Genomic DNA, 230686 nt, shown 5'->3' with positions numbered 1-230686 from the left:
TTGAATGAATGGGTCTACGACAGCATCGGTGTCCTGCGCTTCATCCCCAACCCCAACTACGTGGCGCCGGTGGAGAAAAAGCCCTTGTTTTTTTCCCTGATCAGCGTAAAGTCAACGGCCGAAGGGGTCCTCCATAACCTGACGGCCAGCCAGGCCACCAAGTTGTCCTCGGTCATCGACCTGACTTACAAGGACCCGGTACCCACGCGGGGCGAGATCATCCTGAACAACCTCATCGACGTCTACCAGAAGGCGGCCATCTACGACAAAAATGCGCTGGCGGCCAATACCCTGAAATTCATCAACGAGCGGCTGGGCCTGGTGACGGGCGAGCTGGACTCCGTAGAGCGCGGGATCGAGCGGTACAAGGCCCGGACGGGCATCGTCGACCTGAGCGCGCAGGGAGAAGCCTACCTGGAAAGCGTGGGGGACAACGACCAGAAACTAAGCCAGGTCAACGTACAACTGGCAGTCATGGACCAGATCGAGCAGTACATCAAGTCCAAGTCCAACGAACCCGGGCTCGTGCCCTCCACCTTTGGGGTCGACGACCCGGTACTGGCGGCGCTCCTGCAACAACTCTACGCCCTGGAAGCGCAGTACGCCGGTCTCCGGAAAACGACGGCGGAGAACAACCCGATGCTCCTGACGCTGCAAAGCCAGATCGACCGGATGAAACCCAACATCCTCGAAAACATCCAGAACCAGCGCACCAACCTGCTCTCCGCCAAAACCGCCCTGGAAGGCACAAGCAGCAAATACGCCTCGATCCTGCAGGGCCTCCCCGCCAAGGAACGCGGGCTGCTCAGCATCAGCAGAACGCAGACGATCGAAAACGGCATCTATTCTTTCCTGCTGCAGAAAAGGGAGGAAACGGCCCTGTCCTATAATTCCGCGGTCTCCGACACCCGCATCATCGACGACGCGGAAGCCAGCGGCGCGCCGGTCAGCCCGAAGAGCATGATCATTTATGCTTTTGCGTTGATCGTAGGGCTGGGGCTGGGTGTGGTGTACGTCGCCATCCGCGAGGTCTTTAACCAAAATATCATCTTCCGCAAGGAAATCGAGTCCATGACCACCGTCCCCGTCGTGGCCGAGGTCATCTATGATGGGTCCCACCAGCACTTTGCCGCTGCGGACGGCGGCCGGAGCGTCGTGGCGGAACAGTTCCGGCAGCTCCGGACCACCCTCACCTACCTGGGGATCAACAGCAAGAAAAAACGCATCCTCGTGACATCGAGCATCAGCGGTGAAGGCAAGAGCTATGTCTCGTCCAACCTCGCCCATGCGCTCGCGATGTCGGACAAAAAGGTCGTGCTCCTGGAGCTGGACCTGAGAAGACCCGCGGTCTCCAAGGCGTTTGGGATTTCGCGGGAAGTGGGGATCACCAACTACCTGATCGGGCAGAAGGAAGGGGACGAGATCATCAAAAGCACCAGCGTGCACAAGAACCTCTTTTTGATTCCGTCCGGGCCCATACCGCCCAACCCCTCCGAGCTGATCTCGGGTGAGCGCGTCGCGGCCCTGTTGGACTACCTCGACACGATCTTTGACTACATCATTATCGACTCCCCCCCCATCAACCCCGTTACGGACAGCTACCTGATCGCCCCGCTTTGCCACGCGAACCTGTACGTCGTCCGGCACGCCGTCACGCCGAAGTCCAGCATCAAGGTGCTCGACGCCAACATCCGGTTGCACGGTTTGAAGAACATGGGCATCATCTTTAACGGGATCAAGAGCCGGGGGCTGGGCAGGTACGGATACGCTTACGGCTACGGGTATTCGTACAACTATGGATACGGCGAAAACGGCCAGGGCAAGAAGAAAAAACGCAAGAAAGTCAACAACGTAAACTGACCATTATATGGCCATGGAAGCTGCCTTGTCTGTATTCTACAGGCTCAAGACCAAGCAAAAAATCATTTTCAACTCTTTTTGGGTCGTTCTCGATAAAGTCATCCGTCTCCTGGGCAGCCTGGTCGTCGGTGTCTGGGTCACCCGGTACCTGGGACCCATCGACTTCGGAAAGTTCAACTATGCCGGCAGCATCATCGGTTTGTCCATCCCCTTGGTCAACCTGGGGATGAACAATATCGTCCTGACAGAGATGATCAAGTACCCCAAGCGGGGCGACATCCTCTTCACGGCCTTGATCCTGAAGCTGTGTTCGGGAGCGTTGACGATGCTGGCGATTTATTGTTTTTCGCTCACCATGCACGACGACCAGGTGACGCGGATCCTCCTGATCATCCTGTCGGCCCAGTGTATCCTCCAGGGCCAGGACCTGTTCGACCTGTTCAACCAGTCCCGGGTAGAGTCCAAAAACACGGTGATCGCCAAGTCGACCGCCTACCTGATCATCAACATCGTCAAGGCCATCGGGTTATACTTAGGTTTTACGATCATCCAGTTTACAAGCCTGACCATCGCGGAAACGATCTTGGGTACGTTTATCCTGGTGCTGTTTTACTTCCGGATCTCCAAACAGACGACGGCCGGGTGGTATTTCAACTGGGAGTTTGCCCGGAAGACCCTTAAACTGTCCTGGCCGCTGATCATCTCCGACCTTTTTATCATGCTCTATATGCGGCTGGACCAGCTCATGCTGAAGTCGCTGGCGGGGTACGCAGAGGTGGGCCGGTACAGCGCCGTGGTCCGGATCAGCGAGATCCACTACTTTGTCGCGGGGGCGATTTCCATATCGGTCTACCCGTCCATCGTCAAGATGCGGGAGCGGGGCGAGGACGCCTTCCGGGAGGGGTATCAGAAACTGTTTAACATCCTGACGACCATATCCGTGAGCGTCGCGTTGTTTTTTACCGTTTTCTCCGGCCCCATCACGCATTTCCTGTACGGGGCGCGTTTTGCGGGCATCGGGCAGATCCTGTCGGTACACATCTGGACGGGGGTCTTTGTGTTCTTAGGCGTCGGCGCCAGCAACTGGTACATCATCCGGAACTGTACCCGGTACATCCTGATCTTTACCATGACCGGTCTTTTTGTCAACATCGTCCTGAACCTGGTGTTGATCCCCAGGTACCTCAGCATGGGCGCCGCCATCGCCACCTGTATCGCGCAGCTTTTTGCGGCCGTGCTCTCGAACGTGTTCATCAAACAAACCCGGGAGCTGTTTATCCTGCAGGCGAAGTCGTTCCTCGTGTTCTTCAAGCCGTCTTCGAAAAACTACCTGTAATGACGCCACCGATCCTGATGATCGCCTTTAACAGGCCCCAACACGCCGCCCAGGTCTTGAACGCCGTCCGCCAGGCCAAACCGGCCCGGTTGTACATCGCCATCGACGGCCCCCGGGCCGGCAGGGCAGACGACACGGCGCGTGTAGCCGACACAAAAAAACTGTTTGATACCATCGACTGGGACTGTACCGTCTACCGCCTGATCCGCGAAGAAAACCTGGGGTGCAAAAAGGCCGTCAGCTCCGCGATCACCTGGTTCTTCGAACACGAGCCCGAGGGGATCATCCTGGAAGACGACTGTCTCCCCGACCCTTCTTTTTTCTCCTACTGCGCCTGGTTGCTCGACCGCTACCGCGACGACACTTCGGTGATGCACATCAACGGCGTCAATTTCCAGGACGGCCACCGGCGCGGCCCGGGTTCTTATTATTTCTCAAAGGTCTGCCACGTCTGGGGTTGGGCCAGTTGGGCCAGGGCCTGGAAGAAATACGACATCGGGATGCAGGGCCTGGAGGAATTTTTCGAACAAAAACTGGAGCAAAGCGTCATCACCCCCAAAGGCTCTTCGGAGTACTGGCTGGATGCCTTTTCAAAAACAAAAAAAGGACTCATCGACACCTGGGATTACCAGTGGGTTTTTTCGGTATGGAAAAATAACGGTGTCAGCATCATGCCCAACACCAACCTGGTCTCAAACATCGGCTTCGACGAACACGCCACCCATACAAAATCCTTTAACCCCACCGTATCGGGCAAACCGCTCGTGGGTCTGGAGGGCGGTATCCGGGACGTGGACCTGATCGTCCCGAACTATGAGGGGGACCTATATTCGTTCTCCCAACACTTCGTCTATAAAACCAGCTTTCTGTATAAGGTTCGCCGAAAACTGTTCTCCATCGTAGGTTTATACAAATGAAGACCAAGGTCCGCATCGTGGATATGTTCGCGTTTTTGTTTGGCGCCGCCCTTCCTTTTTTCGGCGCCTGGGCGAAGACCGGCCATACCCTGGGGAATGAGAAACAGGTCCTGGGGTTGTTGGTCTTCCTGTACTTGTTTTTGGGCAAGTCCTATTTCCAGTTGAACCCCCATCGCAATAAATTGCCTGGTTTTGCCAAATACTACCTGGCGTTTGCGCTCCTGACGTTTGTGTCCAGCGCCTTTAACCTCGTCACCAACGTCGGCATCGCCCAGTTTACCACCATCCTGATCGTGGGGGGGATCTACTACCTCCTCGCGGAAATATGCTTCCTGGAGTCCACCCTCGACAGCCTCTACAAAGGGCTGCTCGCCGGTTTCCTGGTATCGGTCTTTATCGCAACCATGCAGTTCCTGCGGATTTCCGACTTCGACATCTTCAAACCCGAAGAACTCAACGCCAATACCGCCTATACCGGTGACGACGACGGCCTCGACATGCTCCGGGTATGGGGGCCCTTCGGCAACGCCCTCACCTTTTCGTTTTACCTGTCCGTGGTCGGCGTGCTGATGTACGGCTACGCCGCCTTTGTCCGCCGGAGCCGGGTCTTTACCTGGGTCATCATCGGCGCGGGGCTCGCCGGCATCACGTTTACCATTTCCCGGACGGCGACGGTCGCCTTTCTCGGTTGTATCGGCCTGATGTATTTCCTCACCGTCAGCCGGGCGAAAAGAGGCCTTATTGCCGCCGCCGCCGTGGTCGTGCTCGCCGCGGGTTTTATCTACCTCCCCACCCTGATCGAAAACAGCCCCATCCTCAGCCGGGTCAACGACACCGGCACGGACTTCAAGGGCGGCCGCCTCGCGCTCTGGAACGTCGGCTACAATGTATGGCTCGACCACCCGCTGTTCGGCGCCGGCCCCGGCAACCTCAACATGGAACTCTACCGCTACGGCTGGCGCAATATGCAAAACGACATCCTCACGACGGTCCCCGGCCACGTGGAAAGCTTTTACCTCACCCTGTTGTTTACCTTCGGCGCCCTTTGTTTCAGCGTGTATTTGATGTATCTGGTGCTCTTTACCCGCAACAGTTTTGAGGTCTTCCGTGCCGGGCTCCGGAATAAGAAATTCGTGCTCGGCGTACCCGTCTTCGGCGCTTTGTTGTGCGTATTTATCAACAACGCCGTAGACCCCGCCATGATCTTCGACTTCCGTATGCAACTGCTCATGGTCCTCCTCATGGTCATCGGCGGGAACACCTATAAACAGTGGAAAGCCTCCCTATGAACATCCTGGTCGACTACCAGATATTCCTGGCCCAGCGGTATGGAGGGATTTCGCACTACCATGCGAAGATCCACCATGCCATCAACCGGGGTGCTTCCGGGCACCGGTCGGTTCTTGGGGTCTTCGGCTCCTCGAATAAATACCTTGGTTTTTTTCCGGATCCGTTCCGGTTGCTGAACCTGAAGGGTAAGGCCGTCCTGCGGTCGCTCAACCAGGCGGCGACAAAGACCTTCGTTCGCAGGTTTGACGTGTTTCACCCGAGTTACTACGATAACTACTTTTTGTCCGCCCGGCGGTTGCCGCCGTTTGTGCTCACCATACACGACGTGATCCCGGAGCGGTTCTTTATGGACGCGCGGGGGCGGGAGCTGGTGGCTAGGAAAAAGAATTTGATCCCCCGGGCGGCGCATATCATTGCTATTTCGGAGGCGACGAAGGCGGGGCTTTTGGAATATTATGATGTGCCGGAGAGTCGCGTGAGTGTGATTCCGCATGGGCGGCCGGATCATTTTGAGCGCTTTGCAGCGCGCTCTGCCCCCCCCGCGCGCGCCGCGTCCGCGGCGTCCGAGGCTGCCGCCGGCCACATGCTGCTCGCGGCCTCAGCGGCCTCCGCGGCGACCGGGGCGACCGCCGCGTCCTCCGGAAACGGCCAGCCGTACCTTCTCTATGTGGGTCTGCGGTCGTCCTATAAAAATTTCGCATTGTTTGCCGACGGCGTCGCCCCCTTTGCGCGCCGGCACGGCGTCCGCATAAAGGTGGTGGGGCCCGCCCCACTCCCTGACGAGTTGCAGCAAGTGGAGCGCCTGCGGCTGGCGCCCCTCACCGACTGGCTGACCGGCACCACCGACGAGGAATTGTATCGGTTGTACCGCCACGCCTTGTGCTTCGTTTTCCCCTCGCTCGACGAGGGCTTTGGCATCCCGTTGTTGGAAGCGGCGGCGGCCGGGTGCCCGGTCTTGTGTTCCGACATACCCGTTTTTCGCGAGATCATGGGGGACGCGGCCCTGTATTTCGACCCCCGCGCTGCGGAAAGCCTGGAGGGCCCGCTCGAACAGGTCAGCGGTTTGCGGTCCGTCCTCGTGGACCGCGCTACCCGGAACCTGGATCGCTTTTCCTGGGACGAGGCGGCCCGGCAAACGCTTCAAGTATACCTAAACGCATGACTTTTTCGATCGTTATACCCATCCACAATCGCCTGGAGCTGACCCGGCAGGGGCTGGCGAACCTCTATGAGGCGCTGGGCCGCTACCGCGGGGCCGCTGCCGCGCACCAGGCGGGTACCGCGGTCTCCAGCCGCGCCGGCGGCAGCACCTTCCACGTCATCGTCGTCGACGACGGCTCCACGGATGGGAGCGCCGACTGGATTGCGGCACACTATCCGGACATCCACCTGCTGAAGGGGGACGGGAACCTTTGGTGGAGCGGGAGCGTGAATGTGGGCGCGCGGTATGCGGTGGAGACGCTCCACGACGACTTTGTGATTCTTTGGAACGACGATACGGAGTGTGACCCGGAATATTTCACGGAGCTGGAGAAGGTCATGACGCTGGATCCGGTGTACCGGGAGTCGATCCTGGTGTCCAAGATCCTTTGGCAGGACCAGCCGGATGTGCTTTTTAACTTCGGGTGTTATTTTGACGCCCGGCGGGGGAAGAAGACCCTGATCGGCTGGAACCAGAAGGACGGGGCGGACTATGGGCGCATCATCCCGGTGGACTGGTCGGGGGGGATGGGGACGGTGATCCCGGCATCCGTCCTGAAAACCACGGACTACTTTGATGCAAAAATTTTCCCTCAATACCATGGAGACAGTGACTTTTTTTTGCGGGCGAAGGACAAACAGACCAAGGCTTTTGCCATCCCTACCCTGCGGATCCTGAACAACCGGGGGACGACGGTGGGGGGACCAAAACGGCTTTCGGACCTGAAAAAGATGCTGTATTTTAAGGGCTCAAGATTTAACCTGAAGCAGAACATGCAGTTCACCGCCCGTCATGCGAACCACCTGAGGGGCTGGAGCACGCTGCTGCGTACGTATACTATAGTCCTGGCCAAATCTTTAAAGCAGATCTTATGGGGACCCTCCTAGCGAACATCGTCAGAGCCGTCAGAATTTATTTGTACAATTCGTTTATCAGCAAAATACCGATCCACTTTATACGGTTGCCGCTTGTCCGCTGCTATGTCATTTTAGGAAAAGGGTCCAATGTATTACCGAACGTCAAAATCCTGAACCGGAAGTTCAAAAGGGACTTTATCCAGATCGGGGATCATTCGGTGGTGAACCCGTCTTGTCTGCTGGACGGCCGGGAGGCGCGGATCATCATCGGGAACAACGTGGACATCGCCCGGGGGAGCTGGATCTTTACCCTGGAGCACGATCCGCAGTCGAACCTTTTTTCTTCCAGGTCCGGGGACGTTGTGATCGAGGATTATGTGTGGATCGCGTCGAGGGTCACTATCCTTCCGGGCGTCCGCATCGGCCGGGGGAGCGTCATTGCGTCGGGCGCGGTGGTGACCAAAGACATACCGCCCATGAGCATCGCGGGGGGCGTGCCCGCCAAGGTGATCGGACAGCGGACCTCTACGCTGGACTATACCATTAAATACTTTCCATTACTGGACACATGAGCAAACACATCGGTCTTTTTGTCACCGCGGGGCTGGGGAACCGGATCCGGGTCATCAATAGTCTTCTCAACCTTCTGGAAGACAGCGGGGTCACCGATTACAAGGTGACCGCGTACTGGGTCGTCGCGGACGAGCTGAACGCGCGCTTCGAAGACCTTTTCGAGCCCATCGACAAGGTCAGGGTGGTCAATGTACCCAAGGCGTCCCTACGGTTCCTTTGGCTCAAGGCCTGGTACAAGGCGGCGGCGTATAATGACGTCAGGGACAGCAGCACCATTGACGTGGGCACACCAAAAACGATTTATATCCACACGGTCCACGAGTTCCACCCGATCAATAAAAACTTCGTGTTCTTCAACCGGCATATCCACGAGCGCACGGACGTACCCGCGCAGCGGTATGTCGGGATCCACATCCGCCAGGGGGACAACCGTCAGTCGATCGAACACAGCCCCCTGGGGATGTTTGAAGACAAGATCCGGGAAATACTTTTGGAGGAACCTTCCACGTTATTTTACCTGAGCACCGACGCGGCGGACGTGCGTCAGCAGTTCCATGAACGCTTTGGAGACCGGATCGTGGTGTCGCGGATCCCAAAGCTGGACCGCCACACCCTGGAGGGTATCCAGGGTGCCGCCAGCGACATGATCATCCTCTCCCGTTCGGAAAAGATCTTCGGTTCATTTTACAGCTCGTTTTCGGAAGTTGCTGCCCGTTTCCACAATATCCCATTGATTATCCTTAAAAAGTGAGCCCATGCGTACGCTAGCCTGCCTTATCCTTTTTGCTTGCACTTCTTTCCTACCCGCGCCCCAGAGCGTGACCTTTTATGTGTCGCCCACCGGTAGCGCGGGCAACCCGGGGACCCAGTCCGCGCCCTTTGCCACACCGGACCAGGCCTTCCAAGCCCTTAAAAACATCAAGGGGCCCCTCAACGCCGCCGTCGTCATGATGGCGGGTTATTATTCGTTCCCCAAAAGCCTGTTGATCTCGGGCAACGGACCCGATGCGTCCAGAAACATCATGCTGACCACGGACCACAACCAAAAGGTGGTGTTTTCCGGGGGCGTGCAGCTCAAAAACAACGACTTCCACCTGGTCACCGACGCGGCGATCCTCCGGCGGCTGCCGGCCGGATCCCGCGGCAAGGTCTACCAGGTCAACCTCAAGGCCATGGGAATTACGGATTATGGGAAATCCCTGCCCCACGGCTATAAACTAAATGTCCCCGCGAACCTGGAGCTGTTTTACAACGGAAGCCCGATGACGATTGCCCGCTACCCCAATGCGGGCACGATCCCCATCGGCAACGTACAGGACCATGGCTCCATCCCCCGGAACGGGGAACACGACAACCGGGGCGCGGTGTTTGCCTGTGCCGATCCCCGGATGAGCCGGTGGACAACGGCCAACCACGCCTGGATCGGCGGCTACCTGTCCTATGGGTATTCGGACGACTACGTGAAGGTCGCAACGGTCGACCCGCAGGGGCAGGCCATCCACCTCCAGGACCCCGCCTGGTACGGGGTATACGCCACCGCCGACGAAAGCAACGACATCCTCAAAAACGGCGAGTCCGTCCGCGGCTTTTATATCTACAACCTGTTGGAAGAGCTTGACCAGCCCGGTGAATATTACCTAGACCCGGATAGCGGCATCCTGTACTTCATGCCGCCGGATAACGGCCTGGCCCAGGCCACGGTCGAAGTATCCGTCCTGGATCAGCCCATTGTGCGCCTGTCACACATCTCCAACGTGACCATCCAGGGGATCGCCATCGAGTGCGGCCGGGGACAAGGTATATACGCCGAGGGGACGGACCATATCGTGGTACAGCATTGTCCCATTTACGACCTGGGCACGGTGGGCATCCAGCTCGCCTCCCACGAGGGTTCGGGTAACAATACCCATTTTACCATCCAGCATTGCTCCGTGTACAACACCGGCACCGGGGGGATCATCCTCGACGGGGGCGACCGGAAAAACCTGGTGCCCGCCGACAACACGGCGACCAACTGCGAACTCTTCAATTATTCGCGTATCGACAAAACCTATTCCCCGGCCTTTTTTATGGATGGGGTCCGGAACCACATCACGCACTGCTACATCCACGACGCCCAGTGCTCCGCCATCCAGTATTATGGCAACGACCAGGACATCTCGTACAACCATATCAACAGGGTCGCTACCCTGGTCACCGACGCCGGCGCCGTCTGCACCGGGAGGGACATGTCCTCCACGGGGAATGTCATCCAATGCAACTTTTTTGAAAACATCCAAAACACCACCCGCGAATCCGTCTGCGCCATCTACCTGGACGACGCCAGCGAAGGCATGCAGGTAAACTGCAACGTGTTTTATAAGTGCAGCACCCCGGGCACCTACAATTTCGGTGTCATCCACGTCAACGGCGGCAGCGACAATACGTTCCGGGACAACTATTTTATCGACTGTAACAAGGCTTTTTCCAACTCCCAATGGCCGGACAAGGTCTACCGGGCAGCCATCACCGACGCGGGACACCTGCAACAATACTACAGCAAGGTGGACATCCGTTCATCGGTATACCAGCAGAAATACCCCCAGCTCGCCCGGCTGACGGACACCGTACACCTGGCCACGCGTCAGAACTATACGTATAATTCCCTGTGCTGGAACGTCAGCGTGTATGCCGACAAGACCAGCTATGTCAACACCAACGTGTACATGACCAGCCAGGACCCCGGGTTTAAGGACGCCGCCCGCAAAGACTTTACGTTGCTAAACGCCCCGCCTCAGCTTGCCCAGGCACAGGGCTGGCAGCCGGTACCCTTTGCACAGATAGGCCCCCAAGCGCAATGATGGTTTACGTATATCCCAACATTCCCCGCCACCTCATGGGCGGGGGGAACCCTTATGTGGAAAACCTGAAAAGGTCCCTGGGGGTCGACCCGCAGACGGCGCCCAACGCCTTCCGGGACCTGCTCCGGAAGGGTTTCCGGGCGGACGTCCTGGTCCTGAATTGGGTGGAGGACCTGCCCCTGCGCAAGTCCGGAACCGTCCAGGCGCTGGTGTTCCTCCTTGCGCTGCCCGTGTTGAAGCTGCGCGGCCAGCAGATCGTCTGGATCAAGCACAACAAGGACAACCACTCGGGGAAAAAGTCCTGGCTCGGGGCGCGCATTCGCAAGGCGCTCACGCGGTATGCGACGCTGATCGTGGTGCATTCGACGGACTGCGACTTGCCGGCGGCGTTGCCGAACCTGCGGTTTGTGCCGCATCCGAGCCATTTGCGGGCGGAGGACATTGCGGGCCCCGCCGCCGCGGACATCGCGGACATCGCCGCGGCAGACATCGCGGGCCCCGCCGCCGCGGACATTGCGGACATCGCCGCGGCAGACATCGCGGACATCGCCGCGGCAGACATCGCGGAGGCCGCAGCGGACATCGCGGGCGCCGCAGCGGACAACGCGGCCCCCCGCCCGGAGGCCGACCCTCCGCCGATCGACCTCCTCATCTGGGGCTCCCTGCTCCCCTACAAAGGCGTCCTGGAATTCCTCCGCTTCGCGGACCAGGACCCTTACCTCCGGACGCTCCGGATCCACATCCAGGGCAAGTGTGCGCCGGGCTACCGGGAAGCGCTCGAACCGTATGTAAAGGGCAACATAAAACTGGTCGACGACTATATCGCCGAAGACGCCCTGGAAGGGCTTTTCCGGCAAACAAAGTGCATCCTGTTTACCTACCGCAAAACGTCGGTGCTTTCCTCGGGGGTACTGATCGACAGCCTCCGGGCGGGTAAACGGATCCTGGGTCCAGACTGCGGGGCCTTCAGGGACCTCGCCACTTATGACTTCGTTTCCTTGTATAAAGAATTGAAGGACCTACCGGAACTCTTCCGAAGATACGAGTACGACTATCAATTGAATCAGGATTCCGTACGAGCTTTTGTGACGGACCATTCCTGGGACAATTTCGGCGCCCGGTTGAAGACCATGCTTACCGCCGACCCTGACCTGTTGAAAAATGTCAACACATGTCCCGAATCGCCATATTCGTCGTCTGGGTAGGGCCCCTGCCCAACGGCTTCTCCTTTTGGCTGGATACGGCCAGGAGACAACCTTTTGACCTGATTTTCATTACCGACCAGCCCCGGCCTGAAGGGGCGGGTGACGTGACGTGGGTCCCCACCACCCTTGCGGCGTTGAGGGAGGGGCTTTCCCGGTTGATCGGCTACCCGGTCTCCCTGGAGTACCCGTACAAGCTCTCGGAGTACAGACCCTTCTGGGGACTGTTGTACCAGGACCTGATCGAGGGGTATGACTATTGGGGGCACACGGACCTGGATATGGTCTTTGGGGACATGACGCCCTTTCTGGAAGAGGCCTTGCAGGGACAACCGGACAAGGTCTTTAACCGGGGGCACTTCGGGTTGTTCCGGAACATCCCCAGGGTCAACGAGGTTTGTTTCCCCGAAGCCGTGGAACGCCTCCGCTTTGTGTTCCAGACCCAGGAATCCTGTGGTTTTGACGAATGGCTCGGGATCGGAAGGGTGGCGCAAAAGGCCGGGCTCAAAATGTACCTGGAGGAAATCGTGGCCGACATCCGGCCCAACGACTACCGGTTCCGGTGCACCGCGGGCGCGGGCAACAGCTATGAACACGAGGTTTTCCTCCTGGAAAACGGCGAACTGGTCCGTTACTACGTGACCGGCGGGGCCGTCCAGGCAAAACGATACGCGTATATCCATTTTCAAAAAAGAAGGATGTCCTTCCCCGAACACTACGATCCCGGGAAAACCTACCAGGTCGGCATCGGCGGGATCCGGGAAATCCGGGCCTTTGGGGGCACCCCCGCGGAGGTGCGGCGTCTCGATGGCAGGGACTATATCCACGCCTTCCGGCGGCTGGTCAAACGGGCCAGGATCCGCCTGGGGCTTGCGCCGCGGTCGCTGAACCTTTACCTAAGCACACTCGAATACACTTGATATATGTATAAATCTGTGGACGTCCTTGGATACAACGTATTCAGCGGCACCCTCGCGGACCTGGACGGTTCCAGGAAGCACCTCATCAATACGTTTAGCCCGAATTCCTACGGTCTTGCCGTTAAGGACGAGGGTTTTAAAAAAGCGCTCAAGGGCACCGACGTGCTGGTCCTGGACGGGATGGGCGTCGCCATCGGCTCGATGCTGATCCATGGCAAAAACATCAAAAAGATCGCGGGGCAGGACTGTTTTGACTACCTGATGGCCCGGGCGGAGGAAGGGCGCTGGAAAGTATTTTTCCTTGGATCATCTCCGAAGACCCTGGACAAGATCAGTGCCCGGGCGGCGCAGGAATTCCCGCACATCACCCTGGGGTCCTACTCTCCTCCTTTCAAAAGCGAGTTTTCCGAAGCCGACAACCAGGCGATGGTGGACGCCATCAATGCCTTTGAACCCCACGTCCTGTTTATCGGGATGACCGCGCCCAAGCAGGAAAAATGGGGTTACGAACAACGGGACGCCGTCAACGCCCGCGTGATCTGCGCCATCGGCAATGTCTTCGACTGGTACGCCGGCAACAGCAAGCGGCCCGCCAAAATATGGGTCACGCTTCGCCTGGAATGGCTGGTGCGGATCTTTATCCGGCCGGAAATTTTCAAAAGGAACACCGGCAACCAGATGGTGTTTTTCAAGGACGTCCTTCTTCACCTATTGCACATCAAAAGAACAAAATAGCATGGTAAAAGTGGCAGTTATCGGGGCAGGTAAAATGGGGATCTCCCACCTGTCCATCCTCGGCGCGCACCCGGACGTGACCCTGGTCGGCGTTTGCGATACCTCAAAAATGGTGACCGACTTTCTTCAAAAGTACAGCGGGGTCCCCTGTTACGCCGACTACAAAAAGATGGTTGCCGAGGCAAAACCCGAGGCGGTGTTTGTGGCCGTGCCGACCAAATTCCACTACGCCATGATCAAGGACATCCTGGACCAGGGAATCCACGTGTTCGGGGAAAAACCGCTTTGTCTCAGCCCCCAGGAGGGGAAGGAACTGGCTTCCCTGGCGGAACGGAAAAAACTGGTCAACCAGGTCGGCTACCACAACAAATTCATCGGCACCTTCCGGGAAGTCAAACAACTTCTTGGAGAAAAAGCCATCGGTGAACCCTATCATTTTACCGCCGAGGCGTATGGACCCGTGGTGACCGTACGTAAAAAAGCCACCTGGCGCTCCGATCCCAAAGAGGGCGGTGGCTGTCTCCTGGACTATGCCTCCCATGTAATCGACCTGGTTAACGACCTGCTGGGCCCTGTGGAGCGCGTAAAGTCGTCCCTGCTGAAATCCATTTATTCCGAAGACGTGGAAGACAGCGTGTATTCCCTGCTGGAGCTGCGCAGCGGCTTGTCCGGTGTCTTGTCCGTCAACTGGAGCGACGACACCTACCGCAAGATGTCCACGTCCATCACCATCCAGGGGACAAAAGGCAAAATCATATCCGACGCCAACGAGCTAAAAGTATTTTTCCGCGAGGCCGACTGTCCTCCCGGCTATAGCAAAGGCTGGAACGTCAAGAACCTTACCGACTTCCAGGAGAACGTCGCCTTTTACCTCAGGGGAGAGGAATACTCTTCCCAGATCGATTACTTTATCGACGCGGTCCAGGGCAAGGTCCCCAACGTCATCAACAACTTCCACAGCGCCTGGCTGACCGACCACGCCATTTCTTTAATCAGGAACACCGCAAACTAATTTGTATGGACAGGATCTTATTCGGAGACAACCAGTTTTTTGCCGTCAACCATATTTCGGATGAAAAATCCAGGGCCCAGGCCATCAAGTTCAAAACCGACCAGGCCATCATGAAGGTCCTCGACGACGCCCTCGACTGCGGCGTCTCCACCTTTATGTGCACCACCCACGACCGGATCGCCGGTGTCTGCCAGGCCGTGCTCGCCGACCCCGCCCGCTACGAGGGTTTCAAAATCTACCCTTGCATGCCCTACGCCCACAAGTACGCCAACGCCGTCACCGAGCTCGGCGTCGCCGGCGCGCTCAAACAATACGTCCCCGGAAACTTCTTCGGTTCGCTGTTTAAAGGCGGCATGGCGTATATATCGAAAGACTACGAATCCATCATGGAACTGATGATCGACGCCGAAATGAAAATGTTCAAGGGCATCGATACCCCCGTCATTTTCCTCCAAAACGTCATCACCGACCTGTTGATCGGCCTCCGCGCCACGGAGATCCTCGTCGCCTTCCATACCTATATCCGCAAAAAGTACGACGCCGAAGCGGGGTTCATCACCATGAACATGCCGCGGCTGGTGCAACTGCTCACAGAGGCTGGTGTCTCTAACCCCATCGTGTGTGCCTCCATCAATAAAGCCGGCTTCCGGATGTCCGGGGGGCGGGAGGTCTACGAAGAAACGCTGCGGTCGAAAAAATTCCGCGCCATCGCCATGCAGGTGCTTGGCGGCGGCGCCATCCCCCCCAAGGAAGCCATCGAATACGTCTGCGGCCTGCCCAACATCGAGTCGATCCTTTTTGGCGCCTCGTCCCGCGGCAACATCGAGAATACCGTTTCTTACATCCACCACTACGACAAGCTAAAGGCCCATGGCGCCGATCGTCCTGTTTACGTATAAACGACCGGAGGCGCTGGCGCGGACTATAGAGGCGCTGCAGCGCAATGAGGGGGCCCGCGAGAGCGTGCTGTACGTTTTTTCGGATGGGGCGCGCGCGGCGCAAGACGCCGCCGCCGTCGCCGAAGTCCGGGCCTACCTCCGGGGCATCAGCGGCTTCCGCCAGATCTTCATCAAAGAAGCGCCCACCAACAAAGGCCTCGCCGCCTCGGTAATCGACGGAGTCACCGAGGTCATCCGGGAACACGGCCGGGTCATCGTCCTGGAGGACGACCTCGTCACCGCGCCGAACTTCCTCGCGTTTATGAATGCCGCCCTGGACGCGTATGCGGGCGATCCCCGCGTCTTCTCCGTTTCCGGGTATACGCTACCGGTGCGGGCGGCCGGTGACGTCTATTTCACGCAACGGGCGAGCTCGTGGGGCTGGGCGACCTGGGCGGATCGCTGGTCGTCCGTGGACTGGGCCGTCGAAGACTATGCGCAATTCTCCCGCGACGCGTTGGCACGTCGCCGTTTTAACCGCATTGGCTCCGACCTGAGCGATTCCCTGCGGAAACAAATGGAAGGGCGGATCCATTCGTGGGCCATCCGTTGGGTGTACAACCAATTCAAGCAGGACAAGCTGAGCGTCTTCCCTACCCTTTCCAAGGTCATCAACATCGGGTTTGACGGGGGCGCCACCCACACCCGCCGGGGACAGGCGGGACGGTTTAGCACGGAGCTGGATCGCGGAGGCGCTTTGAGCTGGAACTTTACGGAACCCACCCTCGATCCGTCCACGGTAAAACAATTCGCGGCTTACTACAGCCTCCCCGTACGCTTGAAATACAAATTGATTCAATGGCTTCCCTCCTGATCCTGTCGCAACAGCCGCCGCCCTTGCACGGGGCGTCGCTGATGAACCAAAGGACCGTGGAAAGCCCCGCGCTCCGGGAAGCCTATGACGTCACACTGATCAACATCACCACGGCCAGGGAGCTGTCCGATACACGAAAGTTCGAAACGGGGAAGCTCCGGGTGTTTGCGGGGCAGGTGTGGAAACTCCTAGGAGCGGTTGTGCGACGGCGTTACGATATTTTTTACATCACGCTCAGCACCGACGGGCCGGCCTTTTACAAAGACGTGCTCCTGTGGATGATCGCCGCGCCTTTTGTCCGCAGGCGGGTGCTGCACTTTCATACCAAGGGGATCACCCAGGGGTCGGCGCCGAAGCTTGCGCTGGTCAGGTTTGTCCTGAAGCGGTCCTCCGTGATTGCGCTAAGCGCTTTCCACGGACGGGAGGTAGCGCCCTACGCGAGGGCGCTGTACGTACTCAACAACGGGATCCCCGTGGAGGCCCCGGCGCCGCCCGTTGGTGACCCGGTCCCGCGCGCCGACGCCGCGGCCCCGCCCATGGGCGCTCTGGCCCCGCGCGCCGACGCCCGGCCCGCCGGCGCCGCAGCGCCCCTGACCCTCCTGTTCTTTTCCAACCTCCTGGTAGAAAAAGGCATCTTCCAGTTCCTGGACGTCTGCACCCGCCTCCGCGCGCAACAGGTGCCCTTCCGGGCGGTGATCGCGGGGAAAGCGCTCAACATCAGTTACGACCGGCTCCGGTCCGAGATCGCCCAACGGGAATTGGAAACCGTCGTTATGGTCAAAGAAGCCGTGTATGGGGAGGAAAAAGTAAACGTGCTAAATGAAGCGGACATCTTACTTTTTCCCACCTATTATAAAGGAGAATGTTTCCCCCTGGTGATCCTGGAAGCCTTTCAATACGGCCTCGTGCCGGTGTGCTCGGACGAGGCGTCGATACCGGAAATGATTGAGCAGGGGCGGGACGGGTACTATTATCCTTACCAGGATACCGGCGCTTTTGCGGAGTGCATCAAAGCGCTGGCCTTTGACCGTGACCGGTTAAGAACACTTCAGGCAAACGGCCGCGCAAAATTTATGGAGAAATATACGTTTGGCAAATACGAAGAAAACCTTATCCAGATACTCGAAGCCGTACGCACCCATTCATAGGGTGCCTCGCCTCGCGGCGTTCCGCCGCTGAAACCTTCAAACCCTGTAAACATGGAAACCCGCTTGTCCTACTTTTTCCGGCTCGGACTTGTCTTTGGTGATTTCTGCATTGTGAACTTCAGCTACCTCGCCGGCTACCTGGTCATGAAATACTGGGTGCACGACAGTCATGTTCCGAATGTCGTCTTCAGCCAGATCCTGATCTTCAACCTGGGCTGGCTGACGCTGGCGTCGGTGTTGAAGCTGTATTCACGGGAAACCGTGGTGAAGATCGAGCAGATCTTCCGGCAGACGGTGAAGACGCTCGTGGCCCATGGGGTCTTTTTTGCGATCTTCCTGGTCTATAGCGACGAGAAAAGGTACGCCCTGAAGTTCCTGCCCGCGGCCTATGGGACGCTGTTGTCCCTGCTGACGCTGCGAAGCATCGTCCTGACCTACCTGACGGATAAATTCCTGAAAAGGGCGAAGTTGCACACCAAGACGGCCATCGTGGGCCATAACCAGACGGCGCTCCGGCTGGCCCGGTACTTTATCGTCCATCAGAACATGTATTCTTTCGAAGGCTTTTTTGACGCCCGCCTGGATTATGTAAACCCGGATGACGGCCGGAAGGGAGAGGGGCAGATCGAGAAATACATACATTTTGCGGCGGCCAACGACATCCGTGAAATTTACTCCACGATTCTGCCGGAGAAACAACAGTTGAACCGGATCATCGAGGTCGCCGACCAGTATTGTATCCGGGTAAAATTTGTCCCGGACTTCAGCGGCGCGTTGCAGTCGAACTATCACATCGACTACCTGGACGCGGTGCCCATCATCAGCATCCGGACGGAGCCCTTACAACAAGACATCCGCAACCAGGTGAAAAAGCGCGTTTTTGACGTCGTTTTCAGCCTGATCGTGATCCTTTTCGTGATGTCCTGGCTCACGCCCCTGATTGCCTTGCTGATCAAGCTGGAGTCGAGGGGACCGGTATTTTTCCGTCAACGCCGGACCGGTAAAGACAATCAGCCCTTTTGGTGTTACAAGTTCCGCAGTATGCGCGTCAACGGGGACAGCGACAAGGTCCAGGCCACCCGGGGCGACCGGCGGATCACCCGGATCGGGGCGTTTCTGCGCAAGTCGAATATGGATGAGTTCCCGCAGTTCTTTAACGTACTGGCGGGGGACATGAGCATCGTCGGCCCCCGCCCCCACATGCTGAAGCATACCGAGCAGTACAGCGCCTTGATTTCCAAATACATGGCGCGGCAATTCCTAAAGCCGGGGATCACGGGCTGGGCCCAGGTCAACGGCTACAGGGGGGAAACAAAAGACACGGAGCTGATGGCCAAACGGGTGGAGCATGACATCTGGTATATGGAGAATTGGTCGTGGTGGCTGGATATCCGGATCATCTTTATGACGATCATTAACGCGTTCCGGGGGGAAGACAACGCGTTCTAGCCGCCTCCGGCGGCGCGGCGCGCCCCAGGGGCGGCCCCTTAGCGGTACAGGAACGTCACCGTCGCAGTCGTTCCTTTCCCCCTGCCGCTCTCTATGGAGAGCGTTCCATAAAAATTATTGACAAGATAGTGGGCAATCCTGAGCCCCAGCCCCATACCGGGGGTGTTGCCCACATTCGACCCGCGCTCGAAGGGTTGGAAAAGCCGGTCCAAATCCTCCTCCGGGATACCGATCCCGTGGTCCTTCACCTGCAGGCCCCAGACCTCTTCGCCAAAGCGAAGCTCGACGATAGGCGCCTTTTTCCCCGGAGAATATTTAAAAGCATTTTCTACAAGGTTGCGGAGCACCAACTGAAAAAGCGCGGGGTCGATCCGGACCAGCCGGGGTTTGCCGGTGACCTTTAGTTCCGCGCGCCGGCCGTCTTTCCAGGGATGGAAATCCTTGGCCAGCTCTTCCCGGGTAGCGATGAGGATGTTGGAGGGGTCGGCGACAGGGGGGATTTCCCCTGGTTCCCAGCGGCTAAAGTGCACCATCCGGTTGATCACGTCGGTGACGTGGGTGATCTCGGAAAGGATGGCCTGGGCGTGTTCCCCCACGAGGTCTTTGTCCTCGCCGGTCAAACGGGTCTGCAACAGGACCAGGAGCTCGGCGCTGGTTTGTATGATGGAAAAAGGCGTGCGTAATTCGTGGGAAAGCGTCTGCAGCAGGATGTGCCTCAGCACAGGCGGCGCCGACGGTTCCAGGAGAACCGCTTCTGGGGTGGGGTTCTGCATGAAAATGAGATAAGGATAAGGCGGTTATGAAATGCGATCAGTTCGGCAAAAACCTGGCCAATAACTCGTATTTGGAATTCACATTCAGCTTCTTATAAATCTTTTTCTGGTGGTCGTTGACGGTGCTGACCGAAATCTGCATCACCATGGCGATCTGTTTGTAGGTAAAGCCCTTCAGAAAGTAGCTCACGACTTCCGCCTCCTTTTTGGTCAGGATATCCTCATAGTCCGTCCGTCTTTCTTCCGTAATGCCATTCAGCTTCCGAACCAGGATGTTGGCGGCGACCGGCGAAATAAGGGTCGACCCCTCGCGGATCTGGTAGAGCTGTTCCTTTAACTGGGCAAACGCGACCGGTTTCAGGAGATACCCTTTGGCGCCCCTGACGGTGGCGCTCCAGATCACGTCTTCGTCCATGTTCCCGGTAATGATCACGATGTCGGCGGAAGGATAGATCTTTCGGAGAATGGGGATCCCATCCAGCCCTGAAATGCCCGGCAGCTCTATATCCAACAGGATAACAGCGGGTGAATTCTTGTGGAGTTCTGTGTTTGAAATCAATTGTTCGACAGAGGGAAGGGAAAAGTACAGATCCATATCAGGATCGTAGTCAAACATCTTTTCCAGGTTCTTTCGCAGCATCAGAGAGTCCTCAATCATACCAATCGAAATCATAACGCTAGGTTTTAGTTGGTTAATCAGCAGCCCAGTCATATAAGCAAAAAACAATCTACCCTTCTCAATACAGCAAGGTGGGACGTTCTCACATAGGAGCAATCGTTACGAGGAAAATACTTTTCCTGAGGAGATTGGATGGACGAAGTTTCAGAATGGTAAGCGAGAGCGTTAAACTATTTTAATGCCAATCCCCCTTCTAAGATGCAAATAGACTGCCAAAGTTTAAAAGAGGAGGCGTACGTAAATATACTTTTTTTTTCGCATTTTCCGCCCCTAAGTTAAGGGGATAAAGCCATCGATACAAAAATCAGGGGTGAACGCCATATTTTCTAGCGTAGAAAGACCTGATTTTGTTGGTAAACGCATTATACCACTCCAGTAGCTCCGGGTATCCTTCCAATTGCTCCTGGTGCTTCCTTATCGTCGCCTCATCCCCCCGGACCGCAGGCCCCGTCTGCACTTCCGCGGGCGGGAAGTCCTTTAACCGGCGCACTGTTTCGGCCATCAGCGGGAGCAGCATGTCAATACTTTGCCCCTTATCCTGTAGGAAAAGATCGGTTTGCGTGTAGAGATAATTGGGGAAGTTATTCACAAGCACCCCCCCGATGTGGAAAAAAAGCCGCTCGGCGTCATTGCACCTTTTTACCATGGGGGAAATCGTTTTCGCCACGCCTTCAACGATCGACCGTACGTCCTCATCGGAGCCGTCGACCAGCAACGGGATGATGTCGGGGTCGGTTTCTTTCCGGAGGCTTTGGAGGGGGTAGAGGACGCCGTATCGTTTGGAGGCCTCTTTTAAGACGTCCAGGGGGACGGAGCCGGCGGTGTGGACGACGAGGGCGTCGGCTACGCGTATCTGGCCGGCCACGTCTTTTACGGCGGTGTCGGAGACGGCGACCAGGTAGAGGTCGGCTTTTTTGAGGTTTTTCGGGTCTTGGATAGCCTCCGGCGCCGCGTTTGGCGCCTCCCCTTTTCGCGCCTCGGCCCGTAGCGCCGCGCCCAGCGCCTCCGCATTCCGCGGACTGCACACCTGGAGGATCGTGTGCCCCGCCCGCTGCAGCCGCTTGCCCAGCACCGTGGCGACATTACCCGAGCCGATCAAAGTGATGGTCATAAGGGGTTCTGTTTGGGAGGTATATAATCGTACGGCAGCAGGTTCCCGATTTTCTGCCACCACGTCCAATAACCCTGGAACACGAGGTCGGTGTTCATATAACTGCCGTTGGGAAAAACTTCCATGGGAAAGCCCCGGAGGAGCTCCAGGTCCGTGGACATACCGCCCGCGCCCCGGTAACGGTCCGGTGGCGCTGCCCTAAGGTACAACACTTTCAAGACCAGGTCCCAGTCCAGGACGACGGTATTGGAGTCCCGGGCGACGACGATGGCCTCCCGGGGGTGTACCTCGTAGGGATAAAAAATGAGGGGCTCGTTCCTTATGTCATCGAGCGCCCGGTTGTATCCCGTTAAGAAATCCTGTTGTAGCAGCGCTTCCGGCATCGCCCGGGCGCCCTCCGGTCCCGCGGAGTCCCTGGCCGCCGCCAGCGCCTGCCTGAGGTTGCCCTTCAGCCGCCGGATAAGGACGCTGTCCTTCCGCCCCTCCATGTGCAACGTAAAACCCTCTTCGGTCAACCGGTCCTGGTAAAGCGCCCTGAAAAAGTGAAGGGCCGATCCGTAATACGCCGTGGCCCGGTTCCGCTCCCAGCGGGTCACTTTGGTGGGGCTGCCCGGCATTTCTTTAAAAAGGGGGAAAAAGGAAAAGGCAACGGACCGGGTGGTCATTTCGTACCGGAAACTTTCCAGCGTTACCTGGACTTCGTACCCCAGGTCCCGGTTCTCCACAAGGATGGGCCCGTCGGAGTAAGCGTCCAGTACCTGGCTTTTGGGCGCATAGTGGATACGGATCACTTCCGGGTTAAGGATACGGCAGCTCCGCGCGAAATCGGAGGTCCCGATAAAATTATCCCGGAAAACGGCGCCCCAGCGCTTGTACCCGTCTTTGTCAAACGCCTGCACCCTGACCTCACCCAGCTCGGCGACCTTGGTCCGGAGCGAGACCTCGAAATCCGTCCGTGGGCTGCGGCTGTCGATGGCCTCCAGGTCGGTCTGGTAACCCACACTGGAAATGACCAGGACATAGCGGCCCTCGGGGACACCCGTAAGGGTAAACGCCCCGTTTTCATCGGTCACGGTTCCCCTGGAGGTATTGCTGATAAAAATGCTCGCCCCCGCCAGGGGTTTACCGTTATCGGCGGCGGTCACGTGCCCGTGAAGGGTGCTTTGAGCGGCAACTGCGAGCGGCAGGACGGCCGCGAGCAGGGCTAAACGCTTCATGGAAAAAGGTTGGCCTCGACCAACTGGCAAAGGATGTGCCCGATCAGGATGTGTCCTTCCTGGATCCGCGGGGTATCCTTCGAAGGCATGGGGAAAAGGTGATCGCTCAGCCCCGCCATCTTTCCCCCACCCTGCCCCGTAAAGCCGATGGTGATGACGCCTTTGGCCCGGGCGGCCTCGAACGCCTTGACGATATTCCCCGAATTCCCCGAGGTGCTGATGCCGAAAAGGACGTCGCCCTTATCCAGCATGCCTTCCACCAGGCGGGCATAAATGACATCATAGCTATAGTCGTTCGCCACCGCTGTCAGGTAGGACGTATTGCAGTGCAGGGCCTCCGCCGGCAGGGCCTTGCGGTCCTTGTAAAAACGGCCCGAAAACTCCGCGGCCAGGTGCTGGGCATCGGCGGCACTGCCCCCGTTCCCGCAAAAATAAACCCGGCGTCCCGCCCGGAAGGCGTCCGCGATCAACACGCTGGTCTGCGCCAGCTTCGCGTGCAAGGCTTCGTCAGCAAGGAGAGCCTGTTTGACTTTTACGGACTCTTCAAGGATGTGCCTGATGGTTGCTATCATGTGGGCAAAAATAGGGGTTTGCGGGCAACGGCGCTCCGCTACCGCTCCAGAAGAACGGTCCCTTTTCGGACAAAAGTGTCCCCCGTATCGCAGACGAAGACCATCTCATACACATACGCGCCCACCGGCTGATCAATCCCCCCGCTGGTCCCATCCCAGGCGTTGCCCGTGTCGCCCAACGCGATGTTGTGGCGTTCAAACACCAGTTTCCCCCACCGTCCGTAAATCAAAAAGCTGCTCACCACGCGGATCCCGGACCCCTTCGGGTAAAAAAGGTCGTTGTACCCGTCGTGGTTCGGCGAAAAGCCCCCGGGTATGGCCACCCGGTCCTCTATACAGATCAGCCGGATACGGACCGTATCCGATGCCTTACAGCCATAGTCCGTTTCCCCGGTGACGGTGTAGAGCAGCGAGGACCGGGGCGTACAGAGCGGGTCCGCGCAGGTCGCGCAACTCAGGTAGTCCGGCGGCGTCCACAGCCAGGAGCTGACGTCCGCACTGCCCGTCGCCGTCAGCGTGATGCTGCTCCCCGCGGGGATGATCCCCACCTGGGTGGCATGGACGGTAGGTCTTGGCACGACCGTGACCTCGATGCTCGCCGTATCCGTAAAGCAATGGTCCTGGTCGTAGCCCACGACCGTGTAGGTCGTACTGACCGTCGGATCGACGGTAGCGGTATTGCCGGTCAGCCACCGGTAGGTATAGGCGCCCTGTGGGTTCAGGATCAGGGTGTCGCCGATACACAAGGGGGTGTCCTTGCTCAGGGTTATTTTGAAGGGGGTGGCAACGAAGACGTAGACGGAGTCTTCGGCTTTACAGTTGTTGGCGTTGGTGACCGTCACCTCGTAAATCGTACTCTTTACCGGGCTGGCCACCGGGTCGGGTATGGCATAGCCGCTCAGCCCCGGGGTGGGCGCCCAGGCGTACGTCATCCCGTCGTGGGCCGTCAGTTGGACGGAGGCGCCCAAGCAGATGCGGGGAGCGGCCGGCGTGAGATCGATCGCCGGCAGGGCGTATACGGTTAGCGGGGCGGTGGTGGTGTCGGGGCATTCGTTCCAGGTGCTGATAAGCCGGATCGTGTAAACGCCGGCTGGGGCGGTCCACGGGGCGGGGGCTGCCGAGGTGTCGGGGGCGCCGGGTGATCCGGGCGTTCCCGTCGCTCCCGGGAAAACCCATTGCCAGGTGGGTGCGCCTCTTAACGCCTGAGCCACATAGCGCAGGCTATCCCCGGCGCAAGCCTGCGTGGGCCCGGTAATCCGCGCAGGCGCAGACGGGTCGACCCGCACAGTATCCGCGATCGCGGCCGTACACCCGGGCCCCGAACGGACGTGGAGGACGACGGTATACGTCCCGGTATCCGTATACCGGAAGGTCGGGTCCGCCGCTGTACTGGTGTCCGCCCCACTCTGCCACCGATACGACAGCGCCTCCCCCAACTGGTTATAGGAAATGCTATATATCTGGGGCGTAAAAGTTACATCCCCCGAATCGCAAACGTGGTACCACTTGTCCTGGCTGACCTCCAGCGTGTCCACCACTACGGGAACCGACGGGTTAAAGGTGGCCGCGCAACCCAAAGAGTCCTTCAGGATCAGGGCCGGGTTGTACACCCCTGGCACCACGTACGTATGCGTCTCGAAGGTATCCGCCGCGCTGATCACCGTCCCGTCCCCAAAATCCCAGGTATAGGAAACGGCATTTACTGCCTTGGCCGTGAGCGTGACCTTATCCGGGGCGCACGCCTGGGTGACGTCCGCGGTGACGGACGCGTAGGGGCCCTTGACCGTGATCGAATCCGTCACGGTGATCACCGTGTTCCCTGCCCCGGTAGCCGTCAGGCTTACGTAATATTTGCCCGGTTTGTCGTAGGTGTGGCTGGGATTGGGATTGCCCGCAGCCGTGGCCCCGTCCCCGAAATCCCATTGATAACTGATGACGTTAAACGTGGTGCTGGTAAAGTTGACCAGGACCGGCGGGCAGTTGTTGTTGTTGACATAGGAGGTCGTCATGGTAAAGGCCGCATTGACGTTGCGAACCGGCACCACCTGGACCTGGGTATCCGACGAACAGGTATTGGGCTGCGCGCTGGTGACGATCAGCGTCACCGTGTCGGTGGTAATGTTCGGGTAGGTGTGGTTGACCGAGTAAAGGCTGGTGGAGGTAGATCCGTCGCTGGTAAAGTGCCAGGTGGCCCCGTCATACGGACCGGTGCTGTTGTTGATAAAGGTGGCCGTCGTACCCGGGGAGATGTTGGAAGGCGTCCAGTAAAAGGAGGCGCTTGGCCCGGAGACGACGACATCATTGGTATACGGCTGCGTCTGGTCGGAACAGCCGTTGGCGTCGGTCACTTTGAGCGATACATAATCATAGGTACCCGGGGTGTACGGGTGGGTGGTATATCCCGTTGTCGTCGTCTGTTGCGGCGTGCCGTCCCCAAAGGTCCAGAGCCATTGTGTGATGGGGACGCCCGGCGCGGCTTTGGACGCATCCGTAAAGGTGACCGGTGTTTTGAAACAACCCGAATTGCCGATGGTAAACCCGGCCACGGGTCCGCTGATCTTGACCGTGACCCAGTTACTGGTATCGTAACAAGCCGGGGTCAACCCGGTTTGCGACAGGATCACCCGCACGCTGTCTTCTTGTGGAGGCATATATTGCAGCGTCGCATCGTACACGGTGGTATACCCCGTAACGACGATGGGGTATCCCCAGGTATTGACGTTGCTATTCTGGTGTGTTCCATCCCCGTACTGGAAATAGTCCCAGTTATAATAAGGCCCCCATATCCCTACGTTTTCGCCCGCGTAATAGTTGGTATCCAGGTTGGAAATGGTCAGGTTAAGCGGCCCGCTGGAACACACGGCCGTCTGCGTGGTGGTCAGCAACGGATGTTGTGTCAACAACACAACCACCATAACGGAATCCCGGTCGGTACAGGCTCCGTTGACGGTCTGGAGCACCGCGTTATACGCCCCCGAACGGGCATAAGTGTGCACCACACGGCCCCTCCCGCTACCCGACCCCGCCGGCGCCGACGACCCATCGCCAAAAAACCAGGTGGCCGAAGTGGTGCCCCGGATGGAATCGGTCAGGGTCACCGTCCCCCTGTTCCCCACACAGGTGTTGGAGTCGCTCAGGATCTTGGGAAAGGCCGGGTCGACGACTACTGCCGCCACCTTCGTCAGGGTATCCCGGCAAAAGGAATAATTCCCCACGGCGATCATCGTAACGGTATAGGTTCCTTCCTTTGTGTACTGATGCGTTGTCTGGTTAAAGTTCACCAAAAGGCCTGTGTTGGCACCGTCTCCAAAATCCCAGTATACCGAATAGGCGTTCGAGGACAGGTTCTGGAAATTCACCGGATCGTTGCCGCATATAGGATTGGATGGGCTGATGCTGAAATTGGCCACGGGTTTTGGCAAAACCAGGACCGGCTCGTACGCAAACGAACTTCCCTGGCAACCGTTCTGATTGACCCATTGAAGCGCAATGGTGTAGCTCCCGGGGTTCGAATACGTATGGGACGGCAGGGAATCGGTGGACGTCGTACCATCCCCGAAATCCCATCGCCATTGGACTAGCGGGACATTGACCGACGCGCTGCAATTGACTGTGATGGCCGAACAAGAGGTCAGGCCCGAGGGGCTGTTGGTCTGTATACTTAAGGAAACCTGTGGCTGTTGAAGGACAAAATATTGGGTGGCCGTTGTCGTGCACCCATCGGCACCCGTGACCGTCAGGGCGGCGACATAAAACCCGTTACCGGTATAGAGATAGGAAGCCGAGGGGGTCGTGGCAAAAGAAGGCGTGTTGTTCAAGAAATTATACGTTTGCGTCGTTTGCCAGGACCAGGAAACGGCGCCGTCCTTTGAGGTATCCTTGAATTGCATCTCGACCGGAGCCCCGCAGAGCGAATCCGCTTTCATGCTGAAACCAACGCCCGTAGGAGACGGCTGTACCGGGATCGCCTGGGTGACACTGGCCGTACAGGTGCCGAACTGGGCCGCCAGGGTAACATTGATGTTCCCGGATTTTTCAAACGTATGATAGGCCTGCAATCCATACTGGTAGGTATTGTCGTCGGCGAAATTCCAGGTCTCGCTCCCCCAGACCGGCGCCGGGTTGCTGTTGTCCGAGAACTCGATATTTTGCCCCGTACAAACCTTGGCCGGGTTGATCGCAAAAGAAGGCGTAAAGTCCTGCGCATTGATGTACGCGGTTTTGACCAGCGAGTCCACGCAGCCCACGGAACTCGATGCGATCAGCGTCACGTTGTAGATCCCCCTGGCCGCATACGTATGGCTGGGGTTCGCCCCCGTGGCCGTTGTCCCGTCTCCGAACCGCCAGGTATAGCTGAGGATCCCGGGCCCCGTCGTCGTATTGTTAAAAAGCTCCGGGTCCTTATAGCTGCACAACACCGGTGAATCCGCCGAAAACGCCGGCACCACCGCCGGGCTGATGTTGATAAGGTTGGCCTGGGAAAGGGTCGCCGAACATCCGTAGCTGTTGGTCACCGTCAGGCTGACCGTGGGCTGGCCCGGGAATTGGTACGTATTGCTGACGGTTGCTCCCGTGGCGGACTTGGTATTCCCGTCCCCGAAATCCCAGAAATACTGGCTGATGGTCCCGTCCCCCGCGGTGGACGTGCTTGTGAAGCTAACCGGAACCGGGACACAACCCGCTCCCCCGCTGGCGCTAAAGGCCACTACCGGCGTTTTATATACCGTGACCGTCTCTGTCTTTGTCGACGTCTTCCCCCCGTCTGTCACCGTCAGCGTCACCGTATACGCCTGCTGAAGCGCGTACGTCGCCCCGACCGGGGCGTTGATGTCCTGTGTCGACGTCTTGTTCCCGTTTCCGAAATCCCAGGCATAGGTGGCGGTTGCCGAGGCACCCGTCGTGGTATTGGTAAAAGAAACCGTTAGCGGGGAGCACCCGCCCGTCTGGCTGGCCGTAAAATCCGCTTGCAGTTGGGCGCCCGCGTGCAGGGCGAAGCCCAGGCACGCAACAGTAATAAAAAAGGAAGGGTTGGGCATGGTTCCAGGGTGTCAGGACGGAACCCAAACATAGTATAAAATTACTTCATTTGGTGCCACTTTGCGTACAACGCCCGCATAAAGTACCCCCCGACGACGCTCCTCGCCTGGAATCCAACCTGTTTGCCGTCCGTCGTTTCGTGCCAGTCGCTTACCGGCACCCGGGAAGGTGTTTCGAGGACGTATTTGTAGACAGGATCCGACAGCGCTTCAAAGGCCGCCCGGGTGGACGCCAGCGTCGCCGTCCACTCGATCCAGTCAGACTTGGTATAGGTCTTCCGGCTGTCCAGGGGCAGGCCAAAGGCGTTTTGCTTTGTTTGGTAGAACGCAATTTCTTTGTCAAAAACCGCCTGTGGAAACAGGTGCAGATCCAGGACCTTGTCCCAAACCAGGTTATACTTCTGCGACCAGGTCCCTTTCTTGTCGAAGGTCAGGGCGAAATGATCCCCGTCGTCCGCCATGGTGACCCAGCGCCCCGCCATGTCCGAGGCGTGGGCGTGGTATTTTTCCGCCGCCGCCTTGTCGCCCAGCAGGTCCGCCAGGTGAGCATACGCCCCGATCGCCTCGATGGCCTTGGCGCTCAGGTTGACGTTCCGCGCCAGGTGCCCCGCAAAGTCGTCCGTACACAACTGGTTGGCCGGGTCAAACCCCGCCGTATCCAGGTAACCGACCCAGGTGCTCAGGGTTTTCCAATGCGCTTTCGCGAAGGCAGGACTCCCCTCGGCTTTAACGATGGCGGCCGTCAGCAGGATCATGTTCCCGGATTCCTCCACCGGCATGTCCTCCCCATACGTCTGCCCGTTTGCCAGCGGATAGGTCCCCAGGTCATGCGCCGCAAAAGGTTTTGTCCAGCGCCCGCTCTCGGAGAAGTAAAAGATCCCGTTCAACATCCCTTCCATCAGGCGGGGATTGTACAACAGGTATAAAGGCGCGGACGGATACGTCACGTCCACCGTATTGATCGACCCGTTGCTGAAATTCTCTTTCGACAGCCACAACAACGCGCCTTCCGGGCTCCGCACCAACTGATGGGCCGCCACGCTTTGGCGATACGCCAGGGCGCAAAGACGGGCGTAATTTTCCCCACCCGCTGCTTTGGCCTGGTCGAACAATTGCCGGTTGAATTTTTCGCATTTTTTGATGACCGCATCGTGCTCGTCCATCGCGGCTTTCAGTTCCCCTTCTATCGTATGGGCGCTGTCCCGGTTCCACCACGGCCGCAGGTTGCGGTGAAAGTACTGGATGGCAAAGCCTTCGTCATAGCCCACCAGGACGGTCCGCGTTTTTGCGGACGCGCCCACCATTCCAAGGGGAATGAAGGTGCGCAACACTTCATGGACACCGCTCTCCTCACTAGTCCCCGTCTCCTGGAAGGGATTCGTATCCGATGCATGCGCTACATCCTGCCTGGCCCCGTAGGCCGCCGGCACCGCCACATACGCATACCCCCAGTCGATCCTGAGGTCGTCCCCCTTTTTCTGCAGCACCGGTTGGGCTACCGTGCCCACCTTTTGGATCGCCAGGCTGTCCGCCCAGTATTGATTCATTTCCACCTCCTGGTCCGGTTTATCCACCGCGATGTTCGAGGAAACCCCGATGAAGACGACCACCTTGTGCGCCGCCCCGTCCGTCGCATGCGCTGCAAAATCGATATAGGAGACGGGCCTGGACAAAAGATCCAGGTCGCTTACGATCAACGGAGACGTAAAATCCACGGCCAGGTCCACCGGTCCGCAGGCAAAAACATACTTCGTCTGCGTGGCGTTCAGGTGTACGCTTTTTTGCGTGGCCACCGGCACATAAGCCGACCCCATAAACCGGTAGACATGGTCGTCCACTAGGACGACTCCCTCCAGGGGTTGGGGCTTGCCCGTCCAATGCGTGGTTTCCGTGCCGGTCAGGTTGTCCGAGAAGGACCAGATGCTGAAGTAGGGATCGTGGACGATCAGGGGGTAGGCGGGCGCCAGGCGCTGAGCGGGTACCGGTCGTTGCGCCGCCGCGGGCTGTTGCGTGGCCGCGGGCTGTTGCGCGCGCGCGGCGCCCGCCAGCACGGCGAAGGTCGATGCAAGGGCGAAGAATCGTTTCATGGTGCCGGCAATTTACTACTTTTGCCCAGCAAAAACGTTTTAACCATGAAATACCGACTGTTGGGCAATACCGGTCTGAAGGTATCCGAACTTTGCCTGGGCACCATGACCTTTGGCGGCAAGGGAGGCATCTGGTCCTCCATAGGAGAAGTCACACAAGACGACGTCGATCATTTGATAAAGCGCTCCCTCGACGCGGGCATCAATTTCATAGACACCGCCAACGTATACAGCTATGGCGTCAGCGAAGAAATGACCGGCACCGCCTTCCGCCGTCTCGGCCTTGACCGCGACAGCCTCGTCCTGGCCACCAAGGTCCGCGGCATGCCTGCAAAGGCAGGACCGAGACGACCGCCAGTGGCGGTCGGCGAAGGTCGGGTGAAGGCCCCAACGAGGTCGGCCTCACCCGCAAACACATCCTCCACCAGGTCGAAGAAAGTCTCCGCCGTCTCGGGACCGATTATATAGACCTCTACCAAATCCACGGTTTCGACCCCCTCACACCCTTCGAAGAAACCCTCGGCGCGATGGACGACCTCGTCACCAGCGGCAAGGTCCGGTACATCGGTTGCAGCAACCTCGCCGCCTGGCAACTGATGAAGGCCCTCGGCATCTCCGAACGCGACCACCTCCCCCGCTTCGTGTCCCTCCAGGCCTACTATACCGTCGCCGGCCGCGACCTCGAACGCGAACTCGTCCCCCTCCTCCTCGACCAACGCCTCGGCCTCATGGTCTGGAGCCCCCTCGCAGGAGGCCTCCTCAGCGGCAAGTTCGACCGCAACACCACCCCTTCCGAAGGCCGCCGCACCGTCTTCGACTTCCCCCCCGTCAACAAGGAACGCGCTTTCGACATCGTCGACGTCCTCCGCCCGATGGCCGCTTCGCGGGGAGTTTCCGTCGCCCAAGTCGCCCTCGCCTGGCTCCTCCACCAACCCGTCGTCACCACCGTCATCATCGGCGCCAAACGCCTCGACCAGCTCGAAGACAACCTCGCGTCCGTCGACGTGACGTTGTCCGCCGACGAACTGGCCCGTATAGACGAAGTCAGCCGGCTGGCGCCGGAGTATCCGGGGTGGATGCTGGCGCGGCAGGGAGGGGATCGCACGTAGGTGCTGGGCCGGCGCGCCGCGTGGACTGCGTTTAAGGGCGTCCGGCCACCCGCGCCTGCACCTCCGCCGCAAAGGCTTCCAGGCGTTTGTTGTTCCAGGCCAGGGACAAAGAAAATTCCTTTCGAACGCCCTCTTCGTCCAGGTAACGGACACGCCAGCGGCGTTGCCCATTTTTACTGAACATGGCCGTATAGCTGTACATCTGTACAACCCGTTCAAGGGGAATGACCTTTTTTTGCCAACCCCTCGCCACATATAAATACTGATCGTCCCGCGTTAGCCTTTTTTTCGTCAACCAGTGGAGCCCCAGGGCTATCCAGACCATGATGATAAATACAAGCGGTTCAAAGCCTTCCTCGACATAGGAACTCATAAAAAAAAGAAGACCCGCCAGGGCGCACAGGAGGTGGGGTATGACCATAAGCCAGGGCGAATCGGTCAGAAGCGTGCGCTCAGCAGGTAGGCTCATGAGCGCTTTTTTGCACCGATTTCGCTTTCCAGAACCTCCATATTCCCATTATTCAAAGGAATGGTAAACGACACTTCGTCCTTCTCCCCATCCTCCCCGACAAACCCGATCACCCACCGGCGCCGGTAGGTCCGGAAAGAGCTGAAGTCATTATATACTTCAGTGATCCGCTCCACGGGTATAACAAGCAATTCCCGTCCGCGGGTGACATATACATTGTTATCGTCCCGGGACAACCGGGTCATCGTATACCAATGGAGACCCAAAACGATCCAGACGCCGACGCATACCACGAACCGGAAGACGCCCAGCGTCAAAAGATGGGAGGAAATCATGTACGTGAACATCAGCGCGATCACCGCGTGGACGATCCCCTGCACCCAGGGGGGGTCGGTTAGAAGGATACGATCAGAGGGAAGGTTCATACAAGAAATGTAGGGAAAAATCCTAGGTTTAACGGATGGGAAAAGCGCTTCTTTTTATTTTTCTGTGCGGCGCCGCATTCTGTAGCCGGGCGCAGACACTCGTGTCGAGGAAGTTGATGGTCGTTCCGCTGACGGCATGCTGGCCACCACTGCCGGATACCTTCGCACCGGCGTCCCTCACCAAGGCGGAGGCGCTCCATGTGCGACAGCTACTCAAAAATACGCGGCACATTTCCAAATATTATATCCAACTGGCCGCTGCGACCAACCGCAGAAACGAAAAAATCGTTTTCGTCATGGGTGCTTGTGAAAGGCCGGAGGGCTGGCCGGCCAAGCCCATGGGGGTCGTCATGGATGGGGGCAATTGCTATTTCGAGGCCCAGGTGAACCTGACCCAGGACAAAGTCACCGCCTTCGGATTTCATGGCTGGGGCATGAAAATTTGGCGCAGCCTCAAACGACCACCTTTTTGTTTCTTAAATTATTCCATTAATATTGCCGCGGCGGTAAAATGGAGGCCGTGGGGGGACGGTCCCCCCGCCAAAATCCGTAAGCCCTTTATAATTAAAGAATTATGGCAAAGAACCTGTTAATAGTGGAGTCTCCGGCTAAGGCTAAGACGATTGAAAAGATCCTGGGAAGCGATTTTGAGGTCAAAAGCTGCTACGGACACATCCGGGACCTGGAAAAGGACGACATGGGGATAGACCTTAAGAATAATTATTCCCCTCGTTATATCATCCCTGAGGACAAGGAAAAGGTCGTCAAGGAGCTGAAGAGCACCGCCAAAAAATCGGACGAAGTGTGGCTCGCAACGGATGAGGACCGTGAGGGGGAGGCGATCAGCTGGCACTTGTGCGAGGTCTTGGGTCTGGACCCGAAAACGACGAAACGTATTGTTTTTCACGAAATTACAAAACCGGCCATCGAGGCGGCGGTGCGTACGCCGCGGCTGCTGGACATGAACCTGGTGAATGCCCAACAGGCAAGGCGGGTGTTGGACCGGATCGTGGGTTTTGAGCTGTCGCCGGTACTTTGGCGGAAGATGAGCATGCGCAATTCGCTGTCGGCGGGGCGGGTGCAGAGCGTGGCGGTACGGCTGATCGCGGAACGCGAGCGGGAAATCAACGCCTTTAAGGCGGAAAGCACGTTTAAGCTGGAGGCCTGGTTTAGCGCCCATGACACGGCCAAACGCCCGGTCACGTTTAAGGCGGAGGGCGGCAAGTACAAACAGGCGCAGGACGCGGAGGCCTTTTTAAAGAGCTGTATCGGCGCGACGTATACTGTGAAGGACATCCAGGTCAAACCGACGAAGAAAACGCCCTCGGCGCCGTTTACCACGTCCACCCTCCAGCAGGAGGCGAGCCGGAAGCTGGGCTACTCCGTGAGTAAAACGATGTTGCTGGCGCAAAAGCTGTACGAAAGCGGGAAAATCACCTACATGCGTACGGACAGCGTCAACCTGTCAGAAACCGCCATGGAGGATATAAAAAAGGCGATCGAAAAGGGATACGGAAACCGGTTTATACAGGTCCGTAAGTATAAGAACAAAAACGAATCGGCCCAGGAAGCGCACGAAGCCATCCGGCCGACCTATATGGACGAGACGAGCGTGGACGACAGCGATACCCGCCGTTTGTATGAGTTGATCTGGAAGCGGACCATGGCGTCGCAGATGGCGGACGCGGAGCTCGAAAAGACGATCGCCAAGATCGATATTTCGACCAACAAGGAAACGCTGACGGCGCAGGGTGAAGTGCTGAAGTTCGAAGGCTTCCTTAAAGTCTATATGGAAGACCGGGACGAGGAAGACATCACCGAGGAAGACGATGCCGAAGGCATGCTGCCGCCGTTGGTCGTCGGCCAGGAACCGGCCTTTAAGGAGATGAAAGCTACCGAGCGGTTTAGCCGCCCCTCGCCCCGGTATACGGAAGCCAGCCTTGTCAAAAAGCTGGAAGAGCTGGGGATCGGCCGGCCGTCTACCTACGCACCGACGATTTCCACGGTTCAAAAACGGGGATATGTGGAGCGCAGGGACAAGGAAGGCGTCAAACGCGATTACCGCGTTCTGTTGCTGGCCAAAGACAAGATTTCGAGCGAGACCCATCAGGAAAATACGGGCGCGGAAAAGGCGAAACTTTTCCCCACCGACCTCGGGCTGGTGGTGACGGATTTCCTCAACCAGCACTTTACCGAGATCATGGACTATGGGTTTACCGCCAAGATCGAAGGAGAGTTTGACGAGGTCGCGGGCGGTCAGCAGAAGTGGACCAAAATGATCGATGAGTTTTACAACCCTTTTCATAAGGACGTGGAAAACACCCTCGAAAACGCCGAACGCATCAAGGGTGAACGCGAGCTGGGGCTGGATCCTGTGTCGGGGAAAAAGGTCGTGGCGCGGATGGGGCGTTTTGGTCCCATGGTCCAGATCGGGGATGTGAGTGACGAGGAAAAGCCGCGTTTTGCCAAGTTAAAGAACACGCAAAGCATCGAAACCATCAGCTACGACGAAGCCATGGACTTGTTCCGGCTGCCCCGCAACCTGGGCCAGTTCGAGGATACGGACGTGGTGGTGAATATCGGCCGCTTCGGGCCGTACGTGGCGCACGATAAACTTTTCTACTCCCTGGGTAAGGAACTGGATCCGTATAGCGTGACGCTGGAAGAAATGATTCCGCTGATCACCGAAAAACGCCAGGCCAAACAGGAGCGGACGATCAAGGTGTTCGAGAAGGAAAAGATCCAGTTGCTCCGCGGTCCTTACGGTCCGTATATTAAAATCGGCTTACGTAATTTCCGCTTGCCGAAGGAGGCACAGGAGCGCGCGGCAGACCTGACCATCGAGGAAGTGAAGGCCTTTGTAGAAGAGGCCAAGGCCAACCCGCCGAAAAAAGCCGCCAAGTCGGCTCCCAAAAAGAAAAAAGCATGACCCCTTCAAAGGGGTCTTTTTTTTGCACATTAACCATAGGTTTGGACAAAAATTAAATAGCTTTTGCTAATTTAGGATTACATGAGAGAGACAAAAGAAATAAACGCCCTGTTGCACCTCATAGACGATCCGGATGAAGAAGTGTTCTCGACGGTAAGCGAGCGGATTGTGTCCTATGGAAAAGGCATCATCCCCAACCTGGAGAATCTTTGGGAGAACACCCCGGATGAAACGACCCAGGAACGGATAGAGCTCCTCATCCATAGCCTGCACTACCGGGACCTGAAAACAAACCTCTCGGATTGGGGCAAGCTCGAAAACCCTGAGCTATTACAAGGAGCGTTGCTGATCGACCGCTACCAGTACCCCGAGGTGTCTTTTAACGGGATCACCCAGGAGCTGGAACGGATGCGCCGGAACATCTGGCTGGAGTTGAACAACTACCTGACGCCGCTTGAACAAGTCAACATCATTAACGGTATTCTCTACAACTATTATAAGCTAAAGGGTACCGAGGTCGCCTACACGAACCCGGACGAGTTCTTTCTCCACAAGGTCATCGAATCGAAGAAAGGCAACGCGATTTCCACGGGTATCCTCTACGCCGCCCTTTGCCAGTTATTGGACATCAACGTCCTCCCGGTGAATATTCCCCGGCAGTTTATCCTGGGGTATTTCGACCCCAACTACGACGTCCTGCACGCGGGCGGGAACCCGGCCCATAAGATCCAGTTTTTCCTTGACCCCATGACGGGTCAGGTATTTACGCACAAGGACGTGGAAACCTACTTCAAACGCATTTCCGTCCCCCCCATACCCACGTATTACAAACCCCTCACGCCCAAGCGTACGATTCAATTGCTGACCGAAGAGCTCTCCAAGTGTTTTGGGAGCCAGCCTTACAAGCAAGCCGAGCTGGCGCAATTGTCGCAGCTCCTCGGAGACTAAAATTGCAATTTTATATGAGCACCAACACCTCCGTTGTGGAAAAGCACCACCCCACTGTGTCTGCCAACACAGGCATCCTTCCCAAAAATTCCGAAGCGGTCGCCCTGATCCTGAACACGCTCCTGTCGGACGAACAGGTTCTCTACGCCAAGATCCGGAACTACCATTGGAACGTGGAAGGCCCCAGCTTTATGGAACTGCACAAGTTCTATGAAAGCATGTACGAAGCCATCGCCGACCAGATCGACGACGTGGCCGAACGCGTCCGTAAAATCGGACACTTTGCCGAAGGCCGTTTGAAGGACTTTATCGAATTATCCCACCTCGAAGAAGGGGAATACACAAAAGATCCCCGCGAGCAACAAAAGAACCTGCTCGACGACCATGAGACGATCACCCGTTTTATCCGCGAACACGTGGACGAAATAGCGGACAAATATCGGGACGCCGGGTCGAATGACTTCCTGATCGGGGTGATGAAGGAACACGAGAAATGGGCGTGGTTCCTACGAGCTTATCTGGGCTAAAAAAAAAAGGGGCTAGTCGACTAGCCCCTTTTTTTATGCCCGCTGGCGGCTAGTACAAGGTTGCATCCAGGGTGATCTCGGTATTCAGTAACTTTGAGATGGGGCAATTCTCCTTGGCGTCCTTCACCGCCGTGTCGAATTGTTCCTTGGTCATCCCGGGCACCTTGGCCTTCAGGACGAGGCGGGAAGAAGTGATGGTCCCGTTGTCGAGGGTTACCGCGGCAGACGTCTCCAGGGACTCGGGCGTGAGGCCCATGGACCCGATGACGAAGCTGAGCTTCATGGTGAAGCAACCCGAGTGGGCGGCGGCCACCAGCTCTTCGGGATTGGTCCCGACACCATCTTCAAAGCGGGATTTGTAAGAAAACTGCGTTTGGTGCAGGGTGCCGCTTTGCGTATCGAGCGTGCCCTTGCCGTCCTTGCCGGAACCAAGCCATACGGCGGTAGCTGTGCGTGTCATAAGTGCTATTGTTATTTGTTCAAAGATATGGAAACAATTCTGCCAGCCGAATTTGAAAAACTGGACATCCGGGTCGGTACCGTGACCGCGGCGCGCGTCTTCCCCGAAGCACGCAAACCGGCCTACCAGCTCGAAGTGGATTTTGGCCCGTTGGGCGTCAAACGGTCCAGCGCACAGATCACCGCCTATTATGCCCCCGACGACCTGGTGGGGCGCCAGGTCATCGGGCTGGTCAACCTGCCCCCCAAACGGATCGCGGGCTTTATGAGCGAATGCCTGGTCCTGGGGGTATACGACACCGGTGGGCAGGTGGTCCTCTTGCAGCCGGACCGGGCGATGGAGAATGGGTGCAAAATCGGTTAAACCCCCGCGCCCCTTCGGGGCGCGTATTAAACTATTGCGATTTTATCGAGTCCAATGACCTACGTTGCCTATTATCATTCCCCGGTGGGGATCCTGCGCCTCGGTGGCACCGAGCACTATATCAGTGAGATATACTACCTCGATGCCTTGCCGCCGGACGCGCGGGTTCATCTTAACCCTTTGCTGCAAAACTGCCAGGAGCAACTCATGGAATACTTCCAGGGGCTCAGGAGGACATTCGACCTCCCGGTGCACCAGGAAGGCTCCGAATTTCAGCAACGGGTCTGGGGAGAACTGATGGGCATTCCCTACGGACGGACCATCACCTATATGGATCTGGCTAAACGGGTCGGAGACCCCAAAGCCGTCCGGGCGGTGGGAACGACCAACGGGAAAAACAAGATTGCGATCGTGCTCCCCTGTCACCGTGTGATCGGGGCCAGAAATGACCTGGTTGGCTATGGGGGCGGCTTGTGGAGGAAACGCTGGTTACTGGAACACGAGAACAAAATCGCCCATGGGGTCCAAACATTATTCTAAAGTCATGCAAACCCAACTTGTCGTCTTACAGGGGGACATCCGCCAGCTCAACGTGGATGCCAAAGCCCTGGACCTTACCGAAGACACCGCCACCGCCTATCGCAAGGCCCTGCTGCGGGCCAAATCCGACAACGCCCGCTCCATCGCATTCCCCTGCGTGAGCTTTGGGAACAACCCCTCTGGTGCCGCAGAGGTCGCCCTCAAAACCGTCCGCGACTTCCTTTCCGAAAACCCGGGCACCTTTTCGGAGGTGATCTTTGCCTGCTGGGACACGGAAAATTACAAACTGTATAAAGCCATGCTCGGCGGGGAGAACCGCGTGATCAATATCCCGTAAATTTGGGGATGATCCTCCTTCGTGTCGCCGGCCGACGTTCCGAAACCCACGATACCGTTACATTCCTTTTGGAGGGGCCCGCTGTGCCGTATGCGCCCGGTCAGTTTCTGACGCTGCTCGTGGATCACTATGGGCGGGAGGTCCGGAGGTCTTTTTCCCTCACTTCTTCGCCGGGGGATCCTTTTTACGCGATTACCGTGAAGCGGAAGCCTAATGGGGAGATTAGCCGTTTTTTGCAGGATCGCTTGCGCGTGGGGGATACGATTTCGGCCTTGCCGCCGGCGGGGAGGTTTACGTTCGAGGCAGCCGCTGCCCTGCGCGACATCGGTTTTATCGCCGCCGGGAGCGGCATCGCCCCCATACTGCCGCTGATTCGCCAGGCGCTGCGCGAAGAGCCGCAGAGCCATGTGTGGCTGATTGATCAGAACCATTCGGAGGAGGATGTGATCTTTGCGCAGGAGCTCGAAGCGCTGGAACGCGGCGCGGGGAGCGCCCCGCGTCTCACGCGTATCTCCCTGCTCAGCTCCCCCCACGCCCACAACATCCTCCCCCGGCGGCTCAACAACGCCAACCTCGAAACGCTCGTCCGCGGCCTGTTGCGGCACGACCCGAAAGACGCGGTCTTTTATTGCTGCGGTCCCGAGGCGCTGATGCGGATGGCGCGGTTTACGCTGCGGCTGATGGGGTTTGCGCCGGAACAGTTCCGGCAGGAGCACTTTACGGTGGACCCGGTCCCCCACCCTCCGCAGTTGGTGGAGGCAACTCCGCGAACCATAAGGCTTCACTGGAAAGGCGTTGTGCACGAGTTTACCGTTACCTACCCCACCAACCTCCTGCAGGCGGCCCTGGACCAGGGCATTCCTTACCCCTACAGTTGCCGGGGCGGGCGCTGCTCGGCCTGCGCGGCGCGCTGCACCAGCGGCAAAGTCGTGATGAGCATCAACGACGTGCTCACGGACAAAGACATGGCGGAGGGCTGGGTGTTGACGTGTACGGGCTATGCGGCGACGGACGTGGAACTACTCGGTTGACCGCAGATTTTCCACCGGCTTCACAGACGACGCCTTCCAGGAGCGATACCCCACGGTCAACGCGGCGATGACCAGCGTCCCGGCCAGCGCGGGGACAAACACACTCCACCCGATGGTGATGCGGTACCGGAAGGATTCCAGGTAGCGGTGCATAAACCACCAGCCGGTGGGCGCGGCGAGCAGGAAGGCGATCCCGATCAGGCGGCTAAGTTCCCGGCCGAACAACCAGAGGATCTGGGGGGTGCCGGCGCCAAGGACCTTGCGGACGCCGATTTCCTTTGTTTTCCGTACGGCCATAAAGGAGACGAGGCCGTAGAGACCAAGACAACCGATAAAGATGGCGATGCCCGCAAAGAATTCGATCAGGGTCAGGAGCATGTCGTCGAGCTCGTAAAAACGGGCGATGCGCTCGTCCAGGAACTGGTGGCTGTAGACGTACTCCGGGTAGGTGTCGTTCCAGATGCGCTCCATGGAGGCCAGGACGGGCGCGACGTGGCCGGTGCGCAGGAGGAGGGCGCAGGTCCGGTAGTCCCGGGGATGGGTGTATACGACGACCGGCGCCATGTCCCCGTAGAAGGACAGGCTGTTGAAGTCTTTGACGACGCCCACGATCGGCGCCTTAACGGTGCCGTCCACGGTGAGCTGGTGACCGATGAGCTCCGCCGGGGTGCCGGCCTGGAGCTTGTTGACCGTGGTGACATTGATCACAAATCCATCGACCGTGTCCGAGGGAAAAAGGTTGCGCCCCGCCACCAGCTTGAGCCCGAAAAGAGGGACGTACTGGTCGTCGGCGTATTTCTGGCTGACGGCCCAGTTCTCCGGTTTGGGCCGGCCCGCGAGCGTGATGTCGGTGGCGTTGTTTGCGGCGGACGCCGGCGGTTGAAAGCAAAGCGACACCCTTTCCACCCCCGGGATGTCGAGGAAACGCTCCCGAAGGGTCCGCGCCTTGACGGGGTCGCTAACGGGCAGGGGTACCGTCACCACGCCGTCTTTTACAAAACCCAGGTCGGCGTGTTCGGAATACCAGATCTGCCGCGCGATGACAAGACAACCGATGATGAGGAGCTGGGAGATGGAAAACTGGAAAACAACCAGCACGCGTCTCAGGGAAAAACCGCCGATATGCTTTTGATCGAGTTTGCCCTTGAGCGCCGGGATGGGCTGAAAACGGGCCAGGACAAACCCCGGATACGAACCGGCGAGCAGCACAACGACCGCCAGGATCAGCAACAGGTACGCGCCCAGGGTCCAGGAACCAAAAAGGTTCATGTCGATATGGACCTTGAGCAACCGGTTGAGGGTCGGCAACCCGAGATAGGCCAGCCCCACCGCCAGCAGGAGGGCCGCAAAGGTGATCAAACCGGTCTCCAGCATAAACTGCCGGAACACGTCCAGGGGTTCGCTGCCCAGGACCTTCCGGACACCCACTTCCCGGGAGCGGATGAGCGCCTGGGCCGTGGCCAGGTTGATAAAGTTGATGCTGGCGGTAACGATCAGGAAAAGCCCGATAAAACCCGCCGCCCAGAGGTACCGGCGGTCGGCGGTCCCGTCCAGGTCGGTATTGAAGTGGACGTCCCGGATCGGCTGGAGCCTGAACTGGTAAATCCTGGCGTCGTCGGGGCTGTAGTACTTACGGCTAAGCGCCGGAAACGCCCCCTCCACCTGCGCCGGCGTCACCCCGGGTTTGAGCCGGATAAAGCAGTTCGAACCGCCATACACCGCGCCCCAACTGCTGTCGCTCGCCAGGTACGGCTGGTAATCCTTATAGCTGGCCCAGCTCAGGTAGATCTCCTGCCGGCGGTCGGTATTGCCGGGCAGGTCCTTCAACACCCCGCGGACGACATAGTCGGTCTGGTTGTTAAACCGGAGCCGCTGCCCCACCGCTTCTTCCTTGCCAAAATATTTGCGCGCCAGCGTTTGGGTGATCAGGGCTCCATACGGATCGGACATGGCCGCGCGGGCGCTTCCTTCGACGGTGGGAAAATTAAAAATGTCAAAGTACTCCGGCTCCGCAAAAGCCACCCCGTTTTGCTCCTGGAATTTCCGCAAGGGTGCCCGCCCGGGCAGGGCCACCAGGGTGTTGGGATAAAACACGACCCGGGCCACCTTTTCGGCATATACATAGTCGTTGCGGAAGGCTTTGCCGAGGGGTATGGGCACGGCGGCGTTCCGGGTAACGCCTTCGTCGTGAAATTCGGTGATGATACGATAGATCCTGTCCGCTTCCGGGTGAAACGTATCAAAGCTGGAGTGGTAACGGATCAACACAAAAATCAGGATGGAGCAGGCGATCCCCAGGGTAAGCCCCAGGACGTTGATGATCGCATACCCCTTGTTCCTGAGCAAGTGTCTCCAGGAAGTGAGGAAATATGTCTTGAACATAGCCGGCTTAAAGATACTACAACCCCTTCAACCGAAGGTAGGCGATATAGTCCGTCACCGGAAGATGCGCCAGCCCCCCTTCCTTGAGCAACTGTCCGATCTGGGCGCGGTGGTGCGTACCGTGGTTGATGACGTGGGCGAGTAGGTCACCGACTACATTGGTATACGTTTTCCCGGACTGGTTCTGATACGTGAGTTTTTCTTCAAAGTCCGTGGTGGATTCCAGGTAGGCCTTCCACCCTTGTGCATTTGACTCCTTCAGGCTTTCCATCTCCCCCCAGTGCGGTTTTGGCCAAAGGTCCACGGACAGGGATGACTTACCCTGACAGCGGAGCAGCCAGGAATACGAAGACGCCAGGAGGTGCGCCATGAGGACCTGGGGCCGGTCGTTCCCCGTCGGGGGCGCGTCCCGGAGGGCGGTGACGATAAGCCCATTGGCGACGTGGTCGTAGTCGAATAAGCGGAGGAAGTGTTGTTTCATGATGGAGCGGTTTTGGTACCACAAAAATACCCCCCGGATGCTTGCAACGCTCCGGGGATGTCTTTTGTCATGCCAAAGTATGCGTAAATATATCTGGGTCCTCCTGCTGCTGGCCGCCTGCCGCAAACACCACGACAATACCCCCTCCGGGACGGGGACCATCGTCCGTGTGCAACCCCGGCTGACCGACACCTTGCTGGGCGCGTCCGCCCTGGATTCCATAGCGGCCCTTTGCCAGGCAAACGGGGTCTCCATGGTGAACCAGCAGTTCTTTATGTTTTACCAGGACTCACCGCTCCTCGTCGCGATCGCCCATATCTATCTCAACGGGCTGCCCGTCGCCGTAGCGCAAACCAACCTGTATTTCAAGGCGGGCGTATTGCAAAGACCGGCCAGCTATACCGATACCAACCTTGTTGCCGCCGACAACGACACCAGCGGACACCAATCCCTCGCCCAACTCCGGGCGGATTTCCTGGCCGCCCCGCTGGTGAAGAACGGGTATACCAACCCGGACGTCCACTACGCCGATTCCAACCTGACCGCCAACCTGGCCTACGTCCCTTCTGTCTTTTTCCTCGGTCCCCCCAGTTCCGGGTATCCCCTCACCAAGGCCTGGGTGATCCATGGATTTTACCAGTACCCTTATATATGGGTACGGGATGCCGACGGACAGATTGGCTACACCGACGCCGCGATCGACTAGTACCCTGATGTTGGCGGTTTCCATTTATGTAAGTAACTTTGCAAAATAACTTACATAAATGCCGCTATCCGATGTTGACCTGGCGGCCGGCCTTCGATCGCAAGTATCCCGGCTGGTCAAGCTCTTGCGCAAACAGACGCGCAACGACGACCTCCTCTCCCTCACCGAGCGCGCGACCCTGTCGCGGATCCACGAACACGGCGACATCCTCCCCGGCGAGCTCGCGACCATCGAAAAGGTCAGCACCCAGGCCATCTCCCAGGTGCTCAACCGACTGTTGGAACTCGGTCTGATCAACAGGACCCCTTCCGAAGAAGACCGGCGCAAGGTCATCGTCACCCTGACCGAGACCGGGAAACGCGGCGTCCGTCAGCGATTGCAGGAAAAACAGGAATGGCTCGCGCGGTCGATCACCGAGAAATTGACCGCCCGGGAAAAACAAACCCTTACCGAGGCCATAGACATTTTGAATAAATTGATAGGATGATCAACACCTTTAGGGCTTTTCGAAGCCGCAACTACCGTCTTTATTTCGTGGGCCAGTCCATCTCCCTCATCGGGACCTGGATGCAACGCACCGCCGTCAGTTGGATCGTATACATCGTGACCCACTCCACCTTTATGCTCGGGGTCACCCTTTTTGCCACCCAGTTCCCGTCCTTCCTGCTCTCCCTCGCGGGGGGCGTGGTGTCCGACCGCTACAACCGCTTCCGCGTCCTCCTAGGCACACAGGTCGCGTCCATGCTCCAGTCCCTCGTCCTGGCCCTCCTCGTTTTTGTCGAGGGCGATCACCTCAGCGTATGGGTCATTATTTCCCTGGGCACCGTGCTCGGCGTCATCAATGCTTTTGACGTCCCCGCCCGCCAGGCCCTCGTTTATGAAATGATTGCCGACAAGGAAGACCTCCCCAACGCCCTCGCGCTCAACTCTTCCATGGTCAACCTCTCCCGCCTGATCGGCCCCGCCATCGCGGGTTTTGTGCTCGAAAAGCTCGGCGGCGCGACGTGTTTTTTGTTGAACGCCCTCAGCTTCGTGGCGGTGATCAGTTCCTTGTTGCTCATGAAACTTCCCCCCTACGTGCGCAAACCCCGTACGCAAAACTCCTTTGCCGACATGAAGGACGGTCTTCGCTACCTCGTCACCCACCGCGAGCTCGCCTCCCTCATCCTTATGCTGGCGCTGATGAGCTTACTCGTGCTTCCTTTCAATACGTTGCTGCCCGTATACGCCAAGGTGATCTTCCACGGCACCGCCTCCACCTTTGGGATCATCGACTCCTTTATCGGCATCGGCGCCCTTGGCGGGGCCATTTTCCTTGCCTCCGTCCCCACCGGCAGCAACCTCCGGCGCATCCTCCTCATCAACACCGCCATCTTTGGCTTCGGGCTCATTGCTTTTTCCTACATGACCAACTACCCCCTCGCCCTCGCCTGTATGACCGCTTCGGGTTTTGGCATGATGTCCCAGACGACCGTCACCAACACCCTGCTCCAGACAAAGGCCGCGCCCCAGATGCGCGGCAGGGTCATCAGTTTTTTTGCCATGTCCTTTTTCGGGATGCAGCCCCTGGGGAGCCTCCTCATCGGGAGTGTCTCGCAGGTGATCGGGACGCCGCGGACGATCCTGGCGGAAGGGATGATCGCCGTCGTCATTGCCCTCGTGTTTTCCTACTATGTGCGGAAGGCGCGGCTGGAGCGGGAGCAGAGGGCGACGCTTGCGGCGGCCGCCGAAGGCGCTGCCGCGTGAGCGGCGGCACCAGGCCGCTTTGGTCATGGCCTCCGATGGCGTGGCGACGGCACCCGGCGACATAGCCGCGCTACCGCGCGCTTTTGAAGGTACACCCACCCCCAGGTAAATTTTCCTTTTTTTTAATTGAATGAACGTTCATTCAATTATTTTTGCAAAAAAAAGGACTCCCCGCATGCGCCCGTACGACACCCAAAAATGGTTCCTCCTGCAAAACAAGGCGATAGAAGTACTCGTCAGGGAGGGCTTTACCGGGTTTAGCATGCAAAAGCTGGCGCGGGAAGCCGGTCTGTCGGTGGGAAGCATCTATACCTATTACCAGGACAAGGACGAGCTCCTTTTACGGTGCTTTGGACACGCGGTGGGGATGGAAACCGGAGCGGCCCTGCGGTTGTTCCGCCCGGACATGGGGTTGGAAAAATGTTACAACTGAATCATCTGAGCCTTTCGGTGCCGGATGTAGCGGCGACAAAAGCGGTATTCGAAGAATTCTTTGGCTTTACCTGCAAAACCATAAAAGGGGACAACGTCATCGCCGTGCTGAGGGGCGAAGGCAATCAGTGCGTGGTGCTCACCACGCAAAAACAAACGGAGGCCTATCCCAAAGACTTTCACTTCGGCTTTATCGTAAAGACCCAAAGCGAAGTGGACGACACCTACCAAAAACTGGCGCAGGCGGGCTTCGCAGGAGAAGCACCGCGTAAGATCCGGGACTCGTATGGCTTTTATTTCCACATCCCGGGCAACATCCTTACGGAAGTAAGTTGTCCGTTGTAAACGCCAGCGGTAACAACCCCCGCGCATCTTCCACGACCCATACGGGACCAAATTCCCCGCCCATGAGCAAGCGGAGAGGCCGCCCGGTGCGACCCTGGAACTCCAGGAGGGACTGGCGGCAGATGCCGCAGGGACTGATGGGTTCGCGGCTGCCCGCGGCCGTGACGGCCAGGGTGTCGATGGGTTCGCCGGGATACAGCGTGGACGCCACGGACAGAAGGGTGCGCTCGGCGCAGATACCGACAGGATAAGACGCATTCTCCTGGTTGGACCCGGAAACAATGGCACCGGATTGCATCCGCGCGGCGGCGCCTACACGGAACCGCGAATAGGGCGCGTAGGACAGCCGTGTGGCGTCTAGGGCGGCGCGCATCAGCGCAGCGTCCTCCGAAGGAAGCGCGTCGACCGAGTCGTAGACGGTATAAGACAGGTGAAAGTCGCGCGTAGCCATTAGTGTATCATCCGCATAATCCTTTTCCACCTTAGCCCCCCGGGCCCATAGCTCATCCAGATCATGGACGCGCGGCCAACCACGTGGTCCTCCGGCACGAAGCCCCAGTAACGGGAGTCGAGGGAGTTGTGACGGTTGTCCCCCATCATCCAGTAATAGTTCATCTTGAAGGTGTAGGTGTCGGTGGCCTTGCCGTTGATGGTGATTTGCCCGTTTTTCACCTCCAGGTCATTGTGCTCATATACGGAAATGACGCGGTAGTAGAGGGCGATGTTGGCGGGGGTGAGGGTGATGGTGGCGCCCTTCGCGGGGATCCAGACCGGGCCGTAGTTGTCGCGGTACCAGCGGCAGTGGGCGCGGTCGTACGGGAACAGGTCGGTGGAGTCGTTGATGCGTTCGTCGAGGACGACCGAGGTGACCATGGGCAGGTGTTTCACGTCGTCCACCATGGAGGGCGTGAGGTTGATAAAGTAGCTGCCGTTGCCCTCGTAGTTATAGTTGCCGCCGTTGGTATTGCCCGCGGCGGTGTCGCTCTCCAGGTCGATGCGGAGGTCTTGTTCGATAAAGTCGTCGGGGATGGGTTTGCCGTTGGTCGCGACGTGGTAGTACATCTCGGACTCGGGGGGCAGGCCCTGGTCGACGCTGTTGATAAAGACATGGCCGTGACGGACACTCAGGGTGTCGCCGGCGATGCCGGTGCAGCGTTTGATAAAGTTTTCCTGTTTGTCGACGGGACGGGTGATGAGGGGATAGCTGTCGGGGTCGTTCAGGATGGTATTACGGCCCAGATCGCGGACGGCGGAATAATAGGTCCGGATGGATTGGTAGTTGGGGAGGTCGATCACGGTATCGCCCACCGGAAAGTTAAAGACCACGACGTCACCGCGCTCCACGGGGCGGGGAAATACGCGGTAATAGGGCCAGTGGACCCATTCCAGGTAGGACTTGCCGTCGGTGACGGGCATGGTATTGTGCACAAAAGGAAAGCTCAGCGGCGTCTCGGGGATCCGGGGGCCGTAGCTGAATTTGCTCACGAACAGGAAGTCGTTTACCAGCAGGGTCTTTTCCATCGAGGGCGTGGGGATCACGTAGGCCTCGAATACAAAGGTCCGGATGATGGTGGCGGCTACGATGGCAAAGACCGCGGCGTCGATCCATTCGCGGACCACGGACTTTTTGTACAGCTTGACCTTCTCGGGGCCGATGTAGTGGATGTTCTTGCTAAACCCAACGTAGGGCAGGTAAAGAAAGGGGACAAAGACAACAAGGGCGTGCTCGATCAGCGTATAGCGCCCGAAGTGTTTGACGAATTCGATGGTCAGGGAAATGGTGATGAACTGGCCCACCACGGGAATGAACTGGAGCCAGAACCAGACCTTCTTCTTGCCCATCAGATTGACCATGATCCAGGTGTTGTAATAGGGGATCAATCCCTTCCATGCGTCCACACCTGCTTTGCGGAACATTCCATAGAGTCCGTAAAGTGATCCGATCAGTCCGAGTATAAATATGACGTAACCCATGCTGTTGTTTGTCGTTTGGAATGGGCAAATGTAACGATTCGACCCAAAAATATATAGATTTTAAAGGTCCGCTAACAATAGGCGGCTGACCTGGTCCGCCCTGTTATGGACCATCAGGTGGCCCGCGCCGGGTATAATATGGTCCGGTTTAGCCAGTCCCACCGGGAAGATCCGGTCCTTTCCGCCGTGAATATGGAGGCTCTTTCCCGGCGGGGAGGACGCCTCCCAGTTGATGATGGCGTTGATGGCCCAGCGCAGGTAAGCGGTGTTCACGCTGCGGCGGTACTCGGCGACCATGGCGTATTCGTCAGGGGTCTCGACCCCCAGGTTGTAGTTTTCCAGCGGCCCCATCCAGCGTTGGGGGTTCAGCGGCAGGAAAAGTTTGTGGAGCGGGAGCGTCTTGCCCATACGCATGTACAGGGGCATCTCGCGACGCTGTTTGACGGTCGATATAAGCCAGAGCCGGTGCAACGGGAGGTACTTGGCCATTTCGATGGCCATGATGCCCCCGAAAGACATCCCCATCAGGATGGGTTTTTCGTGACGCACGGCGGCGGTCATGCGCGCCGCGTAGGCGGCTATGGGCTCGTGTGCGAGGGGTTGCAGCCACGGCAGGTGTACCAGTTCCAGCCCCGGTAAGGTGAGGTGTTCAAATACGCGGGCATCCGCGCCAAGACCGCTGATGCAATACACGGTCATCCGGGCAGGACATAATTGTGTACGTCCTCGACTTGTATGATTTTGCCGGACAGGATGACAAGGCGTTCGACGACGTTGCGCAGCTCGCGGATGTTCCCGGTCCAGTTGTATCCTTTCAGGGCTTCCACCGCCTTGGTGTCGATGGCCTTTTTGGGTTGGTTGTATTCACCGGCGATCTCCTGCAAAAAGAAGTCGACCAGCTCCGGTACGTCTTCTTTCCGGTCGTTGAGCGAAGCCACGTGGATCAGAATGACGCTCAGCCGGTGGTAGAGGTCGAGCCGGAAGGTCTTGGCGTCGACTTCCTGCATCAGGTCCTTATTGGTGGCCGCGATAACGCGGACGTCTACGCTGATGTCTTTGTCGGCACCCACGCGGGTGATCTTGCCTTCCTGGAGGGCGCGGAGTACCTTGGCCTGGGCCGATAAACTCATATCACCGATTTCATCAAGGAAAAGGGTACCCCCATTGGCCTGTTCGAACTTCCCGATGCGTTGTTTGATCGCCGAGGTAAAAGACCCCTTTTCGTGTCCGAAGAGCTCGCTTTCGATGAGCTCGCTCGGGATGGCTGCGCAGTTGACCTCGACGAGCGGGCCCTCGGCGCGGTTGCTTTTTTCGTGGATCCACCGCGCCACCAGTTCTTTTCCTACCCCATTCTCCCCCGTGATCAATACACGGGCGTCGGTGGGCGCCACCTTTTCGATCGTTTCCTTGATCCGGACGATGCCTTCTGAGGTGCCGATCATTTCCTGGGTGCGTTTGACCTTCCGCTTTAGTGCTTTTGTTTCGGTCACCAGCGTCTGGCGATCCATGGCGTTGCGGATGGTGATGAGCAGCCGGTTCAGGTCCGGGGGTTTGCTGACATAGTCGAAGGCGCCTTTTTTCACGGCCTCGACGGCGGTCTCGATGGTCCCGTGCCCCGAGATCATGATCACGGGGACGTCCGGGTTGGCCGCCTTTGCTTTTTCCAAAAACTCCAACCCGTCCACCTTCGGCATCTTGATGTCGCAAAGGACACAGTCGTAGGTCTTCTCGTTGAATTTTTTCAACCCTTCTTCGCCGTTTTCCGCGTCCTCGATCTTGTACCCTTCGTAAGAAAGAATCTCGCTCAGGGTCTTGCGGATGGCCTTTTCATCGTCTATGATCAGTATGCTGGACATGGGGTAAATTTAGGGTATTCTGACCGAACAGCCCGCGAAGACGTTCCGTCCCGGCGCCGTATTATAGTAACGGCCGCCCGCGGCGTTGAGGTCGTTCCCCAAACTATAGACCTGGTTCAGGATGTTGTCCATCCCCGCAAAAACGTTAATTTTTTTTCGTTCCCAGCCGAGTTTCGCCTGCCACAGGTCATAAGACCCTGCCCAGGCGTCGCTGGCGTCGTCCAGGGGGAGTTTGTCCGTATACGTAAACGTGGTGTTCACATAAACGCCCCACTTGATTTTGGCATCCGCCCCGAGGACCAGGACGTTCCCGGGGACGCCGGTCAGCGGGTGCCCCACTTCCGTATTGTTGGTAAAGTGGTAGTCCTGGAGGGCGTAGGAAGCGAACACCCTTACCCCATGCAACCACGCGGTTACCTGGGCCTCCACCCCCTTCTGGCTGGTATTCCCCGCGTTGACATAGTACGCGTGACCGGCGCTGTCATACCGGGGCGTGATGGTATGCCGGAGCCTGAATTCGTAAGCCGCCAGGGTTACCTGGAGCAGGTTTTGTAAAAAATATCCTTTTACTCCGAATTCATAGTTCCATCCCTCTTCCGGCTGGAGGTGGTTGTACAAAAGCGCCGTCCCCGGGAAGATCTCCGCAATGGTCGGTGGCGAATACCCCTGGCTGACCGTGGTGTAGACGGAAAGAACCCCAGGCACAAAAACGTATTGGAGCGACAACCGCGGCAGGACCTGGGCGTCCAGGTTGATCCGCTGAGGCGTACCTATGATAAGCGGCGTGTAATGATACTGGAACGTATTGACACTCATGCCCGCCTGAACCAGCCAGCGCGGTGCAAAGCGCCATTCAGCCTGAGCATAAGGCAGGAACTGAAAGGCCTCCAGCTTGTTGTATGACTGCGTGGTGTCGGGCGTACCACGGCTGTTTCCCCAGTCATGTATAAAAGAGCGCGTGTATTGATATTCAGCCCCCAGGACGACCCGCCACGCAGCCCTGTCGTAAATCCAGCGCGTCAGCGCGTCCAGGGTGAGCTCTCTTCGCTGTTCATAGTCAGTCAAAAACGGGTTGTCAAAATGCGTACCCGACGCCAAAACGGTCGTCGCATTGGTCCACCCGCCCCCGGCATCATACCGGTTGGTGAGACCCGCAAACCACGTCTGGGCATAGATCGCCGCCTGTTGCTGGACCGCGCCCGGGATCGTCGGGGAATTGGGGCGGGCCGCCTTGGGATTTTGCGCCAGTTGTGCGGCCGTGAGCCCTCCGGGGGTTTGATAGAAAAGATCGGTATATAGCCCCAGCCAGTCGAGCTGGTCGTTTTTCGAGATTTTTATGTGGCCCCAGTCCTGGTAGGTATCCTTGTGCGACGCACTGTGATCGCGATAACCGTCCGCCTGGCTGTGGCTTTGAAACGCGGCGTTGAAAAGTCCCTTATAGCGCGCCTGTCCCATCGCATCTTCCCCCCATTGATTGTAGGAGCCACCTCTTAGCTGCACCCGGCTCCCCGTAGACGTATCCCCGTGAAAAAGGACCACGCCCCCGGTATTCGCCCCGTACATGCTGCCCCCCGGGCCCTTGAGCACCTCGATGCTTTGGAAGGTATTCATGTCCAGGACGTTGATGTATGTGTTCCCGCCCGCATCGGTCAGGGGCATATCGTCCCAATAGATCTTGACGTTGCGCACGCCGAAGGGAGACCGCAGCAGACTCCCCCGGATCGATAACCGGTAGCTTTGCGGAGAACGTTCTTCCATCCGTACACCGGGGATCGTATTCATCGCGGGGAGGAGCGAGGTACCTTGTGTCCGCTGGAGGTCTTTCTCCGTCAGGTACCCGATGGCCGAGGGGGCTTCGGACAGCCGCTGACCGGACGCAAAGCCCTGGACAACGACCTCGGGGAGCGTGTCTTTCTGAGCCATGCCCACCAAAGGCAAGGCCATTATCATGAGGACGTAGATGCCCCGGATCATATCTTTATAAACGAGACTTCTTCAAAAGTTTCGGACACGCCAAATACAGCATACGAATGGCGTTTCAACGTTTCCAGGAGTTTGCCGGTCTTTGCCGTCCCGTCGCGGAAAAAACGTTCGTGCAGCTCGATCAGGATCTGGCCGATGGAGACGGGAGAGGACAGGATATGGTCGATGATTTCGTATTCGGTCCCTTCAATATCGATCTTGACCAGGTCGACATGCTGGTGTCCGAGTTCCCGGGTGATGTCGGTAAAGGACTTCATGGGCACCAGGATCGGCTCGCTTTCGTCCACGCCTTTGTGCTTCTCGATACTCCCGGAAACATATTCCTTGTTCCTGGGCAGGTTGAACTGTACAAAACCCGTTTCTGCGTTGATCCCATAGGGATTAAAAATAAACTGGGGCGGCAGCGTTTGCCGTTTCACCCATTCGATGGACTTGGGCGTAGGATCAAAGCCGTACACGTTGCACCCGTGCTTTTCGATCATCGTCAGGTCAAACGACACGTCTTCTCCTATGCCAAAAGAGTAGACGACAGAACGGTCGTTTAAAAGATCAGGGTGTACAAAAAAACCACCATACGCATTCCCATACCATTCGTGAGGAATCGATACTTCGGTTTTTATAGGGGTGATCTGACCGGCAAAAACAGCAAGCGTCCGTTTTAGCTTTCTAATTTGTGGCTGAAGCATACCTGTTAAAGGTAATCAATTTGCCCTGATTTCCACGTCGACCACGGCATCCAATGCCTGCAGGTCAAGCGCTTCCGTACGGAGCAGCAACCGCCCGTCCTTCACCGAATACGTCACAGGAGCCCCGCTGGCAAAGGCCTTGGCCGATCGTACTTTATAGGGAAAGGGCAACGACAAGGTGTCCCCGGAAACGTGTAGTAAATGTACGAAGACGTGGTTACCCTTTTGGGTCACGGCGCCCCAGTCCTGGGGCCGTAAAAACCCGCCACGGGTGCCGTAGATGGTGCCGCCGTAGGTTTTCAGCCAGTCGCCCATCCCCTGCAGCCGCTCCTGAAACTCCGGTTGGATAACCCCGTTAGGCAGGGGCCCGATATTGAGCAGGAGGTTCGCGCCATACCCCGCCGCGCGGACCAGCAGCGTGATCAGTTCCTTGGGGCTTTTGTAGTGTTCGTCGGTGATGTTAAAACCCCAACTGTCGTTCATCGTCACGCAAGACTCCAGCGGCAGCCGCGATATGGGTTGAAAATCGAGGCCGGATTTATTTTCCCCGGGCAGGTCCTGCTCGAACATCTGGAAATCTTCACCGGGGAAGGGGGATAGGTGATGGTTGTTGCCGATCAACGCCTGCGGCTGGAGCTTATGGATGAGCGCATAAATCTCGTCGAGCTTCCAGTCGATCCGCGGCGTACGGTCGGCGGCGCCCTCGGGGGCGGTCTGGTCCCAATAGCCGTCAAACCACACACCGGCGATCTCGCCATAGTTGGTGAGGAGCTCTGTGAGCTGGTCCTTCATAAACTGGAGGTAGTGGGCATAGTCCGACTTGGCCGTGCGCCCCGTACCCTTCCCGGTGCGGCCGGTCTCGTAGGGATAGTCACTGCGGGTCCAGTCCAGCAGTGAATAGTAGACAAAAAGTTTGATGCCTTGTTTATGGCATTCGTCCGCGATCATCTTCACGGCGTCCTTTCCCCAGGGGGTATTGGTGATCTTCCAGTCGGAAGCCTTGGTATCCCAATCGCTAAAGCCGTCGTGATGACGGGTGATCAGGGTAATGTATTGCATCCCCGCGGCCTTGGCAATGCTGACCCAGGCGTGGGCGTCAAAGGCCGTAGGGTTAAAGATCTGCTGGAGGCGCTGGTAGTCCTGCACCTTGATGTTCCGGTTGTTCATCACCCATTCCCCGTCACCCAGGACGCTAAACGCGCCCCAGTGGATAAACATCCCGAAACGCGCGCTGTCAAACCAGCGGCGGGCGGCGAGGTTCTCCGGTGCGGGGGTGTATTGGGCATGCGCGGCACTGGCCACGAACAGCAATAGAACTGCGATCTTTCTCATAGGCGCAAAATAGAAAACCCGGAGGACATCCGGGCTTTTCCAAAAGAATATCGCTTAAGCTTATTTAACCTGGTACATAACTTCCTTAACCAGCTTCACCGTGCGGGGCACATCCGGCAGGTACTGCGCCACGAGGTTGGGGGCGTAGTGCATCGGGGCGTCGGCGCTGGTGATGCGGCGGACCGGGGCGTCGAGGTAGTCGAAGCCTTCCTTTTGGATGCGGTAGGCGATCTCGGAGGAGACGGAGCACATGGGCCATTGCTCTTCCACGATCACCAGGCGGTTGGTCTTTTTAACAGACTCCAGGATGGTGTGCCAGTCGAGCGGGCGGATGGTCCGCAGGTCGATGACTTCGGCGGAAATGCCTTCCTTCTGGAGCTCTTCGGCCGCGCCCAGCGCCACCTTCATCATCTTGTTGTAGGAGACGATGGTAACGTCGGTACCGGCGCGTTTGACGTCGGCTTTGCCGATAGGAATGAGGTATTCCCCTTCGGGTACTTCCCCCTTGTCGCCGTAGCCCAGCTCGCTTTCCATAAAGATCACGGGATCGTTATCGCGGATGGCGCTCTTGAGGAGCCCTTTGGCGTCGTAGGGATTGGAGACGGACACCACCTTGAGACCGGGGATGTTGGCGTAATAGCTTTCAAAAGCCGTGGAGTGCTGGGCACCCAGCTGACCGGCGGAACCGTTGGGTCCGCGGAAAACAATGGGACAACCGACCTGTCCGCCGCTCATGGCGAGCATCTTGGAGGCCGTATTGAGGATCTGGTCCAGGGCCAGGACGGCAAAGTTCCAGGTCATGAACTCGACGATGGGACGGAGGCCCTTTTGGGCGGCACCCACCGCGATGGCGGCAAAACCCAGTTCGGAGATGGGCGTATCGATCACCCTTTTGGCCCCGAATTCTTCCAGCATACCCTGGCTTACTTTATAAGCCCCATTGTATTCGGCCACTTCCTCACCCATCAGGAAAACGCGTTTGTCGAGCCGCATTTCTTCACTCATGGCTTCGCGCAGCGCTTCACGGAAAGCTATTTGTCTCATGGGCGCAAAGGTATTGGGAACGGAGGAGATAATCAAAAATGATTACCTTGACGGCATGGAACCATCAAGGCACATTCTCCTGTTTGGCGCCGGCAAATCCGCCACGGGCCTCATCGATTTCCTGACCCGGCAACCGGGCCTGTTCGTGACGGTCGTCGACGCCCGGGAAGAAACGGCACTGGCCAAAACCAAGGGCGCGCCGGGAACGAGGGCCGTCGGCCTGGACGTCCTTGCGGAAGCGGAGAAACGCCTCGCCCTCGTCCGGGAGGCGGGCGTCGTGATTTCCCTCATGCCGCCCACCTTGCACCAGCTCATCGCGTCCGACTGTCTCAGCATTGGCCGTCACCTGCTCACCGCCTCCTACATCGATGACGCGATGCGTGTGTTGGAGCCGGAGGTGCGGGCCAAGGGGTTACTTTTCCTTTGCGAAATGGGCCTCGACCCGGGGATTGACCACATGAGCGCCATGAGCCTCCTGGACGGGATCCGCGGCGAGGTGCTTAGTTTCCGCTCGCACTGCGGCGGCTTGGTGGCCCCGTCGAGCGATGACAATCCCTGGCACTACAAAATCAGCTGGAACCCCCGCAACGTCGTGCTGGCCGGCAAGGCCGGCGCGCGTTTCCGCGAAGCGGGTGTCGACCGCCAGGTCGCCTACGAGGCACTCTTCGACCCCGGTCGCCGGGTCGCCATACCCGGGCTGGGTGAGCTGGCCTGGTACCCTAACCGGGATTCCCTCCCCTACGCCTCCCTGTATGGTCTGGAGCACGTGCCCACGTTTATACGCACCACGTTGAGACACCCGGACTTTTGCAAGGGCTGGAACAAGGTGATCGGGCTGCGGCTGACCGACGAGACACCGGCTTATGATACCGATGGGTTGTCGCTGGCCGAATTCTTCCGGATACACTGCCCGGGTGCCGCGCCCGACGAACAAATGGAATACCTGGGCTGGAACGACGCCACGGAAATCAACCGCGGCCGCTGCAGCGCCGCAGACGTACTTCAATTTGCATTGGAAACGAAGCTGACGTTAAAAGAACACGACAGGGACATGGTCGTGATGTTGCACGAGATCGAGTACCGGGAACAGGGCGGGGTCAAAACAATCGCGTCCTCGCTGGTCGTAGAAGGCACCGACGCCACCCATACCGCCATGGCCAAAACCGTAGGCCTCCCCCTGGGCATCGCCGCCATGCTGTTGCTGGAAGGGCGGTTAAAGCTAAGGGGCCTGCACATCCCCACCCTACCCGATATCTACACCCCCGTGCTGGAACGACTGGAACGCGAAGGCATCGCCTTTACTTAGTCCGGGCAAACACCCCTTCCACCGACGTCCCGTAGTTGCACTGGTTCAACCCGTGCATATAGGCGATCACGACAAAATCCTTAAAGACGCGGATTTTCAGCTTGCAACCCGGGCGGCCGGGAGAGTCGTATTCCGCGGCGCTCCCATCAAAGGGCACCTGCGGGGATTTGACCATGGCCGACGCATAGTCGGGCGGTCCGCTGGCGCACCCCAGGTCTATGGAAATAACGTTGGGGGCTTGTTTGTGCAGGATGATGCCCCCCGCGGCGCCCACGTCTCCGATATGGTAGGAGTAGATACCGTCTACCCGCACCGCCTGGAAGGTCGTGTCGATCCCGGGGGGAACGGTGTCGTGGCGATAAAGGTTGCACGGGTAAGCGGTGTTGGAGACCAAGCCAAAACTGGTCCCCTGGAAAAGGGTGTCGTTGATCACCTTCCCCGAAAAACCAAGACCCATATTGCCGTCGGCGGAAAAGGTGCAGAAAAGAATTTTACCGTCGTGTTCCACGGTGCCGTATACCGGAAGACTATCCCCCTGAAAAAGGGTGTCGCCCCAACGGCCGTAACGGATCACCCCTTTGATCACGCTGTCCTTGATGGCCATCCACAGAAAGACGTGCGCGGTGTCGCGGATGCGGCCGGAAAACGTATAAAATGACCGGAGCGGCAACACTTCGTTGCGTTTGTGTTTTTTGGGCGGCAGCGGCTTGGCGCCAAAGGCGGTCGTGTCTTGATGATGGGAATGGAGCAGGTGGAACTGGGCATGCGTGCCCAGGGCCCACAAGAGGAAAGCACAGAGGACGGGAAGCTGTTTCATAAGAATATCGGCGACCCGAATATAGAAAAATTTCCTCAAATATCCCAGTGCATCTGTATGAGGTTGGCCACTAACGCCGTCCACCCGGTCTGATGACTGGCGCCGAGCCCCTCCCCGGTCTCCCCGTGAAAGTATTCATGGAAAAGAATGTAGTCCTTAAAGTGGGGATCCGTCTGGAATTTCTCGCGGCGGCCAAACACCTTGCGGCGGCCGCTGGCATCCCGGGCAAACAAACCGATCAGCCGGAGACTGAGGTCCCGGGCGACCTCGCCCAGGTCGTGGTATTCACCACTGCCCGTGGGATGGGGGACCCGGAGACGATCCCCGTAAAAGTCCTTGAAGCGATGGAGGCTGCGCACGAGCATATAGTTGACGGGCATCCAAACGGGGCCCCTCCAGTTGGAGTTGCCGCCGTACATATCGTTGTCGCTTTCGCCCGGCAGGTAACGCACGCCAAAGGTGCGGTCGGTGTGGGCATACAAATACGGTTCTTCTTCGTGGGCCTTGGACAGGGACCGGATGCCGGATGGACTAAGGAATTCTCCCTCGTCCAGCATGCGGCGCAACACGCTTTTTAACCGGCGGTCCCGCACAAGGCTCAGGAGGTGCCGGTCTTCAAACGCTTCACCGGCCCAGCGCGTGACCAGGGCAAGGAGGTCGGGGCGGTTTTCCAGGAACCAATCCACGTGACGGAGAAACTCGGGCTCGCTGTTCAGCGCCCGGCGGTCGATGACGTCCACCGCGAAGAGCGGGATGAGGCCCACCATGCTCCGCACCTTTAGCCGGACCGTGCTCATGTCGAAACGGCGCACCTGGTCATAAAAGAAACGGTCCTCCCTGTCCCATAAGCTGCTCATGCCATCCCCCATAATATCGATGGCGCCGGCCATATAGAGGAAGTGGCTAAAGAACTTGCTCGACATGTCCAGGTAACGCTTGTTGGCGTGCGACAGCTCTATGGATATGCGGAGCATGTTCAGCGCAAAAAGGGTCATCCAGCTCGTGGCGTCGGCCTGTTCCAGGATGCCGTCCTCCAGGACCATGCTGCGGTCAAAGACGCCGATATTGTCGAGCCCGAGAAAACCACCCTCGAAGATGTTGTGGCCGCGGGTATCCTTCCGGTTGACCCACCAGGTAAAGTTGACCAGCAGTTTGTGAAACATGCCTTCCAGAAATTCGCGGTCTCCCCGGCCGCCGCCCGCCTCCTTGCCCATGCGATACACTTCCCAGGTGGCCCAGGCAAAAACGGGTGGGTTGGCGTCGTTAAACGACCATTCATACGCGGGCATCTTCCCGTTGGGATGGATGTACCAGTCTTTGGTCAGGAGCTCCAATTGATGCTGGGCAAAATCAAGATCCACCAGCGCCAGCGTCACGCACTGGAACGCCAGGTCCCAGTTGGCGTACCAGGGGTACTCCCACTTGTCGGGCATGGAGATGATGTCGTCGTTGTGGAGGTGTTTCCAATCGTAGTTGCGCCCGGACAGCCGGGACTCCGGCGGTTTGGGTTTGGCGGGATCGCCGGCCAGCCATTGCTGGACGTTATAGTAGTAGAATTGTTTGTTCCAAAGAATACCGCCCAGGGCCTGCCGCTGGATGAGCCGGTGGTCTTCATCCGCCACGCGTTGTTGCAGGTCTGCGTAAAAGTCGTCGGCCTCGCGGATACGCGCCGCAAAGACCTCGTCAAAGTCCGCAAAAGCATCATACGCCCCGGCCTCCAGGTCCCGCGGCGAGAGCCGCAGCCGGATGGTCCGGCTTTTCCGGCCGGGGATATACAGGGCGTAGCGAAGGGCGGCCTTGGTGCCCATCCGCCTGGGATCGACGGTGGGCAGGCCGTGTACCACGTGTTCGTGGACACCGTCCTTGTAAAACGATTCGGGGGTGTCGTTTCCAAAAAGCCGGTGCGGGTTGGTCTCGTTGTTGCAAAAAAGGGCCTCGCCCCCTTCCTCGAAAAAACACGTCTTTACGCCCACGTCTTTGTGGACAACCGCAATGCCGCCGTTGCCAAGCCCCATGCCCGGTTTGTACGAATGCTCCTCCCAACTCCAGGTGTTGCGGAACCAAAGGGTGGGCAACAGGTCCAGGGAAGCCGCCCTACGGCCGCGGTTATGCGCCGTGATACGGACGAGGATGTCTTCGGGTCCGGCTTTCGCATATTCTATAAAGACGTCGAAATACGCGTCGTGGTCGAACACCCCCGTGTCCATGAGCTCGTATTCCGGCTCCTCCCGGGTGCGCCGGGCGTTTGTGTCTTTTAGTTTTTGGTAGGGGTAAGGGGCCTGGGGGTACTTGTACAACATCTTCATGTACGAGTGGGTCGGCGTGCTGTCCAGGTAATAGTACAGCTCCTTGACGTCTTCCCCGTGGTTGCCCTCCTTGTTGGCCAGGCCGTAAAAGATTTCCTTCAGGATCGGATCCTTGTGGTTCCAAAGCGCCAACGAAAAGCACAATTGCTGCCGGTCGTCCGAAATACCCCCGATGCCCTCCTCACCCCACCGATAGGCCTTGCTCCGGGCCATGTCGTGGGTGGAGTAATGCCAGGCGTCTCCATTCTCGCTATAGTCTTCGCGAACGGTCCCCCATTGCCTGTCCGATACATAGGGCCCCCATTTTTTCCAAACGCCGTGCCTTAGCCTTTCGCGCTCCTGGTTCATGGCGCAAAGATAAAAAATGCACCGGTGTCAGGACAACAAGATAACTATCTAATCGTTACTTTACAGATGATGAACATTTTCTACGCCCTTATCCTGCTCGCCACCTGGCACTATGACCTGGACGAGGCCAAACAACTGGCTCAGAAAGAGCACAAACACATCCTCCTGAATTTTTCCGGGTCCGACTGGTGCGGCCCCTGCATCGTTCTTCGCCAGGAAGTCCTGGACAATCCTGCGTTCCAGCAAATGGCGGACACGACGCTCGTGCTCGTCAACGCCGATTTTCCCCGCAAAAAAAAGGACCAGTTGCCCGCCCGCCAGCAGGCCATCAACAGCGCCCTTGCGGACAAGTATAACCCCGACGGTCACTTCCCCCTGACCCTGCTGCTGGATGCCGATGGCAAGGTCGTATATACCTGGGACGGGAACCCCGGCCTGAGCGCCGCCGCCTTTGCCACCGAAGTGAAAAAGCGGGCCGATGCGGACCACCTTTAAGCAGACCCAAAAGCTCATGGGCAACCGCTTCGAACTGAGCGTCATCGCGGAGGACGAAGCCTGGGCCATGGCGCGCATCACCGACGGTGTCGAAGAGATCCGCCGGATAGAGCGCCTGCTAACGACCTTTAGTGACGACAGCGAAACGGCGCGGGTCAACCGGCACGCGGGCGAACACCCGGTCGCCGTCAGCGAAGAGACCTTCGCCCTGATCGAACGCTCGCTCCGGCTTTCTGCGCTGACACAGGGTGCTTTCGACATCACGTACGGATCCGTAGACAAACGCCTGTGGAATTTCGACCAAACGATGACGGAGCTGCCCGACGCCGCCACGGTCAAACAGATGGTTCGTCTGATTAATTATCGGAACGTACTCCTCGACAGGTCCGCCCACACTGTATTTCTGAAAGAACCGGGCATGCGGATCGGCTTTGGGGGAATCGGTAAAGGGTATGCGGCGGAGCGCGCCAAACAGGTCATGCAAGCCAGCGGGGTCACCGACGGCGTCGTTAATGCATCGGGGGACCTCGCCGTCTGGGGGCATCAGCCGGACGGCAAACCCTTCACCATCGGGATCGTAAATCCCAACGCCGTGAACCATGTCTTTTCCACGATGGAGGTCACGAACATGGCGGTAGCCACGTCGGGGAACTACGAGAAATACGTGATGATCGGCGGGCGCAGGTATTCCCACACCATCAACCCGCGGACGGGTCTGCCGGTGACGGGTGTCAAAAGCGTAACGATCCTTTGTCCCAACGCGGAGCTGGCCGACGCCATGGCCACGCCCGTCATGATCATGGGCATCCGGGCGGGTCTCGACATGATCGACCAGATCCGCGACATGGAAGCGATTTTGATCGACGACAACGATCATCTTTTTACCTCCAAAAACATACATTATGCATAAATGGTGGCTCCTGGCATTGTTATTCACCACTGGCTGTACCACGGTCAAGGAATATCAAAAAAACCGTATCAACGATTCTGAGATGACCCTCTCCAATAGAAAGGTCGAAAAAGAAGAGCTCAATTTTCAAAACTACCGCGAAGGTTCCTCCGGGGCCAACGGTGGCAAAACAGGGGGGGGCTGCGGCTGTAACTGATGAGAAGGGTTTGTCTAACGGTCATCGGCATGTGCCTGACCATCGTACACGCATTTTCGCAAACAAAGGATACGAGCGCTTATAAGTCGCGGCCGCTTCGCCTCGACGAGGTCAACATCGTCTCCAGCTATTACACCCAGACCGCGGACAAATCAGCCGTCTCGGGCGGTCAGACCGGGGCCATCGGCAACGGGGACGTGACCGACCTGGCCAACGGGATCGAGATCAAATTCGTCGGCTGGGACGGAAAGGGCCGGAAAAACAACCTGACGGGCGGGCTCGGCCTGGACCACCACACCGCCGCCTCCCAGGGTTATGTCGACCTCAACGGGACGGCCAAAAAAGACGGGAGCCGTCTCTACCCCACCCTGGACTGGTCGATTGAAAACACAAAAAAAGGCACGGAGTTTGGCATAGGCGCCTATTACTCCGCCGAGCACCACTACTACCACTCCATCGGGTTAAACACGTCCTGGTCCAAAAAGAACAAACACAACGGCGAGTTCAGCGCCAAGCTGTCCGGCTTTTTTGACAACATCCGGATGATCTATCCCGCCGAGCTGATCCCGGTCGACTCCGCCACGGTCACCACGCCGGGTGACAGCACGGTATACGTCACGACCGCCAGCGGCCGGACCGAAGCCCTGACCTATTCGACCAGCGGGACCGTCACGACCGTTGTGGCCAGTGCGCCCATCTCGTCAAAGACGCGCGACTCTTATGCCGCCTCCTTTGGCTGGACCCAGGTCATCAATACGCGGATGCAGATGGCGTTCCTCATGGACCTCGCCTACCAGAACGGCTACCTCGGGCTGCCCTTCCACCGCGTCTATTTCAAAGACAGCGCGACCGCCGTCGTGGAGCACCTCCCCTCCAACCGTTTTAAACTCCCGTTGGGCGTACGCCTGAATTACTTCCTGGGCGACAACGTCATCCTACGGGCCTACTACCGCTTTTACGTGGACAGCTGGGGGCTGACGTCGCATACCGCGAGCCTGGAAGTCCCCGTCAAGATCACGCCCTTTTTCTCGGTGTCCCCCTTCTACCGCTACTATGTGCAAACGGCCGCGCGCTATTTTGCGCCCTACCAGCAGCACACCGCGGAGGACACCTACTATACCAGCAACTATGCACTCTCGGCCTTCTCCGCGAATTTCTTTGGCGTGGGCGTCCGGATCGCACCGCCAAAGGGGATTTTCTTCAAAGGGTTTAATACGCTGGAGATCCGGTATGGGCACTACGCGGAGACGACCGATCTGACGAGCGATGTGGTGTCGGTGGCCCTAAAATTTCGTTAGGGTTTCTCCAGTACGAGTACCACCTTGTTAAAATCCGCGGAGGCGTTTATCACTTTTTTAAAGTGCTCAAACTCCTCCAGCGGATAGCGTATGCTCTTGTACGTTTCCCGGATCGACACCGTGACGTCGGAACCGTTTTGCGCATACGTGGACGTAAAACCCATATTGGGAAACGACACATCCATGGCAAGGTCCTTCAGGTTCCTGACGGTATACCCGTCGGGTACGTGCAGGGTGATGGTCCGGTTTTCCTCGTGCGGGAAGGGCATTTCGGCGGGGAGCTGGCGCGGGCGCTCCTGGTACATTTCAGTCTGGGTGCCGATGACTTCCCCGATCTTGACGAGCAAACGGCTGCCGGCGTTTTCGATGAGGTCGGGGCAACGGATGTCCGCCTCGATGACGAGGGGTGTGTTGTGAAACGCCTCGGTCATAGCCGAATGGGAGACGTTGATGTTGGACACGTCGGCGCTGTTGCCGATGGACTTGACGATGTCTTTGTTGGCCTCGTCCTGTTTGTCTTTGGGGAGAAAGGTATAAATGGGGCGGTATTCCGCGGCGCCGTAACCGGTCATGATCTGGCGGCCGTGGACCAGGAGGGTGTCCAGGCCGGTGCTAAACCGCAGGTCGGCTTCCATGTTCAAACCGCTGGAGTCCCAGGGCGCAATGGGGACCATCCCGAAGGTGGCCAGGGCCGTGGTATACGAACCCAGCGACAAGGTCTTTAGAAAAAGCCCGCGGCCGCCGGCCATGGTGGGCCGGATGAGGGGATAGCGCGTGGCGTCCTGGGTGGGATCGAGATAGGCCCCGGTGCCCGGGAAAAACAGCAACACGTTCTCGGCCCGGTCCCAGTCTTCGAGCTCCGGATCCAGGGGAATGCCGCCGCGGTCGCTGGCAAGCACCAGTTCGAAGGGGATGCCCATTTTGTCAAAAAGCGCGGCAAACAAGCGGATGACACCCTCGTCGTTGGCCGTATGGGTGTTCAGGATCTGGGGCAACAGGTCGCCCCCGGAACCGGTGAGCTTTTTATCGATATCGATGTGGGTCTTGACGTAGTCCTCCAGATAGCTGATGCGGCCGCCCAGGGACGTGTCCGGGGCCGCGGGAATTTTGCCGATAAAGCCGTCCAGGGCCTTGTCGTCCTTGTCGGTCCGGGTCGTGTAAAAGTCGTAGGCGCGTTTGCCGAGGTCTTTCCAGGTATACAAACGGACGCTGGCGGCGTTCCCCATATTGTAGCTGAGCTTGAAGTCTACCCGGGCGAGGTATTGGTCACGGAACGAATATTTCTCCTCGGGCAAATCCCTGATGTTGTCCTCGGCGCCGGCGATGACGCGTTTGTCGCCGATGACGCTGTCCGGGCTCACGGCAAAGCCGTTGTAGCCTTTGGCGCTAAACTTCATACCGGCGGGGCTGATGAGCAGGTAACGGGCCCGGAGGCAGGGCACCTCCCCGCTTTGAAAGAACTCCGAACCAAAGAGGTAAAAGGGCCTTTTCTCCTCGTAATAATATTCTACTTCCGAGCCCTTCTCCACCCCGTCCATGGCGAACTGGCGGTACTGGGCGCCGTCCTCTTCCGTGGACTTGATCTTGTCCGGCGTTACGTCGATGACCTTTCCGGAAGAAAGGATGGTCCGGGCCCGGATGTTGGTGACCTCGCTGCCTTCCCGGATGGGGAGGTACATCTTGTTGAACATCTCGATCCCCTTGTCGTCCCGGATGTGGACGATCTTGTGAAAGGCCTCGAACACGGCAAATTCGTTCCCGTCCTTCCGGAATTCGGTGGAGCGTTCGTCGAGGATGGTCACCGCGCTGGCTTCCCCGAAAGCCGGGGGAACGGTGTGGAGCTGCGGATGATCCGGCCAGCTGACGGGCGTGGTATAGTCAAAGGTCTGGGCGGCGCAGGCGGAAGCGATGCTGAGGGAGGCAGCAACAAAAACAGTTCTCATAGACCGTTCTTTTTGACAAAGACGAGTTGTTCTTTATAGTGATTGAGGATCTGCTTGACGGCCCCGTTCCAGCGGGGGAAGTCTTTCGATTCCATCAGCAGGGTTTTGTCGGAATAGGTCTGGCGGCAGATGACCTGCCCCGTCTTTTGGGTATACCGGATGCTAAAGTCCATGTTGTCGTCGCTGTAGGCAAAGTCCTTGGGGAGGTAGCTGAGCTCGTACCCCTGCGGGATATCGAAAACGGTGAACTGGTCGATGACGGACTCGTAATCCCTGGCCATGGGCACCTTGCGCAAGGACGTATCGATGATCGTCGACCCGGTAAAGAACTTTTCCAGGTTGAGGTTGATGTACAACTCGGAGCCGATCGTTTTCCCATACCCGGGAATGTCAAACCCCGCCTGGATATTCACCAGCTTCCTTGTGTCGTCCAAATAGCGGATGGCATAGTCATTCAGGATAAATTTGTTGCTGCCCTTGCCCATGCGGTACTTGACGTAGTCCCGGGCGTCGCTGGTGTCTTTGAACAAAAGATGGTCGCAGACGTCGGAACCGTAGTAGCCCTTGTAGTACACGCTGCTGCTGCCCTTTAGCCCGCTCCCGGTCCAGGCGATAAAGGTGCTGTCGGTCACCAGGCTCGAATCCGCCCCCACCACGGGCACGCGCAGGGTTTTGTATGCATCGGGCGACAACGCCACCAGCGCCTGTTTGCCCTGGATAAAAGCGCTGGGGTAGCCAAAAATACAATTGGGGTCCGTACCGTCTAAAAAGATCCACCGGTCCCCGGACCGGAACGTGGAGATCATGTGGTTGTCGCAAAGCGGCAGGGGCAGGTCGGTATGGTCGTAGGGAATGTCCCGGGTCCCGATCCAGGTAAAATACGCCTGTAGCCCCGCCATCCGCAGCAAGGCCGTGAGCAGGCTCGCCATATCCTTGCAGTCCCCGAAACGCCGGTTACACACCAGGGCCGCGGGCCGGGGGATAAACCCTTCCAGGCCGTCCTCGAAGGCCACGTAACGAATGTGGTGCTGGACCCAGTGATAAATGGACGCGGCCTTGGCTTCGGGGGTGGTCAACCCTTGCGTCAGGCTGTCCACCAGGAGACGAAGCTGGCCGTCGCTGATACTGTCCATGCGGCCGATAAAACCATAGTCCCACGCATACAGGTCCTTCAGGCTGTCCAGAAAGGAGACGCGCTGACCCGCCTCGTCCTTGTACGCACCCAGCCGCACGATGACGTGGGGTTCGTACCAGGCGGGCGGGGGGGCATCGGCAAAAGACGTTTCGGGTTTGACGTTGTCCGCCGTGAACGTCAGGCCGTGTTTTTCTTTGGACACGTGGACCAGGCTGCCGGGGTCGTTCCGGACGTCGTACCGCACTTCCATATCGGAGGGGTAGGTCACGTGATAGGTCTCGTGGACCACCGGGATATAGCGGATGAAATAAAAGGGCGAGAACAGGTGGAGCTCCTTTTGCGTCTCCGTATAGCTGACGTAGGCGATGGCCCCCTGGGACAAAGAGGGGAAGTCAAAGACGGTCCGTTTGATGTCGTCGTAAAATACGTCCCGGTCTTCCGCATTTTCGGTCTTTACACCGGCCACGCGTAACCGCTTGCCGCCGGGCACGTCCGTATACGCGTCCAGGTGGTCGACGGTCGTAAAGTCCCCGTGGTATACCTCGTATTTGTTAAACAGACCGTTGGCCTTGTCGTCCAGGATCATCAGCTTTTCCGTGATCTTCGTTTCGGCCTTGGGCACGCCCGCGTCCATAAAAAAACGGGTGTCGCTTTGATAGTCCAGGATCACGGCGTTGTCCCCCGGGTAACGGGCCCGGAGCTCTTCCAGGCTTTGGGCGCGGACGCTCCCCCACCCTGTCAGCCCCAGAAGCGCCCACCTAATATATTGCTTGCAAGACGCCATAGTAGTAGACTGTTGTCTGTTTCAGGTTTCCCTTTGGGTCATACATCACGCTGACGCCCTCCAGGTCCCCGTTATAGTAGTACTCCTCCCGGTAAAGAACCCCCGTGGGATAGTAATACCTGCATCGTCCATGCAAGTTATCGTAATAATTTTCTTCTTCCGATTTTATGTGGCCATTGGGATAGTACCCTTTTTGCAGCCCCTGATCCTTGCCCATCTTTTTCAGCCCGGTAAAATCCAGCTGACCGTTGGAAAACCAAAGGGTCCGCACCCCATCCACCTCGCCGTCCACCACGGTGAGCTCGGCGCTTTTTTGCCCGTTGGGGTAAAAGGCCTTTACCGTCCCCGTCCCCCCGGGGAGCGGGAAAAACCTGCCGGCGTACCCATACCCGTACAAGTTTCCATGATGGTAGAAGTAGGTATAAGACACCCGGTTGCTGTCCCCATAGTGCTGCATGGGGCCTTCCAGCGTGCCGTCCTCGTAATTCTCCTCCCGTAAAAGCGTGCCGTCCTCGTTGTAGATCAGGTGTTTGCCGTCCATGTTGTCGTCCTTGCAGGTATACGACGTGCGGAGCGTCCCGTCCGGGTAGTATTCTTTCCAGAGACCCACGCGGCTGCCCAGCCGGTAGGTGCCTTCCATTTCCTTTCCACCGTCATGGTAGTACTCGATATAGGTACTGTCCGCCAGGCCTTGCCGGTAAAAGCGCCGGGTCAGGAGTTTATGGTCGGGATAAAAAAATTGAAATGCGCCATCGGGGTGGTAGTTCCGGTAGTGCCCCTCCGATGCTTCCTTCCCGGGCGCAAACCAGGTGTGGAAGGCGGTTTCCCCCGGGGGGATGTCCTTGTCCTGGAGCAACCCGCCGGCCGTATCCCATTCGGTGATATGGACGGGCCACCCGGTCCGGTAGCGGAATTCGATGGTTTTCCGTCCGTTGGGCGCGTAGTTCGTGGCCAGGCCATTTTGCTCCCCGTTCACAAAAAAGGATTCGGAGGTCAGGTGCCCAAAGGCATCGTACTCCCTGTAGGGACCCGTCCTTTCCCCGGCGTCGTACCATCCTTCCTGGCGGACCCGGCCGTTTTCATAATAGTAGGCATAGTACCCCTGTTCCTGGCCTTCCGCATATTGGATGCTGTCCTCCAAACGCCCGTCCCGGTAGTAGTTCACGCGGGGTCCGTCGAGCGCCCCCGCCTTGTAGACGGACCGGCCGCTCACCTCGCCCGTTGGATAGAAGTAGGTATAGACGCCTTCCTTATCCCCCTTGAAGGAATACGCGCCCTCGCTGATCCTGGTGCCCAGGGAATCATAATAGGTCAGGGTTCCCCCGGAAGCGCGGATAGCGCCGGACTGCGTGGGTTTTCCATCCGGACCGTAAAATTGAACCGCGCGGATTTTGCCCTTTTCGTAGGTATCTTCTTCGAACAAAAGGCCGCCCTCTGTATAATCGGACTCCTTCCCATCTGCCTTGCCCTTTGTGTAGGGCTGGGTTTGCCTGACCTTCCCGTTGTCATAATATTCCGTATACACGCCCTCCAGGTCACCGTGTTCGTAGGTATAGGTTTCGTGGACATGACCCGAGGGATAAAATGTTTTCCAGGGTCCGTTGGCTTCCCCTTTGTCGAAAGAGGCATCCTCGGTGAGCGTCCCGTACGCGTTGTATTTCAGGCGGCGCCCCTGCAGCTTGCCGTTGACATAGGGCTCCTCCATCGAGGTTTGCCCGTTGATAAAGTAAGTCGTACAAAGCCCATCGGGTTCCCCGTCCTTCATCGTAAACCGGGACAAAAGGAACCCGTTGGAGGTGTATTCGATGCTAGGGCCTGTTCTTTTCCCACCCTCGTACTCCGATACCATGTGGGGCAACCCGTTGTAATACCAGGACCGGAAATGGCCCTGGATGTGGTCGTCCACCCAGGGGACGACCTGGTTTAGCATCCCGTTGTCAAACCAGGCGTGTGTCGTGTCCTCCAGCTTTCCCGCCTGGTAATGGCTGACCTCCTTGAGCAGGCCGTTGGGATGGTAAAACCGCCATTCCCCCGTCCGTTGCGTATGGTCGTCCAGCGCGCCCGTGGACTTTACGGCCCCGGTATTGTAAAAAAACACCCAGGGGCCCGCGCCCAGGGTCACGTCCTGGCCAAAACCGGTATAGTTCCCCAGCCCCTCGATGCGGTTGTCGTACAAAAGACATTTCCGGGTGACCGTGTCCCGGTTCGCCGGGATCAATTGTTCCGTGCTGACGATCTTTTGGAAATAGGCCTCCGACGCCTGCGCAAACGCCTTGATCTCGTCGTTGTGGTGTTTGAGCCATTCCGTCACTTCCTTGATATTGAACCCGCTGAACATATCATAGACCAGGGCGTTGAACTGCCCGTCGTCATAGACTTTTTTGAAATAAGGGACATAGTACTGCATCCAGAAACCCGTATCCTCCGGCCGGTACGCCGTTTTCTCCAGGAGCGCCTGCATCTGGCGGACGATCGGGTCCTCCAGGTCGCAGTGGAGGACGTATTTTTTGTCCAGGGCCGCCTTGCTCAAAAAGATTTCCGTCTCTTCCGCGAACCCGGTTTCCTGGCGTTTTGCCGCCAGCCCCGCCACCTCGTCCGTCACGTTGGACAGGCTCGTCATCAACGCCACCACCGTGCGGGCATACCTGCCCTGCGGTTTGAGGGCCAGGTACGTCATAAAGCTCAGCATACAGGGCACCACATTCCCGTCCTGGATGGCCGTCAGCCCCAGGAAGTAATGCGCCGACGCCATTTCCGGCTGAATCAGCACGCACCGCTCAAAATCCCGTGTGGCTTCCGTCATCCGCTGGAGGTGGTACAAACAAACACCCCGGTTGAAGTATGCCTCATAGTTGTAGGGCGACCGCTCGATCGCACGGTCGTAGTCCGCCAGGGCGGAATCCTTTTGCCCCAGTTCATCCAGCGCCTCCGCCCTCAGGGCATACCAGTCCGAGGCCTGGTCCGGGAACCACGCCAGCCCTTTTTCTGCGTAGCCTTTTGCCGCTTCGAAGTCGCTGTCGGCATACGCGCTCATCGACAATTCGTGGAGGACCTGGCTATAATTGGTGTCGTTGGGGGATACCGTTTGGTACAGCGCGATGGCTTGTTTGTACTGGCCGTCGTCGTGGAGCTTGCGGCCATTCTCAAGGAGGTTGCCGCTGTTGGGAAGCTCGCCCGGTTTTTGCCCGTTGCCGGGGTTTTGGCCGCCGCCGGGCGTTTGACCGTAGGCGCCGGCGCCGATCGCGAGGGCAAGGAGGATGCAAAGGGTGGGTCTCATCGGATAATGGGTGGACCCTAATGTACAATTTACTTACGTAAAAGGATGATTTTTTGCGTGGAAACCAATCGATTCTGATCGTAGAACGCCAGCACATACATCCCCGCCGGCAACCAGGGCACCGATATGGTCGCGGTGCCGTTGACCTCGTATTGGCCGACCCGCTGACCCGCCCGGTCATACAACTCCATCCGGAGCACGCGGTTGAACCCAAACGTATTCACGGTAAAGAAGCCCACCGCCGGGTCGGGCGAACAAACGATCGCCACGAACGGCGGCACCAGCCGGACCACCGAATAACCGGTGTGCCCGTCCTGCCCCACGATCTTTACCCGGTAATACGTGACGTCCCCGTAATAGTCGTCGTCCTCCTGGTCATACCGCACCGGGGTCGTGCTGGTCCCGTTGGCCGTTTGGGTCGGCACCACCGCCACCGTATAAAAACTGTCCTCGTCCGCCCTTCTTCTTTGCAATTCATAGTGCGCCACGCTGCGTTCGTATTGCGTGATCCAGAACGTCCTGACCAGCCGGATCGTCTGCCGGTACGCCTGGAACTCCAACTGGGCGTCCGCCGGCGTCTGTTCCGCCACCGACAGGTACGCATTCGCCAGGAGCACGCTTGTAAAATCCCTTAGGTTGGCAAACGTGCTCGGCAACTGCGCCCCCGTCGTCAGCGTCCCCGGGTTCAGCACCCCTTTCGGTCCGGTGGTATCCCAATCGTTGCCCGTAAACAGGGAGATATAGCTGCTGTCCCGGTGCAACGGGAAAAACCGCCCCTCGTCTCCTATATCGTGCTGGAGCCAGACCGACACATCACCGATGTTCAGCCCCGGCTGCCCCACGTTCCACGTCTTCAGCACCACCGTTTCCGGGTTCGTCGTCCCCGAGGTCGCGTTACTATAGACGCTGTCAAACACCCGCGCGTGAAATGTCATCGGGTAGGCCGTATGCGATTGGAGCGCCAGGGGTGAATAACTCCCCGGGTAAGCGCCCACCGGAAAAACGACCAGGTTGTCGTTTTGGGTCAGCGACTCCCGGTAAAGGCTACCGCCATTGGGTTCCAGGCCGGTGACCACGAATTGCCGGTCGGAGTAGCCCGTGATGGTGCTGCCATGGCTCATGTTGAGGTTGTTCCCATTCAAGAAAACGTATCCGGTTTCAAAGTTCAGGCTATGCCGGATTTTTACATCCGAGCCGGGTTCCAGGATGAGGCCTTCGGTGTTGGCGATGCTTATACCTGGGAAGCCCGGGCCCTGCCCGGTTGCTTCGTTATACGCCCCCGTTACATATTGCGGGCTGCTTTGGATGAACCGGAAAATGCCGCCGGCGCCCTGGGTCGTGTCCAGGCCATAATAAGCCTCATCCGGCATTTGCCCTCCCGCGCCATTTTGCCACTCGGTGCCGTAGAAATTTATGGCGGCGCCGTTGAGGGTGCCCCAGCGGCCGCTGTTGAGGACGTTGCCGAAGATGGCGACCGTGTCGCCGGGGTGGACGGTGAGGTCGGCACCGGGGGGGAGGTACACTTGCGCAGCGGCGGTGCTTGTGCGCAGCAGCGCCAGCACGCAAAGGGGCCATATCGTTTTGGCGCAGGTCACTGGATGATGGTGATGTCGAAGACGGTGCCCGACGGGATCGTTGCACCCAGAAGCGTCGAACTGATAAAGCCGATCGTCACTTTGCCCGCCTGATTGCAATACGCAAACGCAATCGCCACACCGTTTGGCAGGGCCGTTTCCGGGGATACCATGACCGTGGAGTGAAGGGCAACGGTGTTAATGTTGATTTGTTGCGTAATGGTGCCCCCTGACGCGGGCACCGCAATCCCACTGCCATTGACGGTATACGATCCCTTGATTACGTCATTCAACACCGTCCCGCTACTCCCCAGCTTAAACGTCCCCCCGTCATCCAGGTTCGCCGCCGGGCTGGTATTGGCAATCCCCACCTGCCCGCTGCTGTTGATCCGCATCGCCTCGTTGGTGGTCGCCGTACCCCCGGTAAAAAAAAGCAGGTTGTGCCCCGAGGTTGCGTTCCCGATGACAAAATCGTTGCCCGTGCTATAGAGATACGCGTTGTCCGGCCCACCCGTGATCGAGGTGGTATTGTACTGGCTCGAATTGATCCCCAGGTCCACATAGTTCACCGACTCGGTCCCGTTGTCCGCCGTGGCCACCACATCCGAACTAGCGCCGGAGTTATTGCTCAGGTTGTTGATGTTCAGCTGGAAGTAATTGGCGACCGTTCCCTTCGCCACGATGGCGTTGTATGAAGTGGTCGTACCCGCATTGACCAGCAACTTTTCGGCAGCACCCGACGTAAACGTATTGGTCCCGATCCCCACCGTCCCGTTGACGCTGTCCAGGTACATCCGTTCCACGTTGTTCGTCCGGATGTGCAGCCCTACGTTGTTGGTCGTACCGAGAAAGTTAGTGGTCCCGCTGGTGGAGCCGTTGCCGCTAAGATTCCAGTCCACCCCGCTGGGCTCAAAGGTCGAAGTCGCCAGTTTGCGCACCAGCCCGCTGGTGATCGTGAGCAGGCTGTCCGTGGTGGCGCCCGCCTGGACGCCGGTCAGGGTCAGGGGGTTTGTCCCAAAGACGTGCAGGACGGTCGCCGGCGAGGGTGTCCCGATCCCCACATTCCCCTGTACCAGGAGTCCGTTGGTGGGCGCCGCGCTGCTTCGGTAGCCGCTCCCGATGGCCATGTTGCTGTAATCCCAGACATAAGACGAAGGCGTCGTCGAGACCCCGTCATCCCCGAGGATGACCGTGGAAAGCGCGTCATTCCCATACCCTACCCGGATAGGCCGCCGTGTGCTGTTGTCCCCGGAAATGGCGTCAAGGATGGTGGAGCCATTGCTCGTGGACATGCGGATAAACGTACCGTTGACGTTCCCCATATAGTCTGGGTCTCCCAACCATAACTGCTTGTTGTTTGTTTGGTTGAACCCCAATACCATGGCGGCCCCGGTGCCGGTATTGGTCCCGCCGATCGAATTCCCCGTCAGGCGGATCCCCTTGCTCGTCGCACCCGTGCTTTGGTAAACCGTAAAATCGGACCCGGGTGTATTCGTACCGACGCCCAGCCGGACATTGGTGGAGTCCCAGAAAAGGGAGGCGTTATTTTGCCGGAGCGCGCCGCCCGTCCCGGCAAACGGTATCGAACCCGCCGTCAATCCCGTCGTCGTCAGATAGGTGGGCGTCACATTGACCCATTTCGTACCATTGTATTGCAACAGTTGCCCACTGGAAGCACTCGCCAGTGTCACGTCTAGCAACCGGCTCAGCGAGTCCTTTGGCAACGCAAAAGACGTCCCGTTCCCGGTCGACGAATTGACCGTCACATTATAGCCGCTGACGCTGCTGCTCAGGTTCGTCACATAATTTGCCGCGGGCAGTTTCCGCACCAGCCCGTTGGTGATCGTCAGCATGCTGTCCGTCGTGGCGCCCGTCTGCACCCCCGTCAATGTCAGCGGGTTCGTCCCGAACACATGCAGGGCCGTCGCCGGTGCCGTTGTCCCGATGCCCACCAGCCCACTACCGGTTATCCGCATCGCCTCATTGGTGCTCGCGGTCCCCCCGGTAAAAAAACGCAGGTTGTAGCCCGTCGACGCATTGCCAATAACGAAATCGTTGCCCGTACTGTACAGATAGGCGTTGTCCGGCCCACCCGTGATCGACGACGTATTGTACTGGCTCGAATTGATCCCCAGGTCTACGTAGTTCACCGACTCCGTTCCATTGTCCGCCGTCGCCACCACGTCCGAACTGGCGCCGGCGTTATTGCTCAGGTTGTTGATGTTCAACTGGAAGTAATTCGCGACCGTGCCCCGTGCCACGATGGCGTTGTAAGAGGTGGTCGTACCCGCGTTGACCAACAACTTTTCCGGCGCCGCCGCTGTAAACGCATTGGTCCCGATCCCCACCGTCCCGTTGACGCTGTCCAGGTACATCCGCTCCACGTTGTTCGTCCGGATGTGAAGCCCCACGCTGTTCGTCGTACCGAGAAAGTTGGCGATCCCGTTGGTGGAACCGTTGCCGAAGAGGTTCCAGTCGACGCCACCCGGTTCAAAATTCGAGGTCGCCAGCTTGCGCACCAGCCCCCCTGTGATGGTCAATACACTGTCGGTCGTAGCGCCCGTCTGCACCCCCGTCAGCGTGAGCGGGTTCGTCCCGAAGACGTGCAGGGCCGTGGAGGGCGTCGTCGTCCCGATCCCGAGAAAGCCGCCGCTGGTCAGCCGCATCCGCTCGGTATTGTTCGTCACGAACGGCAAGTCATAGGCATTGCTCGTCCCGAGGGTCTGAATACCCGTCATGGTGTTCCCCCCTAGTAGCCAGGCGGTGCCCGACGACACGTAGGACGGCGTCACGTTGACCCATTTCGTGCCGTTGTATTGCAACAATTGCCCATTGGACGGGCTCGTAAATGTCACGTCCAGCAACCGGTTCAGCGAGTCCTTCGGCAACGCAAATGAAGTCCCGCTCCCCGTCGATGAATTGATCGTTACATTATACCCGCTCACGCTGTTGCTCAAATTGGTCACATAGTTCGCCGCGGGCAGCTTCCGCACCAGCCCGTTCGTGATGGTGAGCATGCTGTCTGTCGTTGCGCCCGTCTGCACCCCCGTCAGCGTGAGCGGGTTTGTCCCAAAAACGTGCAGGGCCGTGGAGGGCGTCGTTGTCCCGATCCCAAGGAACCCACCGGCGGTCAGCCGCATCCGCTCGGTGCTCCCGGTGACAAACGGCAAATCCGTGCTGCTAAGCGTCCCAAAATTCTGCACACCGGAAAGCGTATTGCCGCCCAACAGCCAGGCGGTCCCTGAAGAAACGTAGGAAGGCGTCACATTGACCCATTGCGACCCGTTGTATTGCAGCAGTTGCCCGTTGGACAGGCTCGCCAGTGCCACGTCCAGCAACCGGCTCAGGGAATCCTTGGGCAAGGCAAAAGAAGTACCGCTCCCCGTCGACGAGTTGATGGTCACATTATATCCGCTCAGGCTGCTGCTGAGGTTTGTCACATAGTTCGCCGCGGGCAGCTTCCGCACCAGCCCGTTCGTGATCGTTAGCATACTGTCGGTCGTCGCCCCCGTCTGCACCCCCGTCAACGTGAGCGGGTTGGTGCCAAAGACATGCAGATAGGTAGACGGTGTCGTCGTATTGATGCCCAGGAATCCGCCGCTGGTCAGCCGCATCACCTCGGTGCCCGACGCCATGATGCTGGTCGCCGTATAGACGAGGCCGGTACGGAAAGTAATGGGGATCGATGCCTCCGACCCCAGCATCATCTGGGTCCCGTCGTTGCCTAAGAACGAGGTATTGACGTTTGTTTTTGTAAACGCAAACAACAGGTTCCGGCTGCTGCTGCCCGACCCGTACTGGACGACGCTGCCCGTCTCGTTGGCGGGTACGTTCGTCTCGCCGAAGGCCATCCGGTTGGCGGAGTTGTATGCATAATTGGGATAGGTCGTCGCCGAGGATACGATGGTCCCGTTGACGTCCAGCTTTTGCCCGGGCGTCGTCGTTCCGATGCCGACACTGCCGCTGCTGGTGATCCGCATCCGCTCCGACAGCGCGTTGGCGTCCGCACCGGGTATTTTTGTAGAAAAAAGCAGGTGCGCCGAATAGTTGCCGTCATCGAGCACCCCCACCATTCCGTTAGGGTTGGAGGTACCGCTGTACGTTTTGAAAAGAATGTTGGCCGTTCCCGTCCCCCCACCCCCCGTCGTGGTTTGCAGGAAAAGCACGGTCCCATTGGTGGTCAGCACGTGCAAGGGAGCGGCGGGTGTCGTTATCCCGATGCCCAGGTTGCCCCCACTCGTGAGCCGCATCCGCTCGGTATTGTTGGTGGCAAAAGGCAGGTCGTAGGCGTTGTTGGTACCCAGCGTTTGAACGGACGAAAGCGAATTTCCGCCCAACAACCAGGCGGTCCCCGAGGACAAGAAGTTGGTCGCGGGCAGTTTGCGGACGAGCCCGCTCGCAATCGTCAGGACACTGTCCGTCGTTGCGCCCGTCTGCACACCCGTCAACGTGAGCGGGTTCGTCCCGAAAACGTGCAGGGCCGTGGCGGGCGCCGTTGTCCCTATCCCAACCAACCCGCTACCGGTAACCCGCATCGCCTCGTTCGTACTGGCGGTACCCCCGGTGAAAAACCGCAGGTTGTACCCGGACGACGCATTCCCGATCACAAAATCGTTTCCTGTACTGTACAGATAGGCATTGTCGGGCCCGCCCGTGATCGAAGACGTATTGTATTGGCTCGAATTGATGCCCAGGTCTACATAGTTCACCGACTCCGTCCCGTTGTCCGCCGTCGCTACCACGTCAGAGCTTGCGCCCGAATTATTGCTCTGGTTGTTGATGTTCAGCTGGAAATAATTCGCGACGGTGCCCCGCGCCACGATGGCGTTGTAAGAAGTGGTCGTACCCGCGTTGACCAACAGCTTTTCCGGGGCCGCCGCCGTAAACGTATTGGTTCCGATCCCTACGGTTCCGTTTACGCTGTCCAGGTACATCCGCTCCACGTTATTGGTCCGTAGGTGCAGCCCGACGCTGTTCGTCGTCCCGAGAAAATTCGTGGCGCCGTTGGTCGAGCCGTTACCTAAGAGGTTCCAGTCGCTCCCGCTGAGTTCAAAGTTCGAGGTCGCGAGCTTGCGCACCAGCCCTCCGGTGATCGTGAGCACGCTATCGGTGGCGGCGCCCGCCTGAACGCCGGTCAGCGTGAGCGGGTTCATCCCAAACACGTGCAGGGCCGTGGAAGGCGTTGTCGTCCCGATCCCGAGAAAGCCGCCGCTGGTCAGCCGCATCCGCTCGGTGCTCCCGGTGACAAACGGCAGATCCGTGCTGCTAAGCGTCCCAAAATTCTGCACGCCGGAAAGCGTATTCCCCCCCAACAGCCAGGGCAACCCCGATAAGCTGACGGTCTGCCACCGCCCCCCCTTGCGCAACCGGAAGCTGCTGTCCCCGTTGAAAAAGATCAACGTCCCCGTCGGCGCCGTGGTCAGGGGGACGAGGGTCGTATCCGGGATGCGCGTCAGCAAAAGACCCTGGTTGTTGCTTTCGAGCTCCAGCAGGGAGGATTTGTTGATGGTCGACGGGTTGTTTCCCAGTTTGAGCTGCTGACCTTCCGCCACCAGACACTGGAGGGAAAGAACCCACAAAAACAGCTTCCGTGTCATCTTATTTCTTGATCACATACCAATTGGTGCCGTCGGTCTGGAGGCAAACAAAGGTCCAGTCGTTGTAGATGATGTAGTTGGCGCCCCCGTCGATCGTGCCGGACGTGGGGGTGATGGTCAGCGCGTTGTCGATCCCGCCGGTACCGATCTTTTTGATGGTATAGATCCGTCCGTTGATCGTGCCGGGGTTGGGAAGGGTGATGGTGATGGCGGCCGAGGTGGCGTCGGCGAGCACCGTGTTGTCGGTGGCCGCGACCGTATAGTTCCCGGTGACCTTGGTGATGTTGGACCCGATCGACCCGTTGACCTGGAAGGTGGAATTGGCGGTCGTCCCCGTGGCCAATCCCACCGCGAGGGAATCCTTGAAGTTCTTGTACCCGCCAAACGACTGTCCGCTCGTGTGGTTGACGACGCCCCTGACGGTTGGACTGGCATCAGGGATGTCGATCACGGTCTGGGTGGCGGAGCTGCTGTCGATGTGGATATCCTTTACGGTCCCCGAGTCGGTGCCCGTCACAAGCTGCTTGAAGGCCGCCAGGCCGATGGTGCGTTGCTGGACGGTCCCGTTGGCCGCCTGGATCAGCACGCTCACGCTGTCGTTGGCGGGTGCCTGGGGGGTATTGGTCAGCACCAGGTTGCCGTTGACGGTCGCGTTCTGGTTGGCCACAACGTTCCCGTTAAAGGTCTTGGCGCCCCCGAAGGTCTGGGTGGTGGTGTCCACGCCCCCCGGGTGGGTGGCGTCCGCCGCGTGGAGGATGAGGGTTCCGTTGGACAAAGTCATCCCGGTCGAGTCCGGGGCGGTGGAAAACAACGTATGCAGGATCTGGAAGCGATAGGCGGAATCGAAGCGCAACCAGTCGTGATAACTCAACAACCCCCGGGAGGTGACGCCGTTCCCGTTCTGGGTGGGGATGTTGAACGTATGCACCCCATTGGAGGACGTAATGGTAAAGTCCGTGGTCTGGGCACTGTCGACGGCAAAGTTCTGTACCGAGTCCCGGAGACCGTTCAACGACACAATGGCGTTGTCAAAGGCCGCCGCGGACAAGGACCGTTGCACGATGGTCCCCGTCGAGGTGTCGATCACCATCACCTGGACCTGGTTGGACCCGACCGGGACCGTACCCGAAGCAACTTTCAGGTTCCCGTTGGACGTGACCCGCAAACGCTCCGCCCCGTTTGTCTTTACGATCAGCGGTTGTGCGTCGGTGGTCCCCAGGAAGTTCACCGTGGAATCCAGCCCGGCATTCCCCGTGGTGTTCCAGTTTTTGGCGTTGGCGACGCTGTCTGCGGACATCCGTTGCCAGAGGCCGTTTTTCCGGATAAACAGGCTGGTGGAATCGGTCACATATATGATCATCCCGTCCGGTGCCGTACTCAGGGGGGCTGTCGTCAGGTTGGCCCCGGGAATCCTGGGCAACAAAAGACCCTGGCGGGTGCTTTCCAATTCCAAAATGGAGGACTTGTTGATCGTGCTGGGATTGGAGCCGATCTTCAACTGCGCAAAGCCGCACTCTCCCATAAGCAACAGGAGGGCCGCAAAAAGAAGTCGTTTCATGAACACAATTGTTTTAGTGTAGGATAGGCCGAGGGCCACGACAGAGGCACGGTTCATCATGTTAATGATATTGGATGTCGGACAAAAATAATAGCTTATTCCGCCCAACCGAAACATCGGGGGCATTCATTCCATTCATTCCCGTTTAGTCGTGCATTGGAGCGCCTACGGGCGGTTCAGGAGCCGGGCGAGCACTTCCTGCATCCCCAGCGTCGCCGGCTGTTCGATCAGAACGAGGTGGGGCGAGGGCGCCACCGGCGGTATTTTTTTGTCGACGACAAGGACAGGCACCCCGGCGGGTGCCATGTTGATCAAACCCGCCGCGGGGTATACCTGTAACGAGGTACCGACCACCAGAAAAATGTCGGCGGAAGCCGTCACCTGGGCCGCCCGCCCGATCATCGGTACGGGTTCCTCGAACCATACGATGTGCGGCCGCCACCACCCGCCGTCCGGTGCCAGGGCGCCTTCCGGCATATCGTCGTGGATGGCCTCGACGAGGGTTTCATCCCGGTCGCTGCGCATCTTAAAGATCTCCCCGTGCAGGTGGATGATCCGGGTCGATCCCGCGCGTTCGTGGAGGTCGTCGATATTTTGGGTAATGACCGTCACATCATACTGCGCTTCCAGGGCAGCCAGCGCCTTGTGGGCTGCGTTGGGTTCGGCCGCGCGCACGTCCCGCCGGCGCATATTATAAAAGTCCAGCACCAGCTTTGGATTCCGTCTCCAGGCACGGGGCGTGGCGACCTCTTCGATGGCGTAGCCTTCCCAAAGACCGTCGGTATCCCTAAAGGTCCGCAGGCCGCTTTCCGCACTGATACCGGCGCCGGTCAGGACAACAAGATGGGGCTTGGACATACGTCACTTATTATTGTGAGGGAGGGATCGTCAATTGGGTACTGACCTCCGGAAAAGGTTTGCGGATCGTGGCAAGGTCTTTATTGCTCGCATCCAGGAACGTCCAGTGGTGGCCGCCGTCCATGGAAAAACCAATGAGATAGGTCGTTGAATGTATGACCCCTGAAGGCGCTTTCAGGTCCAGATATTCAGGCACCACGCATTGTAAACCGCTGTTTGTTTTTACGATCGAGGTGGGTGTACCTACCGAGACACCGGTGATCGTGACCCCGTTATTTTGCATTTGCGCCCGCTGGGCTTTTATAACCGCGGACATTTTGTCCTTGCCCCCCATCATCTTTACAATTTTGGGATAGGTATACTGACCGAGGACCGTATAATTCTCATTGGAAAAGGCCTCCGCCATCCGGGCTGCCTGGGCATGGGCACTATCCGAAACAGCCTGGGCGAACGGGAAAAAAGGGAGACAGGCAAAAAGGACGAAGGGAAGGATATATTTCATGCCCTAAAATACAATTACATTTGAGCTCATATATGAAAAATTATTTCTCCGGCAAAACCGTCTGGATTACGGGTGCCTCCTCCGGCATCGGGGAAGCCCTCGCCTACGCCCTCGGCGCCGAAGGCGCGCAACTGATCCTCTCCAGCCGCAGGACCGACGAACTCGAACGCGTCCGCAAGGGGTGCACCAACCCCGGGCAGGTACGCATCCTTCCCCTCGACCTCGTGGACATGGCATCGCTGCCCGGCAAGACCGCCGAAGCCATTGCCCTTTTCGGCCACATCGACGTCATGGTCCACAACGGCGGGATCAGCCAGCGGTCGCTGGTGGTGGATACCGCCCTGGACGTGCATCGCCGGGTCATGGAGCTGGATTATTTCAGTTATATCGAACTGACGCGCCTGCTCCTCCCCCACTTCCTGGAAAGAAAGACGGGGCACTTCGTCGTCACCAGCAGCGTCATGGGCAAGCTGGGCACGCCGCTCCGGTCTGCGTATGCCGCGGCCAAACACGCCCTCCACGGTTATTTTGATTGTCTTCGGGCCGAGGTGGCCCATGCGGGTGTACAGGTGACCATCCTCACCCCCGGGTATATCCGCACCCAGATAGCGCTCCATGCGGTGACCAAGGACGGCACGCCCCTGGGTTCGGCTTCTGAAAACATCGACCATGGGCTGGATCCCGCCGTCGCCGCCCGCCAGATCGTCCGGGCCGTGTCCGCCGGGCGCTTCGAAGTCTATATCGGGAAGTTCGGCATGGAGGTGATCGGGTTATGGATGGCGCGGTTCTGGCCCAGCTTCGTGGTGCGCCAGGCGTCGAAGTACGCGCCGAAGTAAGCCCCCCTTACAGATTCGGGACGTTCGCCGTCTTGGAACTCACCGTATGCGCACTAAATATCCCGAGCGCCCCACCGGTGATGTTCGTCGTAGGATTCCCCGGAGCCGCATTCCCCGCCTGGCTTTCCGTGATCTGCGTCACCTCGTAAAAGTAGTTGTAGACATTCTTGTCGATACAATACATGTCGATCCGGCACTGGTCAAACGGGTGGATATCGGACGTGTCCGTCTGTAACGGCTCGTGGATATAACGGCCGTCGGACAACCGGTCGCTGAACACAAAGGTCTTCTGCACCTCTTTGCCGTTGTCATACACCACGAACTGGTAATAGTTCGCCACCCCCGCGGGATCCTGGAAGTTGGGGATGGGTTGGATATCCTTGTTTTTGCCGCCGAAGCTGGCGTTGTAAAAGGTAATGCTGTCCAGGTTGACCGGGGCCGGCATGGTGGACATGGCCGTGTACGTATTCCCACTCGATGTCACGGCTAATCCGTATGTATGCCCGGAAATACCCTGGATCGTATGCGTTTTATACAAACCGGGGCTTGTTTCCGTAAGGGTGTCCGCGAAGTTGGCGTTCACGTCGGCGATGATGACGGTGGCGCCGGTGACCGGGGGAAAAGTATCGTTGGCGTAGTAATCCACCGATGTACTGAGTTTGACGGTATAGGGGCCGGCGAGGTTGGTCACCTGTCCGTCGATGACGAGCTGGGGACTGGTGGTGTCCAGGTTCAGGTGGACCGTCTTTTGACAGGCAGCCAGACCGGCCAGGACGACAAGGAATAAAAGGCGGGGGGACTTCATTATGCTTAGAATTTGAAGTTGTAGGTGATGGAAGGAATGATGCCAAACAGCGCCGTTTTGGTGGCGATGGTCTGGCTCGGATTGTTCGGGTCCTGTTTAAAGGTGATGGTGTAGGCGTTCCAGCGGTCGTAGGCGTTGTAGACCGAGAACGTCCAGCTGCTTTCGCGGTGGGCCGTCTTTTTGGTAATAACGGTCGCGCCTAAGTCAAGACGGTGATAGGCCGGCATGCGGTTCCCGTTGCGTTCGGTATACAACCAGACCGGTGCGCCGTTGACCTCGTACTTACCCGACGGCCAGGTCACGGGATACCCCGTGTTGTATACCCAGTTGGCGGAAAACGACCACTTTTTGGTGACCTTGTAGGTACCCACGATGGAAATGTTGTTGGGCTCGTCCTCGCGGGCGGGGAACCAGGTGTTGTTGTTGATCCCCGGGACCTTGATTTCCGTCTTTGACAACGTATAGGAAATCCAGCCTGTCAGGCGCCCTTCTTTTTTCTTTGCATACAACTCCAAACCATACGCGCGGCCCGGTCCGTATAAAAGGTCCGCCTCCACGTTCTCGTTGGCTTCGAGCTGCGCCCCGTTCTTATAATCGATCTGGTTCTGGAGCGCCTTATAATACACCTCCGCCGACAGTTCATACCGGTTGTCCGAGAAGTTCCGGAAGTAGCCCATCGACACCTGGTCGGCGATCTCCGGTTTGACATTCGGGCTCGACGGGATCCACAAATCGGTCGGGGTGCTCGACGTGGCATTCGACAGCAGGTGCAGGTTCTGGACGTTGCGGGCGTACGCCAGTTTTAGCGAACTCACGTCGTTGAGCTGGAAGCTCGTCGAGAAACGGGGTTCGAGGTTAAAATAGCTGGTGACCACTTTACCCGAGGCCGCGGTTTCCGTATGGTCCACATTGCCCACGGAATCGTAGGAATAGAAATTACCCGGCCCCAGCACCTGGAACAAGCTGGCGCGCAACCCATAGGTGACCTTCCACCCGCGGGCCGGCGTCCAGTCGTGGGACACATACGCCGCGCTTTCCAGGGAATACTTCTTTTGAAGCGAGAGAGGATTATAGCTGGCCCCCGCGTTCGTATTGATGATCCCCGGGGAAAGCGTGTGATGGATCACGTCCACCCCGAAGTTCAGCTTGCTGTCCGTGCCGAGCGAATACTGGAGGTCTTCTTTGAAGTGAAGGTCGATGATCCGGGAGGCAATGGTGATGTCGTCGTTGTTGCTCGTGATCCCGATGTCGTATTTATAGTTGCTGTAGATCAGGGAGGTGTTGGAGAAAAGACGGTTGGAGAAGATATGGTTCCACCGCAGGGTCGCCGTGGAATTCCCCCAGTCGATCCCAAACTGCCCCGTGACCCCCAGTTTGTCCTGCCCCAGGTAACCCGACAGGAACACCCGGTCCTTGTCCCCAAAAGAATAGTCCGCCTTCAGGTTCAGGTCGTAGAAATACAACTGGCTTTTGCGGAGCGTCGTATCTGCCGATGCTTTGAGAAACAGGTCCGCATACGTCCGCCGGGCCGTGATCAGGAAGGAGCCCTTGTTTTTCTTGATGGGCCCTTCCAGGTTCAGGTGGGAAGCGATCAACCCGATGCCCCCGCTCACGCTATACCGCTGGTCGTTCCCGTCGTTCATCCGCACATCCAGCACCGAGGACAGGCGGCCGCCGTATTGGGCGGGCATTTCTCCTTTATACACCGTCACGTCTTTGATGGCGTCCGAGTTAAAGGTGGAGAAAAAACCAAGCAGGTGACTCGGGTTATATACCGTCGCCTCATCCAACAGGATGAGGTTCTGGTCCGCGGCCCCGCCCCGGACAAAAAAACCGCTGTTCCCGTCCCCGGCCGATTCGATACCCGGGAGCAACTGGATTGTTTTAAGGATGTCCTTTTCCCCAAAAAGAACGGGGATATTTTTTATGTCCGCGGTGGAGAGTTTTTGAACCCCCATCAGCGACTGGGTGATATTGCTGTTGGAACGGTTGCTCCGGATCACCACCTCTTTCAGTTCCTGGCCCACCGACAAGGATACCGAGACCGTCGTATCCCGGGTCAGGTTGACCGCCACCGTGTCCGGGGCGTACCCCGAAAAACTGATCAGTATGTGGTACCGTCCGGCCGGGGCCGTGATGGAATAAAACCCGTAAGCGTTGGTGACCGTCCCCACCGATGGTCTTTCCAGGAGGACCACGCTGGCACCGATCATCGTTTCACCGGAGGAGCCGTCCCTCACGGTACCGGCCAGGGTATGCCGGTCTTTGTTTTGAGCCGCCAGGGCCAGCGGTGCGAAAAGGGCTACAGATAGCAGTTTGATCATGGCGTTTTGCATGGTGCAAAGATGCTTTGTCAAATGTTAAAGATTTGTGGTATTGCTGCGAATCAAACAAATTTCACCTTGAATCGGACAACTATAGCGTTAACCAATCCAACAGGGCGGATACCCTGGTTTTGGCCACCACGATAGGTTCGTCGAAGGGGACCGACAGTTCGAGTTCGTATCTTCTTGGGAACGACTGGAATGCACCCTTTACGGCGGACCGGTTCACCAGGTATTGCCGGTTGGCGCGGAAAAACATCCGGCCTCCCAACTTTTCCAGTTGGTCCAGCGTGTGGTCGATGGCGTACGCGACACCGTCGTTTTTGATCAACCGGACCGTGTCACTGTCGATGTAAAAGAGCGCCACATCGTCCAACCGTATGGGTAAAACCTTGTCCCGGTAATAGACCAGTACGGAGCGGGGACGCTGCTCCAGTAATTCCGCGAGGCGCCCATAGTCTGTGACCGGGGAGAAGTGGCGGCTCCACTGCCGGTACCGGTCCAGGGCGCGCCGGACGGAGGCAGTGTCAAAGGGCTTTAGGATATAGTCGATCCCGTTGTGTCTGAAGGCGTCGATAGCGTACGCATCGAAAGCGGTACAGAAAACCACGGGCTGTTTTATGTGGCGTATTTGTCGAAAAATATCGAAACTCAGGCCATCGCTGAGTTGAATATCTGAAAAAATGAGGTCTGCTTCGAGGTCGACGGGCCACCACGCCACGGCATCCTCCATCGAATGCAGGATTTTCGCGATCACCACGGCCGGGTCCGCTTGTTTGAGCGTCTCCGCCAGGTCCTCCGCGCTCATGGGCTCGTCTTCAATAATGATGATCTTCATCTGCTGGCATCAAACCCAGGCTCACCTGGAAAAACGTTTCGTTTGTCGTGACGCGTATGTCTTCCTTTAACAACATCCGGTAGCGTTCCGACAGGTTCACCAGCCCCAGCCCCGTTCCCTCCTCCATTTGCTGTTTCGGCTGCCGGTTGTTCTCCACGAGCAGGCGGCCGTTTTCATCGAACCGTATGCATATAATGAGGGGCGACTTCAGGGTCAGGCTGTTGTGTTTGATGGCGTTTTCCAAAAGTAGTTGCAAGGAAAAAGCGGGCAACAACAGGCTTCGCCGGTTCCCGTCCGGTATGTCCACGATGTAGTGTAGCCCTTCCTGGAAACGGGTCTGTTGCATGTCGAGGTAGTACATACTAAACCGAAGCTCTTCCTCAAGGGTCACCAGGCTTTGTTGGGTATGGCTCAAAGAAAACCGCAGGAACTCGCTCAACTTGATCAGGTATCCTTCCGCATCCGGCGGGGAACGCCTGATCAGGGATTTCAGGGCGTTCAGGGAATTGAACAGAAAGTGCGGCTGGAGCTGCCGGATCAGTTTTTCGTGCTGGGCTTCGAGGTTGGCCACACGGAGTTCCGCGTTTTCCAGCCGGACCCGGGCGGCGTCAAGACGGGACAACACCAGCTCGATGATGACCAGGGCCAGGGTCTCCACGGCAATCGTACCGGACGTCAGCTTCAGGAGCCCTCCGTGGTCGTCAAAATGCACCCAAGCCCCAAAAATCGCCACCATCGTCAAGTATAGCGCGACAAAGCCAGGCAGGTAAAAGTTCAGCCAGCGGCTGGGAAACCGGCGCGAAAGCACGGGTTGCAGCCACCGCAGGACGGCGAGGTTCACCGCCCAGCAAAGCGTCAGGACCAGCGGCTGGGTCGTCAGGCGGAACCCCGGCGTGTGTCTGTCGCCAGGCCCTTCGTCCGGGCCACCCAAATAAATGTTGAGCAGCAACATGAGGAAGGCGAATACGATGAACACTATCCCTACCCGTATCAGTTGTTTGTATTTTTCCTCCATCGCCATGGACATAAAGGTAAGATAAGCCCATGCTTTCTTATACGCTGTGGGGGTGAAAGGGACAATTTGGCGGCCGGGTGGGCGATTTCGGGGCGCAAGCCATCCGGAGAAAAATTTCGTATATAGGATACAATAACGCGACTGCTTATGAAAAACAACCTTTTGTTGCTCCTGATCGTTGTCACCGGGTTGTCCTGTAATCGGTACTACTATCGCCCCAATGCCGTCAATACGCCGCTCTTTACCGGGGGCGGGCAGGCCCACTTCGCGGGGACCATGGGGGTTTCCGGTGAGAGCAAAAGCAACGGTAACGACTGGGGCTCCGAATTCTATAACCTCCAGGCCGCCATCTCCCCCGTGAACCACCTTGCGGTTCTCCTCGACTATAGCTCTTACAACTACCACACCAACAACCCCGATAACAACGGCAACGTCAACGCCTCCGCCCACCTCCTCGAAGGCGCCGTCGGCGGCTACTACGCCAAGGGCCGGAAGTTCAAACTCGTCACCGACCTTTTTGTCGGCTACGGCGCCGGCCCCATCTGGAGCGACGTCAACATGAACATCGACCGCTTCTACGTCCAGCCCGGGATCGGCGTCCGCTCCCCCTGGTTCGACGCCGCCTTCAACCTCCGCATCAGCAACGTCAATTATTCCCACTTCAACGCCAACGGCCACGACAACGCCTACCTCCAGGACCACGCCCTCATCGACACCGGCGGCGTCCGCATCGACGGCCGCAGTTACGGGTTCCTGGAGCCCGCTTTTACCATCCGCGGCGGGTACCGATTCTTAAAATTCCAGATGCAAACGGTGTTTGCACAGGACGTCAGTAATGTGCCATGGCATTACAATGGGTTTATGTTTACTGTGGGGATATACTTTAGTTTGGAGGATGCGCTGCACGCGCGTTAGGGCCGGTTGGCCGCCAGTACCCGCAGGAAATTGCCTCCCGCGATCTTTTGAATATCCGCGCGTGAATACCCCTGCTTCCGCAGCGCTTTTGCGATCTTTCGATAATCGCGGACATCGTCCATGCCCTTTACATAGGACTCCGCCCCATCAAAATCCGCCCCGATCCCGACGTGGTCCGCGCCGATCAGCTTCACCATGTAATCGATGTGCCGGATCAGCAGCGCAAAGGGCGGCCGCAGTGCGTCCACCTCGGCCGGATGAGCCGTATAGAGCCGCTGCACGGCCTCGTCCGGATCACCCCCCATCGCCTTTGTCAGGGAATCCAGCTCCACCCGGTGCCTGGCCAGGAAGTCCGCCCGCCCCGGGCTATAGGCACTGTCGATAAACGCGCTGTAAAAGTTGACAAACACCACCCCACCCTTCGCTGCCAGCGCCTTCAGCTGGGCATCCTTCAGGTTCCGCCGGTTGGGATCCAGCGCAAACGCCGAACTATGAGACGCGATCACCGGTTTTGTCGACGCCGCCAGCACATCGTAAAAGGTCTGGTCGCCCACGTGCGACACGTCCACCATTACCCCCAGCTCGTTCATCCGGGCCACGATGGCCCTACCCTTGTCCGTTAGTCCTTTGTGGGATAACGAGTCCTTTTTTAACACCTCGTCCCGGGCGGAGGTTGCCCAGGCTGTGCTGTTGTTCCACGTCAGGGTCATATACACCATCCCCCTCCTGGCCAGGCTGTCCAGGTAGTCCATGCGGTCTTCGATCATGTGTCCGCCTTCGACACCGATCAGGGCGGCAAAAAGATGTTGCTGCATCGCTGCCTTTAGCTCCGTCGCATTTCGTACCAGCACCATCTTTTTTGGGTTCCGCGCCGCCAGCGCCTGCAGCGAGTCGATCTCCTGGTTGGCCCTTTTGAAGGCCCGCCCCGGCCCATACTCTTCCCCGCACCAGATCGAAAACACCTGCGCCGCCATGTGCGCCGCCTTTGCTTTGGGCAGGTCCAACTGTACATCCTTCTGGGACCGGCCCAGGTCTTCGCCGCTGCGTACCTGTTCGCTCAGGACGTCGTTGTGCGTATCGATCCAGAAGAGGCGCTGGGCGCGGGTGGAGAGGGCGGTAAAAAGGAGGGCGGCCACCAATGATATACGCATGGCATAAGTTTCATTGAATGTACGCGATTTTCGTCTGGTAGTCGATCTGCAGCAACGACACCGCCCTCGCGGGCAACGCCACGGGCCACTCCAGTCTCCCGTTCCTGACGGGCACCGTCCGCACGGGCCCAAAGGCCTGCAAACCGCCGGCCTGCTCCAATTGCGCGACCTGCGCGGCCGTGGGCGTCTGGGGGGCCCCCATCCGGAGCCAGGCGGTGTAGGCGTTACTATGGGTCTCGTCAATGCGAAACTCCCGGACGTGGGCGATAGGGGCGGGGACGCGGAGAATCGTCAGGACGGCGCGAAGCGTGTCCTGGCTGGTCTCGTCGGCCTGGTAGTTCCAGGTCATGAGGTGGAGGCTGCCGGGGGTGGCGGTGGCGAGAACCGGTGCGGTCGAATCTGTCCCGGCGAGCCGCCCCCGCATCCTTGCCAGCATCCGAAACACATTGACGACGGGCTTATCCACCCCATTGGTCGCGAGGTCGCGGAACCCCGCAAACCAGGGTTGCCCTTCGAAGGTGAACGCCCAGGTGGTGGCGGCGGCGAGGTTCACGTGATAAAAAGCCGCCAGTGCATACAGCCGCGCAAACGCCTCCGCGGTATACCCCGAATACATGGTGCCATTGCGATATGCGTTCTCGGGGTTGGTAGCCACCGAACAGGCTGCGCAGCCCTCGGGATCGAATTCGGTCACCAAAACAGGCAGGCTGGCGAAGGCCGACCCGGAAACCAGGCGGAACCCGTTTTCCACATCTTTCAGCTCCGGCGCCATGTTCATCCGGACGTGGCCGTCGGCGATATGGGGGCTCCCTTTGGCGTGAAAGCTGACGAAGTCGAGGGGGGCGCCCGCAGCACCGGTAGCCGCGTTATGTCCGGAGTGACAGTGTTCCAAAAACGCCGACAAATAAGCGGATGCCTTATCCCAACCGGGCCCGGTGCTGGCCGGCCCGCCGACCCGGGCGCCGGGGCAGGCGCGGCGGACGGCGTCGGCCGTATAGTCATAGAGGCTGTCGTAGGCAGCCGCCGAGCCACGCCAATACCCGATATTGGGTTCGTTCCACACCTCCCACCACCAGGAGGCGACTTCGGCGGCCCCGTACCGCCCGACGCAGTGACTGACCCAGGCGTAGACCAGGGCGGCCCATTTACCGTAGTCGCGCGGAGGATAGGCCCAGCCTGTAAAGATGTCGCCGTAGGATTTACCGGGGGCCCAGTGGTGACGGTAGGGTTCGGGGTGGACGGATAGTGCTTCGGGCATAAAGCCAACCTCGGCGATGGGGCGGATGCCGCGATGAACGAAGGCGTCAAAAATGCGGTCGGTGATGGTCCAGTCATAAACAGGCTGGCCCGCGGCGTCCTCGGTATAAGCGTTGGTAGAGCCCCACTTCAGGGCGGGTTGACCATCGCCGGTGGTGAGGAGGTTGTGGACGCGCATGGTGACGGGGCCAAGCGAAGCCAGCTCGCCAAGCAGCTTCGAGCCGTCAGGGCCGTACGTATAATTGGGCTCATCGCAGCCGAAAGAGGCCCAAACAGGGGGTAGGCTGTCACCCAGACGGGCGGCGTCGACGATCCAGTTTGGACCCTGGGCCGAAACCCGCAAGGAAATAAGTGTCAGGAATACAGGAAGCAATCTGCGCATAGCCTTAAGCTACGCATTCCGCTCCAAATGGTTCATTTTACTTTTTCCCCCGCCAGTTCCATCAACACTTTGTACTCGGCGTCCTTGACGGCGCCGACGGAGAGCCGTCCCAGGCGGACGAGGTCGAGGTCGGTGAGGCGCGGGTCGGCCTTGATGGTGGCGAGGCCGACAGGTTTTTTGAGGCGCCGCACGGGCGACAGGTCGACCACCACCCAGTTGGCATCATCGGTGGTAGGGTCCTGGTAGGCGGGCGTAACGACCTCGGCAAGACCGACGATCTCCAGGCCTTCGTTGCTGTGGTAATAAAAAACCTTGTCGCCCTTTTTCATGGCGCGTAGGTTGTTCCGGGCGGCGTAGTTGCGGACGCCGTCCCAATGGGTTTTGCCGTCTTTTTCAAATTGGTCCCAGCTGTATTTGCTGGGTTCGGACTTCACAAGCCAGTAGGCCATACGCGAGAATTTTAAGCGTTCCACTCCCACCCGCTGGCGAGGACGTCAGCAATGTGCATGGTTTTCAGATCCACACCCTTGTGCCGTATCGCGCCATCCAGGTGCATCAAACAGCTGAGATCAGTAGAGATGATATATTGCGCCCCGGTGGCGACGGCGTGCCCGATTTTCTGCTCCGCCATCGCGATGGAGATGGGCTCGAATTTCACCGCAAAAGTACCGCCAAAACCGCAGCACGTTTCGACATCTTGCATCTCTACGAGCTCCAGGCCTTTGACGCCGGCGAGGAGGCGGCGGGGGCCTTCCTTGATCCGGCACTCGCGGAGGGCGGCGCAGGAGTCGTGGTAGGTGGCTTTGCCTTCGAGGACGGCGCCGACCTTGTCGACGTGCATGACCTCGGTGAGGAACTCGGTGAACTCATAAGAGCGGGCGGCGAGGTCCTTGACGGCGTTGTGGCGGGAGGAATTATCGAACAATTTGCTGTAGTAGTTGCGTACAAAACCGGTGCAGGAGGCGCTGGGGGCGACCACGTAGTCGGCGCCCTTGGTGTCGTTCAGAAACTTGGCGGCGACGTCCCGGGCTTCGTTCCAGTAACCGGCGTTAAAGGCGGGCTGGCCGCAACAGGTCTGGGCGGGGTTGTAGTGAACGGTGCAGCCTACCCGCTCCAGGACCTTGACCATGTTGAACGCGGTCTGGGGGTAGAGCTGGTCTACGAAGCAAGGAATAAATAATTCGACATTCATGGATGATTCGTACGCATCGCTTTTTGCAGAGCCACCATTTTGAGCGCGGTGATCGCGGCTTCTTCGCCTTTGTGCCCGTGGGCGCCCCCGATGCGATCAAAAGCCTGTTGTTCGTCGTTGACCGTGAGTATCCCAAAAATAACCGGCACCGGCAGGGACAAATTCAATTGGGTCACCCCGGCCGTCACCGACTGACAAACATACTCAAAGTGAGGAGTCCCCCCCTGGATGACACAACCCAGCGCGATAAAGACGCAAGGGCGGTGGTTCCAATATTTGGCGGATTCCCAATAGGCCCGGATGGCAAACGGGATCTCCACGGCCCCGGGTACTGTCACCGTGGTGATGGCCTCGACCTTGCGTTCGACGAGCGTCTTGCGGCAACCCTCTTCGAGGGCGTCGACGATCGCGGCGTTCCATTCCGTCCGGACAATGACAACACAGGCATCCCTTGCGTCCAGGATGCCTGCATCATCTATATATAGATTGCTGTTGCTGACTTGCGCCATAGTGTTTATTGTGTTGATCCGAGCCTGGCCAGGTACTTGTCGGCGATCATGCCCTTTTCGGTCTTGGGGTATTTCTCCTTGACCTCTTTGTAGAGCGCGATGGCCTCGTCGTTCTTGCCAAGGGTTTCGTAGGCAAGGGCGGCGCGGAAAAGGTCTTCACTGGACGTGAAGGGGTCCTTTTCGTTGAGGGTCCCGGCTTTCTTATAGTACTCGGCCCCCTCGGACTTTTTATCGCTGTCCATGTAGGCGTCGCCAAGCATGCGCCAGGCGCTGGACTGGACCTGGGTCGCGGGGGTCGAGAAGTCTTCGAGCTGTTTGATGGCGTTGGCAAAATCCTGTTTGCGCAGGTAAATGGCGCCCGCGTAGTAGTGTGCGAGGTTGGCCGCGTCGGTCCCGCTGTATTTGGATTCGATCCTCAGGAAACCCAGGTTGGTACCGTCCCCGTTGAGGGCCTTGTCCAGGGAATCCATGGCGAAGTATTCCTGGGCCATGGCGATCTTGTCGTTGGCCTGGGCTTTTTTCGGCTCCATGACCAGCGTCTTGTAGCCATACCAGCCTACGCACGCGACGATGATCGCACCGCCGATATACGTGATGGGTTTGGAAAACCGGGTCCAGAAGTCCTTGGCTTTCTCCACAAATTGGGCTTCACTATCGAGGTCTTGCACTACATTTTTCTCCTCAGTCATATAACAAGTAACAGTTTAATCGACAATAAAAGGATACCCTTCTTCCGCATAAATGTCTTTGTACATCTCGTCGTCCGGGGGCAGGGGGGACTCTTCGGCAAACTTCACGGCTTCCTCGACTTCCTGGTGTACCCGGTCGTCGATGGCCTGGATGTCCGCGTCGGTGGCCCATTTGTTTTTCTTCAGCACACCCAGGACGTAGTCGATGGGGTCTTTTTCCTTGTATTCTTCCACTTCTTCCTTCGTCCGGTATTTCGCGGGGTCGCTCATGGAGTGGCCCTTGTAGCGGTAGGTCTTGATTTCAAGCAAGGTGGGTCCTTCACCATCGCGGCCGCGTTTGACGGCGCGGGCAACGGCCTCGTGTACCGCCTCGGGGGACATCCCGTCGACGCTGTCGGCGGGCATATCGTAGGCATCCGCGAGCTTATAGATGTCGACCACTTTGGAGGTACGCGCCACGGAAGTACCCATGGCGTAGTTGTTGTTTTCGCAGATGAAAACAACGGGCAGCTTCCACAGCACGGCCATGTTGAACGTTTCGTGGAGCATCCCCTGGCGGGCGGCGCCGTCCCCGAAGAAGGTCAGGGAGACGGAATCCGTGTCGTTGTATTTATCGGCAAAGGCCAGCCCGGCGCCGGTCCCGATCTGGGCACCGACGATCCCGTGACCGCCGTAAAAGTTGACGTCTTTACCAAAGAAGTGCATGCTGCCCCCTTTCCCTTTGGAGCAACCGGTATATTTGGCATAGAGTTCGGCCATGCAGGACTTGGCGGAAACACCCTTGGCGATGGCCAGACCGTGGTCGCGGTAGGCGGTGATAAAGCTGTCTTCCGGCTTGGTGGCGGTCATACAACCGGCGGCCACCGCTTCCTGTCCGATGTAAAGGTGACAGAAACCACGGATTTTTTGCATCCCGTACATCTGCCCGGCTTTTTCCTCAAATCGCCGCAGGAGCAGCATCAACTCGTACCAGTATAAGTAAGTTTCCTTAGAGAATTTGGTCGCCACAGCGCTAAAATTTTGCGGGCAAAAATAAGGTTTTGCGCCCAATAAAAGTGTCACCCGGGCACAAAACCGAAAAAATCGGCCTATTTGGCAGAAGAAAAGTATATTGCACGGTGCAGCTTCAGCAGCTAAAATTAACCCAATATAAGAACTATTACATCGACCACTTCACCTTCGAAGAACGGGTAGTAGGCATAGCCGGCCTGAACGGGGTCGGCAAAACCAACCTGCTGGATGCCATTCACTATCTCTGTTTTACAAAAAGTTACTTCACCAACAGCGACAACGCCAACGTCCAGGTCGGCCAGCAGGGTTTTCGCCTGGAAGGCCTGTTCGACAAGGACGGAGAGCCCTTCAAGATTGCCTGTATCTTCCGTGGCCAGAACAAAAAAGAGATCTGGTGCAACGACCTGGAATATGAGAAATTTTCGCAACACATCGGGCTTTTCCCTTGTGTCATGATCGCCCCCGACGACGTGGAGCTGATCATCGGCGGGAGCGAACCAAGACGGCGCTGGCTGGATACGCTCTTGTCCCAGGTCGACGCCCAATACCTCCAGCAACTCATCGTCTACAATAAGGTGCTCCAGCAACGGAACAGCCTGCTCAAACAGTTTGCGGAAACCCGTAGGGTGGACAACACCCTGCTGGACGTCCTGGACGCCCAGCTCGTCCCGCCCGGCCAGGCCATTTTCGAAGAGCGGCGCACGTTTCTGAAGAGCATGCTGCCCGTGATCCAGCAACACTACCTGGACATTTCAGGAACGGATGAATTTCTCCAGTTGGAATACGAAAGCCCTTTGTTACAAATGCCGTTTGCCGAGGCCTTGCACCAGTCCCGCTCCCGGGATCTGGCCACCGCCCGTTCCAATACCGGCGTCCATAAGGACGATGTCGTTTTCCTGATGCGCAGCGAACCCTTTAAACAATTCGCGTCCCAGGGGCAACGCAAAAGCCTGTTGTTTGCCCTGAAGCTGGCCGAGTTCGACATCCTCCGGACCCATAAGGGTTTCTCCCCCCTCCTCCTGTTGGACGACGTCTTTGAAAAGCTCGACGCCCGCCGCATGGGCGCGCTCCTGGAACAGGTTTGCGCCTACGACGACGCCCAGCTTTTTATCACCGACACCCACAAAGAGCGCCTGGAAGAGGCCCTCAATGAACTGGATGTCATGCACCAGATTATTTCTTTATAAAACATCCGTATTTTAATGGAGAGGCCCCGTATCTTTACAGGTATGGGTGAATACTCCATGCAACACGCCCTGCAGGCATTCCTAAACAACAGCCGTCTGAAATACGATATTCAGGCGCTCCAGATCACGGCTGTCTGGGAAGAGCTGATGGGTAAGACCGTTTCCAAATACACGGAAAAGCTGGAGCTCGTCAAAGGCACCCTTTTTATCACCACCTCGATAGCCCCCCTCAAACAAGAGCTTTCGTACCAGAAGGACCTCATCGCCGGCCGGGTCAACGAAAAGCTGGGCGATTTTGTCGTCAGGGACGTGGTGATCCGATAAATTCCGATTCAACTATGCAGATCATACCGGTTTCCACTGCGCGCTTGGCCCACGACTTCATCCACCTGCCCCATCGCTTTTATAAAGACGACCCCAACTGGATTTCGCCCCTCGACGACGACATCCGGGCGGTGTTCGATCCTGAACTGAACAGCTTTTTCAAACACGGCGTCTGCACGCGCTGGCTGTTGCGCCGCGACGGTGCCACGATTGGCCGCATCGCCGCCTTCATCAACTTTGAAAAAGCACAAACCACCAAAACCGGGGGCATCGGCTTTTTCGAATGCATCGACGACCAGGCGGCAGCCAACCTGTTGTTCGATACGGCGGCGACCTGGCTGCGCGCCCAAGGTATGGAGGCCATGGACGGTCCCATCAATTTTGGGGAAAATGAGAAATACTGGGGCCTGCTCGTCGAAGGCTTCAAGCCCCCCAGCCTGGGGATGAACTACAATCCCCCCTACTACGCCCAGTTGTTCGAAACCTACGGTTTTCGCAAACAATACGACCAGCTCACCAACTTCCTGGACGCCACGATCCCCCTTCCGGAGCGTTTTACCAAAATATCCGGATGGGTGATGGCAAAACCGGGCTACAGCTTCCGGCACTTTTCCTACGCCGACCGCGAAAAATTCTTCAAGGACTTCCAGGATATCTACGACGACGCCTGGAGCAACTTCGATAACTTCACACCCCTCAGCCCCGACGTTATCCGCGAATCCTTCCGGCAGATGAAGGCGATCATGGACGAAAAGATCATTTGGTTTGCCTACTATAAGGACGAGCCCATCGCGTTTGTGCTTTGTTTGCCCGACGCCAATCAGATTTTGCGTCACCTCCACGGCAAGATGAACCTCTGGGCGAAGCTCAAGTTTTTGTATTACCGCAAGACCACCACCATCGACCGGCTACGCATCATCGTCATGGGGTGTAAGAAAAAGTACCAGAACCACGGGATCGAGTCTGCGCTCGTGCGTTGCCTCCAGGAAGAAGTGCTCCCCCGGCACACCATCAAGGGCGTGGAGCTGGCCTGGGTCGGCGACTTCAACCAGAAGATGCTGGCGATCCACGAGGCCACGGGGGCGACCACCGATAAGGTGCACCGCACGTACCGGTATATTTTCTCCCAACAATGATCACCCACGCGACCAGGAAGAAATGGGCCCATATATCCGGTCTGTGGATTTTCAGCGGTTTTTGGGTATTCCTCCTGGTGATGGCCTTCCGCGGATGTTACCGGGAAACCATCCTAGGTACCCACCATATAGTTACATGGGGAACTGTCGTTTTTTTTGAGCCCAGGTATGGCAAGCGGCCCCAAAGTTTAGACTATACCTTCAACGCGGGTGGCAAAACCTACCGTGACAGCTATAAGGGCGCCATACTATCGGACACGACCGGGGAACGGCTCGTCGGCAAATCTTACAGGGTCATCTACTACCCCGGAGACCCCGGCAACAGCGCTTTGTTGCTTCTCGCCAGCGACTTTGACCGCTACCATTTGCCGTATATTCCGCCGGAAGACAGCACGGAAACATTCCCCGATATGCCGTAGCCTACATGACCTCCTCAAAAATATCCTCCTCCGCCCCGTTCCGCTTCAGCAACCGGTAATGGTCCCACAGGGTCTTCCCCAGCGGAAACGCCCGGTAGGGCAAGTGACTCTGCGCCGCTTCCTCCCGGATGATGGCGGTTATCTCGGGATAATAGACGTGGTTGATGCTGGGGAAAAGATGGTGCGCCACGTGGTAGTTAAAACACCCCAGAAAAAACCGCGTGAACCAGTTGTCCTGGGTCACGTCGTTGGTGTGCCGGAGCTGGTGTTCGAACCAGGGATAGGGCAACCGGCCCTGGCCGTCGGGGAGCGGGAAGTTGTTTTCCGTATTGGCGTGGGGCGACAACAGGATCAGCAGGGAAAAGATGCTGGCCGAAAAAAGCAGCACCATGAAAGCCCCCGCGATGTCGAGCCAATCTAGCCCGAGCACGTATTTGGGCAGGACGATGGTATACCCCAGGAAAAACGTCTTGAAGAAAAACAGCTTCACATATTCCAGCCACGGTATGCGGATGACTTTCCAGACCGGGCGGCTGCGCATGAAATAGTCCTTGAAATCCCGCACAAGCAGCCAGTTGAACAGGTAGAGCGGGTACAGCATGGGCAGGTAGATCTGCTGGTACCGGTGCCAGGCTTTAAAAGGGCCATGGGGAAATATACGGGCCAGGGGGCTTTGCTCGATGTCGCTGTCCCACCCCATCACGTTGGGGAAGTTGTGGTGCAGCCGTACGTGGCGGGCCCTCCACACAAAGCTGTTGGCACCCATCAGGTCGAAGAAATGGACGTAGGTTTCGTTGAGCCATTTCTTCCGCCACAGGCTGCCGTGGACCGCGTCGTGGATCTGGTTTTGGAAAATAACGACGAGGAAAAGCCCCATCGTCAGGTAGGCCCCGTACAATACAGCGCGATGCGCCCCCCATGCGAGGGCGGACAAATAGGCACCGATATAGATAAGGGGGAAAAGAAGGGCTTTGATGATGATCAGGGGACGTCTCCGGGGCTCCAGCTCGTGTACGCGGGCCAGGACGCGTTTTTTCATCTTTTGGAACAAAGCCTCGTCGGGTGTCTTTTTAAAGACAGGCTTCTGCCGTTGGAAGGTGGTGTTTAACAAGGAGTCCATACACTCGTTTTTAAAGTCGCGCGCGCTTCCGGCGCCGCTAAGTGCTGGATGGGTTGATTTTCTGGTTAGGCGATACAAAGATACGGCCAAAAAAGATTTCTCCAAGGGGGGAGCCCCCTCGGGCACGACTATACGCGCGCCCGCCTGCGGCGGGCGGGGCCGGCGTTCGCGGACGACGACGTCGCCCTACGACGAATGAATGAAATTCTGGAGATGCTCTATCGTCTCCTGTTGCGACGAGATGGTCTCGCGCACGACGTCGTTGATGCTGATGATCCCGGTGAACCGTCCATGATCGAAGACCGGCAGGTAACGGACATTCTTGTTACTCATCAGCTCCATACAATCCTCCAGGGTGTGCTCGGAAGACACCCGGGGCAGGTCGGTGGTCATGATATCCTTGACGCGGGTGTCGCTGGAGGATTTTCCCAGCAGGATCACCTTGCGTGAATAGTCGCGTTCGGTCATCAGGCCCTGGTATTGCTCGTGGTGGAGTACGACGACCGAACCGATATTCCGGTCGGCCATCAGCTTCAGGGCGTCGAGGACGGTGGCATCGGGATGAATGCTGATGGTGTTACGTCCTTTGCGTTTGAAGATGTCGAGAACTTTTTTCATATAGCCATCGTTTACGCATAATATACGAAACGGAGCCGAAACTTACAAGTGATCGGCAGGGCTTTACATACCTGTGACACGGGCCCTCGGGTCGATCACGCCATACAGTATGTCTGTCAGCAAGTTGATAAAAGTAAACGCCGCGGCGGAGAACAACACCGACCCCATGACCACCGGGTAATCCAGTTGTTCGAGGGCGTCGACGGTGAGCTTGCCGATCCCCTTCCACCCAAAGATGTATTCTACGAAAAAGGCGCCCGCCAGGAGTTCGGCAAACCAGCCGGTGACAGCGGTCAGAACGGGGTTCAAAGCATTCCTCAGGGCGTGCCGCCAGACCACGACCCGGGGGGACAGGCCCTTGGCGCGGGCGGTCCGGATATAGTCCTGGCCAAGGACGTCGAGCAGGGCCGTCCGGGTCAGCTGGGTGATGATGGCCAGGGGCCGGATGCCCAGGGTGAGGGCGGGAAGGACAAGGTGGGACAGCCGCAATTGCCGGCCCGTAAAGGGTTCGGTGTCAAAAAGGCTCCCCGTCATGGGCAGCCCGGTAAAAGCGTGTCCAAGGTAGCCCAAAAGATAGGCGACAAGGATACCCATAAAAAAAGAGGGCGCGGATATGCCCAGGACGCTGGCAAACACCGCGGAGGTATCCATCCAGGTCCCCTTGCGCACGGCGGCCAACACCCCCAGCGGGATCCCCACGCACACCGCAAAAAGCAACGCGGCGGCCGCCAGCACCAACGTACCGGGCACGGCCTCCAGGAGGGCGGCGCCGACCTCTTTTTTGGTTTGGTAACTTCTCCGCAGGTAGGGCCACTTCAAGCCGACCTCCCCCACAAAAACCCCGTGCAGTTGTTTGCGGGCGACGTCCTCCGGGCTATGGATACACAACGGAGACACGTCGTTCAGGTAAAGGACAAACTGTTTCCATTTGGGCTGGTCCAGGTAAAGGTCCTTGCGGATCTGTGCCAGGGTTTTGGCGTCCCCCGACTGGCCCAGGACCATGCGGGCTGGGTCGCCGAAGCCTTGGAAAAGAAAGAACACGGCGGCCACCACGCCGAGGAGAACGGCGAGGCTGTACAGGAGTTTGCGCAGAATGAAGGAGGCCATCGCCTAGCGAATCTCGTCAAAATCCGCGAACCCATACTTTTTCCCCACCACGGGCCCGTCCATGCTAAAGATGCAGGGGTTGGTCCGCGCCGCTGTTTTGATGGCGGTAACGTCGCAGGTGTAGAGCGGCAGATCGAGGTGGAGCTGCTGGTTGAACAACTGGTCCGCGCGGTCGCGCTGCCCCGTAACGATGATAAAGGGGATGTGTTTGTCCCGCGCGGCTTTGGCAATACGCACCACCTCGGCCAGCCAGGGGCCGCCGGTATGCTCGTCGAAGTCTTTCCGGAAAAGGATATAGTACGCCCCCTGCTGGTTCAGCACCCCCAGGGTTGTGTCCGCACCCGCGGCGTTGAACAACACGAAGTCCTTGATGGGGGGCTCGTTGTCGCGGCCCTCACGGACGACCTTTTCGGTCCGGTCAATGTAGGTATACCCGTCCAGGTTGGCGGGCAATTGGTCCTGGCTGAAGGTGTAGCGTTTGCCGCCCTTTTCGTAGATAAAGGTCATGACGGTAGAGTCCGGAACGGCGTCCGCGGGCACCTGCATCTGCTGGACCAGGTTGTTCCCCGCCTTGAAGGGCAGACAGTCTTTAAAGGGCAGGTGTCTCAGGACATAGGCCTGGACCCATACGCAATACCCGACCGTGAGGAGCAGGACGAAAAGGCTCAAAAAGGACGGCAACACCGGCCGTATCGAGCCGCGGTGATAAAACAGGAACAGGATCAACAGTGACAGGACGATGTCCTTGATAAACGTCTGTATGGGCGTGAGCGGGATACAGTCACCAAAGCAACCGCAAGCCTTAATTTTCCCCGAAAACAATACATAGGAAGTGAGGAAAAGGAAAAATAAGATCAACAGCAAGAGCAGCCAGCTGAAGAGCCGCATCTGCCAACCCAGCAAAAGCGCGACCCCTGCCACGATCTCAAAACCGATCATCGTCACGGAGAGGGCCAGGGTATAATCGTTCCAGCCATGCCAGTTCCAGGCGTCAAAAAACTCCTGCATCTTGTAGGCCAGGCCGAGCGGGTCGTTGGCCTTGACAAGGCCGGAGAAAATAAAGAGCAGGCCGACCAGGATACGGCTGAGGGTAAGCGCGCGTTTCATTTGGTATCATTTAAAATAAGGGCAAATACCGCGTAGTTGATGATGTCGATATACCCCGCGTCCACCCCCTCGCTGATCAGCGTCCTGCCATCGTTGGCGAGGATCTGGCGGATGCGCAGGAGTTTGACGAGGATCAGGTCGACCAGGCCTTCAAGACTCATATCCCGCCAGGCTTCCCCATAGTCGTGGTTTTTGTCCAGCATGACGGTTTTCGCGCCCAGTGCGGCCGCGTCATAGGCCCCGGAGGCCTGCTCCACCGGGTACTCCTCAAAGTCCGCCTTCGGGCGGCCCCACTGGATCAACCCGATGACCCCGTAGTTGACAATCCCCAGGAATTCTCCCCGGATGTCGTCCCCTACCCTTTGCACCCCGGTTTCCTGGATGGTCCGGATCCGTTTGGCTTTTATAAACAGCTGATCCACTATCGAAATGGGTCTCAGGACCGTCCAGGCCGTCCCGTAGTCCGCCGTTTTTAGCAAAAAGATCGTCTTACAGGCTTCGATCGCCGCGTCGTACTGTTGTTCCGTGTTCATAGATTTGCAGGCTATGACCTCCAAAAGTAACGGATATACGTTGGACTGCAAGGGGCAATTGATCCCGCTGGACCGCCCCCGACTCATGGGCATCCTGAATGCGACGGAAGACTCGTTCTTCGCGGACAGCCGCGTCGGGGTGGCGGGCGCCGGCAGCGGCCTTTCCGGCAGCGCGTCGGGCGGCGGCGGCTTCCCGGCCGCCGGCGGCGTCTCTTCTGCCGTCGACCGCGCCGGCCGCATGCTCGAAGAGGGCGCCGACTTTCTGGACGTTGGCGGCCAAAGCACCCGCCCCGGCGCCCGGGCCCTCGATGCCGCCGAAGAAACGGACCGGGTCCTGCCCGTCATCGAGGCGATACGTAAACACTACCCCCACGCCCTCGTCTCCATCGACACCTACCACAGCGGCGTCGCCCGCGCAGCCGTGGAAGCCGGGGCCGTCATCGTCAACGACATCAGCGCCGGTCACCTCGACCCGCTTATGCTGGAAACCGTGGCCGCCCTGCGCGTCCCCTATATCGCGATGCACATGCGGGGCACGCCCCAGACCATGCAAGAGGCGCCCCACTACGAGGACATCACCGGCGACGTCCTGACCTACCTGGCCGAAGCCGTCCACCGCGCGCAACAAGCCGGTATCCACGACGTCGTCGCCGATCCTGGTTTTGGTTTTGGAAAAACAATCGCCCACAACTATACCCTCCTCCGCGGGCTCGACAAACTCGCGATCCTGGACCGGCCCCTGCTCATCGGGTTGTCCCGAAAGTCGATGATCTACAAGACCCTGGGCACCACCGCCGAACACGCGCTCAACGGGACGACCGCGCTGCACATGGCGGCGCTGCTCAAGGGGGCGCACATTCTCCGCGTCCACGACGTCGCACCCGCGCGGGAGGTGGTGCGGCTGTGGCAGGCGCTGCACGCGTGAGGCGCAGCGCGGGCGGTGCACCACGGGCGGCGCAGCCGCGCTTACCACCCCGCCGGATACCCCTCGCTAGCGAAGAGTATATCCCCGCTTTGCATATCCACGGTACAATACCGGTACGCCTGGCGCAGCCCCAGGCGGTCGTAGCGTTTTTCGAGGTGTTCGAGGTGCGCCTGGTGGGCGCCCAAGGCGATTTCGTATCCCACGCCGACCACGATAAAGACACAGGCGAAGATCAATGCGCCCTTGGCATCCATCCCGGAAAAGTCGCCGCCTGAAAAGTTGGGACCGGAGCTGGTAGGCGTTTCCGCGTCTGCATACATGGCCCCGAAACGGCAAAGCTGCGCATACCGGTCGGGAACCGACCATGGGATGTAGAAGTGAAACCCGGTAGGATCCCTTTGCAAGGGAAGGTAGCCGGCACTGCCAAGGCGGATAAAAAGCTGATGGCCGTCGCAAACCGCCCAGGGGGTCGCGAGGCAGCGTAGGTCTTTCGCGTTATCCCGGATGAATAACCGGTAGAGGCTGTCGGCCTTGGGGTCTGGACGAAAAACGACAGAGGCGGACAGGAGGTGGTTGTCCCGGAAATCCGCAAAGCTCATATACAATCCAGCGGCGGTATCAAGGGAGGTCTCGATCGGATGAACACGCCGCTGGCGCCCGATCTGGTCGGGGTATACCAGGTTCCCGGGTGGGGCAAACGTGTAGACGTGGGTGTCCCGGAACTTCTTTTGCAAGGCAGGCCGTACCGTTACCGGCCGGCCCAGGCTCTGTTCCCGGGCGATACCGGCCACTTCCAGCAACTCGGTGGATACCCGGGCAATGGCGTGGGTATGACCGTTGCGGGCGTAGGGAAACCTGCGGCTGACGTGCACCAGTTTTTGGTAAAGCCCCTCCGGCGTGCGTAGGTAGGCGTCCGCCGAAAAGATCAGCACCATGCCCAGATCGGGGTCGTTTGGAATGGACAGTTGCCGGATGTTGACCAGGAGGTCGTCCGTTCCACGGGTCAGCCGGTTGAGCCAACCCTGCATGCAACCCTCCAGCACCTGCTCCGCCGGGCCGGCAAAAGACACGCGGCGGACGGGATAGTGTCCGTCCTCTATGGTATACACAAAGGATGTATCAAGCCGGTTGTCCAGGACCTGTACGCTCCGGAACGGTGTGGTGGCGACCCCGCGGGGCGGCGGCGGTATTTTCAAAAGAAGCTTGTGCAGGGTCACCTGCGCGGGCGAAAGCACCGGCGCGAAGAGGAGCAAAAAAAAGGGCAGAGGTCGTTGCATACCTCTGCCAAAATACTATCTGAAACGTAGCTGAAAAGTTAAAATCGCGCGGCACCGCGCGGTGCGAAAAAGCGCGGCGAAACGCGGCTTAGTGCCCCGCCGGCGCCTGGCCTTTCTTAGCCGCCTGCGCCTGCTGCATCGCGCGGATCTTCGCCATCATTTCCGGCGTCAGCCCCCCACCGGGACGACCCATCCCCATGGGTTGATAGCGGTGAACGGTGTCAACGCTCAGCACCTCGATGTCAAAGATCAGGTTTTCGTTGGGCTTGATCTTCGGCTCGCGGCCGTAGGAACCGTAGCCGAGGGCGGAGGGGATATACAGACGGGCCTTGGCGCCTTTGTGGAGGAGGAGGATACCGTCGGTAAAGCCGGTGATCATACCGCCCCTGTTGGGAGACAGGCTCATATTGACCTTCAGGGTATCGCCCTTGTGGTGGAAGGTGGAGTCGGTGTTGGAATCGAATGCGTCACCGCCCAGGGTGCGGCCGGTATAGTTCACGCCGACTTCCTTGGAGCTGTCGATGGCAGAACCGGTGCCGGGGTCGAGGATCTCGACATACGTCCCTTTAGGGGATTTGGTCGCCTTGATGTTGTTCTTGGCCAGGTAGGCTTCAATGGTCTGGTCGTCGAGCTTTTGCTGGGCGATGGCCTTGATGGAATCCTGCTGGCGGATCAGCTCGCCCTCTTGTTTGGCGTCGGCTTCCCCTTCTGCCTGGTTCTGGAAGACCGCGCGGATCTTGAAGAAGGAGGTGATGTAATTGTTTTTCTTTGCAAAAGCCGGCATGGGCTGGTTGTGGAAGATCGAATCGGTCAGTTGTTTGACCACCACGCTGTCCCCTGCGCGGACCTTGCTGAAGATCCGGTAATAGGGTTCGGGGAGACGCGCGGAATCCACCGGTGCATAGGCGGGCATCTGGCCCACCGTGGTCCTCAGGACCGAATCTCCATACTTGAACGTGATGTCGAATTTGATGACGGTCCCGTTCATGGCATAAGAACCCGTATCAGAAGCCCCGTGGATGATCTTGTACCAGGTTCCGTGCTCGGCCTTATTGAAACCCGCGTTTTTACAGCTTGTGCTGCCGGCGATGACAGCGGCAGCCATAAAAAACAAAGCAAATTTTTGCATGGTGGATATTTATTGATTCTTATTCGTTGTTGAGTGATAGGGGGTATTCGGTCTGGAGCGCCTCGATGTTCTCCTGGAGGGCTTTTTTAAAAAGAGCGGCGGTTTGGGCGAGGGAGTCGGTGCTCCGGCCGCCCGACGCGTTGAAGTGACCCCCTCCGCTGAAATACCTCCGGGCAAACGTATTGGTGTCGAAATCCCCCTTGCTCCGGAAAGACCACTTGCGTTCTTCATCCCGGTCGATGACCAGGCCAGCCAGGCGGATCCCCTGTATGCTGAGGGGATAGTTGACAAGCCCTTCGGTATCTCCCGTCTGGATCTCGAAACGGAGCAGGTCGCTTTTCGGGATGGTAATGAGGGCTGCGTTGTATTCATAAAAGACCTCCATCCGGTTGAGCAGGACGTGTCCCATAAACCGGAGGCGGTTTTCGAGGAAGTTGTCGTAGACGTATTCGTGGACCAGCCAGTGTTTCAAACCCCGGTCCTTGAGGTCGGCCACCATGCGGTGGACGGCGGCGGTGGTGACGGGGAAACGGAAAGAACCCGTATCGGCCATGACCCCGGCGTAGAGGCATTCCGCGATGGTTTCGTTGATCAGGTCCCCGTGCCCGGAATGGATGATGAAGTCATAGACCATCTCACAGGTGGAGCTTTTGGAAGGGAGACTGATTCCGTATTGGAACTGGGCCTCCTGGGGCTCCTCGTGGTGATCGATCAGCATCTTGGTGCACGCCAGCCCCTCGATCACCGGTCCCATGCGCTTGGTCCGGGAAAGGATGTTGAAATCCAGGCAGAAAATCCATTCTGCCTCCTGGAGGACGGCCATGGCCTTGTCCTGCATGCCTTCGAAGTCGAGGACGCGGTCGGCGCCCGGCATCCAGCTCAGGAAACGGGCCCAGTTGGTGGGGGAAATCACGGTCACCTCATGCCCCAACCGGACCAGGAAATGGTACAGCCCCAGGGCGGACCCCAGGGCATCCGCATCCGGTTTTTGGTGCATGGTGATCACCACCTTCCGGCGCTGTTTGTCCAGTTCGCCGTATATCTCAGAAATAGGTTTCACGCGATAAAAACGGCAGCGAATATCTAATTTAAGCCGCAGAATCCCAAATTTGTTTAGTTTTGCCGCCCAAATCACTATCATATCATAATATGAGCAACAGAACTTTTACCATGATCAAGCCCGATGCCTGGAGTAATGGACACGCCGGGGCTATCCTGGACCAGATCATCAAGGCGGGTTTCAAGGTTATTTCCCTGAAACTCACCCAGCTGAGCCCGGAAAGGGCCGGCGAATTCTATGCCGTCCACAAGGAAAGGCCTTTCTACGGGGAGCTGGTGGAGTTCATGAGCAGCGGTCCCATCATCGCCGCCATCCTGGAAAAGGAAGGCGCGGTGGCCGGCTTCCGTCAACTGATCGGGGCGACCAACCCTGCCCAGGCGGAAGAAGGGACGATCCGCAAACGCTTCGCGGAAAGCATCGGCAGGAATGCCATCCACGGCAGCGACAGCGACGACAACGCAAAGATCGAGTCGGACTTCTTTTTCTCCGGTCTGGAACGCTTTTAGGATCACTTCCGAAATAGTAAAAAGGGAACGGCTACCGTTCCCTTTTTTTGTTATATTGTTCCAGTTTAACCCTCTGACTATGCGAAAAGCGTCCGTGCTTATACTCCTGCTCGTCCGGTCCCTGGTGACCCTGGGACAAAAAGACATCCCCGCCTACGGAAAGATCGACAAGGACGATCTGACCATGACCACCTGCGACTTCGACCCCGAGGCCGACGCCGTGGTGCTGATCAAGACCGGGGAAACCACCTTTGTCCTGAACGGACAACCCTATCTCCAGACGGCCTACCGGTTCCGGATCAAAATCCTAAAGGACAAAGGCGTCGAACACGCCAACATCAAGATCCATTATTACTCGAAGGACCGTTGGGACGAAATCGACAACATCAGCGGCGAAACCTATAACCTGGACGCCGCGGGGAATATCGTCAAATCCAAACTGGACAAGGCCAACATTTACAATAAAGCGCTGGACAAAACCTATTCGGAGATCGCTTTTACGCTCCCGGATGTGAAAAAGGGCAGCGTCATCGAATACAAATACCTCAAGGTCTCCAAGGACTTCGGAGACATCGACAACTGGTACTTTCAGTACGAAGACATGCCGGTCAGGTATGGCCAGTTTTTTATCTCGATCCCTTATGCGTTGGTATTTACATACCATGTCCACCGGACCCTCCCCATGGAAGAGAAAGACGAGACGTACCAGGAGGCCCAGAAGACCTTTACCATGAAAAACATCCCCGCCCTGAGGGATGAACCCTATATGTCCGCCCCCCGAGACTATCTTCAAAACATCGACTTCCAGCTCTCCGCCATCCGGGAGCCGGGCGAACCGGACCACAGCTACCGCACCACCTGGAACCAGTTGTGCACGGAGCTCCTGGACGATGAAGATTTCGGGGGTCAGTTGCACAAAAACGTCCCCCATACCAAGGACCTGGACCTGCAACTGTCCCTTCTGAAGGACAGCCTGTCGCGGATGGGCGCGGTGTATGATTATGTGAAGAAAAATATGGACTGGAACGGAGACATGCGGTTGTATTCCGACGGCATCAAATCCGCCTGGGACAAAAAGACGGGGTCGACGGCGGATGTCAACCTTCTCCTGGTCAACCTCCTCCGGGACGCCGGTCTGGACGCCCATCCCCTGCTCGTCAGCACCCGGGACCACGGGCATACCAACCCCTATTATCCCCTGCTCGCCCAGTTCAACGAAACCATGGCGTACGTCCGTATCGGGGACGAAAACTACGTCATGGATGCCACGGACAAATACACCCCCTTCTGGATGATCCCGGAGGAGGTACAATACACCCGTGGCATGCTGGTGGATAAGGACGCGCCCCAATGGATTACGATGGTCCATGACCAGGACCGGTACAAGACCATCGTCGTCCTCAGCGGGGACGTGGATTCCACGAACAAATTCAGCGGCACGGCCACGATCTCCAGCTTTGGGTATAGTCGGAGCGACCGTTGCGCCACCCTTAAAAAAGGCATGGACCATTTCAAGGACACCTATTTCACAAAGGCCTATTCCAGCCTCCACGTCGACAGCCTGACCGTCGAGGACAGGGACAACGACTCCCTCCCTCTCAAACAAACCGTGGACTTTTCCTCCGAGCTCAGCAGCTCCGGGCAGTATACCTTTCTCAGCCCCAACCTGTTCCTCGGCCTTGAAAAAAATCCATTTGTCGCCGAACACCGCTTCACCGACGTCGATTTCGGCGCGCGGCGGTACTTCATGATCGTGGGGTCTGTATCGATCCCCGATGGATACACCTTCGAGACCCTGCCCAAAAACATGCGCATGATCATGCAGGACACCAGCATCGTCATGGAAAGACTTATGCAGGCGGACGGGAGCCACATCAACTATCGCATCAGCCTGGAGTTTAAAAGACCCGTGTATTTCACGGAAGAGTACGACGACTTCCGGGAATTTTATAAAAAGCTTTTCGCCACCCTTAACGAACAGGTGGTGATCCGAAAAAACAGTTGATTCATGGTCAAAGCCGCCGTCCTGTCCCTATTGCTTGCTTTCGCGGGCGCCCGTTGCCTGGCGCAATTCAACTACGCCACCGCTCTGATTCCGGATTCGCTGCGCAAGGGCGCGCATACCGTCATCCGGGAGTCCCGGGAAAGCTATGTCATCTCCTCTTTGTCCAAATCCACGTATTCCATGCACGAGGTGATCACCGTACTCGATCCCCACGGCAAGCAGGCGCTTTCGTTTGGTATCAGGGGCTCGTCACTGGCCAGGTTGGAAGATGCGGATGTATACGTGTACGATTCATTGGGCCGCCCGATGCAGCACATCCGGCAAAAGGATATGGAGAAGTCCGGCTGGGGGGAAGAATTGGTGGAAGACGGCATCTATACCTACTGTTCGGTCAACGATGCCACCTACCCGATCACCGTGGAACGGGACTATACCCTCGCCTATAAGGGTAGTAAAATATTCCCGGAATTCGACCTGTCCAACGCAGACGGCTCGATCCAGCAGGAGACCCTTACGGTCACCCTGCCCAAAAGCATGACCTTTCGTTATCACGGCCATCATGCGCACCTGGAGCCCACCATAGCCGATGCCGGCAAGGACGACCATGTTTATACCTGGACGGCTTCGGGGATCAAAACGATCCCTTCCGAAGCGGGGGCGCCTGCTGACTGGGGCCCCGCCATATACATGGCGCCTACCCAGTTCGAGCTGGCGGGTTATGCCGGCGACATGACGACCTGGCAATCCTTTGGTAAATGGGCCTATGACCTCAACAAGAACGCGATCGTGCTCCCCGAGGCCAGCCGTCAGTTGTACCTCAACATGGTCAAGGACGCGCCCACCGACCTGGACAAGGCGCGTATCCTGTACCGTTACCTCCAGAAAAACTTCCGGTATGTCGCGATAGAACTGGGTATAGGCGGTGACCAGGCCTTCCCCGCCACTTTTACGGAGAAAAAGAAATACGGTGATTGCAAGGGTCTCTCCTGTTACCTAAGCGCGTGTCTGACCGCCGTCGGGGTGAAAAGCTACCCGGCCCTCGTCAACTATGGTGATCTGTCGCAACCGGTAGACCCGTCTTTTCCCCAGGACAGGTTCAACCACGTGATTCTTTGTATCCCCCAACCCCACGACTCCGTCTGGCTCGAATGCACCAGCAACCACACGGATTTTGGCGTCTTAGGTGCTTTCACCGAAAACCGGAACGCGCTCCTGCTGACCGAGAACGGGGGCGTCCTGGTCCATACACCCTCTTCCACGGCCATGGAAACCCGCCGGGACGTGTTTACCAGGGTAAACCTGTCCGAAGACGGGAGCGGCAAAGCCGAGGTCGCGATCAAGGCCACGGGTGAAGACCGGTATAACGAAATCGGCTACGTGTACGAACAAAACCACGACGACCAGAAAAGGTTTCTCGTGGAAGAAATGGAATTTCCCCAGCCCGACGACTTTACCATCAACCTGGAGCAGGTCGACTCCCCGTTGTTGCGGACCCATATCGCTTTGGCATTCGAAAAGGTGCCGGACTTCACCGCCGGCGATAAAATGTTCCTGCGGCCGCACATCTACCACCTCCACCTGACCCACCTCCCCGAAAGCAAAAACCGCACGCAAAGCTATTTTTTCGACCACCCCTTCGAGGAATCCGACACGACCTGTTACCAGTTGCCCACCGGGTATGTCGTGGATGAGCTGCCCCAGGCCAGAACATTTTCCTGTCCCCACGCCAGCTATACATCGAACTATTGGTACGATACTACTCAAAAAGCCGTGTATTCCTATACCTCCATCATCCTGAAGGACCGCATGGTGCCTGCCAGTGACTATGATGCGACACGACTGTTTTTCAGCCAGGCCATCAAAGAGGAAACGGCAAAAATCGTGGTAAAGCCGGCGCAATAGGCGCCCGCCGGCCGGTCCGGCCATTTACGACCACTTGACGATTAATTTGTTAAAATTTTGTTAGCGGGTCGCTAACTGTTAAACCTTTCTCAAAGGGCAGGGTCCTATACCCCAGAACCTTAGAAAACACCCCCGTTTTTAAACCCCCCATTGAATCGAAACGTATTTAAGATAGTGAGTTAAGCAAGGTTGAACAAAAAAAGGTCTGACCTTTCTAGGTCGGACCTCCTTTTTTTATACCCGCGCTCACGCCGCGCTTAGGGGCGCGCCACCGCTTCCTCCCCATACATCTGGTCCTTAAATCGAAGAGAGGGCGACGCGATAAAAGCGCCGATCCCCAGCGACGCCCATTTGGCATCGACCGAGGCAATCGTTTGGTCGTCGGCGACGATGATGTTGGGCCAGTCGCGCGTAAACCCGTCCAGGGCGGCGGTTTTCAGGGTGCCGTCCAGGCCCAGGCAGGCGAAACGGGCCGTGGTGGCGCCGGTGGCAGCTTGGCCCGCGGAGGCAGCTTGGCCCGCGGAGGCGACGTGGCCCGCGGCGGCGGCATGGTCCGCGGTGGCGACGTGGCCCGCGGTGACGGCGCCCGCAGTGGCCGGCCTGTCAACGAGATAGTGATCCCGCTTGGGATCAAGGTTATTGCACAGGCGCCAAAGCGCCACCCCCAGGTCCCCTGCGGGGACGGTGTGCTCGACGTATAAGATCATCTTCAACCCCTCGGCCCGGGGGTCTGCGCAGAGACGCGTATGAAGGTCGGCCACGTGCCCGGCCCTGTTTTTTTCCACAGATAATATCAGACACGGAATCCCCAACCGGACCAGGTCTTCGTTTACGGCCCGGACTTCAGGGAACGCCTGAAAAAGCCAGGAGGCGTAGTCCGCCAAAAGAGGCCCCCACGCATACCGCGGATCGCTTTCCTCGGGCTGTTTGGCCGTCCCGTCGATACACATTTTCCCGCCAAAACCAAGGGCGTTGCAGCTATGGTCGAGCACGTCCATCGGGCCCGCGCTAAAGGCGATGTCGGTGGCCACGTTGCAGTGGGCAAAGACATAGCGCGCCAGGGCGGTATAATCGCTCAGGGGCGTCTCCCCGTCGGTCAGGACGAGGATTTTGTTGAACATCATCTGCCCGGCCCCCCACATGGCGTTCATGACCTTTTGCCCCTGGCCCGGGAAGTCCTTGCGGATGCGGGTGATGACAAGGTTGTGGAAAACGCCTTCGACGGGCATATCCATATCGACGATCTCGGGGACAAGGGTCATCTTGATGGGGGCAAGGAAAATACGTTCGGTGGCTTTTCCCAGCCAGGCATCTTCCTGCGGGGGAATCCCCACGATGGTCGCGGGATAGACGGCGTCTTTGCGGTGGGTAATGGCGGTAACGTGAAAACGGGGATACCAGTCGGGCAGGGAGTAGTAACCGGTATGGTCGCCAAACGGCCCCTCCCATATCAATTCTTCCCCGGGTTCGACATACCCTTCGATGATAAAGTCGGCGTCCGCCGGGACCTCCAGTTCGGGCTGGGTCAGACAACGGACCAGCTCCACCTGGCGTTTGCGCAAAAAACCCGCGAGCATGTATTCGTCTACGTTTTCGGGTAAGGGCGCTGTGGCGGAATAAGCGTAGACGGGGTCGCCGCCCAGGGCAACGGCCACGGGCATACGCCGGCCCAGCTTTTTATATTCGGCAAAGTGCCGGGCGCTGACCTTGTGTTTGTGCCAGTGCATCCCGGTCAGCAGGGGTCCGAACACCTGCATCCGGTACATACCCACGTTGCGGATACCGGTCCCCGGGTCTTTGGTGTGGATGACGGGTAAAGTGACAAAACGCCCGCCGTCCTGGGGCCAGCATTGGATGATGGGCAGTTTCCCGAGGTCGGGGGCGGTCATCACCACCTCCTGGCAGGCGCCCCTGCCCTTGCGGACCTTGGGCATCCAGGAGGCAAACTGGCTCAACTTTGGCAACATGCCCAGCTTGTCCAGGATTCCTTCCTTTGGGCTCGTCAGGAGCTTAAAAAGAGCTTCTATCTCGTGGGTAATATCGTCGAGGTCGTCCACCCCGAGCGCCATACACATCCGGCGCTGGCTGCCGTAGGCATTCATCAGCACCGGGAAGGCCGTACCGGTGTTTTCGAAGAGAAGGGCCTTGCCGCCGTCCTTGCTTTTGCTGACACGATCGGTGATCTCGGCGATTTCCAGGACGGGGTCTACGTATGCGTTGATGCGGACCAGTTCGCCCGCGCTTTCCAGTCTTTTGATGAAGGCTTGCAGATGGGGATATGCCATCCCGCAAAACTACGATAAATGCGCGTGCAGATAGTTGACCAGCGCCTTGACGGTCGTCAGCTTTTCCGCTTCTTCGTCGGGGATCTTGATGCTGAATTCTTTTTCCACGTCGGTGAGCAACGCAAAAAGATCCAGGGAGTCAACCCCCAGGTCATCTGCAAAGGAGTCGGTCATTTTGATCTGCTCCTGTTCCAGACCCAGCTTTTCGGACATCAATACCCAAAGCTGGGTTTCCAGGGTTTCCGTTGTCGTCGTGTTCATAGCGCATGCCGGTTTAACTGCAAAGCTCAGTCAAATCACGTTACCTCCAGGGAAGATTAATTTAATCTAATACGCGCTTCCGGCGGGCGCGTCCTCCGGCGCCGTCCCCCATTTCTTGTTGGGCGCGGGCCCCATGTCAAACTCCAGGGTGCCCCCGGACAGGATGTCTTTGTGGGTGATATAGGTTTTGTGATAAGGGCTTCCGTTCAAGCGGACGGCCTGGATGTAGATGTTTTTGCCACCGGCCTTTGGCGCGAGCACGGTAAACCGGCCACCGTTCGCCAAACGGATGACGGCCTTGCGGAGCTGGGGCGAGCCAAAGCAATAGACGCTGCTGGCGGGGTTGACGGGGTAAAAGCCCATGGCGCTGAAGATGTACCACGAACTCATCTGCCCGCAGTCCTCGTTACCGGCGTAGCCGGAGGACTTGTCGTTGTAGAGCTCCTGCATGATCCGGGCGGTATAGAGTTGGGTCTTCCAGGGCTGACCGGCATAGTCGTAGAGGTAGGGCGTATGGTGGCTGGGTTCGTTGCCGTGGGCGTCCTGCCCGATAAAGCCGGAGGCATTGCCGTTGACGTCCGCGGGTTTGGCCTGGAGCGTAAAGAAGGTGTCGAGTTTGTCGGTAAAAGAGGATGCCCCGCCGAGCAGGCGGATCAGGCCCGGCACGTCCTGGGGCACATACCAACAGTATTGCCAGGCGTTGCCTTCGGTATAGGGCGCGCCGCCATTGCCCCCGTAGGTCAGGGGATCAAAGGGGCTTACCCAGTTGCCGTCTGCGTTTCGCCCACGGAAAAAACGGGTGTCGGCGTCGTACAGGTTGCGGTAACTGCCCGCGCGGTCCATGAAGTATTTGTAATCCTCGGTCTTGCCCATGGCGTTGGCCATCTGGGCAACACACCAGTCGTCAAAGGCGACTTCAAGCGTCAGCGAGACGGACTGGGATTGTTTGTTTTCGGGGAAAAAATGATATTGATCCAGCAACCGGAAGGGCGCCCCGGGGTGTTCAACGACCGAAGAAGCGCGGATGGCGGCATACGCCTTGGCATAGTCGATACCGGGCAGGTGCTTCATATACGCATCCACGATGACGGGGATGGCGTGGTTCCCGATCATACAATAGGTCTCGTCCCCCCACAACTGCCAGATGGGAAGATACCCGTACGTCTCGTACTGGCGCAGCATGGAATTGATAAAAGCGGCGTCGCGTTCGGGTTGTACGAGGGTATAAAGGGGATGGGCCGCCCGGTAGGTATCCCAAAGCGAAAAGGTGCTGTAGTGCGTCCCGTCGGCCGCCTTGCGGGTGGTGAAGTCGGTGCCTACATACGCGCCGTCTGCATCGGCGAGGTTGTTGGGCTGGGTAAAAGCATGGTACAAACCGGTATAAAAAATCCGCTTTTGTTCCTCGGTGCCGTCCACGCTGATGCAGGACAATTCCTTGTTCCAGGCGGCGCGGGCGTCGGCCACGGTGGCGTCGAAATCCCAGCCGGGGAGCTCCGTTTCCAGGTTCCGTTCGGCGCCTTCCCGGCTGACGCTGGACAACCCGACCTTGACCAGCACGGGCTGGTCTTTGGACGCGTTAAAATCCAGCACGGCCTTGACACGGGTACCGTTGACGACGGTGCCCGCTTCCATGACCTTGCCGCCCTCCAGGAGCGCGTCGCTGACAAAGGGCTGGGAAAATTCCGCGCGGAAAAAGACCTTTCTCAACCGGCTCCAGCCGGTAATGATGCGGTAGCCCTCGATGGTATGGTCGTTGACCACCCGGACCTGGGCGGAGATGATCCTGCAGGGCCAGTAAAAACGCTTTTTGTCCAGGGAGTGGTCGAGGTCGATGATGACGTGCCCCCGGGTGCCGGTGGGGAACGTATACCGCTGCAACCCCACGTGCGTCGTGGCCGTCAGTTCCACCTTGGTATTCCACGTTTTGAGCAGGACGCTGTAATAACCCGGGGAGGCCTTTTCTGCGTCGTGGGTGAAGTCGGACTTGTATTGGCCGGGTTCCCACACCACCTCACCTGTATAGGGCATGCATAATATATCGAAGAGGTCGGCTACCCCCGTCCCGCTGAGGTGGGTGTGGCTAAAACCGAAGATGGAATGATCATTGTAATCATAACCGCTGGCCGGGTCGCTGGGGCTTTCCCGGGTGTCGGGGCTGAGCTGTACGAAACCGAAGGGCGTGCAGGCCCCGGGAAAATTGCTGCCGGAGAGACTATTGGTGTCCACCGCCCCTGTGCCGATAAACGGATTGACGAAAGAAGCGGGATCCGCCGTTTGGGCGTGAGCAGAAGACAATAGGGCCAGCGAGGCCAGCGTTATGCGAACGATACCACGAACCATGTTTCACCTCTTTTTTGGAGGGTACAATAATACGCATTGTGGAAGAATATACACAGGAAGATCCTATGAACGCCCTTGACACCGGCGGCGCGATGGTGCAGGACACCTTTCATGCCTGCCCCCACCCCATTCTTGCGCTGGGGCCCGTGTTCGATGCCGGCGGCTGTTTAACCGACTTTGCTATCTTGACCGCCAACCACGCGCTGGGCGTTTTTCTCGACAGGCCCGGCCTGGACTTTACCGGGTGCCTGATGCGCAGGGACCTCCCCATGCTGGGGTCTTACGGCCTTTTCGAGGTGTACGCCACCGCGCTCCAGCGGGACCGGCCCATGCAAGTGGACCTTTACCTGGAAGAACGGGGCAAATGGGTGGAAGTCGCCCTGGTCCGGAACCCGCAGGGTCTCGTCGCCACCATCACGGACGTCACGGAGAAAAAGCGCGTGGAGCAACAACTCAAGAGCAACTATGTGGAACAGGTGACCCTTAACCGCGCCCTCCGTCAAAGCAACCACCACCTGCAACAGTTTGCGTCTACCGCTTCCCACGACCTCCAGGAACCCTTGCGGAAGATCCTCCTGTTCTCCCAACTGCTCAAAGACAAGTATGGACCGGACCTGCAGGAAGGCGGTTTGGTATACATCGACAAGATCCTTCGCTCCGCGCTGCGCACCCAATCGCTGATCACCGACGTCCTCGCCTACGCCAGCCTGCCCACCCAGGGCGTCCCGTTTGAACGGACCTCCCTGAAAAACCTTCTGGCCGACATCCTGGAAGACCTGGAGCTGGTCATCCGGGAGAAAAAGGCGCGGATCTTCCTGTTCATGGGTCCGCTCCCCGACGCCGACGTCCTCCCCGGCCAGATCCGGCAGGTGTTTCAAAACATCCTTGGGAACGCCCTGAAGTTCACCCGGGACGACGTCCCGCCCGTGCTCCGGATCAGCGCCGACCTGATTGCCCGTCCGGCCTTTGACGCGCCGGCCCTGGAGCTCCTCGACCCCGGCACCGCCCTGTCCGAACGCGGGACCTTTGTCCGCATCCGCTTTTGCGACAATGGGATTGGCTTTGACCCCCAATACGCCGGTACGATCTTCGACCTTTTCCAACGCCTCCATTCCAAGGACAAATACGAGGGGACCGGGATCGGGCTGGCGATCACCAAAAAGATCGTCGAGGCCCACGGGGGGATGATTACGGCACGGGGGCGCGAGGGGGAGGGGGCGGAATTCACCCTTCTTTTGCCGCTACGGCACCGGGCCTGAGCGCCAAGGGCTTTTATTTATCGGTCGAATGGTTTATATTTCTAATCAAATGCTTGCTATGCCCCAGGACACACCGATCGAAATCGCCCGTAACAAAAAGAACCTGGCCTGGTACCTGGCCGGGGGATTACTCTTTTTTGCCATAGGTCTTTTCCTCCTCATCGACCCCGGTTCCTTCCTCGACTCCAAATGGATCACGCCCTTTATCATCGAAGCCGTGGGCGTTTCCATCATGGTGGCCGGGGGAATCTACAGCTACATCATGGCCGTCCGTATCGCCACCGTTTTCCCCGCAATGATCATTTCGGACAAGGACATCTACGACCATACCGGCACCCCGGGAGACGGGCTCATCAACTGGGACGACATCTCTGGGATCCGCGAGTCTGAGATTAAAGGCAAACGATACCTGACCATCGATGTCAAACACCCGCAGCTGTACATCGACCGCCAGCGGAACACCGGCAAACGGAAGGTCCTCGTGCGCCTGCTCGAACAAACCGGTTCGCCGATCCAGATACCGGCACACGAGGTCGACTATGACCTGCGGAGCCTGATTACGTTGCTGGAGACGAGGCTGGCGGCCTATCGGCTTACAGGCGCCCGGTAAGGCGCATTTTTGGCGCCCGGTCAGCCGCATTGTTGGCGCCCGCCAGCCGCGCTAGAGCCGCTCGATCAGCAGCGCGCTGGCGCCCCCGCCCCCGTTACAGATACCGGCCAGGCCGAAACGCCCGCCCGTCTGCCGCAGGATGCTCAACAGCGTCACGGTGATCCGTGCCCCGCTGCAACCGATCGGGTGCCCGAGCGCCACCGCCCCACCCCACACGTTGAGCTTTTGAAAGGGAATCCCCATATCCTTGGCGTTGGCCATCGCCACGCAGCTAAAGGCTTCATTGATCTCGAAAACGTCAATGTCTTCCGTTTTCAGCCCCGCTTTTTGGAGGGCACGAAGCATCGCCAGGGTCGGCGTCGTGGTAAACCATTCGGGATCCTGACTGGCGTCTGCATAAGACACGATTTTAGCCAGCGGTTTCCAGCCGTTCTTTTTGACCGTCTCTGCATCCGCCAGAACGACGGCAGCAGCCCCGTCGTTGATCTTGGACGCGTTGGCCGCCGTGATGGCGCCGTCCTTTGTAAACGCCGGTTTCAAGGTGGGTATCTTGTCGAATTTGACCCGTTTGTACTCTTCGTCCTCCCTCACGGTGATGGGTTCCTTCCCGGCTACCTCCACCGGGGTCAGCTCTTCTGCGAAGTAGCCTTTGGCATAAGCATCGGCCGCACGTTCGTAGCTTTTTATGGCGTAAGCGTCCTGCAGCTCGCGGGTCAACCCGTATTTCGTACTGCAAAGTTCCCCCGCATTTCCCATCGCATAATCTTTATAGGGGTCCCAGAGCCCGTCCTTCAACATCCCGTCGATCACCTGCCCGTGTCCCATCCGGTAGCCGTTCCGGGCTTTATCGAGGTAATACGGCACGTTGGACATGCTCTCCATCCCACCGGCCACCACCACGTTGACGTCCCCGAGCAGGATGCCCTGGGTGCCGGTCATGATGGCCTTCATCCCCGAAGCGCAGACCTTATTCACCGTGGTACAGGGGACCGACGTAGGAATCCCCGCGAAAATACTGGCCTGGTTGGCCGGGGCCTGCCCTATGTTCGCCGGGAGCACGTTCCCCATAAATACTTCCCGAACCTGCCCGGGGTCCACCCCCGCCCTTTCCAGCGCGGCCTTGATGGCCACGGCTCCCAGCCGGGGCGCCGGTACGGACGCCAGGGCGCCGTTAAAACTGCCGATGGGGGTGCGGGCGGTGCCTATGATGAAGACTTCTTTTTGTGCCATTCTTTTGGGTTTGAGGGGTAAAGATAACACTTGTTAGTATATTTAAATTTACCTAATTTTGGTAAAAATTCCATGTACCATGGAAGTCGTATTTAGAAACGCTAGCCTGGAAGTGTTGTATAGAAGTGGAAGAGAAACCGGGAAGCCGGTTTTTGGAAAGGAGGTGATCCGAAGCTTTATAAGAAAGATCGCGGTTCTAAAGGAAGCTACGCACGCCATCGAGTTGACCGCCTTCAAAAGCCTGCATTTCGAAGCGCTGACGAAAGAGGAAAGATTCCGGGGAATGCACAGTATCCGGGTGAACGACCGATACAGGCTCGTACTGAAGATCGCAAAGGAAATCGTAGAGATCCACGAACTCACCGATTATCATTAGTTATGGAAAACCAACACGTCATTGTAGGAACCAACAAACAAATCATCCATTCCCCCGTTGCCGTACATCCCGGCGAAATTTTGAAGGACGAAATTGAAGCGCGCAAGCTGGTTAAAATGGAAGTCGCAAAATCCCTGGGGATACAGCCGGGCCACCTCAGCGAGCTGTTTAAAGGGAAGCGCAACATATCCCCTTTGCTCGCATTGAAACTGCAACACCTGCTCGATATATCTGCCGAAACCTGGTTACGGCTTCAAAATTCCTATGACCTGACCATACTCCGGTCATTGATGGCAAAGGACAAAACGCGTACCCGGAAAAAGAAATCCGTGGCTTAGGCCACCCGTTCCTGATAACCGGCTAAAAACCTGCGAAACCGCCCCGACCGCATCAACCCCTTTTCCCAAAAAAATATCCCCACCACGGCACACCCAATCCCCGCCAGCACATCCAGCACATAGTGGTGGCTGGTATACACCGCCGCAAACCAGATACCGAGTACGACCAGCCCCAGGAAAACGTTGATCCAGCCGGCCCGGCTTTTCAGGCCGTAATACAGCGTCACCAGGGGATACGCCGCGTGGAGGGACGGCATGGCTGCAAACACGTTGGAGCTTTTGGCATACAATCCTTCGAACAGGTGGATGCCAAAGAAGAGGTCAAAACGGTGCAGACCGGCGGTGTTCCCCGGGGTATGGAGGTTGAGGTCGAAACCGTGCAACTGCACGTACCAGGGCGGGGCCGCCGGGAAAGTATAGTAGATGACGAACCCCAGGAGGTTGACCCAAAGGAAGGTCAGCGCAAAGGGGACGACAAAGGCCCGTTTACGCGCGAATAAATAAATCCCGAACCCCAGGGGCACCGGCATCCAGCAGAGATAGGCAAACCCCGTGGCCAGGTCGAGCGGGGTGCTGGTATGCGCGGCCCAGTATTCGTTGTACGACAACCCGCCGACGTGGAACAGGCGTTTGTCGGCCTCATAAAGGTCCCGGATATGCACCGGGCTGACGGCATAGTTCGGCAGCGCCTTCATAAAGTCGAACAACACCCAGAAGACGATAAAGGCGCCAAAGGCGAACAGGAATTGCCGGGTGCCGGTGCTGACAAAAAACAGGGCGAGGCAGAAAACGGACAACCCGACCTGTTCCGGTTTAAACCCGACGAGAAGTGTTGCCAGCAAGAGGTATGCGACGGCGATGGCCATGGCGCGCGCGCCGGCTTTGACGGATGTTTTTGGAAAAAAGGCCACTATGCTTTCTTTTGCCGTACGGCCCCTTCGGGGCCCATTTTGGGAAAATCGGAGTGAAAAATCTTGTCCCAAAGCACGGAGCTGACGCCGTAGCCCTTGGACATGTCGTCGTAGTGATGCAGCATGTGGTGTTGTTTGATGCGTTTGAACCACCCGCTTTTGAAGTTGGCGTGGTGCATGGCGTAGTGCATCATGTCGTATACGAGGTAGCCCGTGACAAAACCCGGAAAGAAGGCGTATAAATGCGCTGCAACGAAGAACATGCGGAACAGGAAATAAAACCCAAAGGCCAGGGGGATGCTGGCCGAGGGCGGCATCACCAGCCGGAGCGCGTCCCGGGGATAGTCGTGGTGCACTCCGTGGAAAATAAAGTGCAGCCGCTGTCCCCACTTCGAGCCCGGCTGGTAGTGGAACACGAACCGGTGCAGGATGTATTCGGCGATCGTCCAGGCCAGGAGCCCCAGCGCAAAAAATCCGGCCACCGAGGGCAGCCCCGCTCCCGCAGCGAAGGAACGATAGAGGAAATACCCCACCACCGGTATGTAGATGATCAACGGTACAAAGAAGGGCACCTTGCTCAGGGCCTCCATCCAGCCGGCCTTGAACATGCGGGTCGACTCCGTCGAATTGGAAATGTAGTTGCGTTTCATGTTGTTCAGATTTTGATCCTGCCCACCACGTCCTTGCCGTTCGCGGGGTCGATCCCTTTTAGTTCCACATACTCCACGTGGGGTGTCCAGAAGGACCCGCCCCGGATCTCCAGATAGATCCGGTGGAGGATGATCACGCGCCCGTTGAGGTCGGCAAAAACATGGTATTGATGATCCGCCGCCTTGATCAGGTACATCGAATACTTCTTGTAGGACACGAAGTGGAGCTCGTACTTTTCCGGCCCCATCCGCCTGGATTTGATCCCGTAGGCAAAGGTACGCTGTATGTAGTTTAATTCCTGTCTTTGCCCCTGTTCCTGGTACCGCAGCCAGAAAACGTGGACGGGGTTGTCCGGGTTGGGCACGCCGTCCTTGTCGTTGAGCTCGATCACAATGGTGTTGGTGTTGGGGGTGCGCTGGAGGTAGAACAATTGTTTGGGGTTGCCCGTGGGGGTGGGCATCGAATCTACGGGGATCAGGCTCAGTAGTAAAAATAATGCCGGGATCATCGTCCTGCCTCCTCCAACGCCGCCTTGGCGGCCACCAGCCGCTTGATGGCGGTAATGTTTGTCAGTACGGCCATCACGGTAAGCGGTATCGTAAAGATGGACATCGTTTCAAAGAGGTGCCAGCGGATCCCGCTGACGTACCATTTGTAGTCGCCGCCGATAAAGTGGGCGGTGGTCCCGCAGGCGATGGCGGACAGGCCCACGAGGATGACGCGCTCGGGGCGCTGCATGAGGCCGCCCTTGTTCTGGATGCCGAGACCCTCGCTCCGGGCGCGGGTGTAGCTGACCATCATGGACCCGATGAGGGCCAGGAAGGAGAACAGGGAGCTCAGGAAATAGTGGTGGGCGACGAGGTAGTAACAGATCCCGAGAAACATGACGAGCTCGCTGTACCGGTCCAGTACGGAGTCGTAGAGGGCGCCAAAGGTGGAGCTCATATTCCCCAGGCGGGCGACCTGCCCGTCGAGCATGTCGAAAAGTCCCGCGAAAAGGACCAGGCCACCGGCCCAGCCGACGTAGGAGAGGTCTCCGCGGTTGCCTTCCTCGGCGCCTATGATAAAGATAACGGCGACGCCTATGTTCAAAAGAAACCCGACGGTGGTCACCACGTTGGGGGTGAAACCGATGCGGATCAGCCCTTTGACAAAGGGGTTGATGACGGCGTAAATCCCCTTTTGGATGCTGTCGCGCGCGCCGAGGCGGCGGGAAACGGGGAGGGTGCTAGGTGTTGTTGAGTATGCCATGCTGCACAAAGTTAAAATTCAAATTTGGTACGTACGCGAATCCCCCACTGGTCGACGAAGGGATGACTCAGGTAGGTCAGGCGGCGGACATAGTCCACGCGCACGACCTTAAAGATGTTGCCGATCCCCCCGCTGACCTCGATATAGGGCCGGCCGTCCAGGGAATAGGTGCTGGGATCGCCGGTGGCATAGGTCGGGAACTTGAACAACCCGGGGGTTTTGTCGGGGTTGTTTTCGTCCCGGATGCCGCCAAACAGGATCTTGGCGCTGCCCACTTCCCGGAGCCGCAGCCTTTTGAGGAGGGGTATCTTGTTAAAAAAGAAGCCCCCGAAGTTCTGGTCGACGTTGAGCGCGCCGTAGTGGTCGCTCACAAACTCCATAAAATCCATGAGGTTATACGAGTTGAGCTGGTAGGCGTAGGTTTGGTTGGCGCGGTGGATGTCGAGGAGGGGGAAGGGGATTTTCCCCAGGATATAGCCGCCTTCGAGGGTCACGTCGGAGTACCCGAGCTGCCCGAGGTAAAAGCGTTTATAGGCGCTCCCCCACAGGTTCCCGTAGTTGTATTGCCCCCCGGCGAGCCCCTTGATGCCCTGGGAATATTTTATTTCGAAAATAGGATACTTGTTAAAGATCGGGATCCGGTAGACCTTGCCCTGGTAAAACTGTTCGTTGGGCGCCCAGCGGAAGTCCGCCGAGAGTTCGGCGGTGGTCACATAAGGGATGTCCATGGAATCCACGGCCTCTACCTTTTCATAGTCGATGTCGCCCGCGGGTACCTGTTTCCAGTACTTGAACCCGAAGTTGTACGACAGGCCCCGGCCAAATTCCCGCACATAATTGAGCTTGAAGATGTCGTTATACAACCATTTGTTGTTGTCCCCCCGTTTGAAGCTCAACAGGAAGTTGTCCTCCTGTACGAACTGCAGGTCCTGGCCCGGTATCTTGGTATCGTGCTGAAAGCTGGCCTGGATATAGTTAAAGGGATAGTCGTAGATCGTCCGGTGGTTCAGGGCGTAAGTGGCGCTTAGGAAGTACTTGACCTGCTGGTCCTTAAAACCATAGGCCACGTAGGTCTCGGTATAAAACGTCTTGCTCAGGGACGGTAGCGACCGCCCCCCGAACCTTAAACGGAAGCCTTCTACCGGGTTAAAGCTGTAAAAGGCGCTGACGGGCCCCACCTCGAACCAGGGACCGGAGCGTTTGTACCCCGCCAGCAGAAGGGTGGCATAGTCCAGGGTCCGTTTAAAGGACTTCATGTTCTGAAGGCTGTCGATGTTGGTGTAGATCCTGGCCTCGACCGGCGACAACGCCTTCCCCCGGGCCGCGTACAGGACGCTGTCCGTCTGTGCGGGCGCCGCGGCCAGGACCACCTCGGAAGGACCTTTGTAGACGCTGTCCGGGGCGGGCTGATTGATGACATAGTTCGAGTAGGTCACCGCGCGCTCGCCCATGATCCCCCCGGAGGAGCTTTTCAGCAGCGAAAACTCGGCGAGGATCTCGCTGTACTTGATGTGGTAGCGCTGGTCTGTCCCGCGCTCAAAGTTTTGCCGGATATGGACATCCCTCGCCCAGTTGAGGTTGGCGTACTTGCTCACGCCAAAGTCCACCTTCTGTATGGCGTACTGCCCGTCCAGGGTGATCCAAAGGGTCCCTTTGAACAGCAGGTCGTTGGGGTTGCGGGGATAAAAGTTCATCCGCACCAGCCTGATCCCGTCCACCTCGGTCGTGTCCTGTATATAAAACAGGTAAAAGGTGGGCGCGAGGTCGGCAATGGGGCTCATAAACTGGGTAGACAACAGCGCAATATTGTTGTCATACACATCCACGGGCATGTACAACCGGTTCAGGTAGTTTTTGATCCCCCGCATATCCAGGTATTCCCCGTAATTCACTTCCCGCTTCGACAGAACATAGCTTTTCTCTTTCCCGGGGTCCTTCCGGAAATACCGCTGATAGGCGGTTTCCTCCAGGTAGATGGGCAAAAGGGCCTTGCCCGGAAGGATGGTCGTGTCCCGGTTCTCGAACATGAACTTGAAATTCTTGAACAATTTGCTGTTCATGAGTTTCTCCGGCTGTTTGGTCAGCGAGCACTCCATCTTTTCGTATTCCTGGTATTGCAGGTATTGGTAGGACCCCACCCTGTTGACCGCCTTGTGGTCGATCACCTTGCGGATCAGCTCCACGGCGGGGTTCCCCTTGTTGCGGTATTTCCCTTTGCCCCTTGCCGTAATCACGATATTCTGCAATTGCCCTGCCAAAGCCAGTTGGACGCTGACCGTCTGGTCCTTGCCCGGGGCGATCGTCCGGGTCACCGTGGTATACCCGACGTGGGAAAACTGTACCGTCGCCAGTTTTGTATTGGCGGTGGTCAGGACAAAAGTGCCGTCCGTTTTGGACAGAACCCCGTTCCCGCCTTTGAAATACACGCTCACATCCTCTACGGGCTGTCCCGTGGAGGCGTCTTTTATATCGCCCCGGACCACCGTCTGGGCAAAGACCTCCGGTCCGGAAGTGATCGAGGTCCAGAGGATGCCGGCGGCCAGTCTTATGATTCGTCTCCAATACTTCATTCTTCTATCGTTTTGTCGCTCCGTGTGGGAACACGAACCACCGTTGCATAAAGTAGCTGTACGTCAGCCCCATCACAACGGACACGCCCACCCGTGCAACCATATAATGTACATGCACAGCCAAAGCCTTGACCAAAAGGGTGCTCAGGACGATGTTTCCTATCCACACCAGGCCGTACCGGATCCCTTGCCCCAGGGCCGCACCCTGCCGGGCGTCAAACACCCAGGTCCGGCCCATCACAAAGGCCAGGATGCCCCCGCAGACCATGCCCGTGGCGGTGGCCGGCCCTACCTTCATCCACCCGGTATGCACCAGGAGGCCGAAGACCAGAAAGTCCACCAGCGACGCCGCGATGGCCGCCATATTTGCTTTTATATAAGTAAACATAAACTCAACACCACGTTTGCGTAAATCCCCGCCACTATATCATCCACCATCACCCCCCATCCCCCGGGCAGCGCCTCCGTCTTCCGGATCCCCAGCGGCTTCCAGATGTCCAACACCCGGAAAAGCACAAAACCCGGCAGGATGGTTTTCCACCCTAGGGGGTGGAACAACACCGCTACATACATCCCCACCACCTCGTCCAGGACTGCTTTCGGACTGTCCTCGCCCCATACCGCCTCGACCCCGTTCCCGGACCAGATGCCTAAGAAAGTGAGCGCAAGCGTGAACAGGGGCAACCAGAGCCATCGAAAGGAAACCGCGGCACCCGCGGGGGTAAGCGAAAAACCATATAAAAGGAGGGCGGCCACGGCAGCGGCCAGGGTCGCGCCTCCTTTTTTCAGAATATATCCAAGGCCGCCTACGGAGGCGACAAATTTTTGCGCCCGGAGCCGGCGGCTCATAAAATTTCGGCCAGCTCCTGGTAATAATCCAAACCCAGGTGGGTGATCAGATCCTCACCCATGATATGCCTCAGGGTATTCTGCAGCTTGATGAGCTGCCTGAAGATATCGTTGTCCGGGTGCAGCCCCGGTGCGGTCTGGGGAGACTTCAGGTAGAACGACAGCCATTCCTGGATGCCGTACATACCCGCGCGCTTGGCGAGGTCGGAGAACAGGGCGAGGTCCAGCGCCACCGGGGCGGCTAAGATGGAGTCCCGGCAGAGAAAGTTGATCTTGATCTGCATGGTATACCCCAGCCATCCGAAGATGTCGATGTTGTCCCAGCTTTCCTTGTTGTCGCCGTGCGGAGGATAATAGTTGATCCGGATCTTGTGGTACAGGTCACCGTACAGCTCCGGGTGCAGGTCGGGTCTCAGGATGTCTTCGAGGACACCCAGCTTGGAGACTTCCTTGGTGCGGAAGTTGTCCGGGTGGTCGAGGACATACCCGTCGCGGTTGCCGAGGATGTTGGTGGAGAACCAGCCCCGTACCCCGAGCGCCCGGGCCTGGAGACCGGGGGCGAGGATCGTCTTCATCAGGGTTTGTCCCGTCTTGAAGTCCTTGCCCGCGATGGGTGTCTCGGTCTTTTTGGCGAGGGCCACCATGGCGGGGATGTCACAGGTCAGGTTGGGCGCCCCGTTGACAAAGGGGATCCCCTGGGACACCGCCGCGTAAGCATAGATCATGCTGGGCGCGATGAGCGAATGGTTCTCGCGAAGCCCCTGCTCGAAGCTTTCGATGGTTTGGTGGACATCCACGGCCTCGATATACTTTTCCGTCGAACCACACCACAGGACCACCAGACGGTCGACGCCCGTGGCTTTGCGGAACGCTTCGATGTCGGCGATCACCTGTTGGGCCAGGTCCCATTTGGAGGCGCCCGTCTTTACGTTTTTACCATCCAGGTTGGTGACATAGCTCCGGTCAAACACCGCCTTCATGGGCTGGATGGCTTCCAGCTCGTCCTTTACGGAGTCGAGCAAGGGCTGCTCCAACACCCTGGCCTTGCTGGCCGCCTCGTAGACGTTGTCCTCATAAAGGTCCCAGCCGCCGAAGACAATGTCGTTCAGGTCGGCCAGGGGGACGAAGTCCTTTATTTTCGGGTAGCGGTTGTCCGTTCTTTTCCCGAGACGGATGTGCCCCATCTGGGTCAAAGACCCGAAAGGTTGACTCGGCTTGCCGTCCGGGCCCGAAGGGGCTCCTTTGCGAACAGCGGCCACGCCGGCGATCAGGGTCGTGGCGACGGCGCCAAGACCCGGGATGAGGATGCCCAGTTTACCACGGGCCGGAGACACCCCGGCCTTACCATTGAGATTACTCATATAGTGCTTTTAAACGTTAATGACAGATCTAATTACAGCCAGCCGTTTCTTAGGTACCACTCTAAGGTCTCTTCGAGCCCGTTCTTGAGGTCATAGTCCGGCCAGAAACCCAGCTCGCGCCGGGCGGAGTCGATCCTGCACACCCAATTGGGGGCAGTCAGCTCCTGTAGCTTTTCGCGGTTCAGGGCGGGGGACTTGTGTCTCCGCTCATACACGCGCTCCAAGCCGGTGGCAATGATTTTGACAAGAGGCACGGGGACAAAGAACTTCAGGGTGCGGCGGTGGAAATAGGCCTTGACGATCCCGGCAAGCTCGTAGCGGTCATAAGCGCGTCCGTCGGTGACGTTGTAGAACCGGTGCGTATGCTCGGTAAAGAGCGCGTGCACGGCGAGGTCCGACAAGTCTTTGACATAGACGAAGCTGAGACGCTGCGGGGCTTTCCCGATGTAGGGCTCCCATCCCCTGCGGATCAGACGCAGGAGGATAAAGATGTCCTTGTCACGGGGTCCGTAGACGGCCGTCGGCCGTAGTACCAGCCATGGTAGGGGTTGAATGGCCAATCTGCGCTCGGCGAGGAGTTTGCTCCTGCCGTAGGCAGTAACTGGGTTGGGTTGGGTATCTTCTGTAATGGCTTCCTCCCGGTTGCCCAGCGGCCCTATGGCCGCAAGGCTGGAAAGAAAGACCAGTTTTTTCAAGTTCGGCAGCGCGGTCCGGGCCGCTTCCGCCAGGTTTTCCGTGGACGCCGCGTTGGCGGCGTCGTAGGCTTCCTGCGTGGGCGCCTTGGTGGCCCCCGCCGCATGGATGATAAAATCGTAGCCTCCTTTGTCCAGTTCTTCGGCCAGCTGATCCTTTCGGGCCAGGTCCAGGGTGGCGTACCGGATCGCCAAACCAGACAAATGACCGACCTGACTACTTTGCCTGATCCCCGCGGTGACGTCGAGTCCCCGGGCGAGCGCCGATTCAATCAAATGGTATCCTACAAACCCACTGGCGCCCGTGATCAGTACTTTCATATCGCTTTCTCGTAAATCCTGTACTTCTTGTATACTTTGCCGTTCACACTCTCAATGCCTTTATTCATCAGGTCGTTGTGTTCGAGTATCCAGGAGGCTTCCGCGCCCTGCATCCCGCGTTCCAGGCCGCGCTTGATGATGTAGGCATAAAAACAGGCCTCTATCCCCAGCTTGCGGTAGCCGTCCACCACGCCCAGCGCCAGTACGCGAATGCTCTTGATCTTTTTCATACCGGTGAGCAGCTTGATGATCCCGAAGGGGAGCAGGCGGCCGCGACGGACCTTGATCAGGATCTGGTTGATGTCCGGGATCGCCAGGGCAAAACCCACGACCTTGCCCTCGTGCTCCGCCAGCAGGCAAAGCTTCGGGTCCAGGAGCATTTTCAGGTCCTTGGCCAGGTAATTGAATTCATTTTCCGTCATCGGTACAAAACCCAGGTTCTTGTCCCAGGCCTTATTGTAGACCTCCCGGAGCGCAGCCGCTTCTTTAGCAAAATCTTTAACGCGGACCGGCCGGATGGTGATCCCGTGGCGGGTCAGGCGCTGCTCCAGGGAATCCAGGAGCCGCACCGTCCGGTCATTTCTGCTTTCGCGGTCGATCCACCAGGCCAGCAGGTCCACCTTTTTACCCAGACCGGCGTTTTCCAGCAAACGGGCATAGTACGGTTTGTTAAAGGTCATCATGGCCACGGGGGGCTGGTCAAAACCCTCGATGAGCAACCCGCAGGTCTCGTTCGTAGACGGGTTGACGGGTCCGATAAACGTCGTGGCCCCCTTGCCCTTCACCCACCCAGCCGCTGCCTTCAGCAAAGCATCTGCCACCGGCTGGCTGTCGATCACGTCAAAAAAGCCAAAGAACCCGTCGCTCGCCTGGTTGAAGGCGTTGTGGTTCCGGTTGAAAATCGCGGCGATCCGCCCCACCGGTTTACCGTCCTCGTAGGCCAGGAACTTCTGTATCTCGGCGTTCTCGTGGAACGGATGTTTGCCGGGGGTCAGCAGGTCCCGCTGGGCGATAAAGAGCTCGGGAACATAGTTGGGTTCCCCTGCATACAGCGTATGCGGAAAGTCGACGAAGGCTTTCATGCCCTTTGACCCCTCAGCGGGTACTACTTCGATCATATAGCTTGGCTTTTTGGAATAAACTGGATGTTCAGGTCGCTCGCGGCCTTGGAGAGCTTCTCCACCGCCTCCTCGATCTGGGCGTACGTATGGGTCGCCATCAGCGAGAAACGGATCAGGGTATCTTCGGAGGCCACGGCCGGGGAAACGACCGGGTTGACAAAGATGCCCTCGTCCTGGAGCCGGCGGGTCAGCTGGAAGGTCTTTTGGTTATCCCCGACATAGATCGGGATGATGGGGCTTTGGGTATGACCCGTATAAAATCCTTCGTCCTTGATCAGCGAAAGGGCATACCGTGTATTGTCCCACAGTTTCTCGATGCGCTCCGGTTCCGCCTGGATGATGTCCAGGGCGGCGAGCACACTGGCGACATTGGCCGGGGGCATGCTGGCGCTGAAGATCAGCGACCGTGCCCGGTGTTTGAGAAAATCGATGGCGACAAAATCCCCGGCGACAAAACCGCCCAGGGAGGCCAGCGACTTGCTAAAGGTGCCCATGATCAGGTCCACCTTGTCGGTCAGCCCGAAGTGGTCGGCCGTCCCCGCCCCCAGGGTCCCCAGGACCCCCAGGCTGTGCGCGTCGTCGACCATGATGTTGGCACCGTATTTCTCGGCCAGCTCCACGATCACGGGGAGGTTCACGATGTCCCCCTCCATGCTGAAGATGCCGTCCACCGAAATCAGTTTGATGACGTCCTCCGGAAGCCCCTTCAGCCTCCGCTCCAGGTCGTTCATATCGTTATGGGCGTACTTGACGGTGCGGGAAAAAGAAAGACGGCTCCCGTCGATGATCGACGCATGGTCGGACTCGTCAAGGATCAGGTAGTCCTGGCGGCCGGTAAAACCCGACAACACCCCGAGGTTGGTCTGGAACCCGGTGCTGAACAGCAGGGCGGATTCTTTGCCGACATAGGCGGCCAGCCGGTCCTCCAGCTCATGGTGTATGTCCAGGCTGCCGTTCAGGAACCTTGAACCGGCGCAGCCCGAACCGTATTTGTCGAGCGCCTGTTTGGCCGCTTCGAGAATTTTGGGATGGTTGGTCAGCCCCAGGTAGGAGTTGGAGCCGAACATCAGCACCCGCTTCCCTTCCAGGATCACTTCGGTATCTTGTCCCGACTCGATCATCCGGAAGTAAGGATAAAGGCCCGCGGCCCGGGTCAGCTCGGCGTCCTTCCATTGTGACACCCTTTCTAGTAGATTTTTCTGCATGAATAGCTCCTCCTTAAGCAAAATGAACAAATGGTGTTGCAGCCGTTGGGTTGGGAGGGGGGCCCCGTAGGGGCCGGACCACAGGTTGAGATCGCAAAGGTCGCAAAAACCCGTTGATCCACCCATGTCTTTTTCTCCTCTAATTATGTCCAAATGTCGGCAAACAAACTATATCGCTCTCCTGAACTCCGATGGCGTGAGCCCCTCGTGTCTCTTGAAAAATTTACGGAAAAAAAACTGGTCGCTGAAGTGCAGCTCCCCCGCAATGTCGTTGACCGACAACGCCGGGTCGCCCAACAGGCGTTTGGCCTCGCGCATCACCATCTCGTCGATCAGTTCCCCTGCCGTTTTGCCCGACACTTCCTTGACCGTTTCGGTCAGGTATTTGGGGGTGACGAAAAGTTTTGCGGCATAAAACCGGACGCTCCGCTCCTCCCTGACGTGGTCGTTCAGCAAGTGATGAAAACGCACGTGCAGCTCTTCCTTCCTGGTTCTTTTCATCTTCCTGCCCGTGCGTACGCGGCAAAGCGACGCCAGCTCGTACAAAAACGCCAGGAAGTGATGCCGGATCACTTCATCGGTGTAAGGCTTGTCCTTTTGTTCCTGGCTTTTGTGCTTCAACAGGTGCAACAGGGATGCCAGCGCATCCGCTTCCTGTTGCTCCAACATCAGGTGCGGGGGAAAATCAAACGCGGGTATTTGTTCCTCCAGCACACCGATACGCGCCAGGTATTGACGGGTAAAGACGATCCCCGCCGCCGAGGCGTCCGTACCGACATGAGTCAGGTCCCGGACCGTCCGGGGGGATGCGATCGTCAGCGTATTTTTCGTGAGAAAAACGGCAAAATAGTCATTGCGGGCCTTCTCTTTCCACTGGCCCTCGAAGTCCGCAATAGCCTGTTCTATACTCAGCATATTCACACTACAAGTTACAGAAAATTAACACACTTTTATCGCATTGATCACAAACCGCGCCACCTCTTTTTTGCGCCGCTGGATCATTTTCCAATATCCTTCCTCGTCCATGTCAAACGCTTTTTGCAGGTAGGCCTTACCGATAAACGGGAAAAGGATGAGCGAAATGATGTGCAGGAACAGTTGTTCCGCGTCGATTTTGACGACATGCCCCGCCTTGTGTTCTTCCTGAAGGGCCGCCGAAAAGTTATCGAGGAAAACTTTATACAGCTTCCCCACGTTGCGCCGCTCCATGATGGCCGGGTTCTGCATCATCTCGTGCATGATGAACATCGCGTTGCAGGGGTTGGCCTCGCAAAGCGATATTTCCGCCTCGACCAGTTGTTCGATCTTCTCAAACAGGGGGATGTCCGCCACCATGATGGGTTGTACGGTCGTCAGGAACCGGTTGAAGGCTTCGTCAAAAATCACCTCGAACAACTTTTCCTTGGACCGGAAATAGTAATGCAACAAGGCCCGGTTGATCCCGGCCTTGTCCGCAATGTCCTGCATGCGCGTCCCCGAAAATCCCTTTTCGGTGAATACTTTCCGGGCGGAGGCCCGGATGATGTCCTCGGTATTCTGGTCCATGGTCCCTCCTTTAGCAGATATGTTTAACCAACTTGTTAATGCAAGGTAAATAAAAAAGCTAGATTTCCAACTTCGTGCATCCCCATTCCTTTCATCGTTGCGCTGGCGGTCTTTTGGGTGTAGCTGGCGGTGATGCCTCTATAGACGATCACCCAGCCGTAGTCGATTTCCGCCACGCCCCTTTTGAGGTTGTCCGCGTACCCATCGATCTTTGCGACATCATTGTGATTCAATGTTTTAGATAAAACACCCCCTTCCAGCAACGCGTTATACGCGGTCCATTCCGCCCGGGGCGAGCCAAAAATGTAAAACTGGGCCCGGCGGGGCGCTCCATGTCTCGGGCCTGCCCAAACGTCCATTTTGCGGGGTTTTTTGCCCTGAAACTGGGCTGCCCACCCGTCAAAATAGGGGTTCATCCACCCTACCCTCACGGTGCTGTACACGGCGCCTCCGTCCAGCATGGTCCCAAAATAACCGGTGGTGCCCGCAAACCATTCCAGCCCACGGCCGACATGCAGGATCTCCTTTTCCACCGTCAGGTCTTCGTTGAGCAACAGGTCGTTGGGCAACTGGTTGTTCCAACCCATCGGCTTCTGGTAGTGGATCAGTCCGTGGAACCAGGACTGGATGGGGCCTGCCGCCGCGATGGGCCCCATGACGCCCATCACCAGTTCGGTCTGGAAGCTCAGTTTGGTCACCGGGTTATACGAGAGTTTGTCGTGGACCAGGAAAAGGGCACCCGAATACGGGTAATTGTTGGGCATATAGTCCTTGATCTTCAGGTTGTTCGGGGTGTACATGACCTCCATGATGCCCCATTCGTATGTATTGACACTGCCCCTGCCCGCCGAGGGCATCAGCCAGCGGTCCGCCAGCCGGTCCCGGTGGCGTTTGGCATAGAAGTAGTCGATCCGGGAGCCGTTGGTGTACCCTTCGTCGGTACCAATGCCGCGGATGTTAAAGAAGTCGTCGTCTTCGTAAATTCTTAATACGGGGGAGGTTGTTTTGGCGTCTTGTGCCTGTGCGTTTTGGTGAGGCCATACGATTCCCGCCAGCAACCCCAAAATGAGGTAGAACTGTTTCATAACCAATCTTTTGAATTTGTGTTTGGAAAAAGTGCGTCGACTGGTGGCTGGGATCCTAAACGTCGGGGCCAGAAGAGGGCGTAGTTGGCGGGATGAATTCAGATGTAAAATTATAACACTTTAACAATACGGTTAAACACTTTGGATAAGTTTTACATTCCGATTACAAACCGTCCTTTACGGACCGTATCCCATGGGGCGCCACAGGCGCCCCGGCCGAAGGCCCATCATTAGCGATGTTGCGGCAGCGGACTAAATTGTCCGCTAGTCCGCTGCCGCAACTCCTAAAACACGTACATTCGGGCCGGAGCGCATGATCACCCAGGAGACCATACAACAGATACAAAACCGTATCGACATCCTCGACGTCGTCGGGGAATTTGTAAAACTCAAAAAAAGGGGCGCCAACTACCTGGGACTTTGCCCCTTCCACAACGAGAAGACGCCTTCCTTTACCGTCTCCCCCGCCAAGGAAATCTATAAATGTTTTGGCTGCGGGCGGAGTGGGAATACGATCGGGTTCCTGATGGAACACGAGAAGTATTCGTACGTGGAAGCCCTCCGCTGGCTGGCCAACCGATATGGGATCGAGGTGGCGGAAACCGAAACCTCCCCCGAATACCAGCAACGGCAACAGGTATCCGAAAGCCTTTTTATCCTCAACCAGTACGCCCAGAAATATTTTTCCAAAACCCTGGAAGAGACCGAGGAAGGGCAGGCGGTGGGCATGTCCTACCTGGAGGAAAGGGGGTTCCGGGCCGACATCATCCGGAAGTTCCAGCTCGGGTACTGTATGGAAAGCCGGGATGCCTTCTCCAAAACCGCCGTGGCCGCCCAGTTCAACCCCGAGCTCCTCCAGCGCAGCGGTCTTTCGGTCCTGAGGAACGAACAACTCTACGACAACTACAGGGGGAGGATCATCTTCCCGGTGCACAACCCGTCCGGGAAAATCCTGGGGTTCGGTGCCCGGCAGATCCGCACGAACGACCGCTCCCCCAAATACATCAACACCCCGGAGAACGAGATCTATGTCAAAAGCAAGCTCCTCTACGGGTTGTACTTTGCCCGCCAGGCGATCGACCGCCAGGACGAATGTCTCCTGGTGGAAGGCTATACCGACGTCATTTCGCTCCACCAGGCCGGGGTGGAAAACGTGGTCGCGAGCGGGGGAACGTCACTGACACAGGACCAGCTCCGGCTGATCAAAAAATATACGGACAACCTGACCATCGTTTATGACGGCGATGCCGCGGGGATAAAGGCCGCCCTGAGGGGGCTCGACATGGCCCTGGAGGAAAGGCTCCAGGTCAGCCTCGTCCTGATCCCCGACAAGGAAGACCCCGACAGCTATGTCCGCAAGGTGGGCCCCGAGCGCTTCCGGGAGTTCGTGGTCGCCAACAAAAAGGATTTTGTCTTCTTTCAACTGGACGTCGCCCTCAAAGACGCCGGGGACGATCCCCGGAAAAAGGCCGCCGTCGTCAACCAGATCGCCGAAACGCTCGCCCGGATCAACAAGGCCGAAGACTTTACCCGCCAGCAGGACTATATCCGGCGCAGCTCGGAGCTCCTGAAGATCGACGAGGCGGGGTTGAATGCCCTTGTCAACAAGCATATCCGGGAGAAGGTCGGGAAGCTGGAAGCTCGTCAAGCTTCGGAGCCTTCGGCGGTCGCACCCGAGGCACCCGCCGCCGGGGACGCCGATGCCTTCGACCTCCTCAACAAGGAAGAAGCCAACGAACGCGCCCTCATCCGCTGTCTCCTGGAATACGGGAGCAAACACCTCGACGAGGACGGGGCCGTGGCCGAGTTTATTTTTGCCCACTTCGACGACGCCGAGCTGTTTGACAACAAGGACCTCTTCCACGTCCTGCACCTCTACAAGGAACTCTACCGTTCCGGTGCACAACCGGACATGCGGACCTTCCTCTACCACCAGGACCCCGGCGTCAGCAGCCTTGTCATCGGTCTTACCGACACCAATCACCAGCTCAGCGATCGCTGGCACACCCGCGATGCCGACCTGAATTACAACACCATCAAGGACGGATACCTCAAGTACCTCGGCAAAGACTATGTCGTCAAGGAAGAAGCAGCCGACCAGGAACGCTACAAGGAGGAAGTACGCTCCACCGTGACCTATATGCAGCTCAAAAAGATCAAAAAGATGATGCGGGAAAACCAGAAGGACATGGAAAAACCCCATACCCCCGACGAGCTGACCCTGCTCAAGGAAACCCACCGCCACCTCAAAGACCTGGAAATAGAACTCACCCGCCGGCTCGGCACCGTGATCCTTAAATGACCGTATGTTCGCAAAGACCCGCCCCTTTCTTATTCTTTTTCTCGTGTTTATTATCGTCGGTGCCTGGCTCCTGGCGACCTATTCCAAAGCAGACCTGCTGCTGGCCGTCAACGGGCACTATTCCCCGTTCGGGGATGCGGTGATGCCGTGGTGGACGAATTGGGGGGATGGGGGGGCGCATATCGCGATCATCGTCCTGCTCATCGTTTATGCACGCCGGAAACTTGGTAAAGCCGCCGCCATCCGCTGGGGCTGGCTCGCCTTCCTGGCCTTCGCCCTCCCCTCCCTGCTCTCGCAGGTCCTGAAAAGCGAATTCTTTAACAAGGAACCCCGGCCGGTGACCTTTTTCGCGTCCACGCCGGACGTCCTGCACCACGTCCCCGGGGTCGAGTTGTGGACCTACAACAGCTTCCCTTCCGGGCATACCATCACGGCCTTTAGCATCGCGTTGACGCTGCTGTACCTGCTGGCGCCCCGGCGGGTGTGGACCTGGTCGGTGCTGTTGTTCGTGTGGGCGTGCTCGGTAGGTTACTCCAGGATGTACCTGGCGGAGCACTTCTTCAAGGACGTGTACGGGGGGGCCATCATCGGTGTGCTGGCCACGCTGGCGGCGCTGTGGATCGGGGAGCGGTCGCTGCCCCGGCGGTGGCGGAAACGGGCGGCCGGCGGTGGCGTGGCGGCCGGCAGTGCCGCGGTAGCCGGCAGTAGCGCGGCCGCATAAGGTCTAGCGCTGCCCCAGATCGCTATACGACCGCGTCAGCAGGTCCTCCTCGCGAATGCCCAGCGCCTCGCGAAATTGGCAACACTGGGCCGCGAGTTCTTCTTCCGTGGCGGAATCGTCCACGTCCACCGCCTCGATCTCGACAAAACACCCCAGGCCTTTGACCTCATCCAGGTGGAATTTGACGTTGTCGATGAAATAGATCTCCCGTTTCTTCTCGACGACGACATTGGTGCCCAGGGCCTTGTCCAGTATATCATCCAGGAGTTGCGCACCGGCGGTTTCCAGAGCGAAATACCCCGGATCCCCGGCGCCGGGATCGAGTGGGCCCATCTTTTCTTTAAAGATCAGCGCGTTTTCGATGGTTCCCCGTCTTAGCTTGAGCTTTCCGTTGGGTACGTGGAAGTAAGTATCCTTTTGGACATCGGTCGTCACCAGGCGGGCCTGATGTTCCATTAAAAAAGCCCGTATCGGTTCCAGTCGGTCGAGTCGGGCTTTTAATGCTGTAAGATGTTGCATAGTCTATTTCTCAGTGGGGTTCTTTTTGCCGGCCCGGAGCTTTTCGAGGGCGGCGTCCAGTCGCCGTTTGCGGGTGTCTTCGCGTTTGGCTTCGGTGATCCAGCGTACGTACTCCTTCTTATGGGTGTACGGCAGGGTGTCGAAAAAATCTTTTGCCTTCGGGTGCAGGGTGAATATGTGTTCGAGGTCCTGCGGGAGGGCGACGGTGCGCTTGCCCACCTGGGCTTCCGCGGTAGCAGTGGCTGCGGCGGCGCGGGCCGCGGTGACGGCAGCACTGCTCGCAGCGACACCGGCGCGGGCCGGGGCGGCAGGGCGGCTTTCCACCGGAATCCCGGCGGGAAGCGCAGCAGCGGCGGCTGCCTTCTCCGGGCACTCGGCCCTCGCAAAGCGAAGCGCCGTCCACACATGGTCCAGGGGCTCCGACCAGGCAATGGCATACCCGTGATCGCAAAGGCAGTTCCAACTGCAATCGCGGTTCAGGTCGCTGGCGATCTTGGAGGCCGCTTTGGGATAAGCGATCCACAATTTCGCATGGGGTTGGAGCGCGGGGAGGACGTCTTTAAGAATCGCCTGCAGTTGCTGATGGTTGATGGCAAAGACCAATGCGAAATCGATCTTTTTCATCCTCAGCAGAGGCGTTACGTTTTTAGCAAAAGCCAGCTTGACAAATTGTTTCTCAATAGAGGAGGGAAGGCCCTGGATCAAAAGATTCTTTTCGTCTTTGAGTTGCAGTTTTTCAAACAACGTTTGCGACATGCGACAACACTTTTTGGCGTCAAAAAAGTTTTGAACGGAATGCAAAATTAAGGAAAAAATCTTGAAACCAGCGGCGGGACGCCGCTTTTAGTTAATCCACATCGTCCAGGTCACGCCGGCGGGCTTTGCGCCGGTCCCTGTACTTCAGAATGCCCGCCTTGCTCTCGTTCCCTTTGAGCAGGCGTCCGATATTCTTTTGATGGGTCAGTAGCACCAGCAAAGCCACGGATACGGCGAAGATACGGTAGAGCTGCTGGGGTTCGTCGAAAATATAGAGAATGAACACCGCAAATGCGACCCCGGCCAGGATGGAACTCAAGGATACGAAGCGGGTCGTATACAAAACCAACAGGAATACACCGACACAAGCCAGGGCGACATAGGGTTGAATCGCCAGCACCATTCCAAACAGGGTGGCGACCCCTTTTCCTCCCTTAAAATCCGCCCACAAGGGGAAGATGTGCCCCACCACGGCGGACAGCCCGAGACCGATCTGAAGGTTGACCAGGTCGGTGGTGTGGATGGGATCGGTGTAGTAAGGGATGAGCAAAAACAATTTCACCGCGGCCAGCCCCTTGAGCATATCCACGACCATTACAATGGTGCCGTACTTGGAGCCGAGCACCCTGAACGTATTCGTAGCGCCCATGTTGCCGCTTCCATAGTCCCGGATGTCTATTCCAAAGAACACCTTGCTCACGATCAATGCCGTTGGAATAGAGCCGATACAATAAGCCAACAATAGTACCAGGAATTCATTCATAGTCCATTGGATTACACGTAGTCTACTAAGTTACGTTATTTTGCCCAATTCCTAACGCCTTTTTCCATAGCTGTGCCAACCAACCCAATGCCTGCCGTTCTCCGTCAAAAGCAAAACCGGCCTTTTCCGCGGCTTCGCCTATGACAACTCTATCCTCCAAAAGGATGCCACTTAGCAGCAGCAGCCCCCCTGGCGCCAATAATGAATACAATGTCTCCATATACTCCAGGAGCACATGCCGGTTGATATTCGCCAGGATGACGTCCGACACCGGCACCCCGTCAAGGGACGCAGACAAATGCAGACTCACCAGCCCCGCCTCGTTCCGGTCACGGTTTTCCCGGGCGTTGTCGATCGACCAGGGATCGTTATCGAGGGCCCAGATGGCCCTGGCACCCAGGCGCTCGGCGAGGATCGCCAGGACGCCCGTCCCCGTGCCGAAGTCTACGACGCGTTTGTCTTCGATCGGCATCGCCCGCATGGATTCGATCATCAGCCGCGTGGTCGCGTGGTGACCCGTGCCAAAACTCATCTTCGGCGTGATCACGAGCTCGTGACGCACCCCGGTGATCGCGGGATGGAATTCCGCGCGGATACCGCAAAAGTCATCGATCACGACCGGCTCGAAATTCGATTCCCAAAGCAGGTTCCAGTTCTGTTCAGGGAGGACGTTGCGCTGGACCGTCCCATACGCCGCGGCGACCTTGCCGAAAGCCAGTTCATCCAGGAGGTCTTCCCGGATATAGGCCTTCAGCCCGTCCTCTTCTTCCTCGAACCCTTCAAAACCCAACGCCTCCAGGTCGGGGACCAGGAGGTCCCGCCGGGTGGGATCGGGCTCCGGAATGATTAATTCGATGTACGACGGCATAGGATGCAAAACGACCTGTCTGTTTTCAGAGCAGGTCGTTTTTATGGTTTAGTTTTCGTTCGCAATGTCTGGAGCGCTTTCGCACTTCCGCGCTGTCCGAGCGCCGCCGCGTGGCAGGAGCGCCGCCGCGTGGCAGGAGCGCCGCCGCATGGCAGGAGCGCCTAGAGCTCTTCAGCCCCGTCGCTCTGGTGAGGATGCGGCTGCTCGCTGTGCTGCGGCGCATCGTTCCTCGGCTCGCGGTGAGGTTCGCGTTCGCCCCTGGGTTCCCGATCGCCCCTCGGCTCCCGGTCGCCGCGCGGTCCGCGGTCTCCACGGTCGCGATCACGACCACCCCTGTCGCCACGATCACCGCGGTCTCCACGGTCGCGGCGGTCACCGCCACGGTCGCCGCGGTCACCGCGCTCACCCCTTTCGGGACGCTCGGGGCGTTCTACGTAACCCTCGGGTTTGGGCATGAGCACCTTGCGGCTCAGCTTGTATTTACCGGTCTTTTGATCGACACCCAGCAGTTTAACCTTGACCATGTCGCCCTCGTTAAGGACGCCTTCAAGGGTCTCCAGGCGCTTCCAGCTCACCTCGGAAATATGCAGCAAACCCTGCTTACCCGGCATAAACTCAATAAACGCGCCGAATTCCTTGATGCCCTTGACGGGTCCTTCGTAGGTCGTACCTACTTCCGGCATCGCGGTGATGCCCTTGACCCAGGATACCGCCTTGTCGAGGCCTTCCTTGGCGGGAGAGAAGATGCTCACCTCGCCCTGGTTGCCGACTTCTTCGATATTGATCGTGGTACCGGTTTCGCGTTGGATCTCCTGGATCACCTTGCCCTGGGGCCCGATGACCGCACCGATGAATTCCTTGTCGATAAACAGCTTCACCATGCGCGGAGCGTGCGGCTTCACGTCCGGGCGGTGTTCGGAAATGGTTTCATACATCGCGTCGAGGATGTGGAGACGGCCCTTGCGCGCCTGCTCCAGGGCTTCCCTCATGACGTCCATGGGAAGGCCGTCGACCTTGATGTCCATTTGCACCCCGCAAATACCGTCACGGGTACCGGTGACCTTGAAGTCCATATCGCCCAGGTGGTCTTCGTCCCCCAGGATGTCCGTCAGGATCGCATATTTCTTGTCGCTGGCGCGGGTGATCAGACCCATCGCCACGCCGCTCACGTGCTTGGTAAAAGGTACGCCGGCGTCCATCAGGGCCAGCGAACCGGCGCAAACGGTCGCCATGGAAGACGACCCGTTGGATTCCAGGATGTCGCTGACGACACGAACCGTGTAGGGATATTCGCTGCCCGGCATGATCTGCTTCAGGGAGCGCATGGCCAGGTTGCCGTGTCCTACTTCCCGGCGGCCGGGGGCGCGCATCATCTTCACCTCACCGGTGGAGAAGGGCGGGAAGTTATAGTGCAGGATGAACTTCGAATAATCGGAAGTCGCAGCCGTCTCCAGCAGGAGCTCGTCCAGCGGCGTACCCAGGGTCACCGTCGTCAGGGACTGGGTTTCCCCGCGGGTAAAGAGGGCCGAACCATGCGGCGTAGGCAGGGGTTCGATTTCCATCGCCAGCGGCCGGACCTGGTCCAGCTTACGGCCATCCAGGCGGATGCGGTCGTCGAGGATCATGTTGCGGACCACTTCCCATTCCAGGTCGGCATAATATTTCTTAGCCAGTTTCTTTGTCTTGTCGTCGGCTTCTTCGCCAAGGGAAGCGATCAGCTCGTCCTTCAGCGCGCTGAAGGCCTCTGAACGCTCATGTTTGGCCGTACCCTTGCGGGCGATGGCCCACAGTTTTTCGGTACAGAATTCCGCCACTTTTTGTTGCAATTCCTCGTTGGTCTCGGGCTTTTTGTAGTCCCGTTTGCCGGTCACCCCTACCTTACTCCTCAGCTCTTCCTGAGCCTTGATCTGTACCTGGATGGCCGCGTGGCCTACTTCCAGGGCCTTGACCAGGTCCTCTTCGGCGCACTGCTTGGCTTCCCCTTCCACCATCATCAGGTTCTTTTCCGTCGCCGCGATCATGAACTCCAGGTCACACTCGGCGAGCTGTTTGCGGGAAGGGTTGATGATAAAGGACCCGTTGTGCCGGGCCACGCGTACTTCGGAGATGATTTCTTTAATGGGAATATCGGAAACGGCCAGGGCCGCGGAAGCGGCCAGACAGGCCAGCGAGTCCGGCAGGACGTTCTCGTCGGAGGAGACGAGCGTCACCAGCACCTGTACGTCACAAAAATAATCTTCCGGGAAAAGGGGCCGCAGCGCGCGGTCGATCAAACGGCTGGTCAGCACTTCATAGTCGTTCAGCCTCGCTTCTCTTTTGAAGAAGGACCCCGGGATACGCCCGGCAGAAGCGAATTTTTCCTGGTAATCTACGACAAGCGGGAAGAACTCCTGTCCTTCCTTCGGGTCTTTGTTGGCGACGACTGTCGCCAAAATGATACAATTTCCCTGGCGAACCGTTACGGCTCCATCTGCCTGGCGGGCCAGCTTTCCGGTCTCGATCGTCACGATCCGACCGTCGCCCAGGTCAAATGAGCTACTGATTGGTTGTGTTAACATACACTATTGGGATAAATCTGCGTAAAAAAATATATGTACAAAAAAACTATTCCCAACCGGAATTTACAGTTGGGAATAGTTTTTTACAGACATCGTGTCCTTATTTCCTGATACCTAATTTTTCGATCAGCTGGCGGTAGCCCGTCAGGTCGTGCTTGCTCAGGTACGTCAGCAGGCGTTTGCGCTGACCTACCAGGTGCATAAGGCCCCTTTGCGTAGAAAAGTCTTTCTTATTAGCCTGCATGTGTTTGGAAATATCGTTGATTCGCTCAGTGAGCAAAGCGATCTGGCCCTCGATCGAACCCGTGTTCGTGGCTTTACCTCCGTACTCAGCAAAAATGCTGGATTTCTTTTCGGTTGTTATCGACATCTTAGATAGAAATATTGCGGCTGCAAAGGTACGAAAAAGATTAATTAAAAAACAATTATCTTGCCCGAGCCTATGGTTCAGCTCTATTCCCCAGCTACCACACCCCGTTTGGAATACGTCCTGGGCGTGATTTTCAGGGACCATCTCCGGGTCCCCTACCGGCTCACTTCCGACCGGGACGACTGGATGGAAGCCGAAGGCCCAAAGATCAACTATTCCAGTGAAAAATTGCCCGTCGGGCTTGCGATTTCACCCTCCGGGATTCTCTCCGAGCGGTATGTGCCGGGGCAGGCGCCCCTGGCGGATCCCCTGCGGGGGGCGGGGCCCCTGCCGGGCGGGGGGGCGACCGCCGTGGGCGGGGTTCACCCGGGCGGAGGTGCCGCGAGCGGAGGCCACCCCGGCGGGGGTGCGGCGGCTGCAGGCGGGGTTCACCCGGGCGGGAGCGCGGCTCACTTGGCCGGGGCGGCCACCCCCGACGCGCCTGGCTGGCCCTTCGATCTCTTTGGCGCCGTTTTCTATCTATTGTCCCGGTACGAGGAATATCTTCCCCAAGCCCTATACGACCACTTTGGCCGTTTTGACCCCGCGGGGTCGTGGGCGGCCCGGCAGGGGTGGCTCGAACGACCGCTGGTGGACGAGTGGATCGCGGCCCTCGCCGCGGAGTTGCACCTGGGTGGCACGCCCGCCGGGGCCGCTGCAAGCGGCGCTGGTGCGGTTAACGGCGGAGTGGGCCGGGCGGCCACAAGCGCTGGCCCCGCCGGCAGCGGCTTTTTCGCCACCTACGACATCGACCAACCCTGGTGTTATCAGAATAAGGGATTGACCAAGAACTGTTTATCTGCCGGAAAGGCCCTCACGGGGGGGCGCTGGACACAGCTCCGGGAGCAGGCGGAGGTCCTGAGCGGCAAAAGGCGGGATCCCTTTGACAATTTCTCGTGGATGGACCGGGTGAACGAAGCCCTGCCCGAGACACCCGTTTATTTTTTCCCCCTATCGGCGAAACGGACGGTGTATGATAAAAACCCCTCTCCGGGGAATGGCGCCTACCAGGAGCTGATCAGGGCCCACGCGGGGCGGTACCCGGTGGGGGTGCACCCGTCCTTTCACGCGTCGGATACCCCGGGTCTCCTGGCTTCGGAGTGTGCGGTGCTGAACCGGATCACCGGGCTACCGGTGACGGTTAGCCGATTTCATTACATCCGTTTCCGGCTTCCGCAAGGGTATCGGCTGTTGCTGGAGGGCGGGATCCGGGCGGACTATTCCATGGGCTATGGGGAACGCAACGGTTTCCGGGCGTCTTATTCCCGGCCCTTCCCTTGGTATGACCTCGAAAAAGAAACCACCACGGCCCTTCAGGTCGTTCCTTTTTGCTGGATGGAGGCGACGAGTTTCCACAACAGCGGGCTTTCCCGCGAGGCCGCCCTGGCGGAGCTTCAGGGCTACAAACGGGCGGTGGACCTGGTGGGCGGCCGGATGACGGTCATCTGGCACAACAACAGCCTCGGGGAAGAAGCGCGCTGGATCGGGTGGCGAGAGGTCTACAAGGATTTTTTGAAGCCGTTTGTGCCTACCTTGCCTTCATGAGCATGCCGCCCCATATTTGTATCGCCCTCATGGATGATCCCGTCTACAAACAGTCCTCCATCCGGGTGGCGGATGCCCTCGTCCGCGCGGGGTACCGGGTGACGCTGATCGGGCGGCGGCTGGATCCGGAGCGGCCCGCGGGAGCGGAGCCCGCGGGGGCGGCCGCGGGCGGGCCGAACGAAGCGGGCCCACATGGCGCCAGGCCGAACACAGCGGTGGCGCGAAGCGCCTCGGCCGCTGACGCGGCCATCGAGGGCTTGGCGGGCCCGGCGCCCAGCGGCGCCGCGAGCGGGCCGAACGCGGTTGCCGCTTGCGCGAAGCGGGTTCGCTTCCGCCCCGTTTTCAAACGGGGCAAACTCTTCTACGCGGAGATGAACCTCCGCATCCTCCTCTACCTCCTGACCCACCGCGTGGACCTGGTCTGCGCGGTGAACCTGGACACGATTATCCCGTGCTGGATCGTTTCAAAGCTAAAGCGCATCCCGCGGGTATACGATGCGCGGGAGCTGTTTACGGAGCTGGCGGAGGTGGTGGCGCGGCCGCGGGTGCAAAAGATGTGGCTGTGGGTGGAGCGGACGATGGTGCCGCGGTTTCCGAACGGGTATGCGGTGTGCCAGAGTATTGCGGAGGAATTGGAAAAGCGCTATAACATACAATACGCGGTGGTGCGTAACATGACGGTGTTAAAAGCGCAGGACCCGGGGGAAAACCCGATGGACAAACCCTATCTGTTGTACCAGGGCGCGGTGAATGTGGGACGGGGCCTGGACGCGTTGATCCCGGCGATGCAGGGAATCGACCTGCCGCTGGTGGTGTGCGGGACGGGGAACTTTATGGAACAGTGCCGGGCGTTGGTGGAGAAGCACGGACTAGACGACAAGGTCATCTTTACGGGGCAGCTACCGCCGGGGGAACTTATTCCCTACACCTATCACGCTTTTGCGGGGTTGAATCTGGTGGAGCGGGAGGGCTTGAACCAGTACTTTTCCTTGCCCAACAAACTCTTTGACTATATACACGCGGGCATTCCGCAGGTGACGATGGATTACCCGGAGTACCGGCGTGTACAGGAGCAGTTTGAAGTGGGGGTGCTCATACCGGATGTAACGGTGGAGAACATACGCAAAGCGGTGGAGCACTTGCAGAAGGACCCGGCCTTGTACGACCAGCTGCGCGCCAATTGCAAAAAAGCCAGAACCGCGTTCAATTGGCAGGTGGAGGAGCCGGGACTGATCCGTGTCTATAAGGCGGCCTTAAAATCATAACCCATGCACCTACACCTGTTGTCTTTTACCATCCCCTACCCTGCTGATTTTGGCGGGGCGATCGATGTCCTGGAAAAAATAAAGGCGTTGCACGCGGAGGGGGTTCGTGTGCACCTGCATTGCTTCCGGTATAACCGGCCGGAGGCGCCGGAGCTGGAACAGTATTGCGCGGAGGTGCGGTATTATAAAAGACAGACGCGGTTTTCGCTGACGTTGCCGTATATCGTTTCTTCGAGGGTGAGTATGGACCTGATGGGCGTCCTGGACGCGGACGACTACCCGATCCTGGCGGAAGGAGTGCATACGGCGTATGCGCTTTTGCAGGGGCGCTGGCCGGGGCGGGTGATGGCACTGCGGCTGCACAACGTGGAAACCAATTATTATGCGAACCTGGCGGCGCTGGAGAAGGCGGCCTTCAAGCGGTCGTATTACCGGCTGGAGAGCTGGCTGTTGGGGAACTGGGAACGCAAGGTGTCGGGGCTGCCGCTTCTGGCGATCCACCCGGGGGTGGGGACGTATTTCCAGCAGCACTACAGGAGCGGGCAGGTGACGTACCTGCCGGCCTTTACGAGCTATGCGCCGGGGAACAACCCGACGGGGCGGGGCGAATACGTCCTCTTCCATGGGGACTTTTCGGTCGTTGACAATGTGGAATCCTTACGATGGCTGCTGGAGGAAGTGGGGCGGGGATCGGACCTGCCCTGGGTAGTGGCGGGCCGGCGGGGACAAAACGTCGAACAAATACTGAAGGCGCACCCGTATGCCCGGCTGGTGGCGGATCCGGGCGCGGAAGAAATGGAGACGCTGATCCGGGAAGCGCAGGTGCACGTGGTGCATTCCTTTAACCCGGAGGGGATCAAGATAAAACTGCTCCATGCCTTGTTCGCGGGGAGGCACTGCATTGCGCAGGAGGCCTTGCTGGAGGGCACGGGGCTGGAGGAAACCTGCCGGCCGGCGGCCAACGCGATGGCATTCAAGACGCAGTTAGACATGCTGTGGGCATTGCCCTTTACGGAGGAGGAGAAAAAGAAGCGCACCGAAGTGCTACGGGCTCAGTTCGACAACCGCGCGAATGCGCGGAAACTGATGGCGCTGATGGGGCTGTAGCCGTGAGGCGCAAAAAAAGCTAGAACACACTGGCATTATCCAGCACCTTCCCCCGCTCGGTCTTGACCGTCCGGGCAGGAAACTTCTGGATGACCCTATAGTCGTGGGTCGCCATGATCACGGCGGTGCCGTAGTCGCGCGCGATATAAAAGAGGAGCTGCATGATCTCGTCGGAGGTCTCGGGGTCGAGGTTACCGGTGGGCTCGTCGGCGAGGATGAGCTTGGGGGAGTTGAGGAGGGCGCGGGCGATGTCGACGCGTTGTTGTTCGCCCCCGCTCATTTCGAAGGGCATTTTAAAACCCTTGGCGCGAAGACCGACCTTGTCGAGGACGTCTTCGATCTTTTCGTTCATGAGCTGCTGGTTTGTCCAGCCGGTGGCTTTGAGAACGAACTTGAGGTTGTCGTAGACGGTCCGGTCGGTGAGCAGTTGGAAGTCCTGGAAAACGACGCCGAGGTTGCGGCGGAGGTAGGGTACCTTTTTCCAACTGACGTCGCGGAGGTTGAACCCGGCGACCATGCCGTCTCCCTGTCTGAGGAACAGGTCCCCGTAGAGGGTTTTGAGGAGGCTGGATTTGCCGGCCCCTGTTTTCCCCACGAGATATACGAACTCGCCTTTGTGAACGCTGAGGTTCACGTCCTGTAGGATGAGATTATCGCCCTGGTAGATATTGGCGTGCTGCAAGGAGACGATTACTTCTGCCATCGAAGACATTTCGTGCAAGTTACAGAAACTGAGGGAAAATCATTATACCTAAAAAAATAGTTGTTGAACTAAAAATATAGTCATACCTTAGATTCATGCCACCCAAAACATTGACCAAAGCGGAAGAACAAATCATGCAAGTCCTCTGGAGCGTAGGCAAAGGCTTCTCCAGGGACATCCTGGAAGCACTCCCCCAGCCCAAGCCTCACCAGAATACGGTGGGCACGATCCTGAAGATCTTACAGGACAAGGGCTTTGTGGGCACCAACCTGGTGGGCCGCAACCACGAGTACTTTGCGTTGGTGTCGAAAGAGGAGTATTCGAAAAGCTCGGTAAAGAGCCTTGTCAAGGGCTATTTTGACGGCTCCTTTTCCAATATGGTCTCCTTTTTTGTCAAGGAAAAAAACCTTTCGGTGGAGGAGCTGGAAAAATTATTGCTGCAGATGAAAAAACAAAAGAAATGACACCCTTGTTCGCCTACCTGCTCAAGATGTTCCTGGTGTCGGGTGTCCTGTACACCTACTACCACCTGGTCCTGCGGGACAACCGCTTCCACGCGTGGAACCGGTTCTACCTGCTGTCTGCGGTCTTGTTGTCGCTGACCCTTCCTTTGTTTCATATCCCGGTGCACAGCACGCAGACGAGCGACAACCGTTTGCTTTTTGCGGTCTGGCAGTTGCTGGGCAAAAACAACACCGGAACCGTACAGGCGACCGGCCCCGTTGCCACGGGGATCACCTGGATGACGCTCCTTTCCGGGGTGTACGTGCTTTGGGTCCTGATCCAGTTGGGGATCATGGGGGTGCATTTGTGGCGGTTGCGCCGGCTCCGGCTGGCGTCTCCGGCGGGCCGTCTGGACGGGATCACACTGGTGACCACGGAGGACAGGGGCACGCCTTTCTCCTTTTTCCGGTGGATCTTCTGGAACCGTTCCCTGGAGCTGGATTCAGCGGAGGGGCGGCGGATGCTGACACACGAGCTGACCCACGTACGGGAAGGCCATAGCGTAGATAAGGTCATCCTGCAGGTTGTGTGCGCCTTTTTTTTCCCCATCCTCCCGCTCCACCTGATGCGTAAAGAGCTCCAGTTGATCCACGAATACCTGGCCGATCAGCAGGCCACCCAGGGTGGGGACATCTCCACCTATGCCGAGCTCCTGGTGAGCACGGCCTTCGGCACGTCGCCTTATGCTTTTGCCAATAACTTTTTTCAACATCCTTTAAGACGAAGACTTGCCATGATGACAAAATTTTCGAACCCCCGCTTTACGTATGTGCGGAAGCTGATGTTTCTTCCGCTGACACTCCTCCTTTTCGGCCTGCTGGCTTTCCGGGTGGAAAAGGACCATCCCCTGCTGACGATTCATTTTCAACAGGCGGCGGCCAGGCTGGAACAGGATGTACTATTTACAAACCGCCTGCCGGTCGTGACCCCGCCACCACCGCCCCCTTCGAGGTGGAAGACCAGGGTGACGCTGCCAGACACCACCCCGATGGCCCAACCATTACAGGCAGTCACCGTCACCGGTTACGCCCAACCGAAAACGGCACAACCACTGCAGGCGGTCACCGTCACCGGTTACGCAGCACCCAAGACAACCGATACCGTTCCACCCGCATCTGCGCCGGAGATCAGAATCGGACGGGGCGGCGAAGAGACCGTCTTGTGGGTCATCAACGGCAAGATGGTTAAAGACCGTAGTCAGATGCCCGCGCTCGACCCCAACCAAATCCAATCCATCTCCGTCCTAAAAAACGAGGCCGCTATAGCCAAATACGGACAGACCGGGCAGAACGGGGTTATCGAGGTCTGGCTGAAAGGATACACCGGCAGCGACATGCCTGCAACGGACGACAAGATCTTTACCAAGGTGGAAGTAGAAGCCCAGTTCCCCGGCGGTGACATAGCCTGGAACGACTATGTCCGTAAATCCCTCATAGCCAATATGGACCAGCTTAAGGACGACAAGAAGTCGGGGACCTGTGAGGTTATGTTTATCGTCGATAAAAATGGCGCCGTCTCCGATGTGCAGGCGCAGACGATGCAAGGCAGCGTCCTGGCACAGGTCAGCGTCGACCTGGTCGTTCGCGGTCCACACTGGATACCCGCCACGCAAAACGGCCACCCCGTAAAGGCCTTCCGCAAGCAAAAGATTTCCTTTCAAATGCCCGACTAATAAACGCCTATGGTCCTTTTTGGCATATACCTGGTTAAGGTCACGCTCCTCTCGGGGCTCCTGTACGCCTATTACCACTTCCTCCTCCGGGACCGGCAGACCTTTGGCTGGAGCCGCTTTTACCTGCTGGCGGCCGCGGGGGTATCGGTGGGGGTTCCCTTGCTGAACATTCCTTTGCACCTAACGGTGCCGCATACCGGTACGCCGACCGTGGCACCCCTGCTCAAGTGCATCCCGGGGACGGGAGAGGCGGACCCAGCGGGCGCCCCCATGGCAACGGCGGCCCCGGTGATCCCGTGGACCCAGGTGGCCCTCGGCTTGTATGCACTCGCAGGGACCGTCCTGCTGGGTCTGCTGGTCTATCACATAAAGGCGCTGTTCCGTCTGGAGCGGCGATCGGAACATCATCAAATGGGAGACGTCACGCTGATCGCGACGGATGCCCCGGGCACACCGTTCTCATTTTTCCGGTGGATCTTCTGGGACCGGCAGTTGTCCGTACATTCGGCGAACGGGCAGGCTATCTTCCGCCATGAGCTGGCACACGTCCGTCAAAGGCACAGCGTCGACAAAATGTTCCTGCAACTGCTGTGCGCCGTCTTGTTCCCGGTATTCCCACTGTACCTGATCCGGCGCGAGCTCCAACTGATCCACGAGTACCTGGCGGACCAGGCTGCCACCGAGGAGGAGGACGCCGGTGATTATGCACGCTATCTGTTGGAGCACGCCCTGTATGCCAAGGGGCATCGCGTTGCCCACGCCTTTCATCAACACCCCCTCGCCAAACGTATAGCCATGATCGGCAGACAAATCCATCCGCCGGCCTGGAGCCGGTGGATGATCCTGCCCTTCTTCCTCGCCGGATCCGCCCTCTTTGCCTTTACACCGACACCCAAAGCCGCCAGGACACTGACGGTCGTGATCGACGCCGGTCACGGGGGATTGGACCCGGGGGCGCCCGGGGGCGGTCTCCTCGAAAAAAACATCACCCTGGACATCGCCCGGGCAGTGGCCCGGCTGGCCCCGGGGTACGGGGTGAACATCCTGGAATCCAGGCCGGGAGACAGCCTTGTCGACATCGAGGACCGTATCCTTTTTGCCGGCAGACACAAAGCCGACGCTTTTGTGTCCATCCACGTCAACCTGTCCTCGCCGGGGGAAACAGGGATAAAAAATTTCATTTCCGTCCGCAACCGTTTTGCCGATTCCAGCGCCTTGCTGGGGTCGCTGCTGGCCGGACACCTGGGCCGGATCTATCCGACGGAAAAAGTATTGCGCACCCATGAGGAACACATCGGCGTCCTGGACAGAAACGTCTGCCCGGCCGCACTCATCGAATGCGGGTACATCAGCAATCCAAAGGACAGGGCGTTTATCAGCAAACCTGCGAACCAGGACAAAATCGCCCGCGCCATCCTGGAATCCCTGGCGGATTATGCGAATGGCCGTGGCGGCAAAACCTTACAGATCCAGGGCGGAAGCCAATAATAACACATCCTGAATGAGAAAATCGTTTTTTGCGGGCCTGCTATGCCTGCCCGTTCCCCTTTTGGCTCAAAAGACCCGGGTGGATACCCTCCGGGAGGTCCGCATCCTCGGTCAGCGTCCGCTGTTGGAAAAAAAACTAGACCGCACCATCGTTCACGTGGACGCCCTGCTGGCCAATACGGGCGGCCAGGCCTGGCAGGTCCTGGAAAACACGCCGGGTGTCCTGGTCGATGAAGACGGCACCATTACCCTCAACGGCAAAAGCGGGGTGCTCGTCATGATCGACGACCGCCCGACCTACCTGGAAGGGACGGACCTGGTCAATTACCTGAAGTCCCTGCCCGCCTCCACCCTCGCCCAGATCGAGCTCCTGCCCAATCCCCCGGCGCGTTACCCCGCTTCGGGCAGCGGCATCATCATCCTGCGGACAAAACGGGCGGAACGCAACGGTTTCCACGCGCAGCTGACCTCCAACTATACCCAAAGCCTTTTTCCGCACGTCAGCCAGAGTATAGACGTCAACGGACAGGAAGGCCCTTGGCAAATAACGGCCCGCGCGGGTTATGTATACAACCGCAACTACTTTGTCAGTGACCGGTACCGCCGGTTGTTTGATTCCGGGGATACGGACAACCAGGATATCGTCGAGGATAGCTGGGCCCAAAACATCAGCTACGGGGCCAGCGTGGAACACAAAGGACGGCATACGTCCTGGGGCGCGCTTTGCAACGGGGAGGTCGGTCCTTATCATGAACTCGGCCATTACCAGGACGGCTTTTTGGACGCGACGGGCAAGACCGATTCGTTGACGGACATCCGCAGCCATTACCACAACCAGTCCGCGGACGTCAGCGCCAACGCGCACGTGCGCCACGACTGGACACACGAGGGGCGCAGCCTTTCCGCGGATGCCGATTTTGTCTATGACCACAGCACGGCCTTCCAGGATGAAGTCTCCACCACCACCCTCCCGGGGGGCCAGGTTTCCGACATCTATGAGCTGATCGACCAGCAACCGTTTACGGCGGCCATTTACGGCCTGAAGGCCGATTATACGGATAAGTTCGGGCAACACCTGTACCTGGAAGCAGGTGCCCAGGAAACCTATTCCATCCGGCAAAATCAGGGGATCTATACAGACGGGACACCCCCGGCGCTTACCCCTGACACGGCTTTGAACAATACCTTTCGTTACGACGAACAGATCCGCTCCGCTTATGTGACGCTCCGGCGCGAAACCAAAGGTCTGGCGCTTCAGGCAGGGCTGCGGATGGAAAATACCTGGGGGAAAGGGAAAAGCCCGGATTCATCGTTCCGGCTCGACTATGTCAATCTTTTTCCCTCCGTGCACGCCCTCATCGGGGGCGTCTTATCCCTCGCCTATTCCCGCCGGATCGACCGCCCGGGCTACGGCGACCTCAATCCTTCCCGGTTCTATTTCGACCGCAACAGCTATTTCAGCGGGAACACCGCGCTACAGCCCGCCTTTTCGCAAAACCTGGAAGCCGCCTATACCTACCGGAGCCGGTATACCCTGACGGCCGGTTATTCCACCAACCGCGGGGAGATTCACCAGGTCTTTATCGCGGAAGGGAACACGTTTTATTACTACGCCATCAACATGGACCGCGCGGTGGTTACCCGTCTGGCCCTGGATGTTGCCACACCCCTGACCGCGCACTGGACGGTCAACCTGCACACGGAGGGCGGGATACACCACTACCGGTCCGCCCTACCCGATAGTACACTCCTTAACAAAAGCCTTGGGTTCGTTCAGGTGTCCGGGAACACCCGGTACAGTTGGGGCAAGGGCTGGAGCGCCGAGGCCAGCGGGTTTTATTTGTCGAACCTCCTGGTCGCCCAGTGGGTCATCCGGCCATACGGCCACCTTGACCTGGCCTTGCGCAAAAAATGTTGGGGTGACAAAGGCGCCGTGACCCTTCAGGGGATCGACGTGCTGCACACCTGGATCAACGCGCGGACCATCTACCTGAGCAACGCGGTGGCGCACTTCCGCAACGACTTCCACCACCCGGCGGTATCGCTGACGTTTTCGTATTCGTTGGGGCGAAAAGAAATCAAAACCACGGAGCATAAGACCGGCGTGGAAGAGGAGAAGGCGCGGCTTTAGCGCGTTCCGGCGATCACGCGTTTCCATGTGGAAGACCGGGGAAGACCGGCAACGGAAAAACTACAGAAAATCCTAGAAAACGATGCTTTCTTCCCCCCGGCGGATCACGAGCTCCTTTTTGGAGGCGGCCTCGACGCGCCCGATCACCCGGGCCTCGATGCCATAGCGGGCCGCGGCATCAAGAAAAAGCGGGGCGTCTTTCGAAGAAGTATAAATTTCCAGCCGCTGCCCCATGTTGAACACCTGCGACATCTCCCGGGCGTCGGCCCCGGACGCGGCCTGGAGCAGCGGGAAAACGGGCGGCGGATCGAAGAGGTTGTCCTTGATGATGCGTACGTTGTCCCCTACGTATTTGAGGACCTTTGTCAACCCGCCCCCGCTGTTGTGGATCAACCCGTGGATGGCGTGGAAATGGTTTTTGAGGACCTCCTGCATCAACGGCAGGTAGGTGCGCGTGGGGCTGAGCAGCAATTTGCCGACGGGGATCTGTTCGAGGATGCCCCCGTGGGAAACCCCCACCAGGTCGGTCATGCGGTGGGCGCCGATATAGACGACCTCCCGGGCCAGGGAGGGATCGTAGGTTTCCGGGTATTGGTCGGCGTAGTATTTGGCCAGCGCGTCGTGGCGGGCGCTGGTCAGCCCGTTGGAGCCGATTCCGCTGTTATATACCTGCTCATAGGCACAACGCCCGAAGCTCGCCAGCCCTACGATAACGTCCCCGGGTTGGATGTGTTCGTTGGTGATCGTGGCGTGAAGAGGCCAGCGCGCCGTCATGGTCCCGTTGACGGCGATGGTGCGGACGACGTCCCCCACGTCTGCGGTCTCCCCGCCCATAAACCGGATGTTGACGCCATAGTCGCTCATTTGGTCAAAAAACGCCTGGGTCCCGTGGATGATCGCCTGGAGCACTTCTCCGGGGATCATGGTTTTGTTCCGGTCGATGGTGGAGGAAAAAAGAAATTGATCATGGATCCCGACACACAACAAATCGTCGATGTTCATGACGATGGCGTCCTGGGCAATGCCCTTCCATACGTCCAGGTCGCCCGTTTCCTTCCAATACAGATAGGCCAGGATGCTTTTGGTCCCGGCCCCATCGGCGTGCATGACGTTGATCCATTGGTCGTCTCCACCCAGATAGTCGGGGTATACCTTGCAAAAGGCGTGGGGAAAAAGCCCTTTGTCCAGGGCCGCGGTGGCGGCATGCACTTCTTCCTTCTGGGCGGAAACTCCTCTTTGCTGGTATAGAGACATGGGACGTTTGTTAAGGCGCGAAGGTAAGGCAATTATTCCGTTCTCAGGCTCTGTACAGGGTTTGCGCTGGCCGTGGCAAACGCGCGGGCGGCGATGAGCAGGGCCACGGTCAACGCCATCCCGGCGCCCGCTGTGACGAACGGTAGCGGCGTCAGGTCGATCCGGTACACATACTGGTCCAGCCAGTGGCGCAACAGGAGATAGGCCACCGGCCAGGCGATGACGTTCGCCAGCAAGACCAGCCAAAGGAACTCCCGGGTGAACAAACCGATCAATTGGGGGATGGTCGCGCCCAGCACCTTGCGGATGCCCACTTCCCTGGTGCGCCGGACCAACGCCATGGAGACGATCCCGAAAATACCCAGCAAGACGATGACCAGGGACACCACGGTGGCGGCCCGGGCGGCCCTGTCCATGCGGAGCTCGATGTCGTACATTTTCTTCAGGGTATCATCCAGGAAGCGGTAGTCGAAGGGGGACTCGGGGAAAAGCTGTACCCACTGGCGGTTCAGGGCCTCGATCTGCGCCGGGAGATCCCCCGGGCGCAACCGAAGGGACAAATACCGGTAGACCTGGGCAAAGCGTAGGTGTGACATATACAACGGCCCTTCGGCATCCCGCATCGAGCCGAAATGAAAATCCTTCACCACCGCCCCAACGGTATAAAGCGCCTGGGACCCGTAAATGCGTACCTGCCGGCCGATGGCGTCGCCGGGACTTGTAAAGCCCAGGGCTTTCACGGCGGATTCGTTCAATATAAACTGTGTGGAATCGACCGGCGTTTGAAAAAAATGCCCCGCCACCACCCGGAGGTGATAGGTATCGGCATAGTGTTCGTCCACGACCAGGGCGGGACCGGCAACCGCCGTGGTGGAATCCTCGCCGGCCCGGTACATTTGGAAACCACCACCCGCGTTCCCATTCGGCACTTCGAAGGAGACGGCCGCGTCTTCCACTTCCGGGTGACGCGCAAGGATGTCCCGCTTAGACTCCACCCGCTGTACGCCCGCGAACGACCAGTCCCTGGGGAGGGTCACCGAAACGATTCGGTCTTTTTGATACCCCAGGTCGGTATGAAAGAAAAAAGCGATCTGGGCCCGGATGGTGAGGGCGCCGACAAAAACGACAATCGCGGATACGAATTGCAGCGTCAGGAGCGTGTACCGCAACATGCGCTTGTCTCCCAGCCCCTTGAGCTTGCCCTTGAGCGAGCATATCGACGACTGCGCCGACAGCGCGAGCGCCGGGTACAACCCTGCCAGACAGCCGATCCCCAGGGTCAGCACCGGGGGGATCCACCAGGCGTTTATTGCCAATGACGCTATGGATGGGAGGGGCCGGTTCAGCATACCGCTGAAACCAGGCGCCGCCAGTGCGTAGCCCGCCATGGCCAGGACAACGGCCAGGGCTACGGTCAGCACCGACTCTGAAAGAAACTGGGTGACCAGTTGTCCTTTGCGCCCTCCAAGCACCTTCCGCATCCCAATCTCCCTTAGACGGGTCATCGAGTTGCCCAGGGTCATGTTGACAAAATTGATCACGGCCATGAGCAGGATAAAAAGTGCCACGAGGGTTAAAGCACGAATCATCTTCAGGGTCACCCCCTTCGCCTCTTGCAGGTAATAGTCGTGGACCGGGGTAAGGTAAATGTGCATTTTCGCCCGCAGATCGGGCGTCAGGTTGGCGTCCAACAACTGCTGTATGGGGGCCTGGAGCTGTTCCGGGCGTACCCCGGGGGCCAGGCGGACATAGCTGATGATATAGGGAACGTTCCAGTTGGCAAAAGCCAGGTCCCTGTTAAAGAACTTCAGGGAAGAAGCCGGCAGGAAAAAGTGATTCCCTTCATTGGCGGTGGTATAGTAATTTATCGTATTGTACGGGGGTTCCTTCAGCACACCCCCTATGGTAAAATCCCGTTTTCCCCCGGAAAAGGATTGGACCGACAGCCGCTCCCCTACCACGTTTCTCCGTCCGAAATACTTCATGGCCATGTCCCCGGTCAGGACCAGCTTATCCGGCGCGTCCAGGGCGGTCCGGGCATCTCCATACAACAGTTGGAATCCAAACAATGTCAGGAAGCTGGGGTCCCCGATCTGCAGCCCCTCCGTATAGTGGTTGTCCCCCCTCGATACGATGGACATGATCGCATCGTGGTGATAAAAATCCGTCACCAGTTGGGGGTATTGTTCGTGCAGTGCCGGCGCGACAGGCCCCGGGACGGTAAAGTCCAGACCCGAGCTTGGGTCTTTCAGCGCAGCGCGGAGGATATACAACCGGTCCGGCATATCCGCATTGACCCGCCACTCGCCCCAGATATAGGCGCCGATAAGGAAAAGAAAAGTGAGGCCTGCGGCGAGCCCCACGATGTTGACCAGCGAAAGGACGGGGGTTTTGCGCAGGGACCGGAGGGCGGTCTTTAGGTAGTTGCGGAGCATGTTTGTTAAGATATAGCTCCGCTTGAAAAAATCCTGTTAAATCTCCGGTGCCGGGCCACCCTGGGGCGCCGCGGCCGCTTCGGCTACCCGCGGGTCGAGGCGCGGCCGCTGTTGAAAAATATGCGACAGCATCGCATAAAGGTCAGGATGCCGCTCCTCCATGAGGTCCGGCCTTTTGAAAAAGTATTCACTGACGACCGCGAGGAATTCTGCCCCGTTGGTGCCCCCATACGTGTTGATGTCTGTATGTCCTGAACGGACCGGTCCGAGATAGGCGTGAAGCAACTGGGTCCAGGCCTCCACCGAGGCCCCCAGCAACGATTCGGGAATACCGTCAACCGCGCCGTCGGACTTGTCGACGAGGTGCACGAACTCGTGGATACCGGTGTTAAAGGGCGCCGCTACCTGCGCAAAGCCCTCCCTGAGCGCGGGCCGGGAAAGGATCATGACGCGCTCCATGGCGCCGGAGCCCACCATCCCCAGGACGTTGTGGCGGTTGTCCGGGCCCGCGAAGTGCTGGGCGTCAAAGGCGCCTTCATACAAAAGGACGTCGCTCAGGTTGGTATAGTCCCACTCGGTAAAGCCAAAGACGGGGATGACCGAGCTGGCCGCCACCAGGACTTTGTCCACGTCCTCCAGTTCGATCTTTACCCCATGGATCCGGGCTTCCCGGGCAAAGGCCTCCGCCCGGCGGGCGAAGCGGTCCCGTTCGGCCGGGTCCAGGGCCCGGTAAAAACCGACATGGGTTTCCAGGAGCGCCCGGAAACCCGGTGGCAGGGAGGTGCCTCTTCTTTTTTTCCGCCCGGCATTTAGCAAAAGGATCCCGGTAATGGCCCCCAGACCCAAGACAACGATAGCCCACAACATTATTGAAAATCAATTACTTAAAAAATTTCGTTTGCCCCGTTAACAAGCCATTAAAGTATTCCTCAGGGGGTTATGGGTATCTTGTACGGTCCAAACTCTATGAATATGCCCAACCCATTCTCCGCGCGGGCCAAGGAAGTGTTGTCCTTTGCCAGCGAAGAGGCCATAAGGCTCGATGACCATACGCTTGATACCGAACATCTTCTCCTGGGACTGATCCGCCAGGGGAACAACTACGCGCTGACCTCCTTCCGCCATGCCCACATCGACCTGGATAAACTTTGGAAAGAAGCCGAGAGCGCTTCGCTGCTCCGCGGACACTCCCGCCGCAAACCCGACCTCCGCCTGCCCCTTTCCCGCACCGCGACAAAGGTCCTGGAAAGGGCAGAACGCGAAGCCCGGTCATTACAGTCCGCCCTGATCGAACCCGAACACCTGGTCCTGGCCCTGCTCCGGCACAAACGAAACCGGGCCGCCCGTATCCTGGAGCAATTCAGTCTTGGCTACGAGGAATTCCTCAGGAACCTCCGATGAGTGCGTCCGGGTTGTCCAGGCCTTCCAGGCCCAGGACGTCCTTTACTTTTGCTTTTGTCGGCCACCAGACGGCAAATATCAGGACAGCCATCCCCGTGATGGCGATATAGTCGGTGTTCCCGCAAAGGAAAAACAATATGTTGCCGACGGTCGACAGGGAATTCAGGGCCATATCCCTCCCCGCAAAGGCGGTCCTGTAGGCGGTGAGCTGGTCCGCCAGGGTTTCTTTTTCCCGGGCGCGATCCACCCGCGAGCGGTATACGAAGTGCGCGGCCGCCAGCACCGCAAAGGTTACCCCCAGGGCAACGTACAACCAGGGATTCACGGGCAGCGCAACAACCATGCGCCGCACCTGTTGTCTCACGACGACAAAAAGTATACAGGCAAACAGCAACTGACCGGCGAGCAACGCCGCATGCAGCACGGTCAGGGACCGGAAATACGCCCCGACGGTCATGTCTTTGACGGGTATGTTTCTTGAAACCATAGTGTCAAGATACCGCAAATTCCCCGTAGCTTCGCGCGAGACTTTGTCATCTATGCAGGTACATAGCGCCCTTGACCTTTTACCCGGATTCAGAAACGCAGTCATCACCATCGGCACATTTGACGGAGTGCACAAGGGGCACCAGGAGATCATCGCCTCCATGAAAGCGGTCGCCCGGGAAACCGGGGGCGAAACGGTCATCCTTACCTTCCATCCGCATCCGCGCCAGGTCGTCCGGTCTTCGGACGAACGCATCGCCCTGCTCAGCACCTTGTCCGAAAAAATCGGGCTGCTCGATGCCCAGGGCATAGACCACCTGGTGGTCATCCCCTTTACCCGGGAATTCTCCCAGCTCAGCGCTGAAGATTATATCGAACAATTCCTCGTCCGTTACTTCCAACCCCATACCATCATCATCGGCTACGACCACCGTTTTGGCAACAACCGGAGCGGAGACTTCCGCCTGCTCGAAGCCAAGGGGCCCGTTTATGGCTTCCGGGTGCGCGAGATCCCCGAACGCGTGCTGGACCTGCTCAAGGTAAGCTCCACGCGGATCCGCGAGGCGCTGCTGTCGGGCCGGCCGGAGCTGGCGGCGGATTTGTTGGGGTATCCTTACTTTTTTGAGGGGCGCGTGGTTCTCGGACAGCAGTTGGGGCGCACGTTGGGGTTCCCTACCGCAAATATCGAGGTCGAAGATGAGGAAAAGCTCATACCTGCTCATGGCGTGTATGCCGTTCGCGTGGACGCCGGTCTCACGGGCATGATGAACATCGGCATCCGCCCCACCGTCGGCGGCACCCGCCGCGTGATCGAAGTCCACCTGCTGGACTACCAGGGCGACCTGTATGGGAAGACGCTCCGCATCCACCTCGCCGCGTATCTCCGGCCGGAGCAACGTTTCAATGGCCTCGATGCCCTGAAGACACAGTTACAGAAAGACAAAGAAGATACCTATAAACTTTTCCATAATGCTACACACGATTAATCCCACGACGACCGCGGCCTGGAAAGCCCTGGCCGCCCACGCTGGCGAAATGAAGGACGCCCACCTCCGGGATCTTTTTGCAAAAGATCATGAGCGTTTCCCGAAGTACACCCTGCAACACGAAGATATCCTGCTGGACTACTCCAAAAACCTGGTCACGGACAAAACGCTGGAGCTGTTACAGGGGCTGGCGGCCGAGTGTAAGGTCAAGGACGGCATCGAAGCCATGTTCACCGGGGACAAAATAAACCATACCGAGGACCGTTCGGTCCTGCACACCGCACTGAGGAACTTTTCCGGCAAACCCGTATTGTCCGACGGGAAAGATGTCATGCCCGACGTACAACGCGTCCTGGCGCAGATGAAAAACTTCTGCGAAGCGATCCACAGTGGTGCCTGGAAAGGATATACCGGCAAGCCCATCAAAACCATCGTCAACATCGGTATCGGCGGCAGCGACCTCGGTCCGTTGATGGTCACCGAAGCCTTGCGCCCCTACTGGGTCAAAGGGATGGACGCGCACTTCGTATCGAACGTCGACGGCACCCACATCGCCGAAACGCTAAAGGTGGTCAACCCCGAAGAAACGCTTTTCCTGATCGCCTCCAAAACCTTCACCACCCAGGAAACCATGACCAACGCGCTCAGCGCCCGCGACTGGTTTCTCAGCTATGCCAAAGACGAAGCCTTCGTCGCCAAACACTTTGCCGCCCTGTCCACCAACGCCAAGGCCGTGGCCGCTTTTGGGATCGACACCGCGAATATGTTCGAGTTCTGGGATTGGGTTGGCGGCCGTTACTCCTTATGGAGCGCCATTGGTTTGTCCATTGCCCTGATGGTCGGCTACAACAATTTCGAAAGCCTCCTCAAAGGCGCGCATTCGACGGACAACCACTTCCGTCATACACACTTTGCGCAAAATATTCCCGTCGTCATGGCGCTCGTCGGTCTTTGGTACACCAACTTTTTTGGCGCCCAAACGGAAGCCATTCTGCCGTACGACCAATACATGCACCGTTTCTCCGCCTACTTCCAACAGGGGAATATGGAAAGCAACGGCAAGTCGATGGACCGCACCGGCAAAAAAGTAACCTACGCCACCGGGCCCGTCATCTGGGGCGAGCCCGGCACCAACGGCCAGCACGCCTTTTACCAGTTGATCCACCAGGGCACCCTGCTGATCCCCTGCGACTTTATCGCGCCGGCCATCAGCCACAACCCGTTAGGCGATCACCATCCCAAGCTGCTGAGCAACTTTTTCGCCCAGACCGAAGCGCTCATGAACGGCAAGACGGAAGCAGAGGTCAAAGCCGAAGGCAAAACACCGGACGCGTCGCTGATCCCTTTCAAACTGTTTTCCGGCAGCCGCCCGACCAATTCCTTCCTTATCAAGGAAATCACGCCCTATACCCTCGGACAGCTCATCGCGCTGTACGAGCACAAGATCTTTGTCCAGGGCGTCATCTGGAACATCTTCACCTTTGACCAATGGGGGGTAGAGCTGGGCAAACAACTGGCTGGCAAGATCCTGCCGGAGCTCACCGGCGACGAGCCTGTAACGGCGCACGACGCGTCGACCAACGGGTTGATCAACGCGTATAAGAAATGGCGAAAGGCTTAACCAAAAAATAAAAAAAGGGCGTCCAACACCAAGGACGCCTTTTTTTTTGCCCATAATTATTTCTAGCTTTACCACGCTTCACGCCCGGATCTCCACAAGACCACAGCACTTCTCTCTCTCGACGCGCCTTTTTGTTAACCTTTTAAACTAATCGTTTATGTCTACCAAAAGAAGACAGGAAAACGGTGACACCCTGATTGCACCAGGGGGGCCTATTTCCCGGGAAAGGATCGTTCCTGTATATCCCGAGAAGATTATTCAGTTCGACGACCTCGGACGTCCCAACCTGATCCCACGAAAACAACTCCCCTCCCGGCCCGCACTTCGCGATGAAATGACGGCCAGGGGGTTGATCCTCACACCCGGTGGGTTTCGCCCGTCCATCCTCATCCACCAGATGGAAACGGGGCAACTTTTGCAAATGGACGGGCCGGACATCCGCATCATGGAGCGGGATACCGGTATTGTCGTAAACAAGCTGGCACACCAGGCGGCGCAACCGGACGAAGTACCCGCGCTGGGCAGCGGCTGGATCTCCTACGCTTACTGGAACAACGGCACCGGTCAGCCCATCGCCCTTTTCAAATGCAACTGGCAGGTGCCGCCGGAGCCGGAGTCCCGGAACAACCAGACCATCTTCCTTTTTAACGGCATCCAGAATTTTGGCGCCAATTACGGCATTCTTCAACCCGTGCTGCAATGGGGGCCGTCCGCTGCAGGGGGCGGTAACACCTGGAGCGTGGCTTCCTGGTATGTCACTGCGGGGGGAAATGCCTTTTTTACCCCTCTGGTACCCGTCAACGCCGGAGACGTATTGACCGGGGTGATCCGGTGCACGGGTCAAACCGGTAACCTGTATAATTATACCTGCGGGTTCGAAGGCATCAACGGGACCCTGTTAAACGTCAACGGCATCAATGAACTGTTGTGGTGCGCCCAGACACTGGAGGCTTACGCTGTCGACAACTTTGCGGACTATCCTTCCGTGTATGACACAAGGTTCAGGGGGATCAACATCGTCACCGGCAACGGCACGCCGCGGCTGAACTGGACACCGGTCGACGCCGTAACCGACTGCGGCCAGCACTGCGTGGTGGTAAGCAACTCGGCGGTAACCGGGGAAGTGGACATCTTTTACCGGTTCAAACAAATCATGAACGACACGGCCGTGCAGTCCCCGGGGGCGGTTGAATTCATGAACAAAGTGGTGGTGGCCTGGGCAGGCACCGATCCTGTACACCACCTCAACGTCATCCAGTCACAGGAGGAAGACGTGTGGTTTGACAAAATAACGCTGGCGGACACGTCGCCGACGGGGGTGTCCCTCTGTTCCTTTTCGGGCCGGTTGTACATGGCCTGGGCGGGCGGCGATAACCGGATGCTCAACGTCATGTCCTCCGCAGACGGTCTTCAGTGGGAACACAAGATAACGCTGCCCGAAACCAGCATCTCCCGCCCGTGGCTGGCCGCTGATGGCGATAACCTCGTCTTATGTTGGACGGGTGCCGATCCGCAGCAACACCTGAACGTACTGTTTTCCGCCGACGGCATCACCTGGCGCGACAAACGGATCCTCAACGAAACATCCATCAGTTCCCCGGCCCTCATGCCCTACAAGGACAGGCTGTATATTGCCTGGACCGGTACGGATATGGCAAGAAGCCTGAACGTCATGTCCACCCGCGACTTTGGCGCCACCTGGCAGAACAAGGTCACGCTGTCCGATACGGCCGTCGCCGGCCCCGGCCTTATAGTATACGAGGATAAGCTCTACCTGAGCTGGAGCGGCACCGATCCCAACCATAGCCTCAACATCATGCAGTCGGCGGACGGTATCCGTTTCGACAATAAGGTCACCTTCTGGGACAGCTCGGACTTTACACCGATGCTTACGTCCTGCTATTTCGGCGACCTGGGTGTGGTATGGACGGGTCGCGATCCTAACCATCACCTGAACATCATGACTATCTAATAAAAAAGGCTCCCCTCGGGGAGCCTTTTTTTTATAACACTGTGGATATTTTACCATTTGTCGACCTCTTCCGTCGATGCGGGCGCCGGGGCGGGAGCCGGCTGCTGCACGTGGACAACGGTCTGTTCAACGATGGTGATCGAGGTGGATTCCTCCTGGATATCGTAATCGTTGTCGCTGCGTTCGTTGTCGTTATCGTGGTTGTAGGCGTCGAAGTCGAAGTCCGGCATCAACTCGGTCTTGACATAGTTGACGGCTTCGTTAAGACCCCCAAGGAATTTGTTGAAGTCCTCTTTATATAGAAAGATCTTATGGCGATCGTAGCCGTTGTCGTTAAAACGCTTGCGGCTTTCGGTGATGGTGAGGTAGTAGTCATTTCCCCTGGTAGCACGGACGTCAAAGAAATATGTCCTCCGCTTCCCAGCCCTGATGCGCTTGCTGTACACGCTTTCCATTCTTTTGTCAGTGTTTTCGTACGCCACAGTTGTAAGTTTTAGTTTGGACAAAGATATACTTCTTTTTTAATTGACAAAATTTTAACATGAATTCCAAAATAGCCAAAACGTTCAATCTTAAAGGGTGTAAACGCCCATCGACACACTATTTTTCTTGGGTGACCTCTTCCTCGGACGGCCGTTCGTCCCTTTCCCGCTGCCGCGCATACAGGTCGGCGTAATATCCCCCCGCCTCCAGGAGGGAATCGTGGGTACCCCTTTCAATGATGTGTCCGTCGTCCAGAACCACGACCTGGTCGAACTGGAACAGGGAAAAGATCCGGTGGGTAATGATGATGGCAGTTTTGTCCTGTAGGTATTCGTACAATTGCCCGATGATCTCCCTTTCCGTCCGGGCGTCCACGGCGCTCAGACAGTCGTCCATGACGATGACCCGGGGATCTTTGATCAGCGCCCGGGCGATCGACACCCGTTGCTTCTGGCCCCCGCTCAGCGTTACGCCCCGCTCCCCGATCATGGTGTCATAGCCTTCGGCAAAACCCGCGATCTCCCCGTCCACCACCGCCTGCTTTGCCGCCTGCCGGACCTGGTCCATGGTGGCCACCGGGTTTCCGAAAAGGATGTTTCCCCGGACGGTGTCGCTAAACAGGAAGACGTCCTGGGGAACATAGCTGATCTGTTCCCTCAGGCTTTTTAGCGTAATGTCCCTGATATCCGTCCCATCCACCTTGACCGCACCCTGGTCCGGGTCAAACATGCGCAGGAGCAACTGGGCGACGGTCGTCTTGCCCGAGCCCGTCCGGCCGATGATCGCCACCTTTTGGCCCTTACGGATGTGCAGGTCGAAGTCGGTCAGGGCTTTGATGCCGGTGTGGGAATATGTAAAAGATACATGGTCGAAGTGGAGGTCGCCGGCGATCACTTTGGGGGTCGCTTTGGGCTTGTCGCGGATCTCCGGCTGCAAACGAAGGAATTCGTTGAGCCGTTTCTGGGAAGCCGCCGCCCGCTGGGTCATACTGGCCACCGACCCGATGGCGCTGACCGGGAACATCAGCATGTTGATAAAGAGGACAAATTCGGTCAGGGTCCCGAACGTCATGCTCTGCGGGTCACGGATGTACATAAACCCACCGATCAGGATGGTCAGGAGGGTGCTGATCCCCACTACGAAAGACATCGCAGGGAAATAAATGGCCTCTACCTTGGCCAGCCCCAGGGCGTTCGTCTTATATTCCTCGCTGCTGTTCCGGAAAAAGGCCAGCATCGCCTTTTCCTGGACAAAGGATTTGATCACCCGGATCCCCGAATAAGACTGCTGGGCGTTCGTGGTCAGGTCGCTCAGCAACGCCTGGATGCGTTCGCTTTTTTTGTGGATCAATTGGTTGACAAAGTAAATCGTCACTGCCAGCAACGGCAGGGGCGCCAGCGTATACAGGGTCAGGGCGACGTTATCCTTGAGCATGTAATACACGCTCAGGCCGATCAACGCCAGGAGGTTCACCAGGTACATGATGGCCGGCCCCGTAAACATCCGCACCCGGCTCACGTCCTCCGTGATCCGGTTCATCAGGTCACCCGTGCTGTGCGAACGGTAAAACGTCGTGTCCAGCCGCTGGTAATGCTGGTACACCTCGTTCTTCTGGTCGAATTCGATGTGCCGGCTCATGACGATGATCGTCTGCCGCATAAAAAACATAAACAACCCCCGAAGCAAGGCCAGCACCAGCAGGGTCACCCCGCAAAGCGCAACGACGTTTGAAAAATTCCACCGGTCGATCCGGTTGATCAACACCCGCGCCAGTGGGTCCTGAACGCTTTCGTGAAAGGCGTGCGTGGTGCCGGGGGACAGCAGCAGCATCAGCTTGTTCACCACATACTTGGTGATCAGCGGGGCCAGCACACTGAAATAGTTCGAAAGGACGACAAAGACCAAACCCGCCAGGAGACGGAAACGGTACTTCCAGAAATACTTATTCAGCGCGGCCAGATGCTTCATGGGATGCAAAAATACGAGATTCCGGCGGTGGCCGGCCGGTTCTTGGATGGGCGGCGCCTTAGGCGTGCTCCGCCTGTGGCGCCGGCGGATTCAGGTGATTCCACACCGGCAGCGCGAACGCCGCCATAAACGCGGCCACACAGTGCATCGGGATGGTCAGGATCATGAAGTCTTTGGTGGAAGGAGACCCGTCCGGGAGGATGGGCGACAGGGGGCCCGCCAGGAGCGAGCAGACCAGGAGCACCATGCTGCCAATCACAAACACGATGCGGTGGTAACGGGTAACGGTATAGATCAGGTAATACACAACGCCCCCCAGCAGGATGGGCAACATGGTTGCGATAAGTACAAAATACCATTTGACGCTGGGGTAGTCGATCAGGAAGATGATGCGGGCGGCGATAAACCAGATCAGGTTGATCACGGCGGCGATGATGCCGACCTTGAAGGCTGCCTTTATGCAGTTATAAAATTCTCTGGACATAATGGCTGTTTTAGAGACAACATAAAGGTATAAAAAAAAGGGGCTTGCGCCCCCTTTATTAACAATGCATTTATCCCTTTGTGAACTGCAGGTCTGCGCTGATCCTTACATCGTCGCTGACCACGATGCTGCCCGTTTCGGTAACCCCGTTCCATACCAGGCCGAAGTCCTTGCGGTTGATTTTGCCTGTCACCGTAAAACCCGCTTTGGTATTGCCATAGAAGTCCTGGGCGACACCACCGTATTCCACGGCCAGCGTAACCGGTTTGGTCAGGTCGCGGATGGTCAGGTTCCCGGTCAGGTCGTAGTTTTCCCCGCCCTTGTGTTTGAAGCCCGTGCTTACAAACTTGATCTCGGGGAATTTGTCTGCGCTGAAAAAGTCATCGCTTTTCAGGTGACCGTCACGCTGGTCGCTGGCCGTATCGATGGAATCCACCTTGACCGAGAACGTCACTTTGCCCTGGGTGAAGTCTTCGCCTTCCGTTTCGATCGTCCCGTCAAAGTGTTGAAAAGTTCCGGTCACATTGGTGATCATCAGGTGACGCACCTTGAATTCGACCTGGCTGTGCATTGGATCAACTGTCCATTTGGTGATTGCCATAATTTTTTTGTTTTATGTATTTTAGTGTTAAGCTTGTGGTACATCCATGATGAGAAATTCGGCTTCTTCCTCGGCCTTGACCGTCACTTCGTCGAAATCTGTCAAACCCATCCCGTCGCGGGGGCCGATCATCTGCCCGTTTACCGACAATTCCCCTTTGATCACAAAAATATAACTGCCGTTCCCGCTCTTCCGGCTCCGGTACGTCAGGCTTTTGCCCTCGTCCAGCTGTCCCAGCGAAAACCAGGCGTCCTGGTGTATCCAAAGGGCGCCGTCCGATTCGTCCGGGGCGACCACCAGTTGCAAACCGTTCTCCCGCTGATCGTAGTGTTTCTGTTCATACCGCGGCTCCACCTGTCTTTTGTTGGGGAAAACCCAGATCTGCAACAAATTCACCGGCTCTTCCCTGGACGGGTTGAATTCGCTGTGCACCACGCCGGTGCCCGCGCTCATCACCTGCACATCCCCCGGGCGCAGGATGCCCTCGTTCCCCATATTGTCCTTGTGCTTCAAAGCCCCTTCCAGAACAATGGTGATGATCTCCATGTTGTCATGGGGATGCATGCCAAAACCCATGCCGGGTGCCACGCGGTCGTCGTTCAGGACCCTAAGGACCCCGAAATGCATCCGCTTCGGATCGTAATATCCCGCAAAACTAAAGGAATGGTGTGCGTCCAGCCAGCCATGGTTCGCGTGCCCCCTGCTGTCTGCCCTATGTAAAATCGTTTCCATGATATGCTCCTTTTATTGATAGATCAAAGTTACGACATTGAATGGGGGCAGGTCAATGGACAGATTTACGTAAGTAGGGTACTTTTTTAAACGGCATTCAGCCGGCTCTGCTCCCTGAACTCCAGGAGCGTCTGCCCCGTATACTTTTTGAAAAACCGGCTGAAATAAGGCGCGTCCTCGAACCCCAGCCGGTAGGCAATCTCCTTGGCGCTAAGGTCCGTGTTGAAAAGGAGGCGCTTAGCCTCCGCGGTCACGTGCCCCCGGATCTGTTCTCCGGCCGTCAGGCCCGACAGGCTTTTGGACAAGGCATTTAAACAGACGGGCGTCATGTTCATCATCCGCGCATAGTCCGACACATTCTTTTTATCTTTATAATGCTGCTCGATCAGTTGCCGGAACTGAAGAAAAGGACCACCGGCGTGTTCCGGCTCTCTTTCTTCCCGTTCCATGATACGCGTCACCCGGATCAGGAAAAGCTGCAGCAGCGAGAAAAAAGCCTCTAAATAATGGTCCCCCCTACCCCGGTACTCCTCCTCCATCATGGAGACGATGTTCCCTAAGACGGCTTCGTCCGCCTCATCCGGGCTCAATACCGTCGCAAAGTCCGGGTTGAAAAAAAGGTGTGAATTGATCCCCCTCGACCGGTTGGCCGCCTCGTCTCTCACGCAATAAAATTGCTCCTCGAAAGCGATCCACCACCCCGCCAGGTTCCCCGACATTTGGACCACCTGCCCCGGGGCGACAAAGATCAAAGCATGCGCGGAAGCCGTATACGCCACGGCATCGATGGTCACCCGGGCCTCCCCGGCGGTGATCCACAGGATGCCATAAAAATCGTCCCGGTGCGGACCGGCCCACCGCTGGCCCTGGGCTTCCCCCATGGCCTCCAGTGTACTTACGGCAAAGGACCCGGCCCCCGGGGCCCAGTCCTTTAAAGAGTAACGCGGAATGTCTTTGACCTTCATCTATATAAAGGTAGGAAAAATAGGACGCCGCTGCGCCCACCGTCCGTCCGCGCCGCGGTCAGCCTGCGGCGGCCGGCTTGCCGCCGCGCCGTTACGCTGCGGCCGCCCCGCATCCACGAGCTCACGGCCTAGCGGCCGAAGTCGTCCTGCAGACGCACAATATCATCCTCATTGGAGGGATTCGCCGCATCGGTATGCTGCCAAATCTCTGCGATGATCCCGAAGGTCTCCAATCCGACCAGCCGATGGCGTTCGCCCTGCTGGAGCTTGATCAGGTCGCCCGGCTGGTATTGCTTCAGGGGGCCCTCCTGGTCCGTCAGGCTGGTGACAACCCCGGCTTCCCCGGCGACGACCCTCCAGATTTCCGCACGGCGGAAGTGATACTGCCAGGAAAGACGTTTGCCCGGTGCCACCACCAGGATCTTGGGGCTGAGTTTGTGGGTGATGGTAAAATCCTTTAGCGCCATCCCCGGGAAATAGGTCTTGATAAATTCCGGGGCCTGGGTCTCCTCGATGACGAAAAATCCACCCCAGGGCCGGGCAAAGTCGTGTTGTACGATGGTAAAACCCTGAGCCTTAAGGGCAGCTTCGATCTGGGAAAAAACCTGCTCCTTGGAGCTGGAAGCGGTGATTTGGAGTTGCATCAACTGGATTTTGGCCGCAATAATACGGCAAATTTTTATCCCGAGGCATGCTACAACGATTTTGCTTATCTTAATGCCGCCATGACCCTTACACGTTTACCCCTGCTCCTCACTTGTCTCCTTCTGCTGTTCGGCTGCGCCCAACACGCAAAGAAATCCTCCCGCAAGGACACCACGGCGGCGGTCACGCCGGCCACACCCGGGGCCCCGGCCGCGGATACAACGGCGCGCCCGTTTTCGTTGAAAAGCACCAACGGCGACTCGGTCCGGATCGCCGACGGCAAAGTATTCTGGAAGGGCAAACCAGTCTGGCGTATCCCGGACGCCGGCGATATCCTCGCCGACAGCCCTTACAACAAGTTGATCGAGAAGGCGGATACCGTACTGCTTTTTGTGGACATGTTCGACGGTCCCGAAGAAGACAAGATGGATGTCGTCCGTCTCTCCCCCGGCAAACCCACCCTCCTGATGAAAACCATCGCTTCAAAAATTCTGGATAGGAATGGGCGGCTTGTTTTTGGGGGATTCCACCTAACGGAAGTCCCGCCCAGCTACCCGGATTCGATTTACTACAATGGAAGCGAGTTCTATGCGATCGTGGGGGACACGGTCGTTCGCGATACCGCAGTGGAGCGCCTGGAGGATATAAAGGAAAATGGGGTATACCTCAGCCACATCGCAGGCGGAAAAGATACCGTCCTACCCAACCCCAGGCGCAAACGCCGCAAAGTTTCCTAGCGGCAGCACTCTTTCTTGCGGATAAAGATGGCCTTAAAGACCCTCACCAGCACTTTCCCTATCGTCGTCGTATTCGCGCTCATGCGCTAAAGTTACGAAAAAATCGCGCGCGATGCGCGCGGGGCCGCGCCCGCTTCCGGTACGCCCGACCGTCCGTTTCCGCACACCGGCGCGGGCAAACGCGGCCGGAGGCCCCGTCCGCAGGGCCTCCCCATCCTGGCATACCCCTTGTGGCGGCTCCGCTATGCTGAAAAATTACCTGACCGTCGCCATGAGGAACCTTCTCCGGAGCAAGGGGTTTTCCTTTATCAACATTCTTGGCCTGTCGATAGGGATGGCGTGCGCCCTCCTGATCCTGCTTTGGGTGGAGAACGAGTGGAGCTGGGACCGTACCTATCCGAATGCGGACCGGTTGTACACCGTCTGGAACAAGGACAAGTGGACAAACGATACGGTCTGCTGGCCGACGACGCCAAAGGTGATGGGGCCGGTGCTGAAGCCGTCTTTTCCGGAGATCGACAAGGCGACCCGGGTGAACTGGACGCAAACGCTGCTTTTTTCCGTGGGGGAAAAACGGCTGAACGTCAAAGGGACGATGGTGGACCCGGATTTTCTGAGCATGTTTAGCGTACCCTTTGTCGAGGGGAACCCGGCGACCGCGCTAAACGATCCGACCTCGCTGGTGATCACGCAGACGCTGGCGCGGAAGTTGTTCGGGGATGAGGATGCGCTGGGACGAACGGTCAAGCTGGACAACAAGGACCTGTTTAATGTAAGTGGGGTGATCAGGGACCTGCCGAACAATACCTCTTTTGACTATGAATTCCTGACGCCATGGTCGTATATCGTCAAACGGGGAGAGGACGACAGTTCGTGGGGGAACAATTCCACCCGGAATATCGTGTTGCTGAAACCGCATACGGACCTGGAGGCGCTGCAAAAAAAGATCAAGAACTTCACCATACAGCACGAACAGGATGGGACGACCAAAGTCTTCCTGTATCCCTTTAGCCGTACCCACCTGTTCGGCGATTTCGAGAACGGCAAACAAGCGGGCGGGCGTATCGAAATGGTCCGGGCGTTTCTGCTGATCGCGATCTTTATCCTGGTGATCGCGTGTATCAACTTTATGAACCTGTCGACGGCCCGAAGCGAGCGGCGGGCGAAAGAGGTGGGGATCCGGAAAACGGTCGGCGCCCTGAAACAGTCGTTGATTATCCAGTTCCTGATGGAATCGGTCATGCTGGCGTTGATCTCCGGTATCCTGGCGATGGTGATGGTGAGTGTAAGCCTGAAGCCGTTCAACGAACTCACGCAAAAACACCTGGCGCTGGAGTGGTCCCAACCGGTCTTCTGGCTGTCTATTCTTGGATTTATCGGTTTCACGGGGCTGCTGGCGGGGAGCTACCCGGCGTTTTTCCTCAGTGCCTTCCGGCCGGTACAGGTATTGAAGGGGACATTCCGGAAGGTGAATGCCCTGGTCACGCCCCGGAAGGTATTGGTGGTTTTTCAGTTCAGCATCGCCATCCTGCTCATCATCGCCACCCTCATCGTCCTCAAACAGCTCCGCTACGCCCAGTCGCGTGAAAACGGCTATGATAAAAACAACCTCGTGTATGTGATGATGCAGGGGGATATGCAAAAGAATTACCACGTGATCGTCAACGAACTCCGGGACAAGGGCGCGGTCACGACCTGGAGCATGTGCAGCTCCCCCATCTCGCAGTCCTGGAGCAATACCTGGGGCATCAACTGGGACGGCAAACCCGCCGACGACAAGACCATCATCAACAGTTTTACGACGGACGGCAACCTCGTCAAGACCATGGGGATGCAGATCATCGAGGGCCGGGACATCGACCTGGTCAACTATCCGGCAGACTCGAACGCCGTCATCATCAATGAATCCTGCGTCAAGGCGATGCGATTCAAACATCCGCTGGGACAGGTGATCGGCTACCCGGGCTATCCCTACAAGGTGGTCGGCGTCGTCCGGGACTTCATCATCGAGTCTCCGTACGAGCCGATCCGGCCCATGGTCATGTGGGGGCCGAAAGGCAATTATTTCAACGCCATCCATTTCAAACTCAACCCTGCCCGGTCGACGGCCGGGAACCTGAAGATCATGGAACAGGTCTTTAAAAAGTACAACCCCGAATATCCCTTCGAATACAACTTCGTGGACCAGGAATACGCGCGGAAATTCTCGGACGAGCAGGCCACCGCCACCCTGGCGGGTTTGTTCGCGGCCCTGACGATCTTTATTTCGTGTCTGGGTTTGTTCGGGCTGGCCGCCTACATGGCCGAAGCCCGCGTCAAGGAGATCGGCGTGCGCAAGGTCCTGGGCGCTTCGATCGCGAACCTGACGACCTTGCTGTCGAAGGAATTCGTTATGCTGGTGCTCATCTCCATCGTGGTCGCCACGCCCATTGCCTGGTATTTCATGGACAAGTGGCTGATGAACTACAAATACCGCACCCACATCGATCCCTGGGTTTTTGTCCTCGCGGGTGTAGGGGCGATCTTCATCTCGCTGGCCACCGTGAGCTACCAGGCCATCCGGGCGGCGATGGCGAGCCCGATACGGAGCTTGCGCTCGGAGTAGCCGCGGGACGCGCAAGCGCGGTGCCCCCTACTCCGCCCGCAGATTCCCCGCCGGATTCTCCCCCGCCGCCCGGTACGTCTGCGACCCAATGGTCGCCAGACCGAGTACAAGAAGTAAGAAGAAACACGCCACCGCGTACCCCGGCCCAAAGGGCGCCTGCAAGGGAAATAGGTGCCGGAAAAACACCCCCGCGGTATACCCCAGCGGCATGGCGATCAGACCGGAGAGCACGAGCAGCCGGACGAACCCGCGGGACAAGAGGACGACCAGCTCGCGTTTCTCTGCGCCGATGACTTTGCGGATGCTGATCTCTTTGCGGCGGACTTCCACGGTGTACATGACCAGGCCAAGAAGACCCAGCGTGGCGATACTGGCGGCCATAAAGGCGAGGTAGCCCAACAGGGAAAGGGTCGCTTTTTGAGCATAGGCGGCCTCCATGTATTCATCAAGCCAGGTATACGAAAAGCTTTTAGCCGGCAGGAGGGCGCCCCAGGCGGCGGCGATCCGCGCCGTGATCGCGTCCCGGCGGACGGGATCCACGCGGACGTAGAGGTAGTTGTAACTCCCTTTCCGGGTCCGGAGCGCGAGGGGGGCGATGGGCTGGGCGGCATTCTGATACGTGAAATCCTTGAGCACGCCCTGGATGATGAGCGGGGTACTATCGGCCACCCATAACCGCTGTCCCACGGCCTTGGACGGGTCCGCGAAGCCAAGCGCCCGGACGGCTTTTTCGTTGAGCAGGACAAACTTTTCCACGGTGTCCTCCGACAGGAAATTATGACCCGCCACGAGGTCGAGGTGCATGGCCGGGAGGAAGGCCGGATCGGCGTCATAGTAATGCAGGTTCACCGTTTGTTCTTTCCCGGCCAGCCAGCCGGTGAAGGTCCGCTCGGCGGAGCGGTCGTCAAAACGGCCGGACAAGGCTGCTACGGTCTGCACCCCGCTAAGGGAGGCAATCTTCTGGGCGAGGACCGATGCATCCGGCCCGTCGACCGGGATCACCAGCGTATTGTCGCGACGAAAACCGGGGTCAAGGCTGGACATATAGGAGAACTGCCGGTAGAAGGCGGTCAGGAAGATCAGGATGACCAGGGACAAGGTGTATTGAAAAACGATGAGGGTCTTCTGAAGATTGACTTTGCCCCATATCCGCGCGGTGGACAGGTTTTTGAGTACCCGCAGGGGTTTGAAGGCCGAGAGGATCCACGCGGGGGAAACACCCGCCAGCAACCCGGTACCCAGCGCAAAAGCAAGGGACCACCATCCCATCTGGGCGTTGTAGGCAAAAGAAGACGGGATGAACTCGTACCCGTCGTTGAAGGGGGCATAAGTGATGATAAACCCGAGCAGGATCCAGGCAAAACCCAATGCGAGAAGCGCCGTGACCACGGCTTCGGTGACGTATTGGACGAAGACCTGGTGGCGGTGGGCGCCGGCGATCTTGCGGAGACCGACTTCTTTGGCCCTGGTCAGGGCGCGGGCCACGGTGAGGTTGGTATAGTTGAAACACGCGGCTAAGAGCAGGAGGAAAGCGAAGCCCAGCTCGAAAAAGACCTTTGCCCAGGACGTACCTCTCCCTATATTGTTGTCGAGGCCGATGGGCGCGGGGGTGATGGCGGTGATCCGCTGCCAGTGAAAGGCGGTTTTCCCTTCGGCATTCATCCGGTTGAGCATGGTAGAGACCGTGGCCAGATCCGCGTAGAGCGCTGCCGTCTCCGCCGGGCGCTTCATGACGACGTAGGTATAGGCAGCGTTGAAGGCAAACCAATCGCCGGCATGCGGAGGTATGCTCGTTTCGGATACATACGCGTCAAAGTCCAGGTGGGACTTCCCGGGAGGATCCTTTAGAACACCCGTGACGATATAGCTCCCGCCGGCCGTCATCGTAAGGACCTTGCCCAGGGGATTGGCCTGTCCGAAGAACCGCGTGGCGGCGTCCTGGCTGAGCACGATCGAATGGGGCTGAGCGAGCGCCGTTACAGGATCGCCGGACGAAAGGGTAAATCCGAAGACAGCGAAAAAAGAAGGCCCGGTATACGCGCCACTGAGCGATAACTGCTTCGATCCAATCGTGGTGGTCCCGCCAAAGGACGGGTTGATCGTGGCCACCGCCTCGATACCGGCCGTGTCGGACAGGAGCGCTGGACCGAGGGGCAGGGGTGTGCTGGCCATGCGCCAGTGTTCCCCACCCCGCTGGGTGTAGTCGCTGGTGATGCGGTAGGTCCGCTCAGGGTGTGGATGAAAACGGTCGTAGCCAAGGTCGTCCTGCAGACGGATCAGGACCATGAGCCCGGCGCTCATGGAAAGGCCAAGGCCAAAAATATGGATGAAGGAAAGCAAGGGCTGCCGGCGCAGGTTCCGAATGACAATGCGTATGTAGCTAAACAACATGCGGGTGTGGGTTCAAAGGGGATGCCAGGGCCATACCTGACTGAGCGACAAGATACTGCGTATCCCAAACAAAAAAACATCGTTCGCTTTCGATACAACGGAAATGCAACAACCGGACAATAAAATTTAATACTGGATTAAAAAACGCGGACTATCTTTGCCAGGCCAAAAAGCGGTTAACCCGCTTAAATTTTACGTTATGGACTCTTATCACAGTTGCCCCCGGCAACATATTATTCAGTAACCCCCCGTCCATTCGGATAGCCCTGGGCTCCCGTATGAACGGGTATTAAACCAGGAGCTATGCTCAGCCAAGTAAAAGAAGTCAAAGAAAAGCTCAAGGCCCGTCTGACCATTGGCGTACCTTCCCCCGATCCCATCCTTGCCCGTTTAAAAGACCTCTCAACGCACCTGCCGGAAGAGTGTTTTATAGTCCTGGAGAGCCGGGTGGAAGGCCTTACCGGCGATGAGGCGGAAGAACGCCAGGCACAGCACGGGCGGAACGAGGTCCAGCATGAGCAGGCGCCCTCCTGGTATACACAATTGTTTCAGGCTTTTGTCAATCCGTTTATCGGCATCCTGGTGGTGATTGCCGCGGTGTCGGCGTTCATGTCCGACTTCGAGACGGTCATCGTGGTATCGACCATGGTCCTGATCAGCGCATTGTTGCGTTTTGTCCAGGAATTCCGGAGCAACCGGGCCGCCGAGGCATTGAAGGGGATGGTCCGTACCACGGCCACGGTGGAGCGTTCGGGCGCCCTGAGAACCGAGGTGGACATCAAAGAGCTGGTCCCCGGCGACGTGGTCTTCCTGTCGGCGGGCGACATGATCCCCGCGGACTGCCGCATCATCCATTCGAAAGATCTTTTCGTCAGCCAGGCGATGCTGACCGGGGAGTCCCTTCCGGTCGAGAAAAAAGAACATAGCCCGTCGGACATCCACTCGCCCCTTGAACTGGAGAACATCGTTTTCATGGGCACCAACGTGGTGTCGGGTACGGCCCGCGCCCTGGTGGTGTCCACCGGGAACCAGACTTACTTCGGGTCGCTGAGCAAGGCCATCACGGGCAAACGCGCCGAGACCAGCTTTGACAAAGGCGTCAACAAAGTCAGCTGGCTTCTGATCCGGTTTATGCTGGTCATGGTGCCCCTCGTCTTCCTGATCAACGGGTTGACCAAACACGACTGGATGGAAGCCTTGCTGTTTGGCATTTCCGTGGCAGTGGGGCTGACCCCGGAAATGCTCCCCATGATCGTGACCGCCAACCTCGCCAGGGGGGCCGTCATGATGAGCAAGCGCAAGGTCATCGTCAAACGCCTCAACGCCATCCAGAATATCGGCGCGATGAACATCCTGTGCACCGACAAGACAGGGACCCTGACGATGGACAAGATCGTCCTTCAAAAACACCTGAACGTCCGGGGCAAGGACGACGAGGAAGTGATGCGGTGGGCGTTCCTGAACTCCTTTCACCAGACCGGTTTGAAGAACCTGCTCGACGTAGCGGTCCTGGAACACGCCGCCGATGTGCACCACTTTGTGCATCCGGAAGACTACCTGAAAATAGATGAGATCCCCTTCGACTTCAACCGCAGGCGGATGTCGGTCATATTGGATAAAGACCATCGCCACCTCCTGATCTGCAAGGGGGCGGTAGAAGAAGTACTCGATCTCTGCACGCATGCACTCGATGCCGGCAACGTCATCCCTATGGATGCGGACATGCGCGCCGTGGTCCTGGACACCACCCGCCGGCTCAACGAAGAAGGCTTGCGCGTCCTGCTGGTCGCCATCAAAGAAACCAGCGAAAGACCCCTGACGTATTCGGTAGCGGACGAGTCCAACCTGACCCTGACGGGTTTTATCGGGTTCCTGGACCCAGCCAAACCCTCCGCCCGGCCTTCGATCGAAGCCCTGCAAAAGCTGGGGGTCCAGATCAAGGTGCTCACCGGGGACAACGAAATCGTCACCAAAAAGATTTGTAAGGATGTGGGCATTCCCTTCCAGGATGTGCTCTTAGGAACCAACCTGGATGACCTCGACGACGCGACCCTCACGCGCAGGTTGGAAGAAACCTCCATTCTCGCCAAGCTAAGCCCCGTCCAAAAAGCCCGCGTGGTTCGCCTGCTCCAGGCGGATGGCCATACGGTCGGCTTTATGGGGGACGGGATCAACGACGCAGCGGCCCTTCGTGACGCGGACGTCGGCATCTCGGTGGATACGGCGGTGGACATCGCCAAGGAAAGCGCGGACATCATCCTTCTTGAAAAAGACCTGATGGTCCTCCGGAAGGGGGTGATCTACGGCCGCCGGACCTTCGGGAACATCATCAAGTACATCAAGATGACGGCCAGCAGCAACTTCGGCAACATGTTCAGCATGCTGGGGGCGAGCGCCCTCCTCCCCTTCCTGCCGATGCTGCCGATCCAGCTCCTGGTGCAAAACCTGCTCTACGACCTGTCCCAGACCTCGATCCCCTGGGACCGTATGGACGAGGACTATATCCAGCAACCCAAAAAATGGGACGCCTCCGGCATCGCCCGTTTTATGATCTGGGTGGGGCCGACCAGCTCGGTGTTCGACTACGTGACGTTCGGAGTCCTTTTCTGGGTATTTAAAGCCCACGACGCGTCGCTTTTCCAGTCCGGCTGGTTTGTGGAAGGGCTGTTGTCCCAAACCCTGATCGTCCACCTCATCCGGACGCGCAAGATCCCCTTTATCCAAAGCTGGGCGACCGCCCCGGTGCTGGCGCTGACCACGCTGATCATGGCCATCGGCATCTGTCTGCCGTTTAGCCCGCTGGCGCCCGCGCTGAAGATGACGCCCCTGCCGCTGGCGTTTTTCCCCTGGCTCTTAGGGATCCTGCTGGCCTATTGCCTGCTGACCCAGGCCGTCAAGACTTGGTTTATTCGTACATTCCATCAATGGCTGTAAAATAAGTTCCGATGTTCACCAAACGACTTCTGCCCGGGCTTTGTTGTCTCCTTGGTTTGACCGTCCACGCCCAGTACGGGCCGGACATCGCTGCCCGCGCCAGTTTTGAAACCCCCAGCCCCTGGAGCGTCCACTTTCAGCTGACCACTGTGGACATGGGACACTTTTCTTTTCCCGCAAAATATTCGGGCCCCAATAGCCTGGTCGATACGCCCGAGCACAACATCACGAGCCTGACCACGTCCTTTTTCCTGGGCCGGAAACTCTGGAAGGGGGCCGCTGTGTACTTCAACCCGGAGGTATCGGGTGGCAGGGGGTTGAGCCATGCCACCGGGATGGCCGGTTTTCCCAACGGCGAAACCTTCCGGATCGGGGATCCCTCCCCGGCGATCTATACCGCCCGTTTTTTCCTACAACAAAATATCCCCCTCGGACACACGGGGTACATCATCCAGGAGGACGACGTCAACCAGGTCAGGGACTCCATCCCCATCGAACGGCTGACCCTGAGCATTGGCAAATTTTCCTTAGACGACTTTTTTGACGACAACCTGTTTAGCCACGATCCCCGCGCCCAGTTCCTGAACTGGAGCCTGATGAGCAACGGCGCCTGGGACTACCCGGCCAACACGAGAGGATATACGGTAGGTTTGGTAGCGGAGCTCTTCCTAAAGGGTTTTGCGATCCGCGGCAGCATGGTCCAGGAACCCCGCCAGGCCAACGGCCCCGATATGGACCCGGACATCTTCAAGTATTACGGGCTGACCCTGGAACTGGAAAAGCCGATCAAGATCGGCGACCAGCCAGGCACCATCCGGCTGCTGGGCTTTTTCAACCAAAGCCGCGCCATCCCCTACACCCAGGTTCTCCAGGAGGTCAAACAGGGGGACAGCAGCAACGTAGGCGTATTCAGCGGGGCCACCCTTTCCAACGGCTATGGCAACAAAAAAGGCTGGGGGCTGAGCGCCAACCAAAACATCGACGATAACGTCGGTGTATTCCTGCGGGCGAGCTGGAACGATGGAAAAACCGGCACCTGGGCGTTTACCGAGATCGACCAGTCGGCCAGCGCCGGGGTCCAGGTCCTGGGCAAGCTGTGGAAACGGCCCAACGATGTCGTTGGCGGCGCCTTTGTCCTGAACGGGATTTCCTCCGGTCACCAGGACTATCTAAAGGCCGGTCTGACCGGGTTTATGCTCGGAGATGGGAACCTCAACTATGGTCATGAAGGCGTGGCGGAATTCTATTATTCCGCAAGGCTTTTTGCGCACGTTTTCCTGTCGGCGGACTACCAGTGGTGCAAGAACCCCGGGTACAACAGGGACCGGGGGCCCGTGAGTATCTATGGGTTCCGGGGGCATATCGAGTTTTAACGTTCCAGGAAAACGGGAAGGCAGGCCCGCTAATCTCTGACGTCCGCAGGCCTGCGCATTATTTATAACAGTTGGCGAATCAAAGCCGGGATGGCCGTCACCACCTCTTCCCAAGTGCCGGTGAATTCTTCTCTTACCTGTGTGGAAGGACAGTTTTGGGGCGCCGTTACTGTCTGGCTCATGCGGGTTTCCACCTCTACCCTCCAAAGGACACCTGCCACCAGCAGGGCGACGAGGGGATACCCCATCCAGCGGGAGAGATCGCGCTTTGGTGTGTTCACGGTGGCCATACGCATGCAATTTACTCGTTTTCCCGCCGCCCGGGATACTTTTTAGACGAACGGGTGTTTTTTTTCAATGGATCCCCTTTCAATGGATCCTCTTTCCATGGATCCCGGTTTACTGGATCACCCTTTTAAAGGACGCGCCCGCCCAGACGATCACGCCCGCCGCCAGCGGCACGGTGATCGCAAAGGCTTCCCAGATCACCGGTTTGCCCAGGTGCCCGTTCATCAGCTGACGGGCGGCCGCCACCGAATAATAGAGCGGGTCGGCATAGGCCGCGGCCCTCAGCCAATGGGGCGCCAGCTCCATTGGCAGCAGGAACCCCGCCAGCATGAGCAGCGGAAAGGCCACCATCTGGGCAAAGGGGACAAGGGCATCCTCGTTTTTAACCATCAAGGCAATGGCATAGGAGTAGGAGGCGAACAATGCCGTGCTGCACATCATGAGCAACAGCAGCAGGACAAAACCCAGCGGGTCGACGTGCAGCCCAAAGGGAATCGCCGCCGCGGTGAAAATGAGCCCCTGTACCACGACGTTCGTCACGTCCCGGGCCACCGCCCCCATCAGCAACGCCAGCCGGCTGGTCGGCGTCACCCGGAAACGCTCGATGATACCCTGGCGGATCTCGTCGATCAGCCGGAACCCTGAAAAGGCCCCCCCGAACACCGTCAGCGAAATCAACACCCCGGGCAGAAAGGTATTCAGGACGCTGCCTCCCTGGAAACCCGGCATCCCCGTGAGGTTCTTTAGCAGGGGCGCGTAGAGCAACAGGTACATCAGGGGCATAAACAAGGAAAAGGAAAGCATCACCGGGTTTTTGATCACCTCCCTGAGCTTGCGGATATAGAATAGTTTGAACATGGTCTTTATGCTCCTTTTTCCTGGAGGGAGCGGCCGGTTTGTTTAAGAAATACATCGTCGAGCGTTGGTTGAGAAAGGCTGACCGACGCCAGCCCGATACGGGCCTGGTCCAGTTGGCGGAGGATGTCCGGCAGCACCGTTTCTCCGGAGCGTACGTACAACCGCAGACGGCCCTGGTCGCAACCGGCGCCTTGTTCATACCCGGCCTCGCGGACATAATCCCGGTCCCGGAGCAGGGCCAGCGCCCTTTCACCGGTAGTTTCCTCCCCGGAAAGACCGAGCAAGACCATATCGCCCGCGATCTGTTGTTTCAGGGCCCGGGGCGTTCCTTCCGCCACGATGGTCCCCTTGTCCATGATCGCGATCCTGTCCGACAACTCATCGGCCTCGTCCATATAGTGGGTCGTCAGGAAAACCGTCGTCCCCTCGTCCCGGAGCCGGCGGATCTCGTCCCAAAGCTGGGCGCGGCTGGCAGGATCCAAACCCGTGGTGGGCTCATCCAGGAACAGCAAAGCCGGCCGGTGCATCATCCCCAGGGCGATGTCCAGGCGGCGCTTTTGTCCCCCGGAATAGGTGGAGGCCTTGCGGCGGGCGATGTCGGTTAATCCAAGCGCTGCGATCAGTTCTTTCGCTCGCTTTTGCGGGTCGGTTACTTTGTATAGCCTGCCCTGGAGCAAGAGGTCCTCCGCCGCCGTCATGTCCCGGTCACTCCCCCCGGTCTGGCTCACATAGCCGATACGCTTCCGGACCTCGCCGGGTGCCTTGATCAGGTCACAGCCCGCCACGACGGCCTCCCCCTGATCCGGAACCAGTAAGGTGGCCAGCATCCTAAGGGTGGTTGTTTTGCCCGCCCCGTTGGGTCCCAGGAAGCCAAATATCTCCCCGGCTTTTACGTCGAGATCCACGCCCCTGACCGCTTCCACCGGCCCCGTCCTGGAGGCAAAGGTTTTGCGCAGCCCTTTGGTTCTCAGTAATGTATCCATGCGTTATATTTAGGGTAAAACTAGTCCCGGCCGGTGCCCGGGTCAATGGTGTTTCGGCAGGCGAGACGGATGTGTCGGTCAGACAAATGGATTACCCGGTAAACAAACCGACCGGCGTGCCGGCCGCTTACCGGTAAATGCACGAACTGAACAAAACCCCGATGCTTCGTCTTCCGTATATAGGCAAAGGGGGTGTATCCTGATGAAAATGCTCACCCGCTGTGCATTATAGGACGATGACAGGCAGCTGTAGACAGACTTCGACGGTTCGAGGTCCATGGTTTTCCTAACTAAAAAAAGCATGGTAATTTCCGAATATCAGAAAATTGCCTATCTTTATAATAGTGGGAATTTGCTTTGCTAAATCGTGTGGCGATTGGACTTTTACAAAGGAAATGCTTGGGTAGAATTGCGTAGTTCTTTTACTATATGAAAATTCTCAAAACGCGTCTTTCCCCCTTCCCTTTTCCTAAGTATTTTTGCCCATCTATTAGGTGGCCGTATAACATTTAAATTATTCCCCTTAGAATATAAACGTTTTCTGGACACACATTCAATATTGTGGTTTCAGAGGTAAGCAAAACGCCCTGCCTTTCCAGGCGGGGTTCTTTTTTTATTGGCCCCAGCCGCTTGCTGGCGCAATTTGCGCGGCTGGGGCCAATAAAAAAAGAACTCATCATGATCTGGGGGGAGGCTGCGCTCCCCCCAGACCCCTCTCGCTCAAATCGTGCGGCTGCGCCTTGCCGCTTCCGGATGATCCTTGCGCGTGGCTGTGGAATCTGCTCCTGTATTGAGTTTGGGGCGGTTTTCCTTTACGGTTGTTCATGGCATTTTGGGGGCCTTTGGGGGTGTATTTTGCCCTTGCATTGCGCCATTGATGTGCTCGGCGCTGCGCGCGAGCACGGGGGGGGTGGGGTGAGGTTTACTGAACGGATCTGATGGACTATCCTACTGTTTTGTACGAATTTGCCCTCATTGTTGAGGGCTCTTGGCGGGGGCTTTTTCGGCTGAATTTCTATTGGTGGGGAAATTATTCTACACTTATGCGCGGGCGTTAGTGGGGCCTTGGCATTGTGTTGGTACGAGGCGGGCTCCTTTTTATGGTTCGTATTTTTACGGCCTTAGTGGTTAGGGTGGCTGACGGATTAATGTTTCAATTCGAAACAATTGGCTAATTGAAGAAATAGAGGGTTGTCGGTGGCGGAGCGGACTTGACGCACGTCGGGCGGAGTGCGGATGCGCAGCGCGGCTCGCCTGCGGCGAGCGCGGAGGCTTCGGGGCGCGGGGCGCACGGCCTCGGACGCAGTGCAGAGGGCACGACGGGTGGGCGCTGCGCGCGGGGGCGCGGCCTAGTCCAGGATCGCGGCGGGCTGGCGGCCGACGCTTTCGTAGTAGTAGCCGAGGGCCTGCATTTGCGGGACCTCGAAGACGTTGCGGCCGTCGAAGATGACTTTTTGGGCGAAGGCGGCGTCCATTTTCTCGAAGTCGGGGGTGCGGAAGACGGACCATTCGGTGGCGATGATCAATGCGTCGGCGTCTTCGAGGACGGAGTATTGATCGGTACCGTAGCTGATGCGGTCGCCGAGGAGCTGGCGGACGTTGGGCATGGCTTCGGGGTCGAAGGCATGGACGTGGACGCCTTCGGCGAGGAGGGCTTCGATGATGTAGAGGGCGGGTGCTTCGCGGATGTCGTCGGTGTTGGGTTTGAAGGCGAGACCCCAGAGGGCGATCTTGCGGCCCTGGAGGCGGCCCTTGAAATAATCCATGATCTTGGGGACGAGGTAGACCTTCTGGGACTCGTTGACGTGCATGACGGATTCGAGGATGCGGAAGGGGTATCCGACCTCGGCGGCGGAGCGGGCGAGGGCCTGGACGTCTTTGGGGAAACAGCTGCCGCCATAACCGATGCCGGGGAAAAGAAAGCGTTTTCCAATGCGCTCGTCGGAGCCGATGGCGCGGCGAACCATGTCGACGTCGGCGCCGAGGAGCTCGCACATCCGGGCGATCTCGTTCATAAAGGAGATCTTGGTGGCGAGGAAGGCGTTGGCGGCGTACTTGGCGAGCTCGGCGGAGCGTTCGTCCATAAACAGGACGGGGTTGCCCTGGCGGACGAAGGGGGCGTAGAGTTCACGGAAAAGCCGCTGGGCCCTTTCGGAGCGGGTGCCGATGACAACGCGGTCGGGCTTCATAAAGTCATCGACGGCGACGCCCTCGCGGAGGAATTCGGGGTTGGAGACGACGTCGAACTCGCCCTTGTATTTGCGGGCGATGACCTCGCGGACTTTGTCGGCTGTCCCGACGGGGACGGTGCTTTTGTCGACGATCACCTTATAGTCGTCGAGGAGGTTGCCAAGCTCGTCGGCGACACCGAGGACGTAGGAGAGATCGGCGGCGCCGTCTTTGCCGGGCGGGGTGGGCAGGGCAAGGAATATGATCTGCGCATCGGAGATACCGTCAACAAGCGAAGTGGTGAACCGGAGGCGCCCTTCTTTGAGGTTGCGCTGGAAGAGGTGCTCCAGCCCGGGTTCGTAAATCGTGATTTCCCCGGAGGAAAGTTTCCGGACTTTCCGGGCGTCAATGTCGATACAGGTGACGGTGTTGCCGGTCTCGGAAAAACAGGTTCCGGTGACGAGGCCAACATAGCCCGTTCCTACCACAGCGATTTTCATGCGTGTCGTGATTAGAAGTAAGCAAAAAACAGGTCGGGAACTAAGGTAGCGGGAAAACCGCGGGCAAAGGGAGTCCTTCCGGGTGAACGCCGGGATTAATTCCGGGAACGTCCGGAAACGAGGCGGGTCATCCGCAAAATGGCGGCTTCCACTTCAGGTTTATTGGAAAAGGCGATCAGGTGGCCTTTGCCGGGGATCATCTGGATCTGCACGCCTTTTATATGCGTCCGGGCAAAATCGGCGTTGGTGGTATAGACCAGCTCGTCCCTGGCCCCCTGGAGATAGAAAACGGGGATGTGGAGGGTGGACCAGAGCGGGAGCATCTTCCGGAGCTCTTCGGCGTGGTGGACCTTTTCGGTATTGGCGGACTGGAGCATCCGGGGTACGAACCATTTGAGGGCGGGGTGTTCGATAGCGGGGGTGAACCAGAATATTTTTTCCTCGCCCGGAGCAATGGCCGGGGCAACGAGGACAAGGCCGTCGACGAGGCCCGGATTGTCCATGGCCAGGCGGGAAGCAACGGCGGTTCCATAGCTGGCCCCGACCAGGATGACGGGCCGGTGGAAGGCGTGCATGCTGTCGAGGAGGGGTTTGAGTAACGAAGCCTGTTTTTGAATATCGGGGACGGGATCGGCCAGACCGGAATAACCGTAGCCGGGGCGGTCGACGGCATACATGCGGGCGTGGGCGAGCAGAGCGCTGTCCTGGAGGTAGTTCCGCCAGTAGCTGAGCGAGCTGGGGGCGCCATGAATAAACAGGATGGTGCAGGTCGTATCCTGACCGACGGTCATATAGCGAATGGTCCGGCTTTCGGTTGTATAATAACCGATATGGGGGTCCAGGTGCTCCGCGTGGAACTGGCGGTAGATGTCTTTATCGTCCAGACGAAACTGTACGAACTGGTCAAAGATCAAAAGACTGAGCACAAAAAACACAAATGCCGAAACCACAAGGTTGACCAGGAGCCGAATGATGTTCCTAACCATATTTTAATCCTCTAGATAGTACTTACCGAGGGGCACCAGGGAGGGGTCGAGCTCGTACACCAGCGGGACCCCTGTGGGGATCTCCAGGTCGGCGATCTTGTCATCCGGTATGTGGTCCAGGTACTTGACAAGGGCGCGCAGACTGTTCCCGTGGGCGGAGATGATGACCTTCCGGCCCTCCTTTAACGAAGGTACGATGATCCTGTCCCAAAATACGGTAAAACGTGCCACGGTGTCTTTGAGGGTTTCCGCGAGGGGGAGCTCGGCCTCGGTCAGCCCTGCGTAGCGGGGATCGCGCCCGGGGTACCGGGGATCGTCCCGGAGCAGCGGCGGGGGCGGGACGTCATAGCTGCGTCTCCATATATGGACCTGCTCCTCCCCGTACCGGGCCGCGGTATCGGCCTTGTTCAACCCCTGGAGGGCCCCATAGTGGCGCTCGTTCAGCCGCCAGGATTTGTCCACGGGGATCCACAGCTGATCCATTTCGTCCAGGACGAGGTCGAGGGTTTTGATCGCCCGCTTTAGCAAAGAGGTGTAGGCCTGGTCGAACACAAAACCGGCCTCGCGCAACCGGCGGCCCGCCGCCCGGGCTTCGGCGACGCCTTTTTCCGAAAGGTCTACGTCGGTCCAGCCCGTAAAACGGTTTTCCTTGTTCCAGGTGCTTTCCCCATGCCGGATCAATACAAGACGTATCATGGTATATCGTATTCATTGTCCTTGGTATCCCGGTCCGCGTCAAACGGCCCGCCCAGGGTCACCTTGCGAAGCTCGCCGGACCCGGTAACGGGGACCGATACACGATCCGCGTGTTCCCATACACCGACGGACCGGTGGATGGTTTCCGTGTGACCGTCGGCGTAGTGAAGGGTCAGGTCGACGGGCACGGGTTTGATCCCCTTGCACACCACGTCGATGGTCCAGCCCTTAGCGGCTTTACTCACCTTCGTGATCCCGAGGTCGGGCCAGCCGCCCTTGTAAAACCAGCGGTCCCAGAACCAGTCGAGGTTCCGGCCGGAACCCGCGTTCATACAGGCAAAGAAATCGCTGGGGATGGGGTGTTTGCCGTGCCAGGTGCGGATATACGCATGAAGTCCTTTCAAAAAGAGGCTGTCCCCTAAGAGGTCGCGCGCATACATATACCCCAGCCCGGGCTTGGGATAGGAATTGAGGTAGTAGGCGTTCCCGTTTTGCTGGGTGGAGGGCGTGATGATGGGTATGTCGTCCTCGCGCCCGGACAAAAAGCTGTACGCATCCACCCCGTCCCGGTCCACCAGTGTGGGATCGATCAGGGGGGAGATCACCCATTCGCCGATGGTGGCCCAGCCCTCGTCCATAAACGCGTATTTGGTTTCGTTGACACCCATGTAAAACGGGAACATGGTGTGAAAGATCTCGTGGTCCGTCAGGTAAATGGTTTCCGCCCGGTCGGTCAGGGGATTGTCGTTGACCATCATCGGGTATTCCATCTGGTCGAGCCCGTCAAAAACGGTTTCGTGGGGATAGGGATAGGGCCAGCGGGGAAACCGGTAGCTCATGGATTCGACGGTTTTCCGGGCAAAGTCGATGACCTCGGCAAAGTCGGCATGGCTCGGATTATAGGCCGCGTCCACCCGCGTCCTGCGGCTCGTGGCCGGATCCACGACCAGGCTGCTGGCCTTCCATACATAATGGTTGCTCAGGGCAAACACAAAATCGGTCACGCTGTCCGCGTCAAACGTCCAGGTTTGCGGACCGGGGCCGCGGGTCACCTTTCCCGCCGCCAGGTCCGCCGTATCGATCACATCCGTCACCCCGTCCCGGGTCCCGGCGTCCTTCAAACGCTGCGCAATCGCCGGTTGAAACACGTCGGCGGCATTCACCAGGTTCCCCGTCCCCCACACGACATAGCCCGCCGGCACGGTCACGTCTACTGCAAAGTGGCAAAAGTCGTTGTAAAATTCCTGGGGTCCCAGGTAGGGAAATTGGTTCCACCCGTCTATATCGTCGTATACCGCGATTCTGGGGAAAAAATAAGCGATAAAATAGGACCCGCTGTCGACCTGGCCGGTCCGGATGTGCGAGGTCCGGTTAAGGGTGTAGGCAAAAGAAAGGGTTACGCTGACCTGTCCGCCCGGATGAAGGGCGGGGATGCCCGTGGTCCAATTGGTGCCGTCCACGGCCGCCCGCCGGCGATGCGCCCCACCGCCCTGGGGTGGTGCTTCTCCATTGACGCGGACGTCACTCACGTCCACCCCGTCGGTGAGGTCCTCCGGCAGCACATCCATCAAACGCTGAACACCCTTTTTGTAAATATTCGGATACAGTTTGAACAACAACCGCCGGAGGGTATCCGGGCTGTTGTTGATGTAGGTGATGGTTTCCGACCCGCTGACCAGGCGCGTCGCCGGGTCAAAGGACACCTTAATCCGGTAGTCGGCCCGGTTCTGCCAGTAATGGGGACCGGGTTCGCCGGTATTGGTACGCGTCCCCTTGTGGACCGCTTGCTGGATGTTCCAGGGAAGAGGAAGGGCTGTCTGGGCAGCGGCGGGGATCCGGAAAACGAGCGCCACCAGGACGGCCGTGAGGTAAAAGCGGTTCATGAACAGGGCTAGGTTTCGACGAAAATACGATTTTTTACGCGCGCGCGTAGTGCAACAGGGCGATCCCGCACGCGAAACCCCGCGCTTCGATCAACCGGAATTTTTGATAGCATTCAAAGATAGGTAACCCCCTCCCAAGCGCTGCGGGGTTCACGAAAAGAAACAGCTCATCGATCAACCCCTTCTCCAGCAGCCAGGCCACCGTGGAGGCACCACCGTATACGATAATATCCTTGCCGGGTTGTTGTTTGACATGGGCCACGGTTTCCTCCATGGAACCCTTCGCCAGTTCCGAATTTCCCCATTCGAGGCTCTTCAACGTCCGGGAGAAAACGATCTTCTTCAACGCGTTCATCTTTTGCGCAAACGGGTATTGGGGGTCTCCCTCGGGTATGCTTTCCCAGTGCGGGGCAAAACCCTGGTACAGCACCCGGCCGGTCAGCATCGTGTCCACGGTATCGGTGAGATCGTTGATGTATTGGGCCAGGGCCGGGTCGAAATTCCAGGTCATCCAATCCATTTCACCGGCGGGACGGGCGACGAATCCGTCCACGGATATTTGTACCTGCAGTTTTACGGTGCGCATACCTTTTCGATTTGTTTGTACAAAAGTAGCCACAGGCGGGGAAAATACGGTCCGGAAGATGCACAAAGTACGATCCGCATACTACAAGTTTCTGTAGGCTTATGTATGTTTCATCCGTAGCGATCAACACCCAACAAGAGTACAACACTCGCGTTAGATAGGAATTATAACTACTTTGTTGGCAATAATAATCCAACCCCAATGAAACCGCGATACCTTCTGGGACTACTCATGTTCCTATCATCCGTTTCATACGGTCAGACCAAACACTTTGTGAAGCAGACGGCCTCTGGCGCGGGCACCGGTTTGGGGTCTTGGGCCAATGCGGCCGGAGCGGCGCAGCTCCAGGGGATCATCGCCGGCGCGGCCAGCGGGGACACCGTCTGGGTGGCGATGGGGGTGTATCATCCGACGACCTATCCGGCGGGCTTTACCGGGGGGACAACGACCAGGGATTATGCTTTTGCCCTCACCAACGGCGTGGCCGTCTACGGCGGTTTCGCGGGGAACGAAACCTACCTGTCCCAACGCAACGTCAGCCTTTATGTGACGTCGCTGTCCGGGGACATCGGCGTAGCGGGCGTGATCACCGATAACTGTTACCACGTCATCGCCACCTATAACGTCACCACGACCGCCATCCTGGATGGGTTTAAAATTGACTCGGGTTATGCCAACGGTGGCGCCAGCATCAGCGACGGGGGTCAGACCTTTTCCCAAAGCGAGGGCGCAGGCATCTGCGACATGAAGTCACAACCCACGCTCGCCAACTGTACCTTTGTAGCCAACCAGGCAACGAGTGAAGGGGGCGCGATTTATTTCAACAATTGCAACGCGCTGCCGATTACGAACTGCACCTTTACCACCAATACCGCCGGGGGCAACGGGGGCGCGATCTCCAAAGAGACCTCCTCGCCTATCACCTTTACCAATTGTAGTTTTACGGGGAACCAGACCACCGTGGCGGCGGGAACCACAGGTGGTGGGGCCATCTACTCGGCCAGTGGATCGAACGACGTGATCACCAACTGTACTTTTACCAACAATAAATCAGCCAATGCCTATGGCGGCGCCTTGTTTTATAACGGGACGAGCACCCTCACCATGAGCCATTGCATGTTCACCCAAAACAACGCGGGCACGTATGGTGCAGGCCTGGCCGACATCGGCGGGACCAGCTTTACGGTCAGCAACTGCAATTTCAACAACAATGCCGCTCTTTACGGCGGGGGCATTTATTCCAACGGCGGGTCCTCGACCTACGCCTATGATACCCTGGCCAACAACACCGCTACCTCGACCACCGGCGCGGGGGGCGGGGGCTTTTATGTGGACGGCACCAACCCGATCATTTCTCACTGCTGGTTTGACGCCAACGTGACCAACGGGGGCAACGGCGCGGGTCAGTACGACAACGGGAGCGCGTCGCCCACGGACAGCAATACTGTTTTCCAGGCCAATATCGCCAAGGGGACGACGTCTAACGGCGGGGGGTACTACCACACCGGCGGCACGGGCTTTTTTGTCAACGATGTCTTTGTGGACAACGCCTGCGCCGTCAACGGCGGGGCGTATTACAACAACAGTTCCCAGCCAGTGGAGAACTGTACTTTCTACAACAACACCGCCGGTACGGGCGACCATGGCGGCGGTTATTATGATGTAGGCGGATCCGGTATCAAGTTTTACAACAATATCCTATGGAACAACGCGCCGGACAATTTCTATTCTCTTGGCGCAGCAGGTTCAATGAAACTCAAGTACAACAACTTCCCGGAAGCGGCTTCGTATCCCGTGGGGGGGAGTGTCGTAGGGAACATTCACCAGACGCCCCCGTTCTATAATACGGGTAGTTACGTGGGCGCGGATGGGAAGTGGGCAACCCTCGACGACGGCCTCCACCTGACAACGGCCGCGGATTCCGGCGGGGTGGACGCCGTTCCTCCCAGCGGGACAAACGGTTCGTATGGGTGGCCCGGCGATGACATCGTGGGCACTTATCGCGCGGACCCGGGAAAAGACTCGGCGGATATGGGGGCGTACGAAGACGGTATTATCCCCCTCCCCTTGTCGCTTGTTCAATTCACCGCCGTCCCCGCCTCCGAAGGAGGGGCCATTGACCTTTCCTGGTCGGTGACGGCGGGGGGCGCGGTGACCCGCTTCCAGGTGACCCGGTCCACCGACGGCATCATTTTCCAGACCATTGCGAGCGAACTGGCCGACCCTAATCAGGATACCTACCAGTACGTGGACAATACGGCCCCGGACGGCGTTTTGTATTACCGTTTGGTGATGACCTATGCGGGCGGCACCACCGGCTATAGCGCCGTGCTGGAGGTCACCCGTACTTCGCTGGCGGCTTCTGTGCAGATCCGGCCGAACCTGGTGGAACAACGCTCGACCACGCTGTATGTGGGCGGCGTCAAACAAGCCGGCCAGGTCATGATCCACGCGGTCGACCTGATGGGCCGTACCTGGATCAACCATCCTATTACCTTAACCCTTGGCGATAATTACACCTTACTGGACCTGGGCGATATGCCCCGGGGCGTTTATTACCTCGTGATCACAGGTGCAAACGGATGGAGGCGGGTCTTACCCTTTGAAAAGGAATAAGGTCCCGCCTCCTTTAACCCTTAGCAACGAAAACGCCCGCGATTTGCGGGCGTTCGCTATTATTGCCAGCCACCGCCTAGTGAGCGGTAGAGCTCTACTTGTTCCGACAACTGCTGCCGTTTGACGCTGGCGTAGTCCAGCTCGCTGGAGAGCAGGTTCCCCTGGGCGGTGATGACCTCCAGGTAGGTGGCGAGGCCGCTTTTGAAGAGCAGTTCCGCGTGCCCTACGGCCGACCGGAGCGTGCCCAGGCGGGCGGATGCGATGCGTTCCTGGTCCTGGAGCTGTGTATAAGACACCAGGGCGTTGGATACTTCACCGACCGCGTTCAGCACGGACTGACGGAAGTAGATCACGTTTTGCTCGCGGGTGATCTTGGCCTCTTCGAACTGGGTCTTCCGCGCACGGCCCTGGAGGATGGGTTCCACCAGCGTTCCGCCCAGCAAACCAAAAAGGGAGTTGGGGATGGAAAACCAGTTGCTGGCCTTAAAGGCGTCCAACCCACCGCCCGCGGTGATGCTCAACACGGGATAAAGGTTGGCCTGGGCCGAACCCACCTGGGCATTGGCGGCGACGAGCCCCATTTCAGCGGCGCGTACGTCGGGACGCCGGCTCACGAGGGCCGCGGGTACGCCCGCGTCGAGGTGATCGGGCACCGTAAGGGTGCGTATGTCGGCTTCGCGCGCGACGGGTGTGCCCGGGATGGTCCCGGTCAGGATGTGCAGGGCGTTTTCCTGGATGCCGATGCTGGCTTGCAACTGGGGCACCAGGATAGCGGCTGCCTGACGCTGGGCGTCGGCTTGCTCCACGGCAAGCTGCGTGACATCCCCCGCGTCCTTCTGGAGCTTGGTCATGGCGAGGATGCTGTCTCCCAAGGCTAAACTGTGCTTAGCGATGTCGAGCTGGGCGTCGAGCATCAGGAGGTTGTAGTACCCTTGCGCCACGTCGGAAACGATGGTGGTTTGCACGGCCCTGGCGGCTTCCTGCGTTTGCAGATAGGTGGCCAGCGCGGCTTCCTTCTGACGACGGATGCGCCCCCAGATGTCGGCTTCCCAGGACAGGTTGGCCTGGACGGAATAGTCTTCCAGGTGGTCCTTGCCGAGGAAAGCATTATAGCTAAGCCCGTTCAGGGTATTCTTACCATAGATGCTGGTGTTGGCGCCGACCTGTGCACTCAGGGTAGGCAGGAAGGCCGCCTTGGCCCGCCGGACCTCCTGCCCGGATGTGGCGATCCGGGTCAGGGCGGTCTGCAGGTCATAGTTGTTCTTCACGGCCGTATCAATGAGTTGCCTCAGGAGTGGGTCGGTATAAAACTGGGCCCACGCGGTAGACGCGATGCTCAGCGTATCCCCCGTCGCCACCCCGGCATAAGACGCCGGCAGGGGCAAGGAAGGCCGCTCATAGTTTCGTCCAACCCGGCAGGCGCCCAATGCGAGGGCTAAGATGATAACGTATTTATATCGGTTCATAGTGAGTCTGATTATTGGTGATCGCCAATCGGTGAAACCTCATGCCCTATTTTTTTCGTCGAAACCTTTTCCTGCAGGAACTGGAACATCACAAAAAGTACCGGGATGATGAATACCCCCAGGATAACCCCCGTGAGCATCCCGCCCACAGCGCCCGTACCGATCGACCTGTTCCCCAGCGCGGAAGCGCCTTGCGCCCTGAGCAGGGGCAACAGCCCCACGATAAAGGCAAAAGAGGTCATCAGGATGGGCCGGAGCCGCAACTGGGCTGCCTCCAGGGCCGAGGCCACCAGGGTCATCCCCGCCCGCCGGCGCTGGACCGCGTATTCCACGATCAGGATGGCGTTCTTCGCAAGCAACCCGATCAGCATGATAAGGCTCACCTGTACATAGATGTTGTTGTCCACGCCCATCAATTTGATAAAGGCAAAGACCCCAAACACCCCTACCGGGATCGTCAGCACGACCGCCAGCGGCAGGATATAGCTCTCGTATTGGGCCGACAACAGGAAGTAGACAAAGATCAGGCTCAGCATAAAGATGAAGATCATCTGCGACCCTGCTTTCACTTCCTCCCGTGTCATCCCCGTCCATTCGGTGGCATACCCCCTGGGCAGCACCTGCTGGGCGGTTTCCTCAATGGCCTTGATCGCATCCCCGGTGCTGTACCCCGGTTTGGGGACCCCGTTGATGGTAACGGCGTTGTAGAGGTTGTTCCGCGTCACCGTTTCCGGTCCGTAGACGCGTTTGAGGGTGACCAGTTGGTTCACGGGGACCATGTTCCCCTGGGCGTTCTTGACATACACATTGTCCAGGGAACTGGGATCGGCCCTGTACTGTATGTCGGCCTGCGCCATCACGCGGTAGTATTTGCCAAACCGGTTGAAGTCGTCGACAAAAGAGCTACCATAGTAGATCTGCATCGTTTGCAACAGGTCGCTGATCGAAACGTTGAGCTGTTTGGCCTTGGCGTCATCCACTTCGATCATATACTGAGGGTTACCCGACGCAAAGGTGGTAAACGCATAGGCGATCTCTTTGCGTTGCATGAGCGCCCCGATAAACTGCCAGGCGGTACCGCCCAGCTTGTCGAGGGAACCGTTGTTCTGATCCTGGAGCATGAATTCGAAACCGGCCACGTTCCCAAAACCCTGGATGGTCGGGAAGGTAAAGAAGAACGCGTGTGCGTCTTTGACCTGCATCGCGACCTTCATCGTGAGCTCGTTCGACACGGCTTCCATATCCTTGATCGGTCCCCGTTCGTCCCGGGGTTTCATCCGGATAAAACCCGCTCCATAAGGCGCCGCGTTGGCGTTGGAGATAAAGTTCAACCCTTCGATGGTATAGTGCCGGTCGGTCACCGGGTCGTTGTTGACGATGTTGGAGATTTCCTCCAACGCCTTGTGCGTCTGCGCCAGCGAGCTGCCCGGGGGCGTGCTTGCTGCGTAGAGAACGAAGCCCTGGTCTTCCGTCGGGATAAACCCGGTGGGCGTGCGCTGCATCATCATGTACGTCACCGCCGCGATGATGACAAGAGCGCCGATAGCGATCCAACGCCGTTTGAACAGAAAGCGGAGGCTGGCCAGGTAGCGGTTTGTCATCGCCTTGAAACCGGCGTTGAAGGCCGTAAAGAAACGGCCCGCGATACCCTTGCGGTGTCCTTCTTCCCCTTCCGCGTGGTTGTTCTTCAGGAAGAGCGCGCAAAGCGCGGGGCTAAGCGTCAGGGCGTTCACGGCGGAGATCAGGATGGCGATGGCCAGGGTAAAGGCAAACTGCCGGTAGAATACCCCTGCCGGGCCCTGCATAAAGCCCACGGGGACGAATACCGCCGCCATCACCAGGGTGATCGACACGATGGCCCCCGAGATCTCGTTCATCGACGTGACCGTGGCTTCCCTTGCGGGCAGCCCCGTCCGCTCCATCTTCGAGTGCACGGCTTCCACCACCACGATGGCGTCGTCCACCACGATCCCGATGGCAAGCACCAGGGCGAAGAGGGTCAGCAGGTTGATGGTAAAGCCGAATAATTGGAGGAAAAAGAAGGTTCCCACGATGGCCACCGGTACTGCGATCGCCGGGATCAGCGTGGACCGGAAGTCTTGCAGGAAAAGGAAGACAACGATAAACACCAGGACGAAGGCCTCGATCAGGGTGTGTTTCACCTGGTCGATCGACGCATCCAGGAACTCCTTGGAGTTGTACATGATCGTCGCGTGTATCCCGCGGGGGAGGTCGCTCTCAAACTTTTTGACCAGTTGCTGGGCCTGGGTAAGGATGTCGTTCGCGTTCGACCCCGCCGTCTGGAAGACCGCGAAGCCGGTGGTCGGATGGCCGTTGAGCTTGCTGTTCGACGAGTACGAATACGCGCCGAATTCCACCCGGGCCACGTCCTTGAGCCGGATCACCGATCCATCCGGGTTCGCCCGGATGACGATGTTTTCATAGTCTTCGTTGTTGTTGAGCTTCCCCTTATACTTGAGGACGTATTCATAGATCTGCGAGCTGCTTTGCCCGAAACGGCCCGGGGCCACTTCAAGGCTTTGTTCCTTGATCGCGTTCGTGACGTCCATGGGCGCCATATTGTAGGCCGCCAGCCGGTCCGGTTTCAGCCAGATCCGCATGGAATAGTCCTTGGCCCCGAAGATCTGGGCGTCACCCACACCGGGGATACGCTGGACCTTGGGGATCAGGTTGATCTTGACATAGTTTTGCAGGAACGTTTCATCATAAGCGCTGTCCGTGGAATAAACGCCCACGAACATGATGATGCTGTTCTGTTGTTTTTGCGTGGAGATCCCCGACTGGGTTACTTCGGTGGGGAGCTGGCTCGTCGCCTTTGACACGCGGTTCTGGACGTTCACCGACGCGATGTCCGGGTTCGTCCCTTGTTTGAAGTAAACCGACAGCGTCATCGAGCCGTCGTTGGACGAGTTGGAGGTCATGTAGGTCATGTTCTCCACCCCGTTGATCGCTTCTTCCAGGGGTGTCGCCACCGACCGCGCCACGACTTCCGCATTCGCCCCAGGGTAGTTGGCCGAAACCACTACGCAAGGCGGCGCGATGTCCGGGAAGAGCGTGATGGGGAGCGTAGAGAGCGATAATATCCCCAGTAACAGCAATATGATAGACACGACCGTTGATAACACCGGTCTTTCGATAAATCGTCTGAGCATGTAAGATGATTTTTTTTACAGCGGACTTGCTTTTAACAAACTGTCCAATGAAATAACCTGGGGTACGATCACCGCCCCGTCCTTCAGACGGTCCAGCCCCGTATACACGACCTTATCGCCATCCTTCAAACCACCCGATACCAGGTAATAATTCCCGCTACGGCCGCTGACCGTCAACGGACGCATCGCTACCTTGTTCGAGTCACCTACCGTAAAGGCCAGCACTTTGTCCTGCATTTCGAAGGTCGACTCCTGGGGCACGACCAGCACCGAAGACTGGGGACCCGGGATACGGACGCGGCCCGTATTCCCAGAGCGGAGCAACCCGTTCGGGTTGGGGAATGTCACCCGGAAAGGAATCGATCCCAGCGTACGGTCAAACTGACCTTCCACGGTTTCTACCTTCCCCGTTTGGGCATACACACTCCCATCGGCCAGCACCAGTTGAACAGGTGGGATCTGGCGGAGTTTTTCTTCCACCGTGGCGCCCTTGTACCGGTTCTTAAAGTCCAGGAATTGTTTTTCACTCATCGAGAAATAGGCATACACCTCGTCCACCTGCGACAAGACCGTCAGGGCCTGAGCGTCGTTCTTCCCCACCAGGCTTCCCGTTTTGAAAGGAATCCTGCCCAGGTAGCCGTCGACCGGGGCCGCGACAGTAGTATAGCCCACGTTGATCTGGGCGCTCGTGACCAGGGCTTCCGCCTGGGCCACACCGGCCTTTGCCGCGTCCAGGGAGGCCTGGGCCGTTTTCAGTTGTACGTCCGAAACGACGCCCCCGGATACCAGCGGGGTCAGTTTGTTGACATTGATCTGTGCATTTTCCTGCGCTGCCTTTGCCGAGAGCAGGTTTGCTTTTGCATTGTCCAATTGCGACTGGTATACCTTGTCGTCGATCTGGAAAAGGGGCTGTCCCTTGTGCACAAAAGCGCCTTCATCCTGGTAGATGCGCACCAGGTAGCCGTCCACCTGCGGGCGGATGTCTACGTTGCGCGTCCCTTCCAGGGAAGCCGTGTACTCATCGTTGGTCGCGGCCTCGGCCGGATGCACCGCAAACACAGGCAAAGCCTGGGGCGGAGGCGCTTGCATCCCGTTGCTGGCCACCGAATCTGTACAACCTGACAGGAAGGCTGTCAGTGCGAAAAGCCCTCCTATTACAGTCATCCAGTTCTTCATTCGCTTAGTTACGAGCATGGTTTGATGTTTTAACGTTGTTATACTATTTTACAGTGTTAAGTTATCAAGAAGAAAATGCGGGCGGCGCTTATGCCGTCGGGTGCTGTTTTTGGGCGGCCTTGTGCCGCCTTTGCAGGCTTGCCGCCGCCTATTCGGCTTTGCAGCCTTTTATATCGATAATGATTGCCCGGAGCGCGTCCTTCAGGATGGACCGGTTTACGTCCAGGGATAGGGTGCCTTTACGGACGATGTTTAAAGAGATCAACCCGTGCACCACCGCCCAGAAAGTATAAAAGCGGCGACAGGGGTCTTCATGGGGGTTTTTACTTTCGGCGATCAGTTTTGCCAGCGATTCGTCCAACAGATCGGTTGTCTTTTCCGCGTCCCGGATCGATGCTTCCAACTGGCAACAGTCTACATCCACTCCATACATCAACTGGTAGTAGGCCTGGTGCTCAAAGGCAAAGTCCCAATAGGCCATCCACATCGCTTCCAGTTGCAAGGCCGGGTCGTCGTGTTTTGCCCTCGCCTCTCTTACTTTGGCGCTCAGGATACGGAAACCCTGGCACGTCAGTTCTTTCAGGATCGCTTCCTTATTCTCGAAATACCCGTAGATTATGGGAGCCGTATATTCGATGGCATCCGCGATTTTTCTCATCGACAACGCATGCCATCCTTCTTCTTGCACTATCTGCCAGGAGGCCTCCAGTATCCGACACCGCACTTCCTCCTTCAATCGTTGTTTGCGCTCCAGGGTCCCCATTCTTTAAGGGTATTAATTTTTTTAACGCCGTTAAAAATTCATGAGACAAAGGTAGACAGAAAACAATTCCGTCAAAATATTTTTTTTAACAAATGTCCAACTTTCATAAAAAAAGCTCCCGAAACGGGTGGTACCCCGGGGGCTATCCCATTAATTTAGAGCAGCTTACTTCTGAATTCCTGGTATCATGCAATCAACCTTCAGGATCCTCGTCACGGCGGGGGCACTTTTTTGTTCGTCCATGGGGCATGCCCAAACTCCACCGGCGTTCCAACGCTACTATGACTATTTTATCAGCGAAAACGGGCGGCTTTTATGCTACCGGCCCGACCCGTCGGCCAACCGGTACTACCTCCTCCGGAACGATACAGACTCCACCCATTTGTTCAATCCCCGTGGGGAAACTTTTCTTCCCCACAAAGTCATCGTCCCCGGTGCCCATGTTTGCATCCTGCCGTCCCCCCTACCCCTGCGGCGCATCCGCCGGGGCCGCATCACCGATAAGATGATCCGCGATTACTTCGTCCCCATCCTGCCCCCTTCTGTCCTCGGCCGGATCCGCCAACGGATCCCCGACGACGGCCGCCATCGCGACGACCGGATCGATGGGAAAGAATACGGAGGATATTATCATTTGTTTTCCGACCAGATCGATACCATATTGCCGGGCCCCCTCCAAAATCCCTGCGAAGACAGCATCATCGCCATCACCATGGACGACTCCGCGTACTCTTTCCACAGCCACCCCAGCGCCCAGGCCGTCCTCAAACCCGGCTACGTCTGCACCTTCCGGTCCCCGCCTTCCCTCCGCGACCAACAGGCTTCCCACTTTATCAATTATGTCTACGGTATGCGGGAGCACGTTATTTATGTCACCTGCCCCGACGGCGTCGTCGCCTGGGTCCGTTTCCGAATCTTTTCCAAACGGAGCCTCAAAAGGACCGGCCGGGGGCTGAACTATTTTTTCATCGCGCCGCCCAGGTGGTCGCTGCCGCTATCGCCCCGCGACCCCGATGGCCGGCAATAGGGAATAACGCATCTTTGCAACACAATAAAGTTGTCTATGAATCTATCTGATCTGCGGCACTTCTACGCCAGGGACCTCGCCCGGTTGCGCGAAGAAATCGGCGCCTATACTTCCGAAGAAGCCCTCTGGCGTGTCGGGGGGCACATCCTCAATTCCGGCGCGAACCTCAGCATGCACCTCGTGGGTAATCTAAATACCTATATAGGCGCCCGTTTGGGACAAACCGGCTATGTCCGCGACCGCCCCTTCGAATTTGCGGGTAAGAACATCCCCCAGGCCAAACTCATCGCCCAGGTCAACGAGGTCGCCGTCATTGTAGATCGCACGCTTGAAGCGTTAACACCTGAGGAGCTTGAAAAAGAATACCCTGAAGCCTACAACGGCGAGCGCGTCACCACCGGGTATTTCCTGTTGCACCTGGCGTTGCACCTCAATTATCACCTGGGGCAGGTGAATTATCACCGGAGGTTGCTCGACGTGTAGGCGCGCGCGGCTGGGCGCGGCGGGCGGCGGGCGTTGCGCGGCGGGCTTTTGCCCGCGTGGCACGGCCTTCGCTATTGCGCCGTGGCCCACTTCGCCAGGTAATCCTTGGCCAGCTCGCGGCAGGCTTCGAAGTCGCCCCGGGTCATGGACACGCTGTGTTTGTTCAATTCCTTGCGCAGGATCTGCAAGTCCGACATCATATTGGCGTTGGAACCAAAGTCGTTTTCGATATTCTTGCGGGTGAATTCCTTCACGGGGCCATCCAGGGTGCGGGCATACATAAAGATCCCGTCCAGGTTGGCGTTGCCATTGTACCCCGTTTGTTTGCGCTCGTCCATCATCAGGTAGAACGGCGGCGCCTTTGCGATGACGGCCAGGTACTCCTTGGCAGACTTCAGGTAGACGTAGGCGATGTTGTTGCTTTTAAAACCAAAGATCGCCCCCACCGGGAACTCCTGGTAGTCTTTGTTGACGGGCGAAGTCCTGACGCGGACGGTCCCGTAAGCGGCATAGTCGATCGGGAACCAGGACAGCAGGCCCTTTTCTTCCACGCTAAAGGTATTGCCGTAGGCGACCAGTCCTTTGTCGAAGTGATCCTTCGTCATAAATACACCGGAAGCGGAAATCGTATCAAAAACGGGGCCCGTGGGCGGGCCGTAGGCGGGGTTGCCGTAGGCTTGCGTGGGCGTGCCATACGCTTGCGTGCCGTTCGCGGGTGCGCTCTGGGCGGGCGTCGTCATCGCGGTGCCTGCGGGCGCGGCTGTGGCGGGCGCGCCATATCCAGGCGCAGCGGTGGCGGGCGCACCATATCCAGGCGCGGTGGTGCCGGGCGCGGTAGCCGGCGCTGTATACGCGGGCGCCGGTGCCTGGCGGGGCGTGCCCCCCGCTACCAGCGGGCAGATGGGATGGATCCACACGCCTTCGGCGGCTTCCGGCCACTGGTCGGGGTATTGGGAAACGCTAAAGCCGACGTTGTTCGTGATCAGCAGTTGAGAAAACAGGGAATCGTTGGGCGGCGTATTCTGGCAAAAAAAGATCGGGATCAGCAGCTTTCTGACTTTTCCCTGGCGCATCCACTGACCGTTGGTGCCCTTTAATGCCCAGGTGATCTGGCCGGCCATGTCGGGCGGGGTGGCAGTGAGGAAAGCGATGTCGGTGACCGTATCCGCTCCGGCGGGGATGGTCAGTGACACAAAGTAGCCCCGGGAATAGTCGTTGACCAGCAACCGGGCCGCGCCATCCAGGTTTTGTTCACACAAACGGCTGAGGGCTTTATAGCCACCCTTGAAGCCGATCAGGTCTACGTCTCCCTGCGCGTAACCCTTACCGTTAGCAAATGTACACATCACTAACAGTAGAAGGGTGATCCTGGTCAGCGCGCTGCTTTCTTTGGTCATGCTGTTTGTTAATTTACGCGACAATTTAAACGAAAAAGCCAAGACCACATCAAATTAAGACAAAAACCTATCTATGAACCTGTCTCACTACGCAGGCCGACTTGCCTGTACTATCGCTATCCTTGCTTTTGGCCTTGTATCCAAGGCAACTCCGGCACCTTCGGATTTTGGTGACCACCCGTACTATCTCCATGCCCTATCCGACCTCCGGGCCGCCCGCTGGATGCTCCAGCACCGCCCCGGTAACTGGGACCAGACGGTGGACGAAGTCGAAGCGGTTCGCCAGATCGACGCCGCCATCGGCGAAATCAAAAAGGCGTCCATCGACGATGGTAAGAACCTCGAAGATCATCCGCCGGTGGACGAACACCCGGACCATCCGGGCCGGTTGCACGACGCGGTTGACTTCCTCAAAAAGGCACGCCGGGACATCAGCCACGACGAAGACAACGCGTTCGCTCAAGGTCTTCAGATGCGGGCGTACGACCACATCGACCGGGCCCTCGGCGCGGTGCGGCGGGCGATCCATGCCAATGGATGGTAGCAGCGACGGCGGCAGCGCAGCGTTGGCGACAGCGCCAGTGCGGCGCTGATGAGCGCCAGCAACGGCGCGCGCGCGGCAAAAAATTGTTAAAAAAAACTCCGGCCACAAGCCGGAGTTTTTCATTTTAGGAAACCAGGGCTTCCTTTAGCTTTTGGAGGACACCCTCGTAGGGCTCGCTGACGGGTATAACGTGGTCCTTTTCGGAATTAAAATACACAAAAGTGAATTTGCCCCGTTCGTCGTCGTTGGGCAGGACGTAGGTGATGTTGTTTGCGTTGACCAAAACGGCTTTTCCATCCTTCTCGTGCGTGAGTTCAATAAATGTCGTCTTCATATCATTTAATGTTTAGGAATGTCGGGCAAACTTCTTGCCAGGCTGGCGCCATGGCCACAACGTGCGACAGATTGGCGGGTGGCGGAAACGCTCCAGGAGCACCCAATCCGCGCCCAAAATAGACAGACTGGTCTGTTCCTTCCATGGCAAAAAAATAGCGGTTATGGAATGAATTTTTGCAAAAGGCGTTTGGCGTCTTCGACGGGTTTGGTATTGCGGAGGAGGTAGGTCTGGTTACCGGAGCCTTCGAAGAGGTCCATGACGAACTCGGTGAGGTCGGCGGTTTCCTGGCGGCTGAGCGACGGGTTGTGGATCTTGAGGTGGGTGGCGATAAAGGCTTTGACGCCGAGCTTGTGTTCGCGGATGACGGCGGCGGCGGGGCCGTCGAGGTCGGGGAGTTCGTAGGCGATCCGTTTGAAGGAGCAGCCGCGGTAACGGTGTTCCAGGACGAGTTTCAGACGATAGTCGAACAACGCGAGGAGCATTTTCCGGCCTTCGGGTATGCCTGCGCGGAAGGCGTCGAACTCGGTCCACCATTCGTGGTCGCGTTGTTTGAGGTATTCCAGGAGGAGTTCGTCCTTGGAGCGGAACAATTGGTAAAGACTGGCTTTGGCGACGGAGGCTTCCTCGATAATTTGATTTATTCCTGTAGCCCCGTACCCCTGCTCGTAAAAGAGCCGGTAGGCGGCGGCTACGATGCGCTCCCGGGGTCCGTGCCTGGTCTTCATGACAACAAAGCTAGGAAAAGTAGAATAAACAGACAAGTCTGTTCAATTTTTCTTTTTATTTTGGGCGCAAACCACCTGCTTATGTTTATCGGTCACTTCGGATTGGGCATGGGTGCCAAACGGTTGGACCCCAAACCCTCGCTCGGTACCTTATTGATGGCGGCACAGTTCCTGGACCTGCTGTGGCCTCTTTTCCTGATCCTTGGCTGGGAAAAGGTGGCCGTCGCGCCGCATCAACCGCCCTTGCTGTCGCTTGACTTTTCCTACTATCCTTATTCGCATAGCCTGGTCTTTGCATTGATCTGGTCGGTTTTGTTCGGGGGCGTATATTATGCGATCCGCCGTGACCGCGGTACGGCCTTGCTGTTGGGCGCCCTGGTCTTCAGCCATTGGGCGTTGGACTACCTGACCCATATACCGGACCTTCCCCTCTCGCCCTGGAGCGATACCAAAGTGGGGCTGGGTCTCTGGAATTCGCAGGCGGCAACGATTGGCGCGGAAAGCATCCTCTTCGCGGGGGGCATTGCCCTTTACCTGAGCCGCACCAGGGCAAAGAGCTGGATAGGACATCTGTCCTTTTGGTCCCTTGTGCTTTTGCTCGCTGCCTTTTATGCCTCGGGTTTTTTCAGTCCCCCACCCTCTTCCACAGACGGAATGGGTTGGATGGGGATGATCCAGTGGATTCTGATCCTTTGGGGATATTGGATCGACCGGACGCGAACGGTGATTTAATCATCCGTTAACGCCGGTGGACCTTATGGTGGGTTCGTTATCTTTGTCCGGCTATGAGCTTTGCTTACCAAAATGCCTTTTACTTTCTCGGCGTTGCGCTGGCTTATATCGTTTCCTTTCTTTTGTTCAGGTCCCCGGTGGGGCAGCGGTCTACAAACAGCCTGTTGGGCATTGCCTTTTTTTCGATGGGCTGGTACAATATGATCTACCTGTTCACACTAACGGGGGCGTATGCACGATTGTATTGGCTGGCGGGCTGGGGACCACCCCTTGTTTTCCTGATTTCGCCTTGTGCCTATTTGTATGTGCGCCAGACCCTGAAGCGAAAAAACGGACTCGATCGCCGGGACTGGCTTCACTTCTTACCCTTCCTGATTTTTTTTATCGACCTGCTCCCTTTTAACCTGGGACTATCGACCATTAGCAAGGCGGAGTATGTCGGGCACGCCCTCCATGATTACAACCAGTTTTACCAGCAGCGGATCTCGGTCATTCCGCTCCGGTGGCACTTCATCCTGAGACCGGCGCAGGCGATCACTTACTTGTTTTTCCAGTGGCGGTTGTTGCTACAGGGCCGTTTGGGGGGATCGAAACGGATTTTCCGCTGGCTGCTGATCCTTACGGTGATGCAAACCTTTTTTTACGTCAGTCTCGCCTTGCTGACGTACCGCGGATTGTCGACGGGGATAGGGCTTTATATCGCGAAGGACTATAACTACCTTCTTTATCCGTTGTATGCTTGTTTCCTTTTGGCAACGGTGACACTCCTTTCCTATCCGGAAGCGCTTTATGGGCTAAGACACGAAGAAAAGAAACCGGCCGTGACCGTTACTACGATACCGGTGAACCTGCCGGTGGCGACCGCGCCGGATCCAGTGACGACCCTGCCGGTGGCGCCTGCCCCGGGGCTGGTGACGCAGGCGGCGGAACCGGAGCCTCCGCGGCCCGTCAACGGCAAAGTGATTTCCCAATACCTCCCCATCCTGGAGGCGCACCTTGAAACCGACAAACCTTACCTCCAGGCCAAGTGGTCCATACAGGACATGGCGGTGGCGACCCGGATCCCTGTCCACCAGTTGTCCTATATCATCAACCAGCATTATAAGGTCCGGTATACCGACCTGATGAACCAATACCGGGTGGAACACGCCAAGACCCTTTTTGCCGAGGGGGTCTGGAAGGAACTCTCGCTGGAAGGGCTGGGCAAAAGGGCCGGTTTCTCGAACCGGACCAACTTCTTCCTGGTGTTTAAAAAAATCACGGGTCAAAGCCCGTCGGACTACCTGAATAGTCTAAAATCGAAGGATCTTGGTTAAATCTTAAGGGGATTTATCCTTCCAAACGCTCCTAAATGTGGTCTCCCTTGACATTTCTTCTATTTTCGTGGCCGTTATGCGGGCACGTGTCCGTGGAATGCTTACCTCTGAACAATGTGTTGCTGCCATAACCCCCACCCGCCTCATGGCGGGTGTTTTGTTTGCCGCTCATCCCAACCGCCACCCGGGCAGGAAAAGAAATCCCCTATTTTTATCATACACCAATAAGTTGTAAGACATGAGTAAAACACATACGATCGTACGTATGGCATTGATGACGGGTCTCCTCACGGGTGGTTTCGCGGGAGCAGTCATGGCGCAAAAGGATGGCAAAACACCGCCGGGCACGCTTGAACTCAATATCGATTCGGCCGTGGTCACCCACCATGAAGTAACGATCAAAGGGCAGCACATCCCTTATACGGCGACGGCGGGCACCATGCCTGTTTGGGACGAAGACGGCAAACCCGTCGCAGGGGTGTTCTTCACCTATTACGAGCGTTCGGATGTCAAAGACCAGTCGACGCGTCCGCTGGTGATCTCGTTTAACGGCGGACCGGGCACACCCTCTGTTTGGATGGAGATCGGCTATACCGGTCCCCGCCGGCTCAACATCGACGACGAAGGGTACCCGATTCAACCGTATGGTGTACAGGAAAACCCTAATTCCATCCTCGACGTGGCGGACATCGTCTATGTGGACCCGGTCAACACGGGGTATTCCCGTCCCGTCAGCAAGGATATCCCGACCACTCAATTCTTTGGCGTCAACGAAGACATCAAATACCTCGCGGGTTGGATCAGTACTTTTGTGACACGGAAAAACCGGTGGGCGTCACCCAAGTTCCTCATCGGGGAAAGCTATGGGACGACCCGCGTGTCCGGTCTAGCGCTCGAACTCCAGGATGCGCAGTGGATGTACCTCAACGGCGTCGTCCTGGTTTCCCCCACCGACCTTGGTATCGACCGGAACGGACCGGTAGGTATGGCGCTCCGGCTGCCCTATTTTGCCGCCACCGCCTGGTATCATAAAGCACTCGCGCAGGACCTCCAGCAAAAGGACCTGACCGCGTTTCTTCCGGAAGTCGAGGACTTCACCATCCACGAACTCATCCCGGCCCTGAGCCAGGGCGGCTTCCTGGACGAAACGGCCCGGCACAGTATCGCCGAAAAGATATCCCGCTATTCGGGTTTGTCCGTGGACGCCATCCTGGCGCACAACCTGGACATCCCGTATGACTTTTTCTGGAAGGAACTGTTGCGTGACAAAGGCTATACCGTCGGCCGCCTGGACTCCCGCTACAAGGGGATCGACCGGGAAAAGGCGGGTGAAGGCCCGGACTTCAATGCAGAGCTGACGTCCTGGCTGCATTCCTTTACGCCTGCCATGCAGATCTATATGCGCAACGAGCTCGGCTACAAAACCGACCTGAAGTATAATATGTTTGGAAAAGTCTGGCCGTGGGACGACAAGAACGACCATGTAGGCGAAAACCTGCGCCAGGCGCTGGCCGAAAACCCCTCCCTCCACCTGCTCATCCAGTCGGGTTACTATGACGGCGCCTGTGATTACTTCAACGCGAAGTACAGCCTCTGGCAACTCGACCCGAGCGGACGGCTGAAGGACCGGCTGCACTGGGAAGGCTACCGGAGCGGGCACATGCTGTACCTGCGCAAACCGGACCTGGAAGCGGCGACAGAGAACCTCCGGAAGTTTATTGCGGAGTCGACGCCGAAGCCGGGGGAGCCGTCGAAATATTAAGCTCAACTCAAGGGCGCCTTTTACCGGCGCCCTTTTTTTTACACATGATTTAAAAGAAAAGAAGCATCGATTCCCAACTTCTGATGCGCCGCCTTTAGAAATGCTATATCCGGCGCGCGTTTGCCGGAAAGTATTTGGGACAGCTTGGGCTCGCTCAGTCCCATTAATTGAGCCAATTCCTTTTGTTTTAAACGACGTTCGTACATTTTTAGTTCGATCATGCCTTCGATAGTGACAGGGGCTGGTATCGTATACCTTTCCTTTTCATATTGCTGAGCAGCAAAGGCCATCTCCCTCAAATGCTCAGATTCAGCCTTTGATAAATTTTTTTCGCCTTTATTCATCAAAGACAGTATCTCTTCCATTGTTTTGCCATATTGGGCTTCGGTCGCAATGGGTGTCTTCTCTTTCATTGTCTTAATTTTTAAAACGAACCAAGGCGATCAATCTATAGTGGTTCCCTTTTATATTGAAAACATACCGATCGTTGCCGACGGCGTCCACCGAATTAAATACCGACCTTAATTCGTTGAAATGTGCGAAAATCGTCCTATAACTGATCACTACCATCACCAGCCCATCTCACGTGCGTAAAGGTAATAAAATTTCATTTTGTGAAATTAAATTTCTTTTAAAACAATGATTTTTTACAATTCCCCCCACCCCGCCCTGGCGAGCTTTGTCTCCTTAAATCATTAAAAAAATGAGCATTGCAAGTACATTGGGCCTGGTGGCCTTGTGTTCGCTAATGTCCTTTCAGGAGGGAAAAACAATGAACACAAACAAAGAAGTTGTCAGCGAGCTGTACGAGCTCCTGAACACCCGGCAGTTGGATCAGTTGGACCGGATCGTCGATTCCAACTGTGAGGGCCCCAACGGGGAAAAAGGTGCCGAAGGGTTTGAACACACGGTGGCGCCCATTATTGCGGCTTTTCCGGACATCCATTGGACGTTGGAGGACCTGATCGCCGAGGGCGACCGGGTGGTCGTCCGTTGGGAGTGGGTGGGCACGTTCAAGGCCGCCTTCCGGGGTGTCCCGCCGACGGGGAAACGGATGACGAATCATGCGATCGGCATTTACCAGCTTAGGGACGGGAAGATCCTTCGCTCCTGGCTGGAAACCGACCGGCTGGGGTTTTTGCAGCAGTTGGGGGTGGTGCCGGAAAACGTGTCGCCGGGGGTGGCGCCAAAACCGGCGCCGGTGCAGAACTAGTGTTCCAGCAGTTTGAAACGGTACAGGTAGGGCGCCTTGTGCGCCCCTCCTCCAAACTTCTTATCGAGCCGCTCCAGGATGCCGAGCCCGAGCATCTTCCGTTGGAAGTTGGCGCGAAGCAGCGTACGGCCCAGAACGGCCTCGTATAACCGCTGGAGTTCGTTCATGGTAAAGGTTTCGGGGAGGAGGTTGGAGCCGAGGAGCTTGTAGTCGAGGTGTTGCTTCAGCGTTTCTTGCGCCTTGCGGATGATGCGGGCGTGGTCAAAAATCATGTCGGGCAGGTGTGTGACGGAATGCCAGCTGCATTCGGTCGCAAAAAAACCGGGCTGCGGATGTGCCAGGTCGTGGTTGACAAGGGCGTAATAGCTGACGGACACAAACCTCTCCCGGAGCCAGTTGCCGGGGGGCAGGTCGGCCCCGAGCGATCTGAAAAGACCTTCTCCGCGGTCTTCCCCCGTACGGTCGCGGTCCCCGAAGGTCCCGCATTGTTCCAGGAATACTTCCCCTAGGCCGGTCCTTTCGGCGAGGATGCGGTGGGCGGCTTCGTCCACCCCTTCGTCGTTACGGACGTATCCACCGGGCAGGGCGTATTGGGGAAGGTCTTTCATACGCAGCAACAGTACTTTCAGCTTGCCTTCATGAAAGCTGAATATCACGGAATCGACGGAGAGGTGTCGCAGATATTCCCCAGCCCCTTCCGCTACAAGACGGGTCAGGCTTTCGTGATCGGTTTCCTTCATGTGTTCTAATATAACCATGGCTGTGCCGATTGAAAAAAATTATTTATATTGTATCTTATCGATACAATATGCTTGTTTATGAAATGGATATTCCTAAGTACGTTTATCGCCGCGTTTGCGTTGTCAGCGGCGGGGCAAAATTTTGCCGCTCATAACGATTTAATGGCGCTGGGCGCTCCTGTGGCGCGGGGCACCTTTGCGGCGCGGGGCGCTGTTGTGGCGCCGGACGCCTTTACGGCGCAGGCCCGCGCCCTGGTGGCGCGCATGACCATAGAAGAAAAAGCCTCCCTTTGCTCGGGCCAGGATTTCTGGTCGACCCGGCCCATTGAGCGGCTGGGCCTGCCCTCGATCTATATGACAGACGGGCCTCACGGGTTGCGCAAGGACTCGTCGGGGGGCTTTGGACACACCATTCCGGCGACTTGTTTCCCGACGGCTTCGGCCCTGGCCTCGTCCTGGAACCCGGGTCTGGCTTACCAGGAGGGGGTGGCCCTGGGGGAAGAATGCCAGGCAAACAACGTCCAGATCATCCTTGGCCCGGGGGTCAACATGAAACGGTCCCCGCTGGGTGGACGGAATTTTGAATATTTTTCCGAAGACCCCAGGCTGGCCGGGGCGATGGCGGCCGCCTTGATCCGGGGCGAGCAAAGCCAGGGCGTCGGCTCCTCGCTCAAGCACTTTGCGGCCAACAACCAGGAAACCGACCGGTTTACCATGAGCTCGGACATCGATGAGCGGACCCTCCACGAACTGTACCTCCCGGCCTTCGAACGCGCGGTGACGGAGGCGCAACCGGCAACGGTGATGTGCGCCTATAACAAACTCAACGGTACGTATTGCTCCCAGAACCAGGCCTTGCTGACCGGTATCCTCCGGGACACCTGGGGCTACAAAGGTTTTGTGGTGTCCGATTGGGGCGCGGTGGATGACCGCGTGGCGGGCATCAAGGCGGGGCTGAACCTGGAAATGCCCGGGGGCAGCGACGTCAACACACAAAAGATCGTCGCGGCGGTTAAGGAAGGCCGTTTGCGTATAGCCACGCTCGACAGCCTGGTGACGACCGTCGTTGCCACCACGCTCCGGCTGCACGCCGCGCACCGGGACGGCGCCACCTATGATGCGAACGCGCACCATGCCGTGGCCCGGGCCGTGGACGACGAATGCATTGTCCTGCTCAAAAATGAAGACGGTTTGCTCCCGGTCACGGGCGACAAAACCGTGGCGGTCATCGGCGCCTTTGCCAAAACGCCTCGGTACCAGGGAGGGGGGAGTTCCCAGATCAATCCTACCCGCCTGGCGGATGTGTGGGGTGCGCTGGGTAAGGAAAAAAATTTGCACCTCTTGTATGCCCAGGGGTACCTGCCGGATGGCAGCACCAATGATACGTTACTTGCCGCGGCCTCCGCAGCCGCGGCTTCTGCGGACGTCGTGCTCGTCTTTACCGGTCTCCCCGAAAGCTATGAATCCGAAGGCTATGACCGTTCCAGCATCGACCTACCGGAGGGGCATAACCGCCTGATCGCTTCGCTGCCTGCTTCAAAAACGGTCGTCGTCCTGATGAACGGGTCCGCGGTGGCCATGCCCTGGGCAGGTCAGGTCAAAGGGATCGTCGAAGGATGGCTGGGCGGCCAGGCCGGTGGCGATGCCCTGGCAGATGTGCTGACGGGTCGCGTCAACCCTTCGGGCAAACTCTCCGAGACCTTCCCGGTCCGGCTGGAGGATACGCCCCCCTACCCGCTTTTCCCTGCAAGGGATAGGCATGCCGTCTATGGAGAAGGAAATTTTACCGGCTATCGTTTTTATGACGCCCGGCGCATCGCGCCCCTGTTCCCCTTTGGATTTGGTTTGAGCTATACCCATTTTACCTACAAAAACATTTTCGCGGACCGGGATCATATCCGGGATACGGACTCGGTGGGGATCGCTGTGACGCTCCGCAACGACGGCAACCGGGAAGGAAAGGAAGTGGTGGAACTATACGTACACGAAACAGCCGCCCCCCTCGTCCGTCCCGAACGCGAACTCAGACACTTCGCCAAGGTGGACCTGCAGCCCGGGGAAGAAACCATCGTTCACTTTCGGTTGGGGTACCGGGACTTTGCCTACTATGACCCCGCTGTCCACGACTGGCAGGTGCACACCGATGTCTTTGACATTCTTGCGGGCGGGTCCTCCAGGGACCTTCCCCTCCGGCAGTCGTTACAGGTGGAGGCCACGCGGATCAAATATCCGCCCATCACCCGGTATTCGAGCCTGAAGGAGTTGAAACAAAACCCGCGCGGCGCATCGCTTTATCCACAGTTGGTCACCGGTTTTGCCCGTTCCTTTGGCGCACCCGGTCCGGAGGATACGTCCGCCGCCGCGGTACAAGCCAGACAGCGCGCCGTTGGCGCCGTGGAGAACCTGTTGGGGGATACGCCCCTCTGTAAGTTTATCAACTTTTCCCGCGGGAAATTTAGCGAGGCGGATCTGCAGCGGATCTTGCAGGCGGCGAACCGGCCCTAACCGGGGCCCGGCGAATTCAGACCTTGAGGAACCACTTCTTTTTATAAAGGAAGTAGAGCCCGGCAAGCTGGACCAGGGTCACCGACACCGCGGTCCAAACCGGTTGCCAGACGGGCGGGGCGAAATGGATCAACCCGCCCGTCAAGGCCTGGGCCGTAAAGGCGAAGTTGACCAGCGCTTCGCTGGCAAGATAGATCAGGATGGAGTTCATGCCGATCCAGACAAAAGGTTGGGCCCAGCGTTTCCAGCCCAGGACGTCGATCACGCCATAAAAGAGGGCTAGGAAAAGGACGCTCCAGCCACCAGCGTATAGGACGAACGAGCTTGTCCACAGGCGTTTGTTGATGGGAAAGGCTTTGTCCCAGAGGAGGCCGAGGGCCAGCAGCACCAGGCCGGCGAGGGCCAGGAGGGCGGCTTTTTGGGCGGGGCGCAGTGCGGGGCGCACTGCGGGGGCAGCGTGGGCGGCGGGCGGCGCGGCGGGCGCGACAGCGCCTGCGGCGGGCGGCGCGGCGGGCACAGCGCGGGCGGCGGGCGGCGCGGCGGGCACAGCGCGGGCAGCGGGCGGCGCGGTGGGCACAGCGCGGGCGGCGGGCACAGCGGGCGGCGCGGCGGGCGCGGTGGGCACAGCGGGCGGCGCGGCGGGCGCGACAGCGCCTGCGGCGGATGCCCCGGAGGGCGCGCCCTTCAAAAACCGCCCCGCAAACACCCCCAGCAGGGCCGTCCCGACCGCCGGGATCGTCGACAAAATCCCCTCCGGATCGTGTATGCCGTCGTGCAGCCGACCGGGCAGCAACAACCGGTCGATGTAGGACTCCAGGGAACCGGGCATGGTCAACGCGCCCGCGCCGTAGCCAGGGACGGGAACCCACTCCATAAGGGCCCAGTATCCAAGAAGGAGTCCAAACCACCATACGATCAGCCAGCGCGGGCCGGTGTTGAGGTAAAGCAACCCGGCGAGGAACCACGCGATCCCGATGCGCCCCAGGACACTGGCAAAACGGGTCTGGTGGTATCCGTCGAACTTGAGCGCGCCGTTGACCACCAGACCGAGAAGGACCAGGGTCAGCATCCGGCGGATCATGGTGGGATACAACTTCCGTTTGTCTTTGCCGTCGAAGGAGAAGGGCATGGATACCCCCGCGATAAACAGGAAGAGCGGGAAAATCATGTCGTAAAACGTAAAGCCGTTCCAGACGGTGTGGTGCAACTGACCGGACATCCATACCAGCACGGGCCAGCCCGTGGCCTTGGCGAGGGTGTGGACGATCTGTTCTCCACTCATGATCCAGAACATATCAAAGCCGCGGAGGGCATCCAAAGAGGTCAGTCGGCGCATCTTAGTTGTTTTTGGCGGAGGCAGGTTCGTTTTTGACGCAAGCCGCGCGGTACTTGTCATACAAACGCTGCGCGGTGGCGACCGGGTTGCCTTGGGGCGTTGTCGGGAAGGCATTTTGACGGTTTACCCAGTCCCACTCCCAGGCCCGGATCTCCGGCTCGAAGGCTGCGAGGTCCGGCAATCGATGGGTGCGCAGAAATTGGAAAAAGTGTACCCAGCGTTCCCGGTAAAAATCATTAAGCAATCCGCTCCATTGGCGGTTGGCGTATTCGTGGAGCGGGCTTTCCGCCCCACCCCAAAGGGTGAGGAGGTCGCGGGCGTTGCGTTCGTACAAAGCCTTTTCCCCGGGAGTCTTCCCCCAGGCGCGGGCATCGGCCAGCCAGGGGCCCAATAGGAAGTCGCGTTGGGTACGCAAGAGCGTATCAAGGTCGCTGATGAGGTCGAGGAAACGTGCGGACTCAATGTCAAAGGTCGCCGTGTCGCCGCGGCGGTACGCATCCACCCAGCGTCTTTGCAGTGGCAGCGCATAATTGGCGAGCACCTGGCGGGTGACGTCCACGAGGTCGTACCGGAAGCCTTCGCTGGAAGCGCAGGCGGGGGCGGCTTTGATCAAAAAGTCCCAGGCGGGTAGCAGGTCCGCCGGATCGTAGTTGAGGATCGTTTGCGTCCAGACGGCCTGAGAATCGAGCGTGGGCCGTGCGGTGATGATGGATTCGGCGCCGTCGCGGATTTTCTGGCCATTGTACACGGTGTGCCGGAGCACGGTCCAGGCGGAGTCGGCCTGTGCATTGTCCACACCATAACGGTTACGCGCATACGCCGGGAGCCAGTGGTCGAGGTCGACGGCGCTGTCTCTCCAGGCGTGGGTCATCGTGAGCTCGTAGATGACGGGGTTTTGCGCGATGGCTTCCATGGTGAGGCCGATGCCGGACAGGGGGCCGGGCGCGGTAGCGGTCGCGACGCTGTCCGCCGCCGCGCGATTCGCGGCCAGCGCCTCCGCGGGCCCCGCGGCTACACCTTCGATGCGCCCGAACAAATTGACATTGCCCCCGAAGTTGTTGAGCTGGCACCAAATCCAAGGCTTCCCGTAAAACGAATGCGTCCGTTTCCAGACGGGGGATATTTCGGCGGCGAGGTCGAGGAGGATCATCCGATCGTTGGGCACGGCGCCAAGAAGCGCCCGCACGCGGGGCTCCGTCCAGTATTTTCGGTCGCTGTAGAAGAGCCAGCCTTGCATGACCCATACGGCCTCGGGATCGGCGGCACGCATGCCGGCATAGATGCGGGCGCTGAGGGAGGCGAGGGATGCGCTGTCCCCGGCGGCGGGTTCGTTCTCGTTAAACGTATCGGCTGAATAGAGGTGGTCGGTCCCGTATAAACGCTCTTGCTCCCGGAGAAAGCGCCTGGCGATGTCTGCAAAAAGGGGGTCGAGGGGATCGAGGATATAGGTATCGTCAAAACCGTTGTGCCAGTTGGTGCGGGTGAGCCGCGCGGTGGGAAACTTGCGGGCGATGGCGGCGGGTACGTGACCGGTAAAGGCGGGGAGCACGGGGATCATACCGAGTGCGCGCTCGCGGTCGAGGATCTTTTTTTCGAGGGCTTCGTGTCCGTCGATCCAGCTCGCGGGCAGGGGGCCTCCCCAGCCATCGAGGTTACCCATCCAGCCCCAGGCCAGGTAGGCGGGGCCGGCAAAAAAATGGGCGAGGTCGGTGTCGCTTAGGCCCATGGACCGGTAGACATTTCTCCAGGTGGCTTCTTCACCGGTGATGGCGAGGGGCATGTTGATGCCGTGGAGGGCCATCCAGTCGATTTCTTTTTCCCAGCGGTCCCAGCTCCACCAGGTCATGCTGTAGTTGAAGGTGCAATAATTCAAATAATACCGCCAGGGATAGGGCGTACGGCGACGCACTAAAAAAGGCACCCGCGGCAGCACGGCGGGCAGGCGCAGGTTGCTGCCGTTCCAGGTGACCTGGCAGTGGGCGTATTCCGTCAGGTAGTAATAAAGGGCGGAAGCAATGGAAACGCCGGTATTACCGCGCAGGACGATGCGGCGGCCCCGGCTTTCGATTTCGAAAACGTCGCGGCTGTCGGCGTGCCCTGAGGCGTATCCGTCGACCCGCCCGGCGGCTTGTCCGTCGGCGCGCCCGGAGGCGTGTCCGGCGGCGGCATCAGGCCCCGCGTCGAGGCGCTCCACGATAAAATCCCCCACGCGCGTGGGCAGCAATCGCCGGATCAGGCCTTGGGCGGAAGCTTCCGCAGTACCGGCGGCCCAGGCGCCGGCGCCGGAGGAAGAGCCTTGGCCAAAAGGCCCCATGGGATCCCCGGGCGGGGGAGCATCCGGGGCGGGTGTGCCCGCGGAAGCGCCCGCGACCGAGGCCGGTTGGGCCGGTGCTGCAAAAGGAACCGGCTGTCCCTGGGCCTTCATCGTATAGAAGGCCAGGGCAGCCGGTAAGAGTCTTAACCAAAGTCCCCTATTCATTAATACCCGGGGTTCTGGGTGAGATTAGGATTGAGCGTCAGAGCGGTTGTGGGAATCGGGAAGATGCGGTGGTTGACATCGGCATCGACCTTGAAGCCCCATGCGTTTTCAAATTTGCCAAAACGGATCATGTCGTTGCGGTGCCAGTTCTCCTGGGTGAACTCGCGGGTACGCTCGTTGTAGATCGAGTCGAGCGTGACGTTGGTCCAGGCGGGAGAAGTCGTCCGTTGCGCCCTGAGCGCGTTGCACAGGGACAGGGCGGTCTGCCCGTTGGTGGCCGTGCCACCCTGGAGGATGGCTTCGGCCTTCATCAGGAGGATATCGGCGTAACGGAAGACGGGCTCGTCGTTGTTTTGGTTGCGGCTGGTGGATGTCCAGTCGGGGTAGAACTTGATGTCGCGGTAACCCATGTTCCAGGCGATTTCGTCGTTCCCGCAATCAAAGAGGGCGGAGTCCTGACGAAGCGTAACGGCCTCCGACAGGTTAACCTGGTAGGTATAGCTGGCACTTGGGCTGCCCCCGGTATAGAACTGGTTGTACCCCAGGTTGGTGGTCGTGACCGTAACGGGGGTGACGCCGTCCTTGAGGTATTGAAGACCGGTGAGCCATTGCCCGTTCCGGACGTCGTTCTTATCCCAGGAGAAATACGAATCGTAAAAGCTGGGGATCGTGCTTTCCGGGGCGCTGGGGTCGAAGGGGAGGGAGAATTTTGCCTGCTCGCTCCGGGGGACGTCATAACGCGCGTGGATATTCACCGCACGGAAGGGGAACACGTTGTTGGTCAGGTTCGGATCGTAGGGGATCGCAAAGATGAACTCGTTTTCGCTACCCAGGGACGTCGGCCCGTTGGTGGGATAGAACATGACCAGGTAGTCCGACAACGGGGCCAGGGAATACAAACCCGAATTGATGACGGTATCACAGGCGGCGATACAGTCGTTCCAGCGGGCGGTACCCGTATACACCTGGGCGTTGAGGTACATCTTGGCCAGGAGGGCATACGCGGAATAGAGGTTCATCCGGCCGTAGGTGGCGGTACCCGTCGCCCGGCTCAGGTAAGGGAGACACCCCTTGATATCGTTTTCCAGGAAGCTGAACACCTGGGCCCGCGCTACGGTCGGGTGGGCATTGAAGTCCCCGTAAACCGTATCGATGGGTACGTTCCCGTAGTTGTCGATCATATAGAAGTACGCCAGCGCCCGGACCATTTTCAGCTCGGCAAGGTTTTGCTGCTTGGCGGAGTAGGTCGAGGGTTCGTCGGCATTCAGGATGGACAGCTCCTGGTTGACCACACCGATGATGGTCGCCAGCCACGTCCAGTTGGTATTGACGTAGTTGTTGTCCTTGTTCCAGCTGTGGTAGTGCATCTGCTGGTTTTGGGCTCCGTCGTACCAGTTACCGCCCCGGGCCGGGAGGATGGCCTCGTCGGTGCTGAGGGTTTGCTGGAAAAAGAATTCCACCGCGTAGTTCCCGCGCAGGGCCACGTACGCCGGACCGGAGGCCGTAATGAACTGGGCCGAGTCCGTGGGATAGACGCTGGGGGTCAGCTGCGTGGTGATGGGTACGTCGAGTTTATGACAGGACGCCAGCCCGGCCGCGAGGACCGCTATGAAGAGAAATGATTTTTGCATTTTCATGTGTTTTACTCGTTTGCGTTAGAAGGATACGTTGGCTCCGAACAGGAAGGTGCGGGTTTTGGGATAGAAGTTATTGTAGTCTATCCCGGGCGCGATACCACCCTGGTTGACCTCGGGGTCAATCCCTTTGTACTTGGTGATGACAAAGAGATTATTCCCGGTGAGGTATAACCGCAGCGACTTGATATACTGACCCGTTTTCGGGAAGTTATACCCCAGGGTCGCGTTGTCGAACCGGATATAGCCGCCGTTTTCGACAAAACGGGACGAATATTTGTAGGAGTTGACGTCCGTGGTGGATTCTCCTGCCGCATCCACGAGGATGTTGGTGTATTGGGCCGTGCTGGGACGGAAGAGGTCCGCGCGGGTGGCGTTGAAGATCTTGTTCCCGAAGGTCCCCCTCAGGGAGATGTTCAGGTCGAAGTTCCTATAGCGGAAGGTGTTGGCCCAGCCCGCAATCAACTTCGGTTGCGCGCTGCCGATATAATGATAGTCCGTGCCGATCAGGGGCGTGGTGGTCAGGGTGCCGTCGTGAGCCACGTATTGGGAAACGCCACTCGAATTCTTCCCGGCGTATTGCGGGGAGAAGAACTGACCGACGGGGTGACCGGGTTGCAACACCGCGAGCTTGCTTCCTGACTGACCGCCGCCTTCGGGGTCGCCCACCAGAATCGAGTCTACCTTGGTGAACAGCGGACTGCTCAGGCTGGTGATCTCGTTGGTGTTGTGCGCCAGGTTCAGGCTGGACGTCCAGGTGAGGTTCCTGTTGTGCACGATCTGGGCGCTCACCGCCAATTCGACCCCTTTGTTGCTCATACCGCCACCATTGGCGACGATGTTCCCGACGGGCGCCAACATGGGATCTACCGAGTAACTGAAGATCATGTTGGAGGTCTTTTTGTCATACCAGTCCAACGAACCGCTTACCCTACCCTTGAGGATGGCAAAGTCCAGGCCGATGTCCGTAGTGGCCGTCTTTTCCCATTCCAGGTTGGGGTTGGCTGTCTGGGTGGGTCCGAGCGCCGAAACGTTTGTCCCCTGGTAGTAATAGCTCCCGATGCTGCTGGAAATAAACTGGGCGGTGTAGGCGCTGAAACCGGTAGAGTTACCGGTAACCCCGTAGCTACCCCTCAGTTTCAATTCTTCGAACACGTTCTGGTCCTTCATGAAATCTTCCTTGCTGATCCTCCAGCCGGCACCGACGGCGGGGAAATACCCCCAACGGTGGTTGGTGCCGAAAACCGAGCTGCCGTCCCGGCGGATCGATCCTTGCAGCAAGTATTTTTCCTTATAGTTATAGTTCAACCGGCCGAAGTCGGAGATCAGGCGCTCTTCGTCGTATACGTTGGCCGCCCCGAAATTGACTTCGTAACCGCTGAGTGCATAAGGGTTGCTCAGGGCAAGGTTGTTGTAGCTCACGTTGTCGACGGGGAAGTTGGCCGTGGTCGCCTGGAAGCCGTCTCCGTTGACGAAGTTCTGCCAGGAATAACCAACGACGACGTTAACGCCGTGGTCACCGAAGTGACGGTCCCAGGTAAAGAAGGTCTCCAGCAGCTTGCTGTAGTTCTGGATCGCGCTGCGGGTGGCCTGGCCGTTCTGACCAAAGACCTGTTGGGAGTGACCGGCAAACCCGGGGTCCGGGTTGTCGTACATATTATTAAACGTCGAGGTGTAATAGCTGTTCAGGTATTCACCTTCGAGGATCGTCGTGTTCTGGTAGGCCAGGTTCAGGTCGTAGGTCAAACCCCAGGGCAACTTCACCTGGGTGTTGAACAACCCGGCGAGTTCATTGGTTTTGGTATTCTGCGAGCTGTTGTTCATCATCGCCACCGGGTTATAATAACCGCTGTTGGTGAGGTCTTCGAAATAGGTCCCGTCGGCATTCTTGACGGGTGATACCGGCAGGTAGGTGGCCGATTGCAACAAGACCACGTTCCTGTAAGGAATATCCTCGGCCACGCTGTTGGCGTTGGTGACCGTCAGGTTAAACCGGAGGTGATCGTTTAGCGCGCGGTGCTCGATGGCGATGCGGGCGATGGTCCGCTGGAGGGAGCTGTTGCGGAGGATACCATCTTTGTCTGCATAGTTCAGGCTGGCGATGTACGTGCTGTGCTCGTTACCGCCGCTGAGGGAGATGTAGTGGTTCTGGGAATACGCGGCAGGTTTTTCGATGGCTTTCTGCCAGTTGGTATTGGCGCCCTGGTCATCCCTGGGGGCGAAGGCCAGGCCGTTCTTGCTGAGGAAGCTCCGCAACTGACCTGCGTCCATCATTTTCAGGCTGCTGGACACTTTTTCGACGCCGACGTATCCGCCGTAATCCACGTGCATGTCCCCGTTCCTACCTTTTTTGGTGGTGACCATGATCACCCCGTTGGAAGCGCGGTTTCCGTAAATGGCCGTGGCAGCTGCGTCTTTGAGGATGTCGATGGAGGCGATGTCGGCGGGTGCGATCAGGGAGATGTCCACGCCCGGTATCCCGTCGACGACATAAAAGGGTACCTGCGAACTGTTGATGGTGGAGGCACCCCGCAACACGACCGCGGCTTTCTGGTTCGGGTCGCCGTTGGCAGTAATGTTCAGACCGGGGACCTTGCCCTGAAGCAACTGGCCGACATCGGTGATGGCGCCCTTGTTCATGTCTTCGGGTTTCACGGTGCTGACGGCGCTGGTCAGCGCCTTGCGGTTTTGCTTGCCATACCCCACGACGACGAGGTCACCGAGGTTCTTTTTCGTTTCCACGAGGGAAATCTTAAAGCTGGCGTCGGCACCCACGCGGAATTCCTTGGCGTCATACCCCACGGAGGAGAAGACCAGGACTTCTCCGCGGTTGACGGAGATGGAAAAGGCACCGTCTGCATCGGTGGTGACCCCTTTCTTCGTTCCTTTAATCGTGACACTGACGCCGGCGAGCGGGGTACCGTCTTCGGCGGTCACCCTACCCTTGACCTCCTGGGGAGGCAGGGCCACCGGGGACAGGACGATCGTCTTGCCCACAAAGGCGTATGTAAGGGGTTGATTTTCAAAGCACTTTTTGAGTGCATCCTCCAGGCTGACGTTCCGCAGGTCGAGCGTGACCTTATCGGTCCGGTCGAGCAGTTCGTTGTTGTACCAGAAGGAATAGCCGCTTTGACGCTCTAACGCCCGGATCGCCTTTTCCATGGTGGCGTTCTTGAGCGTGAGCGAGACCTGTTGACTGTATCCATGGGCGGATACGTGCACGGCCCCGGCTAGTAAAAACAAAGCAGTCCACTTCATAACCAAAGCAATTTTCATACTTTTAGTTTGGTTTTGGGTTAAGAATAAATAATGATGCGTTCTTTATCTCCAAAGCTTCCCCGGGAGCGGCTCCAACGTTCCCGGTTCTTTTTTGTTTCGGCGGCGGCCTAAAAGGACAATTTAGTCCGCCGCCGAAACAATATCTTATGATGGCCCTTCGGGCGGGGCGCCTGTGGCGCCCCCTTATGCTGTTACCACGATCTTGCGCCCTTCGATCCGGAAATGAATCTGGCTGAGGGCGAAAATGTGGAGCACTCCGGACAGGTCGGTATCTCTCGACACCCTTCCTGTAAAGTGCTCCTGGGGCACCTTTCCTTCATACACTATATCCACGTCGTACCACCGTGCCACCTGGCGGAGGATAGTGGGAATGTCCGCGTCGTTGAATTGCAGATTCCCGTTTTTCCACGCCACCGTCTCTTCCTCGTCTACACCCGGGATGACCTTAAGGCCGCCGTCCGTGTGGCTGACGACGGCCTGTTCACGCGGCTGCAAAACCCTGCCTTTCACCCGGATGGACCCGTTGAGCAGGGTCGCCCGGGAAACCGATTCGTCCGAATATGTGTTGATGTTGAAATCCGTTCCCAGGACGTCTACGTCCAAACCCGGCGTCTTTACGGTGAAAGGCCGTTTCGGGTCTTTGGTCACTTCGAAATAGGCTTCGCCGGTCACCTCCACCTCGCGGGTGGCGCCCACGAAAGCCGTGGGAAAACGAAGGCTGGACGCGGCGTTGAGCCATACCCTCGACCCGTCGGGCAGGGTGACTTCGTATTGCCCGCCACGGGGGGTGCTGACCATATTGAAGACGGGGGCGGCGGGTAAGGAAGACGGGTGATAGGCCAGACTGCCGTCTCCCGTCTTCACCACGTTCACCCCGCCTTGGTTGACCACGGAACCTCTATGTTCATTGTCCAGGACGACCTGCTCGCCATTGGACAGGGTAAGGATCGCCTTGTTCCCGCCCGGCTGTATGACAGGGGCCGGGGCCGGGTGGTGCGCCGGAACGGCCGCCAGGACCGGTTTTTCCGGCGCACGGTGGGACCACACGGAAGCGGTGACGATCACAAGCGCCAGTGCGGCGGCGATGCCCGTAACCACCGCCCACAAAGGGCGGGTTCGCGGCAGGAAGGCTTCCGGAAGCCCTTGGGGTGCCGGCGCCGCGCCAGCGTCATCCTCCCCCGGATATAAATTGTATAGTCGTTGCTGAAATTCGGGATCAACGGGTCCGGAGTCGGGTAAGGCCCGGATGGCTTCGTAATAGGCGTCGAAGAAAAGGTGCAACTCCTGGCGAGGGGCCTCGCGCAGGTAGGCCTGCAGCACATCCAGCTCTTCCGTGGTATAGTTCCCGGAAGCGAGTTGGGTAACAAATTCCAGTGCCTGGGCTTGCGTCATGTACGGGGCGTTTGTCTATAAGACAGGCGGCACGTACAAAAGAGGAAGTAAAAATAAAAATAAATGTCAGCGAGACAGGAATGCCCACAACACAAGGGCTGGCCAGTGCGCATGGGTCCTTAGGTAGGTCTTTACAAATGCGGTGGCTGTATACAGCCTCTTCTTAACGGTCTCTTTTGGCAACCGCAAACCGGAGGAGATCTCGTCCAGCGAAAGCCCCTCTTGGGTGCTGAGCAGGAACACCTCCCGCAACTTGGGGGAAAGGGCGGCAATGCCCCTGTGGGCGGTGTTTTGGTATTCGTTGTATTGGAGGGAAGTTTCCGTTTCGGCCTGGGCGGCTTCTTTCGCCCGCGCATACTGCGCCCGGGTGTTCCGGTCGAGGCGTTGTTTTTCGAGGATGTTGATCAGCTTGTTCTTCGCCATGCGGAAGACATAGCGGTCGAAAGCGCGGATCGAGGCGAGGGTCTCCCTTTTTTCCCATATTTTCAGGAAGACCTCCTGGATCACTTCTTCCGTATCCTGCATGGACTGGCCTGAAAAGGGGAAAATATAACGCGTCAGACCCGGCAGATAGTGGTAAAACAGCCGGGTGTACGCATCCCAGTCCCCTTCGGAGACCTTGCGCAGCAGTATTGGTTCTTCTGTTTCCCAGCAGCTATCCATAATATGACAAGCAATCGATGACTAAAACGACAAATGGGTCGGCAGGTACTTGGCCACGAGGTCCTCGTAATAGGGCCTCAGGGCGGTCCAGTCAGGAGGAACCGGGTTCTTCGAATAAAGGTCGTAAGGGTTGAAGAGGTTTACCCACCGGAACATATCCCGGTCGTGGTCGTTCATGAGGTGGTCGTACGCGCCTTCCCGGTGCTGCGCATAAAACGAATGGTACCGCAGCATATACAACGCGGGCTCGGGAAGCTGGTCCTTTACCATCTGGTATATATATTCGTCGTGTCCCCAGGACAGGTGCACCTGGTCCAGGCCAACCCCTTGCGAATATACTCCGAAACGGGTATTATACCTAGGATCGGTGGCATCCGGGTTGAGGGCGAAGAATTCGGGGAAAACGATTTTATCGGAATAAGCACAACCTACCGGGAACGTATCCCCTACGACGGCCCACTGGGGTTCGCCAAAAAGACAAAGGACCTTGCCCATGTCGTGCAAAAGCCCGGCCAGCACCATCCAATCGGGATGACCGTCTTTGCGGATCGCCTCGGACGTCTGGAGCAGGTGTTGGAACTGATCCAGGTCGGTGTCCGGATCGGAATCATCTACCAGTTGATTGAGGAACTGGAAGGCGTCCCACACCGGCATCTTTTTCTTATCGAAGCTGAGGAATTCCTTTTTCTTTGCCAGCACAAAATCGTAGGTCTGATGCTGGTGGTTGAGCCGGTAAAATTCCCTGACGGAATCTTTTACAGTATGGTCATAGTCGCGGTAGGCTTCCGTGTCTTTGCTGGTCGCAATGGAGGTGGGATCCGGATAACGTTCGAGGAGATCTTCTTCCCACTCGTCGAGACTTTTCAATGGCGTCATCGTATTCATGCGTCTAAATTGGCAATTTTAGCTCCCATTTTATCACATTCACTTAACTTTATTTACGAAACCGGTTTCGATGCGAACGATTACCCTTAAAATGCTGGCGGCGGAATTAAGGCTCTCCCCCGGCACAGTTTCCAAGGCGCTCAAAGGAAGCCACGAGATCAGCGAGGCCACCAGGGAAAAGGTGATGGACATGGCACGCCGCCTGGACTACGTCCCCAATCCCTATGCCAGCTCCTTAAGAAGACGCACCAGTAAGACGATCGGAGTTGTCCTGCCCGCCATGGCGGATAGCTTTTTCTCTATGACGATTGAAGGGATCGAAGCCGTTGCCGGTGATAAGGGGTACCACGTACTGATCTATTTGTCCCACGAAAGCTATTATAAGGAAGCGGCCATCGTCAAAGACTTTCAAAGCGGCCGTGTAGACGGGGTGCTCATTTCCCTGTCGGGTGAAACCTGGAACACGGATCACCTCCATACATTAACCGACAAAAATATTCCGGTGGTTTACTTCGATCGGGTCTGCGAAGAAAATGACGTGGCCCGGATTGCGACCGACGACATGGAAGCCGGTTTCGCCGCGGCCAGCCACCTGCTCGAAGCGGGTTGTAAACGTTTGCTTTTCCTTTCCCCTTCGGATAACCTCGCCATCATCAAACGCCGGCTGGCCGGTTGCCGGAAGGCCGCTCCCGGCATAGCATCCCTGTTGTGTATCGGTGACCTCCACCAGCAGCACCTCCGGATCCGCGAAGCCCTGGCCATGCCCGACCGCCCCGATGGCATCATCGCGTCCGTGGAAAGCCTCGGATATGCGACGTACCAGGCGTGCACCTCCCTGGGGCTGGAGATCCCTTCCGATGTCAAGGTCGTCGCCTTCTCCAATATGCCCACGGCATCCCTACTCCATCCCTCGCTCACCACTGTCGAGCAGCCCGCCTTCGAGATCGGGAAGACAGCGGCTACGGTGCTTTTTAAAGGCATCGAAAAGGGGTATAACCATCTTTCGGAGGAGAGCCGGATGATACCGTCGGTGCTCGTCCCGAGAGGATCTACCGCGAAAGCCTAGGGCTTGCGGCGCGCGGCGCGCTATTGCGCCAGCCTGAGCTCGTACGCATTCGGCCAGTGTTTGCCGGTTACCACGAACGTTTTTTTCGCCGCGTTGTAGGCGATCCCGTTGAGGACGTCGTCCCTCGGGTCCTGGAGTTCGGGGGTTTGCCCGGCCTGGGCAAAAAGATCCCCGAGGTCGATGCGCCCGGTTACCTTGCCCGTGGCCGGATCGATGCAGTAAATGTCATTTGTATGCCAACGGTTGGCGTATACCCGCCCGTCCACATATTCCAGTTCGTTGAGCTGGTCCACCGGTCCGTGTTCGTCGGTGACCTCTACCCTGCCCGTTTCTTTAAAGGTGGCGGGATCGATAAAATACAGGTTGCTGCTGCCGTCATCGGCAATCAGGCGTTTGCCGTCGTTCGTCATCCCCCAACCGTCGTGCGGCCAGGTCATCGGTTTGAGCGGGGCCAGGTCCGGGTAGTGATACACAAAGACGTCGTGCTCCTTGTAGGTCAGTTGGTACAGCTTGTCCCCCAGCACGGTGAGGCCCTCGCCAAAGTTGGCGTCCGGTAATTTTTTGCGCTGGAGCAGTTTTCCGTCCGACAAGCGGTAGGTCGACAAGGAGGACTTCCCGAAATTCCCCTCGCTTTCATACAGGATCGAATCGTGTATCTCCAAACCTTCGGTAAAGGATTGCGCGTCGTGGGGGAGGACGTTGATCACCTGATAAGTAATGGACGCCACGGCGGGCGCAGCGGGCGGCGGGGGTGCGTCGGCGTCTTTGGCGTGGCCGCAGGCGGTGAGTGTGAGTGGGAAAAGGAGCCACAGGCGGCGAGCCGGCAGCGTGAGGCGAGGCATCTTCGTGAGCAGGATCAGCAGGTGACGAGGTGCAATCGTTTGAATTACCCTTGGGTGACGGGGCATCTTTTTGAATAAAGATAGGGGTTAGGGGCGTGGTCATTTGCTAAATAATCCGTAAAATGCGCCGTTAATTATTCACGTTCCGTGAAGTACATCCTGCTAACTATGGCCCTGGGGCTCTGTGTCTTGTCTTGCAACCATGCGCCGGACACCGTTGTCGCAGGAGCGCAGAAAAACTACGATGCTTCCAGGCCCCCCCTGGTCATGGGTCAGTTTGCGCATATCCAACATGTCTATTGCGGTCGAAGCAACAGCGGCAACTACCGGCTCTTTGTCCGCGTCCTCGATTCCACGGGGAATCCGCTCGCCCAGTTCACCGTAAAATCCCTGAAACGCCCCTACCACATCCTGGCCAACGTGGGTTATTTCACCACTGACCAGACCGGGTTCACAAAGGTCACCTACCAGGGCTGCGACAGCCTGGAGCTGGCCAACCTGAGTGTGTTGAATGGGTATGCGTGCCGCATCGCCACCGGGAACCTACCGGATACGATCGTGCTCAGGCTGACGCTGACGCAGGAGGAGTTTATACCGACGACGATGTGAGGGCGACGCATGCGCAGACGCAGGCTGCGCCGCCGCGACAACCGCGCTATTGCGCGCCTACGCCAGGCTCCGCGCGATCCCCAGTTCCAACCCACGCAGCTCCGCAAGCCCGCGAAGCCTTCCGATGGCGCTATACCCCGGGTACGTCTTTTTGTCGAGGTCATCGAGCATCTGGTGCCCGTGATCCGGACGCATCGGTATGGAGACGCCCCTTCTTTTTTGCAGCTCGACGATTTCCCTGACGACGGCGTACATGTCGACGTCTCCATCCAGGTGGTCGGCTTCGAAGAAATTACCGTGCTCGTCGCGCCGGGTGCTGCGAAGGTGCAGGAAGTGGATCGAGTCGCCCAGCCGGCGGACCATGCCCGGCAGGTCGTTGTCGGCGCGGACGCCGTATGATCCGGTGCAAAAACAAAGCCCGTTGGCGGGCGACGGTGCCGCTTCGAGGAGTTCGCGGGCGTCGGTCTCGGTACTCACGATCCGCGGCAGCCCCAGGATCGGAAAGGGAGGATCATCGGGGTGGATGGCCATTTTCAATCCGACCTCTTCGGCCACGGGAACGACCATTTTCAGGAAGTGGAAAAGGTGGGCCTTGAGCCTGGCGGCATCGATGCCCTCGTATGTCTTTAGCGCGGTCAGGATCTGTTCTTCCGTAAAGCGTTCCTCGCTCCCCGGCAGCCCCAGGAGGGTGTTGCGGTAAAGCGTTTCTTTTTCCTCCGTCGTCATCCTCTTGAACCGCACCTCGGCCTGCCGGATTTCTTCGGCGCTGTATTCCTTGTCCGCCCCGGGTCTTTTCAAAAGGTATAGGTCAAAGGCAATAAAGGCCGCCTTTTCAAACCGCAGGGCCTTGCTACCGTCGGGCATGGTGTAAAAGATCTCGGTACGCATCCAGTCCAGGATGGGCATGAAGTTATACGTGACCACCTTGAGCCCGCAGGCCGCGATGTTGCGGAGGCTTTCCTTATAATTCTCGATATATAAACGGTAGAGGCCGCTTTGCTTTTTGATGTCCTCGTGGACGGGCAGGCTTTCGATGACCGTCCAGGTAAGACCTGCGGCCTCTACCATTTCCTTGCGTTTGCGGATTTCGTCGATGCTCCACACCTCCCCCACGGGAATGTGGTGGAGGGCCGTGACGACGCCAGTGCAGCCTGCCTGGCGGATATCGGAAAGGCTGACGGGATCATTGGGCCCATACCAGCGCATCGTTTGCTCCATGAACATCTTTCACATCTTTGGCCGCAAATATATACTATTGGACGTGAATCGTGCGCGACACGGGGTCGGGTGCGCCCAAAGCCTTGCTGCGCGCGGACGGCAGCGATCCGCCGACGCTCACTGTGAGGTCGTCCGACGGTTGAACGAGCTTGCCGTCGGCATCGACCAGGGAGAGCTGTTCCTTTGTCAGCCGGAAATGCACTCTCTGGTGCTCGCCCGGTGCGAGGTGGATGCGGTGGAACCCTTTGAGCGCGAAGAGCGGTTCGATCAGGCCCGAGCCTTTGTGGGTCAGGTAGAGTTGCACGACTTCGTCGCTGGCCATGTGGCCCGTGTTGCTAACGGTGACGGATACCTCCAATGGAGCGCCTTTGGCAAGCGTCCCTGGAACCGACAAATCGCTATACGCAAACGTCGTATAACTCAACCCAAACCCAAACGGGTACAACGGCTCCGCGTCCATATAGCGGTAGGTACGCCCCTTCATCGAATAGTCGGTATAGTCGGGCAACTGATCGAGCGACTTCGGGAAGGTGACCGGCAGCTTCCCGGAAGGCGAGACGCGTCCGAAAAGCACGTTGGCCACGGCGTTCCCGCCTTCTTCCCCGGGATACCAGACGAGCAGGACGGCGTCGGCGATGTCCTGGACCTCGGCGAGGTTCATGGGGCTGCCGCCGGTGATGACGGCGACGACGGGGTGTTTGTTGCCTTCTTTGAGCTTGCGGAGAAAGTCGACCTGGTTTTTGGGGATGTTGTAGTCGAGGCGGTCACCGGCGGAGGGGGACGCGATGGACTCGCCTTCCTCTCCTTCGAGGAGACCCGATATACCGAGGACGGCGATGGTTACATCGGCGGCGTGGGCGTCGCCGGTGGTCCAGTCGATGGGGTTGATGTTGTCGCGGTCGAGCAGGACGCCTTGTTTGTACTGTAGCTGGCTGCCGGGACGGATGTGTGACGCGAGGCCTTCGAGGATGGTGACGAGGTCGCCGTTGACGCCGAAATAGTTGCCCATCAGGACATCGGTCGCGGCGGCGTTGGGGCCGGTTACAAAGTATTTGCCGAGGTCGTCCTTCAAAGGAAGCACGCCGTTGTTTTTGAGGAGGACCAGCGATTTTTCGGCCATGGTCCGGGCCAACAAGCGGTGTTCCGCGCTGTTGATCGTGGACAGCGGGATGCGGTCATAGGGACTGCCGCCCGGGTCGAAAAGACCGAGCTTGAAGCGCGTGGTGAGGAGGATGGACAGGGAGCTGTCGAGTTCACCTTCCGTCACCAGGCCGTCCTTGACCGCCTGGACAAGGGAGAGATAGGTATCCCCGCAATTGAGGTTGACGCCACGTTTCAGGGCGAGCGCCGCCGCGTGTTCGCGGTCGGGTTCGAGTTTGTGTCCCTTGTAGATGTCTTTCAGGGCGTCGCAGTCGGTGACGATGTGCCCCTTGAAACCCCACTGGTCGCGGAGGACGTCCTGGAGCAAGTAGGTGTTGCCGCAACAGGCTTCGTCGTTGGTGCGGTTGTAGGCGCACATCACGGCTTCCACGTGCGCGTCCTTGACGAGGGCCTGGAACGCGGGGAGGTAGGTGTCCCAGAGGTCGTGGGGCGTGGCCTGGGCGTTGAAGACGTGCCGGAGCCTTTCCGGTCCGCTGTGTACCGCATAGTGTTTGGCACAGGCGGCGACCTTGAGGTGCAGGGGATCGTCACCCTGCAACCCGCGCACGAGGGCGACGCCCATGCGTGCGGTCAGGACGGGATCCTCTCCATAAGTTTCCTGTCCCCTACCCCAGCGGGGGTCGCGGAAAATATTGATGTTGGGCGTCCAAAACGAGAGGCCCCCGAAGCGTTCGCGATAGCCTTTCCCGACAGCGGCGTTGTACATCGCGCGGGCTTCGTCGGAAATCGCCGAGCCGACCTTGTGGAGAAGGCTGTCGTCAAAGGTGGCGGCCATGCCGATGGGCTCCGGGAAAATCGTGGCCGTACCGCTCCGCGCCACGCCATGCAGGGCCTCGCTCCACCAGTCATACGCCGGTATGTGCAACCGGGGCACCGGGGCGGAGGTATTGACCATTTCGGCCACTTTTTCCTCCAGGGTCATACGGTGGATGAGGTCATTCACCCGCACGGGTATGGGTAGCGCGGGGTTTTGATAGGGGGCTTGCGCCCGGGTCCTGCCTACACAAAGGGCAAGCGCGGCATATATACATATTTGCTTCATAGCGTTGTTTGCAACCGGTATGTTTTTTTGAGCGCCGATAATCGCGCCGATTGTTCATGCCTTATTTTTCCTTCCATAATCTCACGCTCCAACCGCATCCGCACCTCCGGCAAAGTCATCATCCTCGACCCGGACGCTGAGGTCTTGATGGCCAGGATGCACCCGCTCCCGAAGGGCAATGGGCGCGAGACCTCGGCCTCTGAAGCCGTCGCCGGAAACTCCCGCAACCGGTAGAGACCTAAGATAACGTTCTTCCGGTAGTTCTCCCGGTCCAGGAGAAAGGTATCTTCCCGGGTGATGCCAAGCGCAAAAGCGCGGGAAAAAGCATAACGATCAAAGACCAGCTCGTCCAGCAGGGACGGCAAAAATCCGCCGGGCGGGCGGACCGGGCCGGCCGAGCCGACCAGGCCAACCGGCCGGAGCGGAAGGTCCTCGTAAAAACGCCACAAGTCGTCGACCCGGACGCAGACCAAACTGTCCTGGAACATGTAGGTCATTAGGACCCTGGACGACAGGCCCCCGAAGGAACCCGTCGCCCAATGATCCATAACCGTATCCAGGAACGCCGTGTCGATGCGGGCGCCGGCAACCCGGTGCACCCAGGTTAAATAACCGGGAAGCCGTTTCGCCGGCAATCCATGCGGTTCCCCGATGACGAGGTGTTCCATGGCCCGTACCGCCCGGGACGCCGCCGCCAAAGGCGGTGCAGCTGGCGCTGTTGGCGCCTTGTGCACTGCACTGGGCGTTGACCCCGTGGCCCGCCAGGAGCAGCAGGCCGACGATGATGATTGTTTTCATATAGCTCAACTCAAGTTTAATACCCGGGATTCTGCGGAAAAGCAGGCCCTTGTGTGATCGCATCGATCTCCGTCTGCGGGATCGGCCGTAGTTGATGGAAGGGCTGGATAAACGAGCCCGCTTCTACGGGGTTCCACATTTTTACCCTTTCCAGCAGGGATTGCGTCCGGGCAAGGTCGAACCACCGCAGGCCCTCGGCGTAGAACTCGCGGGTGCGTTCGTCCAGGATAAAGTCAAGCGTCACCTGGCCCGGCAGGATGTCCGCCGCGGTGGCGTTGGCGGCATTCTGGGTGGCGGATAGCCAGCTCCGGTAGGCGGCCCTTTCGCGGATGACGTTGATGTATTTGGCGGCATTCACATTATCCCCGGATTTGAAATACGCCTCGGCGGCCAGCAGGTAGACGTCGGAAAAACGATACAGGACAAACGGCCGGGTCGACGGGTCGTTAAAGTCGGCAGCAGGACGGCTGGGGTCCATGAATTTCTTGACGACGAAGAAGTAGTTTTTATTTTGAAGACTGGGCGGGATGATGATGCCTTTAAAGGGGCGGCCGCTGTCTGCCTGGGGCGCGCCGGTGACCTCGTACGGAGGAACCCAGATGGCCGTATCCACCCCGACCTGGAGGGTACCCCTGGACGTGGTGACGTTTGCGGTGTTGGAGATCCACACCGTCTGGAAGGTTTTGTAAAAACGGGTATCGTACGTCGTGTCTGCAAAGGCCTGGCCCAGGATATAGGGGTTGTTGGGCCGCGTGCGGATGTAGGGACGGCCGTTGTAGATATCGCGGGTCATCATGGTGGGACCGGCGGTTTTCAGGGCGCCGCTGACGATGGCAGCATTTCCCCCGAGGGTGGGATAGTTGAAAATAAAAAACCAGGGCTCCAGGTTTTGGGCAACGCCCCCGGAGGCGGAGCCCCCCACGGTGTACTGACCGTATTTGGGGTCGTTGTCGTGGTCGCTGACAAAAAGGGTTTCTTTACCATAGTCGTTGGCGGGTTTAAAGGCGTCGCCGTAGTCCTGCCAAAGCCCCAGGCCGTAGGTGGAGGCGTTATTGATGAGGTTGGTCAGGATGGTGGCCGCGGTGGAAAAGTCGGAGGGAGACCCGGCGCTGGTATATCCGCGGCTGAGGTAGGCTTTGCCGAGTAAGTACAGCGCCACGGGCTGGGTCGCGGGTTTGCCGAGGAAAGAGCCGGATGGCGTGGGGGACAGCTCGGTGGAAGCATCGGTGAGGTCCTGGATGATCTGTGCGTAGACGCTGTCGATGGGCTGGCGCGAATCCGACAAGGTGGGTGACGAGATGTACGTTATGTGCAGGGGCACGGCGCCCCAGTTCTGGACAAGGTGGAGGTAATAAAACGCCCTGAGGAATTTGCATTGCCCGTCATAGAGCTTCCTGGTGCCGGTATCCATCGTCACGTTTTTGGCGTACTGGATGATGCCGTTGATCGTATTGATGTCCTGGTAAGCAATGTTCCAAAGCCCCCCGTTCTCGTCGGTGCTGAGGAGGGGGTTGTAGGTATAGAAGTCGGTACCGGAGGCGCTGGCGCCTTCCAGGACTTCGTCCGTACCGGCGAGGAGCTGTGCCTCCCAGCCTTCCGTTCCCCAAAGGGAGCGGATGTCGTTGTAACAGCCCGATATACCACCGAGCAAACCGGACGGGGTGTTGAAGATGGTGGGATACACCCCGGACTTGGGGTTTTCTTCCAGGAGTTTATGACAGCCGGAAAGGCCGACCATGAGCATGAAGCCGCTAAATAATATCTGAAGTTTCATACGTATTAGAATTTGAGGTTTAACCCCACGTTAAACTGGCGGGTGGAGGGATTGTTGGCGTTGACACTGACCTGGCGGCTGGGAGAAGGCGTGGTGCCCCCGGCATTGGCGGTCGTGACCGACCCGCCGTAGCCGTTCCCTTCGGGATCGGGGCCGTATCCTTTTTTGACAAAAGGCGCCCAGATGATAAAGGGATTTTCCGCCGTGGCATATACCCTCAGGGAGCTGATGCCGATGTGGCCGAGGACCCTGGAGGGGAAGGTATACCCGAGGTTGATGCTGCGCATTTTGATAAACGACCCGTCGGTATACCCCAGCGTCGAGCCCCAGATGATCGACTGGAGGCTGGCGTCGGGCGCGGGGAAGTCGTTGGTGGGGTTGGTCCGGGTCCAGTAGTTCACCTTGAGCTGGTTGGCCCGGCTTTGCATAAAGAACGGATACCCGTTGGCGCCCCCGTCGTCGGTGATATAGGGGACTTCCACCATCTGGCCCATCCGCGCAAAGATGACAAAGGTGAAGTCGATATTTTTATACGTCATCCGGCTGGTAAAACCGCCTTCCCATTTGGGTTGGAAATTGCCGATGATCTGGCGGTCGTTGGCGTCGATCTTGCCGTCATGGTTGAGGTCCTGGACCTTGATCTGACCCGGGTACTGGACCGGCGAAGTCTGGGCAGCGAGCTTCCCGCTGATGGAGTCGGAGGTCTGCCAGATCCCGATCTTTTTCAGGTCATAGATCACCGACAGCGGTTGACCGACGAACCAGCCGTCGACAATATCCTGTTTGACACCCGGCGCGGTCAGCTGGACGACTTTTTCGCGGTTGAGGTAGAAGTTGACGTCCGTGGACCAGGTAAAGTTCCGGGCCTGTATATTGATGGTGGACAGCGCGATCTCTATCCCTTTGCCCGAGGTCTTCCCCAGGTTGGCAATGGTGGTACCGGCCCCATTGCTCGGCGGCAGGGTCTCGCTCAGGAGGATGTCTTTGGTCGCCTGGTGATACACGTCGATGCTCCCCGTGATCCGGCTTTTGAGAAAACCGAAGTCCACGCCGATGTTGGTTTGCGCGGTGGATTCCCAGTGAAGGTTGGGGTTGGCAAGGTTGGTCACCACATAGGTGCCCTGCTGACCCGCGGTGGTGGTCCCGAAGTTGTACGTGCTCGTCGTGAGCGCGCCCAAGGTGGAATACGGGTCGACGCCCTGGTTGGAGGTGATCCCCCAGCCGCCCCTCAGTTTCAGGTTGGTCAGCACGCGCGAGGTGCCGGCCATGAATTTCTCGTTGGTCAGGTTCCAGCCGCCGGCCAAAGCGGGGTAAACGAAGTATTGGTGACCCTGGGACAACACCGAAGCCCCGTCCTCGCGGACCGTGGCCGTCAGCAAAAAGCGGTTGTCGTACGCATAGTTGACCCGGCCCATATAGGAGATCAGTCCGCGTTCCGCCCAGGTGCCCGTGCCCGCCGTGACCGTGTTGGCCAGGGCGAGGTTGGTGTTTTGGATGTAGTCCGCGGGGATGCCGGTCCCGGTAAAGGAGCTGGCGTCGGTATGGTCTTTTTGCACGCTATACAAACCGGTAAAGGTGAGCCGGTGTTTCTCCGCAAACGTCTTGTCGTAGGTCAGGAGGTTTTCGATCGTATAGCGCCAGGACTGGGAATTACCCACGGACTCGGAAGCGGCAGCGAGCGATGTATTGTTTTGAACAAAAGTATTGGGCCCGCTATAATTGTCGCTCTGTGTTTGATAGTAGTCCAAACCGACGTTGATCCGGTATTTTAAACCGGGCATTATGGCCCATTCGCCGTACAGGCTGTTAAACGTCCGGAGCGTCCGCGCCCGGGCGAGGATGGCGACGGCGTCGGTCTTTAACGTAAGGGGGTTGACAAACGCGGCGTCGATCGACCCCACCAGCGGGTGCAGGTTGAGCGACCCGTCCGGGTTGTAGGGCGACGTCAGCGGGCTAAACCGCATGATCCCACTGGGCACCCCGCTCCCCCCCGGTGTATTGGCGACCTGGAGGGAGTTCATCGTGGCGATCCCGATTTTAAGGTGGCTGCTCATATTATGGTCCAGCGTGGTCCCCAGCGCAAACCGCCGGAAGTTCTGGTTCGGAATGATCCCGTTTTCATTATAGTACCCCACGTTCAACCCGTATTGCGTCCCCTCGGTACCGCCGGAGATGTTGAGCTGGGTGGATGTGGTCGTCGCCTTTTGATAGATCAGCTTTTGCCAGTCGGTGCTGGTGCCGGCCGCCAGCCCCGCCTGCTCCGCATTGGTGAGTGCGTAAGAGTTAACGCCGGTTCCACCCGCGGAACGGTTATAGGTGCCCGCGTCCGTTTTGAACTGCGCATATTCTTTGCCGTCAAATACATGGTATTCACCAAGGATGCTGGAGACCCCGAAATAGGTGTTGACGCTCGTGACCGCCTTTCCAACGCGGCCGCGCCGGGTAGTGACGAGGATGACGCCCCCCGAGCCCCTGGATCCGTAGATCGCCGTGGCGGAGGCGTCCTTTAAGATGTCCAGGCTAACGATGTCGTCCGGGTTAAGGTCGTTGATGCTTCCCCCATAAGGGATCCCATCCACCACCAACAGCGGTTGGTCAAGACCGTCACTCGCGGACTGGGTCGTCGCCAGGGAACGGTTGCCCCGGATGCGGATCTGGCCGCCCCCACCAGGGGTGGCGCTGTTGGAGATGATGTCCACCCCCGCCGCGCGGCCCTTGAGCTCGCTGATCACGTTGGCCGTGGGCACCTCCTGGAGGGCCGCCCCGCTGACCGACACCACCGAACCCGTGACATCCCGTTTGCGCTGGGTCCCGTAACCCACCACGATCACCTGGTCCAGGGAGGTGTTGGATACTTCCAGGGATACCTGGAGCGGTGTTTGGCTCCTGAGAAAAGACCGGGCGTCCACCTCGTGGGGTGTATACCCTACCGACGTAATCACAAGGATGTCATTGGGCTTCGCCCGGATCACGAAATTACCCGACCCATCGGTCACGACGCCCCGGTTGGTCCCCTTGACCTGTACCGACGCGCCCGCCAGGGGCGTGCCCGTGACGGAGGTCACGTGTCCCCGAACCTCCTGT

Annotated in this window: 196 protein-coding genes (2 of these 196 running past the window's edge); 79 read left to right on the top strand and 117 right to left on the bottom strand. The window is 58.1% G+C overall.

Annotated features, from left to right (window positions below; translation table 11 throughout):
- The 17 genes in view from EDB95_RS13975 to EDB95_RS13895 are tightly spaced (at most 51 nt apart) and all read left to right on the top strand, a layout consistent with a single transcriptional unit that may run on beyond the window.
- A protein-coding gene (locus EDB95_RS13975) for a GumC family protein (protein ID WP_133994419.1) crosses the window boundary here: on the top strand, positions 1-1860 show its 3' portion. It extends 492 nt beyond the left edge of the window; the window shows 1860 of its 2352 coding nt (coding positions 493-2352); the start codon falls outside the window, past its left edge; its stop codon occupies positions 1858-1860.
- Positions 1861-1867: 7 nt separating this feature from the next.
- The gene (locus EDB95_RS13970) at positions 1868-3196 is read left to right on the top strand and encodes a flippase (protein ID WP_133994418.1); all 1329 of its coding nucleotides are present in this window, start codon (positions 1868-1870) and stop codon (positions 3194-3196) included.
- Positions 3196-4113 (top strand): nucleotide-diphospho-sugar transferase, encoded by a 918-nt coding sequence (locus tag EDB95_RS13965; protein WP_133994417.1) that lies wholly within the window; start codon positions 3196-3198, stop codon positions 4111-4113. The genes EDB95_RS13970 and EDB95_RS13965 overlap by 1 nt, the downstream gene beginning before the upstream one ends.
- Positions 4110-5402, top strand: a complete 1293-nt coding sequence (locus EDB95_RS13960) for an O-antigen ligase family protein (RefSeq protein WP_133994416.1) — start codon at positions 4110-4112, stop codon at positions 5400-5402. The genes EDB95_RS13965 and EDB95_RS13960 overlap by 4 nt, the downstream gene beginning before the upstream one ends.
- The gene (locus EDB95_RS13955; RefSeq protein ID WP_133994415.1) at positions 5399-6565 is read left to right on the top strand and encodes a glycosyltransferase family 4 protein; all 1167 of its coding nucleotides are present in this window, start codon (positions 5399-5401) and stop codon (positions 6563-6565) included. The genes EDB95_RS13960 and EDB95_RS13955 overlap by 4 nt, the downstream gene beginning before the upstream one ends.
- Positions 6562-7491: a glycosyltransferase family 2 protein gene (locus EDB95_RS13950; RefSeq protein ID WP_133994414.1), complete on the top strand. Its 930-nt coding sequence runs from the start codon at positions 6562-6564 to the stop codon at positions 7489-7491. The genes EDB95_RS13955 and EDB95_RS13950 overlap by 4 nt, the downstream gene beginning before the upstream one ends.
- Positions 7476-8033 (top strand): acyltransferase, encoded by a 558-nt coding sequence (locus EDB95_RS13945; protein ID WP_133994413.1) that lies wholly within the window; start codon positions 7476-7478, stop codon positions 8031-8033. Before EDB95_RS13950 ends, EDB95_RS13945 begins: the two co-directional genes overlap by 16 nt.
- Positions 8030-8785, top strand: a complete 756-nt coding sequence (locus EDB95_RS13940; protein ID WP_133994412.1) for an O-fucosyltransferase family protein — start codon at positions 8030-8032, stop codon at positions 8783-8785. The genes EDB95_RS13945 and EDB95_RS13940 overlap by 4 nt, the downstream gene beginning before the upstream one ends.
- Positions 8786-8789: 4 nt before the next feature.
- Entirely contained in the window at positions 8790-10874 is a 2085-nt protein-coding gene (locus tag EDB95_RS13935; RefSeq protein WP_133994411.1) for a right-handed parallel beta-helix repeat-containing protein, read from the top strand.
- Positions 10871-12079: a glycosyltransferase gene (locus tag EDB95_RS13930; RefSeq protein WP_133994410.1), complete on the top strand. Its 1209-nt coding sequence runs from the start codon at positions 10871-10873 to the stop codon at positions 12077-12079. The genes EDB95_RS13935 and EDB95_RS13930 overlap by 4 nt, the downstream gene beginning before the upstream one ends.
- Positions 12046-12996, top strand: a complete 951-nt coding sequence (locus tag EDB95_RS13925; protein ID WP_133994409.1) for a DUF6625 family protein — start codon at positions 12046-12048, stop codon at positions 12994-12996. Before EDB95_RS13930 ends, EDB95_RS13925 begins: the two co-directional genes overlap by 34 nt.
- Before the next feature lie 3 nt (positions 12997-12999).
- Entirely contained in the window at positions 13000-13731 is a 732-nt protein-coding gene (locus tag EDB95_RS13920) for a WecB/TagA/CpsF family glycosyltransferase (RefSeq protein ID WP_133994408.1), read from the top strand.
- A gap of 1 nt (position 13732) precedes the next feature.
- Complete coding sequence (locus tag EDB95_RS13915; RefSeq protein WP_133994407.1) at positions 13733-14743, top strand: Gfo/Idh/MocA family protein; 1011 nt, start codon at positions 13733-13735, stop codon at positions 14741-14743.
- Between the two features lie 5 nt (positions 14744-14748).
- Entirely contained in the window at positions 14749-15642 is an 894-nt protein-coding gene (locus tag EDB95_RS13910; RefSeq protein ID WP_133994406.1) for an aldo-keto reductase family protein, read from the top strand.
- On the top strand, positions 15614-16495 hold the full coding sequence (locus tag EDB95_RS13905) for a glycosyltransferase family protein (protein ID WP_133994405.1): 882 nt from the start codon (positions 15614-15616) through the stop codon (positions 16493-16495). The genes EDB95_RS13910 and EDB95_RS13905 overlap by 29 nt, the downstream gene beginning before the upstream one ends.
- A complete protein-coding gene (locus EDB95_RS13900; RefSeq protein WP_133994404.1) occupies positions 16480-17643 on the top strand; it encodes a glycosyltransferase family 4 protein in 1164 nt (387 codons plus the stop codon). The genes EDB95_RS13905 and EDB95_RS13900 overlap by 16 nt, the downstream gene beginning before the upstream one ends.
- Before the next feature lie 51 nt (positions 17644-17694).
- Entirely contained in the window at positions 17695-19092 is a 1398-nt protein-coding gene (locus EDB95_RS13895; RefSeq protein WP_133994403.1) for an undecaprenyl-phosphate glucose phosphotransferase, read from the top strand.
- A 38-nt stretch (positions 19093-19130) separates the two neighbouring features.
- Here EDB95_RS13895 and EDB95_RS13890 read toward each other — a convergent pair whose 3' ends face one another.
- The 7 genes from EDB95_RS13890 to EDB95_RS13860 all read right to left on the bottom strand — a co-directional run bounded on the left by EDB95_RS13890 (position 19131) and on the right by EDB95_RS13860 (position 30567).
- The gene (locus tag EDB95_RS13890) at positions 19131-19865 is read right to left on the bottom strand and encodes a sensor histidine kinase (protein WP_133994402.1); all 735 of its coding nucleotides are present in this window, start codon (positions 19863-19865) and stop codon (positions 19131-19133) included.
- Positions 19866-19902: 37 nt separating this feature from the next.
- Positions 19903-20538 (bottom strand): response regulator, encoded by a 636-nt coding sequence (locus tag EDB95_RS13885; RefSeq protein ID WP_162852593.1) that lies wholly within the window; start codon positions 20536-20538, stop codon positions 19903-19905.
- A 310-nt stretch (positions 20539-20848) separates the two neighbouring features.
- On the bottom strand, positions 20849-21655 hold the full coding sequence (locus EDB95_RS13880) for a Rossmann-like and DUF2520 domain-containing protein (RefSeq protein ID WP_133994400.1): 807 nt from the start codon (positions 21653-21655) through the stop codon (positions 20849-20851).
- The gene (locus EDB95_RS13875; RefSeq protein ID WP_133994399.1) at positions 21652-22872 is read right to left on the bottom strand and encodes a carboxypeptidase-like regulatory domain-containing protein; all 1221 of its coding nucleotides are present in this window, start codon (positions 22870-22872) and stop codon (positions 21652-21654) included. The genes EDB95_RS13880 and EDB95_RS13875 overlap by 4 nt, the downstream gene beginning before the upstream one ends.
- Complete coding sequence (locus tag EDB95_RS13870; protein WP_133994398.1) at positions 22869-23444, bottom strand: D-sedoheptulose-7-phosphate isomerase; 576 nt, start codon at positions 23442-23444, stop codon at positions 22869-22871. Before EDB95_RS13870 ends, EDB95_RS13875 begins: the two co-directional genes overlap by 4 nt.
- 38 nt (positions 23445-23482) lie before the next feature.
- Positions 23483-28480 carry a PKD domain-containing protein gene (locus tag EDB95_RS13865; RefSeq protein ID WP_133994397.1) on the bottom strand — a complete coding sequence of 1666 codons (4998 nt, stop codon included), beginning with the start codon at positions 28478-28480 and terminating at the stop codon, positions 23483-23485.
- A 41-nt stretch (positions 28481-28521) separates the two neighbouring features.
- On the bottom strand, positions 28522-30567 hold the full coding sequence (locus tag EDB95_RS13860) for a glutaminase family protein (RefSeq protein ID WP_133994396.1): 2046 nt from the start codon (positions 30565-30567) through the stop codon (positions 28522-28524).
- A gap of 45 nt (positions 30568-30612) precedes the next feature.
- On the opposite strand from EDB95_RS13860, the gene EDB95_RS27760 reads away from it, so the two are divergent.
- Together EDB95_RS27760 and EDB95_RS13855 are read left to right on the top strand one after the other, a co-directional pair.
- On the top strand, positions 30613-31035 hold the full coding sequence (locus EDB95_RS27760) for an aldo/keto reductase (RefSeq protein ID WP_246073638.1): 423 nt from the start codon (positions 30613-30615) through the stop codon (positions 31033-31035).
- On the top strand, positions 30984-31676 hold the full coding sequence (locus EDB95_RS13855; protein ID WP_246073693.1) for an aldo/keto reductase: 693 nt from the start codon (positions 30984-30986) through the stop codon (positions 31674-31676). The genes EDB95_RS27760 and EDB95_RS13855 overlap by 52 nt, the downstream gene beginning before the upstream one ends.
- A 31-nt stretch (positions 31677-31707) precedes the next feature.
- On the opposite strand, the gene EDB95_RS13850 is transcribed toward EDB95_RS13855, so the two are convergent.
- Complete coding sequence (locus tag EDB95_RS13850) at positions 31708-32145, bottom strand: hypothetical protein (protein ID WP_133994395.1); 438 nt, start codon at positions 32143-32145, stop codon at positions 31708-31710.
- A complete protein-coding gene (locus EDB95_RS13845) occupies positions 32142-32570 on the bottom strand; it encodes a hypothetical protein (RefSeq protein ID WP_133994394.1) in 429 nt (142 codons plus the stop codon). Before EDB95_RS13845 ends, EDB95_RS13850 begins: the two co-directional genes overlap by 4 nt.
- A 35-nt stretch (positions 32571-32605) precedes the next feature.
- Between EDB95_RS13845 and EDB95_RS13840 the strand changes: the two genes are divergently transcribed.
- From EDB95_RS13840 to EDB95_RS13825, 4 genes are all read left to right on the top strand, one after another.
- Entirely contained in the window at positions 32606-33163 is a 558-nt protein-coding gene (locus EDB95_RS13840; RefSeq protein WP_133994393.1) for a hypothetical protein, read from the top strand.
- Positions 33145-35499, top strand: coding sequence for a type I DNA topoisomerase (gene topA / locus EDB95_RS13835; RefSeq protein ID WP_133994392.1), 2355 nt, complete (start codon positions 33145-33147; stop codon positions 35497-35499). The genes EDB95_RS13840 and topA overlap by 19 nt, the downstream gene beginning before the upstream one ends.
- A gap of 81 nt (positions 35500-35580) precedes the next feature.
- Positions 35581-36447: a transglutaminase family protein gene (locus EDB95_RS13830; protein ID WP_133994391.1), complete on the top strand. Its 867-nt coding sequence runs from the start codon at positions 35581-35583 to the stop codon at positions 36445-36447.
- Between the two features lie 14 nt (positions 36448-36461).
- On the top strand, positions 36462-36974 hold the full coding sequence (locus EDB95_RS13825) for a Dps family protein (protein WP_246073636.1): 513 nt from the start codon (positions 36462-36464) through the stop codon (positions 36972-36974).
- Positions 36975-37023: 49 nt separating this feature from the next.
- Here EDB95_RS13825 and EDB95_RS13820 read toward each other — a convergent pair whose 3' ends face one another.
- Entirely contained in the window at positions 37024-37434 is a 411-nt protein-coding gene (locus EDB95_RS13820) for an OsmC family protein (protein ID WP_133994390.1), read from the bottom strand.
- A gap of 27 nt (positions 37435-37461) precedes the next feature.
- Between EDB95_RS13820 and EDB95_RS13815 the strand changes: the two genes are divergently transcribed.
- Genes EDB95_RS13815 through EDB95_RS13800 form a run of 4 tightly spaced genes read left to right on the top strand, consistent with a single transcriptional unit; the run spans position 37462 to position 39705 of the window.
- Positions 37462-37797, top strand: a complete 336-nt coding sequence (locus EDB95_RS13815; protein WP_133994389.1) for a tRNA-binding protein — start codon at positions 37462-37464, stop codon at positions 37795-37797.
- Positions 37798-37851: 54 nt separating this feature from the next.
- The gene (locus EDB95_RS13810; RefSeq protein ID WP_133994388.1) at positions 37852-38337 is read left to right on the top strand and encodes a methylated-DNA--[protein]-cysteine S-methyltransferase; all 486 of its coding nucleotides are present in this window, start codon (positions 37852-37854) and stop codon (positions 38335-38337) included.
- Between the two features lie 4 nt (positions 38338-38341).
- Positions 38342-38674, top strand: a complete 333-nt coding sequence (locus tag EDB95_RS13805; protein WP_133994387.1) for a macro domain-containing protein — start codon at positions 38342-38344, stop codon at positions 38672-38674.
- 8 nt (positions 38675-38682) lie between these two features.
- Positions 38683-39705, top strand: a complete 1023-nt coding sequence (locus EDB95_RS13800; RefSeq protein WP_133994386.1) for a ferredoxin--NADP reductase — start codon at positions 38683-38685, stop codon at positions 39703-39705.
- Here EDB95_RS13800 and EDB95_RS13795 read toward each other — a convergent pair.
- Together EDB95_RS13795 and EDB95_RS27305 are read right to left on the bottom strand one after the other, a co-directional pair.
- Entirely contained in the window at positions 39694-42087 is a 2394-nt protein-coding gene (locus tag EDB95_RS13795) for an ABC transporter permease (RefSeq protein WP_133994385.1), read from the bottom strand. The genes EDB95_RS13800 and EDB95_RS13795 overlap by 12 nt on opposite strands.
- A 16-nt stretch (positions 42088-42103) precedes the next feature.
- Entirely contained in the window at positions 42104-42568 is a 465-nt protein-coding gene (locus tag EDB95_RS27305; protein ID WP_162852592.1) for a DinB family protein, read from the bottom strand.
- A 79-nt stretch (positions 42569-42647) separates the two neighbouring features.
- Between EDB95_RS27305 and EDB95_RS13785 the strand changes: the two genes are divergently transcribed.
- From EDB95_RS13785 to EDB95_RS13765, 5 genes are all read left to right on the top strand, one after another.
- Positions 42648-43274, top strand: a complete 627-nt coding sequence (locus EDB95_RS13785) for a hypothetical protein (RefSeq protein ID WP_162852591.1) — start codon at positions 42648-42650, stop codon at positions 43272-43274.
- A gap of 58 nt (positions 43275-43332) precedes the next feature.
- Positions 43333-43761: a MarR family winged helix-turn-helix transcriptional regulator gene (locus tag EDB95_RS13780; RefSeq protein WP_133994382.1), complete on the top strand. Its 429-nt coding sequence runs from the start codon at positions 43333-43335 to the stop codon at positions 43759-43761.
- The gene (locus tag EDB95_RS13775; RefSeq protein ID WP_133994381.1) at positions 43758-45020 is read left to right on the top strand and encodes an MFS transporter; all 1263 of its coding nucleotides are present in this window, start codon (positions 43758-43760) and stop codon (positions 45018-45020) included. Before EDB95_RS13780 ends, EDB95_RS13775 begins: the two co-directional genes overlap by 4 nt.
- A gap of 175 nt (positions 45021-45195) precedes the next feature.
- Positions 45196-45453 (top strand): TetR/AcrR family transcriptional regulator, encoded by a 258-nt coding sequence (locus EDB95_RS13770; RefSeq protein WP_162852590.1) that lies wholly within the window; start codon positions 45196-45198, stop codon positions 45451-45453.
- Positions 45441-45797 (top strand): VOC family protein, encoded by a 357-nt coding sequence (locus EDB95_RS13765; RefSeq protein ID WP_133994379.1) that lies wholly within the window; start codon positions 45441-45443, stop codon positions 45795-45797. The genes EDB95_RS13770 and EDB95_RS13765 overlap by 13 nt, the downstream gene beginning before the upstream one ends.
- On the opposite strand, the gene EDB95_RS13760 is transcribed toward EDB95_RS13765, so the two are convergent.
- From EDB95_RS13760 to EDB95_RS13725, 8 genes are all read right to left on the bottom strand, one after another.
- Positions 45772-46248 (bottom strand): cytidine deaminase, encoded by a 477-nt coding sequence (locus tag EDB95_RS13760; RefSeq protein WP_133994378.1) that lies wholly within the window; start codon positions 46246-46248, stop codon positions 45772-45774. The genes EDB95_RS13765 and EDB95_RS13760 overlap by 26 nt on opposite strands.
- The gene (locus EDB95_RS13755; RefSeq protein WP_246073633.1) at positions 46248-47714 is read right to left on the bottom strand and encodes a S26 family signal peptidase; all 1467 of its coding nucleotides are present in this window, start codon (positions 47712-47714) and stop codon (positions 46248-46250) included. Before EDB95_RS13755 ends, EDB95_RS13760 begins: the two co-directional genes overlap by 1 nt.
- 117 nt (positions 47715-47831) lie before the next feature.
- Positions 47832-48470, bottom strand: coding sequence for an alpha/beta hydrolase (locus EDB95_RS13750; protein WP_133994376.1), 639 nt, complete (start codon positions 48468-48470; stop codon positions 47832-47834).
- Positions 48467-49627, bottom strand: a complete 1161-nt coding sequence (locus EDB95_RS13745) for a sigma-54-dependent transcriptional regulator (protein WP_133994375.1) — start codon at positions 49625-49627, stop codon at positions 48467-48469. Before EDB95_RS13745 ends, EDB95_RS13750 begins: the two co-directional genes overlap by 4 nt.
- Before the next feature lie 9 nt (positions 49628-49636).
- A complete protein-coding gene (locus EDB95_RS13740) occupies positions 49637-51550 on the bottom strand; it encodes a TonB-dependent receptor (protein ID WP_162852589.1) in 1914 nt (637 codons plus the stop codon).
- 47 nt (positions 51551-51597) lie between these two features.
- Positions 51598-52296, bottom strand: a complete 699-nt coding sequence (locus EDB95_RS13735) for an FkbM family methyltransferase (RefSeq protein WP_133994373.1) — start codon at positions 52294-52296, stop codon at positions 51598-51600.
- A gap of 15 nt (positions 52297-52311) precedes the next feature.
- Positions 52312-53628, bottom strand: coding sequence for an alpha-L-fucosidase (locus EDB95_RS13730; protein ID WP_133994372.1), 1317 nt, complete (start codon positions 53626-53628; stop codon positions 52312-52314).
- A gap of 60 nt (positions 53629-53688) precedes the next feature.
- Entirely contained in the window at positions 53689-54672 is a 984-nt protein-coding gene (locus EDB95_RS13725; RefSeq protein ID WP_133994371.1) for a pyruvate dehydrogenase complex E1 component subunit beta, read from the bottom strand.
- 55 nt (positions 54673-54727) lie between these two features.
- Between EDB95_RS13725 and EDB95_RS13720 the strand changes: the two genes are divergently transcribed.
- Positions 54728-55978: a saccharopine dehydrogenase C-terminal domain-containing protein gene (locus EDB95_RS13720; protein WP_133994370.1), complete on the top strand. Its 1251-nt coding sequence runs from the start codon at positions 54728-54730 to the stop codon at positions 55976-55978.
- Here EDB95_RS13720 and EDB95_RS13715 read toward each other — a convergent pair.
- On the bottom strand, positions 55971-56795 hold the full coding sequence (locus EDB95_RS13715) for a hypothetical protein (RefSeq protein ID WP_133994369.1): 825 nt from the start codon (positions 56793-56795) through the stop codon (positions 55971-55973). The genes EDB95_RS13720 and EDB95_RS13715 overlap by 8 nt on opposite strands.
- Positions 56796-56830: 35 nt before the next feature.
- Positions 56831-59449 carry an MGH1-like glycoside hydrolase domain-containing protein gene (locus EDB95_RS13710; protein WP_133994368.1) on the bottom strand — a complete coding sequence of 873 codons (2619 nt, stop codon included), beginning with the start codon at positions 59447-59449 and terminating at the stop codon, positions 56831-56833.
- A gap of 66 nt (positions 59450-59515) precedes the next feature.
- Between EDB95_RS13710 and EDB95_RS13705 the strand changes: the two genes are divergently transcribed.
- From EDB95_RS13705 to EDB95_RS13690, 4 genes are read left to right on the top strand one after another with little or no spacing between them, the layout of a single operon-like run.
- Positions 59516-59944 carry a thioredoxin family protein gene (locus tag EDB95_RS13705; protein WP_133994367.1) on the top strand — a complete coding sequence of 143 codons (429 nt, stop codon included), beginning with the start codon at positions 59516-59518 and terminating at the stop codon, positions 59942-59944.
- Positions 59928-60854, top strand: a complete 927-nt coding sequence (locus tag EDB95_RS13700; RefSeq protein ID WP_133994366.1) for an FAD:protein FMN transferase — start codon at positions 59928-59930, stop codon at positions 60852-60854. Before EDB95_RS13705 ends, EDB95_RS13700 begins: the two co-directional genes overlap by 17 nt.
- Positions 60847-61050 carry a DUF4266 domain-containing protein gene (locus EDB95_RS13695; protein ID WP_133994365.1) on the top strand — a complete coding sequence of 68 codons (204 nt, stop codon included), beginning with the start codon at positions 60847-60849 and terminating at the stop codon, positions 61048-61050. The genes EDB95_RS13700 and EDB95_RS13695 overlap by 8 nt, the downstream gene beginning before the upstream one ends.
- Positions 61050-62348 carry a DUF3570 domain-containing protein gene (locus tag EDB95_RS13690; protein WP_133994364.1) on the top strand — a complete coding sequence of 433 codons (1299 nt, stop codon included), beginning with the start codon at positions 61050-61052 and terminating at the stop codon, positions 62346-62348. The genes EDB95_RS13695 and EDB95_RS13690 overlap by 1 nt, the downstream gene beginning before the upstream one ends.
- Here EDB95_RS13690 and EDB95_RS13685 read toward each other — a convergent pair.
- The 8 genes from EDB95_RS13685 to EDB95_RS13650 form a co-directional block, all read right to left on the bottom strand.
- On the bottom strand, positions 62345-64291 hold the full coding sequence (locus EDB95_RS13685; RefSeq protein WP_133994363.1) for a DUF3857 domain-containing protein: 1947 nt from the start codon (positions 64289-64291) through the stop codon (positions 62345-62347). The two genes, EDB95_RS13690 and EDB95_RS13685, sit on opposite strands and share 4 nt — an antisense overlap.
- Positions 64288-66210: a DUF3857 domain-containing protein gene (locus tag EDB95_RS13680; protein WP_133994362.1), complete on the bottom strand. Its 1923-nt coding sequence runs from the start codon at positions 66208-66210 to the stop codon at positions 64288-64290. Before EDB95_RS13680 ends, EDB95_RS13685 begins: the two co-directional genes overlap by 4 nt.
- The gene (locus EDB95_RS13675; RefSeq protein ID WP_133994361.1) at positions 66185-69487 is read right to left on the bottom strand and encodes a tetratricopeptide repeat protein; all 3303 of its coding nucleotides are present in this window, start codon (positions 69485-69487) and stop codon (positions 66185-66187) included. The genes EDB95_RS13680 and EDB95_RS13675 overlap by 26 nt, the downstream gene beginning before the upstream one ends.
- Positions 69488-69516: 29 nt before the next feature.
- Positions 69517-71082, bottom strand: a complete 1566-nt coding sequence (locus tag EDB95_RS13670; protein ID WP_133994360.1) for a T9SS type A sorting domain-containing protein — start codon at positions 71080-71082, stop codon at positions 69517-69519.
- On the bottom strand, positions 71079-76658 hold the full coding sequence (locus EDB95_RS13665) for a beta strand repeat-containing protein (protein WP_133994359.1): 5580 nt from the start codon (positions 76656-76658) through the stop codon (positions 71079-71081). The genes EDB95_RS13670 and EDB95_RS13665 overlap by 4 nt, the downstream gene beginning before the upstream one ends.
- Position 76659: 1 nt before the next feature.
- Positions 76660-78216 carry a hypothetical protein gene (locus EDB95_RS13660; protein WP_133994358.1) on the bottom strand — a complete coding sequence of 519 codons (1557 nt, stop codon included), beginning with the start codon at positions 78214-78216 and terminating at the stop codon, positions 76660-76662.
- A gap of 165 nt (positions 78217-78381) precedes the next feature.
- Entirely contained in the window at positions 78382-79074 is a 693-nt protein-coding gene (locus EDB95_RS13655) for an SIR2 family NAD-dependent protein deacylase (RefSeq protein WP_133994357.1), read from the bottom strand.
- Positions 79075-79084: 10 nt separating this feature from the next.
- On the bottom strand, positions 79085-79576 hold the full coding sequence (locus EDB95_RS13650; protein ID WP_133994356.1) for a hypothetical protein: 492 nt from the start codon (positions 79574-79576) through the stop codon (positions 79085-79087).
- Between the two features lie 32 nt (positions 79577-79608).
- Between EDB95_RS13650 and EDB95_RS13645 the strand changes: the two genes are divergently transcribed.
- Positions 79609-80412: an SDR family oxidoreductase gene (locus tag EDB95_RS13645; RefSeq protein ID WP_133994355.1), complete on the top strand. Its 804-nt coding sequence runs from the start codon at positions 79609-79611 to the stop codon at positions 80410-80412.
- Positions 80413-80419: 7 nt separating this feature from the next.
- On the opposite strand, the gene EDB95_RS13640 is transcribed toward EDB95_RS13645, so the two are convergent.
- Genes EDB95_RS13640 through EDB95_RS13625 form a run of 4 tightly spaced genes read right to left on the bottom strand, consistent with a single transcriptional unit; the run spans position 80420 to position 85406 of the window.
- Positions 80420-81217, bottom strand: coding sequence for a DUF4249 domain-containing protein (locus EDB95_RS13640; protein WP_133994354.1), 798 nt, complete (start codon positions 81215-81217; stop codon positions 80420-80422).
- Between the two features lie 5 nt (positions 81218-81222).
- Entirely contained in the window at positions 81223-83574 is a 2352-nt protein-coding gene (locus tag EDB95_RS13635; protein WP_246073632.1) for a TonB-dependent receptor, read from the bottom strand.
- Between the two features lie 58 nt (positions 83575-83632).
- The gene (locus tag EDB95_RS13630; protein ID WP_133994353.1) at positions 83633-84379 is read right to left on the bottom strand and encodes a LytR/AlgR family response regulator transcription factor; all 747 of its coding nucleotides are present in this window, start codon (positions 84377-84379) and stop codon (positions 83633-83635) included.
- Positions 84360-85406, bottom strand: coding sequence for a sensor histidine kinase (locus EDB95_RS13625; protein ID WP_133994352.1), 1047 nt, complete (start codon positions 85404-85406; stop codon positions 84360-84362). The genes EDB95_RS13630 and EDB95_RS13625 overlap by 20 nt, the downstream gene beginning before the upstream one ends.
- Before the next feature lie 135 nt (positions 85407-85541).
- Between EDB95_RS13625 and EDB95_RS13620 the strand changes: the two genes are divergently transcribed.
- Positions 85542-86309 (top strand): hypothetical protein, encoded by a 768-nt coding sequence (locus EDB95_RS13620; RefSeq protein ID WP_133994351.1) that lies wholly within the window; start codon positions 85542-85544, stop codon positions 86307-86309.
- On the opposite strand, the gene EDB95_RS13615 is transcribed toward EDB95_RS13620, so the two are convergent.
- The 7 genes from EDB95_RS13615 to pdhA are packed head-to-tail and all read right to left on the bottom strand — an operon-like array spanning position 86306 to position 92497.
- Positions 86306-87460 carry a dipeptidase gene (locus EDB95_RS13615; protein ID WP_133994350.1) on the bottom strand — a complete coding sequence of 385 codons (1155 nt, stop codon included), beginning with the start codon at positions 87458-87460 and terminating at the stop codon, positions 86306-86308. The two genes, EDB95_RS13620 and EDB95_RS13615, sit on opposite strands and share 4 nt — an antisense overlap.
- 10 nt (positions 87461-87470) lie before the next feature.
- Positions 87471-89099: a GH39 family glycosyl hydrolase gene (locus EDB95_RS13610; RefSeq protein ID WP_133994349.1), complete on the bottom strand. Its 1629-nt coding sequence runs from the start codon at positions 89097-89099 to the stop codon at positions 87471-87473.
- Positions 89100-89131: 32 nt separating this feature from the next.
- Complete coding sequence (locus tag EDB95_RS13605) at positions 89132-89548, bottom strand: EVE domain-containing protein (protein WP_133994348.1); 417 nt, start codon at positions 89546-89548, stop codon at positions 89132-89134.
- Positions 89549-89559: 11 nt separating this feature from the next.
- Entirely contained in the window at positions 89560-90291 is a 732-nt protein-coding gene (locus tag EDB95_RS13600; protein ID WP_133994347.1) for a (Fe-S)-binding protein, read from the bottom strand.
- Positions 90288-90800, bottom strand: a complete 513-nt coding sequence (gene ribH / locus EDB95_RS13595; protein WP_133994346.1) for a 6,7-dimethyl-8-ribityllumazine synthase — start codon at positions 90798-90800, stop codon at positions 90288-90290. Before ribH ends, EDB95_RS13600 begins: the two co-directional genes overlap by 4 nt.
- A gap of 5 nt (positions 90801-90805) precedes the next feature.
- Positions 90806-91489, bottom strand: coding sequence for a tetratricopeptide repeat protein (locus EDB95_RS13590; protein ID WP_133994345.1), 684 nt, complete (start codon positions 91487-91489; stop codon positions 90806-90808).
- 15 nt (positions 91490-91504) lie between these two features.
- A complete protein-coding gene (gene pdhA, locus EDB95_RS13585) occupies positions 91505-92497 on the bottom strand; it encodes a pyruvate dehydrogenase (acetyl-transferring) E1 component subunit alpha (RefSeq protein WP_133994344.1) in 993 nt (330 codons plus the stop codon).
- Positions 92498-92607: 110 nt separating this feature from the next.
- Between pdhA and recF the strand changes: the two genes are divergently transcribed.
- Genes recF through EDB95_RS13565 form a run of 4 tightly spaced genes read left to right on the top strand, consistent with a single transcriptional unit; the run spans position 92608 to position 95566 of the window.
- On the top strand, positions 92608-93687 hold the full coding sequence (gene recF / locus EDB95_RS13580; protein ID WP_133994343.1) for a DNA replication/repair protein RecF: 1080 nt from the start codon (positions 92608-92610) through the stop codon (positions 93685-93687).
- Positions 93688-93729: 42 nt separating this feature from the next.
- Positions 93730-94011, top strand: a complete 282-nt coding sequence (locus EDB95_RS13575; protein WP_133994342.1) for a DUF721 domain-containing protein — start codon at positions 93730-93732, stop codon at positions 94009-94011.
- Positions 94012-94025: 14 nt separating this feature from the next.
- Positions 94026-95147 carry a GNAT family N-acetyltransferase gene (locus tag EDB95_RS13570; protein WP_133994341.1) on the top strand — a complete coding sequence of 374 codons (1122 nt, stop codon included), beginning with the start codon at positions 94026-94028 and terminating at the stop codon, positions 95145-95147.
- A complete protein-coding gene (locus EDB95_RS13565) occupies positions 95144-95566 on the top strand; it encodes a hypothetical protein (protein ID WP_133994340.1) in 423 nt (140 codons plus the stop codon). Before EDB95_RS13570 ends, EDB95_RS13565 begins: the two co-directional genes overlap by 4 nt.
- Position 95567: 1 nt before the next feature.
- On the opposite strand, the gene EDB95_RS13560 is transcribed toward EDB95_RS13565, so the two are convergent.
- The 5 genes from EDB95_RS13560 to EDB95_RS13540 form a co-directional block, all read right to left on the bottom strand.
- Entirely contained in the window at positions 95568-96686 is a 1119-nt protein-coding gene (locus EDB95_RS13560) for a fatty acid desaturase family protein (protein ID WP_133994339.1), read from the bottom strand.
- Positions 96687-96872: 186 nt separating this feature from the next.
- Positions 96873-97304 carry a CBS domain-containing protein gene (locus tag EDB95_RS13555; protein ID WP_133994338.1) on the bottom strand — a complete coding sequence of 144 codons (432 nt, stop codon included), beginning with the start codon at positions 97302-97304 and terminating at the stop codon, positions 96873-96875.
- A gap of 63 nt (positions 97305-97367) precedes the next feature.
- Complete coding sequence (locus EDB95_RS13550; protein ID WP_133994337.1) at positions 97368-98411, bottom strand: ABC transporter permease; 1044 nt, start codon at positions 98409-98411, stop codon at positions 97368-97370.
- A gap of 3 nt (positions 98412-98414) precedes the next feature.
- On the bottom strand, positions 98415-99518 hold the full coding sequence (locus EDB95_RS13545; protein ID WP_133994336.1) for a BT_3928 family protein: 1104 nt from the start codon (positions 99516-99518) through the stop codon (positions 98415-98417).
- Positions 99515-100051, bottom strand: coding sequence for a DUF1599 domain-containing protein (locus tag EDB95_RS13540; RefSeq protein WP_133994335.1), 537 nt, complete (start codon positions 100049-100051; stop codon positions 99515-99517). Before EDB95_RS13540 ends, EDB95_RS13545 begins: the two co-directional genes overlap by 4 nt.
- A 13-nt stretch (positions 100052-100064) precedes the next feature.
- Here EDB95_RS13540 and folP point away from each other — a divergent pair, with 13 nt between their 5' ends.
- Positions 100065-100976 (top strand): dihydropteroate synthase, encoded by a 912-nt coding sequence (folP, locus tag EDB95_RS13535; RefSeq protein WP_133994334.1) that lies wholly within the window; start codon positions 100065-100067, stop codon positions 100974-100976.
- 41 nt (positions 100977-101017) lie between these two features.
- On the opposite strand, the gene EDB95_RS13530 is transcribed toward folP, so the two are convergent.
- The 3 genes from EDB95_RS13530 to EDB95_RS13520 all read right to left on the bottom strand — a co-directional run bounded on the left by EDB95_RS13530 (position 101018) and on the right by EDB95_RS13520 (position 104442).
- A complete protein-coding gene (locus tag EDB95_RS13530) occupies positions 101018-102253 on the bottom strand; it encodes a hypothetical protein (protein WP_133994333.1) in 1236 nt (411 codons plus the stop codon).
- A gap of 88 nt (positions 102254-102341) precedes the next feature.
- On the bottom strand, positions 102342-103382 hold the full coding sequence (locus tag EDB95_RS13525) for an FKBP-type peptidyl-prolyl cis-trans isomerase (RefSeq protein ID WP_133994332.1): 1041 nt from the start codon (positions 103380-103382) through the stop codon (positions 102342-102344).
- Between the two features lie 19 nt (positions 103383-103401).
- The gene (locus EDB95_RS13520) at positions 103402-104442 is read right to left on the bottom strand and encodes a DHH family phosphoesterase (RefSeq protein WP_246073630.1); all 1041 of its coding nucleotides are present in this window, start codon (positions 104440-104442) and stop codon (positions 103402-103404) included.
- 89 nt (positions 104443-104531) lie between these two features.
- On the opposite strand from EDB95_RS13520, the gene EDB95_RS13515 reads away from it, so the two are divergent.
- The 3 genes from EDB95_RS13515 (at position 104532) to EDB95_RS13505 (ending at position 108855) form a co-directional block, all read left to right on the top strand.
- Positions 104532-104948, top strand: coding sequence for a nucleoside-diphosphate kinase (locus EDB95_RS13515; RefSeq protein WP_133994331.1), 417 nt, complete (start codon positions 104532-104534; stop codon positions 104946-104948).
- Positions 104949-105027: 79 nt separating this feature from the next.
- The gene (locus EDB95_RS13510) at positions 105028-106953 is read left to right on the top strand and encodes a DUF3857 domain-containing protein (protein ID WP_162852588.1); all 1926 of its coding nucleotides are present in this window, start codon (positions 105028-105030) and stop codon (positions 106951-106953) included.
- 3 nt (positions 106954-106956) lie between these two features.
- Complete coding sequence (locus EDB95_RS13505) at positions 106957-108855, top strand: transglutaminase-like domain-containing protein (RefSeq protein ID WP_133994329.1); 1899 nt, start codon at positions 106957-106959, stop codon at positions 108853-108855.
- Positions 108856-109112: 257 nt separating this feature from the next.
- Here EDB95_RS13505 and EDB95_RS13495 read toward each other — a convergent pair whose 3' ends face one another.
- The 3 genes from EDB95_RS13495 to EDB95_RS13485 form a co-directional block, all read right to left on the bottom strand.
- Complete coding sequence (locus EDB95_RS13495) at positions 109113-111140, bottom strand: menaquinone biosynthesis decarboxylase (RefSeq protein WP_246073629.1); 2028 nt, start codon at positions 111138-111140, stop codon at positions 109113-109115.
- A gap of 9 nt (positions 111141-111149) precedes the next feature.
- A complete protein-coding gene (gene acpP, locus EDB95_RS13490; protein ID WP_133994328.1) occupies positions 111150-111401 on the bottom strand; it encodes an acyl carrier protein in 252 nt (83 codons plus the stop codon).
- Between the two features lie 66 nt (positions 111402-111467).
- A complete protein-coding gene (locus EDB95_RS13485; RefSeq protein WP_133994327.1) occupies positions 111468-113741 on the bottom strand; it encodes a GH92 family glycosyl hydrolase in 2274 nt (757 codons plus the stop codon).
- 38 nt (positions 113742-113779) lie between these two features.
- Between EDB95_RS13485 and EDB95_RS13480 the strand changes: the two genes are divergently transcribed.
- Both EDB95_RS13480 and EDB95_RS13475 read left to right on the top strand, forming a co-directional pair.
- A complete protein-coding gene (locus EDB95_RS13480) occupies positions 113780-115000 on the top strand; it encodes a sensor histidine kinase (RefSeq protein WP_133994326.1) in 1221 nt (406 codons plus the stop codon).
- Positions 115001-115049: 49 nt separating this feature from the next.
- Positions 115050-115610 carry an STM3941 family protein gene (locus EDB95_RS13475; protein ID WP_133994325.1) on the top strand — a complete coding sequence of 187 codons (561 nt, stop codon included), beginning with the start codon at positions 115050-115052 and terminating at the stop codon, positions 115608-115610.
- A gap of 51 nt (positions 115611-115661) precedes the next feature.
- Here the strand turns inward: EDB95_RS13475 and EDB95_RS13470 are convergent, their stop codons facing one another.
- Positions 115662-116840: an acetyl-CoA C-acyltransferase gene (locus EDB95_RS13470; protein ID WP_133994324.1), complete on the bottom strand. Its 1179-nt coding sequence runs from the start codon at positions 116838-116840 to the stop codon at positions 115662-115664.
- A 79-nt stretch (positions 116841-116919) separates the two neighbouring features.
- Between EDB95_RS13470 and EDB95_RS13465 the strand changes: the two genes are divergently transcribed.
- On the top strand, positions 116920-117216 hold the full coding sequence (locus tag EDB95_RS13465; protein WP_133994323.1) for a type II toxin-antitoxin system RelE/ParE family toxin: 297 nt from the start codon (positions 116920-116922) through the stop codon (positions 117214-117216).
- Between the two features lie 2 nt (positions 117217-117218).
- Positions 117219-117554 (top strand): HigA family addiction module antitoxin, encoded by a 336-nt coding sequence (locus EDB95_RS13460; RefSeq protein WP_133994322.1) that lies wholly within the window; start codon positions 117219-117221, stop codon positions 117552-117554.
- Here EDB95_RS13460 and EDB95_RS13455 read toward each other — a convergent pair.
- The 14 genes from EDB95_RS13455 to EDB95_RS13390 all read right to left on the bottom strand — a co-directional run bounded on the left by EDB95_RS13455 (position 117551) and on the right by EDB95_RS13390 (position 131116).
- On the bottom strand, positions 117551-118465 hold the full coding sequence (locus tag EDB95_RS13455; RefSeq protein ID WP_246073626.1) for a phosphatase PAP2 family protein: 915 nt from the start codon (positions 118463-118465) through the stop codon (positions 117551-117553). The two genes, EDB95_RS13460 and EDB95_RS13455, sit on opposite strands and share 4 nt — an antisense overlap.
- Positions 118465-119115 carry a sterol desaturase family protein gene (locus EDB95_RS13450; RefSeq protein WP_133994321.1) on the bottom strand — a complete coding sequence of 217 codons (651 nt, stop codon included), beginning with the start codon at positions 119113-119115 and terminating at the stop codon, positions 118465-118467. The genes EDB95_RS13455 and EDB95_RS13450 overlap by 1 nt, the downstream gene beginning before the upstream one ends.
- A gap of 5 nt (positions 119116-119120) precedes the next feature.
- Complete coding sequence (locus EDB95_RS13445) at positions 119121-119576, bottom strand: DUF4833 domain-containing protein (protein ID WP_246073625.1); 456 nt, start codon at positions 119574-119576, stop codon at positions 119121-119123.
- 44 nt (positions 119577-119620) lie between these two features.
- Positions 119621-120367 carry a CDP-alcohol phosphatidyltransferase family protein gene (locus tag EDB95_RS13440; RefSeq protein WP_133994319.1) on the bottom strand — a complete coding sequence of 249 codons (747 nt, stop codon included), beginning with the start codon at positions 120365-120367 and terminating at the stop codon, positions 119621-119623.
- An 11-nt stretch (positions 120368-120378) separates the two neighbouring features.
- Positions 120379-122937, bottom strand: a complete 2559-nt coding sequence (locus EDB95_RS13435; RefSeq protein ID WP_133994318.1) for a DUF5686 and carboxypeptidase-like regulatory domain-containing protein — start codon at positions 122935-122937, stop codon at positions 120379-120381.
- Between the two features lie 4 nt (positions 122938-122941).
- Positions 122942-123301 (bottom strand): GtrA family protein, encoded by a 360-nt coding sequence (locus EDB95_RS13430; protein ID WP_162852587.1) that lies wholly within the window; start codon positions 123299-123301, stop codon positions 122942-122944.
- Between the two features lie 8 nt (positions 123302-123309).
- Positions 123310-123786: a phosphatidylglycerophosphatase A family protein gene (locus tag EDB95_RS13425; RefSeq protein WP_133994316.1), complete on the bottom strand. Its 477-nt coding sequence runs from the start codon at positions 123784-123786 to the stop codon at positions 123310-123312.
- Positions 123783-125147, bottom strand: a complete 1365-nt coding sequence (locus EDB95_RS13420) for an inositol-3-phosphate synthase (RefSeq protein ID WP_133994315.1) — start codon at positions 125145-125147, stop codon at positions 123783-123785. Before EDB95_RS13420 ends, EDB95_RS13425 begins: the two co-directional genes overlap by 4 nt.
- A gap of 32 nt (positions 125148-125179) precedes the next feature.
- Positions 125180-126160: an NAD-dependent epimerase/dehydratase family protein gene (locus EDB95_RS13415; RefSeq protein ID WP_133994314.1), complete on the bottom strand. Its 981-nt coding sequence runs from the start codon at positions 126158-126160 to the stop codon at positions 125180-125182.
- A complete protein-coding gene (locus EDB95_RS13410) occupies positions 126157-127278 on the bottom strand; it encodes a GNAT family N-acetyltransferase (protein WP_133994313.1) in 1122 nt (373 codons plus the stop codon). The genes EDB95_RS13415 and EDB95_RS13410 overlap by 4 nt, the downstream gene beginning before the upstream one ends.
- A complete protein-coding gene (spt, locus tag EDB95_RS13405; protein ID WP_246073624.1) occupies positions 127275-128462 on the bottom strand; it encodes a serine palmitoyltransferase in 1188 nt (395 codons plus the stop codon). Before spt ends, EDB95_RS13410 begins: the two co-directional genes overlap by 4 nt.
- A gap of 192 nt (positions 128463-128654) precedes the next feature.
- Complete coding sequence (locus EDB95_RS13400) at positions 128655-129401, bottom strand: AraC family transcriptional regulator (protein WP_133994312.1); 747 nt, start codon at positions 129399-129401, stop codon at positions 128655-128657.
- 24 nt (positions 129402-129425) lie between these two features.
- Positions 129426-130031 carry a TetR/AcrR family transcriptional regulator gene (locus EDB95_RS13395; RefSeq protein WP_133994311.1) on the bottom strand — a complete coding sequence of 202 codons (606 nt, stop codon included), beginning with the start codon at positions 130029-130031 and terminating at the stop codon, positions 129426-129428.
- A gap of 35 nt (positions 130032-130066) precedes the next feature.
- Complete coding sequence (locus tag EDB95_RS13390) at positions 130067-131116, bottom strand: lipid A-modifier LpxR family protein (protein ID WP_133994310.1); 1050 nt, start codon at positions 131114-131116, stop codon at positions 130067-130069.
- Positions 131117-131429: 313 nt separating this feature from the next.
- Between EDB95_RS13390 and dnaG the strand changes: the two genes are divergently transcribed.
- Positions 131430-133418, top strand: a complete 1989-nt coding sequence (gene dnaG, locus EDB95_RS13385; protein ID WP_133994309.1) for a DNA primase — start codon at positions 131430-131432, stop codon at positions 133416-133418.
- 4 nt (positions 133419-133422) lie between these two features.
- Positions 133423-134139 carry a phosphatase PAP2 family protein gene (locus EDB95_RS13380; RefSeq protein ID WP_133994308.1) on the top strand — a complete coding sequence of 239 codons (717 nt, stop codon included), beginning with the start codon at positions 133423-133425 and terminating at the stop codon, positions 134137-134139.
- 3 nt (positions 134140-134142) lie between these two features.
- Here EDB95_RS13380 and EDB95_RS13375 read toward each other — a convergent pair whose 3' ends face one another.
- The 6 genes from EDB95_RS13375 to rpsO all read right to left on the bottom strand — a co-directional run bounded on the left by EDB95_RS13375 (position 134143) and on the right by rpsO (position 139973).
- Positions 134143-134595, bottom strand: a complete 453-nt coding sequence (locus tag EDB95_RS13375; protein ID WP_162852586.1) for a class IV adenylate cyclase — start codon at positions 134593-134595, stop codon at positions 134143-134145.
- Positions 134596-134661: 66 nt separating this feature from the next.
- Entirely contained in the window at positions 134662-135414 is a 753-nt protein-coding gene (locus EDB95_RS13370) for a YdeI/OmpD-associated family protein (protein WP_133994306.1), read from the bottom strand.
- A gap of 91 nt (positions 135415-135505) precedes the next feature.
- Positions 135506-136177 carry a glycerol-3-phosphate 1-O-acyltransferase PlsY gene (gene plsY, locus EDB95_RS13365; RefSeq protein ID WP_133994305.1) on the bottom strand — a complete coding sequence of 224 codons (672 nt, stop codon included), beginning with the start codon at positions 136175-136177 and terminating at the stop codon, positions 135506-135508.
- A 25-nt stretch (positions 136178-136202) separates the two neighbouring features.
- Positions 136203-137045 carry a 50S ribosomal protein L11 methyltransferase gene (gene prmA / locus EDB95_RS13360; RefSeq protein WP_133994304.1) on the bottom strand — a complete coding sequence of 281 codons (843 nt, stop codon included), beginning with the start codon at positions 137043-137045 and terminating at the stop codon, positions 136203-136205.
- A gap of 161 nt (positions 137046-137206) precedes the next feature.
- Complete coding sequence (gene pnp, locus EDB95_RS13355; protein ID WP_133994303.1) at positions 137207-139603, bottom strand: polyribonucleotide nucleotidyltransferase; 2397 nt, start codon at positions 139601-139603, stop codon at positions 137207-137209.
- A gap of 100 nt (positions 139604-139703) precedes the next feature.
- The gene (rpsO, locus tag EDB95_RS13350) at positions 139704-139973 is read right to left on the bottom strand and encodes a 30S ribosomal protein S15 (protein ID WP_133994302.1); all 270 of its coding nucleotides are present in this window, start codon (positions 139971-139973) and stop codon (positions 139704-139706) included.
- A gap of 72 nt (positions 139974-140045) precedes the next feature.
- Between rpsO and EDB95_RS13345 the strand changes: the two genes are divergently transcribed.
- From EDB95_RS13345 to EDB95_RS13335, 3 genes are read left to right on the top strand one after another with little or no spacing between them, the layout of a single operon-like run.
- Positions 140046-141557: a polysaccharide deacetylase family protein gene (locus EDB95_RS13345; protein ID WP_133994301.1), complete on the top strand. Its 1512-nt coding sequence runs from the start codon at positions 140046-140048 to the stop codon at positions 141555-141557.
- Complete coding sequence (locus EDB95_RS13340) at positions 141554-142822, top strand: glycosyltransferase (RefSeq protein ID WP_133994300.1); 1269 nt, start codon at positions 141554-141556, stop codon at positions 142820-142822. Before EDB95_RS13345 ends, EDB95_RS13340 begins: the two co-directional genes overlap by 4 nt.
- A 3-nt stretch (positions 142823-142825) precedes the next feature.
- Positions 142826-143929, top strand: coding sequence for a glycosyltransferase (locus EDB95_RS13335; RefSeq protein WP_133994299.1), 1104 nt, complete (start codon positions 142826-142828; stop codon positions 143927-143929).
- Between the two features lie 19 nt (positions 143930-143948).
- Here the strand turns inward: EDB95_RS13335 and EDB95_RS13330 are convergent, their stop codons facing one another.
- Positions 143949-144641, bottom strand: a complete 693-nt coding sequence (locus EDB95_RS13330) for a cell division ATP-binding protein FtsE (RefSeq protein ID WP_246073623.1) — start codon at positions 144639-144641, stop codon at positions 143949-143951.
- Between the two features lie 86 nt (positions 144642-144727).
- Here EDB95_RS13330 and EDB95_RS13325 point away from each other — a divergent pair, with 86 nt between their 5' ends.
- Genes EDB95_RS13325 through EDB95_RS13310 form a run of 4 tightly spaced genes read left to right on the top strand, consistent with a single transcriptional unit; the run spans position 144728 to position 150427 of the window.
- Entirely contained in the window at positions 144728-145096 is a 369-nt protein-coding gene (locus tag EDB95_RS13325; protein WP_133994298.1) for a BlaI/MecI/CopY family transcriptional regulator, read from the top strand.
- Complete coding sequence (locus EDB95_RS13320; RefSeq protein ID WP_133994297.1) at positions 145093-146808, top strand: energy transducer TonB; 1716 nt, start codon at positions 145093-145095, stop codon at positions 146806-146808. Before EDB95_RS13325 ends, EDB95_RS13320 begins: the two co-directional genes overlap by 4 nt.
- A 9-nt stretch (positions 146809-146817) precedes the next feature.
- Positions 146818-148296, top strand: coding sequence for an N-acetylmuramoyl-L-alanine amidase (locus tag EDB95_RS13315; protein ID WP_133994296.1), 1479 nt, complete (start codon positions 146818-146820; stop codon positions 148294-148296).
- A 13-nt stretch (positions 148297-148309) separates the two neighbouring features.
- Positions 148310-150427, top strand: a complete 2118-nt coding sequence (locus tag EDB95_RS13310) for an outer membrane beta-barrel family protein (protein ID WP_133994295.1) — start codon at positions 148310-148312, stop codon at positions 150425-150427.
- Between the two features lie 72 nt (positions 150428-150499).
- Here EDB95_RS13310 and EDB95_RS13305 read toward each other — a convergent pair whose 3' ends face one another.
- The 3 genes from EDB95_RS13305 to EDB95_RS13295 are packed head-to-tail and all read right to left on the bottom strand — an operon-like array spanning position 150500 to position 154983.
- Complete coding sequence (locus EDB95_RS13305) at positions 150500-151681, bottom strand: AIR synthase-related protein (RefSeq protein WP_133994294.1); 1182 nt, start codon at positions 151679-151681, stop codon at positions 150500-150502.
- Between the two features lie 32 nt (positions 151682-151713).
- Positions 151714-154116 (bottom strand): ABC transporter permease, encoded by a 2403-nt coding sequence (locus EDB95_RS13300; RefSeq protein ID WP_133994293.1) that lies wholly within the window; start codon positions 154114-154116, stop codon positions 151714-151716.
- 36 nt (positions 154117-154152) lie between these two features.
- Positions 154153-154983, bottom strand: a complete 831-nt coding sequence (locus EDB95_RS13295) for a M90 family metallopeptidase (protein ID WP_133994292.1) — start codon at positions 154981-154983, stop codon at positions 154153-154155.
- A gap of 105 nt (positions 154984-155088) precedes the next feature.
- On the opposite strand from EDB95_RS13295, the gene EDB95_RS13290 reads away from it, so the two are divergent.
- Positions 155089-155517, top strand: a complete 429-nt coding sequence (locus EDB95_RS13290) for a Clp protease N-terminal domain-containing protein (RefSeq protein ID WP_162852585.1) — start codon at positions 155089-155091, stop codon at positions 155515-155517.
- On the opposite strand, the gene EDB95_RS13285 is transcribed toward EDB95_RS13290, so the two are convergent.
- A complete protein-coding gene (locus tag EDB95_RS13285) occupies positions 155501-156004 on the bottom strand; it encodes a hypothetical protein (protein ID WP_133994290.1) in 504 nt (167 codons plus the stop codon). The genes EDB95_RS13290 and EDB95_RS13285 overlap by 17 nt on opposite strands.
- Positions 156005-156056: 52 nt before the next feature.
- On the opposite strand from EDB95_RS13285, the gene EDB95_RS13280 reads away from it, so the two are divergent.
- The 3 genes from EDB95_RS13280 (at position 156057) to EDB95_RS13270 (ending at position 160582) form a co-directional block, all read left to right on the top strand.
- Positions 156057-156989: a bifunctional riboflavin kinase/FAD synthetase gene (locus EDB95_RS13280; RefSeq protein ID WP_133994289.1), complete on the top strand. Its 933-nt coding sequence runs from the start codon at positions 156057-156059 to the stop codon at positions 156987-156989.
- A complete protein-coding gene (gene pgi / locus EDB95_RS13275) occupies positions 156973-158610 on the top strand; it encodes a glucose-6-phosphate isomerase (RefSeq protein ID WP_133994288.1) in 1638 nt (545 codons plus the stop codon). Before EDB95_RS13280 ends, pgi begins: the two co-directional genes overlap by 17 nt.
- A gap of 157 nt (positions 158611-158767) precedes the next feature.
- Positions 158768-160582: a hypothetical protein gene (locus tag EDB95_RS13270; RefSeq protein ID WP_133994287.1), complete on the top strand. Its 1815-nt coding sequence runs from the start codon at positions 158768-158770 to the stop codon at positions 160580-160582.
- 50 nt (positions 160583-160632) lie between these two features.
- Here the strand turns inward: EDB95_RS13270 and EDB95_RS13265 are convergent, their stop codons facing one another.
- The 7 genes from EDB95_RS13265 to EDB95_RS13235 form a co-directional block, all read right to left on the bottom strand.
- Entirely contained in the window at positions 160633-161064 is a 432-nt protein-coding gene (locus EDB95_RS13265; protein ID WP_133994286.1) for a DUF3276 family protein, read from the bottom strand.
- Between the two features lie 118 nt (positions 161065-161182).
- A complete protein-coding gene (locus EDB95_RS13260; protein WP_133994285.1) occupies positions 161183-163033 on the bottom strand; it encodes an ABC transporter ATP-binding protein in 1851 nt (616 codons plus the stop codon).
- A 58-nt stretch (positions 163034-163091) separates the two neighbouring features.
- Positions 163092-163517: a hypothetical protein gene (locus EDB95_RS13255; protein ID WP_133994284.1), complete on the bottom strand. Its 426-nt coding sequence runs from the start codon at positions 163515-163517 to the stop codon at positions 163092-163094.
- Between the two features lie 70 nt (positions 163518-163587).
- Complete coding sequence (locus EDB95_RS13250; RefSeq protein WP_133994283.1) at positions 163588-164118, bottom strand: YceI family protein; 531 nt, start codon at positions 164116-164118, stop codon at positions 163588-163590.
- A gap of 27 nt (positions 164119-164145) precedes the next feature.
- The gene (locus EDB95_RS13245) at positions 164146-164850 is read right to left on the bottom strand and encodes a pirin family protein (RefSeq protein ID WP_133994282.1); all 705 of its coding nucleotides are present in this window, start codon (positions 164848-164850) and stop codon (positions 164146-164148) included.
- 86 nt (positions 164851-164936) lie between these two features.
- Positions 164937-165815 (bottom strand): helix-turn-helix domain-containing protein, encoded by an 879-nt coding sequence (locus EDB95_RS13240; protein ID WP_133994281.1) that lies wholly within the window; start codon positions 165813-165815, stop codon positions 164937-164939.
- Positions 165816-165943: 128 nt separating this feature from the next.
- Complete coding sequence (locus tag EDB95_RS13235) at positions 165944-166459, bottom strand: cupin domain-containing protein (RefSeq protein WP_133994280.1); 516 nt, start codon at positions 166457-166459, stop codon at positions 165944-165946.
- An 81-nt stretch (positions 166460-166540) separates the two neighbouring features.
- On the opposite strand from EDB95_RS13235, the gene EDB95_RS13230 reads away from it, so the two are divergent.
- The gene (locus EDB95_RS13230) at positions 166541-167197 is read left to right on the top strand and encodes a hypothetical protein (RefSeq protein WP_133994279.1); all 657 of its coding nucleotides are present in this window, start codon (positions 166541-166543) and stop codon (positions 167195-167197) included.
- Positions 167198-167468: 271 nt separating this feature from the next.
- Entirely contained in the window at positions 167469-169802 is a 2334-nt protein-coding gene (locus tag EDB95_RS13225; RefSeq protein ID WP_246073622.1) for an ABC transporter permease, read from the top strand.
- Positions 169803-169829: 27 nt separating this feature from the next.
- Here the strand turns inward: EDB95_RS13225 and EDB95_RS13220 are convergent, their stop codons facing one another.
- Positions 169830-172193, bottom strand: coding sequence for an ABC transporter permease (locus tag EDB95_RS13220; protein ID WP_133994277.1), 2364 nt, complete (start codon positions 172191-172193; stop codon positions 169830-169832).
- 303 nt (positions 172194-172496) lie between these two features.
- Here EDB95_RS13220 and mgtA point away from each other — a divergent pair, with 303 nt between their 5' ends.
- Together mgtA and EDB95_RS13210 are read left to right on the top strand one after the other, a co-directional pair.
- A complete protein-coding gene (mgtA, locus tag EDB95_RS13215) occupies positions 172497-175127 on the top strand; it encodes a magnesium-translocating P-type ATPase (protein ID WP_133994276.1) in 2631 nt (876 codons plus the stop codon).
- An 11-nt stretch (positions 175128-175138) separates the two neighbouring features.
- Positions 175139-176500 carry a carbohydrate porin gene (locus EDB95_RS13210; RefSeq protein ID WP_133994275.1) on the top strand — a complete coding sequence of 454 codons (1362 nt, stop codon included), beginning with the start codon at positions 175139-175141 and terminating at the stop codon, positions 176498-176500.
- 62 nt (positions 176501-176562) lie between these two features.
- Here EDB95_RS13210 and EDB95_RS13205 read toward each other — a convergent pair whose 3' ends face one another.
- The 8 genes from EDB95_RS13205 to EDB95_RS13170 all read right to left on the bottom strand — a co-directional run bounded on the left by EDB95_RS13205 (position 176563) and on the right by EDB95_RS13170 (position 185449).
- Entirely contained in the window at positions 176563-176790 is a 228-nt protein-coding gene (locus EDB95_RS13205) for a hypothetical protein (protein ID WP_133994274.1), read from the bottom strand.
- A gap of 109 nt (positions 176791-176899) precedes the next feature.
- Positions 176900-177646, bottom strand: coding sequence for an ABC transporter permease (locus EDB95_RS13200; protein ID WP_133994273.1), 747 nt, complete (start codon positions 177644-177646; stop codon positions 176900-176902).
- A gap of 5 nt (positions 177647-177651) precedes the next feature.
- Positions 177652-178629 carry an ATP-binding cassette domain-containing protein gene (locus EDB95_RS13195; protein ID WP_133994272.1) on the bottom strand — a complete coding sequence of 326 codons (978 nt, stop codon included), beginning with the start codon at positions 178627-178629 and terminating at the stop codon, positions 177652-177654.
- Positions 178630-179978: 1349 nt separating this feature from the next.
- A complete protein-coding gene (locus EDB95_RS13190; RefSeq protein ID WP_133994271.1) occupies positions 179979-181298 on the bottom strand; it encodes a UDP-glucose dehydrogenase family protein in 1320 nt (439 codons plus the stop codon).
- A 95-nt stretch (positions 181299-181393) separates the two neighbouring features.
- Complete coding sequence (locus tag EDB95_RS13185; protein WP_133994270.1) at positions 181394-182284, bottom strand: alpha/beta fold hydrolase; 891 nt, start codon at positions 182282-182284, stop codon at positions 181394-181396.
- A 3-nt stretch (positions 182285-182287) separates the two neighbouring features.
- Positions 182288-182980, bottom strand: a complete 693-nt coding sequence (gpmA, locus tag EDB95_RS13180; RefSeq protein ID WP_133994269.1) for a 2,3-diphosphoglycerate-dependent phosphoglycerate mutase — start codon at positions 182978-182980, stop codon at positions 182288-182290.
- Positions 182977-184863, bottom strand: a complete 1887-nt coding sequence (locus EDB95_RS13175; RefSeq protein WP_133994268.1) for a M1 family metallopeptidase — start codon at positions 184861-184863, stop codon at positions 182977-182979. The genes gpmA and EDB95_RS13175 overlap by 4 nt, the downstream gene beginning before the upstream one ends.
- 34 nt (positions 184864-184897) lie before the next feature.
- Entirely contained in the window at positions 184898-185449 is a 552-nt protein-coding gene (locus EDB95_RS13170; RefSeq protein WP_133994267.1) for a dihydrofolate reductase family protein, read from the bottom strand.
- A gap of 231 nt (positions 185450-185680) precedes the next feature.
- Here EDB95_RS13170 and EDB95_RS13165 point away from each other — a divergent pair, with 231 nt between their 5' ends.
- Positions 185681-188065 (top strand): right-handed parallel beta-helix repeat-containing protein, encoded by a 2385-nt coding sequence (locus EDB95_RS13165; protein ID WP_162852584.1) that lies wholly within the window; start codon positions 185681-185683, stop codon positions 188063-188065.
- Between the two features lie 59 nt (positions 188066-188124).
- Here the strand turns inward: EDB95_RS13165 and EDB95_RS13160 are convergent, their stop codons facing one another.
- The 4 genes from EDB95_RS13160 to EDB95_RS13145 all read right to left on the bottom strand — a co-directional run bounded on the left by EDB95_RS13160 (position 188125) and on the right by EDB95_RS13145 (position 194643).
- Positions 188125-189531, bottom strand: coding sequence for an efflux transporter outer membrane subunit (locus EDB95_RS13160; protein ID WP_133994265.1), 1407 nt, complete (start codon positions 189529-189531; stop codon positions 188125-188127).
- Between the two features lie 11 nt (positions 189532-189542).
- Positions 189543-192704, bottom strand: a complete 3162-nt coding sequence (locus EDB95_RS13155; RefSeq protein ID WP_133994264.1) for an efflux RND transporter permease subunit — start codon at positions 192702-192704, stop codon at positions 189543-189545.
- 15 nt (positions 192705-192719) lie between these two features.
- Positions 192720-193898 (bottom strand): efflux RND transporter periplasmic adaptor subunit, encoded by a 1179-nt coding sequence (locus tag EDB95_RS13150; RefSeq protein WP_133994263.1) that lies wholly within the window; start codon positions 193896-193898, stop codon positions 192720-192722.
- A 130-nt stretch (positions 193899-194028) separates the two neighbouring features.
- The gene (locus EDB95_RS13145) at positions 194029-194643 is read right to left on the bottom strand and encodes a TetR/AcrR family transcriptional regulator (protein WP_133994262.1); all 615 of its coding nucleotides are present in this window, start codon (positions 194641-194643) and stop codon (positions 194029-194031) included.
- Between the two features lie 187 nt (positions 194644-194830).
- On the opposite strand from EDB95_RS13145, the gene EDB95_RS13140 reads away from it, so the two are divergent.
- The gene (locus EDB95_RS13140; RefSeq protein ID WP_133994261.1) at positions 194831-195670 is read left to right on the top strand and encodes a hypothetical protein; all 840 of its coding nucleotides are present in this window, start codon (positions 194831-194833) and stop codon (positions 195668-195670) included.
- Between the two features lie 36 nt (positions 195671-195706).
- Positions 195707-196153, top strand: a complete 447-nt coding sequence (locus EDB95_RS13135) for a DinB family protein (protein ID WP_133994260.1) — start codon at positions 195707-195709, stop codon at positions 196151-196153.
- Between the two features lie 71 nt (positions 196154-196224).
- On the opposite strand, the gene EDB95_RS27300 is transcribed toward EDB95_RS13135, so the two are convergent.
- Positions 196225-197550: a hypothetical protein gene (locus tag EDB95_RS27300; RefSeq protein ID WP_162852583.1), complete on the bottom strand. Its 1326-nt coding sequence runs from the start codon at positions 197548-197550 to the stop codon at positions 196225-196227.
- 73 nt (positions 197551-197623) lie between these two features.
- Between EDB95_RS27300 and EDB95_RS13120 the strand changes: the two genes are divergently transcribed.
- The gene (locus EDB95_RS13120; protein WP_133994258.1) at positions 197624-198094 is read left to right on the top strand and encodes a hypothetical protein; all 471 of its coding nucleotides are present in this window, start codon (positions 197624-197626) and stop codon (positions 198092-198094) included.
- 124 nt (positions 198095-198218) lie between these two features.
- Here EDB95_RS13120 and EDB95_RS13115 read toward each other — a convergent pair whose 3' ends face one another.
- Together EDB95_RS13115 and EDB95_RS13110 are read right to left on the bottom strand one after the other, a co-directional pair.
- Positions 198219-198428 carry a hypothetical protein gene (locus tag EDB95_RS13115; RefSeq protein WP_133994257.1) on the bottom strand — a complete coding sequence of 70 codons (210 nt, stop codon included), beginning with the start codon at positions 198426-198428 and terminating at the stop codon, positions 198219-198221.
- Positions 198429-198589: 161 nt separating this feature from the next.
- On the bottom strand, positions 198590-199156 hold the full coding sequence (locus EDB95_RS13110; protein ID WP_133994256.1) for a TetR/AcrR family transcriptional regulator: 567 nt from the start codon (positions 199154-199156) through the stop codon (positions 198590-198592).
- Positions 199157-199237: 81 nt separating this feature from the next.
- Here EDB95_RS13110 and EDB95_RS13105 point away from each other — a divergent pair, with 81 nt between their 5' ends.
- The 3 genes from EDB95_RS13105 to EDB95_RS13095 all read left to right on the top strand — a co-directional run bounded on the left by EDB95_RS13105 (position 199238) and on the right by EDB95_RS13095 (position 202966).
- Positions 199238-199888 (top strand): metal-dependent hydrolase, encoded by a 651-nt coding sequence (locus EDB95_RS13105; protein ID WP_133994255.1) that lies wholly within the window; start codon positions 199238-199240, stop codon positions 199886-199888.
- Between the two features lie 53 nt (positions 199889-199941).
- Positions 199942-201204, top strand: a complete 1263-nt coding sequence (locus EDB95_RS13100; RefSeq protein ID WP_133994254.1) for a helix-turn-helix domain-containing protein — start codon at positions 199942-199944, stop codon at positions 201202-201204.
- A gap of 238 nt (positions 201205-201442) precedes the next feature.
- Entirely contained in the window at positions 201443-202966 is a 1524-nt protein-coding gene (locus EDB95_RS13095) for a S10 family peptidase (RefSeq protein ID WP_133994253.1), read from the top strand.
- A 38-nt stretch (positions 202967-203004) separates the two neighbouring features.
- On the opposite strand, the gene EDB95_RS13090 is transcribed toward EDB95_RS13095, so the two are convergent.
- The gene (locus EDB95_RS13090) at positions 203005-203379 is read right to left on the bottom strand and encodes a helix-turn-helix domain-containing protein (protein WP_133994252.1); all 375 of its coding nucleotides are present in this window, start codon (positions 203377-203379) and stop codon (positions 203005-203007) included.
- Positions 203380-203383: 4 nt separating this feature from the next.
- Positions 203384-203536: a type II toxin-antitoxin system HigB family toxin gene (locus tag EDB95_RS28010; RefSeq protein WP_133994251.1), complete on the bottom strand. Its 153-nt coding sequence runs from the start codon at positions 203534-203536 to the stop codon at positions 203384-203386.
- Positions 203537-203738: 202 nt separating this feature from the next.
- Here EDB95_RS28010 and EDB95_RS13080 point away from each other — a divergent pair, with 202 nt between their 5' ends.
- Positions 203739-204179, top strand: a complete 441-nt coding sequence (locus EDB95_RS13080) for an ester cyclase (protein WP_162852582.1) — start codon at positions 203739-203741, stop codon at positions 204177-204179.
- Here the strand turns inward: EDB95_RS13080 and EDB95_RS13075 are convergent.
- Entirely contained in the window at positions 204176-204919 is a 744-nt protein-coding gene (locus tag EDB95_RS13075; protein ID WP_133994249.1) for an NUDIX hydrolase, read from the bottom strand. The genes EDB95_RS13080 and EDB95_RS13075 overlap by 4 nt on opposite strands.
- Before the next feature lie 78 nt (positions 204920-204997).
- Here EDB95_RS13075 and EDB95_RS13070 point away from each other — a divergent pair, with 78 nt between their 5' ends.
- On the top strand, positions 204998-207424 hold the full coding sequence (locus tag EDB95_RS13070) for a glycoside hydrolase family 3 C-terminal domain-containing protein (protein ID WP_211352100.1): 2427 nt from the start codon (positions 204998-205000) through the stop codon (positions 207422-207424).
- Positions 207425-207440: 16 nt separating this feature from the next.
- Here EDB95_RS13070 and EDB95_RS13065 read toward each other — a convergent pair whose 3' ends face one another.
- From EDB95_RS13065 to EDB95_RS13035, 7 genes are all read right to left on the bottom strand, one after another.
- Positions 207441-208760 (bottom strand): acyltransferase family protein, encoded by a 1320-nt coding sequence (locus EDB95_RS13065; protein ID WP_133994248.1) that lies wholly within the window; start codon positions 208758-208760, stop codon positions 207441-207443.
- Position 208761: 1 nt separating this feature from the next.
- Positions 208762-211239 (bottom strand): alpha-N-acetylglucosaminidase, encoded by a 2478-nt coding sequence (locus tag EDB95_RS13060; protein ID WP_211352099.1) that lies wholly within the window; start codon positions 211237-211239, stop codon positions 208762-208764.
- On the bottom strand, positions 211239-212870 hold the full coding sequence (locus tag EDB95_RS13055; protein ID WP_246073621.1) for a RagB/SusD family nutrient uptake outer membrane protein: 1632 nt from the start codon (positions 212868-212870) through the stop codon (positions 211239-211241). The genes EDB95_RS13060 and EDB95_RS13055 overlap by 1 nt, the downstream gene beginning before the upstream one ends.
- Before the next feature lie 24 nt (positions 212871-212894).
- Positions 212895-216131: a TonB-dependent receptor gene (locus EDB95_RS13050; protein WP_133994246.1), complete on the bottom strand. Its 3237-nt coding sequence runs from the start codon at positions 216129-216131 to the stop codon at positions 212895-212897.
- 204 nt (positions 216132-216335) lie between these two features.
- A complete protein-coding gene (locus EDB95_RS13045) occupies positions 216336-217544 on the bottom strand; it encodes a FecR family protein (RefSeq protein WP_133994245.1) in 1209 nt (402 codons plus the stop codon).
- A 66-nt stretch (positions 217545-217610) separates the two neighbouring features.
- Entirely contained in the window at positions 217611-218207 is a 597-nt protein-coding gene (locus EDB95_RS13040; RefSeq protein WP_133994244.1) for an RNA polymerase sigma factor, read from the bottom strand.
- Positions 218208-218228: 21 nt separating this feature from the next.
- Complete coding sequence (locus EDB95_RS13035; protein WP_133994243.1) at positions 218229-219092, bottom strand: inositol oxygenase family protein; 864 nt, start codon at positions 219090-219092, stop codon at positions 218229-218231.
- Positions 219093-219162: 70 nt separating this feature from the next.
- On the opposite strand from EDB95_RS13035, the gene EDB95_RS13030 reads away from it, so the two are divergent.
- On the top strand, positions 219163-220158 hold the full coding sequence (locus tag EDB95_RS13030) for a LacI family DNA-binding transcriptional regulator (protein WP_133994242.1): 996 nt from the start codon (positions 219163-219165) through the stop codon (positions 220156-220158).
- Between the two features lie 20 nt (positions 220159-220178).
- Here the strand turns inward: EDB95_RS13030 and EDB95_RS13025 are convergent, their stop codons facing one another.
- Positions 220179-221066 carry a glutaminyl-peptide cyclotransferase gene (locus tag EDB95_RS13025; protein ID WP_133994241.1) on the bottom strand — a complete coding sequence of 296 codons (888 nt, stop codon included), beginning with the start codon at positions 221064-221066 and terminating at the stop codon, positions 220179-220181.
- Positions 221067-221147: 81 nt separating this feature from the next.
- On the opposite strand from EDB95_RS13025, the gene EDB95_RS13020 reads away from it, so the two are divergent.
- Positions 221148-221609 (top strand): hypothetical protein, encoded by a 462-nt coding sequence (locus tag EDB95_RS13020; RefSeq protein WP_133994240.1) that lies wholly within the window; start codon positions 221148-221150, stop codon positions 221607-221609.
- Between the two features lie 57 nt (positions 221610-221666).
- Here EDB95_RS13020 and uxuA read toward each other — a convergent pair whose 3' ends face one another.
- From uxuA to EDB95_RS12995, 5 genes are all read right to left on the bottom strand, one after another.
- Positions 221667-222833: a mannonate dehydratase gene (uxuA, locus tag EDB95_RS13015; protein ID WP_133994239.1), complete on the bottom strand. Its 1167-nt coding sequence runs from the start codon at positions 222831-222833 to the stop codon at positions 221667-221669.
- 28 nt (positions 222834-222861) lie between these two features.
- A complete protein-coding gene (locus tag EDB95_RS13010; protein ID WP_133994238.1) occupies positions 222862-225030 on the bottom strand; it encodes a glycoside hydrolase family 3 C-terminal domain-containing protein in 2169 nt (722 codons plus the stop codon).
- Entirely contained in the window at positions 225027-225764 is a 738-nt protein-coding gene (locus EDB95_RS13005; RefSeq protein WP_133994237.1) for a hypothetical protein, read from the bottom strand. The genes EDB95_RS13010 and EDB95_RS13005 overlap by 4 nt, the downstream gene beginning before the upstream one ends.
- A gap of 80 nt (positions 225765-225844) precedes the next feature.
- On the bottom strand, positions 225845-227602 hold the full coding sequence (locus tag EDB95_RS13000) for a RagB/SusD family nutrient uptake outer membrane protein (protein WP_133994236.1): 1758 nt from the start codon (positions 227600-227602) through the stop codon (positions 225845-225847).
- A gap of 5 nt (positions 227603-227607) precedes the next feature.
- A protein-coding gene (locus EDB95_RS12995; RefSeq protein ID WP_133994235.1) for a SusC/RagA family TonB-linked outer membrane protein crosses the window boundary here: on the bottom strand, positions 227608-230686 show its 3' portion. Its footprint extends 95 nt past the window's final position; 3079 of the gene's 3174 nt are visible here — the last part of the coding sequence; its start codon lies beyond the right edge, outside the window; the stop codon is at positions 227608-227610.

Origin of the sequence: Dinghuibacter silviterrae, assembly GCF_004366355.1 — a bacterium.
GTDB classification, from domain to species: domain Bacteria; phylum Bacteroidota; class Bacteroidia; order Chitinophagales; family Chitinophagaceae; genus Dinghuibacter; species Dinghuibacter silviterrae.
Note: the sequence above shows the minus strand (reverse complement) of the source record. Positions and strands in the feature narration are given on the sequence as shown.

Coding starts and splice junctions, on each gene's coding strand:
- EDB95_RS13970 (WP_133994418.1), top strand. CDS start 1,868: ATGGCCATGGAAGCTGCCTTGTCTGTATTCTACAGGCTCAAGACCAAG.
- EDB95_RS13310 (WP_133994295.1), top strand. CDS start 148,310: ATGAGAAAATCGTTTTTTGCGGGCCTGCTATGCCTGCCCGTTCCCCTT.
- EDB95_RS13510 (WP_162852588.1), top strand. CDS start 105,028: ATGCGAAAAGCGTCCGTGCTTATACTCCTGCTCGTCCGGTCCCTGGTG.
- EDB95_RS13335 (WP_133994299.1), top strand. CDS start 142,826: ATGCACCTACACCTGTTGTCTTTTACCATCCCCTACCCTGCTGATTTT.
- EDB95_RS13120 (WP_133994258.1), top strand. CDS start 197,624: ATGAACCTGTCTCACTACGCAGGCCGACTTGCCTGTACTATCGCTATC.
- EDB95_RS13780 (WP_133994382.1), top strand. CDS start 43,333: ATGCCGCTATCCGATGTTGACCTGGCGGCCGGCCTTCGATCGCAAGTA.
- EDB95_RS13825 (WP_246073636.1), top strand. CDS start 36,462: ATGAGCACCAACACCTCCGTTGTGGAAAAGCACCACCCCACTGTGTCT.
- EDB95_RS13395 (WP_133994311.1), bottom strand. CDS start 130,031: ATGGACCAGAATACCGAGGACATCATCCGGGCCTCCGCCCGGAAAGTA.
- EDB95_RS13720 (WP_133994370.1), top strand. CDS start 54,728: ATGGAACCATCAAGGCACATTCTCCTGTTTGGCGCCGGCAAATCCGCC.
- EDB95_RS13230 (WP_133994279.1), top strand. CDS start 166,541: ATGACCCTTACACGTTTACCCCTGCTCCTCACTTGTCTCCTTCTGCTG.
- EDB95_RS13705 (WP_133994367.1), top strand. CDS start 59,516: ATGATGAACATTTTCTACGCCCTTATCCTGCTCGCCACCTGGCACTAT.
- EDB95_RS13840 (WP_133994393.1), top strand. CDS start 32,606: ATGGGAAAAGCGCTTCTTTTTATTTTTCTGTGCGGCGCCGCATTCTGT.
- EDB95_RS13330 (WP_246073623.1), bottom strand. CDS start 144,641: ATGTCTTCGATGGCAGAAGTAATCGTCTCCTTGCAGCACGCCAATATC.
- EDB95_RS13940 (WP_133994412.1), top strand. CDS start 8,030: ATGAGCAAACACATCGGTCTTTTTGTCACCGCGGGGCTGGGGAACCGG.
- EDB95_RS13170 (WP_133994267.1), bottom strand. CDS start 185,449: ATGCGCACCGTAAAACTGCAGGTACAAATATCCGTGGACGGATTCGTC.
- pnp (WP_133994303.1), bottom strand. CDS start 139,603: ATGTTAACACAACCAATCAGTAGCTCATTTGACCTGGGCGACGGTCGG.
- EDB95_RS13035 (WP_133994243.1), bottom strand. CDS start 219,092: ATGAATACGATGACGCCATTGAAAAGTCTCGACGAGTGGGAAGAAGAT.
- EDB95_RS13600 (WP_133994347.1), bottom strand. CDS start 90,291: ATGAATGTCGAATTATTTATTCCTTGCTTCGTAGACCAGCTCTACCCC.
- EDB95_RS13165 (WP_162852584.1), top strand. CDS start 185,681: ATGTTCCTATCATCCGTTTCATACGGTCAGACCAAACACTTTGTGAAG.
- EDB95_RS13870 (WP_133994398.1), bottom strand. CDS start 23,444: ATGATAGCAACCATCAGGCACATCCTTGAAGAGTCCGTAAAAGTCAAA.
- EDB95_RS13380 (WP_133994308.1), top strand. CDS start 133,423: ATGTTCGCAAAGACCCGCCCCTTTCTTATTCTTTTTCTCGTGTTTATT.
- EDB95_RS13320 (WP_133994297.1), top strand. CDS start 145,093: ATGACACCCTTGTTCGCCTACCTGCTCAAGATGTTCCTGGTGTCGGGT.
- EDB95_RS13885 (WP_162852593.1), bottom strand. CDS start 20,538: ATGATTTCGATTGGTATGATTGAGGACTCTCTGATGCTGCGAAAGAAC.
- EDB95_RS13930 (WP_133994410.1), top strand. CDS start 10,871: ATGATGGTTTACGTATATCCCAACATTCCCCGCCACCTCATGGGCGGG.
- EDB95_RS13890 (WP_133994402.1), bottom strand. CDS start 19,865: ATGCAGAACCCCACCCCAGAAGCGGTTCTCCTGGAACCGTCGGCGCCG.
- EDB95_RS13040 (WP_133994244.1), bottom strand. CDS start 218,207: ATGGATAGCTGCTGGGAAACAGAAGAACCAATACTGCTGCGCAAGGTC.
- dnaG (WP_133994309.1), top strand. CDS start 131,430: ATGATCACCCAGGAGACCATACAACAGATACAAAACCGTATCGACATC.
- EDB95_RS13155 (WP_133994264.1), bottom strand. CDS start 192,704: ATGCTCAGACGATTTATCGAAAGACCGGTGTTATCAACGGTCGTGTCT.
- EDB95_RS13675 (WP_133994361.1), bottom strand. CDS start 69,487: ATGAGACCCACCCTTTGCATCCTCCTTGCCCTCGCGATCGGCGCCGGC.
- EDB95_RS13880 (WP_133994400.1), bottom strand. CDS start 21,655: ATGACCATCACTTTGATCGGCTCGGGTAATGTCGCCACGGTGCTGGGC.
- EDB95_RS13575 (WP_133994342.1), top strand. CDS start 93,730: ATGGGTGAATACTCCATGCAACACGCCCTGCAGGCATTCCTAAACAAC.
- EDB95_RS13700 (WP_133994366.1), top strand. CDS start 59,928: ATGCGGACCACCTTTAAGCAGACCCAAAAGCTCATGGGCAACCGCTTC.
- EDB95_RS13045 (WP_133994245.1), bottom strand. CDS start 217,544: ATGACGCAAGCCCAGGCACTGGAATTTGTTACCCAACTCGCTTCCGGG.
- EDB95_RS13100 (WP_133994254.1), top strand. CDS start 199,942: ATGAGCTTTGCTTACCAAAATGCCTTTTACTTTCTCGGCGTTGCGCTG.
- EDB95_RS13900 (WP_133994404.1), top strand. CDS start 16,480: ATGGCTTCCCTCCTGATCCTGTCGCAACAGCCGCCGCCCTTGCACGGG.
- EDB95_RS13290 (WP_162852585.1), top strand. CDS start 155,089: ATGCCCAACCCATTCTCCGCGCGGGCCAAGGAAGTGTTGTCCTTTGCC.
- EDB95_RS13495 (WP_246073629.1), bottom strand. CDS start 111,140: ATGGCATATCCCCATCTGCAAGCCTTCATCAAAAGACTGGAAAGCGCG.
- EDB95_RS13345 (WP_133994301.1), top strand. CDS start 140,046: ATGGTTCAGCTCTATTCCCCAGCTACCACACCCCGTTTGGAATACGTC.
- EDB95_RS13235 (WP_133994280.1), bottom strand. CDS start 166,459: ATGCAACTCCAAATCACCGCTTCCAGCTCCAAGGAGCAGGTTTTTTCC.
- EDB95_RS13295 (WP_133994292.1), bottom strand. CDS start 154,983: ATGTTGTGGGCTATCGTTGTCTTGGGTCTGGGGGCCATTACCGGGATC.
- EDB95_RS13300 (WP_133994293.1), bottom strand. CDS start 154,116: ATGCTCCGCAACTACCTAAAGACCGCCCTCCGGTCCCTGCGCAAAACC.
- EDB95_RS13340 (WP_133994300.1), top strand. CDS start 141,554: ATGAGCATGCCGCCCCATATTTGTATCGCCCTCATGGATGATCCCGTC.
- folP (WP_133994334.1), top strand. CDS start 100,065: ATGACCTCCAAAAGTAACGGATATACGTTGGACTGCAAGGGGCAATTG.
- EDB95_RS13070 (WP_211352100.1), top strand. CDS start 204,998: ATGAAATGGATATTCCTAAGTACGTTTATCGCCGCGTTTGCGTTGTCA.
- EDB95_RS13605 (WP_133994348.1), bottom strand. CDS start 89,548: ATGGCCTACTGGCTTGTGAAGTCCGAACCCAGCAAATACAGCTGGGAC.
- EDB95_RS13390 (WP_133994310.1), bottom strand. CDS start 131,116: ATGAAACAGTTCTACCTCATTTTGGGGTTGCTGGCGGGAATCGTATGG.
- uxuA (WP_133994239.1), bottom strand. CDS start 222,833: ATGTTCATGGAGCAAACGATGCGCTGGTATGGGCCCAATGATCCCGTC.
- EDB95_RS13610 (WP_133994349.1), bottom strand. CDS start 89,099: ATGCGCAGATTGCTTCCTGTATTCCTGACACTTATTTCCTTGCGGGTT.
- EDB95_RS28010 (WP_133994251.1), bottom strand. CDS start 203,536: ATGGTAGTGATCAGTTATAGGACGATTTTCGCACATTTCAACGAATTA.
- EDB95_RS13680 (WP_133994362.1), bottom strand. CDS start 66,210: ATGGCGTCTTGCAAGCAATATATTAGGTGGGCGCTTCTGGGGCTGACA.
- rpsO (WP_133994302.1), bottom strand. CDS start 139,973: ATGTCGATAACAACCGAAAAGAAATCCAGCATTTTTGCTGAGTACGGA.
- EDB95_RS13545 (WP_133994336.1), bottom strand. CDS start 99,518: ATGAAACGCGCGCTTACCCTCAGCCGTATCCTGGTCGGCCTGCTCTTT.
- EDB95_RS13800 (WP_133994386.1), top strand. CDS start 38,683: ATGATCCTCCTTCGTGTCGCCGGCCGACGTTCCGAAACCCACGATACC.
- EDB95_RS13795 (WP_133994385.1), bottom strand. CDS start 42,087: ATGTTCAAGACATATTTCCTCACTTCCTGGAGACACTTGCTCAGGAAC.
- EDB95_RS13430 (WP_162852587.1), bottom strand. CDS start 123,301: ATGGCGGCCATCGCGGCGTCGCTGGTGGACTTTCTGGTCTTCGGCCTC.
- EDB95_RS13910 (WP_133994406.1), top strand. CDS start 14,749: ATGGACAGGATCTTATTCGGAGACAACCAGTTTTTTGCCGTCAACCAT.
- EDB95_RS13745 (WP_133994375.1), bottom strand. CDS start 49,627: ATGTCCAGCATACTGATCATAGACGATGAAAAGGCCATCCGCAAGACC.
- EDB95_RS13625 (WP_133994352.1), bottom strand. CDS start 85,406: ATGTCCATGGCGATGGAGGAAAAATACAAACAACTGATACGGGTAGGG.
- ribH (WP_133994346.1), bottom strand. CDS start 90,800: ATGGCGCAAGTCAGCAACAGCAATCTATATATAGATGATGCAGGCATC.
- pgi (WP_133994288.1), top strand. CDS start 156,973: ATGCTACACACGATTAATCCCACGACGACCGCGGCCTGGAAAGCCCTG.
- EDB95_RS13440 (WP_133994319.1), bottom strand. CDS start 120,367: ATGGCATACTCAACAACACCTAGCACCCTCCCCGTTTCCCGCCGCCTC.
- EDB95_RS13195 (WP_133994272.1), bottom strand. CDS start 178,629: ATGGATACATTACTGAGAACCAAAGGGCTGCGCAAAACCTTTGCCTCC.
- EDB95_RS13710 (WP_133994368.1), bottom strand. CDS start 59,449: ATGAACCAGGAGCGCGAAAGGCTAAGGCACGGCGTTTGGAAAAAATGG.
- EDB95_RS13475 (WP_133994325.1), top strand. CDS start 115,050: ATGCTTGCTATGCCCCAGGACACACCGATCGAAATCGCCCGTAACAAA.
- EDB95_RS13945 (WP_133994413.1), top strand. CDS start 7,476: ATGGGGACCCTCCTAGCGAACATCGTCAGAGCCGTCAGAATTTATTTG.
- EDB95_RS13660 (WP_133994358.1), bottom strand. CDS start 78,216: ATGAAACGACTTCTTTTTGCGGCCCTCCTGTTGCTTATGGGAGAGTGC.
- EDB95_RS13075 (WP_133994249.1), bottom strand. CDS start 204,919: ATGAAGGAAACCGATCACGAAAGCCTGACCCGTCTTGTAGCGGAAGGG.
- EDB95_RS13860 (WP_133994396.1), bottom strand. CDS start 30,567: ATGAAACGATTCTTCGCCCTTGCATCGACCTTCGCCGTGCTGGCGGGC.
- EDB95_RS13570 (WP_133994341.1), top strand. CDS start 94,026: ATGCAGATCATACCGGTTTCCACTGCGCGCTTGGCCCACGACTTCATC.
- EDB95_RS13540 (WP_133994335.1), bottom strand. CDS start 100,051: ATGAACACGGAACAACAGTACGACGCGGCGATCGAAGCCTGTAAGACG.
- EDB95_RS13665 (WP_133994359.1), bottom strand. CDS start 76,658: ATGACACGGAAGCTGTTTTTGTGGGTTCTTTCCCTCCAGTGTCTGGTG.
- EDB95_RS13830 (WP_133994391.1), top strand. CDS start 35,581: ATGAGAGAGACAAAAGAAATAAACGCCCTGTTGCACCTCATAGACGAT.
- EDB95_RS13965 (WP_133994417.1), top strand. CDS start 3,196: ATGACGCCACCGATCCTGATGATCGCCTTTAACAGGCCCCAACACGCC.
- EDB95_RS13920 (WP_133994408.1), top strand. CDS start 13,000: ATGTATAAATCTGTGGACGTCCTTGGATACAACGTATTCAGCGGCACC.
- EDB95_RS13140 (WP_133994261.1), top strand. CDS start 194,831: ATGCAATCAACCTTCAGGATCCTCGTCACGGCGGGGGCACTTTTTTGT.
- EDB95_RS13240 (WP_133994281.1), bottom strand. CDS start 165,815: ATGAAGGTCAAAGACATTCCGCGTTACTCTTTAAAGGACTGGGCCCCG.
- EDB95_RS13765 (WP_133994379.1), top strand. CDS start 45,441: ATGTTACAACTGAATCATCTGAGCCTTTCGGTGCCGGATGTAGCGGCG.
- EDB95_RS13515 (WP_133994331.1), top strand. CDS start 104,532: ATGAGCAACAGAACTTTTACCATGATCAAGCCCGATGCCTGGAGTAAT.
- EDB95_RS13375 (WP_162852586.1), bottom strand. CDS start 134,595: ATGGAACATCAGGCCCGCCTGGTGACGACCGATGTCCAAAAGGATACT.
- EDB95_RS13210 (WP_133994275.1), top strand. CDS start 175,139: ATGTTCACCAAACGACTTCTGCCCGGGCTTTGTTGTCTCCTTGGTTTG.
- EDB95_RS13160 (WP_133994265.1), bottom strand. CDS start 189,531: ATGAACCGATATAAATACGTTATCATCTTAGCCCTCGCATTGGGCGCC.
- EDB95_RS13050 (WP_133994246.1), bottom strand. CDS start 216,131: ATGAAGTGGACTGCTTTGTTTTTACTAGCCGGGGCCGTGCACGTATCC.
- topA (WP_133994392.1), top strand. CDS start 33,145: ATGGCAAAGAACCTGTTAATAGTGGAGTCTCCGGCTAAGGCTAAGACG.
- EDB95_RS13960 (WP_133994416.1), top strand. CDS start 4,110: ATGAAGACCAAGGTCCGCATCGTGGATATGTTCGCGTTTTTGTTTGGC.
- EDB95_RS13755 (WP_246073633.1), bottom strand. CDS start 47,714: ATGTTCCGCAAAGCAGGTGTGGACGCATGGAAGGGATTGATCCCCTAT.
- EDB95_RS13055 (WP_246073621.1), bottom strand. CDS start 212,870: ATGCAAAAATCATTTCTCTTCATAGCGGTCCTCGCGGCCGGGCTGGCG.
- EDB95_RS13225 (WP_246073622.1), top strand. CDS start 167,469: ATGAGGAACCTTCTCCGGAGCAAGGGGTTTTCCTTTATCAACATTCTT.
- EDB95_RS13410 (WP_133994313.1), bottom strand. CDS start 127,278: ATGATCGAAGTAGTACCCGCTGAGGGGTCAAAGGGCATGAAAGCCTTC.
- EDB95_RS13530 (WP_133994333.1), bottom strand. CDS start 102,253: ATGCAACGACCTCTGCCCTTTTTTTTGCTCCTCTTCGCGCCGGTGCTT.
- EDB95_RS13810 (WP_133994388.1), top strand. CDS start 37,852: ATGACCTACGTTGCCTATTATCATTCCCCGGTGGGGATCCTGCGCCTC.
- EDB95_RS13690 (WP_133994364.1), top strand. CDS start 61,050: ATGAGAAGGGTTTGTCTAACGGTCATCGGCATGTGCCTGACCATCGTA.
- EDB95_RS13525 (WP_133994332.1), bottom strand. CDS start 103,382: ATGCAAAAATTTGCTTTGTTTTTTATGGCTGCCGCTGTCATCGCCGGC.
- EDB95_RS13650 (WP_133994356.1), bottom strand. CDS start 79,576: ATGAAATATATCCTTCCCTTCGTCCTTTTTGCCTGTCTCCCTTTTTTC.
- EDB95_RS13090 (WP_133994252.1), bottom strand. CDS start 203,379: ATGAAAGAGAAGACACCCATTGCGACCGAAGCCCAATATGGCAAAACA.
- gpmA (WP_133994269.1), bottom strand. CDS start 182,980: ATGATACGTCTTGTATTGATCCGGCATGGGGAAAGCACCTGGAACAAG.
- EDB95_RS13905 (WP_133994405.1), top strand. CDS start 15,614: ATGGCGCCGATCGTCCTGTTTACGTATAAACGACCGGAGGCGCTGGCG.
- EDB95_RS13620 (WP_133994351.1), top strand. CDS start 85,542: ATGAAAAACAACCTTTTGTTGCTCCTGATCGTTGTCACCGGGTTGTCC.
- EDB95_RS13685 (WP_133994363.1), bottom strand. CDS start 64,291: ATGAGAACTGTTTTTGTTGCTGCCTCCCTCAGCATCGCTTCCGCCTGC.
- EDB95_RS13435 (WP_133994318.1), bottom strand. CDS start 122,937: ATGAAGTATTGGAGACGAATCATAAGACTGGCCGCCGGCATCCTCTGG.
- EDB95_RS13715 (WP_133994369.1), bottom strand. CDS start 56,795: ATGAAACAGCTTCCCGTCCTCTGTGCTTTCCTCTTGTGGGCCCTGGGC.
- EDB95_RS13725 (WP_133994371.1), bottom strand. CDS start 54,672: ATGAGACAAATAGCTTTCCGTGAAGCGCTGCGCGAAGCCATGAGTGAA.
- EDB95_RS13260 (WP_133994285.1), bottom strand. CDS start 163,033: ATGAAGCATCTGGCCGCGCTGAATAAGTATTTCTGGAAGTACCGTTTC.
- EDB95_RS13615 (WP_133994350.1), bottom strand. CDS start 87,460: ATGCGTATATCATTGGTGGCCGCCCTCCTTTTTACCGCCCTCTCCACC.
- EDB95_RS13250 (WP_133994283.1), bottom strand. CDS start 164,118: ATGGCAATCACCAAATGGACAGTTGATCCAATGCACAGCCAGGTCGAA.
- EDB95_RS13190 (WP_133994271.1), bottom strand. CDS start 181,298: ATGAAAATCGCTGTGGTAGGAACGGGCTATGTTGGCCTCGTCACCGGA.
- EDB95_RS13770 (WP_162852590.1), top strand. CDS start 45,196: ATGCGCCCGTACGACACCCAAAAATGGTTCCTCCTGCAAAACAAGGCG.
- EDB95_RS13735 (WP_133994373.1), bottom strand. CDS start 52,296: ATGCTTCAGCCACAAATTAGAAAGCTAAAACGGACGCTTGCTGTTTTT.
- EDB95_RS13105 (WP_133994255.1), top strand. CDS start 199,238: ATGTTTATCGGTCACTTCGGATTGGGCATGGGTGCCAAACGGTTGGAC.
- EDB95_RS13640 (WP_133994354.1), bottom strand. CDS start 81,217: ATGAAGTCCCCCCGCCTTTTATTCCTTGTCGTCCTGGCCGGTCTGGCT.
- EDB95_RS13895 (WP_133994403.1), top strand. CDS start 17,695: ATGGAAACCCGCTTGTCCTACTTTTTCCGGCTCGGACTTGTCTTTGGT.
- EDB95_RS13175 (WP_133994268.1), bottom strand. CDS start 184,863: ATGAACCGCTTTTACCTCACGGCCGTCCTGGTGGCGCTCGTTTTCCGG.
- EDB95_RS13030 (WP_133994242.1), top strand. CDS start 219,163: ATGCGAACGATTACCCTTAAAATGCTGGCGGCGGAATTAAGGCTCTCC.
- EDB95_RS13145 (WP_133994262.1), bottom strand. CDS start 194,643: ATGGGGACCCTGGAGCGCAAACAACGATTGAAGGAGGAAGTGCGGTGT.
- EDB95_RS13955 (WP_133994415.1), top strand. CDS start 5,399: ATGAACATCCTGGTCGACTACCAGATATTCCTGGCCCAGCGGTATGGA.
- EDB95_RS13280 (WP_133994289.1), top strand. CDS start 156,057: ATGCAGGTACATAGCGCCCTTGACCTTTTACCCGGATTCAGAAACGCA.
- EDB95_RS13805 (WP_133994387.1), top strand. CDS start 38,342: ATGCAAACCCAACTTGTCGTCTTACAGGGGGACATCCGCCAGCTCAAC.
- EDB95_RS13325 (WP_133994298.1), top strand. CDS start 144,728: ATGCCACCCAAAACATTGACCAAAGCGGAAGAACAAATCATGCAAGTC.
- EDB95_RS27760 (WP_246073638.1), top strand. CDS start 30,613: ATGAAATACCGACTGTTGGGCAATACCGGTCTGAAGGTATCCGAACTT.
- EDB95_RS13775 (WP_133994381.1), top strand. CDS start 43,758: ATGATCAACACCTTTAGGGCTTTTCGAAGCCGCAACTACCGTCTTTAT.
- EDB95_RS13305 (WP_133994294.1), bottom strand. CDS start 151,681: ATGTCTCTATACCAGCAAAGAGGAGTTTCCGCCCAGAAGGAAGAAGTG.
- EDB95_RS13150 (WP_133994263.1), bottom strand. CDS start 193,898: ATGCTCGTAACTAAGCGAATGAAGAACTGGATGACTGTAATAGGAGGG.
- EDB95_RS13135 (WP_133994260.1), top strand. CDS start 195,707: ATGAATCTATCTGATCTGCGGCACTTCTACGCCAGGGACCTCGCCCGG.
- EDB95_RS13645 (WP_133994355.1), top strand. CDS start 79,609: ATGAAAAATTATTTCTCCGGCAAAACCGTCTGGATTACGGGTGCCTCC.
- EDB95_RS13820 (WP_133994390.1), bottom strand. CDS start 37,434: ATGACACGCACAGCTACCGCCGTATGGCTTGGTTCCGGCAAGGACGGC.
- EDB95_RS13115 (WP_133994257.1), bottom strand. CDS start 198,428: ATGAAGACGACATTTATTGAACTCACGCACGAGAAGGATGGAAAAGCC.
- EDB95_RS13425 (WP_133994316.1), bottom strand. CDS start 123,786: ATGAGCCGCCGGCTCCGGGCGCAAAAATTTGTCGCCTCCGTAGGCGGC.
- EDB95_RS13025 (WP_133994241.1), bottom strand. CDS start 221,066: ATGCCCCGTCACCCAAGGGTAATTCAAACGATTGCACCTCGTCACCTG.
- EDB95_RS13010 (WP_133994238.1), bottom strand. CDS start 225,030: ATGAAGCAAATATGTATATATGCCGCGCTTGCCCTTTGTGTAGGCAGG.
- EDB95_RS13730 (WP_133994372.1), bottom strand. CDS start 53,628: ATGAGAAAGATCGCAGTTCTATTGCTGTTCGTGGCCAGTGCCGCGCAT.
- EDB95_RS13060 (WP_211352099.1), bottom strand. CDS start 211,239: ATGAATAGGGGACTTTGGTTAAGACTCTTACCGGCTGCCCTGGCCTTC.
- EDB95_RS13565 (WP_133994340.1), top strand. CDS start 95,144: ATGATCACCCACGCGACCAGGAAGAAATGGGCCCATATATCCGGTCTG.
- EDB95_RS13850 (WP_133994395.1), bottom strand. CDS start 32,145: ATGAGCCTACCTGCTGAGCGCACGCTTCTGACCGATTCGCCCTGGCTT.
- EDB95_RS13315 (WP_133994296.1), top strand. CDS start 146,818: ATGGTCCTTTTTGGCATATACCTGGTTAAGGTCACGCTCCTCTCGGGG.
- EDB95_RS13400 (WP_133994312.1), bottom strand. CDS start 129,401: ATGCTGAGTATAGAACAGGCTATTGCGGACTTCGAGGGCCAGTGGAAA.
- EDB95_RS13370 (WP_133994306.1), bottom strand. CDS start 135,414: ATGTCGCAAACGTTGTTTGAAAAACTGCAACTCAAAGACGAAAAGAAT.
- EDB95_RS13875 (WP_133994399.1), bottom strand. CDS start 22,872: ATGAAGCGTTTAGCCCTGCTCGCGGCCGTCCTGCCGCTCGCAGTTGCC.
- EDB95_RS13695 (WP_133994365.1), top strand. CDS start 60,847: ATGCATAAATGGTGGCTCCTGGCATTGTTATTCACCACTGGCTGTACC.
- mgtA (WP_133994276.1), top strand. CDS start 172,497: ATGCTCAGCCAAGTAAAAGAAGTCAAAGAAAAGCTCAAGGCCCGTCTG.
- EDB95_RS13415 (WP_133994314.1), bottom strand. CDS start 126,160: ATGAAAGTACTGATCACGGGCGCCAGTGGGTTTGTAGGATACCATTTG.
- prmA (WP_133994304.1), bottom strand. CDS start 137,045: ATGCCGTCGTACATCGAATTAATCATTCCGGAGCCCGATCCCACCCGG.
- EDB95_RS13550 (WP_133994337.1), bottom strand. CDS start 98,411: ATGGCCTCCTTCATTCTGCGCAAACTCCTGTACAGCCTCGCCGTTCTC.
- EDB95_RS13935 (WP_133994411.1), top strand. CDS start 8,790: ATGCGTACGCTAGCCTGCCTTATCCTTTTTGCTTGCACTTCTTTCCTA.
- EDB95_RS13950 (WP_133994414.1), top strand. CDS start 6,562: ATGACTTTTTCGATCGTTATACCCATCCACAATCGCCTGGAGCTGACC.
- EDB95_RS13220 (WP_133994277.1), bottom strand. CDS start 172,193: ATGTTGTTTAGCTACATACGCATTGTCATTCGGAACCTGCGCCGGCAG.
- EDB95_RS13420 (WP_133994315.1), bottom strand. CDS start 125,147: ATGAGTAATCTCAATGGTAAGGCCGGGGTGTCTCCGGCCCGTGGTAAA.
- EDB95_RS13465 (WP_133994323.1), top strand. CDS start 116,920: ATGGAAGTCGTATTTAGAAACGCTAGCCTGGAAGTGTTGTATAGAAGT.
- plsY (WP_133994305.1), bottom strand. CDS start 136,177: ATGAATGAATTCCTGGTACTATTGTTGGCTTATTGTATCGGCTCTATT.
- EDB95_RS13470 (WP_133994324.1), bottom strand. CDS start 116,840: ATGGCACAAAAAGAAGTCTTCATCATAGGCACCGCCCGCACCCCCATC.
- EDB95_RS13925 (WP_133994409.1), top strand. CDS start 12,046: ATGTCCCGAATCGCCATATTCGTCGTCTGGGTAGGGCCCCTGCCCAAC.
- acpP (WP_133994328.1), bottom strand. CDS start 111,401: ATGAACACGACGACAACGGAAACCCTGGAAACCCAGCTTTGGGTATTG.
- EDB95_RS13445 (WP_246073625.1), bottom strand. CDS start 119,576: ATGCCCACCCCCACGGGCAACCCCAAACAATTGTTCTACCTCCAGCGC.
- EDB95_RS13555 (WP_133994338.1), bottom strand. CDS start 97,304: ATGAAAAAAGTTCTCGACATCTTCAAACGCAAAGGACGTAACACCATC.
- EDB95_RS13590 (WP_133994345.1), bottom strand. CDS start 91,489: ATGACTGAGGAGAAAAATGTAGTGCAAGACCTCGATAGTGAAGCCCAA.
- EDB95_RS13255 (WP_133994284.1), bottom strand. CDS start 163,517: ATGTCCAGAGAATTTTATAACTGCATAAAGGCAGCCTTCAAGGTCGGC.
- EDB95_RS13630 (WP_133994353.1), bottom strand. CDS start 84,379: ATGAAGATCATCATTATTGAAGACGAGCCCATGAGCGCGGAGGACCTG.
- EDB95_RS13845 (WP_133994394.1), bottom strand. CDS start 32,570: ATGAACCTTCCCTCTGATCGTATCCTTCTAACCGACCCCCCCTGGGTG.
- EDB95_RS13505 (WP_133994329.1), top strand. CDS start 106,957: ATGGTCAAAGCCGCCGTCCTGTCCCTATTGCTTGCTTTCGCGGGCGCC.
- EDB95_RS13785 (WP_162852591.1), top strand. CDS start 42,648: ATGCGTAAATATATCTGGGTCCTCCTGCTGCTGGCCGCCTGCCGCAAA.
- EDB95_RS13815 (WP_133994389.1), top strand. CDS start 37,462: ATGGAAACAATTCTGCCAGCCGAATTTGAAAAACTGGACATCCGGGTC.
- EDB95_RS13095 (WP_133994253.1), top strand. CDS start 201,443: ATGAGTAAAACACATACGATCGTACGTATGGCATTGATGACGGGTCTC.
- EDB95_RS13285 (WP_133994290.1), bottom strand. CDS start 156,004: ATGGTTTCAAGAAACATACCCGTCAAAGACATGACCGTCGGGGCGTAT.
- EDB95_RS13000 (WP_133994236.1), bottom strand. CDS start 227,602: ATGAAACTTCAGATATTATTTAGCGGCTTCATGCTCATGGTCGGCCTT.
- EDB95_RS13485 (WP_133994327.1), bottom strand. CDS start 113,741: ATGGTTCGTGGTATCGTTCGCATAACGCTGGCCTCGCTGGCCCTATTG.
- EDB95_RS13915 (WP_133994407.1), top strand. CDS start 13,733: ATGGTAAAAGTGGCAGTTATCGGGGCAGGTAAAATGGGGATCTCCCAC.
- EDB95_RS13740 (WP_162852589.1), bottom strand. CDS start 51,550: ATGGCTCAGAAAGACACGCTCCCCGAGGTCGTTGTCCAGGGCTTTGCG.
- EDB95_RS13560 (WP_133994339.1), bottom strand. CDS start 96,686: ATGGACTCCTTGTTAAACACCACCTTCCAACGGCAGAAGCCTGTCTTT.
- EDB95_RS13270 (WP_133994287.1), top strand. CDS start 158,768: ATGTCTACCAAAAGAAGACAGGAAAACGGTGACACCCTGATTGCACCA.
- EDB95_RS13655 (WP_133994357.1), bottom strand. CDS start 79,074: ATGTCCAAGCCCCATCTTGTTGTCCTGACCGGCGCCGGTATCAGTGCG.
- EDB95_RS13865 (WP_133994397.1), bottom strand. CDS start 28,480: ATGCCCAACCCTTCCTTTTTTATTACTGTTGCGTGCCTGGGCTTCGCC.
- EDB95_RS13205 (WP_133994274.1), bottom strand. CDS start 176,790: ATGGCCACCGTGAACACACCAAAGCGCGATCTCTCCCGCTGGATGGGG.
- EDB95_RS13750 (WP_133994376.1), bottom strand. CDS start 48,470: ATGACCGTGTATTGCATCAGCGGTCTTGGCGCGGATGCCCGCGTATTT.
- EDB95_RS13200 (WP_133994273.1), bottom strand. CDS start 177,646: ATGTTCAAACTATTCTATATCCGCAAGCTCAGGGAGGTGATCAAAAAC.
- EDB95_RS13245 (WP_133994282.1), bottom strand. CDS start 164,850: ATGGAAACGATTTTACATAGGGCAGACAGCAGGGGGCACGCGAACCAT.
- EDB95_RS13460 (WP_133994322.1), top strand. CDS start 117,219: ATGGAAAACCAACACGTCATTGTAGGAACCAACAAACAAATCATCCAT.
- EDB95_RS13065 (WP_133994248.1), bottom strand. CDS start 208,760: ATGCGCCGACTGACCTCTTTGGATGCCCTCCGCGGCTTTGATATGTTC.
- EDB95_RS13760 (WP_133994378.1), bottom strand. CDS start 46,248: ATGGCTACGCGCGACTTTCACCTGTCTTATACCGTCTACGACTCGGTC.
- EDB95_RS13450 (WP_133994321.1), bottom strand. CDS start 119,115: ATGAAACGCAACTACATTTCCAATTCGACGGAGTCGACCCGCATGTTC.
- EDB95_RS13080 (WP_162852582.1), top strand. CDS start 203,739: ATGAACACAAACAAAGAAGTTGTCAGCGAGCTGTACGAGCTCCTGAAC.
- EDB95_RS13110 (WP_133994256.1), bottom strand. CDS start 199,156: ATGAAGACCAGGCACGGACCCCGGGAGCGCATCGTAGCCGCCGCCTAC.
- EDB95_RS13185 (WP_133994270.1), bottom strand. CDS start 182,284: ATGGTTAGGAACATCATTCGGCTCCTGGTCAACCTTGTGGTTTCGGCA.
- EDB95_RS27300 (WP_162852583.1), bottom strand. CDS start 197,550: ATGACCAAAGAAAGCAGCGCGCTGACCAGGATCACCCTTCTACTGTTA.
- EDB95_RS27305 (WP_162852592.1), bottom strand. CDS start 42,568: ATGAAACAACACTTCCTCCGCTTATTCGACTACGACCACGTCGCCAAT.